Genomic DNA, 224,618 nt, shown 5'->3' on the forward strand with positions numbered 1-224,618 from the left:
CGCTGCAGGGCAGATTCAAGTCTGGCTTTGGTCACGGCACGAGATTACGGCCGACATGCATCGCCGACTTGCATCGCCGACTTCAGCGGAGCTGGCATGGCAGTTGCAGTAGTGGGTACGCCTGCCTCATTGAATCACCGAAATCCAATAAACGAAATCCGAGCCATCAGGAAAAGGGAGAAGAAATCCATGAAGAAGTTGGCCCTTGCAGTCAGCGCGGTTGTCCTGACCAGTGCCGCTGCCACTGCCTACGCGCAAAGCACGGACGCGGCGGCCCCGGCACCTGCCGCGGCCGCGGCCGAGCCGGCATCGCCGCATACGTTCACGGCCAACGTGTCACTGGTCTCGGACTACCGCTATCGCGGCATCAGCCAGACCAACCTGCGCCCGGCCATCCAGGGTGGCTTTGACTACGCCCACGAAAGCGGCTTCTACGTGGGCAACTGGAACTCCAGCATCAGCTGGCTCGAGGATGCCAACCCGGCGGTCTCGGCCCCGGTCGAGATGGATTTCTACGGCGGCTTCAAGAACACCTTCAAGGTTGCCGGCACCGAATTCAACTATGACGTGGGCGTGCTGCAGTACTACTACCCGGGCGGCTACAACAACCCGCGCCCTTACACCACGGAACTGTACGCCGGCATCGGCTGGGGCCCGGTGTTCCTGAAGTACTCGCACGCGGTCACCAACCTGTTTGGCTGGGCCGACAGCAAGAACAGCGGCTACATCGACCTGAGCGCCAACGTGCCGCTGAACTTCTGGGACCTGACCCTGAACGCGCACGTCGGCTACCAGGACGTCAAGCACAACAGCGATGCCTCGTACACCGACTGGAAGATCGGCCTGACCAAGGACCTGGGCAAGGGTTTCGCGCTGGCCGTGGCCTATGTCGATACCAACGCCAAGCAAGCGGCGTACACCAGCGCCAACCGTGGCCGCTACCTGGGCAAGGCGGCGGCGTGGGCCTCGATCACCAAGACTTTCTAACTCTGACGCAGCCCGGGCGAGCTGCCGGCCCGCCCCCAGGAGAATCCTGATGAAACTCATCATTGCAGTGATCAAGCCGTTCAAGCTCGACGAGGTGCGCGAAGCGCTGTCGGACGTGGGCGTGTCCGGCATCACCGTGACCGAAGTGAAAGGCTTCGGCCGCCAGAAAGGCCACACCGAGCTGTACCGCGGCGCGGAGTACATCGTCGACTTCCTGCCCAAGGTGAAGATCGAAGTGGCAGTCCCCGACGACGTGGTCGAGCGCGCCATCGAGGCGGTCGAGAAATCGGCCCGCACTGGCAAGATCGGCGACGGCAAGATCTTCGTGGCCCCGATCGAGCAGGTTATCCGCATCCGCACCGGCGAGACCGGCGGCGATGCACTGTGACCCCGAGACAGCACAACACAAGAGGTTAAGCACATGAAAACCTGGTTCAAGCGATTCCTGACGGCCGGCGCGATGGCGCTGGCCATCGGCACGGCGGGCGTGGGCATCTCCACGCCGGCCGCCGCACAGGACAAGCCGGCCGCCGAGGCATCCGCCCCGGCCGCCTCCGCCGCCCCCCGCTGCAGCCGCTGCCGAAGCGTCAGCGCCGGCTGCTCCCGACGCCGCTGCGCCTGCCGCGGCCGCAACGGCCGCCGCTCCCGCGGAAGCCGCCGCCGCGCCGGCCGCTCCGGCGCCCAACAAGGGCGACACCGCCTGGCTGCTGGTCTCGACCGCCTTCGTGATCCTGATGACGCTGCCCGGCCTGGCGCTGTTCTACGGCGGCCTGGTGCGCTCCAAGAACATGCTGTCGGTACTGATGCAGTGCCTGGTGATCTTCTCGCTGGTGGCGCTGCTGTGGGCGATCTACGGCTACAGCTTTGCCTTCACCGAGGGTAACGCCTTCTTCGGCGGCACCGACCGGCTCTTCATGAAGGGGCTGACGGTCGAGGCCGTGGCGGCGACCTTCAGCAAGGGCGTGGTGGTGCCGGAACTGGGCTACTTCGCGTTCCAGTGCGCCTTCGCCTGCATCACCTGCGGCCTGATCATCGGCGCCTTCGCCGAACGCGCCAAGTTCTCGGCCGTGCTGGTGTTCGTGGTGCTGTGGTTCACCTTCTCCTACATCCCGATGGCCCACATGGTCTGGTTCTGGCCGGGTCCGGACGCCTACACCGACGCCGCTGCCGGCGCCGCCGCGACCGCCAAGTCGGGCTGGCTGTTCCAGAAGGGCGCGCTCGACTTCGCCGGCGGCACCGTGGTGCATATCAACGCCGCCGTGGCTGGCCTGGTGGGTGCCTATATGTTCGGCAAGCGCATCGGCTTCGGCCGCGAGGCGATACGTCCGCACAGCCTGACGTTCACCATGGTCGGCGCTTCGCTGCTGTGGTTCGGCTGGTTCGGCTTCAACGCCGGCTCGGCGCTGGAAGCCAACGGCTCGGCCGCACTGGCCTTCGTCAACACGCTGCTGGCCACCTGCGCCGCGGTGCTGGCGTGGACCTTCGGCGAGTGGATCGGCAAGGGCAAGCCGTCGATGCTGGGCGGTGCCTCGGGTGCGGTGGCCGGCCTGGTGGCGATCACCCCGGCTGCCGGCTTCGTCGGCCCGATGGGCTCGATCGTGATCGGCCTGCTGGCTGGCCTGCTGTGCCTGTGGGGCGTGACCGGCCTGAAGCGCATGCTGGGCATGGACGACTCGCTGGACGTGTTCGGCGTGCACGGCGTGGGCGGCATCCTGGGGGCGCTGCTGACCGGCGTGTTCGCCTCGCCCAGCCTGGGCGGCACGGGCATCTACGACTACGTGACCAACAAGGTGGCGGATGACTATTCGATCGCCGGCCAGCTGTGGATCCAGTTCGAAGGCGTGCTGACCACCGTGGTGTGGTCCGGCGTGGTCGCCTTCGTGGCCTACAAGCTGGTGGACATGCTGATCGGCCTGCGGGTGCCGGAAGACGAAGAGCGCGAGGGCCTGGATATCACCTCGCACGGCGAGACCGCGTATGAAGTCTGACCGCAAAAGTGTTGTGCTGGAGAGCTGATTGGGAATCTTCTCTCAGGAGCTTTAGCCCGGCCGTGTGCCGGGCTTTTTTCCCTCCGGCATTGCCTGCGATTGCAGACATTTGCCGGGCAGCCGTGGCCGAGCCACTTGTGTTGCGCATGCTCGGGGAGGACTCCCGTAGCTCCTCGCAAAACCCGCCAGCCGAGTGCCGGCAAGGGCTGCCCGGCGATCCCCCCGCGCGCCACGCGGGCTTTTCGCAAAGTGCTTAACTCCGATCTTAAAAAGCTTCAATTGTCTTTAATGTGCTGGGCACATACATTGCCAGTGAGGCAGTTTCCTCCACCTGCAGAACGCTCCCCGTATCTGTCAGGCCATTCAAGAGCGCGGCATCGCCGCGCTTTTTTTTGCCTGTGCGGCCGGCTCTTTATTTCGCGCCGCCCATCCCCATATCGTTATCCCTCAGGCCCGGCCGTGCATATCCTTATAAGGGGGGGTGCCAGCGCCTGGTTGGCCGTTCCTCTACAATCGGGGCGAACGATAAAGACGATCTATAGGATGGATATGGTCCCGCATCTCATCACCGCGCTGAACGGTCCGCTGCTCGAACTGGAAAAGAAGATCCTGGACGCCACGCCGTCTATCGAGCGCTGGTTCAGACTGGAATGGCAGGAGCATACCCCTCCGTTCTACTGCTCGGTGGACCTGCGCAATGCCGGCTTCAAGCTGGCGCCGGTCGATACCAACCTGTTCCCGGGCGGCTTCAACAACCTGGCCCCGGAAATGCTGCCGCTGGCGGTGCAGGCGGCGATGGCGGCGATCGAGAAGATCTGCCCGGACGCCAAGAACCTGCTGTTGATCCCCGAGCGGCATACCCGCAACATGTTCTACCTGCAGAACGTGGCGCGGCTGTCGCTGATCATGCGCCAGGCGGGCCTGAACGTGCGCCTGGGCTCGCTCTCCGAGGAAATCACCGAACCGACCCCGATCGAGCTGCCCGATGGCCAGACCCTGGTGGTCGAGCCGCTGGCGCGCCTGGGCACCAAGGGCCGCCGGCTGGGGCTGAAGGACTTCGACCCCTGTTCGATCCTGCTGAACAACGACCTGTCGGCCGGCATCCCGCCGATCCTGGAAAACATCAACGAGCAGTACCTGCTGCCGCCGCTGCACGCCGGCTGGTCCACGCGCCGCAAGAGCAGCCACTTTGCCGCCTATGACGAGGTGGCCAAGAAGTTCGCCAAGCTGATCGACATCGACCAGTGGATGGTCAACCCGTACTTCGCCCGCTGCTCCGGCGTGGACTTCCACGAGCGCGTGGGCGAGGAAGAACTGGCCGACGCGGTCGAGGGCGTGCTCAAGAAGATCGCCAAGAAGTATCGCGAGTACGGCATCAAGGAGACGCCGTACGTGGTAGTCAAGGCCGATGCCGGCACCTACGGCATGGGCATCATGACCGTGCGCGACCCGTCCGAGGTCAAGGGCCTGAACCGGAAGGAGCGCAACAAGATGAGCGTCGTCAAGGAAGGCCTGGAGGTCAGCGACGTCATCATCCAGGAAGGCGTGCACACCTTCGAGAAGGTCAATGAAGCGGTGGCCGAGCCGGTGGTGTACATGATCGACCGCTACGTGGTCGGCGGCTTCTACCGCGTGCACACGGGCCGTGGCAACGACGAAAACCTGAACGCGCCGGGCATGCATTTCGTGCCGCTGGCGTTTGCCCCGAACGGCATCCCTGACAGCCACGCCAAGCCCGGCGCGGCCGTCCCCAACCGGTTCTACATGTACGGCGTGGTGGCGCGGCTGGCGCTACTGGCGGCGTCGCTGGAACTCGAGAAAACCGACCCGAACCCGATCCTGTGACGAGCCCAATGCGCATCCTCTTCATCACTGACCCGCTGGAGACCTTCAAGACCTACAAGGACTCCACCTACGCCATGATGACCGAGGCCGCCGCGCGCGGCCACGAGCTGTACTGGTGCCTGCAGCCGCAGCTGGCGCTGTCCGGCCGCACGGTCGAGGCCGTGGCCACGCGCCTGCACCTGACCGGCGAGACCAGCGACGCCGACCACAGCGCCTGGTACCGCGAGGGCAACAGCGCGCTGGAGCCGCTGTCGGCCTTCGACGCGGTGCTGATGCGCAAGGACCCGCCCTTCGACATGGAGTACGTCACCAGCACCTGGCTGCTGGAGCTGGCCGAGTCGCAGGGCGCGCGCGTGTTCAACAAGCCGCGCGCGATCCGCGACCATTCCGAGAAGCTGGCCATTGCCCAGTACCCGGAATACATCACGCCGACGCTGGTCACGCGCGACCTGGCGCGCATCCGCGACTTCCACGCCGAGCATCGCGACATCATCGTCAAGCCGCTGGACGGCATGGGCGGCATGGGGGTGTTCCGCGTCGGCGCTGACGGCATGAACCTGGCCGCGATCGTCGAGACGCTGGGCCACGACGGCGCCCGCACGCTGATGGTGCAGCGCTATATCCCGGCGATCAAGGACGGCGACAAGCGCATCCTGCTGATCGGCGGCGTGCCGGTGCCGTATTCGCTGGCGCGCGTGCCGATGGCCGGCGAAGTGCGCGGCAACCTGGCTGCCGGCGGCACCGGCCGCGCGCAGGAACTGAGCACCCGCGACCGCGAGATCGCCGAAGCACTGGCGCCGGGGCTGTGGGAGCAGGGCCTGCTGCTGGTGGGCCTGGACGTCATCGGCGACTACCTGACCGAGGTCAATGTGACGAGTCCGACCTGTTTTCAGGAGATCACCCAGCAAACCGGTTTCCATGTGGCGGCGATGTTCATCGACGCGCTGGAGCACGCCGTCGACGCTGCCGGCCGCTGAGCCGGGCCGGCAGCGGGAGCGCGGGGGCCGCCTGCTACAATCGGGGCAATCCAACGGATTCACCATCATGGCAGGCATTCTGATCATCGCGCACACGCCGCTGGCTTCGGCCCTGCGCGATTGCGCCGCCCACGTCTACTGCGGCCAGCCGCAGCGGCTGGAAGCCATCGACGTCCTTCCCGATGCCGATCCCGCCGTCGTGCTGGCCGAGGCCAGGCGCCGGCTGGCTGCCATCTGCGAAGACAACGGCGCGCTGGTCCTCACCGATATCTTCGGCGCCACCCCCGCCAATATCGCCGCACGCCTGGCCGAGCCGGGCCGCGTGCGCGTGCTGGCCGGCGTCAACCTTCCCATGCTCGTGCGCGCGATCTGCTACCGGGGCGAAAAGCTCGACCAGCTGGCCACCAAGGCCCTGGCCGGCGGCTCGCAGGGTGTGCTGCAGGTCGGCACCACGACTGTCCAGAACCAAACCGCAAACCATCCCGACAAATATGCTGCAGAGGGACACCACCATCATCAATAAGCTTGGACTGCATGCACGCGCGTCCGCCAAGCTGACCCAGCTCGCCGGCAACTTTGTCAGCCAGGTCAAGATGTCCCGCAATGGTCGCCAGGTCGACGCCAAGAGCATCATGGGCGTCATGATGCTGGCCGCCGGGATCGGCTCGACGGTGACCCTCGAGACCGACGGACCCGACGAGCAGGAGGCGATGGACGCGCTGCTGGCGCTGATCGCCAACCGCTTTGGCGAGGGAGAGTGAGGCCGGCGGCCTCGACCCGAATTCTTAAACGTTCCTGACGGAGCGGTACATGCCTTTCGCCCTGCACGGCATCCCGGTCTCGCGCGGCGTCGCCATCGGGCGCGCGCACCTGCTTGCGCCCGCGGCGCTGGATGTGTCGCACTACCTGGTCGATGAAGACCAGCTCGACGCCGAGGTCGAACGGCTGCGCGCCGCGCGCGCCGCGGTGCGCGCGGAACTGGTCGCGCTCAAGCGCGACCTGCCGCGTGACGCGCCCGAGGAGCTGGGCGCGTTCCTGGACGTGCACGCGATGATCCTCGACGACGAGGCGCTGGCGCGCGAGCCCGAGGCCCTGATCCGGGGCCGGCGCTACAACGCGGAGTGGGCACTTACCACGCGCCTCGAAGAGCTGATGCGCCAGTTCGACGAGATCGAGGATGAATACCTGCGCGAGCGCAAGACCGATATCCGGCAGGTGGTCGAGCGCATCCTGAAGGCGCTGGCCGGGGCCCCGGTGCTGGTGCCAGCGCCGGTACCGGCGCTGGCCGCCGACGGCGAGGCCGCGACCGGGGTGATCGTGGTGGCCCACGATATCTCCCCGGCCGACATGCTGCAGTTCCGCCATACGATCTTCCACGGCTTCGTCACCGACATGGGCGGGCGCACCTCGCATACCGCCATCGTCGCGCGCAGCCTGGACATCCCGGCCGCGGTCGGCGTGCAGAGCGCGAGCGAGCTGATCCGCCAGGACGACTGGATCATCATCGATGGCGATGCCGGGCTGGTGATCGTCGACCCGACCGCCATCATCCTGGAAGAGTACCGCCACCGGCAGAGCGAGCGCGCGCTGGAAAAGAAGCGCCTGCAGCGGCTGCGGCATACCCCGGCGGTGACGCTGGACGGGCTGGAGATCGACCTGCTGGCCAATATCGAGATGGCCGAGGATGCCGGCGCGGCGCTGTCGGCCGGCGCGGTCGGCGTGGGCCTGTTCCGCTCTGAATTCCTGTTCATGAACCGGCGCGACGAGCTGCCGGGCGAAGACGAGCAGTTCCAGGCCTATCGCGGCGCGGTCGATGCCATGCACGGGCTGCCGGTGACCATCCGCACCATCGACATCGGCGCCGACAAGCCGCTCGATGCCCGGGGCGACGGCCGCAGCGATGACTTCGAGACCGCGCTGAACCCGGCGCTGGGTCTGCGCGCGATCCGCTGGTCGCTGTCCGAGCCGGGCATGTTCCTGACCCAGCTGCGCGCGCTGCTGCGGGCTTCGGCCTTCGGCCCGGTGCGGCTGCTGGTGCCGATGCTTGCGCACGCCAGCGAGATCGACCAGACCCTGGCGCTGATCGCCAAGGCCAAGCGCCAGCTCGACGAGCGCGGCGAGGCCTACGATCCGGGCATGAAGGTCGGCGCCATGATCGAGATCCCGGCGGCGGTGCTGCTGCTGCCGCTGTTCCTGCGCAAGATGGACTTCCTGTCCATCGGCACCAACGACCTGATCCAGTACACGCTGGCCATCGACCGCGCCGACAACGCGGTGGCGCACCTGTTCGACCCGCTGCACCCGGCGGTGCTGCAGCTGGTGGCGCGCACCATCCGCGAGGCCAACCGCGCCGGCGTGCCGGTGGCCGTGTGCGGCGAAATGGCGGGCGACCCGTCCATGACCCGGCTGCTGCTGGGCATGGGGCTGCGCGAGTTCTCGATGCACCCGGCGCAGCTGCTGCGGGTCAAGCAGGAGATCCTGCATGCCCACTGCGAACGGCTCGAGCCGTTGGTCGACCAGGTCCTGCAGGCCTACGATCCGGACGAGCAGGCGACCGCTCTGCGGCAGCTGGCACGACCATAAAGCCATCAGGGTTTTCTGGTGCAGCAGGGCGGCTGATGCAGCACTTTAATAAGCTGGAAAGTGCCGCCTCAGCCGCCTTCTTTTTGCATCCTGTGGCGTCTACCCGACCTCTTCCTATGTGGCTTAATGGGAATTGTTATCATTATTGATCTCTGATATTCTGACGTTCATTCGCAGTGGCATGCCGGTGCCACGCGCCCCACAGGAGGGAGTTGTGTACGTCTGTATCTGCAACCAGATCACCGATCGTGAGATTCACGGTGCTGCACACCTGGGCATCGAAACCCTCGACGAACTGGCCGAAACGCTTGGTGTCGGCACGTGCTGCGGCCGCTGCCGCGACTGCGCGCAGCAGGTGTTGCAGGAAGGCGTGGCAGCAGTGCGCAACGTCACCGTGGCGACCCTCGCCAACATCCAGGTTGTGGAGATTTCTTCCTGTTCCGCATCGGGCCCATGTACCATAATGGACACTCGGGACCCGGCAGTCGCGAACGACCAGCGCAAGGCGCTGGTGGCCTGAACGCGCCCATGAACTGAAGATCCGGTTCACGGCGCGCTTTTGCGCTTTTTCCTTTTTCACTGACTGCACGGCGCCATTGGCGCCGTTTCGTGTTTTTGCGCGGGCCCGGTGCAACAGGAGCCGCCAATGAAAGGTGACAAGAAGGTCATCCAGCATCTGAACGCCCAGCTCAAGAACGAGCTGACCGCGATCAACCAGTATTTCCTGCACGCCCGCATGTATCGCCACTGGGGCCTGAAGAAGCTCGGCGAGGTGGAGTACAAGGAATCGATCGGCGAAATGAAGCACGCCGACCGCCTGATCGAGCGCATCCTGATGCTGGACGGCCTGCCCAACCTGCAGGACCTGCACAAGCTGCTGCTCGGCGAAGACACGCCCGAAATGCTCAAGTGCGACCTGAAGCTCGAGCAGACCGCGCACGCCACCGTCAAGGAAGGCATCGCCTACTGCGAATCCGTGGGCGATTACGTCAGCCGCGAAATCCTGGTCGATATCCTCACCGATACGGAGGAACATATCGAATACCTGGAAACGCAGCTGGACCTGATCGACAAGGTCGGGCTGCAGAACTACCTGCAGTCGCAGTTGGAGCCGGGCGAGCAATAAGCCGGTCTCCGGCGTGGCCGCTCTCGATGAGCGGCCCGCCCCAGCGCGCGGCGCCATTCGGCATCGCCGTTTTGCTCGCCTGTTGGCAGTAACCCTTCTCATTCCAATTCCTGTCTTCATCCAGGCGTCGCTGGCGGGCAAAGGCTCCTGTCCCGCCACGGCGCCGCGCGGAACTCACCCTATGACCAGTGATGCGCCCTGACACCGCGGACTTCCGCACCCTGTTCCTCAGCGGCGTGGCCATGCTTGACGTGCGCGCGCCGCTGGAATTCGCGCGCGGGGCCTTCCCCGGCGCGGTCAACCTGCCGCTGATGGACGATGCCGAGCGCCATGAGGTGGGTCTGTGCTATGCGCAGAAGGGCCAGCAGGCGGCAATCGAACTTGGCCACCAGCTGGTGTCGGGCCTGCGCAAGGCGGCGCGGATCGCAGCCTGGGCGGAGTTTGCGCGCGCGCATCCGGACGGCTACCTGTATTGCTTCCGCGGCGGGCTGCGCTCGCAGCTGGTGCAGCAATGGCTGCACGCGGCCGGTGTCGATTACCCCCGCGTGACTGGCGGCTACAAGGCGATGCGCGGCTTTCTGATCGAGACCACCGATGCTGCGGCGGCGGAGCAGCAGTGGTTCGTGCTGGGCGGCCTGACCGGCAGCGGCAAGACCGATGTGCTGGCCGACGTGCCCGCCGCGATCGACCTCGAAGGCCATGCGCGGCACCGCGGCTCGGCCTTCGGGCGGCGCGCGCTGGCGCAGCCGCCGCAGATCGATTTCGAGAACGCACTGGCCATCGACGTACTGCGGCATATTGACGCAGGCTGGCGCGCGCTGGTGGTGGAGGACGAGGGCCGCTATATCGGCAGCCGCGACGTGCCGCAGGCGCTGACACAGCGCATGCAGGCCAGCCCGCTGGTGTGGCTGGACGCGTCGTTCGATGAACGCGTGGAGCGCGTGCTGCGCGACTATGTGCAAGGGCTGTCGGCGGAGTTCATCGCCGAGAAGGGCAGCACGGAAGGCTTCGAAGCCTACGCCACGCGCCTGCGCGAGGCCATGGCCGGGATCTCGCCGCGGCTGGGCGGCGCCCGCTACGGCAAGCTGTCAGCGTTGCTGGACCAGGCGCTGGCGCAGCAGGCGGAGCGGGGCGAGGTGGATTTGCACCGCGACTGGATTGCCGTGCTGCTGCGCGAGTACTACGATCCGATGTACGCCTTCCAGCGCGAACAGCGCGAGGCGCGCATCGTCTTTCGCGGCGACCGCGCCGCCGTCACCGACTGGCTGCGGGCGCACACGGCGCAGCGGGACTAGCCTTCGGCTTCAGTGCCCGGCGCAGACCGGGCAATCCGGCGTACGTGCCAGCCGCATCGTGGTCCATTCCATCGACAGCGCATTGACCATCAGCAGCCGGCCCGCCAGGCTCTCGCCGACACCGGCGAGCAGCTTGAGCGCCTCGGCCGCCTGCACCGTGCCGACCATGCCGACCAGCGGCGCGAACACGCCCATGGTGGCGCAGGCCACTTCCGGCGCGGGTTCGGCCGGCGGGAACAGGCAGGCATAACAGGGCGCGTCGGGCTGGCGCCGGTCGAACACGCTGATCTGGCCATCGAAACGCAGCGCCGCGCCTGACACCAGCGGCACCTTGTGGCCCACGCAGGCGCGGTTGACCGCCTGGCGCGTAGCGAAGTTGTCGCAGCAGTCGAGCACCACGTCGGCCGTGGCGACGAGCTGGTCAAGCTCTGCATCGCCCACGCGCGCGGGCACCGTCACGATCTCCAGCCCGGGGTTGATGCGCAGCATGCCTTCGCGCGCCGAATCCACCTTGGGACGGCCCACGTTGGCGGTGGTGTGGATGATCTGGCGCTGCAGGTTGGTCAGGTCGACTTGGTCGTTGTCGACCACCGTGATGCGGCCCACCCCGGCCGAGGCCAGGAACGGCAGCGCGGCCGCGCCCAGGCCGCCGGCGCCGATCACCAGCGCATGGCCGGCAAGCAGGCGCCGCTGGCCCTCGATGCCGAGCTCGTCCAGCAGGATGTGGCGCGAGTAGCGCAGCAGTTGTTCGTCGTTGAGGCCGTCGTTCTGGTCGTCGTTCATGATGGCTGGCGCGGGGCTGGTGCGGCGCTTCGTGTTGCGGTGAGGGCGGCAGGGCCGGGCAGGTCACGCCTGGCATTGTGCTCCAAGTTGCTTTCCCATGCCGGGCGGGCGGGAATGAAAAAAGCGGCCCCGCAGGGCCGCTTCTGGTGTGGCGCAAGCCCCGGCTTCAGGGAGCCTTGCCCGTCGGCGTGCCCAGCGGCTCGCCGATCGGGGCGCTGGCTGGCGGCTGCTTGGCGGGGGCCGGTGCCGCCGGCTTGGCTGCCGGTGCGCTGGCGCCCTTGGCGCCGCTCTTGCCCGAGGGCTTTGCCGCCTTGCCGTTGTCGGCCGGCGGATTGGTTTCCAGCTTCGACTTGGAGCGCTTGACCGGCTGGCCGTTGAGCTGGGCGATGGCCTGCTGCAGCATGAAGTCTTCGGCCGAGCCAAATTCCACCGGCTTCTTGCGGCGGTCCTTCTCGCGCTCTTCCGGTGACTTCTTCGCGTTCTCTTCTTCCAGGCGGCGCAGCTCGTCCACGCGGCGCTGCTCGCGCTCGGTCATTTCCGGCTCCTCCGATTCCTGCTTGTTGTGCAGGTGGCGCTCGGTGTCGATCTCGCGCGTGATCAGCGCGTCGTCTGGATCGCCTTCGGGGTTCTGGTCGACCGGGATGTCCGGACGGATGCCCTTGGCCTGGATCGACTTGCCGCTCGGCGTGTAGTAGTACGCGATGGTCAGCTTGATGCCGGTGTCGTTGGTCAGCGGGCGCACGGTCTGCACCGAGCCCTTGCCGAAGGTGGTCTTGCCCATGATCTGCGCGCGGTGATGATCCTGCAGCGCGCCGGCCACGATCTCGGAGGCCGAGGCCGAGTAGGCGTTGGTCAGCACCACCATCGGGATCTTCTTGTACAGCGCGGGCAGGCCCTTGAGCGGATCGTCTTCCAGCGACGACAGGCGGTAGTTGTTGTACGACGCCTTGTACACGCGCTTGGCATCGGGCACCTGGCCGTTGGTGGATACCACCGTGGCGTCTTCCGGCAGGAACGCCGCGGCCACGCCGACCGCGCCCTGCAGCACGCCGCCGCCGTTGTTGCGCAGGTCCAGCACCAGGCCCTTCATGTTGGGGTTCTTCTGCGCCAGCTCGGCCAGCTTGCGGGACAAGTCGGAGATGGTGCGTTCCTGGAAGCTGGTCAGGCGGATCCAGCCGATATTGTTGTCCAGCATCTTGGCCTTGACCGACTGCACGCGGATTTCGGCGCGCGTGATCGAGACCGGGAAGGTGCGTTCCTCGCTCTTGCGGTAGATGGTCAGCGTGACCTTGGTGCCGGGCTCGCCGCGCATGCGCTTGACCGCCTGCTCCAGCGGCAGGCCGCGCACGGGCTTGTCGTCGATGCGGGTGATCAGGTCGCCCGGCTGGATGCCGGCGCGGAAGGCCGGGGTGTCCTCGATCGGGTTGATCACCTTGACCAGGCCTTCTTCCTGCGAGATCTCGATGCCCAGGCCGGCAAAGCGCCCGCGCGTGCCTTCCTGCAGTTCCTTGAAGTCTTTCTCGTCGAGGTAGGACGAATGCGGGTCGAGGCTGGCGACCATGCCCTTGATGGCTTCGGTCAGCAGTTTCTTGTCATCGACCGGCTCCACGTACTCGCGCTTGATCTGCCCGAAGATATCGGCCATCAGCCGCAACTGGTCAAGCGGCAAGGGCCCCGATGAGTTCTGGGCGGTCGCCGAAATCTGCAGCGTGGCGAGCACGCCGGCGACGAGGCCGACAGAAACTAGGCTGATGTTCTTGAGCGTCTTGCGCATGAGGGCTGCCTGAACGTGTACTCGAAGTACTGGTGTACGGTAGGGAGATTATGCCGGCTGCGGCCGCCCGGCGCCGGGCGGTTTGTCCGACAGTATAAGTGCGTGTGGTGAAACGGGCCTGTCCCGTCCCGGCTCAGGGTGGGCGGCCGCACATCCGCGCGCGGCCGCCCGGGCCGGCTTCAGCGTGCCTTGCCCTGGCTGGCCACGGCCGCCAGCGAGGCGGCGATGGCGTCCTGGTCACCCAGGTAGTAGTGGCGCAGGGGGCGCAGGTCGGCGTCCAGCTCATAGACGAGCGGGGTGCCGTTGGGGATATTGAGTCCGACGATATCGTCATCCGAGATCTGGTCCAGGTATTTCACCAGCGCGCGGATGCTGTTGCCATGGGCGGCAATGACCACGCGCTTGCCGGATTGGATGTCGGGGGCGATGGATTCGTTCCACAGCGGCATCACGCGGGCCACGGTGTCCTTCAGGCACTCGGTCAGTGGGATCTCGTTGCGCGGCACATTGGCGTAGCGCGGATCGTCGTACGAGGCACGCGGATCGGTGGGCTCCAGTGCGGGCGGCGGCGTGTCATAGCTGCGGCGCCACACCAGCACCTGCTCGTCGCCGAACTTGGCGGCGGTTTCTGCCTTGTTCAGGCCGGCCAGCGCGCCGTAGTGGCGCTCGTTCAGGCGCCATTCGTTGCGCACCGGGATCCACATCAGGTCCATTTCATCCTGCACATGCCACAGCGTGCGGATGGCGCGCTTGAGCACCGAGGTATAGGCCACGTCAAAGCCCAGGCCGGCATCCTTGAGCAGCTTGCCGGCCTGGCGCGCCTGGTCGGCGCCGGTTTCGGTCAGGTCGACGTCGACCCAGCCGGTAAAGCGGTTTTCAAGGTTCCACGTGGATTCGCCGTGGCGGATGAGGACGAGCTTGTACATGCTGCTGCTTCCAGAGAGTAGGTAACCTGCATGCGTCCGCGCCGTCACCTGGAGGGGGCTGATGGGTTCCTTGTGGACATCCCATGTCTCAGACAGGCGACAATGGCGGATGGCCATGCGACGGCAGGGCCTGGACGCCAAACCGCGTATTTTATAATGCCGCCGACCCAACCTACCGGAATGCCAACGTGAATTTCTTCGCCGACTACAACAACCTCGCTCTGATCGCCCTCGCCGTGGTCTCGGGCGGCCTGCTGGCCTGGCCCGCGATTTCGCGCAGCACCCGCGGCAAGACCGTCAATACGGCCGCCGCGACCCAGCTGATCAACAAGCGCGGCGCGGTCGTGGTCGACATCCGCGAGCCCGCCGAGTATGCCAAGGGTCACCTGCCCCAAGCCAAGAGCGCGCCGCTGGCCGACCTGCCCTCGCGCGCGGCCGGCCTTGCAAAGGACAAGGCTGCCCCCATCATCGTCGTGTGCCAGACCGGCCAGCGCTCGGGCAAGGCCCAGGCAGCGTTGAAGGAAGCCGGTTACAGTGAGATCTACGCGCTCGAGGGCGGCATCGCCGCCTGGCAGCAGGCAGGCCTGCCGCTGGTGAAGTAATCCCGGGCAGCACCGCCGTATCCGTCACAGCGCGCCCCCGGCCAGGCCGGGCTGCGCGCGCATTGCATTCAAGGAGAACCCGCATGGCCCGTGTCGTCATGTACAGCACCGTTGTGTGCCCGTATTGCCTGATGGCTGAACGCCTGCTCAAGTCCAAGGGCGTGGAAATGATCGAGAAGATCCTGATCGACCGCGAACCCGGCAAGCGTGAAGAGATGATGGCCCGTACTGGTCGCCGCACCGTGCCGCAGATCTACATCGACGAGACCCACGTGGGCGGCTTCGACGACCTCTCGGCGCTGGACCGCCAGGGCGGCCTGGTGCCGCTGCTGGCTGCCTGAGCCGGTTGCTCCGGCGCTGGCTCGGAATCGTCTGATTCCGGGCCGGGCCGGTTCCGGCACACTCCCGGCGCGGGTGAATTCGCCACCCGCGTCATGTACCATATGCGTTTTCCAACCGGGCACCGGCCACCCTTGCACGACGCAAGGGCTGCGGCCACCGCGCCCGATGCACATCCAGCCCATCCTCCCCGGAAGCCTTTCATGAGCGACCAGCAAAACACCCAGCAGGACGATCAACCCTTCTTCAACATCCAGCGCGTCTACCTGAAAGACATGTCGCTGGAGCAGCCCAATTCGCCCGGCATCTTCCTGGAATCGGAAGCCCCGTCGGTGGAAGTGCAGGTCAACGTCGGCGCTTCGCAGCTGCAGGAAGGGATCTTCGAGGTGGTGGTGACGGGCACCGTGACGACCAAGGTGCAGGACAAGGTTGCCTTCCTGGTGGAAGCGCACCAGGCCGGCATCTTCGATATCCGCAACGTGCCGGTGGAGCAGCTGGACCCGCTGCTGGGCATCGCCTGCCCGACCATCCTGTACCCGTACCTGCGCGGCAATATCGCTGACGTGATCACCCGCGCCGGCTTCCAGGCCATCCACCTGTCGGAAATCAACTTCCAGGCGCTGTATGAGCAACGTCTGCAGGCCGCCATGGAAGAAGCCCAGGGTGCCGAAGGTGGCAACAGCGGCATCGTGATGCCCGACGGCAGCCAGGCCCGCCACTGATTCCGGCGGCCTGAGCCATCATCGAAACGGGGCTGCGGCCCCGTTTTGACTTTGGACTACCATCGGTGGCGTGAACCTCCGAGCCATCTTCTGTTCGAGCTGCCATGAAACTGACCTTCCTCGGTGCCGGTGCCTGGGGCACCGCCCTCGCCAGCCATGCCGCGGCCACCAACGACGTGGTGCTGTGGGGACGCGATCCCGCGCAGCTCGCGGCGATTGCGGCCACGCGTGAGAACGCCGCCTACCTGCCCGGCGTGACGCTGTCCGGGCGGCTGGCGGTGCAGGCGGATTTCGAGCAGGCCGTGGCGCATGCCGCCGACGATGCCGACGGCATTGTGGTGGTGGCAACGCCGGTGGCGGGCTTGCGCGAGATGACGCGCCGGCTGGCCGCGCGCAGCGCCAGGCCGGTGTCGATGCTGTGGTTGTGCAAGGGCTTCGAGTCTGGCACCCACCTGCTGCCGCACCAGATGGTGCGGGCCGAGCTCGATGCCGCCGGGCGCACCGAGGGCTTTGCCTACGGCGTGCTGACCGGCCCCAGCTTCGCGCGCGAGGTGGCGCTGGGGCTGCCGTGCGCGCTGACCGTGGCGGGCAACGAGCCGTCGCTGGCCGAACGCGCGCAGGCGGCTTTCCACCATCACGCGATGCGCATCTACGGCAGCGACGACCTGACCGGCGTGGAAGTCGGCGGTGCGGTCAAGAACGTGCTGGCCATTGCCACCGGCGCCAGCGACGGGCTGGGCCTGGGCCTGAACGCGCGCGCCGCGCTGGTGACGCGCGGGCTGGCCGAGATGACGCGCCTGGGGCTGGCGCTGGGCGGCCGGGTCGAGACCTTCATGGGCCTGGCCGGCGTGGGCGACCTGATCCTGACCGCCACCGGCGACCTGTCGCGCAACCGCAAGGTCGGCCAGCAGCTGGCGGCGGGGCAGAGCCTGGAGCAGATCCTGGCCGGGCTGGGCCACGTCGCCGAAAGGCGTGCGCTGCGCCCAGGCGGTGGCCGAGCTGGCCGCCACGCACGGCGTCGAGATGCCGATCGCCCGCGCGGTCTGCGCGGTGCTGTTCACGGGCTGAGCGCCGCCGATGCGGTGGCGCAGCTGCTGCAGCGCGACGCGCGCGACGAATGACTACCCGCGTATCCACCTTCTGATCCTCTGCACCGCATGCCCACACGACGACAAGCGCTGATCGCGCTGGCGGCTGCCTGCGCCGCCGGGACTTCCGGCAGCGTCTTCGCCCAACCCTGGCCCGCGCGGCCGATCCGCATGGTGGTGCCGTTCCCGCCGGGCTCGTCGCCCGACTTGATCGCGCGCATCGTGACCGAAAAGCTGGCCGCCGCGCTGGGCCAGCCGGTGGTGGTGGAAAACCGTCCCGGCGCCGGCGGCAATATCGGCACCGGCATGGTGGCGCGCGCCGCCCCCGATGGCTATACGCTGCTGTTCACCATCAACGGCCCGCTGGTGACCGCGCCGACGCTGTCGCGCAACCTGAACTACGACCCGTTCCGCCAGCTGGCGCCGGTCACGCTGGTGGCGACCTCGCCCAACGTGCTGGTGGTGGATGCGCGCCTGCCGGTGCACAACCTGCGCGAGTTCGTCGCGCTGGCACGGTCGAAGCCGGCTGAGCTGAACTATGGCTCGCCCGGCAACGGCAGCGCCTCGCACCTGGCGATGGAGCAACTGAAGGCGATGGCGGGCATCGACCTCCAGCACGTGCCGTACCCCGGCTTCCCGCAGATCACCACGGCGATGGTGGGCGGGCAGGTGCAGGCGGGCTTCATGGTGCCGGCGATCGCGATGCCGCAGGTCAACGCGGGCAAGCTGCGCGTGCTGGCCGTGACCACCACGGGGCGCACGGCGGTGTTGCCGTCGGTGCCGACGGTGGCGGAATCCGGCTACCCGGGCTTCGAGGCGATTTCCTGGCAGGCGGTGCTGGCGCCGGCGGGCACGCCGCAGGCTGTGATCGACCGGCTCTACCGCGAGCTGGTGGCGATCATCGGCAGCGCCGACGTGCGCGACAAGATGCGCGCGCAGTATTTCGTGCCGGCCGGTACCGCGCCAGCCTCGCTGCGCCAGACCATGGTGAGCGAGAAGGCACGCTGGGACAAGGTGATCCGCGCCGCCGGCGTGCAGCCGGAGTAGGCGCTGGCCGGGCGGCTCAGCTGCCGCCTTCGAACCCGTTCTGGCGCCACGCCTCGAACACCACCACGGCGACCGTGTTCGACAGGTTCAGGCTGCGGTTGTCGGGCCGCATCGGCAGCCGGATGCGCTGCGCGGGCGGGAACCAGTCGCGCCGCTCCGGTGATAGCCCGCGCGTCTCGGGACCGAACACGAACCAGTCCCCGGGCCGGAACGCCACCTGGCCGAACGGCGTCGAGCCGCGCGTGGTCAGCGCGAACATGCGCGCCGGGTCGGGCTGCTCGCTGGCCATCAGCGCGTCCCAGCTTTCATGCACGCGCATGGTGGCGTACTCGTGGTAATCCAGTCCCGCGCGGCGCATGCGCGCGTCTTCCAGCGGAAAGCCCAGGGGTTTGACCAAGTGCAGCTGCGCGCCGGTGTTGGCGCACAGGCGGATCACATTGCCGGTATTGGGCGGGATTTCCGGTTCGACCAGGACGACATTGAACATGGTGCAGGGGATGGCGGGCGCGCTGCGCCCTTCGTCAGAACGGTGCGCAGCTTACCGCGCGCACCGGCCAGTGTCATCCAAAGCTACGGCGTGCGCAGCGCGACGATCACGCTGACGCTGACGCGGGCCGCGCCATGCGCCTTGAGCACGCTGGCGGCTTCGTGCATGGTGGCGCCGGAAGTCATCACATCGTCCACCAGCGCCACGTGCAGGCCGTCCAGCCGCACGGCGCGCGCCAGCCGGAAGGCGCCGCGCAGGTTCACCTGCCGGGCGGCCAGGTCCAGCGCGCGCTGGCTGCCGGTGTCGCGCTGGCGCTGCAGCAGCACCGGGTCGGGCGCAGGCCCAGGTGGCGCGCCAGCGGCCGCGCGATTTCCCAGGCCTGGTTGAAGCCGCGCGCGGCCAGCCGCTGCGGTGACAGGGGGATGGGTGCGATCAGGTCGGGCGGCGCCGGCCGGGCGCCGGCCCAAGCCCCCGGCAGCCCCGCGGCCAGCCGGGCCGCGAGCCAGCCCGCCAGTGGCAGCGCGTGGCCGAACTTGAGCGCCAGCACCAGCTGGTCCTGGGGCGACGCGTAGTCGCCCCAGCGTGTGGGCGTGATCGCCGGGCAGTGGAAGTGGCGCCCCAGCGCCAGCGCGCAGGCCGGCCAGCACCTTGCCGGCGGCGCCGGCAGCCAGCGCGGCGCGCGCGTATACTTGCCGTCCGGCCGCAGCCCATCGGGCGCCGCGGCCGCGTTCATCCGGCGCCCGGGCCTGATCCTGTATCTGTCCCCGCGCCGGTTCCTGATTTTCTTGCTGCCCTGTCTGCCCGTGTCCCTGCATGCCGCTGATTCCCCCGATGCCTTCCTGCCCCCCGCGCGCCTGACCCGGCTCGCCTTCGACCGGCGCAGCCGCGGCTTCGGCCAGCTGGACTTCCTGCTGGGCGAAATCGGCCGCCGCATGCAGGAGCGCATGGAAGTGATCCGCCTGGCGCCGCAGCGCGCGCTGGATATCGGCTGCGGCCACGGCCAGGGCCTGGCCGGGCTGCGCGACCGCTTCCCGGATGCGCAGATTGCCGGGCTGGACATCTCCGGCGCGATGCTGGCCGAGGCCGGCCAGCGCGACCCGCAGCGCCGGCCCGGCTGGATCGGCCGCATGCTGGGCAAGCGGCCGCTCTTTGACCTGGTCCAGGGCGATCTTGCCACACTGCCTTTTGCGCCCGCGAGCTTCGACCTGCTGTGGTCCAACCTGGCGCTGCACTGGCATCCGGAGCCGCACCGCGTGTTCCCGGAGTGGCACCGCGTGGCGCGCGACGAAGGGCTGGTGCTGTTCTCGCTGTTCGGCCCGGACACCCTGAAGGAGCTGCGCGCGGCCTTTGCCGAAGTCGACGAAGCTCCCCATACGTTGCGCTTTGTCGACATGCACGATATCGGCGACATGCTGGTGCACAGCGGCTGGTCCACCCCGGTGATGGACATGGAGACGCTGACCGTGACCTACGAGTCCCCCGCCACGCTGCTGCGCGAGGTGCAGGCCTTCGGCGGCCTGCGCGGGCCGGCCGCTGCGCTGCCGCAGGGCCTGCGCGGCCGCGGCTGGTACCAGGCGCTGGCGCAGGCGCTGGAGCGGCGGCGCAACGCCGACGGCGTGATCCCGCTCACCTTCGAGATCGTCTACGGCCACGCCTGGAAGCTGGCCCCGCGTGGCGGCCAGGCGGTCGACGACCAGGGCCGCGCGGTGGTGCCGCTGGACCAGATCGGCCGTGCAAGGCCGCGCCGGACAAGTTAAAACAGAGTTAACTTGCGCCGGTGCGGGATTGCCGCAAACATAGCACCGGCGCGGCGGGCAGGGCGATGGCGGGGCTCTTCCCTATGCACAGAATCAAGCGGCGCGCAAGCCGTCCGGTCAAGGCGCGCCCTTGTCCGTGTATAGGAAGCGCCCTATAATGCGCCAGTTTGTCGCAGTGGTCCCCTGGCACAAGAACGTCCTGGTTTTGCACTTGCACTGTGCGGCCCGGGCGCCATCGTCCCGGGTGTGCATCCGATGCAGAGTGGTTGGCGATGCAAGACTTGGGTATCGCACTCCAGACGGCAGGTGGTGACTCCGGCGGAAATCTCGACGGACCTCTCCCCGCGCCCCACGACTGGCTGATGAAGCGGAATTGCTCGCTGTCTCCACGCCAGGTCGGCTGGTTTTACCTCTCGATCCTCACGGTTTCGCTTGCCATCGCGTTGTTTTTCGCGTGGCAAGGGTCCTGGCTCGTGCTGCCATTTGCCAGCATCGAGCTGATCGGGCTGGGGATCGCGCTGCTGGTGTATGCGCGCCATGCGACAGATTATGAGCGCGTCAGCATTACCGACGGCATGCTGGTCGTGGAGACAGCCAGCGGCACAAAGGTGACGCGCCGGGAATTCAACCCGCGCTGGGTGCGGGTCGAACTGGGTGAATCGTTCCGCGCGCTGGTGACGCTGCGCTCGGGCGGGCGTGAGGTACAGGTGGGGTGTTACGTGGACCCGTACCGGCGACGCAAGTTCGCGCAGGAGCTCGCAGCGGCCTTGCGCCGCCTCTGAGAGGCGGCGGTGGCGGCGGCGGGGACAGATTTGAATCTGTAAATTGGGTAGATAACAAATGAAAATGTGGAAGAAGGCATCCGCAGTTTGTCTGGCCGGCGCGTCCCTGCTTGCCAGCCAGACGGCGTCCGCGGTCAGCGACATGCCGGGCGGCCCCGCCGTGCGCCAGCTCAACCTGACCGAGCCGGTTACCAAGATCGCCGAACAGATTCACTGGCTGAACTGGATGATGCTGATCATGTGCACGGTGATCTTCATCGCGGTATTCAGCGTGATGTTCTATTCCGTCTTCAAGCACCGCAAGTCCAAGGGTGCGAAGCCTGCTGCCTTCCACGAGAGCATCACGGTCGAAGTGATCTGGACCATCGTCCCGTTCATCATCGTGATTGCGATGGCCCTGCCGGCGACCAAGACCGTGGTGGCGATGAAGGACACCACCAACTCCGACGTCACCATCAAGGCCACCGGCTACCAGTGGAAGTGGGGCTATGACTACCTGAAGGGCGAAGGCGAAGGCATCTCCTTCGTGTCGACCCTGACCACCCCGCGCGAGCAGATCAACAACGAGCAGCCCAAGTCGAACACCTACCTGATGGAGGTGGACAACGAGCTGGTCGTGCCGGTCAACAAGAAGATCCGCATCGTTACCACTGCCAACGACGTGATCCACGCCTGGATGATCCCGGCCTTCGGCGTCAAGCAGGATGCGATCCCCGGCTTTGTGCGCGACACCTGGTTCAAGGCCGAGAAGATCGGCGTGTACCGCGGCCAGTGCGCCGAGCTGTGCGGCAAGGAACACGCCTTCATGCCGATCGTGGTGCGCGTGGTTTCGGACGCCGACTACACCAAGTGGGTCGACGGCAAGAAGAAGGAGCTGGCGGCCAAGGCCGACGATCCCAACAAGACCTGGACGCTGGACGAGGCCAAGGTGCGCGGCGAGAAGATCTACGCAGCCAACTGCGCGGTCTGCCACCAGCCCAACGGCAAGGGCGGCGGCGCCTTCCCGGCGCTGGACGGCTCCAAGGTGGTGAACGGCCCCAAGGCCGGCCAGATGCACATCCTGCTCGAAGGCAAGGGCGGCATGCCGTCGTGGAAGCAGCTCTCGGATACCGAGCTGGCCATGGTCATGACCTATACGCGCAACGCCTGGAGCAACAAGACGGGTGAAGTGATCCAGCCGAGCGACTTCGTGGGTGCCCGCGCGGGCAAGTTCCCCGAGGGCGGCGGCGCGGCCGGCGGCGAAGCGCCGAAGGCCGAAGCCAAGCCGGCCGACAAGGCTGACAAGCAGGCCAGCCTCGCGGGCAACCGCGTCGCGGGCTGACCCGCTGAAGACAGAACAGGATTAGAGGAGCATTTGCGATGAGTACTGCTACCCCGGACGCGCTCGCCCATCCGCACGATCACGCGCATGACGACCACGCGCACGACCACCCGCATGGCTGGCGCCGCTGGCTGTTCGCGACCAACCACAAGGACATCGGTACGCTGTACCTGCTGTTCTCGTTCATCATGCTGCTATCGGGCGGCTTGCTGGCACTGCTGATCCGCCTGGAGCTGTTCGAGCCGGGCCTGCAGTTCTTCCGCCCCGAGCTGTTCAACCAGTTCACCACCATGCACGGCCTGGTGATGGTGTTCGGCGCGATCATGCCGGCCTTCGTCGGCTTCGCCAACTGGATGATCCCGCTGCAGATCGGCGCGTCCGACATGGCGTTCGCGCGCATGAACAACTTCAGCTTCTGGCTGATGCCGCCGGCCGCGCTGCTGCTGGCCGGCTCGTTCCTGGTCCCGGGCGGCGCCACCGCCGCCGGCTGGACCCTGTACGCGCCGCTGTCGGTGCAGATGGGCCCGGGCATGGACATGGCCATCTTCGCGATGCACATCATGGGTGCATCGTCGATCATGGGCTCGATCAACATCATCGTGACCATCCTCAACATGCGCGCCCCGGGCATGACGCTGATGAAGATGCCGATGTTCTGCTGGACCTGGCTGATCACCGCCTACCTGCTGATCGCCGTGATGCCCGTGCTGGCTGGCGCCATCACCATGGTGCTGACCGACCGCCATTTCGGCACGAGCTTCTTCTCGGCCGCCGGCGGCGGCGACCCGGTGATGTACCAGCACATCTTCTGGTTCTTCGGCCACCCCGAGGTGTACATCATGATCCTGCCGGCCTTCGGGATCGTCTCGCAGGTGGTGCCGGCGTTTGCCCGCAAGCGCCTGTTCGGCTACAGCTCGATGGTGTACGCCACCGCCTCGATCGCCATCCTGTCGTTCATCGTGTGGGCCCACCACATGTTCACGACCGGCATGCCGGTGACCGGCCAGCTGTTCTTCATGTACGCGACCATGCTGATCGCGGTGCCCACCGCCGTGAAGATCTTCAACTGGATCGCCACCATGTGGCGCGGCTCGATGACCTTCGAGACCCCGATGCTGTTCTCGATCGGCTTCATCTTCGTGTTCACCATCGGCGGCTTCACCGGCCTGATGCCGGCCGTGGCCCCGATCGACATCCAGCTGCAGGACACCTACTTCATCGTGGCGCACTTCCACTATGTGCTGGTGGCCGGCTCGCTGTTCGCGCTGTTCGCGGGCTTCTACTACTGGGGTCCGAAGTGGAGCGGTTTCATGTACAACGAAACCCGCGGCCAGATCCACTTCTGGGGCTCGATCATCTTCTTCAATGTCACCTTCTTCCCGATGCACTTCCTGGGTCTGGCCGGCATGCCGCGTCGCTATGCCGACTATCCGACCCAGTTCGCGGATTTCAACGCGATCGCGTCGATCGGTGCGCTGGGCTTCGGCCTGATGCAGGTGTACTTCTTCTTCTTCGTGGTGCTGCCGTCGTACCGCGGTGGCGAGAAGGCCGCCGACAAGCCCTGGGATGGCGCCGAGGGCCTGGAGTGGACCGTGCCGTCGCCGGCGCCGTTCCACACCTTTGAAGTTCCCCCGCAGGTCCGCTAAGGCGCGGCCAGCGTAATCAGGCAGCGGGAGGCGGCAGCGTCCGCCTCCCGCGCCGGCAGGCAACAGAAGCAACTATGCAGTCTCCAGACAAAAGCCCATCACGCCCGGACCAGAAGGCCGCCAACCGCCGCCTTGGCCTGATCCTGCTGTCGATCGTGGTGGTTTTCTTTCTGGGGTTCTTCGCCAAGATGATGTTTCTTGGCTGAGGCGGCAGGGTAGCGAGATGAGCAACGACCAGCAGGCTGGCAGGGAAGCGGACAAGCGGTTCAACCGCGGCATGATGCTGCGCCTGGTCGTGATCGTGGCCGTGATGTTCGGCTTCGGCTATGCGCTGGTGCCGCTGTACAAGAAGATCTGCGAGATCACCGGCATCAACGTGATCACCACGCGCGAGCTGCACGGCGCGGTGAAGAACACGCAGGTCGACAAGAGCCGCACCATCACGGTGGAGTTCGACTCCAACGCGCGCGGGCCCTTCGCCTTCCGGCCGGTGAAGAACAGCATGGAAGTGCACCCGGGCGAGATGGCGACGATCGTCTATGAGGTGGCCAACGGGCAGCCGCGCGATATCTCGGCGCAGGCCATCCCGAGCTACGCGCCCAAGCAGGCGACCCAGTATTTCATGAAGCTGGAGTGCTTCTGCTTCAAGCAGCAGACGCTCAAGGCGAAAGAGGCGCGCGAGATGCCGGTGGTGTTCGTGATCGATCCCGCGCTGCCCAAAGATGTGAAGAATATTACGCTGTCGTACACCTTCTTCGAGGTGGGTGCGCCGGTGGCGCAGGCGCCCGAGGGCCAGGTGGCGCCGCAGCCGGCACCGGCCGGCAAGGGCATCTGAGACGGCTGCGGTGCATGCCGGGGCTGAGGAGGACGGGCGATGGATGAGATGAAGGACGCGGTCAAGCGCAAGATGTCGTTCGCGCAAACCATGCGCGCGGTGCTGTGGTCGTTCATCGGCCTGCGCAAAGGCGCCGAGCACGAGCGCGACATGGCCCGGTTAAACCCGGTGCATGTGGTGATCGCGGGCGTGATCGCGGCGGCCATCTTCATCGCGGTGCTGGTGGTCATCGTGCGCATCGTGGTGGGACAGGCAGCGGGATAGCAGGGCAGGAAGGGTAGACAACAAAAGCAGTCGCAGAACAAAGCAACCGCGGCGGCGGGGCCGGCCCAGAGGAGGGGGCGGCCCGCAGTGCCAAAGCGCGGATCACGAATACTGAATCAAAGACTCTGAGCTGGAGATAAAAGAATGAGTGCGAATCGCGCAAACGCTCCGTACTACTTCGTACCGGGCCCGTCGCGCCACCCGATCACGGCAAGCTTCGGCCTGCTGATGACGGGCGCGGGAGCCGCCGGTTGGGTAAACGGGCAGCCCTGGGCGCCGTACCTGTGCGGCTTCGGCCTGCTGTGGTTCCTGTTCGTGCTCAAGAGCTGGTTTGGCGACGCCATCAGCGAGTCCGAAGGCGGCATGTACGGCAAGAACATCGACCTGTCGTTCCGCTGGTCGATGGGCTGGTTCATCTTCTCGGAGGTGATGTTCTTCGCGGCTTTCTTCGGCGCGCTGTTCTATGCCCGCACCATCGCCATGCCGTGGCTGGGCGACCTGAACAACAAGATCCTGTGGCCCGACTTTGCCGCGGTGTGGCCCAACACCGGCCCGGCCGGCGTGGTGGAAAGCTTCCAGACCATGGGTCCGTGGCCGATCCCGACCATCAACACCGCGCTGCTGCTGATGTCCGGCCTGACGCTGACCTGGGCGCACCACGCGCTGCTGGCCGGCAAGCGCAGCCAGCTGATCCAGGGCCTGTCGCTGACCATCCTGCTGGGCGCGGTCTTCATGTGTTTCCAGGTGTACGAGTACATGCACGCCTACTCGGAACTGAACCTGAAGCTGTCCTCGGGCATCTACGGCTCGACCTTCTTCCTGCTGACCGGCTTCCACGGCTTCCACGTGACCATGGGCGCTATCATGCTGACCGTGGTGCTGATCCGCGTGCTGAAGGGCCACTTCACGCCTGATCACCACTTTGCATTCGAAGGCGCTGCCTGGTACTGGCACTTTGTTGACGTGGTGTGGCTGTTCCTCTACGTCGTGGTGTACTGGCTGTAAATCCGGCTGCCGTACCCGCCGGCGCGCCCCTCGGGGGCGGCCGGCGCCAACGCAAAAGAGAAACGCCGCAGGAGGTTGGCCAGCCTGCGGCGTTTGTCTTTTGCGGGCCTGCTGCCCGCGTCCTGGCGTTCAGGGTGCCATGCGGATGCCCGTGCTGTGGATCCAGCCCATCCAGTTCGAGAACAGGATGAACAGGAACAGCGCCACCGAGAACCCGACACGCAGCATCAGCGAGCGCATCATGTTGGGCGTCGTGCCGCGGTCGCGCATCATGAAGAACAGGGCGGAGGCCAGGCTGGCGATGATCAGGATGAAGGCAACGATGATGACAATGCGCATGGCGGGGCAGGTCGGGGCAAAGAGCGACGGAAAAACCCATTATCGCACCGGCCCGCGTTGTGGTCCCGCCTGGCGATGACAGTGCGCCGCTGGTTCAGCCCGCTGCCGCTGGCCGCCGCGCTGGTGGTGATCGCCGTGACCTGCGCGCTGGGCAACTGGCAGCTCAACCGCGCGCACGACAAAGAGGCGCGCGCGGCGCGGCTGCAGGCGCTGTCGGCGCAGCCGCCGGTGTTGCTGGGCACGGCGCCGCTGCCGCAAGTTGTGACCGACCGCACGGTCCGCGTGACCGGGCGCTTTGACACGGCCCGCACCGTATTGCTGGATAATCGCCCCCACGGCAATGGCAGCAGCCCCGGGGATAGCCGCGCCGGCTTCCTGGTGCTGACGCCGCTGCGGATTTCAGCCGCCTCGCCAGCGCCAGCAGGTGCCGGCGCCATGCAGGCGGTGCTGGTGCTGCGCGGCTGGCTGCCGCGCGATGCCCAGGACCGCACCAGGATTGCGCCGTTCCCCACGCCCGAGGGCGAGGTAACGATCGAAGGCACGGCACTGGCGGCCGTGCCGCGGGTCTATAGCCTGGGCCAGGACGCCGCTGGCAGCAAGATCCGCCAGAACCTGGACATCGCTGCCTATGCGGCCGAAACCGGCCTGGCGCTGCACCCGCTGGTGCTGGAGCAGCGCAGCGACACCGGCGATGGCCTGGCGCGCGACTGGGCCCCGGCCGACTTGGGCGCGGACCGACACTACGGCTATGCCTTCCAGTGGTTCGGGCTGGCCGCGCTGACGGTGGTGCTGGTGGCCGTGCTGGGCTGGCGCCGCGCGCGCCGGGTGGCCGCACCGTAACTCGAATGAACCGGGCGCATGCGCTCGCCGAAGACAAAGGACAGACGTACTCCATGGCACAGCAAGACTCCGCCCCGGCCGCAGCGGCCTCGCCGCCGGATACCCGCATCGATGCGCGCACGCGCCGCGGCCGCCTGCAGATGCTGATGCTGTTGCTGGTGTGCGCGTCGCCGGTGATTGCCTCTTACTTCACCTACTACGTGATCAAGCCGCGCGGTGGCGCCACCAACTACGGCGCGCTGGTCGACCCGCAGCGGCCGATGCCGCCGGTGCGCGTCACCGACGAGCAGGGTCGTGCCGTGCCGCTGGAGCAGTTCCGCGGCAAATGGCTGCTGGTGACCGCCGATCCGTCCGCCTGCGACGAGGCCTGCGCGAAGAAGCTCTTCACCATCCGCCAGATCCGCGCCGGGCAGGGCCAGGACCGCGAACGGATCGTGCCGGTGTGGCTGGTGACCGATGATGGCAAGCTCGACGAGCGTCTCACCGCCGCCTACAACGAGCCCTACGCCGGTGTGCGTTTCCTGCGCATCGACCGCCAGGCCGCCCAGCAGTGGCTGCCGGCCGAACCCGGCAAGCGCGCCGAGGACACCCTGTTCCTGGTCGACCCGCTGGGCAACCTGATGATGCGTTTCCCGCAGGACCCGGACCCCAAGAAGATGAGCGGCGACCTGAAGAAGCTGCTCAAGGTCTCGCGCATCGGCTAAAGGGGACGGCATGCTGCTGCAACTGGCCATCATCGGCATCCTGATCGCGCTGTTTCCGCTGTCCTACGTGCTGGTGAAAGGGGACCGCAACAAGTACCGCAAGCTCGCCTGGATCACGGCGTTCCTGACGCTGGACCTGATCATGTTCGGCAGCTTCACGCGCCTGACCGACTCCGGCCTGGGCTGCCCGGACTGGCCCGGCTGCTACGGGCACTCCAACCCGCACGCCGCGATGGAGCCGATCCGCGCGGCCGAGACCGCGCTGCCCAGCGGCCCGGTGACGCTGGCCAAGGCGTGGATCGAGATGATCCACCGCTACTTCGCCATGGCGGTCGGGGTGCTGATCATCACGCTGATGGTGCTGGCGTGGGTCAAGCGGCGCGAGCTGAAGCAGTCGCCGTGGTTCGCCACCGGGGTGCTGCTGCTGGTGTGCGTGCAGGGCGCGTTCGGCGCCTTCACTGTGACCCTGAAGCTGCAGCCCGTCATCGTGGTCACGCACCTGATGCTGGGCATGGCCCTGCTGGCCGTGCTGATCCAGCTGGGCTCGCGCAACGATCCGCCGCACCCGGTCGCGGCGCAGGCCGCGCGCCTGCGCTGGCCGGTGCGCATCGGCCTGCTGCTGCTGGTGATCCAGATCTTCCTGGGCGGCTGGGTCAGCACCAACTACGCGGTGCTGGCCTGTACCGACTTCCCGCTGTGCAACGGCCAGCTGGTGCCCGAGATGGATTTCCGCCACGGCTTCACGCTGTGGCGCCAGCTGGGCATGACCGCCGACGGCGACTACATCCCGCACGCGGCGCTGGTGGCGATCCACTGGGTCCACCGCGGCTTTGCCTTTGTCGTGCTGGGCTACCTGGCGTGGCTTGGCCTGCGCGCGCGCCGGCTTGAAGGGCTCGCGCGCGCGGCCGGCTGGCTGCTGGGCACGCTGGTGCTGCAGCTGGCCACCGGGATGTCCAATATCGTGTTCGACTGGCCGCTGGTGGCCGCGGTTGCGCACAACGGCGGCGCGGCGCTGCTCCTGCTGCTGCTGGTCCGCCTCCACTACAATACAGGGCTCGCAGGGCTCACCATGCGGGCCGCCGGCGCCCCCGCTGCCGTGCCGAACGCCGCCCGCGCCACATGAAAGACAAGACCCCTTCCGTGGTTACCGCTACCCACCCCCATTCGCTGGGCAAGTTGAGCCGGATACGGCACCTTGCCCGACAATACGCCGCCCTGACCAAGCCGCGCGTGACGCAGCTGGCCGTGTTCTGCGCCATCATCGGCATGTTCCTGGCCACGCCCGGCATGGTGCCGTGGCGCGTGCTGATCGGCGGCGCCGCCGGCATCTGGCTGCTGGCCGGTGCGGCCTTTGCCATCAATTGCCTGGTCGAGCAGAAGATCGACGCGCTCATGCGCCGCACCGCGTGGCGCCCGTCGGCCACCGGCGAGATCACCACGCCGCAGACCCTGGTGTTCTCCGCCATCCTGGGCGGCGCCGGCATGTGGCTGCTGCACGTCTACGCCAACGACCTGACGATGTGGCTGACCTTTGCCACCTTCCTCGGCTATGCGGTGGTCTACACCATCCTGCTCAAGCCGGCCACGCCGCAGAACATCGTCATCGGCGGACTGTCCGGGGCGATGCCGCCGGCGCTGGGCTGGGCCGCGGTGGCGGGCGAGGTGCCGGCCGAGGCCTGGTTCCTGGTGCTGATCATCTTCACCTGGACCCCGCCGCACTTCTGGGCACTGGCGCTGTACCGCCGCGCCGACTACGCCAAGTCCGGCCTGCCGATGCTGCCGGTCACGCACGGCGAGCGCTATACGCTGTTGCATATCCTGCTGTACACGCTGATCATGATCGCCGCGACGCTGCTGCCCTTTGTCTACGGCATGAGCGGCTATATCTACCTGGCGGCCGCGCTGGCGCTGGGCGCGGGTTTCCTGGCCTATGCCTGGAAGATGTACCGCAACTATTCAGACGAACTGGCGCAGCGCACCTTCCGCTTCTCGATCCTGTACCTGTCGCTCCTGTTTGCCGCGCTGCTGGTCGACCACTACTTCAAGTTCGTGCCCCAGGTCTGACCTGGGGCCCACCGGCTGCGGCATCTTGTCGCGGCCGGCGCAGCGTGGCGGCACGATCGGCGATACTGCGTGATGTCGCCGCCCTCCGGTGCCGCCGTTTCCTCCCACCCCTGACCGGTTTCCGCCGCATGCCCCGCCTAAGCCCCGCCTCCGGCCTGTTCGCCGCCTTCCGCCGCTTTTCCCTGCTGGCCGCGCTTGCGCTGGCCGTGGCTGCCTGCGGGCAGCAGAAGGCCTCGTTCCGCAATGTCGACATCACCGGCGCGGCGGACTTTGGCAAGGACTTCTCGCTGACCGACCATCACGGCAAGGTGCGCACCATCGCCGACTTCAAGGGCAAGGCGGTGGTGATGTTCTTCGGCTACACCCACTGCCCGGACGTGTGCCCGACCACGATGGCCGAACTGAAGGCGGTGATGGAGAAACTGGGCCCGGACGCCGACCGCGTGCAGGTGCTGTTCGTCACGGTCGATCCGGAACGCGACACGCAGGCGCTGCTGGCCCAGTACGTGCCGGCCTTCGATGCGCGCTTCCTGGGGTTGCGCCCGGCCGACGAAGCCGCACTGCAGAAGGTGACCAAGGACTTCAAGGTGTTCTATGCCAAGGTGCCGGGCAGCTCCCCGAGCAACTACACGGTGGACCACTCCGCGGGTAGCTATGTGTTCGATCCGGAGGGCAAGCTGCGGCTGTTCATCCGCCACGGCCAGGGTCCGGATCCGATCGCGCACGACCTGAAACAGCTGCTGTCGTGATGTGAAAGGGAGGGAAGGGGTGCGGCATAACGTCGCACTTGTCCCCTCGCGGGCAACAAAAAGGCCGGTCCAGTGGACCGGCCTTTTGCATGGCTGGGGGAGCGGGTCAGGCGAACGCCTGCAGCGCCCCCTTCATCTTCTTCATGGCCGCGGCCTCGATCTGGCGGATGCGCTCGGCCGAGACGCCGAACTCGTCAGCCAGCTCATGCAGCGTGGAGCCGCCCGAGCCATCGTCCTCGACGTGCAGCCAGCGCGCCTCGATGATGCGGCGGCTGCGTTCGTCCAGCTTGGCCAGCGCCTCTTCCAGACCCTCGACCTGCATGCGGTCGTGGCGCTTGGCTTCCAGCACGCGGGTGGGCTCGTTGTGGTTGTCCGCCAGGTAGGCGATGGGGGCGAATTCCTCTTCGCCGTCGTCGATCTGGCCTTCCAGCGCCAGGTCGCCGCCCGACAGGCGGGTTTCCATCTCCATCACTTCTTCGGGCTTGACGTTCAGCTCGCGCGCCACGGCCTCGACCTGTTCCGGCGTGAACGTGTGCGCGCCCTGCTTGTGGCTGCGCAGGTTGAAGAACAGCTTGCGCTGGGCCTTGGTGGTGGCCACCTTGACCATGCGCCAGTTCTTCAGCACGTATTCGTGGATCTCGGCCTTGATCCAGTGCATCGCGTACGACACCAGGCGCACGCCCTGGTCGGGGTCGAAGCGCTTGACCGCCTTCATCAGGCCGATATTGCCTTCCTGGATCAGGTCGGCGTGGGGCAGGCCGTAGCCCAGGTACTGGCGGGCAATCGACACCACCAGGCGCAGGTGGGACATCACCATCTGGCGGGCAGCATCAACGGAGTCGTGGTCGCGGAGCTCGCGCGCCAGGCGCTGCTCTTCCTCCGCGGTCAACAGCGGAATCCGGTGGACAGCCTGGATATAGCTGTCGAGGTTGCCAACGGTGGCCGGGAAGGCCAGCGCAAAGCTGCCCGTGCTCCGGGGTGCCGTCGGCAGACGGTTATTCAGGGTTTGGTCGGCAGACAAGACTGCGTTCACTCAATGGCTCCTTTCGCATCCGGCGGTTCGGTTGCCGGTGTGCCGCGCCTCTTGGGTCGGCGGCACTGCAACACATATTAGCACTCAGGCCGGGTGAGTGCTAATTGGAGTCCCGATGGCCGTGATAGTTCCACTCGATTGCTCTTGCGGATAGCATAGCTACTTACCGCTTCGAGCGGCGGAAACGATACCCACGGTTCGGCGCACAGGATATTAGAGCGGCGCGGGGCACGGGGGTTCTGCCCGCTGCTGCAATGATTTGTTGCAGCAGCGGCTACACTCGACCCACCTGCGGCGCGCTGGCATCCTTGCGAGCCTCTCTCATTCCACCGGAGGAGTTATGTCTGCTATCGAACACTTGCTCAAGCCGCATGTGCGCGACCTGGGCGATTTTACCGTGCGCCGGCTGTTGCCCGCCGCCGCTACCCAGACCGTCGGGCCGTTTATCTTCTTTGACCATATGGGGCCGGTGCAGCTGCCGCCGGGCGCCGGCGCTGATGTGCGTCCGCATCCCCATATCGGGCTGGCCACGGTCACCTACCTGTTCGAGGGCGAGATCATCCATCGCGACAGCCTGGGCAGCGACCAGGCGATCCGCCCGGGCGACGTCAACTGGATGACCGCCGGGCGTGGCATCGTGCACTCGGAACGCTCGCCCGAGCATGTGCGCCCCGCCGGTGCCCGCCTGCACGGCATCCAGACCTGGGTGGCACTGCCGCAGGAGCATGAGGGTGCCGAGCCGTCGTTCTTCCACCATCCCGCCGCCACGCTGCCGCGGATCGAGCGGCCGGGCGTGCGCATGGTGGTGATTGCGGGCGATGCCTTTGGCCAGATCTCTCCGGTCAAAGTCTTCAGCCGCACCCTGTATGTGGCGATCGAGCTGGATGCGGGCGCGAGCGTGGAGATCCCGGCCGATCATGCCGAGCGGGGCATCTATCCGGTGGATGGCGCGGTGGCGCTCGACGGCGAACCGCTGCCGGCCGAGCATATGGTGGTGCTCACGCCGGGCCAGCCCGCGACGCTGACGGCCACGGCGCCGTCGCGCGTGATGCTGCTGGGCGGCGACCCGACCGACGGGCACCGCTTTATCTACTGGAATTTCGTTGCCAGCAGCAAGGTGGCGATCGAGGCTGCCGCCCAGCGCTGGGAGGACGATCAGTTCCCGCACGTGCCGGGCGAGACCGAGCGCATCCCGCTGCCTCCGCGCAAGGCCTGACAGCGGTCCCGGGGCTGGCTCAGACCGGGCTGGCCCAGGTCACGTGGGTGCCTTGCCGCAGGCATTCGCGGATGGCATCGACCTGGATCGCGATCGGTGCCGGCACCGGCGCCGCGCCGTCCAGCACGCGCCGGATCCAGGCCACGGTCTGGCCGGCGTCGCTGCCGGGCGGCAGTTCAGGCACTTCGGCCAGTGAACCCACGGCCGGATCGACCAGCGTCTGCTGGTGCCCCTCATGCAGCCAGTCGATGCGGCTGGTGCGGCGCGCATCGGCCACCACTTCGCCCTCGGTGCCGCGTGCCAGCAGCACGTTGGCGGGCTCATGCGAGAAGTAGTCGGTCAGCGTCTCGCGGTATTCGGGGTGGGTGTAGCTGTACAGGCGCAACCCTTCCGCGGGCGAATGCTCGCCCACCGGCTGCAGCATCTTGGCCACCGTATGCGCCGAATTGCGCAGGCCGATCACGGTGCGCCGCTCCAGCAGCTGCGACAGCCCGGGCGACAGCACATCCACCGGCAGCACCGCCAGCGGCCCGAGGTCGCTGCCCTCGCGCAGCCGTGCCGAGGCCTCGTCGGTCGTCGCGCACAAGGGCACGCCCAGGGCCTCGAACAGCGTCATGCTAGTCACGCGGCCATTGAACAGGCGCGTGCCGTGCACCAGCACGGGGACATCTTCGCGCGCCAGCAGCAGCGCCAGCAGCGGCACCAGGTTGGGTTGCTTGCGCGCGCCGTTGTAGCTGGGGATCACCACCACCTGCCGGTCAGGCGGCGCCGGCAGCGGCTGGCAGTGCGCATGGGCGGCTTCCAGCATGCCCGCCAGCTCGTGCGGGGCCTCGCCCTTGATGCGGTAGGCCATCAGGATGGCGCCAAGCTCCAGGTCGGAGACGCGCCCGGCCAGCATGGCGTCGAACAGGGCCTGCGCGTCATCGCGGGGCAGCGCGCGCGCGCCGTTGACGCCGCGGCCGATCTCCTTGATATAGCGGGCAGCAGGGAAGGACGTGGCTGGCGTGGTCATGGCGGCGTGGGGGTAGTCTGTTCTGGGTTCATGATAGCGGAGCCAGGCCGCCGCGCCCACCGCCGGCGGTCACCGCGCATCGCCTCCTGAGGACACTACGCGGCTTCCTGCAGCGCCGGGTTGCGCTGCTTGCGGTAGAGGAAGTCCAGCACCGCGGTGCGGCAGGCGTGGTAGGCCTTGTCATCGGCCAGCGCGACGCGGTCGCGCGGGCGCGGCAGGCCCACCTTCAGGATCTCGCCGATGGTCGCGGCCGGGCCGTTGGTCATCATGACGATGCGGTCGGCCAGCAGCACGGCCTCGTCGACATCGTGGGTCACCATCACCACCGTGCTGCGGGTGCGCGCCACGATCTTGATCAGCTCGTCCTGCAGGTGTGCGCGCGTGAGCGCATCGAGCGCGCCGAAGGGTTCGTCCATCAGCAGCACCTTGGGCGCCATCGCCAGCGCGCGGGCAATGCCCACGCGCTGCTTCATGCCGCCGGAGATTTCATGCGGGTACTTGTTCTCGGCGTGCGTCAGGCCCACCAGCGCCAGCGTGTCATGCGTGCGCGCCTTGAGCTGCGGCTTGCTCTCGTTGGCGGCGAAGACGCGCTCCACGCCCAGGTAGACGTTCTCGAAGCACGTCAGCCACGGCAGCAGCGAATGGTTCTGGAACACCACCGCGCGCTCTGGCCCCGGCCCGGCGATCTCGCGCCCGGCGCAGATCAGCGCGCCGGTGGTGGGCGTGGCCAGTCCCGCGACCAGGTTCAGCAGTGTGGACTTGCCGCAGCCGGAATGGCCGATCAGCGTGATGAACTCGCCCTCGGCGATCTGCAGGTTGATATCGCGCAGGGCGACGAACGGGCCCTTGCGGGTCTTGAAGGTCTGGCCGACGTTTTCGATGCTGACGAACTTGTCCATGGCGATTCTCCCCGCGTATCAGTTGGCGCCGTAGCTGAAGCGCCGGGCCAGCGCCAGCAGCGCGTGCTCGAGCAGCAGCCCGATGATGCCGATCACGAAGATCGCGATCACGATGTGCTCGACCTTCAGGTTGTTCCATTCGTCCCACAGCCAGAAGCCGATGCCGGTGCCGCCGGTCAGCATCTCGGCCGCGACAATCACCAGCCACGCGGTGCCGATCGACAGCCGCACGCCGGTCAGCATGTAGGGCAGCACTGCGGGGAACAGCACCCGCGTGAATACCTTCCATTCCGACAGGTCCAGCACGCGCGCCACGTTCAGGTAGTCCTGCGGCACGCGCGTGACGCCCACCGCGGTGTTGATCACCATCGGCCAGATTGAGCAGATAAAGATCGCCCAGATCGCGGCCGGGTTGGCGGCCTTGAACAGCAGCAGGCCGATCGGCAGCCACGCCAGCGGCGAGACCGGGCGCAGCAGGCTGATCACCGGCGCGGTCATCGCGTTCAGGAAGGCAAAGCGCCCGATCAGGAAGCCGGCCGGGATGCCGACCAGCGCGGCCAGGCCGAAGCCCGCCGCGACGCGCGCCAGCGATGCCAGCACGTTCCAGCCGATGCCCTGGTCATTGGGCCCGTTGCGGTAGAACGGGTCGGCAAACAGCGGCACCGCGGCGTTCCATGTGGCCTGCGGCGTGGGGATGGCCGGGATCATCGTGGCGATGCCGTGCCAGGCCAGCACGAACAGGGCAAAACCCAGTACCGGCGGCACGGCCTTGAGCACCGGCGCGGCGACCGCTTCGCGGCGTTGCGCACGCCGGGCCTGCGCGGCGATTTCCTGCTCGCGCCGGCGCGCCCGCTCCTTGGTGTCGGGGTCGGCGCTGGCGGCTACGGTTGCACCATCGGGCGTAGTGTGGGCTATGGCATTCACGTCTGGCTCCTTTCGTCAGGGGCACTGCGGATCAGTGGGGAAAGGCTTGCGTCAGGCCTTGATCTTGAAACCGTCGGCGTAGGCCTTGGGGTCCTTGCCGTCCCAGACCACGCCGTCGATCAGCTTGGCGCTGCGCATGTCGCTCTTGGGCAGCGGCACCTGGGCGGCGGCGGCGGCCTGCTTGTAGACGTCGATGCGGTTGACCTGCCTGGCCACGGCGAGATAGTCCGGATGTTCCTTCAGCAGGCCCCAGCGCTTGTGCTGGGTCAGGAACCACATGCCGTCGGACAGGTACGGGTAGTTGGCGCTGCCGTCCTGGTAGAACTTCATCGCGTCGGGGTCGTCCCAGGTCTTGCCCAGGCCGTTGGTGTAGCGGCCCAGCATGCGGTCCAGGATGATGTCCATGTCGGTGTTGACGTAGGACTTGGCGGCGATGGTCTCGGCGGTCTTGCGGCGGTTGGAGGCCGACGCATCGATGAACTTCGATGCCTCCAGCACCGCGGCCACCATCGCGCGCGCGGTGTTGGGGTATTTCTGCACGAATTCGGCGGTGGTGCCCAGGGTCTTCTCGGGGTGGCTCTTCCAGATGGCCTGCGTGGTCTCGGCGGTGAAGCCGATCTTGTCGGCGATGGCGCGCGCGCCCCAGGGCTCGCCCACGCAGAAGCCGTCCATATTGCCCACGCGCATATTGGCCACCATCTGCGGCGGCGGCACCGTGATCGCCTTGGCGTCCTGCATCGGGTTGATGCCGTTGGCTGCCAGCCAGTAGTACAGCCACATCGCATGCGTGCCGGTGGGGAAGGTCTGGGCGAAGGTGTAGTCGCGCTTCTCCTTCATCATCAGCGCCTTCAGGCTGGCGCCGTCCTTCACGCCTTTCTCGGCGAGCTTGGACGACAGCGTGATGGCCTGGCCGTTGTGGTTCAGGTTCATCAGCACGGCCATGTCTTTTTTCGGACCGCCGATGCCCAGCTGCACGCCGTAGATCAGGCCATACAGCACGTGCGCCGCGTCCAGCTCGCCGTTGACCAGCTTGTCGCGCACGCCGGCCCACGAGGCTTCCTTGGTCGGCGTGATCTTGATGCCGTATTTCTTGTCCAGCCCGAGCGTGGCGGCCATCACCACCGAGGCGCAGTCGGTCAGCGGGATAAAGCCGATGCGCACATCGGTCTTCTCGGGCGCATCCGAGCCCGCAGCCCACGCACCGGCGCGCACCAGCGGATCGACCAGCGTCATCACGCTGGCGCCGGCGATGGTGGCCAGCACGCGGCGGCGGCCGCTGCTGGCCGGGACGGCGTCGGCAGCCGCGTCGGAAACGTGGACGGCTGCGTGCAGCGGCTTGGCAATCCTGAGGCGAGAGGGCATTGCATGGCTCCAAGAAAAAAGGCGTCCCTGCCGCGACCGGCTTCGCCAGAAGACCGGTGCGGCGCAGGGACGCCGTTGTCCGTGGCGTGACGCAGCCCGCGTTGGCCGTGTCCGCCGAAATGGTTGGTCGGCCGCCGTTGGCCGATACCTGCATAACGCAAGGCGTATGCCAGCCTGTGCAGTGCAGCATTCGAGGGCGGATTTGTGACGGATCGGGAGGGAATGGTCGGATGCGGTGCGCGCGCGGTCGCCGCCGCCACATTCGGGGGAGCCGGGGAGGGAGGTGACGCCGCGCGGCAGCGCCAGGAGCGTGCATTGCACCAGTCGCGTGCGGCAGCGCACCACGACTGGCAGGCGGGAGCGGCTCAGCCCATCACGTCGATCACGCGCTGGGCCGCGTCCACCAGCTTCAGGCCGCGCTCCATCGCCATGCTGCGCAGGCGCTTGTAGGCCTCGTCCTCGCTGAGGCCGCGCGCCTGCATCAGCAGCCCCTTGGCGCGCTCGACCACCTTGCGCTCGGCCAGCTTGAGCCGGGTGGCATCGAGCTCGGCGCGCAGCTGCTGGTCCAGTTCAAAGCGAGCGTAGGCCACGTCGAGCACGGTCTTGACGCGCTCGGCGCGCAGGCCGTCGACGATATAGGCGGTGATCCCCGCCGTCAGCGCTGCCTTGATGCGCTGGCTGTCGTCGTTGTCGGTGAACAGCACGATCGGGCGCGGCGCATGCTGGGTCGAGACGCAGACATGCTCGATGGTGTCGCGCGCGGCGGATTCGGACGCGATGATCAGCATGTCGGGCTGGGTGGCCGTGATCACATCCGGCAGGCGCAGGTCGGCATCGACGATCTGGATCTCGGTAAAGCCCGCGCTGACCAGCCCGCCGCGGATGATCTCGACGTTTAGCGGGTCGGCGTCATGTGGGTCCCGCACGAGCAGGATCCGCAACACCCGGCCGCCGGCAGTCGGCGGGGCAGGTGCTGCGGGGGGGGGCGATGGGGGCGGGTTGCGTCGTGTCATGGCTAGGCTCTGTTGCAGTGCGCCATGCAAGATTCGCGCCGGGTAAGTATCCGGTCACCTGCGCCAGTCCGGTGCGGTGGCGCTGCGAGGATGCCTGGATTCATTGTATGCGGTCGTACGCAGAGCCAACTCTCGCGGTGTATCCTGTTGCCCTGCTGCGCCGGGCGCGTCTGCTGGCGACGCCGCGAGTGGCTGCATCCCGCAACCCCGCATCCCTGCGCCGCAGCACTGATCAGAACAAATCTGGAGAGATGCATGACCGAATTCGTGTTCGCCCCGCCCGCGCCCGTTGGCGTGCCGGTGCGCGGCAGCAACGCTAGCTTCCCGGTACGGCGCGTGTACTGCGTCGGCCGCAACTATGCTGCCCACGCCCGTGAAATGGGCTCGGACCCCGACCGCGAGCCGCCGTTCTTCTTCTGCAAGCCGTCCGATGCGGTCAGCTATGTCGCCGACGGCACCGAAGGCGCCTTCCCGTACCCGCCGGGCACCAGCAACTGCCACTATGAAGTGGAGCTGGTGGTGGCGATCGGCAAGGGCGGCCGCGACATCCCGGTCGACCAGGCGGCCGGCCACGTGTTCGGCTACGCCGTGGGCCTGGACATGACCCGCCGCGACCTGCAGAACGAATCGAAGAAAACCGGCCGCCCCTGGGAGACCGGCAAGGCCTTCGACCAGTCCGCGCCGATCGGCCCGATCGTGCCGGTGTCGGCCATCGGCCATCCGGAGAAGGGGGCAGTGACGCTGGCGGTCAACGGCGTGGAAAAGCAGCGCGGCGACCTGTCCGACCTGATCTGGTCGGTGCCGGAGATGGTGTCGTACCTGTCGAAGCTGTTCGAACTGCAGCCGGGCGACCTGATCTTCAGCGGCACGCCCGAAGGCGTGGGCCCCGTGGTCAAGGGCGATGTCATGCAATGCCACGTCGGCGGCGTGGGCGATCTCACCATCAAGGTAGTCTGATCCGATGCTCAAGCTTTACAGCTATTTCCGCAGCTCGGCCTCGTTCCGCGTGCGCATTGCGCTGGAGCTCAAGGGGCTGTCCTATGACTATGTGCCGGTGCACCTGCTCAAGGAAGGCGGCCAGCAGCTCAAGCCGGAATTCCGCGCCGTGAACCCTGACGGCCTGGTGCCGGCGTTCGTCGACGGCGAGCACGTGCTGCAGCAATCGCTGGCCATCGTCGAGTACCTGGACGAGATCCACCCCGAGCCGAAGTTGCTGCCCGGCACGGCGCTGGACCGCGCCTATGTGCGCGGACTGGCCCAGGAGATCGCATGCGAGATCCACCCGCTGAACAACCTGCGCGTGCTGAAGTACCTGAAGCACACCGTGGGCGTGACCGACGAGGTCAAGGACGCGTGGTACCACCACTGGATCGAGCTGGGCTTTGCGTCGCTGCAGACCAACCTGGAGCGCGGCGGCAAGGCCGGGCGCTTCTGTTTTGGCGATACGCCCACGCTGGCCGATATCTGCCTGGTGCCGCAGGTGTTCAACGCGCAGCGCTTCAATATCGACCTGGCCCGCTACCCGGCGATCGCCAGGATCTATGAAACCTGCATGGAGCTGCCTGCCTTCCAGAAGGCGCAGCCGAAGTCGCAGCCCGACGCGGAATAAGCGTTCGCAGGCCTGCAAGGCAAAACGCCCCGGCACTGCCGGGGCGTTTTGCTTGGCGCAGGTTGCCGGGCCTTATCCCAGCAGCGCGTCGGCGAACTCGTCCGCCTTGAACGGTTGCAGGTCTTCCACTTTCTCGCCCACGCCGATGAAGTAGACCGGCACCGGGCGCTGGCGCGCGATCGCCGCCAGGATGCCGCCCTTGGCGGTGCCGTCGAGTTTGGTCACGATCAGCCCGGTCAGGCCCAGCGCGTCGTCGAAGGCCCGGGTTTGCTGCAGGGCGTTCTGGCCGGTATTGGCGTCGATCACCAGCAGCACCTCGTGCGGCGCGCTCGGCATGGCCTTGCTGATCACGCGCTTGACCTTCTTGAGCTCTTCCATCAGGTGCAGCTGCGTCGGCAGGCGGCCGGCGGTGTCGGCCATGACGATGTCGATGCCGCGCGCCTTGGCCGCATTGACGGCGTCGAAGATCACCGCCGCCGGGTCGCCGCTTTCCTGCGCCACCACGGTGACGTTGTTGCGCTCGCCCCAGATCGTCAGCTGCTCGCGCGCGGCGGCGCGGAAGGTGTCGCCGGCGGCCAGCAGCACCTTCTGGTCATAGCGCTGGAAGTGCTTGCACAGCTTGCCGATGCTGGTGGTCTTGCCGGCGCCGTTGACGCCCGCGATCATCATCACCATTGGCTGCTCGCGGCCCAGCGCCATGGTCTTTTCCAGCGGGCGCAGCAGCTGGGTCAGCAGCTCGCGCAGTGCCGCCTTGACGCCTTCAGCGGTCTCGATGCGCTCGGCCTTGACGCGCTTGCGCAGCTCGCCCAGCAGGTATTCGGTGGCTTCGACGCCGGCATCGGCCATCAGCAGCGCGGTTTCCAGTTCTTCGAACAGGGCCTCGTCGACCTTGACGCCGACGAACAGCGTGCCGATGTTGCGGCTGGTCTTGGACAGGCCGGTACGCAGCCGATGCATCCAGCCCAGCTTCGCTTCAGCGGTCTGGGCGGGCGGCGGGACCAGCTCGAGCGCTTCGGCCGGTGCGGGCGCCGGCACGGGTACCGGGGCTGCCACGGGCGCTGGGGCAGGGGGTGGCACTTGCGCTGGGACCGGTGCCGGTGCGGGCGCAGGGACTGGCGCAGGCGTGGGGGCCGGTGCCGGCACAGGGGCGGGGACCTCGACCGGAGCGGGGGCCGGGGCTGGCGCCTCGACGGGCGCGGGCTCGGCCTTGCGCTTCTTCCAGAAACTAAACATTGGGGAATGGAGTCAATACCGGGGGCGATACCCTGGCGGCAGCCAATGCCAGCAGGCAACCGGTTATAAATCAATGGGTTACGCAGGTGTCGCGATGGCTGGGGAGAAACCGTTGTGGTCCCGGCCGGCGATTGCGTATAGTTCGCTACATGGCAGATTCATGCGCGCAGTCTTGCGCACGTGAGTCGATCGGCAAAATTCTAGCAGACGGGGTCGCATGAACCATTGCGCTGTCCTGACCGCTGCGGGCGCACAAGGCACCAAAGCCTGCGTCCAAACGCGCATCCAACGCCTCTCACAACCTTCCAATCCGCTTCCTGCCCGCGCCGCGCGTCTTGCGCGGCGTGTCATTCCCACGCTGCTGCTGGCCTTGCTGCCCTGGTCGATGCCGGCGGGGGCGCAGGAAGCCGTGCCCTCGCCGAGGCCCGGCACGCAGACCGCCCTGGCCGGCGCGACCGCGCAGGGCACGACTGAATACCGCCTGTCCAACGGGCTGCGGCTGATCGTCAAGGAAGACCACCGCGCGCCCACGGTGGCGCACCAGATCTGGTACCGCGTGGGCGGCATCGATGAGGTCAGCGGCACCACCGGCGTGGCGCACATGCTCGAGCACATGATGTTCAAGGGCACGCCCAAAGTTGGCGTGGGCGAGTTCTCCAAGCAGGTGGCCGCGCTGGGCGGGCGTGAGAACGCCATGACCAACCGCGACTTCACCATGTACTACCAGCAGATCGGCAAGCAGTACCTGCCGAGGATGATGGAGCTGGAGGCCGATCGCATGGCCAACCTCATCATCACCAAGGACGAGTTCGAACGCGAGATGAAAGTGGTGATGGAAGAACGCCGCCTGCGCACCGACGACTCCGCGCGCGGCACCGTCTATGAGCAGCTGCTGGCCACGGTCTACACCGCCGCCGCGTACCGCCACCCGGTGATCGGCTGGATGGACGACCTGGTCAATATGCGCGTGGATGACGTCAAGGAGTGGTACCGGCACTGGTACGTGCCCAACAACGCCATGGTGATTGTCACCGGCGACGTCAAGGCCGAGGAAGTGCGCGCCCTGGCCGAGCGCTACTACGGCAAGGTCAAGCCGCGCACGCTGCCGCTGCGCAAGGACCAGGAAGAGCCGGCGCAAAAGGGCATCAAGCGCATCTGGGTCAAGGCGCCGGCCGAGAACCAGTACATGGTGATGGCCTACAAGGTGCCGCGCCTGCGCGATATCGAGAAGGACGTCGACCCCTACGCGCTTGAGGTGCTGTCGGCCGTACTCAACGGCTACGACAACGCACGCCTGACGCGTGAACTGGTGCGCGAGCAGCGCCTGGCCGACGACGTCAACGTCGGCTACGACAGCATCAACCGCGGCGAGTCGCTGTTCGTACTCGACGGCACGCCGGCCACAGGCCACAACACCGACGAGATCGAGCGCGCACTGCGCGCCGAGGTCCAGCGCATCGCCAAGGAAGGCGTGTCGCCGGAGGAGCTCAAGCGCGTCAAGGCGCAGGTGGTGGCCGGCCAGATCTACAAGCGTGATTCGGTGTTCGGGCAGGGCATGGAAATCGGCGTGTCCGAGATCTCGGATATCTCCTGGCGCCAGATCGACCGTATGCTCGACAAGATCAAGGCCGTCACGCCGGCGCAGGTGCAGGCCGTCGCCGCGAAGTATTTCAACGACGACAACCTGACCGTGGCCACGCTGGTGCCGCAGCCGATCGATCCAAACAAGCCCAAGCCCCAGGCCCCGTCGGGCCTGCGCCACTGAGGAAAGGCGATGACTCAGTACGTCACCACCCCGCAGCGTGCGCTGCGCAAACTGGCCGGCGCCGCATTGGGCGCCGTCGTCCTGCTGGCCGCGCAACTGGCGCAGGCCGCGATCCCGATCGAGCACTGGACCGCGTCCACCGGCGCCAAGGTGTTCTTCGTGCACAGCCCGTCGATCCCGATGCTCGACGTCAATATCGACTTCGACGCCGGCAGCCGCTATGACCCGCCGGGCAAGGCCGGGCTGGCCACGCTGACCGCCGCGCTGCTGGACAAGGGCGCCGCGGCGCTGGAGGGCCAGCCGGCGCGCGATGAAGCGAAGATCGCCGATGGCTTTGCCGATACCGGTGCCGCCTTTGGCGGCGCTGCCGGCGGCGACCGCGGCGGCATCGGGCTGCGCACGCTGACCGAGCAGCCGGAGCTGGACCAGTCAGTCGCGCTGGCCGCGCAGCTGATCAAGGCACCGACCTACCCGGACGCCGTGGTCGGGCGCGAGAAGCAGCGCCTGATCACCGCCATCCGCGAAGCCGACGCCAAGCCCGGCGTGATCGCCGACAAGGCGCTGGCCAAGGCCATGTATCCCGACCACCCCTACGGCGTGGCCGCGACGCCGGACAGCGTGGCGTCGATCACACGCGACGACATCGTCACGTTCTGGCGCGACAACTACGGCGCGCAGCGCGCCGTGGTGACGCTGATCGGCGCGGTCGACCGCAAGCAGGCCGAAGCCATTGCCGAGCAGCTCACGCGCGGGCTGCCGCCCGGCAGCGCGGCGCCGGCCATGCCGCAGGTGCGCCTGAACATCGCCCCGAGCGAGCAGCGCATGCCGCATCCGGCACAGCAGTCCAGCGTGGCCATCGGCCAGCCGGCCATTGCCCGCGGCGACCCCGATTACTTCGCGCTGCTGGTGGGCAACTACGTGCTGGGCGGCGGCGGCTTCAGCTCGCGCCTGACTGACGAGGTGCGCGAGAAGCGCGGCCTGACCTACGGCGTGGACAGCTACTTCGCGCCGTCCAAGCAGCCGGGTCCGTTCGGCATCAGCCTGCAGACCAAGAAGGCGCAGACCGACGAAGCGCTGGCGCTGGTGCGCCAGGTGCTGGCGCGCTTTGTCGCCGAGGGCCCGACCGAGAAAGAGCTGCGCGCGGCCAAGGACAACCTCATCAACGGTTTCCCGCTGCGCATCGACAACAACCGCAAGCTGCTGACTAACGTCGCCAATATCGGCTGGTACGGGCTACCGCTGGATTACCTGGACACCTGGACTGCCCAGATCGGCAAGGTCACGCGCGAGCAGGTCAGGGCCGCTTTCCAGCGTCATGTGCGCCCGGACAATATGGCGACGGTGATCGTCGGCGGCCCGGTGGCAGCGCCTGCGACCGCCGCCAGGCAGTGATGCCGGCACCGCTTGGGCCCGTCATGCGCGCCGGGGCTCCGGCGCGTGCGGCGAACCGGCCCGCAGGCTCTACAATCACGGGATGAATTCGCGTTCCCGATTGCCGACGCCCGCCACCGGCGGGCGACCCGCCTCTCCTGCCGCTGCCAGCGGCGGGCGTTCCCCCGTTTCCGCGGCGCCACGCCAGGCACCGCGCCAGGCACCACGCCAGGAACCGTCCCAGGTCCGCATCATCGGCGGCCGCTGGAAGCGCACCTTGCTGCCCGTTCCCGACGCCCAGGGCCTGCGCCCCACGCCCGACCGCGTGCGCGAGACGCTCTTCAACTGGCTCGGCCAGGACCTGTCCGGGCTGGAATGCCTGGACCTGTTCGCCGGCTCCGGCGCGCTCGGCTTCGAGGCCGCCTCGCGCGGTGCCGCCGCGGTCACGCTGGTCGAGTCCAATGCGCGCGTGGCCAAGCAGCTGCGCGACAACCAGTACCGGCTCGACGCGGCCCAGGTGCGCGTGATGCAGGGCGATGCCTTTGCCATTGCCGCGCAGCTGCCCGATGCCAGCTTCGACGTGGTTTTCCTGGATCCGCCCTTTGCCGAGGACTGGATCGGGCCGGCGCTGGAGCATGCGGCGCGGCTGTCGCGGCCCGGCGGCGCAGTCTATGTCGAGACCGACCATGCGCTGACCGGTGCCGACGCGCCGGTGCCGGCATCGCTTGAAATCGTGCGCCACGCGCGCGCCGGCGCGGTGCATTTCCACCTGCTGCAGCATCGCGTGCCGGGCAACGGCGCGGCCTGATGCACCAGGCTGGGGCGATTGTCGGGGTAGGCCTGTTCCGCAATGAGGAAGGTCCCCTTCCTCAATAGGAAACGGGTTCTTAGCTGCGCTGCGGCAAAACGGTGCGCCGGGCGACTTCCAAGTGGCGCATTTGGGGTTACACTACGCCGCTGTCACAACGCTCGCGACGCAGCACCCACGCCGGTCCGGCCGGCGCAAGAGGCGGCCCACGGCCGGCAGCGGGCAGATCAAGGAGGAAGTATGGTCATCGCGGTCTATCCCGGCACGTTCGATCCAATGACCCGGGGACACGAGGATCTGGTCCGCCGTGCGTCGAACATCTTCGACGAACTGGTGGTGGGCGTGGCGCACAGCCCCAACAAGCGCCCGTTCTTTTCGCTCGAAGAGCGCATCGGCATTGCCCGTGAAGTGCTCGGGCATTATCCCAATGTGCGCGTCGAAGGCTTTTCCGGCCTGCTCAAGGACTTTGTGCGCAACAACAATGCGCGCGTGATCGTGCGTGGCCTGCGCGCGGTGTCCGACTTCGAGTACGAATTCCAGATGGCAGGCATGAACCGCTACCTGCTGCCCGACGTGGAAACCATGTTCCTGACGCCGTCGGACCAGTACCAGTTCATCTCCGGCACCTTTGTGCGCGAGATCGCGGTGCTGGGCGGCGACGTCAGCAAGTTCGTGTTCCCGTCGGTGGAACGCTGGCTGCAAGAGAAAATCGGCAAACCGGAATAAAATAGCAGACTCAGATACGTCGAGTCGCGGCCAGTCGGGCGCGGGCGTGTCCGCAGGAAGGAAACACCATGGCGCTGATGATCACTGACGACTGCATCAACTGCGACGTTTGTGAGCCCGAGTGCCCGAACGAAGCCATTTCGATGGGGCCCGAGATCTATGAAATCGACCCCAACAAGTGCACCGAGTGTGTCGGGCACTTCGACGAGCCGCAATGCCAGCAGGTCTGCCCGGTCGCCTGTATCCCCAAGGATCCGAACCGCGTCGAAACGCATGAGGTCCTGATGCAGCGCTACCGGCTGCTGACGGCCGCAAAGCACGCCGCCTGACCCGCAGCTTCAGCCAGGCAAAAAAAGCCCCCGGCACCGCAAGGTGACGGGGGTTTAACTTTTCCCCAGTTACTGCTGCTACTACCTACAACACTACGCGGTCACGCACCCATCGGCTTGCCGTCGCTACGGCGCACCACGATGGTGGACGAGCGCGGCGGCTTGGCCGCGTCCGGCCACTTGCCGGTGGGATGCTGGATATTGATGAAGCAGGTGGTCAGGTCCGGCGTGTAGGCAATGCCGGTGATCTCGCAGCCGGTCGGGCCCGCCAGGAAGCGCCGGGACTGACCCGTCGGCGAGATGTAGTACATGCTGTTGTTGCCGAACGTGCCGGTATAGGTGGCGCTGGTGCTGGAATCGGTCTGCACCCACAGGCGGCCCTTGGGGTCGACGCGCAGGCCGTCCGGGCTGGAGAAGGTGTCGCCGTTGATATTGCCCTTCAGGTTGTCGGTGGCCAGCGACGGGTCGCCTGCCTGCAGCAGGATGCTCCACGTGAAGGTCGTGGCCAGCGGCGAATTGCCGGCTTCGTTCCACTTGACGATATGGCCGTGCAGGTTGTTCTTGCGCGGGTTGGCGGCGTCGGTCTGCTGGCGGCCGCTGTTGTTGGTCAGCGTGCAGTAGAGCGTCTTGTCCGGTGCGGCCGTGATCCACTCGGGGCGGTCCATCAGCGTGCCGCCGGCCACGCGCGCGGCCGATTTGGTGTTGATCAGCACATCGGCCTGGCTGGTGAAGTCGACCGTGCTCGGCGCCGGCGAGACCGCCGACTGGGTCCAGTTGCCCGGGTCCGATGCGCCGACGGTCAGGCCGTTCTTGCCCTGCGTCAGCTCGATCCACTGGCCGCTGCCGTCGGCATTGAACCTGGCAACGTAAAGCGTGCCGCTGTCCAGCAGGTTGGCATTGGCGGCGCGGTTGTTCGGATCGAAGGCCTTGCTCGGGATGAATTTGTAGATGCAGCCCGGCGTGCCGTCATCGCCCATATAGAAGGCGACGTTGTTGCTGGCGTCGGTCAGGAAGGCGACGTTCTCATGGTCGAAACGGCCCATCGCCGTGCGCTTGGCCGGCGCGCCCAGCGTGCCGTACGGGTCGATCTCGACCACCCAGCCGTAGCCGTTCTCGGCCTGGGTCGGGTCGATGTAGTTGTCCGTGCTTTCTTCGCAGGTCAGGTAGGTGCCCCACGGCGTGTAGCCGCTCGAGCAGTTGTTGAGCATGCCGACCACGGTCGAGCCCACCACCGAGGCGGCCGGGCCGCCCACGCGGTACAGCGTGTTGCCGGTGTAGCGCTTGTTGTAGATCGAGTCGCGCTTGACCTGCCACTTGCCGCTGACGGCCAGTTCGACTTCGATCACCGAGATGCCCACCGCCGACAGGGCGATGCGCTTTTGCTCCGCGCTTGCGGTGGCGGCGTTGTAGGCGGTCGGGAACAGGATGTTGTAGTCCGGCAGTTCGTGGTTGATCGCGAGCAGGCCGCCCTTCTGCGGATCGACGCCCGGCAGCGCGAAGTAGTGCATGCCGTCGTGGTTGCCGCCGGCCTGGCGCTCGGTTTCGGCCGAGGACTGGAAAGCGCCGGCATAGCCGGTGGCGCCGGCTTCGACCGGGTCGCCGGCGGAGAACAGCACGTCGACGCTGTAGCCGTTGGGCACGACCACGGTATCGGCGGTCGACTTGGCGATCGGCTCGAAGGTGACGTCGTAGCTCGGGGCGACCGCGGCGGGCGCGGGGGCCGGAGCGGGTGCGGGCGCGGGGGCCGGTGCCGGTGCGGGATCGGCATCGCCGCCACAGGCGGCCAGCAGGCCGCTGCCGAACGCCGAGGCCAGCGACAGGCCCAGGCCGCCGCGCAGCACCCGGCGGCGGGCCGGATTGGCGGCTACGATGTCTTCAAGCATCTGGCCGGGCACTTCAACGTCGGGCTTGGCAGCGCGGCTGGCGGCTCGTGCTTCATCGGTCAGGTACGACATGGGCTTCCTCCTGTGGGTTGTCATGCGCATCGGCCACCATGCGATACCGATGCGATTGGAAACCACGGAATGTATGTGCCGCCCATGGCACTTTGATGACATATTGTCTGCAACAGCAGTCTTGGACCGCCAAATGACGACGGGCCGCAGATGCGGCCCGTTTTCATGCTGTTGTCGCAGGGATGTGCGTATTTGTCAGCGCGTGGTGTGCAGCTGCGCCATGGCGCGTTCGGCATCGCCGCGCGCCAGCAGGCCGAGCGGGTCGATGCAGCGGTCGATGGCGGCATCGATGGCTTCCTGCTCCTCGCGCCGCGGCGGTTTGAGCACGAAGTTGACCACGTCCTCGCGGCCCGCGCCGGCGCCGCCGGGCGCGTTGCGCGGATGGCCCACGCCCAGGCGCAGGCGCCAGTAGTCCTGCGTGGACAGGTGGGCCGAGATGTCCTTGAGCCCGTTGTGGCCGCCCGCGCCGCCGCCGCGTTTGAGCTTGGCCGCGCCCGCCGGCAGGTCCATCTCGTCGTGCGCGACCACGATCTCGTCGGGGAGGACCTTGTAGAAGCGCGCGAGCGACACCACGGCCAGCCCGGAGCGGTTCATGAAGGTCGACGGCTTGAGCAGCCAGATATCCTGGTCCCACAGCCGCGCACGCGCGGCTAGGCCGTGGAAGCGGCCCTCCACGCGCATCGTGGCGCCGCCCATGCGGGCCAGCTGGTCCACCAGCCAGAAGCCGGCGTTGTGTCGGGTGGCCTCGTACTCCGCACCGGGATTGCCGAGGCCGACGATGAGCTTGATCATGCGTTTGACTGGGTCGTTGGCGCGCAAGGCTGCGCCACAAGCGCCAAGGATACCGAAAAACCGGCAGACGGCTGCCGGGCGAAAAAAAACCGCCGCAAGAAGCGGCGGTTTCTTCGTGGCGCGGCCGGCAGGCCGCAACCGCTGCTGCAGCTTAGGCAGCCGGCGTTTCGCCAGCGGCTTCGCCACCTTCGGCAGCTTCCGACACGGCACCAGCCGGTTGCGAGATGCTGGCGATAGCCGGGTTGTCGTCACCGTGGGTGATCACGGTCACGCCCTTCGGCAGCTTGATGTCCGACAGGTGGAGGGTCTGGTTCAGCTCGGCGGCGGCCAGGTCCACTTCGATGAACTCAGGCAGGTCGGCCGGCAGGCACGACACTTCCAGGTCGTTCACGATGTGGTTGACGATGCCGTGGCCCAGCTTCACGCCAGGAGCGGTTTCCTGGTTCATGAAGTGCAGGGGCACCTTGACGTGGATCTTGTCGTTGGCCGACACGCGCTGGAAATCGACGTGCAGCACCAGCGGCTTGAACGGGTGCATCTGGAATGCGCGCAGCAGGGCCTGTTCCGACTTGCCAGCGACTTCCAGTTCCAGGATCGACGAGTGGAACGCTTCCTTCTTCAGGGCGTGCCACAGCGCGTTGTGATCCAGTTCGATCATCTTCGGTTCGGCGGCGCCGCCGTAGATGATGCCGGGGGTCTTGCCCGAATTGCGCAGGCGGCGGCTCGCACCCGTTCCCTGTACGCTACGCTCGAAAGCGACAACTTTCATGATGACTCCAAATGTAAGAAGGCTGTCCGCGACCAGACAGCCTCGTTGCGGCGCAAACAGAAAATGATGCGCCGATCAGGTCACGTTGATCGCTGAAAAACGGCGATCAACGCAGTAAAGCCCTAAATTCTATCAGGAACCCGCAAACAGCGACATGATCGAGTCGCCCTTGACGATGCGGGTGAAGGTCTCGGCCAGCAGCGGGGCGGTCGAGAGCTGGCGGATCTTGGTGCATTTGGCGGCTTCTTCGGACAGCGGGATGGTGTCGCACACCACCACTTCGTCCAGCGCCGAGTCCGCGATGCGGGCGGCCGCGCCACCCGACAGCACCGGGTGCGTGCAGTAGGCGAAGACCTTCAGCGCGCCGCGCTCCTTCAGCACCTGGGCGGCCTTGCACAGCGTGCCGCCCGTGTCGATCATGTCATCCATGATGACGCAGTTGCGGCCGTCGACTTCACCGATGATGTTCATCACCTCGGCCACATTGGCCTTGGGACGACGCTTGTCGATGATCGCCAGGTCGCAGTTCAGTTCCTTGGCCAGTGCGCGGGCACGGACCACGCCGCCGACGTCCGGCGACACCACCAGCAGGTCGCCGTAGTTCTTCTCGCGCAGGTCGCCCAGCAGTACCGGCGAAGCGTAGATGTTGTCGACGGGAATATCGAAGAAGCCCTGGATCTGGTCAGCGTGCAGGTCCATCGTCAGCACGCGCTCGACACCGGCGACTTCCAGCATGTTGGCCACGACCTTGGCCGAGATCGCGACGCGCGCCGAACGCGGGCGGCGGTCCTGGCGGGCATAGCCGAAGTAGGGCATGGCGGCGGTGATGCTGCGTGCCGAGGCGCGCTTGAGCGCGTCGACCATCACCATCAGTTCCATCAGGTTGTCGTTGGTCGGCGCGCAGGTGGACTGCAGCACGATGACGTGCTTGCCGCGAACGTTTTCCTGGATATCAACTTGAACTTCGCCGTCGGAGAAACGGCCAACCAACGCCTTGCCCAGAGGAATGCCGAGGTGCTGTACGACAGCCTCCGCGAGTTTGGGGTTGGCGTTGCCGGTAAATACCATCAAGCCTTCGCTGCTCATTCGGGGCACCTGTCTTGCTGCTGGGGGAGCTTGGTGTCACCGGCAAAGCCGGTGACTGATACAGAGGGTCCGTAAGGACACTATAGGAATGTAATGGCAGGGGAAGAAGGATTCGAACCTTCGAATGCCGGAATCAAAATCCGGTGCCTTGACCAACTTGGCGACTCCCCTACACAACCGGGCCGTTCTTCGTGGTACCAGACTGCCGTACCGCGCCGAACGAAAACTTGCTACGCGAGCGCTGCGAGCGGATGACGTGCCAGACTGCGCACACACCTGCCATCCCATTCAGGGGGCAACCTTTCCAAAACCTGCTGTGCTGTTGCTGCGTCGGGAAAACGCGCAAACACGCAGGCTCCGGAACCGGTCATCCTGGCATGCTGATTGTGTTGCTTCAGCCATGCTAGGGCTCGGGCGACTTCGCCGAACTTCGCTGTTGCTATCGGTTCCAGGTCGTTGCGACCGAAATCGAATTTGTTTGTGCGAGCAGCGAAGACCGCAATTATGGAGAGCGGCGTATCCCTTGTCAAGCACTCGTCCGAAAAAATTTCAGCGGTGGGGACATGCTGTTTCGGGTGGATGACTACGAACCAGCTGTCGGGCAGCTCGACTGGCGTCAGGTCCTCGCCGATGCCCTGTGCAAAGGCGTTCTGGCCCAACACGAACACCGGCACGTCGGCGCCCAGCGCGAGGCCGATGCGCATCAGTTCGGCACGCGCAAGGCCCAGTCCCCACAGGTGATTCAGCGCCAGCAGCGTGGTGGCGGCATCGGACGAGCCGCCACCGATGCCGCCGCCCATCGGCAGCACCTTGTCGATGGCGATATCGGCGCCGAAGGCCGTGCCGCTGGCAGCCTGCAAGGCGCGCGCGGCGCGCACTGTCAGGTCTGTGTCGGCCGGCACGCCGGGCACGTCGGTGACACGTGCGATGAGGCCGTCATCGCGCCTGCGGAAATGCAGCGTGTCGCACCAGTCGACCAGCTGGAACACGGTCTGCAGCGTGTGGTAGCCGTCGGCGCGGCGGCCGGTCACGTGCAGGAACAGGTTGAGCTTGGCCGGCGCGGGGCAGTCGCGCAGTTCGGGCGGGGGCAGGGGCTGGCTGCGGTGCATGGCGTGGTTCACGGCGTCTGGGGATCGATCACGAGGCGCACCGACAGCGGATTGCTGCCGGCGTCGCGCGCCAGGTCGATGCGGCGCGGCACCTGGGCGGCCGCTTCCTGCCAGGCGACGTAGCGCACGGTCCAGCCGTTCTGCGCCAGCGTTGCCAGCCGGCCCTGCTCGTCGCGCGTGGTGCGCGCGGGCGCGCCCTTGGTGGCGCGGCCGTGCAGCCAGTCGCGCATGCCGGACACCGGCAGCGCAAAGCCAAGTGCTTCTTCCATCAGGGTGTCGACCTCGGGCGCGTTGCGCGGCGGCTGGTTGGGCAGGTCGAGCGTGGCGCCGGACGGCGTGGCGGTCACCACGGCCAGGGTCTGGCCAAGCGGGGACACCAGGTCCAGTCGCACGTTGCGGCCCTGCTCTTCCCAGCGGAAGCTTCCCTGCACGCCTTCGTCGCGCCCGTAGCGCACGTAGTTGGCGGAGAAGCGGCCGGTGTATTGCTGGCTGGCGGCGGCCTGGTCGCCATCAAAGCTGCGCGACGGTGCCACGCTGGCACACGCCTGCAGCAGCAGCGGGGCGCCAAGGCAGAGGAGCGCCAGGCGTCGGGATCGGTTCATGGGCTTGGTCGTGAGGACGGCGGCGCGGCGGCGGCCGCCGGCTGACGGGAATCCGGCGCCGCGGACCCGGGCTGCGGGCCGCGGCGGCGGGGTTACTTGGACAGTTGCATGTTGACCTTGTAGCGGCGCAGCGTGTCGACCAGGGTCTCGTTCTCGGGATCGGTCCGGACGGCCTCGGTCCAGGTCTTGCGCGCTTCGTCGTGCTCGCCGAGCTGCCACAGCACCTCGCCCAGGTGCGCGCCGATCTCGGCCTCGGGCGCCTTGGAATAGGCGTTGCGCAGCAGGTCGGCCGCCGGGCGCAGGTCGCCCATGCGGAATTTGACCCAGGCCAGGCTGTCCATGATGTACGGATCATCCGGCCCCAGCTCGGAGGCGCGCTCCAGCAGCTTGAGCGCCTCGGGCAGGCGCTCGTTGCGGTCGGCCAGCGAGTAGCCCAGGGCGTTGTAGCCCTGCTTCTGCTGCGGCTGCAGCGCGATCACCTTGCGCAGGCCCTTTTCCATGCTGTCGTAGCGCTTCTGGCGCTCGTCGAGCATGGCCAGCTCGTAGATCCAGTCGGCGTTGTCGGGCTCGGCCGTGACGCGGTCGTTGAGCAGCTTGCGGGCGCGGTCATAGGCCTTGCTTTCCATCAGCGTGGCCACCTCGGCCTGGCGGATGGCGGTCACGCGCTGCGTGCGCTGGCCGGGATCGGGGATGTCCTCGGCGTCGGTGAGCATCTCGCCGAAGAGCGCCTGGGCGTCGTCGAGCTTGCCCATGCGCGCCAGCAACTGTGCGCGCTTGGCGGTGGCCGCGGGCGCCAGCCGGATGTCCTCGATGCGGTCCAGCCACTGGATGGCACCGGCGTAGTCCTTGCGCTCCTCGGCGATCTGCGCCAGGTACTGGTAGGCAATGTCGGGGTTGGCGGTGGGCTGCTTCTCGACCAGCTGCAAGTATTCCTTCAGGTACTGCTCGGCCTCGCCATAGTTCTTGGCCTGCAGGCTGGTCAGGCCCAATGCCAGCGGCACGCGCGGGTCGCCCGGGGCTACCTTGCGCAGCGTCTCGAACTCCTGCCGGGCCGACTGCATGTCATTGCGCAGCAGGTACAGCCGCGCCAGCGTGATATGGCCGTTGACCGAATCGGGCGACTTGTCCAGGAAGCGCTTCAGGATCGCGACGGCTTCGTCGGGCTGTTTCTCGGCGCGCAGCTCGGCCGCCATCAGCGCGGCCGCTTCATAGTCCGGGCGCAGCCGCAGCGCCTGGTCGAGCGCGGCGAGCGCGCCCGGCTCGTCGCCGGCGACTTCCCTGGCGCGCGCCAGGGCCAGCTGCGTTTCAGGCAGCTTGGTGTCATTCTTGGTCAGGTCCTGCAGCAGTGTGGCCGCGCCGGCCGGATCGCTGGTGCGCGACAGCTGCTGCTGCAGCTGCAGGATGGCCTCGCCGCGATGGGTGGCCGGCACCGCCGCCAGCTGTTGCTGCAGCAGGGGCCGGGCATCGTCCCAGCGGCCGTTGAGCACCAGCAGCGTCGACAGCACCTGATTTGCGGCGGGTGAAGTCGGCGAAATCTCCTTCCACAGGCGCGCCGAGTCCAGCGCCTGCTGCGGGATGCGCGCATTGAAGGCGATCTCGGTGGCGCGCTGCGCGAAGCGCGGGTCGCGGGTCTGCCGGGCCAGTTCCATGTAGGTCCGGTAGGCCGGGCCGACCAGGCCCCGCTGCATGGAAATCTCCGCGGCCAGCACCATATAGACGATGTCGTCGGTCAGCTCCAGCGACGGCAGCGCGCTGCGTGCCGGCTTGCTGGCGGCGGCGGGGCGCTCGCTTTCGGCCGCGGCCAGCTGCAGTGCCGATGGCAATGGCATGGCGCCCGCGGGCGGCGCGGCATGGCTGGCGCCGGCGGCCAGGGCCAGCAATGCCGAGGCGGCCAGCGCACGCGCATGGCGGCGCGGCGCCTGGAAAAACCGGGCCAGGGCGCCAGCCGTGCGCGCTGTGCGGGGAACGGCGCCTGGAAAAGCGATCGGGAGGCCGCCCGCGGTGGCTTGCAACGTGGAGTCCGGCATCAGGTCCGGCATGAGGTCCGACATGTAGTGATTGCTCCGGCGCGCGCTGGCGAAGGATGGGAGAAAACGCATTGATGAGGCCATTGTAGCCTGCCGCTACAATGCGCTGCTTGGCGCCGCGGGCCGGTGCCCACAGGCGCCGCAGGAGTTTTGAGCGGTAACCAACGGAGAGGTTCGATGCCAGAATTGCCCGAGGTCGAAGTGACCCGGCGCGGCTTGCTGCCGCATGTGGTGGGGCGGCGCATCGCCGCGGTCACGGTGCGCCACCGCGGCCTGCGCTGGCCGGTCGATCCGGAACTGGAAATGCGGCTGGCCCAGCGCGTGGTGCGCCGGATCGAGCGCCGCGGCAAATACCTGCTGCTGGAATGCGTGAGCGAGGCGGCGGGCGAGTCGGCCGGCTGGCTGCTGGTCCACCTGGGCATGACCGGCACGCTGCGGGTGCTGCCCGATGCGCCGCCGCCTGGCGCGCACGACCACCTGGACCTGTTGCTGGCCCCCGCGCCCGGCGCCGCGCTGGGCACCCAACCGGGCACCATCGTGCTGCGCTTTCGCGATCCGCGTCGCTTCGGCGCCATCCTGTGGAGCACGCTGCCCGAGGCCGAACTGCCGTCGCATCCGCTGCTGCGCACGCTCGGCATCGAGCCCTTCGATCCTGCCTTCGACGGCGCCTGGCTGCACCGCCACACGCGCGGGCGCAGCGCCGCCATTAAGACCGTGCTGCTGGCCGGTGGCATCGTGGTGGGCGTCGGTAATATCTATGCGTCCGAGAGTCTGTTCCGCGCCGGCATCCGCCCGACCACCCCGGCCGGGCGCCTGAGCCGCGCGCGCTGCGACCGCCTGGCGCAGGCGGTGCGCGAGACCCTGGCGCAGGCGATCGAGCGCGGGGGCAGCACGCTGCGCGACTTTGTCGGCAGCGACGGCGCCAGCGGCTATTTCCAGCTTGATTGCCTGGTCTACGACCGCGCCGGCCAGCCGTGCCGCGTCTGCGCCACGCCGGTGCGCCAGATCGTGCAGGGCCAGCGTTCCACCTTCTACTGCCCGAACTGCCAGCACTGAGCCCTGGCGGCAGCCGCCCGGGCAGGCGCCGTGTGGCGCACAATGCGCGCCGCCGGCGATTGTCGATGGGTCGGCGCAACACTCCTTGTGCAAGCCATGACCGAGGGACGTGAATTCCACAAAACCGCTGTGGAAACCTGTATCGTGTGTGCAGTCATAAAAAGTTACAAAATGGCCCGACTGCTTGCAGGGTAGACAGTGGTCGGGCCGGCATTGCGCGAACACGGGCGCAGCGCGAAAGCGGCGTGCCCCGAGGTAAAACCAAGTCAGCCGAACAGCTCCATGACAACGCTCGCCCATCAATTCGAACAATACGGCGCCTGGAGAACCGGGGTCCTCCAGTCACTGGCCGAATTCCAGTCCTGGCTGCAGCAGCACGACCTGTACGACGCCCAGGCCGATGACCGCGTGCAGCGCATCCAGAGCGTGCTGCGCAGCGACCGCCTCAAGGTCGCCTTTATTGCCGAGTTCTCGCGCGGCAAGAGCGAGCTGATCAACGCCATCTTCTTTGCCGACTACGGGCGCCGCATCCTGCCGTCGTCGGCGGGGCGCACCACGATGTGCCCGACCGAGCTGCGCTATGACGAGGCCGAGCCGCCGTGCATCCGGCTGCTGCCGATCGAGACACGCCTGCAGGAGGCCTCTACCGCTGACTTCCTGGAGGCCGGCACCTCGGCTTCGCACTGGCATTCGGTGCCGCTGGACCCGTCTTCGCCCGAGGGCATGCTGGCTGCGTTCCAGCACGTGGTGCAGACCGTGCGCGTGCCGCCCGCGCAGGCCGAGGCGCTGGGCCTGTACCACGAGAACGATCCCGATGCCGCCTACGCGGTCGATGCCGAGGGCATGGTCGAGATCTCGCGCTGGCGCCACGCCGTCATCAATTTCCCGCATCCGCTGCTGCGCCAGGGCCTGGTGATCCTGGACACGCCGGGCCTGAATGCGATCGGCACCGAGCCCGAGCTGACGCTGCGGCTGATCCCCGACGCCCATGTGGTGGTGTTCGTGCTGGCCGCCGATGCGGGTGTCACCAAGAGCGACCTGGAGCTGTGGCGCAGCCATGTCGGCGCCGGCCACCGGCGCGGCTGCCTGGCGGTGCTCAACAAGATCGACGGGCTGTGGGATCCGCTGCGCGAGCCGGGCGAGATCGCGCAGGAGATTGCGCGGCAGGTGTCCACCACCGGGCAGGTGCTGGGTATCGAGCAGTCGCGCGTCTATCCGGTATCGGCGCAGAAAGGCCTGGTGGCCAAGGTCACGCACGACGACGAGCTGCTGGCGCGCAGCGGCCTGCCCGAGTTCGAGCACGTGCTGTCCGACCAGCTGATCCCGCGCCGGCGCGAGATCGTTTCAGACCAGGCGCACCGCCTGGTGCAGGACATGGCGCGCGCCGCGCAGCAGCTGCTGCAGACCCGCCGCCGCGATATCGTCGAGCAGCTGTTCGAGCTGCGCGGCCTGCGCGGCAAGAACCACGCGATGGTCAAGCACATGCTGATGCGCGTGCAGGGCGAGAAGGAAGAGTTCGAGCAGAGCATCAGCAAGTTCCAGGCGCTGCGCCTGGTCTTCGGCCGCCACAGTGCCGACATCATCAAGAGCCTGCAGCTGCGCGACGTGCGCCTCACCATGCGCAGCGCGCGCGAGCAGATGAAAGAGCGCTTCTTCTCGCGCGGCCTGCGCGAAGACATGGACGCGCTGTTCGCGCAGCTGACCAGGCTGGTGACCGATGCCGACAACAAGATCAGCCAGCTGCACCAGCTGATCGAAAGCATGTACCGGCGCTTCAACGCCGAGCACGGCTTCACGCTGCCCGCGCCGATGCAGTTCACTGCCGAGCGCTACGTGGCCGAGCTTGAGGAAACGCTGCGCCTGGTGCATGCGCACTTCGGCACGGTCAGCATGCTGACGCGCTCGCGCCCGCAGCTGGTGCAGAGCGCCTTCAGCACCATGGCCAGCCGCGTGCTGGAGAACTTCCGCGACCTGAACCGCGATATCGAGGTCTGGCTCAAGTCGGTGATGACGCCGCTGGAGGCGCAGGTGCGCGAGCACCAGAAGCAGCTGCGCCGGCGCGTCGATTCGATCGAGCGCATCCACGAGGCCACCGACACGCTGGAAAGCCGCATTGCCGAGCTCGAGGAAGTGCTCAACGGCCTGGACGAGCGCAGCGGCCGTATCGAGGGCTACGCGCAGCGGCTGCTGCGGCCGACGGCCGCCGCCGACAGCGCGAGCCTTGCGGTGGCGTAGCCAGATCCTGAAGCCGGTATATCATGTGGCGCCGCACTGAGCGGCGCCATTTACTTTGGTGCGCCGCCGTGCCCCCGCGCTTCAGAACGTTTCACCCAGATGCCCCGCAAACCAGCCCCCCGTGCCGTTCCCGCCATCCCCGACGATATCCGCGTGCCGCCCGACTTCGGCGCCCGCGTGGTCGACTGGCAGCGCCAGCATGGCCGGCACGACCTGCCGTGGCAGAACACGCGCGACCCGTACCGCATCTGGCTGTCGGAGATCATGCTGCAGCAGACCCAGGTGAGCGCGGTGATCGACTACTTCCAGCGCTTTGTCTCGCAGCTGCCCACGGTGCAGGCACTGGCGGCGGCGCCTGCCGACCAGGTCATGGCGCTATGGGCGGGGCTGGGCTACTACTCGCGCGCGCGCAACCTGCACCGCTGCGCCATGCAGGTGGTGAGCGAGCACGGTGGCCGTTTCCCGACCGATCCCGCGCTGCTGGCCACGTTGCCCGGCATCGGCCGCTCCACCGCCGCGGCGATCGCCGCGTTCAGCGCCGGCGTGCGCTCGCCGATCCTGGACGGCAACGTCAAGCGCGTGTTCGCGCGCTGCTTCGGCATCCACGGCCATCCGGGCGAGCGCGTGGTGGAAACGCGCATGTGGCAGCTGGCCGAGCTGGCCTTGCCGGCGGCAGGCCCGCGCCAGGCCGAGGACATGATCGCCTATACGCAAGGGCTGATGGACCTGGGCGCCACGGTATGCTCGCGCGGCAAGCCGGCCTGCCTGGCCGATGCCGGCGCGTGCCCGCTGTCGGCCGACTGCGTGGCGCGCCGCGACGGTCTCACCGGCGTGCTGCCCACGCCCAAGCCGCGCGCGGCCATCCCCGAGCGCAGCACGGTGATGCTGCTGGTGCGGCGCCAGCGCGAAGTGCTGCTGCGCCTGCGCCCCGGCAGCGGCATCTGGGGCGGGCTGTGGAGCCTGCCTGAGATGCCGGTCGACAGCGTGCCCTTCGACGCGGAAGTCGCCGAGGCGGCGGCGCTCGACTATGCCAGAGCCTTCGGCAAGCCCGCGCGCGCCGCGCTGACCGGCGAGCTGACCCATGTGTTCACGCACTTCCGCCTGCTGATCCGTGCCATCCGGGTCGATGTGAGTGCGGACGGCGCAAGCCTGATGGCGCAGGACAGCGCCGCGGAAGCCGCGCAGCGCTGGATCTCGCTTGACGATCTCGATGCGGTGGGGACGCCCGCGCCGGTGCGCAGGCTGCTGGAGGACCAGGCGCGCGGCGGGCTGTTCTGAAGTCTGGGGTTGGGGATCCGCGCCTAGAGCATGTGGTTCTGGCGCATGTAGCGGTGCACGATCTCGATGCGCATGCCGGCATCGGGCAGCGCCATCAGCATCTGCTTGGCCTTGAGCGGCACCGGCAGCAACTCACACAGCCGGTTGGCGACCCAGCTCGGGTCGTCCCACAGGTAGGGCTCGTCGAACGGCAGCCGGTCAGGGTGCTCGGCGTGCAGCCGCGTGACAATGCGCCGCAGCGCATCCAGGCATTCGCCCAGCAGCTCCAGCTTGCAGTCGATGATGTCGGGGGGCAGCACCTCGGCGCGGGCGACCAGCAGGCCGTCGTCGCGGGTGTCATGGCTGACGATATGGAAGCGCTCGCGGCCGCGCGCGCGGATCAGCAGCACGCCCAGCTGCTCCATGTTGCAGTCGACGATTTCCGCCAGGCAGCCGACCAGCTCGGGCACGGTAGGCTGGTCCGGCCGGGCCACTTCCTCGCCGCTTTCGATCAGGCAAACGCCAAAGGGTGTGTTGTCGCGCAAGCAGTTGCGCACCATGTCGACATAGCGCGCCTCGAACACGCGCAATGGCAGCCGTCCACCGGGAAACAGCACGGTGTGCAACGGGAACAGCGGCAGGTTGTCGAGCGTCCGTGGCGGAACTTCTGATCCCGTGGGACGGTAGAGGTCGGTCGAGGACATGCAGTGCCAGCTTGGGTATCGCGCAGCAATGGGCCAGCCGGCCAACGCGGTGCGCAGATGCCAGTGATGCCAGTGGGCAGTCCCGCCTGCGTCAGCCCGCCGGTGCGAGCTCTCGGTGTCTCACCAGCACATTACCATGCGCCCGGAAGTAGTTGGCAAGCCTTTCCGTAATATAGACCGAGCGATGCTGCCCGCCGGTGCAGCCGATCGCAACGGTCAGGTAGCTGCGGTTGTCGGCAATGAAGCTTGGCAGCCACTTTTCCACATAGGCGCGGATATCCTCGGCCATTGCCAGCACCATTGGCTGGGCCTGCAGGAAGTCGATCACCGGCGTGTCACGCCCCGTCAGCGGGCGCAAGGCCAGGTCGTAATAGGGGTTGGGCAGCGAGCGCACGTCGAACACCATGTCCGCATCGCTGGGCACGCCATGCTTGAAGCCGAACGACTCGAACAGCAGCGTCAGCCGCTGGCTGTCGTCGCGGATCAGCTCCTTGATCCAGCTGCGCAGCGTATTGGTGCGCACATTGCTGGTGTCGATGCGGTGCGCGGCCTCGGCCAGCGGGCTCAGCAGCGCGCGCTCCATCTCGATCGCTTCCATCAGCGCGGTGTCGTTGAAGGCCGGTTCAACGCCAGGGCCCGGCATGCCGTCGGTACGCACCGACAGCGGGTGGCGGCGGCGCGTCTCGGAATAGCGCTGCACCAGTGCGTCGGTGCTGGCGGTCAGGAACACCACCTCGACCTGGTGCTCCGCGGCCAGCGCGCGCACGGTGTCGGGCAGCTGGTCGAGCGACTCGCGGCTGCGGATGTCAGTGGCGACGCCCAGGTGCGTATAGCCCTGGCTGTCGAGGTAGCGGGTCAGTTCCGGGATGAACTGAGCCGGCAGGTTGTCCACGCAGTAGTAGCCTGCGTCTTCGAGCACGTTCAGTGCGACGGACTTGCCGGAACCGGATATGCCGGTGATGAGGATGATGCGCATAGCAACTGAAGCATAGCATCACGTGATGAAGGCGTCATGACACCACGCACAAAGCAAGCATGGCGAACCTCGCGGTTCGCCATGCTTTTGCCGTCAGTTTGCGGCGCTGGGTGCGGCTCAGGCTGCCTTGGACAGGCATTCCTTCATGTAGGCCTTGTATTCGTCGCCCTTCTTGCCCTTGCCCGACTTGCTGCAGGAAGCCATTTTCTCCTGCTGGGTCTTGGACGCGCCCTTGGACAGGCATTCCTTCATGAACGCCTTGCGTTCGTCGCCCTTCTTGCCGGCGGCTTGCGTATTGCAGGCCTTCATCTTGTCCTGCTGGGCGTTGGCTGCGGGCTTGTCCGGGGTAGCCGGGGTGGCGGGCGTGGCAGGCATGGCCGGCGTTGCCGGTGCGGTGGCCGCTGGCTTGGCTGGCGTGGCGGGGGTTGCCGGCGTGGCCGTGGTCTGTGCAAAAGCGCTGGCGGCGATCATCGGGGTGACCAGCGCGCACATCGCGATCAGTTTCTTCATGCTTGCTCTCCTGGGTGTGGAAAACTTCATGGCCGCGCGCCATTGCCGGCGTTGCAGCTTCCGTAACGGGCGCGATGCCCATTACAGCACAAAACGGAGCATGCCTGAAGCACGTTGACGTTCTGCGTCAACGCCGTTGTAAGCAAATGAAAACGCTGGGGCTCAGAGCAGGCGGCCCTGGCCGCGCGAAACCGCATCGGCCTGCATCGCGGCGCGCTGCCGGTCCATGAAGTCGCGCAGCGTATCGATGCCGCGCAGGCGCAGGATGGTGTTGCGCACCGCGGCCTCGACCAGCACGGCCAGGTTGCGCCCGGCCGCCACCTGGATCTTGACCATGTGGATCGGCAGGCCCAGCACGTCCAGGTATTGCGAATCGAGCGGCAGCCGCTCGAACTCGCCGTCGTTGCGGCGCACCAACTGCACCACCAGTTTGATCTTCATCTTCCGCCGCACCGCGGTCTCACCGAAGATGGTCTTGATGTCGAGCAGGCCCAGGCCGCGCACTTCAAGCAGGTTCTGCAGCAGCGGCGGGCAGCGGCCTTCGATAAAATCCGGCCCCAGGCGCACGAAGTCCACGGCATCGTCGGCCACCAGCCCGTGGCCGCGCGAGATCAGTTCCAGGCCCAGTTCGCTCTTGCCCAGGCCCGATTCGCCCATGATCAGCACGCCCATGCCCAGGATGTCGAGGAAGACCCCGTGCATGGTCACGCGCGGCGCGGAGATGCGCGACAGGTACAGGCGCAAGTGGTCGATCACCGCGGCCGACGACACCGGCGTGGTGAACAGCGGCGTGGACGAGCGCGTGCAGCGCAGTTCCAGGTCGGGCGGCGGCTCCATGCCGTCGGCGATCACCAGGAAGGGCGGCTCCAACAGGATCAGCTCGCCCATCTGGCGCTTGCGGGTCTCATCGTCCAGCCGCTGGTAATAAGTGATTTCGGGCTTGCCGAGCACCTGGATGCGGTTGGGGTGGATCAGGTTCAGGTGGCCCACCAGGTCGGCGGCGGAGGTGGCTTCGCGGGCGAACTCCACGTCGAAGGCGCGGTCCGCGCCTTCCAGGCCGGCCACCCACGAGAGTTTGATGTCGGCTGCGTTGTCGTCGAAGATGGACTGGGAGGTGACGCCGGTGAGTTCCATGCGGTATGACTGGTGGGGCGGTTTGCGAAGCGCCTGGCGCCTGCCCGGTCTGGTGCCGGCCCGCCTGGGGGATCAGGGGATCAGGGATGCCATGCGATCAGCAGCTGATGGACGGCATCGGGCGTCGGCAGCGTGGCCAGTCCTTCGCGCATGTCGCGGTCGGAAAGCAGTTGCGCGATTTCTGACAGGATTTCCAGGTGCTGCTGCGTAGCCTGTTCGGGCACCAGCAGGAAGATCAGCAGCGATACCGGCTTGCCATCCGGCGATTCGAACGGAATCGGCTCGGCCAGGCGCATGAAGGCGGCCAGCGGCTGCTTCAGGCCCTTGATGCGGCCGTGCGGGATCGCCACGCCGGCGCCCAGGCCGGTGGATCCCAGCGACTCGCGCGCGAACAGGTTGTCCGTCACGATGGCGCGCGCCACACCATGGTTGTTCTCGAAGAGGAGCCCGGCCTGCTCGAACACACGCTTCTTGCTGGTGACGCTGACGTCCAGGGTGATGTTGCCGGGTGGCAGCAATTTGGCCAAACGATTCATGGGCGATGCGCAGGATTTCAGTTAGCGGGCAGATCGTTCCGCGGGGCAGTGGGCTGGCTCCGGGCTGCCGTTGGCCTGGCCGGAGGCGTCCGGCCCATTATAGAGCAGCGACTACCCCCGTATTGTGCAGCGCAGCGGGGCAAGCCGGTGCAGAACGATACATGGTGATGCAATCGTGCCTCCGGGCCGGGAGCCGGCGCACCGATGCGGGGCGCGGCCAGGATTCCCTCTCTTTGTATGGCGCAGCATACACCTTGGCGCTGCGCTTGCGAACACTCTTGCCCATTCGGGTGAAAAGCGTTGGCTCCGGCGCCACAGCCGGGCCGCACCGCCAGTGCGGGCGCGGCATGCCGGCGGCAACCCGGAACGCAAGGGCGCAAAAAAGCCGCGCTTCGTGGCGCGGCTTGCCTGTTCAATCCTGATTCAGCAGCCCGCTGCGGGGCTGCCGGGCACGGTCATTGCTGCATTTGCGCTGCGGCCATCTGGTACTTGACCGCTTCGCGGTCGTGGCCTTGCACGCGATCCTTGTAGCGGATCACCTGACGGTCCAGCTTGTCGACGAGTGCGTCGATCGCTGCATATAGGTCTTCGTGATGCGCCTCGACAAAGATGTCCTTGCCCTTGAGATGTAGATTAATTTCCGCGTACTGACGCCGGTCCTTTTCCTTGTGGTTGTCGACAGAGAGCAGCACGCTAACGCCAATGACCTGATCGAAATGCCTGACGATTCGCTCCAGCTTCGTTTCCACGTACTCACGCAGAGGGGGCGTGATGTCCAGGTGGTGTCCACTGATCTTGAAGTTCATAGCGCTTCTCCTTCTGAAAGAGCCTCACCAGGCAGGCGGTGGGCTCGGCTACAAAGACTTGCGGAGATTGACTGCGGGGATCTTCAGGGCTTCGCGATACTTGGCAACAGTGCGGCGCGCAACAACAAAGCCTTGCTCACCCAGCAGTTCGGCAATGCGACTGTCGGAAAGGGGATTCCTCGGGTCTTCGGCTCCTATCAGTTGCTTGATCAAGGCGCGGATGGCCGTTGATGAAGCCGCGCCACCGGTTTCGGTGGACACGTGGCTGCCGAAGAAGTACTTCAGTTCGAAAGTACCCATCGGCGTTGCCATGTATTTATTGGTCGTCACCCGGGAGATGGTTGACTCGTGTAAACCCAGTGTATCGGCAATCTCCCGCAAAACCAAGGGGCGCATGGCGATTTCGCCGTGACTGAAAAAGTTCTTTTGACGCTCGACAATGGCCTGCGAGACACGCAGGATTGTGTCGAACCTTTGCTGGATGTTCTTGATCAGCCAGCGCGCCTCTTGCAGCTTTTGCTGCAGTCCGGCCGTGCCGGACTCACCCTTCGCGCCACGCAGGATTTGGGCATACATATCGTTGATGCGCAGCCTCGGCATCACATCCGGATTGAGCTGCGCGATCCAGCCGCCGCCACCCTTGCGCACGAACACGTCCGGCACCACGAAATCCGCTTCCGGGCGGCTGTACGCATGGCCGGGGTAGGGCGCCAGCGAGCGGATCAGTTCGTGTGCGGACTTCAGTGCCACTTCATCTACCTGCAGCGCCTTCTTCAGCCGCGTGTAGTCGCGTACTGCGAGCAACTCCAGGTGATTGCTAACGATGTTCAGCGCCAGTTCGCGTTGCGGGTGCGTCAGGCGTCGCAACTGCAGGGCCAGGCACTCGGCGGCGTTGCGCGCACCCACGCCGGGCGGGTCGAAACTCTGCAGCAGCGTGAGGATGGCGTGGACTTCGTCGATCTCGAACTCGAGTTCTTCCGGCAACTCCGTGCAGATCTCCTCAAGCGATGCGCTCAGGTAGCCATCGTCGTCGAGCGATTCGATCAGGAAGATGGCCAGGCCTTTGTCGCGCGCCGAGATCTTCAGCGGCGTGAGCTGCTCCATCAGGTACTCGCGCAGCGTGGGCTCGGCCTCGCGCAGCTGCATCGGCGTTTTTTCATCCTCGTCGCCCTGGGGGCGGCGGGCAAAGTCGTCCAGGCTCCAGTCGCCGCTGCCGTAGTCGTCGCCGTTGCCGCTGTCGCCATAGCTGTCGTCGTCACCCGCGCCGTCGGCGCGAGCCTCGCCATTGCCCTGGGGCTCAGCCGGGGCGGGCGCCGGTGCGCTCTGCAGGTTGACCGAGCCGTCGGCCGCCACGCGCAGCGGGCTTTCGATCCAGTCGTTCTCGCGCTCGAGCAGCGGGTTTTCCGTCAGCGCCTGTTCGACCTCTTGCTGCAGTTCCAGCGTGGAGAGCTGCAGCAGCCGGATCGACTGCTGCAGTTGCGGGGTCAGGGCCAGATGCTGGGAAAGACGGAGCTGTAGCGACGGTTTCATGCGAGCTATTCTATGCGCATCTTTCCGTTGTTGGAACGGAAATTGCTATCGCTTATGCGGTCCGATCGCCGCTGGCTGTGGGAGGGCCCACGCGCACCCGCGAAGAGGCCTGCCGCTCGCGGGCAGGCCGTTAAGTCACATGCGGAAGTTCTCGCCCAGGTAGACGCGCCGCACTGCATCATTGGCGATGATTTCCTCGGGCTGGCCCGCGGCCAGCACCGTGCCTTCGCTGATGATGTAGGCGTGGTCGCAGATGCCGAGCGTCTCGCGCACGTTGTGGTCGGTGATCAGCACGCCGATATTGCGTGCCTTGAGGAAACTGACGATGCGTTGGATCTCGCCCACGGCGATCGGGTCCACGCCGGCGAAGGGTTCGTCCAGCAGGATGAAGCGCGGCGACGACGCCAGCGCGCGCGCGATTTCCACACGGCGGCGCTCGCCGCCCGACAGCGACAGCGCCGGGTTGTTGCGCAGGTGCGCGATCTGCAGGTCGTCGAGCAGCGAATCCAGGCGGCGCTCGATCTCGGTCTTGGGCAGCGGCTTGCCGTTGCTCACCTGAAGCTCCAGCACCGCGCGGATGTTCTCTTCGACGTTGAGCTTGCGGAACACCGAGGCTTCCTGCGGCAGGTACGACAGCCCCATGCGCGCGCGCTCGTGGATCGGCAGGCCGCTGATGTGGTCGCCGTCGAGCACGATATCGCCTTCGTCCAGCGCCACCAGGCCCACGATCATGTAGAACGAGGTGGTCTTGCCCGCGCCGTTAGGCCCGAGCAGGCCGACCACCTCGCCGCTCTTCACGTCGAGCGAGACGTCCTTGACCACCGTGCGCGAGCCATAGCGCTTCTTCAGGTGGCGCACGACCAGCGTGCTGCCGCCGGGAAGGACGGTGGAGGCTTCGACGGAAGGCTTGTCGGCGATGGTTGCGGTATCGGTCATTGGCACGGTCTGGCGTTCAGGCGTTTCTGGCGCGGGCAGGCAAGCCGGCGCCAGGCGTCAGGGTTTGTTGGCAGGCGCGGGCGCCGTCTTCAGGTCCAGCGGCGAGCCGCCATTGCCCGTGGCGCCGGCCTTCTGGTCCTGGCGCGGCGACAGCACCGCGCGCACGCGACCGGACGGATTGGCGGCCGCGGCGTCGCCACTGCCGCCGCCGGCGGCCGTGTAGAACTCCTTGCGGCTGTCGTAGGTCAGCACCGCGCCGCGGATCTCATCGACCTGCTTGGCGCCCTGCAGGCGCGCCATGCGGGCATTGCCGATCAGCTTGGAGTACTCCTGCTTGCCGTCGTACTCGATGCGGTCGCCCCAGCCGTCGATGTATTCGTCGACGCCTTCGCGCTTCTGGCGGATGTAGGCCTGCTTGCCCGGCTTGGCGGTGGCTACCGCGAACTGGTAGCCCTCGGGGTCGGTGCGCAGTTCGGCCGCGTCGGACTTCAGGATCATGGTGCCCTTGGTTAGCACCACGTTGCCGGTCAGCGTATAGATCTGCTTGACGTCGTCGTAGCTGGCGTTGTCCGCCTCCAGCACCATCGGCTTGTCGCGGTCCGCGCGCTCGGCCAGGGCGGGCTGGGCCAGCAGGCCGAAGGCCATGGCCAGGGCGAGCAGAGCCGGGGCGGTGCGTCGACGGGACGATGTCGTCAGGGAAGCAGTCATGTTGGCAGGGGTTGCTTGAGGGCGTCTGGGTACGTTGGTGCGGGTTGGTGCGGCCCCCGGGCCGGGGCTCAGGACCCCGGCGCGCGGCCTGGGGACGGCCCGGTGATGATGGTGCCGCGTACATTGCCGAGCAATTGTACTTCGCGCGTGACGTTGTTGAAGATCAGGCCGTTGGCGGTCATCACCGACGGGCCGCGCGTCAGCTTGACTGGCTTGTCGGTCTTGACGATGTCGTCATTGATCAGCAGCTGGAAATAACTGGATGCGGCGGTCAGCTGCGGGTCCTTGGACACGTCCACGCCCTGCTGGCGCATGACGAAGCCGTTGCCGTACAGGTCGATCACCGAGCCCTCGGCGTTCATGCGGCCCATATCGGCGCGGGCGGTGACCGGCGGGCGGTCCGGCTCGTACGCGCGCATGGCGGGCCGGGTCACTTCGTAGGTCTGGTCGTCCTCGAAATGGACCATGCGCTCGCCGGTGAAGCGGATCTTGGTGCTGCCGTCCGGCGCCAGCTCGGTGGCCGAGAAGCGGTCCATGAAGTAATCAGGCTCATGCTTCTTGGTGCTTTGCGCGGCCAGGTCTTCCTTGGGGGAGTTGATCTGGACCAGCCAGAACGTGCTGCCCGCCACGAAGGCCATCAGCAGCAGCGGCAGCAGCCGCATGACGATGCCGCTGAGGGAGGCGAGGAGTGCCTGCATGGTGTCCTTGGCGTTGTGCCGGTTGTGCCGGGCCCGCGCCCGCTCAGATGACCTTGGCGCGGGTCAGGTCGTGGATATGCAGCGCGCCGGTCAGGCGGCCGTCGTCGTCCACCACCAGCAGCTGGTTGATGCGGTTGGCTTCCATCACCTGCACCGCCTCGACGGCGAGCTGGTTCTCGTTGACCACGTGCGGGTTGTGGTGCATGACCTCGCCGATGGGCACGGTCTTCCAGTCGCGCGGGGTTTCCAGCAGGCGGCGCAGGTCGCCGTCGGTGAAGACGCCGATGGCGTGTCCGTCCGGATCCACCACGGCGGTCATGGCCATGCCCTTGCGGGTGATTTCCATCAGCGCCTGGGCCAGCGGCGTGTTCTCACGCACCTCGGGCACGGCGTTGCCGGTGCGCATCACGTCGCGCACATGGGTCAGAAGCTTGCGCCCGAGCGCGCCGCCGGGGTGCGAGCGGGCGAAGTCTTCCTCGCCAAAGCCGCGCGCATCCAGCACCGCCACTGCCAGCGCATCGCCGAGCGCCAGCGCCGCGGTGGTGCTGGCCGTCGGCGCCAGGTTCAGCGGGCAGGCTTCTTTCTCGACCGCCGCGTCCAGGTGGACGTCGGCCAGCTTGGCCAGGTTGGAGTCGGGGTTGCCGGTGACCGAGATCAGCCGCGCGCCGATGCGCTTGACAATCGGGATGATCGACAGCAGCTCGCCGGTCTCGCCAGAATTGGAGAAGGCGATCAGCACGTCGTCGCGCGTGACCATGCCCAGGTCGCCGTGGCTGGCTTCGGCCGGGTGCACAAAGAACGCCGGCGTGCCGGTAGAGGCCAGCGTGGCCGCAACCTTGCGTCCGATATGGCCGGACTTGCCAATGCCCGAGACGACCACGCGCCCGGTGCATTGCAGGATCAGCAGCACGGCACGGGCAAAGTCGCCGTTCAGGCGTCCGGAAAGTGCGGAAACCGCATCGGCTTCGGTCTGGAGAGTGTCGCGGGCGAGTCTGAGTGCTCGATCCGCATCGAAATTGGCTATCATGGCGACGAAGTATACCAACGAATGCGATGGCGCCTGGCCCGACCCATGGCGCACGTCGTGCTTGCCGTGCTCGCCGTATTTTGCCGGCAGGGTGCCCGTGCCGGGTCGGACGCGCGCCTGGCCGGTCACCCAGACCGCCTGATGCATTCTCCGCTGGAACTGACCCTGGTGCTGCTGGCCGCCGCCGTCTTCGGCGTGGTCGCATTCCGCATGCTGCAGCTGCCACCGATGCTGGGCTACCTGGCCGTTGGCATCCTGATCGGCCCGCATGCGCTGGGGCTGGCCAGCGACACCGCGCAGACCAAGTACCTAGCCGAATTCGGCGTGGTCTTCCTGATGTTCTCGATCGGGCTGGAGTTCAACCTGACCAAGCTGCGCTCGATGAAGCGGCTGGTGTTCGGCCTGGGCGGCTCGCAGGTGGTGCTGTCGATGCTGGCGGTGGTGCCGGCCAGCTGGGCTTTCAACTGGCTGTTCCCGCTGTCCTGGCAGGCGTCGGTGGCGCTGGGCGGGGCGCTGGCGATGTCTTCCACCGCGATCGTCTCCAAGATGCTGTCCGAGCGCATGGAGCTAGAAAGCGAGCACGGCCGCAATATCATCAGCATCCTGCTGTTCCAGGATCTGGCGGTGGTGCCGCTGCTGATCGTGATCCCGGCGCTGTCGCGCGATCCGGGCGACCTGATGGTGGCGCTGGGCCTGGCCACGGTCAAGATCGTGGTGGCCCTGGGCGCCATCTTCTTCCTCGGCCAGCGCCTGATGAGCCGCTGGTTCCACGTGGTGGCGGCGCGCCGTTCGCAGGAACTGTTCATGCTGAACCTGCTGCTGGTGACGCTGGGCATGGCGGCGCTGACCGAGCGGCTGGGCCTGTCGATGGCGCTGGGCGCCTTCATGGCGGGCATGCTGATCTCCGAGACGCCCTACCGCCACCAGGTGGAAGAGGACATCAAGCCGTTCCGCGACGTGCTGCTGGGGCTGTTCTTCGTCACCATCGGCATGCTGCTCAATATCCGCGTAGTGCTGGATCACGTATGGCTGGTGCTGGCGCTGCTGGTGGTGCCGGTGCTGTTCAAGCTGGTGCTGATCGCGCTGCTGGCGCGGGTCTTCGGCTCGCGCCAGGGGGTGGCCATCCGCACCGGGCTGGGGCTCGCGCAGGCCGGCGAATTCGGTTTCGTGCTGCTGAACCAGATCGACGGCCTGAACCTGGTCGACCCGGTGCTGATCCAGGTGATCCTGGCGTCGATGCTGCTGTCGATGCTGGCCGCGCCATTCCTGATCCAGTACAGCGACGCCATCGTGCTGCGCTTTACCGCCAACGAATGGCTGATGCAGTCGCTGAACATGACCCGCATCGCCGCGCAGAGCCTGCAGACCGAGAAACACGCCATCATCTGCGGCTTCGGCCGCAGCGGGCAGAACCTGGCGCACATGCTGGAGCGCGAGGGCATCAACTACGTGGCGCTGGACCTGGACCCCGACCGCGTGCGCGAGGCCGCCGCGGCCGGCGATACCGTGGTCTACGGCGACGCCGGCCGGCGCGAGGCGCTGATCGCCGCCGGCATCCACCGCGCCGCCGCCCTGATCGTCACCTATGCCAACACTCCATCGGCGCTCAAGGTGCTGCACCACGTGCAGGAGCTGGCGCCGGCGCTGCCGGTGATCGTGCGCACGGTGGACGATTCAGAGCTCGACACGCTGCAGAAGGCCGGCGCCACCGAAGTGGTGCCCGAGATCATCGAGGGCAGCCTGATGCTGGCCTCGCACGCGCTGGTGCTGCTGGGCGTGCCGATGCGCCGGGTGGTGCGCGGCGTGCAGCAGGCGCGCGACGCGCGCTACAGCCTGCTGCGCGGCTATTTCCACGGCCGCGACGATGATGAGGACATGGTCGAGCGCGATTCGGTGCGGCTGCACTCCGTGTCGCTCGGGCCGCAATCCACGGCGGTGGGGCGGCGCCTTGGCGTGCTGGGGCTGGAGCGCATCGGCGTGGAAGTGACCGCGGTGCGCCGGCGCGGCATCCGCGCCTTCGACCCGGAGCCCGAGACAGTGCTGGAACCGGGCGACATCGTAGTGCTGCGCGGCCCGCCCGAGGCGCTGGAAGCGGCAGAGACGCGCATCCTGAACGGCTGAGCGGGGCCGCCGGATGCGTCAGTGCGGACGCGCCTCGACCCAGGATTCCGGCAGGTTGTCGAGCACGGCGCGTGCGTCCAGCGAGCGGATCGGCACGCTGGCATCGGCCGGGATGCGGCCCTCGCCTTGCAGCATCAGGTAGCGCAGGCAGCACACACGCAGGAAGGACGAGAAATTGCCCGCCACCGCCTCGCTGCCGCGATGTTCGGTCAGTTCATCGTGCAGGCGCGTGATCAGCTGGTTGACGGTCATGTCGTCGCGTCGCGCCAGTTCTTCCAGCACTTCCCAGAACAGGCTCTCGAGCCGGATGCTGGTGGCCACGCCATGCAGGCGCAGCGAGCGCGACTGGCTTTGGTACGACGCCGGATTGGCGCGGATAAAGATTTCACACATGGATGCTCCCGTGCGGGCGGCGCGGCCGGCGGGCATGTGCACGGCTCGCCGCAGGGGGGCGGGCCGTGCCTTCACGCGTGGGGGCGCCGCGTGCGGAAAGCTCTAATGTACGATCCGCGTACCCAGCACGGCAAGGAACTGCGCCAGCCAGGCCGGATGCGCGGGCCAGGCCGGGGCGGTGACGAGGTTGCCGTCGGTATGGGCCTGGTCGACGGGAATATCGGCATAGGTGCCGCCGGCCAGCTTCACCTCGGGCGCGCAGGCTGGGTAGGCTGAGCAGGTCTTGCCTTCCAGCACGCCTGCCGCGGCCAGCAGCTGGGCGCCGTGGCAGACCGCGGCGATCGGCTTGTCCGCCTGGGCGAAGTGGCGCACGATCTCCAGCACGCGCGCGTTCAGACGCAGGTATTCCGGGGCGCGGCCGCCGGGGATGACCAGTGCGTCGTAACTGGCGGGGTCGATCCCGGCAAAGGTCGCGTTGAGGGTGAAGTTGTGGCCGCGTTTCTCGGTGTAGGTCTGGTCGCCCTCGAAGTCATGGATGGCGGTGGCGCAGGCGTCGCCCGCCTGCTTGTCCGGGCAGGCGGCGTGGACGGTGTGGCCGACCATCTGCAGTGCCTGGAACGGCACCATGGTTTCGTAGTCTTCGGCGTAGTCGCCCACCAGCATCAGAATCTTTTTTGCCATCGCGGTCTCCTGTATGGTTACGGGTGTCCGGCGGGTGCCGGACGCGGCAGCCCGGCCCCTTGGCTAGCCAACCGGGCCGGCAGGGCCATTGTGCTGGCCGCCCCGGTGGCGCGGGTGGTAACTGGTTACCGCGCCGGCGGCCACCCCTGCCGCGACCCACTGCGACCCCTTTCTGACTGGCGCGCCACGCTGCGCGCCTACCGTCTCCAGACCCCTATGGCAGATTCCATCATCCAGTCCCCCGAGCTCGGCGACGTCACCGGCTACCTGCGCGAGCGCATCCGCACCGTGCCGGACTGGCCCATGCCGGGCGTGATGTTCCGCGACATCACCCCGCTGCTGCAGAATCCCAAGACGCTGCGCGTGCTGATCGATGTCTTTGTGCACCGCTACATGGATGCGCAGCTCGACCTGGTGGCGGGCATCGACGCGCGCGGCTTTATCCTGGGCGCGATCGTCGCGTATGAGCTGAACCTGGGCTTTGTGCCGATCCGCAAGAAGGGCAAACTGCCGTTCCAGACCGTGGCCGAGGAGTACGAGCTGGAATACGGCAGCGCCACCGTCGAGATCCATGCCGACGCCTGCAAGGCCGGCGACCGCGTGCTGCTGGTCGACGACCTGATCGCCACCGGCGGCACCATGATGGCCGGGCGCAAGCTGCTGGAGCGCCTGGGCGCGACGGTGGTGGAGGGCGCCGCCATCGTCGACCTGCCCGAACTGGGCGGCTCGAAGCTGCTGCAGGACGGCGGGCTGCCGCTGTTCACCGTGTGCAAGTTTGAAGGTCACTGAGCCACGCTGACCGGCCCGCAAGATTTCCACGCAAGGAGACCCCATGCCTGACCTGCTGCTGTTCCTGCTGACTTCGATTGCCGTGACTGTGGCCCCGGGGCCCGACAACCTGCAGGTGCTGGCGCGCGGCATGGCGCAGGGCCGGCGCGCGGGGCTGGTGGCGGCACTGGGCTTTTCGGTCGGGTGCCTGTTCCACACCGTGATTGCGGCGGTGGGGCTGGCCGCGGTGCTGCGCTCGTCGCCGCTGGCGTTCCAGCTGATCAAGTACGCGGGCGCGGCCTACCTGATCTGGATCGGCATTCAGGCGCTGCGCGCAAAGGGCGGGCTGGCGCAGGGCGGTGATGTCGATGCGGTGCCGCTGGGGCGCGTGTTCCGCCAGAGCGTGCTCGGCAACATCATGAATCCCAAGGTGACGTTGTTCTTCCTGGTGTTCCTGCCGCAGTTCGTGCGCGCCGATGCCACGCACCCGGGGCTGCAGTTCCTGCTGCTGGGCGTGGTCTTCATGCTGCAGACGGCGGTGGTGTTCTCGCTGTTCGGGCTGTGCGCCGGCTGGCTGGGCGCCTGGCTGCGCCGCCGCCCGGCCACCGGCCGCTGGCTGGACCGCGCCGCCGGGGCGATCTTCGTCGGTCTGGGGATCAAGGTCGCGCTGCCCTGAGCGCCGTCGCCTGGCGCGCACCCGGGCGCTCGTTGCGGCATGCTTTGCCGGTGTTGCCCGTTGCCCGTTGCCCGTTGCCCGTTGCCCGTTGCCCGTTGCCCGTTGCCCGCACGCCGCACCCGTGCCGTTGCCGCTGTCGGGTGGCGGGCGCATAATGCCCCATTGACAACTACACGATGACCGGGCCGAGCCTCCAGGGTTTTGTCGGCACTGGTCACACAAAGGCGCACAATGGGCGTACTCCTTCACCTGCTATCAGGCGTTGCCCTGCTCGTCTGGGGCACCAACATCGTCAAGGTCGGCATCCTGCGCGTCTACGGTGCGAACCTGCGCCATGTCCTGTCGACCAGCGTCTCCAACCGCTTCACCGCCTTCCTCGCCGGGCTCGGCGTCACCGGCCTGGTCCAGAGCAGCAACGCCACGGCGGTCATCGTCAGCTCCTTCGTCGGCCAGGGCTTGATCGCCGTAGCGCCGGCGCTGGCCATCATGCTCGGCGCCAACGTCGGCACCGCGCTGATGGTGCAGGTGTTCTCGCTGGACCTGTCATGGCTATCGCCGCTGCTGATCTTCGTTGGCGTGATCTGCCACCTGACCTGGAAGGGCAGCAAGCCCGGCCACGTCGGCCGCGTGCTGATCGGCCTGGGGCTGATCACGCTGGCGCTGGAACTGATCTCCATCGCCACCCGTCCCGTGGTGCAGGCCGCCGGCGTCAAGGTGCTGTTCGCCTCGCTGACCGGCGACTCGGGGCTGGACATGCTGGTCGGCGCCTTCCTGACCATCCTGTGCTATTCCAGCCTGGCCGTGGTGCTGTTCTGCGGCGCGCTGGCGTCGGCCGGCGTGGTGTCGATCCACGTGGCGCTGGCGCTGGTGCTGGGGGCCAACCTGGGTTCGGGCATCTCGGCGCTGCTGACCACCTCGGGCAACAACCAGCCGGGCAAGCGCGTGACGCTGGGCAACCTGCTGTCGCGCCTGCTGGGCTGCCTGGTGGCGCTGCCGCTGCTGGGCCAGGCCGAAGAGTTGCTGGCGCTGCTGGACCATGACCCGCAGCGGCTGATCGTCAATTTCCACCTGCTGTTCAACGTCGCGCTGGCGGTGCTGCTGCTGGGCGCCACCGCGCCGCTGGCGCGCCTGTGCGAGAAGGTGCTGCCCGGGCGCAACACCGGCGACAGCCAGGTCACGCCGCGCCACCTCGATACCGCCGCGCTGACCACGCCCACGCTCGCGCTGGCCAACGCCGCGCGCGAAGTGCTGCGCATCGGCGACCGCGTCGAGCAGATGCTGGACAACATGCTGCGCGTGCTGCGCACCAACGACGCCAAGCTGGCCGACGCCACCTGCCGCATCGACAACGAGGTGGACGACCTCTACACCGCGATCAAGCTCTACCTGACCCGCATCAGCCTGGAAGCGCTGGACGAGCGCGACGGCCAGCGCTGGACCGAGATCATCTCGCTCACCATCAACCTGGAACACGCGGGCGACATCATCGAGCGCATCCTGCTCGATACCAAGGACAAGAAGATCGCCCACAACCTGATGTTCTCCGAGGCGGGCATGCAGGAGATCGCAGAGATGCACGCACGCCTGGTCGCCAACCTGCGGCTGGGCTTGTCGGTGTTCCTCAACGGCGACCTCAAGAGCGCGCAGGCGCTGATGGCCGAGAAAGCGAACTTCCGCGAGCTGGAGCGCAAGTACGCGCGCACCCACCTGCAGCGCGTGGCGGTGCAGACCGCCGAGAGCATCGAGACCAGCTCATTGCACCTGGATGTGATCAGCGAACTGAAGCGCCTGAATTCGCTGTTCTGTGCGACGGCTTATCCGGTGCTGGAGCAGGCTGGGGTGCTCAACCGCAGCCGGATGAAGGAAGACGACCTGCCGACGGTGTCGACCGTGCAGGCAGCGCAGCACTGAGCGGCGACGCTAGAGCTTGTAGCCGAACTTCCGCAGCAGCGCCTTGCGCTCGGCCACATCGGCATCGGTCTCGATCCCCAGCGGCGAGGCGCCATCGATCACCCCCACCACGCCGCGCCCGACGTCGGTCTCGGCGATGATCACCTGGGTCGGGTTGGCCGTTGCGCAGAAGATGCGGCACACCTCCGGTACCGCCCGCACTGCGGCCAGCACGTTGACCGGAAAGAACCCGTCGCCGAGGAAGATCAGGAAGGTATGCCCGGCACCGATGGCGCGGGCGTTTTCGCAGGCCAGGTCGATCAGGTCTTCATCTGTGCCCGACCAGCGCACCAGGCGCTTGCCCGAGGCCTCGCAGAACGCCAGCCCGAAGAGGATGCCCGGCACGGTGCCGGCCAGCGCCTCGTGCAGGTCTTCCACGGTCTTGATGAAATGCGACTGGCCGAAGATGAAGTTGGTGGCTTCCGGCTTGGTGACCGACACGACCGACAGTTCCATGACAGGCTCCCGAATGGCCGCAGGGCTTGCCGCCATCGGGTTCATGGTAGGGCGCGGGGTGGTGAATGCAAGGGGCGCGGCGCCACCGGCCTGCAAGCGCCTGCACACCCTTATGCGCGCTTTAGCAGCGGCGCCAGGTACTTGCCGGTAAAGCTGGCCTTGCTCCTGGCCACATCCTCCGGCGTGCCGCGCGCGATCACCTGCCCGCCGCCGGCGCCGCCTTCCGGCCCCATGTCGATCAGCCAGTCCGCGGTCTTGATGACGTCCAGGTTGTGCTCGATGATGACCACGGTATTGCCCTGGTCGCGCAGCTTGTGGATGACCTTGAGCAGCAGTTCGATGTCATGGAAGTGCAGCCCGGTGGTGGGCTCGTCCAGGATATAGAGCGTGCGCCCGGTATCGCGCTTGGACAGTTCCAGCGACAGCTTGACGCGCTGCGCCTCGCCGCCCGACAGCGTGGTCGCCGACTGCCCCAGCCGGATATAGCCCAGGCCCACGTCCAGCAGCGTCTGCAGCTTGCGCCGCACCACCGGCACGGCGCTGAAGAACTCATGCGCCTGTTCGACGGTCAGGTCCAGTACCTCGGAGATGTTCCTGCCCTTGTACAGCACCTCCAGCGTCTCGCGGTTGTAGCGCTTGCCGTGGCAGACATCGCAGGGCACATAGACGTCCGGCAGGAAGTGCATCTCGACCTTGAGCACGCCGTCGCCCTGGCAGGACTCGCAGCGCCCGCCCTTGACGTTGAACGAGAAGCGGCCCGGATCGTAGCCGCGCTCCTTGGCCGACGGCACGCCGGCGAACAGTTCGCGGATGGGCGTGAACAGGCCGGTGTAGGTGGCCGGGTTGGAGCGCGGCGTGCGGCCGATAGGGCTCTGGTCGACGTTGATGACCTTGTCGAAATGCTCCAGCCCCTCGATGCGGTCATGCGGCGCCGGCTCCGGCGTTGAGCCGTACAGGTGGCGCGCCACCGCGTGGTAGAGCGTGTCGTTGATCAGCGTCGACTTGCCCGAGCCGGACACGCCGGTGATGCAGGTCAGCAAGCCCACCGGCACCTCGGCGGTGACGTTGCGCAGGTTGTTGCCGCTGGCGTTGACAATGCGCAGCAGGCGCTCATCGTCGGGCGCGGCGCGTTCCTTCGGCACCTCGATGCGGCGCTGGCCGGACAGGTATTGCCCGGTCAGCGATGCCGGCGACTCCTCGATCTGCCGCGGCGTGCCCTCGGCCACGATCATGCCGCCGTGCACGCCGGCGCCCGGGCCGATGTCGACTACGTAGTCGCAGGCGCGGATCATGTCCTCGTCATGCTCGACCACCAGCACCGAGTTGCCGATGTCGCGCAGGTGCTTGAGCGTGCCGATCAGGCGGTCGTTGTCGCGCTGGTGCAGGCCGATCGAGGGTTCGTCCAGCACATACATCACGCCGGTCAGTCCCGAGCCGATCTGCGAAGCCAGCCGGATGCGCTGGGCCTCGCCGCCCGACAGCGTATCGGCGCTGCGCTCCAATGACAGGTAGTCCAGCCCGACGTTGTTCAGGAAGTTCAGCCGCGCCGAGATCTCCTTGATGATCTTGTCGCCGATCTCGCGCTTGGCGCCGTGCATGTCCAGCGTCAGGAAGTACGTCAGCGCGTCGCGCAGCGGCCAGCCGTTGATCTCGAAGATCGCGCGCGCCTGCTCGCCCTCGCCCAGCTTGACGTGGCGCGCCTCGGTGCGCAGGCGGGTGCCGTGGCAGGCGGGGCAGGGCTGGTTGTTCTGGTACTTGGCCAGTTCCTCGCGCACGGCGACCGAATCGGTTTCGCGGTAGCGGCGCTCCAGGTTGGGGATGATCCCTTCGAACACATGCTCGCGCACGGTGGTGCGGCCGCGTTCGTTGATATAGGTGAACGGGATCTCCTGCTCGCCCGAGCCGTGCAGCACCGACTGCTGCACGTTTTCCGGCAGCTCCTCGAACGGCGTCTCGGTGTCGAAGTCGTAGTACGCGGCCAGGCCTTGCAGCATCTGGAAGTAGAACTGGTTGCGGCGGTCCCAGCCCTTGATCGCGCCCGAGGCCAGCGACAGGTTGGGGAAGGCCACCACGCGCTTTGGGTCGAAGAAGGTGATCTGGCCCAGCCCGTCGCAGCTCGGGCAGGCGCCCATCGGGTTGTTGAACGAGAACAGCCGCGGCTCCAGCTCCTGCAGCGAATACGAGCAGATCGGGCAGGCAAACTTGGAGCTGAACATATGCTCCTTGCCGCTGTCGAGTTCCAGCGCAAGCGCGCGCCCATCGGCCAGGCGCAACGCGGTCTCGAACGACTCGGCCAGGCGCTGCTTGATGTCGGCGCGCACCTTGACGCGGTCCACCACCACTTCAATGGTGTGCTTCTCGGTCTTTTTCAGTTTCGGCAGCGCATCGACCTCATAGACCTTGGCCTCGGCCTCGTGCGCGGCGCCGCCGCCCGAGCGGATGCGAAAGCGCACGAAACCCTGCGCCTGCATGCTGTCGAACAGGTCCGAGTGCTCGCCCTTGCGGTCGGCCACCACCGGCGCCAGGATCATCAGCTTGGTGTCTTCCGGCAGTGCCAGCGCGGCGTCCACCATCTGCGACACGCTCTGCGCCTGCAGCGGCAGGTTGTGGTCGGGGCAGTAGGGCGTGCCGGCGCGCGCATACAGCAGGCGCAGGTAGTCGTGGATCTCGGTGACGGTGCCGACCGTGGAGCGCGGGTTGTGGCTGGTGGCTTTCTGCTCGATCGAGATCGCGGGCGACAGCCCCTCGATCAGGTCCACGTCCGGCTTTTCCATCAGCTGCAGGAACTGGCGGGCATAGGCGGACAGCGACTCCACGTAGCGGCGCTGGCCCTCGGCATAGAGCGTGTCGAAGGCGAGCGAGGACTTGCCCGAGCCCGACAGGCCGGTGATCACGATCAGCCGGTTGCGCGGCAGGTCGAGATTGATGTTCTTCAGGTTGTGGGTACGCGCCCCACGGATCTTGATTTCTTCCATATGCCGAAAAGTCGTCGCCAGACAGGCCGCCCTGCCGGGGTTGGCAAGGCTGTCTGAAGGAATCGCAAAACCCAGAAACAAGTACCGTATTTGGCACTTCCGACCGCTGGCGACGGCCGGAATGCGCGCCCGGGCACACGCCCGGGGGCCAGCTGGCATGGCCAGGTGACCCGGGAAGCGCGAAGGAGCAAACCTGTTAATATACCCAACTTCGGTTTCCGGGGTGGCCCGCGCCATGCAGGCGCCCGGCGAAGCCGCCGCCGGCCCCGGGTTCCGGGCGGCAACTTCCCCCCGCGATCCCGATCGAAACTGCCGTTGCGATGCACCGGCAGCCAGCCTGACAGATTCCACGATCCCACGATCGCAATGCCGTCGATCCAGTCTTCCTCCCCGGGTGCGGGTGCCGCTGACGCATCCCAGGCCCCCGCCCGCGAACGCATGACCCGCGCCGAGCTGCGCGCCGCCGTGTCGCTGGCCAGCATCTTCGCGCTGCGCATGCTTGGCCTGTTCCTGATCCTGCCCGTCTTTGCCGAATTCGCGCACAGCCTGCCCGACGGGCACGACGCCCAGCGCGTGGGCCTGGCCATGGGCATCTATGGCCTGATGCAGGCATTCCTGCACATCCCGCTGGGCTGGCTGTCCGACCGCATCGGGCGCAAGCCGGTGATGGTGGCCGGGCTGCTGCTGTTCATCGCCGGCGGGCTGGTGGCCGCCTTCTCCGACACGCTCAGCGGCATCATCGCCGGCCGCGCGCTGCAGGGCATGGGCGCGATCTCCGCGGCAATCACCGCCTGCATCGCCGACCTGACGCGCGAGCGCCATCGCACCAAGGCGATGGCAATGGTGGGCGGCAGCATCGGCCTGACCTTCGCGCTGTCGCTGGTGATCGCCTCGCCGCTGCTGCACAGCATCGGCATGTCCGGCATCTTCGGGCTGATGTCGGTGCTGGGGCTGGTGGCCATCGGCGTGACGCTGTTCCTGGTGCCGACCCCGCCGCCGCCGCATCCGGTGCGCCTGCCGTTCCGCAAGGTGCTGCTCAACGCCGACCTGGCGCGCCTGAATGTCGGCGTGCTGGCGCTGCACGCTTCGCAGGTGGCCATGTTCATGGTGGTGCCCGCCATGCTGGCCGATGCCGGCATGCCGCTGGACCAGCACTGGAAGGTCTACTTGCCGGTGGTGCTGGTGTCCTTCGTGCTGATGCTGGGCCCGATGATGGCGGCCGAGCGCTACGGCCGCGTGCGCCCGGTGCTGCTGGGCGCGGTCGCGCTGATGACCGCGGTGCAGCTGCTGTTTGCCGCCGTGCACGGGCTGTGGGCCATCGTCGGCGTCCTGCTGCTCTTCTTCGTCGCGTTCAACGTGCTGGAGGCGATGCAGCCGTCGCTGGTGTCGCGCTACGCCGCGGCCGCGCGCGGCGCGGCGCTGGGCGTCTACAATACCACGCAGGCGCTGGGCCTGTTCCTGGGCGGCGCGGCCGGTGGCTGGCTGCTCAAGCACGAGGGGCGCAGCGCCGTGTTCGTCGGTTGCGCGGTGGTGCTGTTGCTCTGGCTTATAATCGCCTGGAGCATGAAGGCGCCGCCGGCGCGCGGGCAGGAAGCTGCACCGGCAACGCCGGCCTGACCTGCATCACATCGTAAAGAATCCGGCCTGGAAAAGGGCTAGCATGATCGCGCCACCCGACGTCTGGCCGGGGGCGCGATGTTCGTTTACGTCACCGCAGTATCGCGTCACACTACATCCGCTTTACCGTCATCGTATTGCCACGCTTTTCAACACAGCGCGTGGCTTTTGGAGAACATTCACATGGCATCGGTCAACAAAGTCATTCTCGTCGGCAACCTCGGCGCAGACCCGGAAACCCGCTACCTGCCCAGCGGCGACGCCGTGACCAATATCCGCCTGGCGACCACCGATCGCTACAAGGACAAGCAGAGCGGCGAGATGAAGGAGGCCACCGAATGGCACCGCGTCTCGTTCTTCGGCAAGATCGCCGAAATCGCCGGCCAGTACCTGCGCAAGGGATCGTCGGTCTATATCGAAGGCCGCATCCGCACGCGCAAGTGGCAGGACCAGTCGGGCCAGGACAAGTACTCCACTGAAATCGTTGCCGACCAGATGCAGATGCTGGGTTCGCGCCAGGGCGGCGGCGGTGGCGGTGACGAAGGCGGCTACGGTGGCGGCGCAGGCGGCGGTGGCTACAGCCGCGAAGCGTCGGGCGGCGGCTACGGCGGTGGCGCCCGCGGCGGCCAGGGCGGTGCCCAGGGTGGCGGCCAGAGCGGTGGCGCGGCACGCCGTCCGCAGCAGCCGGCCTCGAATGGTTTCGAGGATATGGACGACGATATTCCGTTCTAGCGTGGAACAGACTTAGATCTGTAAACAACTCAAGCCTCACCATTGATTTGGTGGGGCTTTTTTCTTTGTTTACGCCTTTAGGTGAGGTTTTCTATACTCTTTATGTGTTCACCTGTGGAGAGTGTAAACAATGACCAACCCTTACGCCGTGAGAACCCTGAGGTTGTCCTCGGGGGAGCGGTTGCCCGTGCTCATCGACACGAGGGTTGGCATGCCGCTATTTGCGCCTACCGTGTACTCGCTGACACAACTCAGAGGGCGCAATCTCGCAGCGAACACCATCGAGCAGTCGCTGCGGCACATCATCGTGCTGCTGCTCTTCCTTGAGCAGCGCGGCATCGACATCGAGACGCGCTTTCAGGAGGGTCGCCTCGTCGACCTAGCCGAGATTGAGTCACTGGCAAATGCATGTTCCCTTCATCTGGCCGACATAGATGCAGCTGAGGGCCAGAAGGCTGGGGCGAAGCCTGCGCGCATGCCGTCCTTGGAGCGATTGCGCATGCTTCGTTCGAATGCGGGGGCCAAAACGGTTGACGCCGCTTCAGCGGCCAATCGGGTCCGCGGAATTGCGGACTACCTCTCCTGGTTGGTCAAGTCGCATTTATTGAAGCTATCTGCCAGCAGCTCGTCGTTTCAAGCTCTTGAATCCACTCGGCAGATGGTTATTCAGGCGCTGCTGGCCCGGGCTCCGTCCCACCGCAGCAGGAACGTCGTGGCGGCCCGCGAAGGCTTGCCTCCTGAGACCGCTGCCCGCCTCTTGAAGGTGACTGCCAAGAATTCCCCCGAGAATCCTTGGACAGGTGAATTCATCAAGCTCAGAAACGAGCTGCTCTTCCGATGGTTGTATTCCTTCGGCCTACGTCGAGGTGAGTTGCTGAATGTGAAGGTTTCAGACATCTCCTTCCAGAAGGAAACAGTAACCATCGTCCGGCGGGCGGATGCGCCCGAAGACCCGCGAAAAGAGCAGCCTACTGTTAAGACCAGGGACCGCGTATTGCCCATCCCGTCCGACCTCTGCCGGCTGACCCATGATTATGTGCTTCACGGTCGTCGCCATCTGACCGGCGCCCGGAAGCATGAATATCTGTTTGTCGCCGACAAAACAGGTGCCCCAATGTCTCTGAGTGCGTTGAACAAGTGCTTTGCTTTTCTGCGCACTCATATTCCCGATTTACCGGACGACTTGTCTCCTCATGTGCTACGACACACCTGGAATGACAATTTTTCTGCTGCCATGGACCGAATGAAGACGCCGGAAGCCGATGAGCAGAAGATGCGTTCATTCCTTATGGGGTGGTCGGAAACGTCGGGCACAGCGGTCAATTACACACGGCGACACGTACGGAAGAGGGCCAATGAAGTGTCCCTCCTGCTCCAGTCTGAAATGACCAATAAGAACGACATCTGATGACCGCATTACCCGCAATCATCGAAGAAGCGTCACCTATCGTTCGAACCCGTGGCGGAGCTTGGTTCGACCCCAATCAGGTGAGATGGGTAATTCGGGAGGGGCATGGGGCTGCTAGCATTAACTTTGAACGATTGATGGGTGTGGCAACGCCGATGTTCGTGCATGGTTTCCGGAAGACGCTCATCTGGTACGCAGAAAACAAATCTCTGCGGCATCTAGATAACATGTTCCAACGGGCTGAGCACTTATTTAAGCATCTCAATGAAGGTCGACTGGAGCCGTTACACGAAATCTCGGAAGTTAGCCTGCTCAACTATCATTCGTCACTTGGGAATCAGAAGTGGTATCTCGGTTCGTTGGCAGGGTTCCTTAAGAAGTGGCATGCCCTTGGTTACCATGGTGTGACCACCCCTGCAATAACCCTCTTAAATGAGCTTAGGCTGGCGGGAAATATTAAAGGGGTGGCGGTTTTGACGATGGACCCGCACAACGGGCCGTTCACGGATATTGAGCTTGAATCCATACAAGCAGCACTGAATAACGCGTACGCTTGTGGTGTCGTCGCCAAGGACGATTACCTGCTGGCGTGGCTATTTATGCTTCTGGGTCAGAGGCCATCTCAATATGCCCTACTGAAAGTGTCGGACGTCCACGCGCCGAAAATCAAGGATGGCTCTCGAATCCACTGCCTGAAAGTCCCCCGTGCAAAGCAACGACAAGCTGCGCGGCTTGAGTTCAAGGAACGTCTTTTGACGCCGCAGATTGGCGAGTTGCTGTACGAGTACGCCAACGAGGTTGAGAAATCCTTTGAAGGAAAGCTAGAAGACCCTCGCGAGGGTCCACTATTTCCTGCAGATTCGACTGGACTGCAACCGGCCGGAATGGAGTATCACCAAGAGGCCGATTCCCTCGCGCGAAAGCTTGTCCGGGCGCTGACGAAGCTGGAGGTGTTTTCCGAGCGCACTGGCGACCTTATCCACATTACGGCCACCAGGTTCCGCAGAACTCTGGGCACCAGAGCCGCGCGAGAGGGGCACGGCGAACTCGTTATCGCTGAATTGCTGGACCATACCGATACCCAAAATGTCGGCGTGTATGTGCAATCGACGCCCGAAATCGTCGAGCGCATCGACAAGTCGGTCGCTATGGCTTTGGCGCCGTTGGCGCAAGCGTTTGCCGGAATCGTCATTGCCGACGAGTCGGCGGCTATTCGAGGAAAGGACCCGTCGAGCCGAATCTTCGACCCCCGCATCGAAAGAAGCTGTCAGCCAATGGGAAGCTGCGGTAGCCACGGTTTTTGCAAATTTTCTGCTCCAATTGCGTGCTACACCTGCCAGAGCTTCCAAGCTTGGCTCGATGGACCGCATGAGGCCGTCTTGAATCATCTGCTCGCCGAGCGCGAGCGTAAGCTGACTACCACTGATATGCGGATTGCCACTATTAATGACCGGACGATTTTGGCGGTTGCTGAAGTGATTCGGCAGTGTGAGGCTCATAGGGAGACAATGGAGTTGGCAGCCCATGGCTGATATTGTCCTATTTACGCCAAAGTCAGAATGGGACGCAAGCGAAAATCTGAATGATTTCGTTGCCATGTGCAGGGAGCAGCTGACTGTGTTCGGCGCAGATTTATGCTTCGATGAGAATGTTTGGGATATAACGGACGCAATTGAGCTAAAAGGCCGCGGAAATAAGCGATTTCGTGTGGTGTTTTCAAATCTATCAACGGCGAACGATGCGACTGTCCGGCCCATGGCCGAGCCCTTTTTGTCATTCGCGAAAGCAGATTTTCGATACTCTTTTGCAATGAGGCCTACGAAATCGCCGGACCGTAGAATGGTTGCGCTCCGTGCCCTGGAGGAGGCTCTGGCAGAGAATGGGAATTATCCGGACCCTGTCAGGATGACGGCGGAAACATTTAATCGTGCGGCGCAGCTTGTGAAGGAGCGTTTCTCGATGTCCTCGGCCTACCGGGTTGGAGGGCAGCTGGAGCTGTTATCCAAATTTCTTTCCGATAATCACTTGGTGGCGGTAAGAATTGACTGGCGAAACCCGTTGCGTCGGCCAACTGACACTTCTCGCGTCGGAAAGGAGTTTGACGAGCGTCGCAACAAGAAATTGCCGTCGGCCGCCGCATTGGAAGCTATTCCGAAGATATTTCAGACTGCCACCGAACCTTCCATTGTCTTTGCCAGTGCTATTGCAGCAACATTATGTTCCGCCCCGGACCGCATAAACGAAATCCTACTGCTCCCCGCCAATTGTGAAGTGCGTGAGAAGAAGGGTGATGGTACTGAAGCGTATGGTTTAAGGTGGTGGTCTGCGAAGGGTGCTGAGCCTATGGTCAAGTGGGTTGTGCCATCCATGGCTGAGGTGGTTTCCGAGGCAATCAGGCGAATTCGTGACCTCAGTGCTAATGCACGGAAGGTTGCTGTTTGGTATGAAGAGCACCCAAATGAGGCATACCTGTCCGAGGCTGCAGAACATCTCCGCCACCAGGAGTGGCTCTCCGCGTCTGAATTGAATTTAGTGCTATTTGGGGATGAGACAGTGCCGCGGCAATCAGGTACTCAATGGTGCAAACTTAAGAAGGTGACCCTAATAAAGAGGGGGAGAGCTAGCTATGCTAAATTCGCGGATGTCGAGGCAGCCCTCCTTGAGCTATTGCCAAAAGGGTTCCCTTGGTTGAGCAAATCTGTGGGCTTGAAGTATCGGGATGCCCTTTGCATTGTTCGTGAGAATGAGCTTCATTTTGACGCTAATATCCAGGTTGGTCGGATAGCTGCGGTCACAATAGACCAAATCCATGTCTGGCTTGGAGGGGCGACTGAGAAATGGTCGATTTTTTCTCGGTCAGATTTTTGGGAACCTGATGGAAGTGCAATTAAGATAACGTCTCATCAGTTCCGCCACTATTTGAATACACTGGCTCAGGCCGGCGGCATGAGTCAGTTGGACATTGCAAAATGGTCCGGGCGGCGAGATATTCGCCAGAACGCAGCATATGACCATGTTTCGGCTGACGAGCTGGTATTGAAGATTCGCAACGCTCTGGGTGACGACCGCCAGATGTTCGGCCCCCTGGCTGAGCTTCCTAAACGCATCGTGATTCATCGCGACGAATTCGCCCGTCTGAAAGTCCCAACGGCGCACACCACTGAGTTTGGTGTCTGCATTCATGACTACACGATGGCGCCTTGTCAGTTGCATGCCGATTGCCTCAACTGCCATGAGCAGGTCTGCATCAAAGGGGACGAGGTACGAGCAGCCAGAATTCGTGCGGAACTCGATACCGCCAGAGAGAGCCTGGCGGCCGCAGAACAAGCCCAGGGCGATGGCTATTTTGGCGCCAGCCGCTGGGTGGCGCACCACCGGCTTGGCGTCGAGAGGTTGACTCAGCTATGCGAAATTCTCGATGACCCGAAAGTGCCAATGGGCGCCGTCATCCAGTTATCAAACATACAGACTGCCTCTCGAATCGAGCAGGCAGCTGAGGCGCGCGCTGGGTTGGGGCACGAGGAAGGCTCCTCGGACGAGTCGGTTACTCCTTCCCAAGCCATGCGCAATCTGCTCACCATGATGGAGAACTCTGATGCCTAAGCAATCGAAATCCCGTGCGCGCAACTTGGGGGACGAGGACCTAGAGGCCATCTCGCGCTTGCTGGATGGGTGGGATGGGAAACTCTCATGGGAGCTCCTCATCGAAGCTATCGAGACTCGTCTGAAGGCTCGATATACCAGGCAGGCGCTCAGCCAACACGCGCGCATCAAACTGGCGTTCCAGCTAACGAAGGAACGACTCACAGGGCAACCCCGCAGCAAGCAGCAAGGCTCCGCTGGGCTCGGTGCCACGGAAGCGCAAGCGCTCTTGGAACGCTATCAGAGACTGGAGGGCGAAAACGCAAGGCTCAAGGCTGAGAACGAACGACTATTGGAGCAGTTCGTTGTATGGGCGTACAACGCGAGCAACCGCGGCCTGGATGCCCGGTTTCTAAGCCAGCCGTTGCCGAGAGTCGACCGTGACCAGACGAAGCTGCGTCCCTCAAGACCCAGCAAGTTGTAAAGAACTTGAAGCCTGTGGATAAGTTATTAACAGTCCCGAGTAATTACAAAGTAGGGCAGTGGCGCCACAGTTGGGAAAGCGGTGAGTTGTTTACATTTTTCTTCCGCACAACCGTTCTGACTTACCTCGCTTCACGCATCACCCCGAAAGCCCGCTACGCGGGCTTTTTTGCGCCCGCATTCTCCGCGCAAACCGCATTTCCTCATGCGCACACATTCGTATGCGGATGTGCGGCCACCCCCTATATTTTGCATTCTTAATTTGTATGCAAAATGGAGGGTGGTGCGTGAAGGTGGGGAACACAAGGCGCAGTCACGCCATGGCGCTCACGGGCGTGCTGGCGGGGGCGATCTGCGGCGTTGCGCAGCAAGCGCTGGCGCAATCAGTATCGACTTCCATATCGGTCTACGGCCTGATCGACACCATGGTCCGATACTCGGACAACAACCGCGGGGACCAGAGCCTGGCTGAACTGAGCGAGGGCTACTTCAGCGGCTCGCGCTGGGGCGTGCGCGGCAATGAGGCGCTGGGTGCGGGATGGTCGGCGCTGTTCAACCTGGAAAGCGGCTTCGACCTGGCTACGGGCACTTCGCTGCAAGGCACTGCGGCGTCGAACTACGGACAGGTCGGCACGCAGGGTACAGGCCGGCTGTTCGGCCGGCAGTCGTACCTGGGGATCGAGCACCTGGCGTGGGGGAAGCTGACGGTCGGCCGCCAGTTCACCACGGCCTATGACGCGACCTTCCGCTTCCAGCCCTATGGCCATCCCAATCTCGATGCGGTGGCCATCCTCAACGGCTATACCGGTCCGCGGCAAGACAACATGGCGAAGTACGCGGGCCAGTGGGGCGCATTCTCGGCGACGGCGCACTACACCTTCGGCGAAGTGCCGGGCGATGCGGCGGCCAGCAGCAGCCGGGGGCTGGCGCTGGCCTGGATCACGGCACTGATCGACGTGGGCGCCCTGTTCCAGAGCACCAGTGCCCTGGCGAACGAAGAGAAGCGCACGATCTGGGGCATCGGCGGCAGCAGCCAGCTGGGGCGCGTCAAGCTGGCGCTCGGCTACCTGGACAACCGCTATCACCTGAGCCCGACCCGCAATCATGTGCTGACCGGCGGCGCCACGGTGCAGGCAACGCCCGCGCTGGCGTTGTCGCTGGCGGCCGGCTATGACCGGCAGACCGCCGCCAGCGGCCACCGGCTGATGCTGACCAGCGTGGCTGAGTACAGCTTGTCCAGACGCACTAGCGTCTATGCGGAAGCCGATTTCAACCGCATCAGCGGCAGCTATGCGCTGCCCGCCTTCATGGGCGTGCGTGGCAACAAGTTCGGCGGCGGCGTCGGCCTGCGCCATCGCTTGTAAAGCCGGAGGGCCATCGTGATTTCGAGAAGACAGTTCCTTGCCGCGGCGCTGGCCGCGCCGGCATTGCCGGGGATGCCGGCGCGCGCGGACAGCGGCGCCACGGCATGGCCGCGCCATCCGGTACGGCTGGTGGTGACCTTCCCGCCGGGCGGGTCCAGCGACATCGTGGCGCGGCTGCTGGCACCGGTGCTGCAGGAAAAGCTGGGGCAGCCATTCGTGACCGACAACCGGCCGGGGGCGGGATCGACGATTGGCGCGGCAGCGGTCGCCGCGGCACCCAATGACGGCTACACGCTGCTGATGTCGAACTCGGCGGCGCTGAGCATCTCGCCGTTCCTGCTCAGGCGGCCCGCCTACGACCCGGTACGCAGCTTCACGCACGTGCATTACATCGGCGCGGTGCCGACGGTCTTTGCCGTGCATCCGTCGGTGCCGGCGCGCAACCTCGCGGAGCTGGCGGCGTGGATCCGCGCGCAGCGCGACCCCGTGCCGTTCGGCAGTGGCGGGGCGGCGTCGGTGGCGCATATCGTCGGCGAGCTGTTTGGCCAGCAGGCGGGGTTACGGCTGACGCACGTGCCATACAAGGGCGCGGGTCCGATGCGCGCCGACCTGCTCGGCGGACAGATCCCGTTTGCGGTGGATGCCCTGCCGCAGAACCTGCCATTGCTGCAGTCCGGCGCCTTGCGCCTGCTGGCGGTGACCTCGGCGCAACGCGTGCCGCAGGCGCCCCAGCTGCCCACCGTGGCGCAAGCCGGCTATCCCGGCCTGGTGGCCGAAAACTTCGTCGGCGTCTCCGCGCCGGCCAACCTGCCCGAGGACATCGTGCAACGCTTGCATCAACAACTGCAGGTCATCCTGCAACAACCGGCCCTGCGCGGCCGCCTGGAGGCCCAGGGTTTTGTGCTGGCCGAGCGCCGGCCCGATGAGTTCGCCGCCTACGTACGCCAGCAGGCGCAGGCCTGGGGTCCTGTGGTCGCGGCAACCGGGGCGACGCTGTCATGAGCGCGCGCATCCAGGTAGTGCTGTTCGGACCCGAAGGACGCGGCAGCTTCAACGAAGCCGGGCATGTCGGCGCCATGCGCGCACGCAATGCCGGCCACGACTTGGCGGTGACGTGGATTGCCGATCCGGATCCACAGGCGCGTGCCGCAGCGCTGCTGGCGCTGTGCGAGACCGGTCCGGACCTGATCGTTGCGCATGGCGGACAGGGGGACTATCCCGTTTCGGTTGCCGCGGCTCGCCATCCCGCCCGGCGCTTCGTGGTCACGCAGGGCAGCGTGCTGTGCGCCAACACCGCGAGCTATGCGGTGTTGCAGGAACAGTCCGCCTTCCTTGCGGGCGTGCTGGCGGCGATGGATTCGCGCACCGGCGTGGTTGCCCATTTGTCGGGCGAGAAGGTGTGCCCCGGGCTGAAGGGGCGCGCGGCGTTTCTCCATGGCGTGCGCAGCGTGGTGCCTGGCCTGCCGGCACTCACGACCTTCTGCGGCAACCAGCACGATCCGGCGTTGGCCGGCGGCGCGGTTGCCGCGCAGGCCCGCGCCGGCGCCGATATCGTATTTGCGATGATCGACGGTGGCCGCGACGGTGCCATCGCCGCCTGCCGTGCCGCGGGCATCCGCCAGATCGGCAACGTGCTCGACTGGACCAGCAGGCATCCCGATGTCTTCCTGGCTTCCGCGGTGGCCGACAGCGGCCTGTGCGTCGAGCTGGCGATCGGGGATTTCAAGCGGGACCGGATCGCATGGGGAACCATCCACAGCTTCGGGCTGGAAGCGCCGGCGGCCGTTCGGCTCGCCCTGGGCAGCGATGTCAGCACGGCCGCGCGCGCGGCGATCGACCACTGGAGCCAGCGCTTGCTCGATGGCGGCGTGGCCGTGGCGGAGGGCTATGACGGGCCCGAGTTTGCTGTGGGCGATGCGCCTGCGGTTGCATAGCCGAGCATCATGCCAGCACCGGCATGCCGGCCTCCCGTTCCCACTCCACGCAATTCCTGCCCTTGTTCTTGGCCGCATACAGCACGTTGTCCACGCGCATCAGCAGTGCTTCCAGGTCTTCGCCGGGCCGCAGCGTGGCCACGCCAAAGCTGGCGGTCACCGAGTGCATGCCCGGCAGCACGTCCATTTCCGAGCTCTCCAGCGTCTGGCGCAACCGTTCGGCCAGGTGCAAGGCTGCATCGGGCGGGGTATCGGGCAACAGCACGACGAACTCCTCGCCGCCCAGGCGCGCGGCGATATCGCGCCGGCGGACGCCGGCGGCGATGATCCGGCCGATTTGCGCCAGCACCGCGTCGCCGGCGCTGTGGCCGTAGTTGTCGTTGATGAACTTGAAGAAGTCGAGGTCGCAAAGCAGCACACTCAGCGGCTTGCCCTGAGGTGGCGGGATTTCGCGCGCGGCCAGCGCCTCCAGGCTGCGGCGCGTGTGCAGCTGCGTTAGCGGATCGGTGTCGCGTTCATGCCGCAGGCCGTCGATCACGTCCTGCATGGCCGCCGCCAGCAGCGCCAGCGCCAGCGTGAGCAGCAGCAATGCCAGCGTGACCTGCAGCCACAGCCAATAGGCCGAGCGGGTGAAGGCGGCAGCGTCCTGTCCGGTGGCCGGAGCAATGGTCAGTACCGTGCGCGGCAGGAAATGGAGGGCAAACAACAGGAAGACCCAGAACAGCACCCGGTCCGCGGTGCTGCCCGTGCGCAGGCGGGCAAGCGGCGCGATCCCCAGCAGCAGGATCAGCGCGATGCCGATATTCAGGATGTAAATGCGGGCGACCAGCTGGGGCTGCACGAAATCAAACCAGGCAAGCGTCGCAAACAGGGCCAGCGGCAGCGACACCAGCGCGCAGGTATCGACGCGCGCGCCGATGCGCGCCAGCATGCCACGCAGCATCAGCACGGCACTGCCCAGGTAGAGCGCACCGGTGACCGTGGCGTTGCCGCCGCCGTTGCGCGGCACCCAGACGATCTGCAGGGCGATGGCAAGCGCGTACAGCAAATAGCAGGCACCGAGCTGCAGCAGATAGTGCCGCGTGCGCTCATGGTTCCAGGCCAGCAGGAAGCAGAGCGAAAGCAGGATGGCAATGGCGGGATTGACCAGGGCCAGGAATTGACCAGCATCGTGCAACACGGAGAGTCCCCTGTTTTTATGGTTCTCTGGCAGGGACGGTGCCCGCGTGCGAAGCGCCGTGAACAGGGCGTGAGCCAGGGAACATAGCGGGCGGTGCGCGCCCGCAGCGGCGGGGCCGCGGGGCCACGGCCCGCTGACAGACTGCGTAGCGGCCGCCCGTAACAAATTGTTTCTGTCAGGACCCATTCTAGTCTTGGGTGACGTTAGCGGCTCCCCCCCAATGGGCGCCAACCCGCAAACAATTGTGAACAATCTGCCAAGCCGAATGCATCATCAGTCATATGAAGCGTCGTCGCCATGGATGGCGGATGCCGCAGTTGTCCGTATTTGTGACTAATCTGGTAGATGCTGTCCGGATCCTCCGGCAGTTCGGTTTTCCCGTACGCAAGGAGATCACGATGAAGACCAAGAAAGCGATGCCGGCGCTGTTGCTGGCGGCAAGCGTGCTGGCGGCGCCGTTTGCGATGGCGCAGGGCGGTGCCAAGTCCAAGCCCAAGCCGATGACGGATCCCATGGCCGCCTCTGAGCCGGCGGCGCAGAACTCGCCCTATATGCAGGTGCAGCAGTGGAAGAAGGGTGACCGGCTGCCCACCGAGTTCAGGGACCGCCAGTATGTGATCGACGACTATAAGCAATACAACCTGCCCGCGCCGCGCAAGGGCACCCGCTGGGTCGGGATTGGCGCGGAATATTACCTGGTGGCGCCCAACGGCGTGGTCCAGCAGGTCGGATCGGGGTCCTGACCCGGCCTACTGCGGCGACGGCCGCGGGAAAAAGAAACAAAGCCGCCACGCCAGGGCGCGTGGCGGCTCTTTTTTTGCGATGGGTATCAGATACCCAGGATCTTCTTCGCTTCGAGCAGTGACTTCATCGCTTCGTCATGCTTGCCGGCCTTGTGATAGGCCTCGCCGTCGGCGCGCAGCTTGGCGACCTTGGCGGAATCCTCTGGCGACAGCGCCGGCCTGGTCGACAGTTTGGCGTCGATGGCCTTCATCTCATTGGGGCAGTTATGGGCCAGCGCCAGGCCGGGGGCGCCGGCCAGCAGCAGTGCCATAAGGACAAGGACAGATTTGCGCACGATGGCCTCCACGAAGACGCTGTTGGGATTTCCAGCATAGTCCATCGCCGCGCCGTCCCGCACCTGGCCGGGTGCGGCATGAATCGGCTGGTTTTGCCGGTGCTGCGCATATCCCCCCACGAAGGGGTAAATGGCGATTATTCGTTTCGCTTTTGAACAACCCAGAGTTACGCCGTCTCATCCGGAACTCAACCATTTGGGCGAGATATTGCCGGTATTTTCTGGTCGCGCCGACACGCACGGATGCGGTCGCATGATGCTTGAATCCGCCTGCTCTGAATTGGGCCGGGCAGCCTTCGTGTCACCGCCAGGCGCGGCAATCCGGGTATTTTCATAATCATTATCCCGAGTCACCTGAATTTTAAACGGGCGTTGGCGCTATTGAAGCGGGAGCAGTTTTCCGATGCTCCGGGAGCGCGCTTCATTAATGAAACAGCCCGTGCGAATGCACGATTTATCGGAATCGCCGCGATCTCTAGATTGGGCTCACCCGGCACGGATCCGGGCATGCCGTTAATGAGAAACCGGGGGGCTTCCATCGTGCAACACATTGACCTGAAACTTGCGGCGATCCCGCTCGCCTGCCTCGCCATCCTGCTCGCCGGTTGCGGTGGCGGTGGCGGCGATTCCGCGCCGGCCAACGCTGCGCCATCCGCCAGTGTGGCCGGCCCGGCCGGCGCGAACGGCAAGACCATCCTGTCCGGCACCAATGCGCCCACGGCGGACGCTGGCACGGACGGCGACTTCTACCTCAATGCCACGACCTCGACGCTCTACGGACCCAAGGCTGGCGGGGCCTGGCCTGCCGGCGTGTCGCTGGTCGGCCCGCAGGGGGTAGCCGGCGCGCCCGGCGCCGTGCTGCTGCACGGCGCGGCAGATCCCACCGCTGCCGATGGCGGCGAAGGCAGCTTCTACCTTAATACGACCACCAACACGCTGTTCGGCCCGAAGACGGCGGAAGGCTGGCCGGCCGGGGTCTCCGTGGTCGGCCTGACCGGTCCGGTCGGGCCGGCGGGTCCGGCCGGGTCCGACGGCGCGGCCGGGGCGCAAGGTCCGCAGGGCGAAAAGGGCGAAAAGGGTGATACCGGCGAGACTGGCGCCACCGGCCCCCAGGGCCAGCAAGGAGAGGCAGGCGGGAATGGCGGCGCCGGAGCGACGATCTATACGGCCAACTTCGCTGTGTACAACTCGCCGGATGGCAATGGCACCTATGTCATGACCGGCACCGGGCTGGACCGCCAAAGTATCGATCCGAATTTCGGCGCGGTGATGCCGGTGGGCTGCAGCGGCGGCCTGACCCTGAACGCGAGCCTGGCAGGCGCCGTGCCCGATGACGAAGTCAAGTACACCCTGGCGGCATACCGTGTCGCCAGCGGCGCGGCGCTGGAAACGATCGCCCCGCTTGCCATCACCGACGCGTCCGCCTGCTCGCTCGGAGCCACCGTGCGGACCTGCTCGGCGCCGGCCACGACGACGGTGGCGGCTAACGACATTGTCCAGGTGCAGGTCAGTGGCAACCGCAACTTCAAATGGGGCGGCGCGCTTTACGTCAGTCTTTCCTGCAAGAGCAGCAGCTGATCCATGCGGCGGCCACCCGGCCGCCTCCAACCCTCTGCCAGGGCTACGAGCACGGCCGCGCGCCAGCCGCAACCCGCTCCCTGGTTTTCCTGAACGCCTTCCAGTGCTATTTTGGAGGGCGCTTTTTTTTCCGCGCTGTTCCCGATCCTTCCGGACACCGACCAGGCTCTGCCGCTGCGCATGGAAACCTCCGCCGAACACTATTCGCTGGCCCTGCTGTGCGCCGCGGTGCTGACCGTGACCGTGGTCGGCATCCACTACGAGGCGCTGCGGCTGCTGTCGGCGATACATCCCCGGCGCTGGAGCGGGCGCATGAACATCGGCGTGCTGATCGTCTGCATCATCGTGGTCCACTGCCTGGAAGCACTGGTGTTTGCGCTGGGCTTCTGGTTCGCCGACCACGTGCTGGGCCTGGGCGGGCTGACCGCGATGGGCAGTGCCGGCGTGTCCGGCGTCCACACGCAACCAGGCGTGCTGGTCTACGCCTACTTTGCGCTGGAGACCTTCACCACGCAGAGCCTGGGCGACATCGTCCCGGTGGGCGCCAGCCGCCTGATCGCCAGCATCGAGCCGCTGGTCGGTCTGATCCTGATCGGCTGGTCTACCTCGTTCACCTATGTGATGATGCGCCGCGACTGGGAGCTTGAGCGCGACGAAGGAGGCGGGCGCCGCGCTCCCTAGCGGAATCACCGCTCATGTGACCCCACCACGGGCCGCGCTCAGCGGCGGCCCGGCAACGGAAGGAGGACGACCTGACATGGCAAGACTGGTGATGATCCTGCTGGGCGTGGACTACCTGCGCACGCGCTGGCGCGGCCTGCTGCGGCTGGGCTGCCTGAGCGTGCTGCTGGGGGGGGCCATGTTTGTCGATGCGCTGGACAACGCCATCTATTTCCCGATGACGCCGTTCGCGGTGGTGTTGCTGCTCGAAGGGCTGGCAACGCTGGTGGTGGCGCGCACCGGCATCGGCGGGCAGCGCACGCTGCGGCAGGTCAAGGGTGTGTCGTTCTGCTTTGCCGCGGTGCTGATCCTGGCCGGCCATCATCACGGCAACTTCGTGCTGTCGATGATTTTCGGCACGCTGTTCCTGGCCGACGGGCTGCTGCAGATCGTCTCGGCCCGCGTGGTACGGTTCCGCACCTGGCGCCTGGCGGTAGCCGTCGGCATGTTCGAGATCGCGCTGGCCATCTTCTTCTACCAGCCGTACCCGACCCACTATGTGGGCACCGTGCCCTATTGCCTGGCCCTGGGGCTGATCTTCGGCGGCTGGAACATGCTGCTGCTGGCCTCACGCCTGCGCCGGCTGGACCACAACCCCGGCATGGACGAAGCCGATGCCGCGCCGGCGGCTCCCGCCTCCGCCGTCCCGGCAACCGATGCGGCTGCTGCTGCCGATGTGCCCGACATGACCCTCTGGGACGGCCCGCCCGAGCCCGGCGAGCATGCGCTGACCGTGCATGTCTGGACCCCGGTCGGGTCCGCCCGCGGCGAAGCGCGCCGCCAGCCGTTGGTCGACCGCTATATCGCCGCGGTGGACCGCGACGGCGTGATCTCCACCGGCCATGCCGCGCTGGAATCGCCCGAGGGTATCTATATCAGCCTGTACCCGGCCGAGGAAATCGACCGCTCGCCAGACGAATTCACCCGCATCCTGCGCGCCACCCGCGAAAACGACGTGGGCGGCAAGTTCCAGCCGGATTACCAGACCGAATCGCGCGCCTGGTGCCCGTCGACGGTGCAGGTGCGCATCCGCAACTATGACCCCGAGCGCCTGGGCCGCTTCTGGAGCGCCTACCGCCAGAACACCACCTACAACCTGACCGACCGCAACTGTTCCAGCACCGTCTCGCACGCGCTGGAAGGCGCGTCGGCCCGGGTCTGGCGCCAGGCCAAGGGCTGGCGGCCGCTCTGGCGCCTGCTGACCACGCCGGAATTGTGGGTGGCGGCGCAGATCCGCAAGCGCGCCAAGACCATGGCCTGGACGCCCGGCCTGACGCTGGACTACGCACGCGCGCTCAGCATGCTGGCCGATCCGCGGCCGTCCGGCTGGGCCAGCATGACCCGGATGGCGCTGGGGCAGATGCGGCGCCAGCGCCGGGGCTGGCGCGAGGCCGCGCGCACCCGGGCAGACAAGGAGGGCAGCGGAGCCGTCGCAGGTGGCATCGACGCCGCAAATGCTGAAAATGCCGGTAGTGTCAGGCAGGCCGCGAACGATTAAGCTGGCAGCCTTGCATAAATTCATCGAGCCACAGGAGAGAAGTCATCATGCCGAGCCAGCGAACCCTGATCCGCATTGCCGCCATCGCCGCCCTGGCGATGGCCTGCAGCGCGCATGCGCAGAGGCCGGACGGGGACAGTGCCGCCGCCGCGGCCATCAACGAAGCGGTGCAGCAGGGCACCACGCCCTACCGTCCCGACCCGGCGGCAACGCCGGGCAGCATCCAGTCGGACGAATGCCGCGCCCTGGCCGCGCAGATTGCCGAAGCGCCCAAGCGCGAATATCGCGCCACCCAGCCAGCCATCGAGACCGCCCAGGGCCGCATGATCCCGGAACTGGAGCGTGACCGGCCGAAGAAGTCGCTGCAGCAGGCGTACCGGGAGAAGTGCTCGCAGTAAGCCGCGCGCGGTCGGCCGCAGCCGGCAATACACCGCGGGCGGCACCACAGTCGCCCGCTGCCTTTTCCGCCTTTTCCTTCCCCAGGCCGTTCCGGCCCGTCCTCCCAACACAGATCGTTCGTCATGCACCTGCGCGGCGCATGGCTGCCCCATAGCTACGCAACCGCCTGCCGCCGGACGCTTCTGTTTCACCACGCCGGGTAAAAATACATATGTTTCATGGTTATCCATGATGGAACACTTGTTGCTCTTTGCCTAGCATTCCGGTGCAAAGGCGCATCGCGTGAACGCTACCCAAGGAGAGCCTGGTATGAAAGCAGCACAAGTCACCTGTCCGCGCAGTTCGCAGCGTCCCCTGGCGGAGCCACTTGCCGCCGCCGTACTGGCGTTATTCGCGGGCACGGCGGGTGCTGCCGACGTGGCGGCCAGCCCGACGCTCAGCAAGGTCAAGTCGTCGGGCACGATCGCCATCGGCCACCGCACCTCGTCGATCCCGTTTTCGTACTACGACGCCAACCAGAAGGTGATCGGCTTCTCGCAGGACATCTGTGATCGCGTCGTCGATGCAGTGAAGCGCGAGACCGGCGTGCCCGGCCTGCAGGTGCGCATGGTGCCGGTGACCTCGCAGAACCGGATCTCGCTGGTGCAGAACGGCACCGTGGACCTGGAGTGCGGCGTCACCACCAACCTGAAGTCGCGCCAGCAGCAGGTGGCGTTCTCGACCACCTTCTTTGTTGCGGGCACGCGCTTGCTGGTGAAGAAGGGCAGTCCGGTGCGCGACTTCGCCGACCTGTCGGGCAAGGCGGTGGTGACCAACGCCGGCACCACCTCCGAGCGCATCCTGCGCCGGCTCAACGACGAGAAGCAGGCCAATATCACCGTCCAGAGCGCCAAGGACTATGGCGAGTCATTCCTGATCCTGCAGTCCGGGCGGGTGGCGGCATTCATGATGGACGACGTGCTGTTGTCCGGCGCGCGCACGCTGGCGCCCAATCCCGCGGAGTGGGCGGTGGTAGGTACGCCGCAGTCATTCGAGGCCTACGCGTTCATGATGCGCAAGGACGACCCTGGCTTCAAGCAGGTGGTCGACGGCGCCATCACGGGGCTGATCCGCAGCGGCGAGATCAACAAGCTCTACGCCAGATGGTTTGCCGCACCGGTGCCGCCCAAGCACGTGAACTTCGAGCTGCCGATGAGCGAACCGCTGAAGAAGGCCTACGCCAACCCCAACGACGAGGCCTTCGATTAAGCGCGGCGGGCCGGCTCAGCCGCGTCCGGCCGCCACATAGGCGCCGGTGCGGTGCAGTTCGCCCTCGGCCTGCTCCAGCGCGCGGATTGCGCCCTTGCCCTTGCGTGCAAGCAGCTGCTCGACCAGGGCCTCGACCATGGCCACGCCGGCGGTGACGGACGGGAAGAACGATGGGCTTTCCACCGAGAACAGCAGCGTGCAGTCTGCCGCCAGCGCGATCGGCGCGACCGTGCTGTCGGTCAGCGCGATCACCTTGCAGCCGCACTCGCGCGCGGCCGCGGCGACCCGGATGCTCTCCTGCGAGTAGGGGGCAAAGCTGACCACCAGCACCGCATCCTTGGGCGCCAGGCCGCGCAGCTCCATCTCCAGCGTGCCGGCATCGGCGCGGATCAGGTGCACGGTGCTGCGGAACAGCCGGTAGACATAGTGGAAGGTGAACGCGATCGGGAAGCACGAGCGGAAACCCGCCACATGCACGCACGCCGCATGCGACAGCAGTTCCGCCGCTTGCTGCAGCGTCTTCTCATTGCTGGTGGCGATCATGTCGAGGTTGTGGTGCTGCGCGTCCAGCATCTCGCCCAGCATGCGGCTGGCGCTGCTTTCACGCACCACCTTGCGCGCGCGGCGCGCGTACGGCTGGCTGCCGCCGCGCAGCGCATCAACGAACAACTCACGCAGCCCCTGCCAGCCCTCGAAGCCGAGATGCTGCGACAGCCGCACCAGGGTGGCAGGCTGCACCCCGGCACTGGCCGCGATCTTGCGCATCGACAGCACCGCCACGTCCTGCGGATGGTCGAGCAGGTAGCGCGCCCCGCCCTGGAACTGCGTGCTGAGGGTGGGGAAGTTGCTGCGCAGCAGCGCCAGCAGGGCGTCCAGGTCCTGCGGCGGCGCTTGCGGCGATGGGGTGGGGCTGTCGGGCGGCATGGGCATTCCGGATTCGGTGTTTGTAACGATTGTTGCACAGGTGCACCCGGGCGCGCATCGGGCCAGTCGAACCAGGGCGGGTCAGGGTTCCCCCTCACTGCCGGATAACGTCTGCCGCATGCCTTGGCTGTATGCCCTGTGCAGATCCCGTAACGCCACTGTCTGTTCGCTACAACGCCGGCCAGCCGGCATCATATTTTCCTTACCCACTTGGCGGATCGTGACTTACACTCCGCGCCATAACCTCCGGAATTCGGTCAACCGGAACATAATTGGTATCGGAGCGCGAGCATGGGACATAGAAGCCCGGCAGTGCGACACGGCGGGAGGGTCAACTCGTCGTTTCGGGTCATTGGGGAAGTTGGGGCAACCGGCAATCCATGCCGGGGCTGGCGCCTGCGCGGCGCCAGGGCAGCGCATGGCTTCACGCTGATCGAGGTGATGATCACGGTGGCGATCATTGCCATTCTTGCCGCCGTCGCCATTCCAAATTACAGCCGTCACGTCGTGCGCTCGCACCGGGCCGCAATCGAGTCCTTCATGCTGGAGGTCTCGGGCGCCCAGGAGCGCTACCTGGTCGACAACCGCGCCTACGCCGCCAATCTGGGCACGCTGGGCATGTCGGTACCGGCCGCGCAGGCAACGCGCTACGACGTCGCCGTGACGCCAAACGCGGCGCTGCCGCCCGGCTACAGCATCGTGGCCACGCCCAAGGGCAGCCAGGTTGCCGGCGACGCCGACTGCGGCTCGCTGACGCTGACCAGTGCCGGCGCGAAATCCGCGTCTGGTTCAGGCACCGACTGCTGGAACTGACCATGCGGCGCGCCACGTTCCCGCCGTCTTCGCCCGGCCGGCCCACCCGCCGCGGCTTCACCCTGGTCGAACTGCTGTGCGCCATGTCGGTGCTGGCGATCCTGGCGGTCGCGGCGGCGCCGTCGTTCTCTTCACTGATCGCCAACCAGCGCGTGCGCGGCGCCTCGCTTGATCTGACCTCGGCGCTGCTGCTGGCGCGCAGCGAGGCGGTCAAGCGCAATGCCACGGTCACGCTGGCAGCCACCGGTGCCGCCTGGACCGCCGGCTGGGCGGTCACCGCAGGCGCCGAGACGGTGCGCAGCTTCGGGCCCTACGGCGGCCTGACCATCACGCCCAGCGCTGCCGGGGCCCTTGCGCTTGGCAACGACGGCCGGCTCACGGGCGCGGCCATGACTTTCGAAGTGGCACCCAACGGCGATACGGCAGCGGCGTCGCGCGTCTGCGTGCAGGTCAGCGAGACTGGCCGCGTCGCCTCCGCCACGGGAGCCTGCTCATGAAGCACAGAATCCCGCGGCTGCGGCCGCGCATGCCTGGCCGCCGCACGCAGGGCGGCTTCCTGCTGATCGAGGTGCTGGTGGCGGTGGTGATCCTGCTGGTCGCGCTGCTTGGCACCGCCGGGCTAGTGGCGCGCTCGGGGCAGACCGAGATGGAGTCCTACCAGCGCGTGCAGGCGCTGGCGCTGCTGCAGGACATGGTTGCGCGCCTCAACGCCAACCGCCAGGTGGCATCGTGCTATGCCAACGGCGCGACCGGCATGCAGCTGGGCAGCGCGGCGGCGCCGCCGGCGGCGTGCACGCAGGGCACCGCCGCGCAGAAAGCTACCGCCGATGCGGACCTGCAGGCCTGGAACACGGCGCTGCTGGGTAGTGCCGAGAAGCGCCCGGGGGCCAGCGCCGCTGATGCCGCCCAGGCCGTCGGCGCCATGATCGGCGCGCGCGGCTGCATCGAGACCGTGGACGCCGTCAACAATATCTACCGCATCACCGTGGCCTGGCAGGGCCTGGCCACCACTGGCGCGCCCGCGCTGGGCTGCGGCAAGGACCAGTATGGCAACGATGCCTATCGCCGCGCGGTCAGCACGCAGATCCGCGTCGGCACCCTCGGAACCGTGTCATGAGCCCCCTGCGCCTGTCCGCGCGCCGCCTGCGCCGCCAGCGCGGCATTTCGCTGGTCGAGCTGATGATCGGCATGACCATCGGCCTGGTGCTGCTGACCGCGCTGGCAAGCCTGTACTACGCCAACAGCCTGTCGCGCACCGAGTTCGTCAAGTCTGCCGAGCAGGTCGAAAACGGCCGCTACGCGCTGGAACAGATCCGGCGCGAAGTGGAGCTGGCGGGGTTCTTCGGCGCCGGCAGCATCGCGCGCGGCGCTACCGTGGCCGAGCCAGCGCTGTGCGCGGCAGACCCGGCGGCGCTGGGCTTCTCCGCGGCGGGTTTGACCGTGCCGCTGGCGCTGACGGGCTACGGCCCCGGGGTGGCGGCGGCATGCCTGCCTGACCTGGCGGCCACCTCCGAGGTGCTGGTGGTGCGGCGCGTATCGACCACGCCGGTGGCCGCACCCACGCCGGGCGTGCCTTATCTGCAGGTCTCGGCCTGCCCGCAGGATACCAATTCCTTCGTCTTCGACGCCAGCGCCGCGGCGGCCTTCGGCCTGCGCACCAAGGCCTGCGATCCCGCCCAGCCGGCCGCGCTGCGACAGGCCGTGGTGCGCGTGTTCTACCTGGCGGGCTGCGACCGCTGCAGCAACGGCGGCGACGGCATCCCCACGCTGAAGATGGCCGAGCTGGTGGGCGGCGCGTTCCAGTCGCGCTCGGTCGCGCAGGGCGTGCAGGACATGCACCTGCAGTACGGCGTGGACCTGGACAGCAACGGCTCGGCCGACTGCTACGTGGCCGACCCCGGCGCCAACAACGCCGCGGCCTGCGCCACCGTGCCGGGCTATGACTGGACCAACGCGCTCGCCAACTGGCGCAACGTCACCACCGTGCGCGTGAACCTGCTGGCGCGCACGCTGAAGCCCTCGGGCGGCCAGTCCGACAACCGCACCTACGACGTGGGCCGCGCCGCCGCCAGCGGTCCGTTCAACGACGGTTTCAAGCGCCATGTGTACGCCCAGGTGGCGCGGCTGGTCAACGTGGCCGGACTGCGCGAGCAATGACCTCACCCCGCAAAGAGCAAGCAATGATCAAGCAATCGGGTCGCCAACCGCAGGGCCGGCCACTGCGCCGCGGGCAGGACGGGGTCACGCTGGTCGTGACGCTGGTGTTTATGGTCCTGTTCCTGCTGATCGCCATGGCCATGGTCAATTCCGGGCTGGTCAACGTGAAAGTGGCCGCCAACCAGCAGCACACCGCCGAGGCGCGCGACGTGGCGCAGCAGGCGATCGAGCAGGTGATCAGCAACGATTTCACCAAGGCGCCGGCCGCGGTTGCGGTGCCGGTGGACGTCAGCGGCGACGGCAAGGCGGACTACGTGGCACAGGTGGCGCAGCCAGAGTGCGTGACAAGCAAGCCAATGAAGAACGTTGAGCTCGACCTGAGCGATGCCGACGACGTGTCTTGCCTGATCGGCAGCGGCGTGCAGAACACCGGGATCGTGACTGCAGGCAATAGCGGCGGCAATTCGCTGTGCAATGCCACGCAATGGGATGTGGCGGCCACTGTCAACGATGCCGCCAATACCGGCACCGTTGCAACCGTGCACCAGGGCGTGGCGGTGCGCATGCCGACCGGTTCGGCCTGTCCGTGACCGCGCAGGACACTACGACCTCTTCACCATCGATCGGACGGGAACCAGCATGACGACCAACGCCTGCCGGCAGCGCCGCCTTGCGGCTTTCGCAATCGCCCTGCTTACCTTTGCGGGCGTGAACCGCGCGCGCGCCGAGGACATCGACCTGTTCACCGGTCTGCAGACCAACGCCGGCACCAAGCCCAACGTGCTGCTGCTGCTGGACAACGCGTCCACCTGGAACGCCAGCACCACGATCAAGGGCTGCGACATTCCCGATGTGGTCAGCGCCAACAATGCCGGCACCGATGTCGGCGCGATCCAGTGCGCGCTGTACCGGGCGGTCAACACGCTCGTGACCAATCCGCAGCTCGCCGGCAACATCAACATGGGGCTGATGATGTTCGGCACCAGCACCAACACTGGCGGGATCTTCCGCTATCCGTCGGCGGCGCCCTATACGCTGCCGACCATGGATGCCACCAACGGTAACGCGTTCCTTCAGTACATCAAGAGCATCGACCGCCAGCGCGACAACTCGAACAACTCGCAGGTGGGCGGCGGCATGCAGGAGGCGTGGGCATTCTTCGCGGGCAAGAAGGGCTTGTCGGGCACGCAGTACACGTCGCCGATCACCAACCCGTGCCAGAAGAATTTCGTCATTTACATCGCCAATGCGGTCAACAACGGCAAGCCGCAGGACACCGGCACGGACGCCAAGGACGCGCTGGTGGCGGCCGGGGCCAACGCGACGCAGCTGACCACGCTCAAGCTGAATCCGGCCGCCAACAAGTACGAGAGCAACTGGGGTGATGAATGGGCGCGGTTCATGTACCAGACGGACGTGAACGGCAATGTCGAGAACAACCAGAACATCATCACCTACACCATCGCCGTCACCGACGACAACAACCCGGACTATGTCGAGTCGACCCGCAGCATGGGCGACAACGGCGGCGGCAAGCGCTACGTGGTGAAGCTGGGAGACGTGCAGGCGCTGGTCGATGCGCTGCTGCAGATCTTCAACGAGATGCAGGCCGTCAACAACGTGTTCTCGTCGGTGAGCCTGCCGGTCAGCGTGAATGGGCAGGGCTCGTACCTGAACCAGATCTACATCGGCATGTTCCGTCCTGACGCCACCGCGGCGCCGCGTTGGATGGGCAACCTGAAGCAATACAAGCTTGGCTACGACAGCAGCAAGCAGATCGTGGTGCTGGATGCGAATCCGAGCGGGCCCAACCAGCAGAGCGCGATCAGTAATGCCGGTACGGGCTTTATCTCGCCCAACGCCAAGAGCTTCTGGACCGCGGAGCCGCCGCTGGCGTTCAGCGGCAGCAGCTATTCCGGCAGTGCCGTCACCGGCTGGCCCGCCAAGGGCTTCTGGGTCAATAGCCCCTCGGGCGCGGCCGGGGCGCTGGACTCTGCGGACGGCGCCGCTGGCGTCACCGGCGGCGACGGCGAGATCGTCGAGAAGGGCGGCGCCGGCGAAATGCTGCGCGCGCAGATCGTCACCGACCAGGCCGCGCGCAAGCTCTACACCTGCCCGTCGGGCGCGTGCACCGCCAAGGTCCTGGCGTCGTTCGATACCGCCAACACCTGGCTGACCAACGCCACCGGGCAGACGGCGCTGAACAGCAGCGCTGCCGACGTGAAGAACCTGATCAACTGGGTGCGCGGCCGCGACGTGCAGGCGCTGGGCGAGAGCACCGTGGCCGGCACGGAGCAGCAGAAGGGCCCCGGCGGTAGCGTCACGGTGCGCGGCTCGGTGCACGGCGATGTGCTGCACTCGCGCCCGGTGGTGATCAACTATGGCGGCACCACCGGCGTGGTGGTCTTCTACGGTGCCAATGACGGCGTCTTCCATGCGGTCAACGGCAACCAGACCACCGGCATCAACGGCGTGCGCCCTGGCGGTGAGCTGTGGGGCTTCGTGCCGCCGGAGTTCTATGGCAAGCTCGGCCGCCTCTACACCAACACGCCCGAGGTGCAGCTGAGCGGCTCGCCGACCGGCTCGGGCGCCAAACCGCGCGACTATTTCTTCGACGGCACCACCACGGTGTTCCAGGACCTGCGCGATCCGGCCAATCCGCGCGTGGTGATCTACCTGACCGCGCGGCGCGGCGGCAGGCTGGTCTATGCGCTGGACGTGACCAACCCGGTGGCGCCCGAGTTCCTGTGGAAGTCCGACAGCAACCAGATCGCCGAACTGGGCCAGACCTGGTCGCAGCCGCGCGTGATCCGGGTCAAGGGCTACACCAACCCCCTGGTGGTGATGGGCGCCGGCTACGACGCAGCCGAAGACGCCGAGCCGTCGCAGGGCGGCGGCGCGACGGGGCAGGGGCGCGGCGTGATCGTGTTCGATGCGCTCACGGGCACTGTGGTGCGGGCGTGGCTGGCCGATTGCACCGGCCTCGGCGCCACCGTCTGCTCGGTACCCGCCGGCCTGAACCGCGCCATCCCGTCAGACGTCGCGGTGGTGGACCGCAACGGCGACGGTCTGATCGACAAGGGCTATGTCGGCGACATGGGCGGCAATGTCTGGCGGCTGGATTTCGAGACGGCTGCCGGTACGGGCCCGGCGGCCTGGACGCTGGGCAAGTTCGCCGCGCTGGGCGGCGCGCAGACCAGCAACGATGCGCGCAAGTTCATGTACCCACCAGATGTCATCACCACCGGCGCCTATGACGCGGTGATGATCGGCAGCGGCGACCGCGAGCATCCGCTATACACCACCAGCAACGCGGCGGGCCTGGCCTATAACGTCACCAACCGCTTCTACATGTTGAAGGACACCGCGCTCACCGGCGGGCTGCCTGCGACATGGACGCCGCTGACCGAGAGCAGCCTGTTCAACGCCACCGCCACGGTGTATGCCGACTCGGGTACCGGCAAGGGCTTCTACCTGACGCTGGGTACCGGCGAGAAGGTGGTTAACGCGCCGCTGACTGTGGCCGGCTACACCTACTTCGGCACCAATACCCCCAGCGTGCCCAAGTCAGGGGCCTGCTATCCGGACCTGGGTATCGCGAGGGGCTACGCGGTGTCGTTCCTGACGGGCAAGGGTCTTAACGACAACCGCTATGTCCAGTTCAACAATGGCGGCCTGCCGCCGTCGCCGGTGTTTGGCGTGGTGGCGGTGAGCGATGCCCAGGGCAACACCAGCAACGTGCCGGTGCTGATCGGCGGCGGCAACCAGAACGGGCCGGGCGGTGGCGACAATACCTCGTCGCTCGGTGCGCAGAAGATCTCGCCGCCGGGGATCGGCAAGCGCAAGCGCACCTACTGGTACACCCAGAGCGACAAGAAGTAGCCGGCCGCCGCCGTCACCGCGGCGCTGCCGCCACAGCGCCGCCTTCCTCCTTCCACCACCCACCCCCCAACGCCTGCAGCAGCGCCGCCGAATCCGCCAGCCGGTTGGCGCGCGCCTGTGCCAGTTCCAGCGACGCCTGCCGTGATTGCCGTTCGGCATCCAGCACCGCCAGCTGGCTGACGCCGCCGAGGCGGTACTGCTCCGACACCACTGCCAGCGTATCGCGCGCCTGCCGCGCGCTGTCGGCGCGTTCGCGCAGCGCCGCGGCATCGGCTTCGAGTGCGCGCAGTGAATCGGCCACGTTCTGCAGGCCCTGCAACACGGCTTGCCGATACGCGGCCAGCGACTGCTCATAGGCCGCTTCCGCCGCGCGTTTGCGGGCCTGCAGCTCGCCGCCGCGGAATACAGGCTGCACCAGCCCCGCAGCCAGGCTCCATACGTTCAGGCTGCTGAACAGGTCGCGCGCCGCGGTGGCCTGCGTGCCGCCGTTGGCGCTCAGCGTGATCTGTGGATAGAGATTGGCGGTGGCTACGCCGATATTGGCGGAGGCCTGGTGCAGCAGGGCCTCGGCCGCGCGGATGTCCGGCCGGCGGCGTGCCAGCGTGGCCGGCAGGCTGACCGGCAGCGTGTCGGGCAGCTGCAGTTCGTCGAGGCGGAATTCGGGCAGCGTGGCCGAGGCCGGGGTCTGGCCCGTGTACACCGCGAGCTGGTGCCGCGTGGCATCGAGCTGGCGTTGCAGGGCCGGCACCAGGGCTTGGGTTTGCGCGAGTTCGGCGCGCTGGCGCTGCACGTCGACACGGGCGACGCCGCCCGCGCGCAGGCGCTCCTCGGTGATGCCAAGCTGCCGCTGCTGGGCCGCAGCGACGGCGGCCGTATCGGCCAGTTGCGCGCGCAGGCCGGCTTCGCGGATGGCCGCGGTGGCCACGTTGGCGGTCAGCGCCAGGCGCGCGGCTTCCAGTTCATAGCGCTGGTAATCCACCGCTGCCTGCAGTCCCTCCAGTTCGCGCCGCTGGCCGCCGAACAGGTCGAGCACGTACGACACCTGCACCGTGGCGCCGTACAGCGTGAACGGGCCGGGGCTGGGGATCGCGGTGATGCCCAGGGACTGGAAATCGACCTGCTGGCGCGTGGTGTTCAGCTTTGCGTCAACGGCGGGCCAGCGCGTGGCGCCGGTGCGCGCGGCCAGGTTCTCCTGCGCCTCGCGCAGCCGGGCGCGCGCCTGTGCGAGCGTGGGGCTGGCATCCAGCGCACCGCGGATGGTGGCGTCCAGCGCCGGGCTGCGGAACAGCGCCCACCACTGCGCGGGCACATCGGCGCCGGCGGCCAGGGTTTGCGCGTGGGATTGCCCGCCCGCGTCCGCGGCGTCGGCCGCTACGGTTGCCACTGGCTGCGGGCCCGGCACGTAGCCGGCGTCATCGGGCGGCGCGGGCGCGCGGAAGTCGGGACCGACGGCGCAGCCGCACAACAGTGCCGCGGCGACAAAGACAGGCGTGAGTCGAGACATGGCGAACCCCTTCAATCCAGCGTGCGGCGGTAGAAGCGCACCGCGATCGCCATCACCACCACGATGAACAGCGCCATCGGCCACACATTGGGCCATAGCTCGACCCAGCCGTTGCCCTTGAGCAGGATGCCGCGCACCATGCGGTGGAAATACGTCATCGGCAGGATGTTGCCGATGGCCTGCGCCCAGCCCGGCATGCCGGCGAACGGGAACATGAAGCCGGACAGCAGGATGTTGGGCAGGAAGTAGAAGAAGGTCAGCTGCATCGCCTGCAACTGGTTCTGCGCCAGCGACGACAGCGTGATGCCCACCGTCAGGTTGGCCGCGATAAACAGCAGCGCCGCCAGGTACACCGCCAGCACCGAGCCGACGAACGGCACGCTGAAGATCCAGCGCGCGGCCAGCAGCACGATGGTCGACTGGATCAGGCCGATGAAGATATAGGGCACGATCTTGCCGGTCATCACCTCGAGCGGCCGCACCGGCGTGGCCAGCAGGTTCTCCATGGTGCCGCGCTCGCGTTCGCGCGTCATGGCCAGGCCGGTCATCATCACCATGGTCATCGTCAGGATCACGCCCATCAGGCCGGGAATAATGTTGTATTGCGTGATGCCTTCGGGGTTGTAGAGCCGCTGCACCTGCACGTCGAAAGGCGGCTTGCCGCCGGCAAGCGGCGCCAGTGGTCCCTTCAGGTCATGCGTGGCCACGCGGTAGGGCAGCTGGGGCAGCGCGGCGATGGCCTGGCCGGTGGCGGAGGGATCGGTGGCATCGGCTTCGACCAGCAGCGCGGGCCGTTCGCCGCGCAGCAGCCGGCGCGTGAAGTCGGGCGGGATGGTCAGCACGAACTGCACCTCGCCCTTCATCAGCGCCTCGCGCCCGGCCTGTTCGTCGGGCAGCGTGCCGACCAGCTTGAAGTAGGTCGATTGCTCCATGCTGGCGATAAAGGAGCGCGTGAATTCGCTCTGGTCGGCGGCAATCACGGCGGTTGGCAGGTGGCGCGGATCGGTGTTGATGGCAAAGCCGAACAGCAGCAGCTGCATGATCGGCAGCCCGATGATCATGCCGAAGGTGACGCGGTCGCGCCGCAGCTGCAGGAACTCCTTGAGCACGATGCTCCACCAGCGCTGCAGCGAGAAGCGCTGTTGCGCGGCCGGTTTGCGGGCGGCGGCTGTCATGACGCCTCCCTGGCCTTGCGGGCCGCCATATTGTCTTCGGCCCCGCTCATCATGTGGATGAACACGTCTTCCAGGCTGGTCTGGGTTTGCTCGACGCGCCGGCCCGGTCCGGCCAGCCGCGCGAGCGTATCGGCCAGCGCCTGCGCATCGCGCCCGGTCACATGCAGTGCGGTGCCGAAGGCCACGGTCTGCTCCACGCCCGGCGCACCCTGCAGTTGCTCCGACAGCGCGGCGAGGTCGTCGCCTTCCACGCTCCAGGTCGACAGATTCTGGCTGGCCACCACTTCATCGGCGGTGCCCTGCGCCAGCAGCTTGCCGTAGGCGATATAGGCCAGCTTGTGGCAGCGCTCGGCCTCGTCCATGTAGTGCGTGCTGACCAGCACCGAGATGCCGCGCGCGGCCAGCTGGTGCAGCTGCTCCCAGAAGTCGCGCCGGGCCTTGGGGTCCACGCCCGCGGTGGGTTCATCCAGCAGCAGCAGCTCGGGCTCGTGCAGCAGGCAGGCCGCCAGCGCCAGCCGCTGCTTCCAGCCGCCCGACAGCGCGCCGGCCAGCTGCGCCGAGCGCGTGGCCAGGCCCAGGTGTTCCAGTGCGCGGTCGACCGCCTCGCGCCGGTTCGGCATGCCGTAGACGCGCGCGACGAAGTCCAGGTTCTCGCGGATCGACAGGTCGTCCCAGTAGGAGAACTTCTGCGTCATGTAGCCGACGCGGCGCTTGATCTCGTCGGACTCGCTCCGGATGTCGTAGCCCAGGCAGGTGCCCGTGCCGGAATCGGGCGTCAGCAGGCCGCACATCATGCGGATCGAGGTGGTTTTGCCGCTGCCGTTGGGGCCGAGGAAGCCGAAGATCTCGCCGCGCGCGACCTGCATGCTCAGGTCGTTGACCACGTGCTTGTCGCCGAAGTGCTTGTTCAGACCGCGCACGTCGATGGCGAGCCCGGCCGCGCCGCCGTTGATTGTCGTGTTCATTGCCGTACCACTTCAACGGGCTGGCCCGGCCGCAGCTTGGGCGCATCGGCAGCCGCTGGGCGCGCTTCGACCAGGAACACCAGCTTGCGCCGGGTCTCGTTGCTGTAGATCACCGGCGGCGTGTATTCGGCCTCGTTGGCGACGTAGCTGATGGTGGCCGCCACCGGCGCGGCGCAGCCGTCGCAGCGCACCTGCACCGCCTGGCCGTTGCGCAGCGCGCCCACCACCGTCTCCGGCACATAGAAGCGCACCTTGACGTTGCCCGGCGGCAGCATGCGCACCACGGGGCTGCCCGCCGGCACCCACTCGCCGAGGCGGTAGGGCGTGTCGTAGACCAGCCCCGCCTGGGTCGTGGCCACGGTCTTGCGCGACAGCTTCCACTCGGCCTGCGCCAGCGCCGCGCGCGCGGCGGCCACCTGCGCGGCCTGCGCGGCTTGCTGCGCATCCCGGCCCGGCAGCCGGGCCACGTCGATATCGCGCTGCAGTTCGCGCACACGTGCGGCGTCGCTGTTGGCCTGCGCGCGCGATTCGTCCAGCTGCGCCTGCGCGATGCCGCCGATCTCATACTGGCGCTGGTCGCGCCGCAAGGCCGCGGCACTGCGCTGCGCCTGGGCCTGTGCCTGCGCCAGCTGGGCACGGCTGACCTCGACTTCGACCGGGCGCTTGCCGGTCTTCATGTCTTGCAGCTGGGCCTCGGCCGCGCGCAACTGGTCTTCGGCCTGCTGGCGCGCGGCGCGCTCGTCGTCGGATTCGAGGGCAAACAGCGCGGCGCCCTGGCCGACCTGCTGGCCGCGCTGCACCGACAGCGTGTCGAGGCGCCCGGCGAAGGGCGAGGCCACGCTGACGAATTCGCCTTCGACATAGCCTTGCCAGGTGTCGGCGCGTTCACGGCTGCAGGCGGCGACCAGCAGCACCGCCGCGAGCGTGGCAAGCACCGCTGCCGGCAGTTGCGGGCGGGTGGAGTGGGCGGGGTTCATGATGACTCCGGAGAAAGCCTGGACTTGCCGGCGTCGGGCGCCGGTGCCAGCCCGTGCGTCAGCAGCGCGGATACGTGGCGCACCAGCGTGTCGGTATCAACCGCTTCGCCGCCGGGCAGCCTGCGCCAGATATGGGTGGTGGCCAGCGGCAGCAGCGTCAGGCCGATCAGCGACGGCATCACCAGCGCCGGCTCCAGGCCGCTATTGAGCTGCCCGCGCGCGATCGCGGCCGCCAGCGGCGCGCTCAGTGCGCCGGCGCGCTGCAGCGCGAAGCGGTCCAGCACGCGCTCGCGCAGGGCGCCGTCGGCGCTGGCGACTTCACGGATCCACAGCCCGGGAAACCAGGGCGTGGCGGCCGCGGTGCGGATCAGCTGGCCGGCAATGCCGATCAGCATGGCCATCGGCTCGGCATCCCCGGCGGCAGCGAAGACGCTGGCCACCAGCGGCTGCAGCTTTTCCTCGACCACGGCGTCCAGCAGCAATTCGCGGTCGCTGAAGTAGTAATGGACCAGCGCTGGCGTCACGCCGGCCTGGGTGGCAATCGCCTTGACCGCGGTGCCGGCCACGCCCTGGCGCGAGAACAGGTCGGTGGCCGCATCGAGGATGCGTTCGCGCTGGCCGGGCTGGCCGGCTGCAGGACGCCCGGGGCTGCGGCGGGGGGAAGGTTTCGGTTTGGCGGGCGGGCGCGGCATGGGCAAACGGATGCAAGCGGTCTCCAGTGAATATTAATTTTTGCGTTAATTAATTCAAGGGCGGTTACAACGTCGGCCTTCCGGCACACCCTTTGGCAGGTAGACATGTCATGGGCGCTTGGCTATGCTGCGGGCGCCGGAGCGCGCCGTCTCCGGCACTTCTTTTGCTGACCTCCTCTGCCGATGCCGTTTCCGCCACTTGCCACCGCTCCCGTTCGTCGAGCGCTCCGTTTTCGCCGTGTGCTGGCGGCGCTGGCCTGTTGTGCGTGCCTGCCAGCGATGGCGCAGCAAGCGGAGCCGGTGCAAGGCCTGGCTGAAGCGGAAAGCCCGTTCGCCTTTCACGGCCAGAGCACCTACATCTGGCAGCGCAAGCCATCATTCGGCGCGGCATACTCCGGCCCCAATAGCCTGGGTACCGAACGGGCCAAGAGCTACTCGTTCAGCGCGACGCTGGATCTGGGACTGAAGCTGTGGCAAGGCGCGGAGTTCCACTTCAACCCGGAAGTCACGCAAGGCGTGCCGTTTTCCGGCCTGCACGGCCTGGGCGGCTTGTCCAACGGTGAACTGGGCAAGGCCGCCAGCACCAACCCGGTGTTCTACCGCGCGCGCGCCTTCGTGCGGCAGACCTGGGGCCTGGGCGGCGGCAGCGAAGCGCTGGAAGCGGATTTCAACCAGTTTGCGCGCACCGTCGACCAGCAGCGCGTGGTGCTGACGGCGGGCAACTTCGGCGTACTGGATGTCTTCGACCAGAACGAGTTCGGCTCGGACCCGCGCACGCAATTCATGAACTGGTCGTTCATGACGCATGGCGCCTTCGACTATCCGGCCGATGCGCGCGGCTATAGCTGGGGCCTGTCGCTGGAATATATCGGCGACGGCTGGTCGGCGCGCATCGGGCGCTTCCTGCAGCCGCTGGAATCCAACGGGCTGCAGCTCGACACCCGCATGTTCGAGCACTACGGCGACATCATCGAAGTGGAGAAGCGCTACCAGTTGGCCGGCCGGCCCGGCACCGCGCGGCTGCTGTGGTTCCGCAACAAGGCGCGCATGGGCGCGTTCAGCGATGCCATCGGCTTCGGCATGGCCAATAACAGCACACCGGACGTCGCCGACGTGCGGCGCGAGCACGCCAAGAGCGGTGTGGGCGTGACACTGGTGCAGCAGGTCACCGATTCACTGGGGATATTCGCGCGCGCCAGCCTGTCCGACGACAAGACCGAGACCTACGCCTTCACGGAGATCGGCCGCCAGGTGTCGGCGGGCGGCGTGCTGAAGGGCGATGCGTGGGGACGGGCGCGCGATGCGCTGGGCGTGGCGGTGGCGATCAACATGCTGGGCCCAAACCACCGCAACTACCTGGCCGCGGGCGGGCTGGGCGCGTTCCTGGGCGACGGTGCGCTGCGCTACGGGCCCGAGCAGATCCTGGAGATCTACTACAGCTTCCAGCCGGTGAAGTACCTGAGCATCAGCCCGGACTTCCAGTACGTGCGCAACCCCGGCTACAACCGCGACCGCGGCCCGGTCAAGTTCTACGGGGTACGGTTTCACGGGGAGTTCTGATCCTCCCCGCCTGCCTCACTGCCGCGCGTTGCGCTTGTTGTCCGGCCACGCCGTATTGAAGTTGGTGCGGAACGGGTTGATATCGAGCCCGCCGCGGCGCGTATAGCGCGCATACACCGCCAGCTTGACCGGCTTGCACTCGCGCATCACGTCCATGAAGATCCGCTCCACGCACTGTTCGTGGAACTCGTTGTGGTTGCGAAACGAGATCAGGTACTTGAGCAGCCCTTCCTGGTTGATCGGCGCACCCACGTAGCGGATCTGCACGCTGCCCCAGTCCGGCTGGCCGGTGACCAGGCAGTTGGACTTGAGCAGGTGCGACACCAGCGTTTCTTCCACCGGGGTTTCTTCCTGGTCCGCGCTGAGCAGCTCAGGCGCGGGCTCATACCGGTCCACCTCGATATCGAGCCGGTCCAGCAGCAGGCCGTCGAGCTCACCCATCTTCTGCTTGCCCAGGTCCGCTTCGGTTACCAGCCGCACCTGCACGGTGCCGCCGGTGGCTTCGGACAGGTCGTGGTGCAGCAGCTGCTGCAGCGCCTCGGGTGAAGCAATTTTGGTCTGGTTGAACGAGTTAAGGTACAGCTTGAACGACTTGGACTCGATGATATTGGGCGTGTCCGACGGGATGATGAAGCTGGCCAGCGCCACCTGCGGCTTGCCCTTCAGGTTCAGCCACGACAGCTCGTACGCATTCCAGATATCGACGCCGAAGAACGGCACCGGCTTGCCTTCGGGCAGGCCGATCTCGGTGCGCTTGGGCTGACGCGGGATCGGAAAAAGCAGCGAGGCGTCGTATTCGGTCTTGTAGGCCGAAGGCTTGCCCAGCGGCGAGTGTTCAGGGAGGCTCATGGGGCGCTCAGCAGGTGTCAGGACAGGAACAGCTTGTACACCGGGTTGTCGGTCTCGTCCCAGTGTATGTAACCCAGCGTTGAAAGGAAGGCGCGGAAGGCGCGCTTCTCGTTCTTCGGCACCTGGATGCCGACCAGGATGTTGGAGGTATCCGCACCCTGGTTGCGGTAGTGGAACAGGCTGATATTCCAGTTCGGGCTCATGCTGGACAGGAACCGCATCAGCGCGCCCGGGCGCTCCGGGAACTCGAAGCGGAACAGCAGCTCGTCATGCGCCAGCGCCGAGCGCCCGCCCACCATGTAGCGGATATGCTGCTTGGCCAGTTCGTTGTTGGACAGGTCCAGCGTGTCGAAGCCGTGCTTGCGGAAGCTGGCGGCGATCTTGTCGTTCTCGGCGCGGCTGGCGATCTGCACGCCGACGAAGATATGCGCCATGCTGGTGTCGGCGATGCGGTAGTTGAACTCGGTCACGCTGCGCGTGCCGACCAGCTCGCAGAAGCGCTTGAAGCTGCCGCGCTCTTCCGGGATGGTCACGGCGAACACGGCTTCGCGCGCCTCGCCCACCTCGGCGCGCTCGGCGACAAAGCGCAGGCGGTCGAAGTTCATGTTGGCGCCGCAGGCGATCGCCACCAGGTGCTGGCCCTTGAGCTTCTCGCGCTCGGCATAGGCCTTCAGGCCCGCCACGGCCAGCGCGCCGGCCGGCTCCAGGATGCTGCGGGTGTCCTGGAACACGTCCTTCAGGCCCGCGCAGATGGCGTCGGTATCCACCAGGATGATGTCGTCGACCAGCTCGCGCGTGATGCGGAAGGTCTCCTTGCCGACCAGCTTGACCGCGGTGCCGTCAGAGAACAGCCCCACTTCCTTCAGCTCGACGCGCTTGCCGGCGTCGACCGAGCGCTTCATCGCGTCAGAGTCCACCGTCTGCACGCCGATCACCTTGATCTCGGGGCGCACCGCCTTGATGTACGAGGCGATGCCAGAGATCAGTCCGCCGCCGCCGATGGCGACGAACACGGCATGGATCGGGCCCGGGTGCTGGCGCAGGATCTCCATGGCGATGGTGCCCTGGCCGGCGATGACCTCGGGATCGTCGAACGGGTGGATGAAGGTCAGCTTGTGCTTCTTCTCCAGCTCCGCGGCATAGTTGTAGGCGTCGCTGTAGGACTCGCCGTGCAGCACGATTTCCACCCACTGGCCGCCGCGTTCGCGCACGGCGTCGATCTTCACCTGCGGCGTGGTGACCGGCATGGCGATGATGGCCTTGCATTGCAGGCGCGCCGCGGACAGCGCCACTCCCTGCGCGTGGTTGCCGGCCGAGGCGGCGATCACGCCGCGCCTGAGTTCTTCCGGCGTCAGCGAGGCCATCTTGTTGTATGCGCCGCGCAGCTTGAAGGAGAAGACCGGCTGGGTGTCCTCGCGCTTGAACCAGACCGCATTGCCGGTGCGCGCCGACAATTGATGCGCGTAGGTCAGTTCGGTCTCCTGCGCCACGTCGTAGACCTTGGCGGTCAGGATCTTCTTGAGGTAGTCGGGTCTGGCGGCGGACATGCGGGTCATGGTCTCGGGCGGGCCGTGGGGCGGCGCAAAAAAAGGCGGAAATTCTGGCGGAAACCGTCAATGATAAAGGATGGCGGCGACTTCCACCCTGCCCGGGCGGGCCCCCGCCGCCCGGGCAGGGCGGCCCGTGCCGCGCGGAGGGCGCTTCTCGTGTGGATGACGATGCACTCGCGAGGGCGCGGCGAGCCAGGGCGCAGTGGGGCCGCGGACGCTTGGCCCGGACTTGCGTCGGGGCGGGGTTGCGTGGGCGCCATGTAGGACGGCGCCCGGTGGACGCCGGTCAAAACGACGTGTTACGGTGTAACGCGATGCCACAACTACCGCTAATCGAACCCAATACCGCCCTGTTTCTCGACTTCGACGGCACCCTGGCCGACCTGGCCCCGCGCCCGGAACTGGTGCAGGTCGAACCCGAACTGGTCGGCACGCTGCACACGCTATTCGAGCGTCTGAACGGCGCGCTGGCTGTCATCTCCGGGCGTCCGATCTCTGAACTCGACCACTTCCTGCAGCCCCTGCGGCTGCCGGCCGCCGGCGTGCACGGTGCTGAATTCCGCACCGACGGCGGCATGGTATCCAAGACTTCCGCCCCCGGCCTGGAACCGCTGATCCCCCACCTGGAAGCGCTGGTGCGCGCCTATCCCGCCCTGCGGCTGGAGCGCAAGTCCGTTGCCGTCGCCATCCACTACCGCCAGGCGCCTGAACTGGCCGGCGTGGTCGATGCCGCGGTCACCGAAGTGCTGCGCCATGCTGTCGGACTGGAGGCGCTGCCCGGCAAGATGGTGGTCGAGATCAAGCCGGCCGGCGTCGACAAGGGCGACGCCATCGCCGCATTCATGAAATCTGCGCCCTTCGCCGAGCGCGTGCCGCTCTTTGCCGGCGACGACCTGACCGACGAGCCAGGTTTTGCCGCCGTGCGCAAGCTTGGCGGGCTGGGCGTGCTGGTGGGCCAGCGCGAGACCGTGGCCAGCGTCAGCGTGTCCGGGCCGGCCGCGCTGCGCAGCTGGCTGCACCGCTCGGCCCGCGCGCTGGAAGGCGCCGGCGGCCAGCCGCGCGCCGTGCCGAATGAGGCCGAGCCAGGCCCGGCCCGGCGCACAACGACATCCTGAGGGAGGTATCGCTGTGACCAATCCGAGCAGCCCGAGCGAACCGGGCCAGCCGCCGACCGAAGGCGTGCACAAGACCGTGGACGGCGGCAGCCGCTTTGCCAATCCGTCGCTGTCGCTTGGCATGATCGGCAACTGCGCCATCTCTGCGCTGGTGGACTGCCGCGCGCGCATTGTCTGGTCGTGCCTGCCGCGCTTTGACGGCGACCCGGTGTTCAACGCCCTGCTCGACCCGAGCGAGAACGCCGGCCATTTCTCGATCGAGATCGAGAACTTCCAGTCGTCGCGGCAATGGTACGAGCCCAATACCGCGGTGCTGCGCACGCGGCTGACGGACAGCCATGGCAACTGTCTGGAAATCACCGACTTTGCGCCGCGCTTCTTCCGGCTGGGGCGATATTTCCGCCCGACCGCGCTGGTCCGGCGCATCCGCCCGGTGCGCGGCGCGCCGCGCGTGCGCGTGGTGGTGGCGCCGCGCTTCGAATGGGGCCGCAAGGCGCCGGAGATGACGCGCGGCAGCAGCCATGTGCGCTTTATCGGCGACGACATGACCCTGCGCATGACCACCGACGCGCCGATGGCTTACGTGCTGTCGCACACGCCGTTCCTGGTCACGCGCGGCTACAACTTTATCCTGGGCCCGGACGAGACCCTCGCGCACGGCGTGGAAGAAACCGCGCGCGACTTCGAGCAGGAAACCACCGCCTACTGGCGCCTGTGGAGCCGCCGCCTAGCGGTGCCGTGCGAATGGCAGGACGCGGTGATCCGCGCGGCCATCACGTTGAAGATGTCGCTGTTCGAAGAGACCGGCGCCATCGTCGCGGCGATGACCACCAGCATCCCCGAGGCGCCGGGCAGCGGCCGCAACTGGGACTACCGCTTCTGCTGGCTGCGCGACGCCTTCTTCGTGGTGCGCGCGCTCAACAGCCTGTCCGAGGTCGGCACCATGGAGGACTACCTGCGCTGGCTGTCCAACGTGGTGATGCAATCGCAGGACGGGCACATCCAGCCGCTGTACGGCATCGGCCTGGAGCGCGAGTTGCCTGAAAGCATGCTCGACCATCTGCCCGGCTACCGCGGCATGGGCCCGGTGCGCGTGGGCAATCAGGCGCAGGAGCACTTCCAGCACGACGTCTACGGCAACGTGGTGCTGGGCGCGGCCCAGGCCTTCCATGACCACCGGCTGCTGCACCGCGGCGGCCCCGCTGAATTCCGCCGGCTGGAAGAGGTGGGCGAACAGGCGGTGAAAGTGTTCGGCACCCCCGACGCCGGCATGTGGGAGCTGCGCACGCGGGCGCGCGTGCATACGTCGTCGGCGCTGATGAGCTGGGCCGCCTGCGACCGCCTGGCCAAGGTTGCGGACAAGCTGCAGCTGCAGGCGCGCGGCGCCTACTGGCACGACCATGCCGACCGCATGAAGGAGCGCATTTTGGCCGAATCCTGGAGCGAAGAGCGCCAGGCCTTTGCCGAGAGCTTCGGCGGGCGCGAGCTGGATGCCAGCGTGCTGCTGATGGCCGAAGTCAATTTCATCGAGCCGCGCGATCCGCGCTTCATCGCCACCGTCAAGGCGCTGGAGGCATCGCTGTGCGACGGCCCCTATATGCGCCGCTACGAGGCGCCCGACGATTTCGGCAAGCCCGAGACCGCGTTCAATATCTGCACGTTCTGGCGCATCGATGCTCTTGCGCGCATCGGCCGGCGCGAAGAAGCGCGCGAGATCTTCGAATCGATGCTGGCCGCGCGCAATCCGCTGGGGCTGCTGTCCGAGGATACCCATCCGGTGACCGGCGAGATGTGGGGCAATTTCCCGCAGACGTACTCGATGGTCGGGCTGATCAATGGCGCGATGCGGCTGTCGGCGCCGTGGGACACGGTGATCTGAACCGCCCACGGCATCCACGGCATCCAGAACAGAGGACTCCAAGAACAACATATGCCAAGACTTGTAGCGGTATCCAACCGGGTCGCCGATCCCCGCAACGTGGCGGCGGGCGGCCTCGCCGTGGCGCTATCCGAAGCCCTGCGCCAGACTGGCGGCATGTGGTTCGGCTGGAGCGGCAAGGCGCTGGAAACCGCCCAGGGCGGCACGCCGGGTGAAGGCGACCTGCACCTGCAGCAGGCCGGCAACGTGACGCTGGCCACCGTCGACCTGAGCCGCGAGGACCACGACGCCTACTATCTGGGCTACAGCAATGGCGTGCTGTGGCCGGTGTTCCACTACCGGCTGGACCTGGCGGATTTCGACTCCAACTTCCTGAATGGATACCGGCGCGTGAACCAGCTGTTCGCGCGCAAGCTGGCGCCGCTGCTGCAGCCCGACGACATCATCTGGATCCATGACTACCACCTGATCCCGCTGGCCTCAGAGCTGCGCGCCATCGGCTGCGGGCAGAAGATCGGCTTCTTCCTGCATGTGCCGCTGCCGCCGCCGCTGATTCTGGCCGCCATCCCGCAGCACGAGTGGCTGATGCGCGCACTGTTTGCCTACGACCTGCTCGGCTTCCAGAGCCATGCGGATGTCGAGCACTTCTCGCGCTACGTGCAGGCCGAAGCGCAGGCCGAGCCCATGGGCGAGCACCGCTACCGCGCCTTCCACCGCACGGTGCGGGCGCAGGCCTTCCCGATCGGCATCGACGTCGACGAGTTCATGGAGCTGGGCCGCGGCGCGGATGCGCAGGAAACCTACGAGATGATGTGCGCGCAGTACGCGCGCCGCCGGCTGCTGCTGGGCATCGACCGGCTCGACTATTCCAAGGGCCTGCCGCAGCGGCTCAAGGCGTTCTACCGGCTGCTGGCCGAGTATCCCGAGAACCGCTCGAGCGCGACGCTGGTGCAGATCGCTGCCCCGTCGCGTGAGTCGGTGGATGCCTACGTCGACCTGCGCCGCGAGATGGAGCAGCTGAGCGGCGCCATCAACGGCGAGTTCGGTGAGCTGGACTGGATGCCGGTGCGCTATATCCACCGCACCACCGCGCGCAAGCGGCTGCCCGGCCTGTGCCGCGCCAGCCGCGTGGCGCTGGTGACGCCGCTGCGCGACGGCATGAACCTGGTGGCCAAGGAGTTCATCGCCGCGCAGGACCCGGAGGACCCGGGCGTGCTGGTGCTGTCGCGCTTTGCCGGCGCCGCCGAGCAGCTGCGCGAGGCGCTGCTGGTCAATCCGTACGACACGCGCGCCACCGCGCAGGCGATCCAGCAGGCGCTGCACATGCCGCTGGCCGAGCGCCAGCAGCGGCACCAGAAACTGCTGGAGCGCATCCGCGCGCAGGATGTGCACTGGTGGAGCAGCGAGTTCCTGCGCGCACTGACTGAGACCGAAGGGGCCTGAGGCGCGGGCTGTTCTTCCGGTCGGGGAGCATGACCATGAGCGAAGACCTGGCAGCGCAATCGTGCACGCCTTGCCGTGGCGGCGTGCCGCCGTTGACGCCGGCTGAGGCCGAGGATTTACTGCAGCAGGCGCCGGGGTGGGAGCTGGTCGATAGCGCGACGCGGCTCGAACGGCGTTTCACCTTCGGCAATTTCGCGCAGGCGCTGGCGTTCGTGAACGGCGTCGGGCAGCTGGCCGAGGCGCAGGGGCATCATCCGGAGATCAGCTTTGGCTGGGGGCATGCCACGGTGTCGTGGCGGACCAAGAAGATCAAGGGGTTGCACCGGAATGATTTCATCATGGCGGTGAAGACGAGCGAGTTGGCGGAGGGGATCGGGTGAGGTTCGTGGGGGTCACTTCAAATCCCCAGGCGTATCAATATCGCGAAACGCCCCTTCATCCTCTGTCAGGATCCGCGTCACAGGCTTGTCCTTCAGCAACGCCCGCGCGCCCTCATCTCCGTCCAGCTTCAGCAATTCCTCACGCCAGGCTGCGCCAAAACCCACCGGATGCCCACGTTGCCCGTTGCGCCAAGGGGCGGCGATGGTATCCGGCGTGGTGATCGTCAACGCCACCGCCCGGATCAGTTCCATCGGCAGCCAGGGCATATCCGCCAGCGCTACCACCCAGCCGCGCGCTTCGGGCGTGGCTGCCACGGCGGCACGCAGGGCTGCGCCCATGCCGGCTTCGGCGTCGGCCGACTCCACCACGCGGCAGCCGCCGCGGCGCAGTTCCTCCGCCAGTGCCGGGTTGCCCGGGCGAATGACGGCGATCGATTCCGGCAGCGCCGCGGCCAGCGTGCGCGCGCTGCGCCAGGCCACGGAGCGGCCGCCGGGCAGCACCTCCAGCAGCTTGTTGCGTTTGCCGGCGGCGTCGAAGCGGCGGCCGAAGCCTGCGGCCAGCAGGATGCCGGTGGGCAGGTCGGTGCGGAGCAGGGGAGCGTTGGGGGCGGCAGTCATGGCGGGCGCACTCGCGAAGTCGTCAGGTGGGGTCAGGCGCGACGTCGCAGCTGCTGCCGGTGCTGGCAGCCATCTCGCGCGCGGCCTTGGCGCCTTCCACCTGCAGGATGTCGGGCAGCGATACGTGGTTCCTGGCCGCGATCACCTCGGCCAGGATCGAGATGGCGATCTCGGGCGGCGTGCGGCTGCCGATGTAGATGCCCACGGGGCCATGCAGCCGCGCCAGCTGCAGCTCGGTCAGGTCGAATTCCTTGAGGCGTTCGCGGCGCGCCTGGTTGTTGCGGCGCGAACCCAGCGCGCCCACATAGAAGGCCTTGGTGCGCAGCGCTTCCATCAGCGCCAGGTCGTCCAGCTTGGGGTCGTGCGTGAGCGCGATCACGGCGCAGCGCTCGTCCAGCTTCATGTCAGTGACGGTGTCGTCCGGCATGGTGCGCACCATGGTCACGCCGGGGATGTCCCAGGTCTCTGTGTATTCCTCGCGCGGGTCGCACACGGTGACCTGGAAGCCCAGGCCCACGGCGATCTGGCACAGGTACTTTGACAGCTGCCCGGCGCCGATCACCAGCATGCGGTAGCGCGGGCCGTGGATGGTCAGCAGGGTCTTGCCGTCGAACACCAGGCCGTCGGTGGCGTTGGCCGGGCCCAGCGTGGCGGTGCCGGTGGCCATGTCGAGCGTGCGCGCGACCAGGCGGCCATTTTCCACGGCGTCGAGCAGCTCGGCGATGCCGCTGGCCGGGGTCAGCGGTTCGGTGACCAGCTCGATGGTGCCGCCGCATGGCAGCCCGAAGCGGTGGGCTTCCTCGGCGCTGATACCGTACTTGATCGCTTCCGGGTGGTCGGCGGTGATGCCTTGCCGGCGCACGCGGTCGATGATGTCATCCTCGATGCAGCCGCCCGAGACCGAGCCCACCACCAGGCCGTCGTCGCGCACGGCCAGCATCGCGCCTTCGGGCCGGGGCGACGAGCCCCAGGTCCGCACTACCGTGACCAGCAGCACGCGATGGCCTTGCTGCTGCCACTGCACGCTGTTCTTCAGGACTTCGAGATCCACGCTGTCCATGATCGTTTCCGCTTCGGTTCCTCTGTTGGTTCATTGTCGCCGGCGGCTGCGGCGGGGGCGCCCTCGGCCGCTGGCGTGTCGTCGGTGGCGTCAGGGGTGACGGCCTCGGTGAAGCGCGCAAAGAAGGTATCTGCCATCTTGCGTGCCGCGGCGTCCACCAGCCGCGAGCCGATCTGTGCGATCTTGCCCCCCACGTGGGCGTTGACGGTGTAGGTCAGCACGGTCTCGTCACCGTCTGGTTCCAGCCGGACCTGGGCGCTGCCCTTGCCGAAGCCCGCCGCGCCGCCCTGGCCATCGAAACGGATGGTGTAGCTGTCGGGGGCCTGGATGTCTTCCAGTGCCATGCGGCCCTTGAAGCGCGCCTTGACCGGGCCTACTGCGGCCGTCAGGGCCAGCTGGTAGGCGTTGTCGCCGTCGGGCTCGATACTCTCACATCCCGGGATGCATTGCTTGAGCAGCTCGGTGTCGTTGAGCGCTTCCCATGCCACCTGCTGCGGGACCGGCAGGCGCTGGCTCTGGTTCATTTCCATGGCGGGGCTTCCTTGTTGTGCCTGGCGAGGGCAGGGGTGGCGGCCCGGGGCGGGCCGCCATGGTCGGACAGCAGCGTCTCGAGCGCCAGCAGGCTGTCCAGGTTATGGGCCGGGCGCAGTGCGTCCACGTGCGGCAGGATGGCTTGCACGCCACGCGCCTGCGGGGTGAAGCCGGGGTAGCGCAGCAGCGGGTTGAGCCAGACGATGCGGTGCGCAAAGCGGCGCAGCCGTGCCATTTCGTCGCCGAGCAGGTCGATGTGCTCGTGGTCCAGGCCGTCGGTGACCAGCAGCACGGTGGCGCGCCCGGACAGCGTGCGCCGCGCCCAGTGGCGGTTGAAGCTGGCCAGCGCGGCGCCGATGCGGGTGCCGCCGGCCCAGTCGCGCACCTGGCCGGTGATCAGCGCGACGGCCTCGTCCGGGTCGCGTTCGCGCAGCGAGCGGGTGATGTTGGTCAGTCGCGTGCCGAACAGGAACACCGACAGCCGCTCGCGCGACTGCATCAGCGCATGGCAGAAGTACAGCACCGCGCGCGAGTACTGGCTCATCGAGCCGGAGATGTCGAGCAGCAGCACCACCGGGGGCTTGCGCTCGGCGTGCTTGCGGAATTTCCAGCGCAGCCACTCGCCATGCTGGCGCACCGCCAAGCGCGCGCTGGCGCGCAGGTCGGCATGGGTGCCGCAGGTGGCTGCGCGCAGGCGGCGGGTGCGCTGCAGTGCGAGATGGGCGCGGCGCGTGCGCACCAGGTGCTGCAGCGCGCGCCACTCCTGCGCGGTCAGGGTTTCAAAGTCGCGCTGCGCCAGGCGTTCCTGGTCGGAGAAGGTCAGCGGCACGTGGATGCGCTCGGCTTCGGTTTGCGCGGGCCGCGATGGCGTTTCGGGCTGGCGCGCGGCCAGGGCATCGGCCAGCCGGTTGCTGCGTTTGGGCGGCGGCGCGCCGCTGTCGACGCGCGGCAGCAGCAGCGCGCGCAGCTTGCCTTCCCAATCGGGATCGCGCCAGAACAGGTCGAAGGCGGCATCGAACAGCGGGCGCTGGTCGGGGCCGGACAGCACCAGCGCCGCCAGCGCGGCGCGCACCTCGTCGCGCTGGCCGATATCGACATGGCGCAGCGCCTGCAGCGCATCGACCGCATGGGCCGGCGACAGCGCGAAGCCGCCGTCGCGCAACAGCCGCATGAAGTGCGTGACGTTGCGCGCCAGCACCGGCAGGGCCGGTGCGGCAGGCCGTACAGCGGCGTGCAGCGTGGCCATCTTCAGCCTCCCGGCGTGGCACCCGCCAGCAGCTCGGCCACGGTGGGGCCGTCCACGCGCGCCAAGTCGTCCTGGTACTTGAGCAGCACGCCCAGCGTGTCGCGCACGGACTGCGGATCGAGCTCGGTCGCGCCCAGCGCGGAGAGCGCGCGGCACCAGTCGATGGCCTCGGCGATGCCCGGCGCCTTGAACAGGTCGATGCCGCGCAGCCGGTGGATAAAGTCGATGGCCTGGGCCTGCAGCGCCGCGGCGGCCTCGGGGGCGCGCGCGGCCACGATCTGCAGTTCGCGGTCGCGCTCCGGGTAGCCCATCCACTGGTACAGGCAGCGGCGCTTGAGGGCGTCGTGGACTTCGCGGGTGCGGTTGGAGGTGATCACGATCAGCGGCGGACGCTCGGCCCGGATCACGCCGATTTCGGGGATCGACACCTGGAATTCGGACAGCACCTCCAGCAGGAAGGCTTCGAAGGGTTCGTCGGCGCGGTCGATCTCGTCGATCAGCAGCACGCGCGGGACGTCCGGTGCGGCAGGGTCGGGCAGCAGTGATTCCAGCAGCGGGCGCTTGAGCAGGTAGTCGTCGTGGTACAGCGACTGCGCCTCGGGACGTTCGCCGCGTGCCTCGGCCAGGCGCAGCGCCATGATCTGGCGCGGGTAGTCCCATTCGTACAGCGCGCTGGCGGCGTCCAGCCCTTCATAGCATTGCAGCCGCAGCAGCCGTGTGCCGAGCACGCCCGCCATCGCATGCGCCATGGCGGTCTTGCCGACGCCGGGCTCGCCTTCCAGGAACAGCGGCCGCTGCATGCGGATGGCGAGATAGAGCACCGTGGCGGTCTCGCGGTCGGCGAAGTATTGCTGGCGTTCCAGCTGGGCGATGGTGTCGTCGATGGAGGTGGGAAGCATGAGATTCTTTCTGTGCCGGCATGCCTCGCACGCCGACGGTTTGCTCCCCTCTCCCGCACGGCGGGAGGGGCGGGGGAGAGGGCAGGAGGTTCGCGCGCGATAACGCTTGATTCAAGCGCCGGCCCTCTCCCCCGACCCCTCTCCCGCGGTGGCGGGAGAGGGGAGACCACAATGGGGAGAGGTAAAACTCGCGCTACCCCTTCGCCGCCGCCTCCACCGCCCGCGCCGCCAGCACCGGGATCAGATGCGCCCGGTACTCCGCCGACGCATGCAGGTCGGCGTTCAGCTTCGACGCATCGACCTTCACCCCACGCGCCGCCTGCGCGGTGAAGCTGGCCGACAGCGCCTGCTCCAGCGGCTGGCAGCGGAACACGCTGTCGGCCGCGCCTGTCACCGCCACGCGCACCGTGTTGCCGGTGCGCGCCACCATCACGCCCACCAGCGCAAAGCGCGAGGCCGGGTTGCGGAACTTGGCGTAGGCAGCCTGCTCCGGGATCGGGAAGCGCACCGCGGTGATCAGCTCGTCCGGTTCCAGGGCGGTTTCATAGAGGCCCTTGAAGAAGTCGTCGGCGGCGATGGTGCGGCGGTCGGTGACCACGGTCGCTCCCAGCCCCAGCACACCCGCGGGGTAGTCGGCAGCGGGATCGTCATTGGCGAGCGCGCCACCGATGGTGCCCATGGCGCGCACCTGGCGGTCGCCGATGCCGCCGGCCAGTGCCGCCAGCGCCGGGATGCGCTGGCGCACCTCGGCATGCTCGGCCACATCGGCATGGCGCGCGGCGCCGCCGACCACGATCTCATTGCCGTCGACGCGGATGTCGGCCATGCCGGGAATGCGCGCCACGTCCACCAGCACGGAGGGCGCGGCCAGCCGCAGTTTCATCGCGGCCAGCAGACTCTGGCCGCCGCCGAGGAACTTGGCTTCGGGATCGGCCTTTAGCGTGGCCACGGCCGCCTTGGCATCCGCGGCGCGTTCAAAATTGAAGGCGTACATGTCGGTTTCCTTTGCGGTGTGCGTGGGTCACGGCCGGGCGGCCTGGATGGCCTGCCAGACCCGGTGCGGCGTGGCGGGCATTTGGATGTCCTTCACGCCCAGCGGGCTGAGCGCATCCACCAGCGCGTTGATGAACGCCGGCGGCGAGCCGATCGCGCCGGCTTCGCCGCAGCCCTTCACGCCCAGTGGGTTGTGGGTGCAGGGCGTGCCGGTGGCGGTCTCGACGGTGAAGTCGGGCAGGTCGCCGGCGCGCGCCATGGCGTAGTCCATGTACGAGCCGGTCAGCAACTGGCCGCTGTCGTTGTCGTAGATGCACTGCTCCAGCATGGCCTGGCCCAGCCCCTGGCCGATGCCGCCATGGACCTGGCCTTCGACGATCATCGGGTTGATGATGTTGCCGAAGTCGTCCACCGCGGTGAACTTGACCACCTGCGACTCGCCCGTATCGGGATCGACCTCCACCTCGCACACATAGGCGCCGGACGGGTAGGTGAAGTTGGTCGGGTCGTAGAACGCGTTTTCGTTCAGGCCCGGCTCCAGCTTGTCGAGCGGATAGTTGTGCGGCACGTAGGCGGACAGCGCGACCTCGCCGAAGGTCTTGGTGCGGTCGGTGCCGGCCACGCGGAACACGCCGTTGCTGAACTCGATGTCGGTGTCGGCGGCTTCCAGCAGGTGCGCGGCGATCTTCTTGGCCTTGGCCTCGATCTTGTCGAGCGCCTTGACGATGGCCGAGCCGCCCACCGCCAGCGAGCGCGAGCCATAGGTGCCCATGCCGAACGGCACCCGGCCGGTGTCCCCGTGCACGATCTCGACCTGGTCCAGCTGCAGCCCGAGCCGGTCGGCGACCACCTGCGCGAAGGTGGTCTCGTGCCCCTGGCCATGGCTGTGCGAGCCGGTGAACACGGTCACGGTGCCGGTCGGGTGCACGCGGATCTCGCCCACCTCGAACAGCCCCGCGCGCGCGCCCAGCGCGCCGGCGATATTCGACGGCGCCAGCCCGCAGGCCTCGATATAGCAGGAATAGCCCAGGCCGCGCAGCTTGCCGCGCTGCTTCGCTTCGTCGCGCCGGGCCGGGAAGCCCTTGACGTCGGCCAGCTCCTGCGCGCGCGCCAGGCACGGCTCGTAGTCGCCGGTGTCGTAGGTCAGGCCCACCGGCGTGGCGTACGGGAACTGGCGGATGAAGTTCTTGCGGCGCAGCTCGGCCGGGTCGATCTTCAGCTCGTGCGCGGCGGTTTCGACCAGGCGCTCGACCACATAGGTGGCCTCGGGCCGGCCGGCGCCGCGGTAGGCATCCACCGGCGCGGTGTTGGTGAAGACCGACTGCACTTCGGCGTAGATCGCGGGCGTGGCGTACTGGCCCGCCAGCAGCGTTGCATACAGGATGGTCGGAACGCTGCTGGCGAAGGTCGACAGGTAGGCGCCCATATTGGCGGTGGTATGCACCCGCATCGCCAGGAACTTGCCGTCGGCGTCGAGCGCCAGCTCGGCCCTGGTCACATGGTCGCGGCCGTGCGCATCGGTTAGGAAGGACTCGGAGCGGTCCGCGGTCCACTTGACCGGGCGGCCGATCTTCTTCGAAGCCCAGGTCAGCGCCACGTCTTCCGGGTACAGGAAGATCTTGGAGCCGAAGCCGCCGCCCACGTCCGGCGCGATGATGCGCAGGCGCGATTCGGGCAGCCCCAGCACGAACGCGCCCATCAGCAGGCGTTCGACGTGCGGGTTCTGGTTGGCCACGTAGACCGTATAGCTGTCGTCCTGGCGCGTATAGCTGGCGTTGACCGCGCGCGGCTCGATCGCGTTGGGAATCAACCGGTTGTTGACGATGTCCAGCGTGGTCACGTGGGCGGCCTTGGCAAAGGCGGCGTCGGTGGCGGACTTGTCGCCGTGGCCCCAGGTGTAGCAGGTGTTGGCGGGCACGTCGTCATGCACCAGGGTGGACGCCTTGGCGGCATCGGCAGCGCTGACCACGGCGGGCAGCTCTTCATAGTCGACGTCGATCTTCTCGGCGGCGTCGCGCGCCTGCTGCAGGGTCTCGGCGATGACCAGCGCGACCTGGTCGCCGACGTGGCGGACCTTGTCGTGGGCAATCACCGGGTGCGGCGGCTCCTTCATCGGCGAGCCGTCGATGCTGTGGATCAGCCAGCCGCAGGGCAGGCCGCCGACCTTGTCGGCCGCCAGTTCGTCGCCGGTCAGCACGGCGATCACGCCGGGCGCCGCCAGCGCCTCGGTCTTGTCGATCGAGCGGATGCGCGCATGCGCGTGCGGCGAGCGCAGGAAGTACGCGTAGCTTTGCTGCGGCAGCACGATGTCGTCGGTGTACTGGCCGTTGCCGGTCAGGAAGCGATAGTCTTCCTTGCGCTTGACCGGCGCGCCTACCAGGCGCTGGCTTTCGGGTGCGTTCATGGCCGTTCCCCCTTATTCCGCGCTGGCGGCGGTGCCCTGCATGGCCGCCTGGCCTTGCTGCACTGCGCGCACGATGTTGTGGTAGCCCGTGCAGCGGCACAGGTTGCCTTCCAGGTGCGCGCGGATGGTGGCGGCGTCGGCGCCGGGGTGTTCCTGCACCAGCGCGGTGGCGCTCATCACCATGCCGGGCGTGCAGAAGCCGCATTGCAGGCCGTGGCATTCGCGGAAGGCTTCCTGCATCGGGTGTAGCGTGCCGGGAGCGGCGAGGCCCTCAATGGTGGTCACGGCGGCGCCGTCGGCCTGGACCGCGAGGATATTGCACGACTTGACCGCCCGGCCATCCAGGTGGACCGTGCAGGCGCCGCACTGCGCGGTGTCGCAGCCGACGTGGGTGCCGGTCAGGCGCAGCTGTTCGCGCAGGAACTGGACCAGGAGGGTGTTGGGTTCTACCTGCGCGTCAACGGACTTGCCGTTGACCGTCAGGCGGATCGGAATCGCCATGCTTGTCTCCATGTGGGGTGGACGCGCATGACCAATTGCCCGAAATCCCGAACAAACTGCGTGGGACTGGCCACGACGCGGTACTGCCGCTTAAGACGGCTATAGGACGGCTAATTCGTGATATTGGTGCTGCCGCTACAACTGCTGTAGGTGCGCCAGCGCACGCGGCGAGCGGCTTCAATGCTGGCGCGAATGCTGCGGCCGGCGAACGATTGGCCACAACAGGCTCTAACAGTTAATCACAAATCGTGGGGCGCTGCCATGTGGTTTGCCCGCGCCCCGTTCGGGGCACAGCAGCTAGAATGAGCAGCGCCCACTGGCACCCGCCACGCTTACATGGAAGCCTTCTTCGACTGGCTGTTTGAAACCATTGCCCTGCCCAAGGTGGGCCTGCCCGCGATCTTTGTGGTCAGCCTTATCTCGGCCACGCTGCTGCCGCTGGGCTCGGAGCCGGCGGTGTTCGGCTACGTCAAGCTCAACCCGCATATGTTCTGGCCGGCGATCCTGGTGGCCACGCTCGGCAACACGGTCGGCGGTGCCATCGACTGGTGGCTGGGCTATGCCGCCAAGCTGGCACTGGTGCGCTACCACAAGCGGCGCCGGGCGCGTGAGCACGACCTTGAGCACCTGGAGCACCGCAAACATATGCGCAAGCCGCCCAAGCCCAAGCTCGATGCGCGCTACTTCCGGTGGATGCGCCGGCTCGGGCCGCCCACGCTGCTGTTCTCCTGGCTGCCCGGCATAGGTGATCCGTTGTGCACTTTGGCCGGCTGGCTGCGCCTCTCGTTCTGGCCCAGCCTGGCCTGGATGGCGGTCGGCAAGTTCATCCGCTACCTGTTCATGACCGCCAGCCTGCTGTGGATCCCGGACAGCTTTTGGCACAACATTGCGCAAATGTGGAAGGCCTGGTTCTGATCCGGTGCGCCGCCGGCACCACCGCAGGGCGCCGGTGCCACCGCCTAAATGTCGCCTAATCCCTTGTTCCAACAAGGATTCCTCGATGTTGCGGTGCGGCGAAACCGGGCCTTGCAGTACAATCGCGCTTTAATGAACGATTCGCGCACAGTCCTCGTGCGCAGCAGGAAGCGGTCCCCCAATGAACGCCCCACTCGTGCTCGACGCCAAGCTCGCCGCGCAGGACGCCCCGCCGCGCCTGCGTGAAATCCCCTATAACTACACGTCCTTCTCGGACCGCGAGATTGTCATCCGCCTGCTCGGCGAGGAAGCCTGGCGCATCCTGGACGAGCTGCGCAGCGAGCGCCGGACCGGCCGCTCCGCCCGCATGCTGTACGAGGTGCTGGGCGATATCTGGGTGGTTCGCCGCAACCCCTACCTGCAGGACGACCTGCTGGAAAATCCCAAGCGCCGCCAGATGCTGGTCAGCGCGCTGCACCACCGCCTGAACGAGATCGAGAAGCGCCGCGCGGCCGACCGTGCCGAGCACGCCGAGCCTGCCGCCGAGGACCGCTCGCACCGCGTGGAGCAGCTGGTCGCCTTCGCCAAGCAGGCGATCGAGGATTTCAAGAACGAATTCGCCGCCGCCTATGACCTGCGCAAGCGCGCCCAGCGCGTGCTGGGCAAGGTCACGCAGAAGGACAACATCAAGTTCGACGGCCTGTCGCGCGTCTCGCACGTGACCGACGCCACCGACTGGCGCGTGGAATATCCGTTCGTGGTGCTGACGCCGGATACCGAGGAAGAGATCGCCGGCCTGGTCAAGGGCTGCTTCGAGCTCGGCCTCACCATCATCCCGCGCGGGGGCGGCACCGGCTATACCGGCGGCGCCGTGCCGCTGACGCCGATGAGCGCGGTGATCAATACCGAGAAGCTGGAGCAGCTCGACCCGGTCGAGCAGACCGACCTGCCCGGCGTGTCGCACAAGGTTGCGACCATCTTCTCCGGAGCCGGCGTGGTGACGCGCCGCGTGGCCGATGCGGCCGACAAGGCCGGCCTAGTGTTCGCGGTCGACCCGACTTCGATCGATGCCTCGTGCATCGGCGGCAACGTGGCCATGAACGCCGGCGGCAAGAAGGCCGTGCTGTGGGGCACCGCGCTGGACAACCTGGCCTGGTGGCGCATGGTTGACCCGGAGGGCAACTGGCTGGAAATCACCCGGCTGGACCACAACCTGGGCAAGATCCACGATGTGCCGGTGGCCACCTTCGAACTGAAGTGGTCGGACGGCAACCGTGCGCCGGGCGAGAAGGTGCTACGCACTGAGACGCTGGCGATCGAAGGCCGCAAGTTCCGCAAGGAAGGCCTGGGCAAGGATGTCACCGACAAGTTCCTGGCCGGCCTGCCGGGCGTGCAGAAGGAAGGCTGTGACGGCATCATCACCAGCGCGCGCTGGATCCTGCACCGCATGCCGAAGTTCATCCGCACGGTCTGCCTGGAGTTCTTCGGCCAGGCGCGCGACGCCATCCCCAGCATCGTTGAGATCAAGGACTTCCTTGATGCGGAGACGAAGAAGCCCGGCGGCGCCATCCTGGCCGGCCTGGAGCACCTGGACGAGCGCTACCTGCGCGCGGTCGGCTACGCCACCAAGAGCAAGCGCAACGCCTTCCCGAAGATGGTGCTGATCGGCGATATCGTCGGCGACGATGAAGACGCCGTGGCGCGCGCCACCTCGGAAGTGATTCGCATGGCCAACGGCAAGAGCGGCGAAGGCTTTATCGCCGTCAGCCCCGAGGCGCGCAAGAAGTTCTGGCTGGACCGGTCGCGTACCGCCGCCATCGCCAAGCACACCAACGCCTTCAAGATCAATGAAGACGTGGTGATTCCGCTCAATCGCATGGGCGAGTACACCGACGGCATCGAGCGCATCAATATCGAGCTGTCGATCAAGAGCAAGCTCAAGCTGGTCGACACGCTGGAAGCGTTCTTCGCGCGCGGCAACCTGCCGCTGGGCCGCAGCGACGACGCCAACGAAATCCCCAGCGCCGAGCTGCTGGAAGACCGCGTGCAGCACGCGCTGACGCTGCTGCGCGAGATCCGTGCGCGCTGGCGCTACCTGCAGGACCACATGGACGTGCCGCTGACGCAGGCCAAGGCCTCGCTGATCGGGCATGGGCTGGGACTGCTGGGGCAGGAGTTCGATGCGCGCCTGCAGCAGCAGCCTGACGCCACCGTGTTCCACCTGCTGCAGGACCGCACCATCCGCGTGTCCTGGAAGGCCGAGATCCGCGCCGAGCTGCGCAAGATCTTCAACGGCGGCGAGTTCAAGCCGATCCTGGACGAGGCCCAGAAGATCCACAAGCAGGTGCTGCGCGGCCGCGTCTTCGTGGCGCTGCACATGCACGCCGGCGACGGCAACGTGCACACCAACATCCCGGTGAACTCCGACGACTACGACATGCTGCAGGACGCGCACCGCGCGGTGGCCCGCATCATGGCGCTGGCGCGTTCGCTCGACGGCGTGATCTCGGGCGAGCACGGCATCGGCATCACCAAGCTGGAATTCCTCACCGAGGAAGAGATCGGCGACTTCCGTGCCTACAAGGCCAAGGTCGACCCGCAGGGCCGCTTCAACAAGGGCAAGCTGCTGCCCGGCGCCGACCTGCGCAATGCCTACACGCCGTCGTTCGGCCTGATGGGGCATGAGTCGATCATCATGCAGCAGAGCGATATCGGCGCCATTGCCGAGAGCGTCAAGGACTGCCTGCGCTGCGGCAAGTGCAAGCCAGTGTGCGCCACCCACGTGCCGCGCGCCAACCTGCTGTACAGCCCGCGCAACAAGATCCTGGCGACTTCGCTGCTGATCGAAGCCTTCCTGTATGAAGAGCAGACCCGCCGCGGCATCTCGGTCAAGCACTGGGATGAGTTCTCCGACGTGGCCGACCATTGCACCGTGTGCCACAAGTGCGTGACGCCGTGCCCGGTCAAGATCGACTTCGGCGACGTGTCGATGAACATGCGCAACCTGCTGCGCAAGATGGGGCAGAAGAAGTTCAACCCCGGCACCGCGGCGTCGATGTTCTTCCTCAACGCCACCAACCCCGAGACCATCAACCTGACCCGCAAGGTCATGATCGACTGGGGCTACAAGGCGCAGCGCCTCGGCAACGACGTGCTAAAGAAATTCGCCAAGAAGCAGACCGCGCATCCGCCCGCGACCGTGGGCAAGGCGCCGGTGCGCGAGCAGGTGATCCACTTCATCAACAAGAAGATGCCGGGCAACCTGCCCAAGAAGACCGCGCGCGCGCTGCTCGACATCGAAGACAACGAGATCGTGCCGATCATCCGCGACCCGAAGGCAACCACGCCGGAATCGGAAGCGGTGTTCTACTTCCCGGGCTGCGGCTCGGAGCGGCTGTTCTCGCAGGTCGGGCTGGCCACGCAGGCGATGCTGTGGCACGTCGGCGTGCAGACCGTGCTGCCGCCGGGCTACCTGTGCTGCGGCTATCCGCAGCGCGGCAACGGCCAGTACGACAAGGCCGAGAAGATCGTCACCGACAACCGCGTGCTGTTCCACCGCGTGGCCAACACGCTGAACTACCTCGACATCAAGACCGTGGTAGTGAGCTGCGGCACCTGCTACGACCAGCTCGCCGGCTATGAATTCGATAAGATCTTCCCGGGTTGCCGCATCATCGACATCCACGAATACCTGCTCGAGAAGGGCGTGAAGCTGGAAGGCGTGACCGGTACGCGCTACATGTACCACGATCCCTGCCATACCCCGATCAAGACCATGGACCCGACCAAGCTGGTCAACGACCTGATGGGCGGGAACACCGGTCTGGGCAAGATCGAGAAGAACGAGCGCTGCTGCGGTGAATCGGGCACGCTCGCGGTGACGCGTCCGGATATCTCGACCCAGGTCCGCTTCCGCAAGGAAGAGGAAATGACCAAGGGCGCAGACAAGCTGCGCGCCGACGGCTTCACCGGCGACGTCAAGATCCTGACCAGCTGCCCGTCGTGCCTGCAGGGGCTGTCGCGCTACAAGGAAGATGCTTCGGTGCAGGCGGACTACATCGTCATCGAGATGGCCAAGCATTTGCTGGGCGAGAACTGGATGCCCGAGTACGTGGCCAAGGCCAATGCCGGCGGCATCGAACGCGTGCTGGTGTAAGCCAACGCCATGACGCGCGCTCCCAACTGCCCGCTCTGCGAGACCGACGGCGGCGAACTGGTCTGGATGGGCGACCGCGCCCGGCTGATCCTGGTCGAGCATGACCGTTTCCCGGGCTTCTGCCGCATCGTCTGGAACGACCACGTGGCCGAGCTCAGCGACCTGGACGATGCCGACCAGGCCTGGCTGATGCGGCTGGTCGCACGTGTCGAACGGGTGGTGCGCGAGGTCATGGCGCCGGACAAGGTCAATCTGGCGGCCTTTGGCAATATGGTGCCGCACCTGCACTGGCACATCATCCCGCGCTACCGCTGGGATACCCATTTCCCCGAGGCGATCTGGGCCGCGCCGCAACGCGCGGCGGATGCCGTGCGCGTGCAGGAGCTGGCCAGTCGGCTGCCGGCGCTGCGTACGGCGCTTTCGCTGCTCGAAGCCGGCGACGCCTGAGTGGTGCGCGGAACCCACGCCTGGCCGTGACCGTCTGAATGCTGTTGCCACCGTGGCCTGCCGCCACGGTATCCAGAACAACAAGCCCGGCCGGCATCCGCTGACGGGCCAAGCGCTGCCGCTATGTCCTCCACTCCGACCTCCGTCACCGTACCGGGCCCGGCCGTCCCTGCCAGGGCCCTCAAGATCCAGAGCCGGCTGCGCATGGCCGCCACCTGGGCACTGATCAAGCCTTACTGGAAATCCGACGACCGCGTCGCCGGGCTTGGCCTGCTGGCCCTGGTGGTCGTGCTCAACCTCGGCATCGTCTATATCAACGTGCTGCTCAACGAGTGGAACCGCGTGTTCTACAACGCGCTGGAGCAGCGCGACTACGCCTCGTTCAAGGTGCTGCTGCTGCGCTTCTCGTGGATCGCGGCGTTCTTTATCGTGGCGGCGATCTCGCGCCAGTACTACACCATGATGCTGCAGATGCGCTGGCGTACCTGGATGACCGGCCGCTTCATGGGCCACTGGCTCGGGCACCAGGCCTATTACCGCATCGAGCAGACCCACACCACCGATAACCCTGACCAGCGTATCGCCGACGATCTGCGCCAGTTTACCGACGGCGCGCTGTCGTTGTCGCTCGGGCTGCTCAACTCGGTGGTGACGCTGCTGTCCTTCGTCGGCATCCTGTGGACGGTATCGGGGCCGATCAGCTTTGCAATGGGCGGCACCGAATGGACCATCCCCGGTTATATGGTGTGGTTCGCGGCGGGCTATGCGGTGATCGGCTCGCTGGTGGCGCACGTGGTCGGCCGCCCGCTGATCGGCCTGAACTTCCAGCAGGAACAGTACGAGGCGGATTTCCGTTTCACGCTGGTGCGCCTGCGCGAGAACAGCGAGCCGGTGGCGCTGTACCGCGGCGAGCCGACCGAGCAGGCCGGCCTGCGCGCGCGCTTCGACCGCATCCGCGCCAACTGGAACCAGTTGATGCGCTATACGCGGCGGCTGACCTTCGTCAGCTCCGGCTACGCGCAGTTCGCCATCATCTTCCCGATCCTGGTGGCGGCGCCGCGCTACTTCGCCGGCAAGATGACGCTGGGCGGGCTGATGCAGACCAGCTCCGCCTTCGGCCAGGTGCAGGGCGCGCTGTCGTGGTTTGTCGACAGCTACGCCACGCTGGTGGGCTGGAAGGCCGCCGCCAACCGCCTGATCGATTTCCAGGAAGCGATCCGCGTGGCCGAGCGCCAGGACATGGCGCCGGGCGGCGTGCGCGATATCGAGGTGGAACATACCGGCAAGCCGCAGAATGGCATCACCATCGACGGCCTGGCGCTGGCATTGCCGGTACGCGCCGCGCGCAGCGCGGCCGTGGGCCAGCGGCCGCTGGTGGCGCCGTTCTCGCTGTCGGTCGCGCCGGGCGAGCGCTGGCTGGTCAGCGGCCCGTCTGGTTGCGGCAAGAGCGTGCTGTTCCGCGCGCTGGCGGGGATCTGGCCGTACGGCAGCGGCACCGTGACCATGCCCGACGGCGCGCGCATGCTGTTCCTGCCGCAGCGCAGCTACCTGCCGATCGGCACGCTGGCCGATGCGCTGGCTTACCCCGACGCCGGCACCGTGCACAGCGCGGAAGCGCTGCAGGCGGCGCTGCGCCAGGCGCGGCTGGCCGCACTGGTAGACCAGCTCGACGTGTTCGACAACTGGTCGCTGAGGCTGTCGCCGGGCGAACAACAGCGGCTGGCGTTTGCGCGCGCACTCTTGCAGAAGCCCGACTACCTGTTCCTGGACGAGGCCACCAGCGCGCTGGACGAGGAAACCGAGGGCGTCATGTACAAGCTCATGGTGGACTCGCTGCCCGGTGCGGCCATCGTCAGCATCGCCCACCGCAGTACCGTGGCGGCCTTCCACGGCCGGCGCCTGCGCTACGTGCCGCAGGATGGGGACGCCGCCCGGGCTGCGCAAGCCGGCGAGCCTGGGGTAAGCTATCGAGTTGTATGCGAAGCGTGATGCCGTGCCGTACCGGCAGCATCGCGCGGCAATCACCCCCCTCAGGAGCGACCCTAACCGGGCCGCGATCATCATGGCAGGCCTGGAAAAAGACACCCCTCATCCCACCGCGCTGACCGTCCATACGCAATCCCGCGTGCTGGAGATCGGCTTCGACAACGGCCGCAGCTTCCGGCTGCCGTTCGAGCTGCTGCGCGTGTATTCGCCGTCCGCTGAAGTCCAGGGCCACGGCCCGGGGCAGGAAGTGCTGCAGACCGGCAAGCGTGAGGTGGGCGTCAACGCGGTCGAGCCGGTCGGCAACTACGCGATCCTGATCCGCTTTACCGACGGCCACGACACCGGCATCTATTCCTGGGACTTGCTGTACCGCCTCGGCGACAACCAGGATGCGCTCTGGCAGGACTACCTGCAGCGCCTGGAAGCCGCCGGCGCCGACCGCGACACCCCGATGCCCGCCGCCGGCGCTGCCGGCGGCCACGGCTGCGGCCATCACTGAGCCGCGCCGAACCGATTACCCTGGAGTCTGAAAGATGAGTGAAACCCACTTCGGGTTTGAAAAGGTCGACGAAGCGGAAAAGGCCGACAAGGTTGCCGGCGTATTCCATTCGGTGGCAAGCAAGTACGACGTGATGAACGACCTGATGTCCGGCGGCATGCACCGGCTCTGGAAGATGTTCACCATCGCCCAGGCCGGCGTTCGCCCCGGCCACAAGGTGCTGGATATCGCCGGCGGCACCGGCGACCTGGCCAAGGCGTTCGCCAAGCAGGCCGGCCCGACCGGGCAGGTCTGGCTGACCGACATCAACGAGTCGATGCTGCGCGTGGGCCGCGACCGGCTGTTGAACAAGGGCATCGTCACGCCGGTGTGCCTGTGCGACGCCGAGCACATCCCGTTCCCGGACAATTACTTCGACCTGGTCACGGTGGCCTTCGGCCTGCGCAACATGACGCACAAGGATGCCGCGCTGGCCGAGATGCGCCGGGTGGTCAAGCCGGGCGGCAAGGTCATGGTGCTGGAATTCTCCAAGGTGTGGAAACCCCTGGAGAAGGCCTACGACGTCTATTCTTTCAAGGTGCTGCCGTGGCTGGGTGAGCGGGTGGCAGGGGATGCCCCCAGCTATCGCTATCTCGCGGAATCGATCAGAATGCATCCAGACCAGGTTTCACTTGTACGCTTGATGGAACATGCGGGCCTGGAAAATGTCGAATACTTCAATCTGACGGCCGGAGTGGTGGCGCTCCACGTCGGGCGCAAGTATTAAGAAGACTTGAAATCGCCATGCCTCGCCCGCATATAGGGTGAAACTGACAGGGGATAGCAGAATATGTCGTCATTTCGTGGAAAATTCCTGGTTGGGTCGCTGATTACCGCGATTGCCTTCGGGATGGTGTTCGACGCCAATGCCAAGCGCATGGGCGGTTCGCGCAGCATCGGCAAGCAGTCGTCGACGGTCACGCAGCAGCGCCAGCAGGCGCCGCAGCCCACTTCACCGACCCAGCAACCGGCCCAGCAGCCTAATCAGGCAGCCCCGGCCACGGCTGGCGCCGCCGGCGCGGCTGCCGCGGCAGCCCCCAAGCGCAACTGGGGCGGCATCCTGGGCGGCATCGCCGCCGGCCTGGGTATCGGCTGGCTGCTGTCGCACTTCGGCCTGGGCGGCGCGGCGCTGGGCTTCCTGTCCAACCTGATCCTGATCGCGCTGGTGGCGTTCGCCGCGATCTGGCTGATCCGCAAGTTCCGTGGTGGCAGCAAGCGCACCCAGCAACCGGCCTACGCCGGTGCCGGCAACGCGCCGAACCTGGATCGCAGCGCCGAGCCCATGTTCCGCGGTGAGCCGACGTCTGTGTCTTCGGGTAGTCCGGCCGCCAGCACGGTACTGCCGGCAGCATCGTCGGCCCCGGTCGCGTCCGATGCCGTGGCCCAGCAGCCGTGGGGCGTGCCGGCCGACTTCGATACCGAGGCCTTCCTGCGCAACGCCAAGGTCCACTTCGTGCGCCTGCAGGCCGCGTGGGATGCCGGCAACCTGGACGACATCCGCGAGTTCACCACGCCGGAGATGTTCGCCGAGATCAAGATGGACCTGTCCGAGCGCGGCGCCGAGGTCAACAAGACCGACGTGGTCACGCTGGAAGCCCAGCTGCTCGGCATCGAGTCGGCCGCGGCCCAGCATATCGCCAGCGTGCGCTTCTCGGGCATGATCCGCGAGAAGTCCGGCGAGGCGGCCCAGCCGTTCGGCGAGGTCTGGAACCTGGCCAAGCCTGCCAGCGGCACCGGCGGCTGGCTGCTGGCCGGCATCCAGCAAGAGTCCTGATGCCGCACCCCGCGGCGGTGATGCGCCGGGGGGAGTAGCTTAGAATGGAGGCCCACGCGAAAGCGTGGGCCTTTTTTTGTTTGGGACGCCCGACCTGCGGCGTCGCTGCCTGCCCGCCAACCGCGCTGTCATGAATACTCTGCCTTCCGCCCTGGCCATGCCCGCCATCTCGGCGCTGAACCACCTGCTTGAGCAGGAGCCGTGGGCCCGCAACCAGCTCACGCCGTTTGCCGGGCGCGTGATCCGCTTCGATGCCGCCGCCTTCGTGCTGTCGCTGAAGGTGACAGAGCACGGCTGCACCGAACCGGCGCCCGAGGCCGAGGCGCCCGCGGTCACGCTGCGCGTGCCGGTGCAGCAGTGGCCGCTGGTGGCCGCCGACGTGGCCGAAGGCGGCCAGGCCGCCGCCATGCGCCATGTCCACATCGAGGGCGACGCCGAGCTGGCCAACACCGTCTCGACGCTGGCGCGCAACCTGCGCTGGGACGCCGCCGAAGACCTGTCGCGCGCGCTGCGCGGCATCCTGGGCGGGCCGGTGAGCGACAGCGTGGCGCAGCGCATGGTCGATGGTGCGCGCCAGGTGCATGAGCAGGCCACACGCGTTGGCCGCGCCCTGGTCGACAACGTCACCGACTACCTGCTGGACGAGCATCCGACCCTGGTGCGCCACGCCGCGCTCGATGCCTTCGGCGCCGACGTGGGCCGGCTGCGCGATAGCCTGGCCCGGCTCGAAAAACGGCTGGAGCGGCTGGAGCGCGCCGGCCCGCCGCCGGTATCCGGCCAGTCGGGCCAGTCCGGCAAGCTGCCGTCGCCGCACCGCTGAGCCGGCCGCGCCACGATCCCATCCACCACCAACGTGACTGCCTGCCCGGCCCTGTGAAGACTCCCGAATGACCCGCCTCCTGCGCCTTGGCAAGATTCTCTTCGTCATCCTCTATTACGGCCTGGACGAGCTGGTGCTCTCGGGCTTCAGCAGCCGCAGGATCCGCTTCCTGGTGCGCGTCATCACCATCGGGCGCAAGCTCGAGATGCCGCGCGGCGAGCGCCTGCGGCTGGCGCTGACGCGGCTGGGTCCGATCTTCGTCAAGTTCGGCCAAGTGCTGTCGACCCGGCGCGACCTGATGCCGGCGGACATTGCCGACGAACTGGCCAAGCTGCAGGACCAGGTGCCGCCCTTCGATTCGGTGGTGGCGGTGAAGATTATCGAGCGCGCGCTGGGGCGGCCGCTGGACCAGCTGTTCGAGACCTTCGAGCACCAGCCGGTGGCCAGCGCCTCGATCGCGCAGGTGCACTTCGCCACGCTCAAGGGCGGCCCCTGCCACGGCCGCGAGGTCGCGGTGAAAGTGCTGCGCCCGGGCATGCTGCCGGTGATCGACAGCGACCTGGCGCTGATGCGCGACATGGCCACCTGGCTGGAACGCTTCTGGGCCGACGGCAAGCGCCTCAAGCCGCGCGAGGTGGTGGCCGAGTTCGACAAATACCTGCACGACGAGCTCGACCTGATGATCGAGGCGGCCAATGCCAGCCAGCTGCGCCGCAACTTTGCCGACACCAGCCTGCTGCTGGTGCCCGAGGTGTTCTGGGACTGGTGCAGCAGCACCGTGTTCGTGATGGAGCGCATGCACGGCATTCCGATCTCGCGCACCGAGTCGCTCAAGGCCGCCGGCGTGGACATGCACCAGCTGGCGGAAGAGGGCGTCGAGATCTTCTTCACCCAGGTGTTCCGCGATGGCTTCTTCCATGCCGACATGCACCCGGGCAATATCCTGGTGTCGGTGCAGCCCGAGTCCTTCGGCCGCTATATCGCGCTGGACTTCGGCATCGTCGGCGCGCTGTCCGAGTTCGACAAGAACTACCTGGCGCAGAATTTCATCGCCTTCTTCCGGCGCGACTACCACCGCGTGGCGCTGCTGCACGTGGAGTCCGGCTGGGTGCCGCCCGATACCCGCGTCGAAGAGCTGGAAAGCGCGGTGCGCGCCTGCTGCGAGCCATACTTCGACAAGCCGCTGAAGGAAATCTCGCTGGGCATGGTGCTGATGCGGCTGTTCCAGACCTCGCGCCGCTTCAATGTCGAGATCCAGCCGCAGCTGGTGCTGCTGCAGAAGACGCTGCTCAATATCGAAGGCCTGGGCCGCCAGCTCGACCCCGACCTGGACCTGTGGAAGACCGCCAAGCCTTTCCTGGAGCGCTGGATGCACGAGCAGGTGGGCTGGAAGGGCGCCTGGGAGCGGGTCAAGGTGGAGGCGCCGCTGTGGGCCAAGATGCTGCCCGACTTCCCGCGCCTGGCGCACCAGTTCCTGGAGCGGCGCGCGCTGACCAGCAACGGCGAGCAGGACAAGCTGCTGGCGATGCTGGTGGTGGAGCAGCGCCGCACCAACCGGTTGCTCGGCACCGGGCTGCTGTTGCTGGGCGGCTTTGTCGCCGGCATCGTGCTGACGCATGTGCTGGGCTGGGCCGGCTACTGGTAGCGCACCCGGGACCGATCCATCGGAGATGACCATGAGCGACACCGCCAAGCCTGCGCCGACCTTCGCCACCCGCAACGCCGCCGACCCGGCGTTCTGGGACGAGCGTTTCGAACAGGGCTTCACGCCCTGGGACCAAGGCGGCGTGCCCGAGGAATTCCGCCAGTTCATTGAAGGCCGCGCGCCATGCCCGACCCTGGTGCCAGGCTGTGGCAACGGCTGGGAGGCCGCGTGGCTGTTCGAGCGTGGCTGGCCGGTGACGGCGATCGACTTCTCGCCGCAGGCGGTGGCGTCGGCGCGGCGGACGCTGGGGCCGGCGGGGGTGGTGGTGCAGCAGGGCGATTTCTTCGCCTTCACGCCGCAGCCGGCGTGCGGGCTAATCTACGAACGGGCCTTCCTGTGCGCGCTGCCACCGGCGATGCGGGCTGACTATGCCGCCCGGGTCGCGCAACTGCTGCCGCCGGGCGGCCTGCTGGCCGGCTACTTCTACCTGGGCGAAAACCGCGGCGGGCCGCCGTTCGCGATGCCGGCCGAAGAGCTGGACGCGCTGCTGGCACCGGCCTTCGAGCGACTGGAGGACCGGCCCTCGGCCGCGCCGCTGCCGGTGTTCCAGGGGCAGGAGCGCTGGCAGGTCTGGCGCCGCCGGTCCGGCTGAAGCAGCCGCCGGCCAGCCCTTGTGGCGCAGGCGATGCTCCGCGTGGCGCATTTGCGCCAGCGGGGAATTTTTTTCGCTCACGCTGGTCTGCGTCGCTATAATCCGCGTTTTGATTCGGCTACGACCGCAGCCCCGACCGCGTTTTCCGCCCAGCGCGAGAACTCCAGGCAGCTCGATATGCGGCCCCGACCGATGAATTGGACTCCGGGCAGATGCGCGCAAGCAACGTGCACCCATGCGCCGCCCGGCATTCGGTTTCTCGCCACAAGGGCACTTTCTGCATAGGGCAGCGGCATGCTGATCTGGTTCGTCATCATCTACTGGGTAATCTCGGTCGGCATCGGCCTGTGGGCGGCGCTGCGCGTACGCAACACCACCGATTTCGCCGTCGCCGGGCGCAGCCTGCCATTCCATATCGTCACCGCCACCGTCTTCGCCACCTGGTTCGGCTCCGAGACGGTGCTGGGCATCCCCGCCGTATTTCTCAAGGAAGGCCTGTCGGGCGTGGTCTCCGACCCCTTCGGCTCGTCGCTGTGCCTGATCCTGGTGGGCCTGTTCTTCGCCCGGCCGCTGTACCGGATGAACCTGCTGACCATCGGCGACTACTACCACAACCGCTATGGCCGGCTGGCCGAGGTGCTGACTACGCTGTGCATCGTGGTGTCCTACCTGGGCTGGGTGGCGGCGCAGATCAAGGCGCTTGGGCTGGTGTTCTTTACCGTCTCGGACGGCGCGCTGTCGCAGGAGGCCGGCATGATGATCGGCGCCGCCAGCGTGCTGGTCTATACGCTGTTCGGCGGCATGTGGTCGGTGGCCATCACGGACTTCATCCAGATGATCATCATCGTGATCGGCATGATCTATATCGGCTACGAGGTCAGCGGGCAGGCCGGCGGCGTCACGGCCGTGGTGTCGCACGCGGCGGCGGCCGGCAAGTTCGAGTTCCTGCCGTCGCTGGATCTCATCCAGATCATCGGCTTTGCGGCGGCGCTGTTCACCATGATGCTGGGTTCGATCCCGCAGCAGGACGTGTTCCAGCGCGTGACCTCGTCGCGCACCGAGCAGATCGCCGGGCGCGCCTCGGTGCTGGGCGGCGTGCTGTACTTCTGCTTTGCCTTTATCCCGATGTTCCTGGCGTATTCGGCCACGCTGATCGACCCGGACATGGTCGCCAAGTACATCAACGCCGATTCGCAGCTGATCCTGCCGAAGCTGATCCTGCAGCACGCGCCCATGTTCGCCCAGGTAATGTTCTTCGGCGCGCTGCTGTCGGCGATCAAGAGCTGCGCCTCGGCCACGCTGCTAGCGCCGTCGGTGACCTTTGCCGAGAACATCCTGCGGCCGTACTTCCGCCACCTGGACGACAAGCAGTTCCTGCGCGTGATGCAGACCGTGGTGCTGGTGTTCACCGTGGTGGTGACGCTGTTCGCGCTCAACTCGCACCTGTCGATCTTTCATATGGTTGAAAATGCCTATAAGGTCACCTTGGTCTCGTCCTTCGTGCCATTGGCCTTCGGCATGTTCTGGAAGCACGCCACCCGCCAGGGCGGGCTGGCGGCGATCCTGCTGGGCCTGTCTTCCTGGCTGACCTGCGAGGTGGCCTTTGCCGGTGCCGTGGTGCCGCCGCAAATGGTCGGCCTGCTGTTCTCGATCAGCGGCATGGTGATCGGTTCACTGCTGCCACAGTGGATTGCAGATCACGCACCGGTCAAGGAAGTCCATATCGCCTGACGCCCGGGGGTCTGCAACCCCTTCATTTCCGGCGATCAGGCAGCCCCGGAACGGTTTATAATTCAAGGCTTTGCATCGTCGCGCGGGAATTTCCCGCAGCCGCCATGGCCCGCGGCGATGTCCGCCTTTGTACCGATTCCGAAGTTTTCTCGCGAAATAACACCATGCCGATCTATGCCTACCGTTGCGACGCCTGCGGCCACGGGCGCGATGTGCTGCAGAAAATGAGCGATGCCCCGCTGACGGACTGCCCGTCGTGCGGCGTCGCCGGCTCGTTCAAGAAACAGCTGACTGCTGCTGGTTTCCAGCTCAAGGGCTCGGGCTGGTATGTGACCGACTTCCGCGGCGGCAGCGCCAGCGCGCCGGCAGCCACCGGCGCCGCGGGTGGCACCTCCGCAGCGGCGGCCAGCGCCCCGGCGGCGGCTGAATCGTCGGCCAGTCCTGCCTCGTCCGCTTCGGCCACGCCCGCGGCAGCCGGCGGCTGCGGCAGCGCCTGCGCCTGCCATTGAGCCGGACCCGTCCCGTGGTTGCCAAGAAGACTTCCGCCCTGAAAACCTGGTTCCTGACCGGGCTGCTGGTGCTAGTGCCGCTGGGCATCACGCTGTGGGTGCTCAGCCTGATCATCGGCACGATGGACCAGAGCCTGGCGCTGCTGCCCGAGGCCTGGCGCCCGGACCGGCTGATGTTCGGCAAGCGCGTGACCGGCCTGGGCGCCATCCTCACGCTGCTGGTCATCCTGCTGGTCGGCCTGCTGGCGCATAACTTCATCGGCCAGCGCCTGGTGCGCTGGTGGGAAGCGCTGCTGGGCCATATCCCGGTGGTGGGCCCGATCTACACCAGCGTCAAGCAGGTCTCGGACACGCTGCTGTCGTCCTCGGGCAATGCCTTCCGCAAGGCGCTGCTGGTGCAGTACCCGCGCGAGGGCTCGTGGACCATTGCCTTCCTGACCGGGCGCCCCGGCGGCGACGTGCAGAACCACCTGCAGGGCGAATACGTCAGCGTCTATGTGCCGACCACGCCGAATCCGACCTCGGGCTTCTTCCTGATGATGCCCAAGGCCGACACCATCGAACTCGACATGACCGTCGACGCCGCGCTCAAGTACATCGTCTCGATGGGCGTGGTGGCACCGGCGGAATTGCCGCGCAAGAACGGCAGCGTGCCCCGGCCGGCAGCCCCGGCCAGTCCGGCCAATCCGGCCGGCAGGGCCAGCAACGAGGAAACGGTCGAGACGACCGATCCTTAAGCATCCAATCTGATCACGGGCCGCCCGATGCGTTTCGGGCGGCCGCGTTTTACCGGGAATCTCTTTATGTCCTCCATGCGTACTCACTACTGCGGTCTGGTGACCGAACAATTCTCGGGCCAGGAAGTGGCCCTGACCGGCTGGGTCCAGCGCCGCCGCGACCATGGCGGCGTGATCTTCATCGACCTGCGCGACCGCGAAGGCCTGGTGCAGGTGGTGTGCGATCCGGACCGCCCCGAGATGTTCAAGGCCGCCGAAGAGATCCGCAATGAGTTCTGCATCCGCGTCACCGGCAAGGTCCGTCCGCGCCCGGCCGGCACCGAGAACGCCAACCTGACCTCGGGCAAGATCGAGGTGCTGTGCCATGAGCTGACCGTGCTGAACCCGTCGGTCACGCCCCCGTTCCAGCTCGACGACGACAACCTGTCGGAAACCACGCGCCTGACGCACCGCGTGCTGGACCTGCGCCGCCCGCAGATGCAGTACAACCTGCGCCTGCGCTACAAGGTGGCGATGGAAGTGCGCAAGTTCCTGGACGCGCAGGGCTTTATCGACATCGAGACCCCGATGCTGGGCAAGAGCACGCCCGAAGGCGCGCGCGACTACCTGGTGCCGTCGCGGGTGAATCCGGGCCACTTCTTCGCGCTGCCGCAGTCGCCGCAGATCTTCAAGCAGATGTTGATGGTGTCGGGCTTCGACCGCTACTATCAGATCACCAAGTGCTTCCGCGACGAAGACCTGCGCGCCGACCGCCAGCCGGAATTCACGCAGATCGACTGCGAGACCTCGTTCCTGACCGAGCAGGAGATCCGCGACCTGTTCGAGGACATGATGCGCACGGTGTTCAAGAACGCCATCGACGTCGACCTGGACGCCAGGTTCCCAGTGATGGAGTTCCGCGAGGCCATGGCCCGCTTCGGCTCGGACAAGCCTGACCTGCGCGTCAAACTGGAATTCACCGAGCTGACCGAGGTGATGAAGGACGTCGATTTCAAGGTGTTCTCGGGTCCCGCCAACAGCGACAACGGCCGCGTGGTCGGCCTGCGCGTGCCGGGCGGCGCTGCGATCTCGCGCGGCGAGATCGACGCCTACACCCAGTTCGTCGGCATCTACGGCGCCAAGGGCCTGGCCTGGATCAAGGTCAACGAAGTGGCCAAGGGCCGCGACGGCCTGCAATCGCCGGTCGTCAAGAACCTGCACGACGCCGCCATTGCCGAAATCCTCAAGCGCACCGGCGCCCAGGACGGCGACATCATCTTCTTCGGCGCCGACAAGGCCAAGGTGGTCAACGACTCGATCGGCGCGCTGCGCCTGAAGGTCGGCCACTCTGACTTCGGCAAGGCCAACGGCCTGTTCGAAGACACCTGGAAGCCGCTGTGGGTGGTCGACTTCCCGATGTTCGAGTACGACGAGGAAGACGCGCGCTGGGTGGCCATGCACCACCCGTTCACCAGCCCCAAGGACGAGCACCTGGAATACCTCGAGACCGACCCGGGCAAGTGCCTGGCCAAGGCCTACGACATGGTGCTGAACGGCTGGGAAATGGGCGGCGGCTCGGTGCGGATCTTCCGTTCGGACATCCAGAGCAAGGTGTTCCGCGCGCTCAACATCAACGACGAGGAAGCCCGTGCCAAGTTCGGCTACCTGCTGGACGCGCTGCAGTACGGCGCGCCCCCGCACGGCGGCCTGGCCTTCGGCCTGGACCGCATCGTCACCATGATGGCCGGCGCCGACTCGATCCGCGACGTGATCGCCTTCCCCAAGACCCAGCGGGCCCAGGACCTGCTGACCCAGGCCCCGAGCTCGGTCGACGAGAAGCAACTGCGCGAGCTGCATATCCGCCTGCGCGTCGCCGAGCCCAAGCCGACGGCCTGAGTTGCCTGAAGCTCGCAAAAAAGCCGCGCAATTGCGCGGCTTTTTTGCTTTATGCGCAACGTCGGGTCGACTGTGCTGTGAGGCGCGCGGCGCATTGGTTTCGATTTGTTACCGGTCGGAACGAAGGGCGCCGCCGCGAGGTCTGCTCTTTTTGACACGTAATTTGCCGAGGGGCCTCGCAATGAAGGCTTCCGGCACTCGGGAGGAAATTCGTGACCCTGGATATCGACCTGATCCGCCAGTTCCTGCTGGCCCATGACCAAACCATCCTGACCTGGCTGGTGGCCGGGTTGCTGATGATGCTGCTGGCGCGCTTCGAGCTGCGCCGCGCCGTGCGCCGCTCGGCGCAGGCCATGTCTGAATCGGTGGCCACCACCGTGGCGGCCTGCGTGCCCGACATCGCCCATGCGGTGCAGTCGGCCGCGCCCGCCGCGGTGGCCGAGCCGGTGGAAATGCAGCGCGCCGAAGCGTTGCGCCGGCTGGCGCTGGATACCGTCGGCGTGGTCATGACGCGCGGGCGCTGGCTGGACGAGCTCGGCAACCTGCGCCTGGCCGACGACGCCTTGCTGGCCGGCCAGCGCGCCGACGGCGCCGACCCGCTGCTGGTGGTGGCGCCGCAGCCGGTGGTGCAGGCCTACCTGGATGCGCAGCGCGTGTTCGAGGACGAGGCCGCGCAGGTGCAGGCGCTGCGCCGCGATGCCCAGCGCGTGCAGGAGGCGCTGCAGGCCCTGGACGCCGAGGTTGCCCATATCGAGCAGGAAACTGGCAGCATCGTGCTGCGTTTCGAGCAGGTCAACGCGCAGGCGGCGCAGGGCATGGATGGCGGCGACTACCAGCGCTTCCTGATCCAGAAGTACAACGCGCTGGGACAGCGCGAGAAGGAAATCGCGCTGGAGCGCACGCGGCTGCAGGGCGAGGTCCGGCACCGCGCCGACGCCCTAGCCACGCACGCGCATGGCGCGTCCAAGCGCTACCGCCAGGCGCTGGCGCCGCTGATGGACCAGCTGCGTGCCGCCTGGGGCCACGGCGATTCGCCCCAGGTGTTCGACACCTGGCAGCGCACCGCGGGCGACGAGCCGTACCTGGCACCCCATACCTCGTATGGCGCGCGCAGCGCCGCCTGAAGGCCGCCGACAGTCGCCTCGGGCGGGCGCCGCCACGCTTTCGCGTGGCAACGTGGCGCGGCTGCGCTATCCTTGGGTTTGTCCTTTCGCCCAGACCCATGTCCTACAAGATCCCGGAATCCGTGCTGGTGGTGATTTACACGCCAGATCTTCAAGTCTTGCTGCTGGAACGCGCCGATCGCCCGGGGTTCTGGCAGTCCGTGACCGGCAGCCTCGACACCCTGGACGAACCCCTGGCCCTGACCGCCGCGCGTGAAGTGGCCGAGGAAACCGGCCTCATCACCGGCGAGCACCAGTTGACCGACTGGGGCCATACCATCCAGTACGAGATCTACCCGCAGTGGCGCCACCGGTACGCCGAAGGCGTCACGCGCAATACTGAGCATTGGTTCGGGCTGCGCGTGCAGGAGGCGCTGCCGGTGACGCTGGCGCCACGCGAACACCTGCAATACCAGTGGCTGCCATGGGAGCAGGCGGCGCAGCAGTGCTTTTCCAGCAGCAATGCCGAGGCCATCCGCCAGTTGGCCTGGCGCGCGGCCGGGGCTGGCGCTGGCGAGCGGCAGGCGGTGTACGGAGCGCAGCCATGAAGCTGCGCGTGGTTACCTACAACATCCACAAGGGAGTGACCGGCATCTCGCGGCGCCCGCGCATCCAGAACGTGCGCGCCGGCCTGCATGCGATGGATGCGGACATCGTCTTCCTGCAGGAAGTGCAGGACCGCAACGACCGTCTGGTGGCCGCGGCGCTGTTCGATCCGGAGCATACGCAGCTCAACTACCTGGCCACTGACGCCTATCCGCACTCGGTCTACGGACGCAACGCGGTCTATGACTACGGCCATCACGGCAACGCGATCCTGTCGCGCCACCCGATCCTGATGTCCGAGAACCTGGATATTTCCGACCACCGCTTCGAGCAGCGCGGGCTGCTGCATGCGGTGGCGGATGTGCACGGGGTGGAAACCCACCTGATCTGCGTGCATTTCGGTCTGTTTGCGCGCAGCCGCGCGCGCCAGGCCGAGGCTCTGGTGGAGCGCGTGCGCAATGTAGTGCCGGCCGGCATGCCGCTGGTGATCGCCGGGGACTTCAACGACTGGAACCACCGGCTCGATGCGCAGATCTGCAATACGCTGGGCGCGGTCGAGGCCTCGCACGCGCGTGGCGCGCGTCTGCATACCTTCCCCAGCCATATGCCGTGGTGGCAGCTCGACCGCATCTATGTGCGCGGCTATGAGATCGAGCGCGCGCATGCGCTGACCGGCCGCGACTGGGCGCAGCGCTCGGATCACGTGCCGCTGGTGGCGGAACTGGGGCATCCGCAGGGCGAGTTGGCCATGCCCGCGGAGCCCGCCGGCAAGGCCGCCTGAATTCAGCGCGCGCGCTCCGGATAGTCGCGGATGAAGGCGAACACCGCCTGCGGGTCGTTCAGGTCCAGCACCGGCAGCGCGGTCATGGCGGCCACCGCGGCAGGGTCGTCGCTGGCCACCGCCACCACGCCCGGCACCTCGTCCCACAGCGGCGTGCGCCCCAGCGCCGGGCGATATACCTCCAGCTTGGGAAAATCACTGCGCTTGTAGCCCTCAACCAGCACCAGTTCGGTGTCGGCCGGCAGTACGGCGAGCGCATCGTCCAGTTCGGGCGAGGGCACCGCTTCCGGATAATGGCGCATCAGCGTCAGGTGGCGCGCGCCGACCAGCACGACATTGGCGCAGCCGGCCTCGCGCATGCGCCAGGAGTCCTTGCCGGGCGTGTCGGGGTCAAAGCCGTGGTGGGTGTGCTTGACGCCGGCCACGCGCAGGCCGGCGGCGACGAAACAGGGGATGAGCTGGTCCAGCAGCGTGGTCTTGCCGCTGCCGGACGATCCGGTAATGCCGAATACCTTCACAATGGGTTCCGTGGGGGGCGTCAGTCGTCGATGGCCCGTCGCTGGCTGCGCAGGCAAGCATCAGTATCGACGATAGCAGAGATGCGCCTGCCAATGTGCGCGCGGCGCCTTGCGCCCGGCAATCTGTCCGATAATCACGGCATGTCACGGATATCCCACTCCGCTCATGCCGACGCCCGCGCGCACGACCCGGCCGCGGCCGGCGACCACGCGCCGCGCCGCCACATGCTGCGCTGGACCTGGCGCCGCGGCAAGCCCACCACCGGCAATGCGGTGCGGCTGCTGCACGGCGGCCAGGACTTCTTCCCCGCGCTGATCGCCGCCATCGACCAGGCCGCGTTCCAGGTGATGCTGGAAACCTACATCTATGCCGATGACGAGGTCGGCCGCGCGGTCAGCGACGCGCTGATCCGCGCCGCCGCGCGCGGCGTGACCGTGCGCGTGACGGTGGACGGATTCGGCGCCGGCGACATGCCCGCCGAGCTGGCCGCGCGGCTGCGCGCCGGCGGCGTGCAACTGCGCGTGTTCCGCATGCTGCGCGGCTTCCGGCTGGCGCGGCGCCACCTGCGCAGGCTGCACCGCAAGCTGGCGGTGATCGACCGGCGCGTCGCCTTCGTCGGCGGCATCAATATCATCGACGACCACAACCACGGCCCGTTCGAGGGCGCCAACCTGGGGCCGCGCTATGACTTCGCGGTGCAGGTCAGCGGCCCGCTGGTGGACGGCATTGCGCTGTCCGCCGAGCGGCTCTGGTGGCGCTTGTCGCTGCGCGATATGCACGGCGCCGAACGCGCCGCCGCGGTGGCCGACTACCCGCTGGTCACCGACCTGCCGCCGCGCCCGGAAGCCGCGGGCGGCGTACGCGCCGCGCTGCTGCTGCGCGACAACCTGCGCAACCGCCGCACCATCGAGCGCGAATACCTGCGCGCGCTGGGCGCCGCGCGCCACGACGTGATCCTGGCCAACGCCTACTTCCTGCCTGGCCACAGGATGCGGCGCGCGCTGCTGGCCTGCCGCGCGCGCGGCGTGCGCGTGCGGCTGCTGCTGCAGGGCCGGGTCGAATACCGGCTGCAGCACTACGCCACCCATGCGCTGTACGCCTCGCTGCTGGAGGCCGGCGTCGAGATCTACGAGTATGCCGAGAGCTTCCTGCATGCCAAGGTGGGCGTGGTGGACGAGGCCTGGGCCACGGTCGGGTCGAGCAATATGGACCCGTTCAGCCTGCTGCTTGCACGCGAAGCCAATGTCGCCGTTTATGATGCGGCCTTCGCCGCTGAACTGCGTACCGCACTGGAATACGCCATTGCGCACCGCAGCGTGCGCGTGATGCCGGAGGTGCATGCGCGCCGCTCGCCGCTGCACCGGCTCGCCAACTGGACGGCCTATATGGTGCTGCGCCTGGGTGTCGTCATTGCTGGTGTCACAGGGCGCTACTGAACGGCAGCCGCGAGCGCGATGTACGTTTGCTGCCATGCGGCAGGGCGCTGGCTGCAACCGGTTGCAACGCCAGCCATGGCCGACATGAAGGACATGCTGCATTGCAGTCCGTTTAGAAACAGCGGTCTAATTAAAAGCTTGATGGTCGGCTGCTGCGCCAGAATAATCTGAACGACCGTTCTTTTTTGGCTTAGACTGCGTGCATTCGCGGTATGCACCGGCAAATCCGCCGGTTCGGCCGCAAGCAGAAATGCAACGTCAGGGTCATACGCGATGCCGCAGCAGGGCATCGCAGAACGGAGAAAAAACATGCGACACCAGTCAGCCCGTCTCGAATCCGCCGCCGCCTCCCCCGCGCCAATGCGCAAGGGTGAAATGACGCGCGTGGCGATTCTGGATGCCGCACTGGAATTGTCGTCCCGCGACGGGCTCGAAGGTCTGACCATCGGGCTGCTCGCGGAACGCATGCAGATGAGCAAGAGCGGTGTCTTCGCGCATTTCGGTTCGCGCGAAGACCTGCAGGTGGAGGTGGTGCGGGAGTATCACCGCCGGTTCGAGCAGGAGGTGTTCTATCCCTCGCTGCAGGAGCCGCGCGGACTGCCCCGGCTGTGGTCGATGGTGCGGCGCTGGATGGAGAAGCGCATCCAGGAAGTGACGACTGGATGCATCTACATCAGCGGCGCCGTGGAGTACGACGACCGTGCCGGCAGCCTGGTGCGTGACGAACTGGTCAAGAGCGTCACCATCTGGCGGGCAGCGCTCACGCGCGCCATCAACCAGGCGCGGGAGGAAGGGCACCTGCGCGCGGACTGCGATCCGCGCCTGATGCTGTTCGAGATGTACAGCCTTGAACTAGGCTTGCATCATGACGCCCGTTTCCTGCGCCTGCCTGACAGTGCCGAGCTTGCCATGGTCGCGCTCAACAAACTGATTCAGTCTTACCGTACCTGAGGTCGCCCCAGTCGGACCGTATCGCGCAAGCGGGACGGGCGGCGTGGCGGCATCGCACAACTCCAAGGAGTCTCAGATGGGCCAGTACACCGCACCGTTGCGCGACATGCAGTTCGTGCTCCATGAACTGCTCGGCGCCGAAGCCGAACTCAAGGCGATGCCGCCGCACGCGGACATCGACGCGGACACCATCAACCAGGTCATCGAAGAAGCCGGCAAGTTCTGCTCGGACGTGGTATTCCCGCTCAACCAGGTGGGCGACCGCGAAGGCTGCACCTACGTCGGCGACGGCGTGGTGAAGGCCCCCACCGGCTTCAAGGAAGCCTACCAGCAGTACGTCGAAGCCGGCTGGCCGGCGCTCGCCTGCGATCCCGAATTCGGCGGCCAGGGCCTGCCGATCGTGATCAACAATGTGGTCTACGAGATGCTGAACTCGGCCGGCCAGGCCTGGACCATGTACCCGGGCCTGTCGCACGGCGCGTACGAGGCGCTGCACGCGCACGGCACGCCCGAACTGCAGCAGACCTACCTGCCCAAGCTGGTCTCGGGCGTGTGGACCGGCACCATGTGCCTGACCGAGCCGCACTGCGGCACCGACCTCGGCATCCTGCGTTCCAAGGCAGAGCCGCAGGCCGACGGTTCGTACCTGATCTCGGGCACCAAGATCTTCATCTCGGCCGGCGAGCACGACATGGCCGAGAACATCATCCACCTAGTGCTGGCACGCCTGCCGGACGCGCCGGGCGGTACCAAGGGCATCTCGCTGTTCGTGGTGCCCAAGTTCATCCCCGATGCCAACGGCAACCCGGGCGAGCGCAACGGCATCAAATGCGGCTCGATCGAGCACAAGATGGGCATCCACGGCAACGCCACCTGCGTGATGAACCTGGACGGCGCGCGCGGCTGGATGGTCGGCGAGCCCAACAAGGGCCTGAACGCCATGTTCGTGATGATGAACGCCGCGCGCCTGGGCGTGGGCGCACAGGGCCTGGGCCTGACCGAAGTGGCGTACCAGAACTCGCTGGCCTACGCTAAGGACCGCCTGCAAATGCGCGCGCTGACCGGCCCGAAGGCGCCGGACAAGCCCGCCGACCCGATCATCGTGCACCCGGACGTGCGCCGCATGCTGCTGACGCAGAAGGCCTACGCCGAAGGCGGCCGCGCCTTCAGCTACTGGACCGCGCTGCAGATCGACCGCGAGCTGTCGCACCCTGACGAAGCCGTGCGCAAGCAGGCCGGCGACCTGGTCGCGCTGCTCACGCCGGTGATCAAGGCCTTCCTGACCGACAACGCTTTCACGTCCACCAACGAGGGCATGCAGGTGTTCGGCGGCCACGGCTATATCGCCGAGTGGGGCATGGAACAGTATGTGCGCGATGCGCGCATCAACATGATCTACGAAGGCACCAACACCATCCAGGCGCTGGACCTGCTGGGCCGCAAGATCCTGGGCGACATGGGCGCCAGGATGAAGGCCTTCGGCAAGATCGTGCAGGAGTTCGTTGAAGCCGAAGGCACCAACGAAGCCATGCAGGAGTTCATCAACCCGCTCGCCGACATTGGCGACAAGGTGCAGAAGCTCACCATGGAAATCGGCATGAAGGCGATGGGCAATGCCGACGAGGTGGGTGCCGCCGCGGTGCCGTACCTGCGCGTGGTGGGCCACCTGGTGTTCTCGTACTTCTGGGCCCGCATGGCCAAGATCGCGCTGGAGAAGGAAGGCAGCGGCGACAAGTTCTACACCGCCAAGCTGGCCACGGCACGCTTCTATTTTGCCAAGCTGCTGCCGGAAACCGCCGCCGAGATCCGCAAGGCGCGCGCCGGTTCGGCCACGCTGATGGCGCTGGACGCAGACCTGTTCTGAGTCGACTCTACCCGTCGTTCCCGGCCGGGAACGACGGCTTCGCATCTGTCTAACGCTCACTAATCCAGGAGCGAGCATGTCCAATTTCATCGTCAAGAAAGTCGCCGTGCTGGGTGCCGGCGTCATGGGGGCGCAGATCGCCGCCCACCTGATCAATGCACGCGTGCCCGTGGTGCTGTTCGACCTGCCGGCCAAGGAAGGCCCCAAGAACGGCATCGCGCTGCGCGCCATCGAGAACCTGAAGAAGCTCTCGCCCGCGCCGCTGGGCATCAAGGAAGAGGCCGGCCTGATCCAGGCGACCAACTACGAGGACGACATCGCGCTGCTCAAGGAATGCGACCTGGTGATCGAGGCGATCGCCGAGCGCATGGACTGGAAGCACGACCTGTACAAGAAGGTCGCGCCGCACCTGGCCTCGCACGCGATCTTCGCGACCAACACCTCGGGCCTGTCGATCACCGCGCTGTCCGACGGGTTTGATGCCGACCTGAAGTCACGCTTCTGCGGCGTGCACTTCTTCAACCCGCCGCGCTACATGCACCTGGTCGAGCTGATCCCGACCGCGACCACGCAGCCGCAGATCCTCGACCAGCTTGAAGCGTTCCTGACCACCACGCTCGGCAAGGGCGTGGTGCGCGCCAAGGACACGCCCAACTTCATCGCCAACCGCGTCGGCATCTTCTCGATCCTGGCGGTGTTTGCCGAAGCCGAGAAGTTCGGCATCCCGTTCGACGTGGTCGATGACCTGACCGGCTCCAAGCTGGGCCGCGCTAAGTCCGCCACCTTCCGCACCGCGGACGTGGTCGGCCTGGACACCATGGCGCACGTAATCAAGACCATGCAGGACACCCTGCACGACGACCCGTTCGCGCCGGTGTACAAGACCCCGGCCGTGCTCAAGAGCCTGGTCGACGCGGGCGCGCTGGGCCAGAAGACCGGCGCCGGCTTCTACAAGAAGGAAGGCAAGGCCATCAAGGTGCTCGACGCCAAGACCGGCCAGTATGTCGATGCCGGCAAGAAGGCCGACGAGATCGTGGTGCGCATGCTGAAGAAGGATGCGGCCGAGCGCATCAAGCTGCTGCGCGAGTCGACCAACCCGCAGGCGCAGTTCCTGTGGGCGGTGTTCCGCGACGTGTTCCACTACATCGCCGTGTACCTGGAGCAGATCGCCGGTTCCGCCGCCGATATCGACCTGGCGATCCGCTGGGGCTTCGGCTGGACCTCGGGTCCGTTCGAGGACTGGCAGTCGGCCGGCTGGAAGCAGGTGGCCGAGTGGGTCAAGGAAGACGTGGAAGCCTGCAAGGCGCTGTCGGCGGCGCCGCTGCCGGCATGGGTATTCGAGGGTCCGGTGGCAGAGAACCAGGGCGTGCACGCCGCCGCCGGTTCGTGGTCGCCGGCGACGCAGTCGTTCGTCGTGCGCAGCACGCTGCCGGCGTACCAGCGCCAGGCATTCCGTGCCGCGATCAAGGGCACTGCCGCGGCCGATCCGCGCAAGGCCGGCCGCACCGTCGAAGAGAACGACGCCGTGCGCATCTGGGTGAGCGAAGGCCAGGACGACGTGCTGGTCGTCTCGTTCAAGAGCAAGATGAACACCATCGGGCCGGACGTGATCGACGGCCTGACCCGCGCCATCGACCTGGCCGAAGCCGGTTACAAGGGCCTGGTGGTATGGCAGCCGACTTCGCTGCAACTGGGCGCGCCGGGTGGCCCGTTCTCCGCCGGCGCCAATCTGGAAGCGGCCATGCCCGCCTTCATGATGGGCGGCGCCAAGGGCATCGAGCCGTTCGTGAAGAAGTTCCAGGACGGCATGATGCGCGTGAAGTACGCCTCGGTGCCGGTGGTCTCCGCGGCGTCCGGCATTGCGCTGGGCGGCGGCTGCGAGCTGATGCTGCACTCGGCTTCGCGCGTGGCCGCACTGGAGACGTATATCGGCCTGGTCGAAGTGGGCGTGGGCCTGGTGCCGGCCGGCGGCGGCCTGAAGGAAGCCGCGCTGGCAGCCGCGCGTGCGGCGCAGGCCGCGGGCAGTACCAACATCCTGCAGTTCCTGACCAGCCGCTTCCAGAGCGCGGCCATGGCCAAGGTCTCGGCTTCGGCGCTGGAAGCGCGCCAGATGGGCTACCTGCAGCCGTCCGACAAGATCGTCTTCAACGTGCATGAGCTGCTGTACGTGGCGCAGAACGAAGTGCGCGCGCTGGCCAACGCGGGCTACCGCGCGCCGCTGCCGACGCTGGTCCCGGTGGCCGGCCGCTCGGGCGTTGCCACCATCAAGGCATCGCTGGTCAATATGCGCGACGGCGGCTTTATCTCCGCACACGACTTCCTGATCGCCAGCCGCATTGCCGAAGCGGTGTGCGGCGGCGACGTCGAGGCCGGCTCGCTGGTGAGCGAGGACTGGCTCCTGGCGCTGGAGCGCAAGGCCTTTGTCGACCTGCTCGGCACCGGCAAGACGCAGGAGCGCATCATGGGCATGCTGCAGACCGGCAAGCCGGTGCGTAACTAACAGGGCAAGCGAGGAACCGACATCATGAAACAACTGCAAGACGCATATATCGTTGCGGCCACCCGCTCGCCGATCGGCAAGGCCCCGAAGGGCGCGTTCAAGAACACGCGCCCGGACGACCTGCTGGCCACCATCCTGAAGGCTGCCGTGGCGCAGGTGCCGAACCTGGACCCGAAGCTGATCGAAGACGCCATCGTCGGCTGCGCGATTCCTGAGGCGCAGCAGGGCCTGAACGTGGCGCGCATCGGCGCGCTGCTGTCGGGCCTGCCCAATACCGTGGGCGGCATCACCGTCAACCGCTTCTGCGCCTCGGGCGTGAGCGCGGTGGCGATGGCGGCCGACCGCATCCGCGTGGGCGAGTCCGACGTCATGATCGCCGCCGGCGTGGAATCGATGAGCATGGTGCCGATGATGGGCAACTCGCCGTCGATGTCGCCGGAAATCTTCACCCGCGACGAGAACGTGGGCATCGCCTACGGCATGGGCTTGACCGCCGAGAAGGTGGCGCAGCAATGGCAGGTCAGCCGCGAGGACCAGGATGCGTTCTCGCTGGCCTCGCATCAGAAGGCCATCGCCGCGCAGCAGGCCGGCGAGTTCAAGGACGAGATCACGCCGATCGAGATCGTCGAGCGCTTCCCCGACCTCGCCAGCGGCCAGGTCAACGTGAAGACGCGCACGATCTCGCTGGACGAAGGCCCGCGCCCGGAGACCTCGCTGGAAGGCCTGGGCAAGCTGCGCCCGGTGTTTGCCAACAAGGGCAGCGTCACCGCCGGCAACAGCTCGCAGACCTCTGACGGCGCCGGCGCGCTGATCCTGGTCTCGGAAAAGATCCTCAAGCAGTTCAACCTGGTGCCGCTGGCGCGCTTCGTCTCGTTCGCGGTGCGCGGCGTGCCGCCCGAGATCATGGGCATCGGCCCCAAGGAAGCGATTCCGGCGGCGCTGAAGGCCGCGGGCCTGACCCAGGACCAGCTCGACTGGATCGAACTGAACGAGGCCTTTGCCGCGCAGTCGCTGGCGGTGATGCGCGATCTGCAACTGGACCCGGCCAAGGTCAACCGCATGGGCGGCGCGATTGCGCTGGGCCACCCGCTGGGTGCCACCGGTGCGATCCGTTCGGCCACGGTGGTGCACGCGCTGCGCCGCCACAACCTGAAGTACGGCATGGTGACCATGTGCGTCGGCACGGGCATGGGCGCCGCAGGCATCTTCGAGCGCGTCTGAACGCGCCTGCGGGACGGTCCCTCGGGACTGTCCCGCCCTTCTGTCAGGTGAAGAAAGCAGTACCGGGGCTGCCGCCCGCCATGCGGGTCACCAGGTAGGGAGGAGACAATAATATGCAGGAGACAGCCATCCTGGCCGATGCCGCGTGCGATCTGCCGCGCGACGTCATGGCCCAGCTGAAGATCCATACCATTCCGTTCCGCATCCGCGCGGGCGAGCATTTCGTCGCCGATACGCGCGATGAAGACGCGCTGCCCATGCTCTACCATCAATACCTGGTCGGCCGCCAGGACCACTACGCCGAATCGATCCCGCTGCTCGAGCGCGAGCTGGAAGAACACCTGCTGCGCAATGTAGTGGCCCATTGCGACCGCGCCATCCTGTTCACCATCGCCAGTTCGCGCAGTAAGCTGTATGCGCATGCCACCGGCGCGGTGATCGGTACCGTGGCGCGCAGCGTGCGCCTGCGCAAGGAAGCCGGGCGCACCGGCCTGTTCGACCTGACCGTGGTCGACACCGGCGCGATCGGGCCGGGCCAGGCGCTGATCGTGCGCGAAGCCGCGCGCATGGCCGCCGCCGGCGCCAGCCCGCAGGCGGTGCGGGAAGCGGTCGAGACGCGCCTGCGCGACGCCGCCCATATGTTCCTGGTGCCCGACGAGCTGCTCTACATGTACACGCGCGCGCGCCAGAAGGGCGAGGGCAGCATCACCTGGGGGCGCTATGTGATGGGCAGCGCCTTCAATATCCGCCCGGTGGTGCGCATGCACCGCGGGCACACCGGCGCCATCGCCAGGGCGCGCGGCTCCGAGGAGGGCGCGCGCCGCGTGCTGCAGCATGCCGAGCAGTGCATCCGCGGCGGCGACCTGATGGTGCCGGCGATCTCCGTCTGCTATGCCGGCCCGCTCGACGCCGTGCGCGCGATGCCGGCCTTCCAGTCGCTGGAGCGCACCGCGCGCAGCCAGGGCGTGGAACTGATGCTGGCGCCGATGAGCCTGACGGTGGCGCTGAATGTCGGCGCGCGCGCGTTCGGGCTGAGCTATCTTTCCGAATCGCCGCCGCCTTTTGAATAACCCTCCAAGCAATGCATCCACAGACGAGGACACCATGAGCATCCGCACCGGCATCGAGCAGGGCATCCTGACCATCGAGTTCGACCGCATCGACAAGAAGAACGCCATCACCGCGGCGATGTACCAGGCCATGGCCGACGCGCTGCGCGCGGCCGAGACCGACCGCAACGTGCGCGCCATCCTGCTGCGCGGCAAGCCCGAGATCTTTACCGCCGGCAACGACCTGGAAGACTTCATGCAGCGCCCGCCTAGCGCGGGCGATGGCGCCGAGCAGGCGCCGGTGTTCCAGTTCCTCTACCAGATCAGCCACGCCACCAAGCCGATCGTGGCAGCCGTCAGCGGTGCCGCGGTCGGGGTGGGCACCACCATGCTGCTGCATTGCGACCTGGTCTATGCGTCCGATACGGCCAAGCTGTCGCTGCCGTTCGTGCAGCTGGGCCTGTGCCCCGAGGCGGCCTCGAGCCTGCTGCTGCCGCGGCTGGTCGGCTACCAGCGCGCGGCCGAGAAGCTGCTGCTGGGCGAGGCTTTCAGCGCGCAGGAGGCGCTGGAGATCGGGCTGGTGACGCGGGTGCTGCCAGTGGCCGAGCTGCACGATTTTGCGCTGCAGCAGGCGCGCAAGCTGGCGGCCCTGCCGGCGTCTTCACTGCGCGAGACCAAGCGGCTGATGAAGGCGGGCGATGTGGCGGCCGTGGAAAAGCAGATGGCCGAGGAGGGCGCGGTGTTCCGGAAGATGCTGGTGGCGCCGGAGGCGAAAGAGGCGTTTGCTGCCTTCTTCCAGAAGCGCAAGCCGGATTTTACGAAGTTTGAGTAAGCCGGTCGGAGCCCCGGAAAGGAATAAAAGAAGCCGCCTGCGTTACGCGCAGACGGCTTTTTGCATTCGGGGCCGAGGCGCTCAAGCCGACGGCAACACCCGCGGCTGCCGCGATTCATCTGTCGCCACATACGTCAGCGTGGCCTCCGTAACCTTGACGATCTCATTGCTGTGGCGCATCCGTTGCGCATAGACCTCGACCGACACCGTGATCGAGGTACGGCCGGTCTTGACGATGTCCGCATAAAAGCTGACCAGGTCGCCAACGAACACCGGATGCTTGAACAGGAAGGAGTTGACCGCGACGGTGGCCACGCGGCCCTGGGCGCGTTCCACTGCCGGGATCGAGCCGGCGATATCCACCTGCGCCATGATCCAGCCGCCGAAAACGTCGCCGTGCACATTGGCGTCGGCGGGCATGGGCACTACGCGCAGAGCGGGATTCTTGCCGGCGGGCAGGGCTGGGACGGTGTGGGGAGCGTTCATGACGGTGTGTGGTGGACTGCGGAAGGGGCGGGGCGCGGCGAAAGACCCTTCGCCTGCCACGTAATGCGAACTCTGCGACAATCGCGCATTGGCCCGAATTCTAACGTATGCGCCGCTATTCCACGACCGCTGAGCCGGCCCCCGCTCCTGCTTCAAACACGCTCTTTCCCGGTCAGCGCGCGCCCCGCAGCGACTGGCAGACGGTGCGCAACCTGCTGCCCTATGTCTGGCACTACAAGTGGCGCGTGATGCTGGCGCTGGCGTGCCTGGTGTCGGCCAAGGTGGCCAACCTGGGCGTGCCGGTGCTGATGAAGCAGCTGATCGACAGCATGAACCTGCAGCCGGGCGACCCGCGCGCGCTGCTGGCCGTGCCGGTCGGGCTGATCGTCGCCTACGGGCTGCTGCGGCTGTCGGCGACGCTGTTCACCGAGTTGCGGGAGATGCTCTTTTCCAAGGTCACGCAGAGCGCGGTGCGCGAGATCGCGCTGCAGGTGTTCCGGCACTTGCACGCGCTGTCGCTGCGCTTCCACCTGGACCGGCAGACCGGCGGCATGAGCCGCGACATCGAGCGCGGCACCCGCGGCATCCAGTCGCTGATCTCGTATTCGCTGTACAGCATCCTGCCCACGCTGGTGGAGATGGGGCTGGTGATCGGCTTCTTTATCCTGCACTACGACATCTGGTTCGCGGCCATCACCGGTTGCGCGCTGGTGGGCTATATCGTCTTCACCATTGTGGTGACGGAATGGCGCACGCATTTCCGCCGCCGCATGAACGAGCTGGATTCGCGCGCCAACCAGAAGGCGATCGATTCCCTGCTCAACTTCGAGACGGTCAAGTACTTCGGCAATGAAGAGTATGAGGCGCAGCGCTACGACGAGAACCTGCGCAAGTACCGCACCGCGGCGATCCGCTCGCAGAATTCGCTGTCGTTCCTGAACTTCGGCCAGCAGACCATCATCGCATTGGGGCTGATCCTGATCCTGTGGCGCGCCACCGTGGGCGTGGTCGACGGCAAGCTCACGCTGGGCGACCTGGTCCTGGTCAATACGCTGATGATCCAGCTCTATATCCCGCTGAACTTCCTCGGCGTGATCTACCGCGAGATCAAGCAGGCCACCACCGACATGGACCGCATGTTCGTGCTGCTGGGCACCAACCAGGAGGTGGCCGACGCGCCTGATGCGAAGCCGCTGCAGGTCAACGGCGCGCAGGTGCGCTTCAGCGGCGTGCGCTTCAGCTATGAGCCGGACCGGCTGATCCTGGACGGCGTGGATTTCACCATCGCGGCGGGCACCACCACCGCGGTGGTCGGGCACAGCGGCTCGGGCAAGTCGACGCTGGCGCGGCTGTTGTTCCGCTTCTACGACGTCAACGGCGGCGCCATCGAGATCGACGGCCAGGATATCCGCGCGATCACGCAGGACAGCCTGCGCCGCGCCATCGGTATCGTGCCGCAGGACACGGTGCTGTTCAACGACAGCATCTTCTACAACATCGCCTACGGCCGGCCCGACGCCAGCCGCGACGAGGTCATCGCCGCCGCGCGCGCCGCGCAGATCGACAGCTTCATCCGCGAGCTGCCGCAGGGCTACGACACCCCGGTGGGCGAGCGCGGCCTGAAGCTGTCCGGCGGCGAGAAGCAGCGCGTGGCGATCGCGCGCACGTTGCTGAAGAACCCGCCGGTGCTGGTCTTCGACGAAGCCACCTCGGCACTGGATTCACGCACCGAGCAGGCGATCCAGGCCGAGCTGATGCGGCTGGCGCAGAACCGCACCACGCTGCTGATCGCGCACCGGCTGTCCACCGTCGTGCATGCCGACCAGATCCTGGTGATGGACCACGGCCGCATCGTCGAGCGCGGCACCCATGCCGAGCTGATGCGCGCGCGTGGCCGCTACGCCGAGATGTGGGACATCCAGGCGCGCGCCGCCGCCAAGGGCGGCGAAGCCGTGGGCGCGGATGCGCTGGCACTCGACGTTGGCGACGCCACGCAGGACGCCTGACGGGACTGCATTCTCCTGCATCCGCGTGCACCAAGGGGCGGCGGGCATTGTCGACAATCATTGCCGACGATGCCGATGCGGCAATCGCCTCGCACGATTTTGGTTCGGCAATCGCTTGCGGGCACGCCCTGAAACGGAGCTTCAAAACCTGGCACGTCCCTTGCGGACGAATCCCTCCGAGATCACGATCCACGGAGAGATTCCATGCCTCATATCCACGCTGCGCCAGTGTCCCCCGGTGTTTGTGCCGCTGCCGCCGGGAACACTGACAATGCCGGCACGCGCGCGGCCCGCATCACGGCACGGCGCCGCCTGCTGAAGCTCGGCGTGATGATCGGCACCAGCCTGGTGCTGTCGACACAATTCACCGGCGCGGCCCACGCGCAGGCTGCACCAACCAAGGTCCGCTTCCAGCTCGACTGGCGCTTCGAAGGGCCGGCGGCGCTGTTCCTGCTAGGCGAGCAGAAGGGCTACTACAAGGCCGAGAAGCTCGATGTCTCGATCGACGCCGGCAACGGCTCGGGCAACGTGGTCAACCGCGTGGCCTCGGGCACGTACGACATGGGCTTCGCCGACATGTCGTCGGTGATGGAGTTCTACGGCAACAACCCCGATGCCAAGAACAAGCCGGTGGCCGTGATGATGGTCTACAACAACACGCCCGCGGCCGTCCTGGCGCTGAAGAAGTCCGGCATACGCGCGCCGAAGGACCTCGCCGGCAAGCGCATGGGCGCGCCGGTGTTCGACGCCGGCCGCCGCGCCTTCCCGATCTTCGCCAAGGCCAACGGCCTGCAGCCGTCCTCGTTCAACTGGCAGGCGATGGACCCGACGCTGCGCGAGACCATGCTCACGCGCGGCGACCTCGATGCCATCACCGGGTTCTCGTTCACCTCGATCCTGAACCTGAACGCGCGCGGCGTGAAGGATGAAGACATGGTGGTGCTGCCGTACCCGCAGTTCGGCGTGAAGCTGTACGGCAACGCGGTGATCGCCTCCGAGGAGTTCATTAAGAAGAACCCCGAGGCGGTGAAGGCCTTCCTGCGCGCCTTCAGCAAGTCGGCGCGCGACGTGATCGCGCGGCCGGAAGAGGGCATCAAGGCGGTCAAGGCGCGCGACGGCATCATCGACGAAAAGCTGGAAGTGCGCCGGCTCAAGCTTGCGCTGGACAGCGTGGTCAAGTCGCCGGACGCGAAGGCCGAGGGTTTCGGGCGCATCAGCAAGCCGCGCCTGTCGCTGATGGCCTCGCAGGTGGCCGATGCCTTCGGCACCAAGGGCCGCATCAACCCCGATGCGCTGTGGACCGACGCGTTCCTGCCCAGCGCGGCCGAACTGGATGTGCTGCGATGATGACGCGCCAGGCTGCCTTCATGCCCGCGTCCGGCGGCAGTGCCGCGCCCGCCGCGCCCCCGGGCGCGGAACCCTTTGTCGATTTCAACCGGGTCTGGCTGGCCTATAACGACGAGCTCGCGCACAAGGGCGAGTTCGCGGTCGAGGACATCTCACTGCAGGTGGCGCCGGGTGAGTTCATTGCCATCGTCGGCCCGTCCGGCTGCGGCAAGTCCACCTTCATGAAGCTGGCGACGGGGCTCAAGCCGGCCACGCGCGGCATCGTGAAAATCGCCGGCCAGAAGGTGACCGGCCCGCTCAAGCAGGTCGGCATGGCCTTCCAGGCGCCCACGCTGCTGCCGTGGCGCACCACGCTGGACAACGTGATGCTGCCGCTGGAGATCGTCGAGCCGTATCGCTCCACCCTGCGCGCACGTCGCGACGAGTACATCGAGCGCGCCCGCAAGCTGCTGCATACGGTGGGCCTGGCCGGCTACGAGGACAAATACCCGTGGCAGCTGTCCGGCGGCATGCAGCAGCGCGCCTCGATCTGCCGCGCGCTGATCCACGAGCCGCGCATGCTGCTGCTGGACGAGCCCTTCGGCGCGCTCGACGCCTTTACCCGCGAGGAGCTCTGGTGCGTGCTGCGCGACCTGTGGCAGGCGCAGCGCTTCAACGTGATCCTGGTCACGCACGACCTGCGCGAGGCCGTGTTCCTGGCCGACACCGTCTACGTGATGAGCCAGCGCCCGGGCCGCATCCTGATGCGCAAGGAGATTGACCTGCCGCGCCCGCGCGACCTGGAACTGACCTATACCGAGCCCTTTGCCGACCTGGTGCACGTGTTGCGCGAAAAGATCGGCCATGTGCGGCAACACTAAGGCAACCCAACGATGATGACTCTGACTTCCGCGCAAGAGCGCCGCGTGCAGCGCGTGGCGCCCTGGCTGCTGCTGGCCGCGGTGCTGTTGCTGTGGCAGGGCGCGTGCATGGCCTTCGGCGTGTCCGACTTCATCCTGCCGACGCCGTCGGCGATCGTGGCCTCGCTGGTGGAATATGCCGGCGTGATCGCCGGCCATGCGTGGCGCACCTTCTGGACCACCATGGTGGGCTTCGGCGTGGCCATCGCCGTGGGCGTGCTGCTGGGGCTGGCAATGGGCTCGTCGCGGCTGCTCTATGCCGCCAGCTATCCGCTGATGACGGCCTTCAACGCGCTGCCCAAGGCCGCCTTCGTGCCGATCCTGGTGGTGTGGTTCGGCTTGGGCGCCGGCCCGGCGATCCTGACCGCGTTCCTGATCTCGTTCTTCCCGATCATGGTCAATATCGCCACCGGGCTGGCCACGCTGGAGCCGGAGCTGGAAGACGTGCTGCGCGTGCTGGGCGCCAAACGGCGCGACGTGCTGTTCAAGGTCGGGCTGCCGCGCGCGATGCCGTATTTCTTCGCCTCGCTGAAGGTGGCGATCACGCTGGCCTTTGTCGGCACCACGGTGTCGGAGATGAACGCCGCCAACGAAGGCATCGGCTACCTGCTGGTGTCGGCCGGCTCGGCCATGAAGATGCCGCTGGCCTTTGCCGGGCTGGTGGTAATCGCGGTGATGGCGATGGCGATGTACGAGCTGTTTGCGGTGGTCGAGAAGCGCATGACGGGCTGGGCGCATCGCGGCTGACGGCTTGCTGCCGGGCAGGTGACGCGCAGGTGACGGACAGCCCGGCGCGGGTGGATAATCCGCGTCATGGAAATCAAATGGCTTGAAGACTTCGTCAGCCTGGCCGAGACGCACAGCTTCTCGCGCTCGGCCGAGCTGCGCCACGTCACGCAGCCCGCGTTCTCGCGCCGCATCCAGTCGCTGGAGGCGTGGGTCGGCACCGAGCTGATCGACCGCTCGAGCTACCCCACCAGCCTGACCCCGGCCGGCAAGGTGTTCTACGAGCAGGCGCTGGCCATGCTGGCGCAGGTCAGCGAGACCCGCGCGCTGATGCGCGGCCAGCGCTCGGCCAACGCCCAGGTGCTGGAGTTCGCGGTGCCGCATACGCTGTCGCTGACCTTCTTCCCGGAATGGCTCAAGGCGCTGGAGCGCCGGATCGGCACGCTGCCCTGCCGGCTGCGCGCCCTCAACGTCCATGATGCGGTGCTGATGCTGGTAGAGGGCGGCTGCGACCTGGTGATGGTCTACCACCACGCGCGCCAGGCCATCCAGCTGGATCCGGCACGGTACGACATGCTGGTGCTTGGTACCGAGCGGCTGTCGCCCTACAGCGTGCCGGACGCCGCCGGCAAGCCGCAGTTCCGGCTGCCCGGCACCGACAAGAAGCCGGTGCCCTTCCTCAGCTACACGCCCAACGCCTTCCTCGGCCGCATGGTCGACCTGCTGCTGGCCGACACCTCCGAGGCGCTCAAGCTCGACAAATGCTACGAGACCGACATGGCCGAGGCGCTCAAGGTGATGGCGCTGGCCGGCCACGGCATGGCCTTCCTGCCCGAAAGCGCGGTACGCGAGGACGTGGCGGCGGGCCGGCTGGTGCGGGCCGAGTCGGCGCGCGGGCTGCCGCTGTCGATCGACATGGAAATCCGGCTGTACCGCGAGCGCCCGGGCGAGAACGGCAACGAACGCCGCGCCGGGGCACGGCGCAAGCGCCAGCTGGTCGATCAGGTGTGGTCGACCTTGTCAGCGGCCCAGTCCGCCCAGCCGGCCGGTGCCCCGGTTTCCGCCAGATGACAAGGTTATGCAGGTTTTGCATGACCGGATGAGCAAACGGCATTGGATTCGGGCGGGGCGCCACCCCTAAGCTTGCGGGCATTCTTCACACCGGAACCAACCGATGTCTTCCGCAGCACCGACCAATATTGCTGGCCAAAAGCACGCACTCCCGTCTTACCTCAATGCCGACAATCTCGGCCCCTGGGGCATCTACCTGCAGCAGGTCGACCGTGTCACGCCTTACCTGGGCTCGCTGGCACGCTGGGTCGAAACCCTCAAGCGCCCCAAGCGCGCGATGATCGTCGACGTTCCCATCGAACTGGATAATGGCACCATTGCCCATTTCGAGGGCTATCGCGTGCAGCACAACCTGTCGCGCGGCCCGGGCAAGGGCGGCGTGCGCTTCCACCAGGACGTGACCCTGTCCGAAGTGATGGCGCTGTCGGCCTGGATGTCGGTGAAGAATGCCGCGGTCAACGTGCCCTACGGCGGTGCCAAGGGCGGCATCCGCGTCGATCCGCGCACGCTCTCGCACGCCGAACTGGAACGCCTGACGCGCCGCTACACCAGCGAAATCAACATCATCATCGGGCCGAGCAAGGATATTCCGGCGCCGGACGTGAACACCAACGCCCAGGTCATGGCCTGGATGATGGACACGTACTCGATGAACTCCGGCAGCACGGCCACCGGCGTGGTGACCGGCAAGCCGATCTCGCTGGGCGGCTCGCTCGGCCGTCACGAAGCCACCGGCCGCGGCGTGTTCGTGGTCGGCTCCGAAGCCGCGCGCAATATCGGCCTGGAAATCAAGGGCGCGCGCGTGGCCGTGCAGGGCTTCGGCAACGTGGGTGCCGTGGCCGCCAAGCTGTTCCATGAGGCCGGCGCCAAGGTGGTGGCGGTGCAGGACCACCGCACCACGCTGTTCGACCCGGCCGGCCTGGACGTGCCGGCGATGATGGAATACGCCTCGCACAGCGGCACCATCGAAGGCTTCCGCGGCGAAGTCCTGCGTACCGCGCAGTTCTGGGAAGTCGACTGCGACATCCTGATCCCGGCCGCGCTGGAAGGCCAGATCACGGCCGAGAACGCGCCGCAGATCAAGGCCCGCCTGGTGATCGAGGGGGCCAACGGCCCGACCACCCCGGAAGCGGACGACATCCTGCGCGAGCGCAATATCCTGGTGGCCCCGGACGTGATCGCCAACGCCGGCGGCGTGACCGTGTCCTACTTCGAATGGGTGCAGGATTTCTCGAGCTTCTTCTGGACCGAGGAAGAGATCAACCAGCGCCTGGTACGGATCATGCAAGAAGCCTTCCGGGCAATCTGGCAAGTGGCACAGGACAACAAGGTGACCCTACGCACGGCGGCGTTTATCGTGGCCTGTACGCGGATCCTGCAGGCGCGCGAGATGCGCGGCCTGTATCCCTGATCGGCAGGCACAGGAAAGCCGGGACGAGGCACTGCCATGGTGCAACGCAGCAATCGTCCCGGCACCCCTGGTCATGACCGCCAGACGCGGTCTCCGGCTAGCGCCGGAGACCGCGTTGTCGTTTCCGGATGCCGTGCGCAGTGATTGCCCTGAAGTGGGCTTCTAGGAGAAAACCCAGTTGTATTGCGGCGGATGCTGCGCAATACTGTTTCATCAGTGGGGGTTTTGTCTCTAGAATCCCGCTTTCTCTTCATGGTCAAGGAGATGTTATGAATTTTGCCAAGTTGGCTGCCCTGATGATTGCCGCGGGCGTGATGTGCGGGACGGCACAGGCAGCTGAACAACTGACGGGCACGCTGAAGAAGATCAAGGACACCGGCGTCATCACGCTGGGCGTGCGCGAGTCGTCGATTCCGTTCAACTACAACCTGGGCGGCGTGCGGCAAGTCGGCTATTCCTACGATATCAACATGAAGATCGTGGAAGCCATCAAGGACCAGTTGAAGCTGCCGAACCTGCAGGTCAAGGAAATCCCGATCACGTCGCAGAACCGCATCACGCTGCTGCAGAACGGCACCATCGACATCGAGTGCGGCTCCACCACCAACAACCTGGAACGCCAGAAGCAGGTTGCGTTCACCAACTCCATCTTCATCATCGGCACGCGCATCATGGTGAAGAAGGATGCCGGCATCAAGGACTGGGCCGACCTGAAGGGCAAGAACATCGTCACCACCGCCGGCACCACGTCGGAGCGCCTGCTGCGCAAGATGAACGATGACCAGAAGCTGGGCATGAACATCATCAGCACCAAGGACCACGGCCAGTCGTTCCTGACGCTGGAATCGGGCCGCGCGGTCGCGTTCATGATGGACGACGCGCTGCTGTACGGCGAGCGTGCCAAGGCGAAGAACCCGGCCGACTGGATCGTGGTGGGCAAGCCGCAATCGCGCGAGTCCTATGGCTGCATGATCCGCAAGGACGATCCGCAGTTCAAGAAGCTGTCCGATACCGTGATCACCGGCATGATGAAGGACGGTTCGGTCAACACCCTGTACACCAAGTGGTTCATGCAACCGGTGCCGCCGAAGGGCCTCAACCTGGACTTCCCGCTGTCTGAAGACATGAAGGCGCTGATCAAGGCGCCGAACGACAAGGCGCTGGACTGACCTGCCGTTGACAGCAGTGTGAAACGGAAGGCATGTCCTTCCGTTTCTTTTTGAGGACGCAACATGAACTACAACTGGCATTGGGGAGTCTTCCTCGAACAGGCCGCCCAGAACGAGACCTACCTGGACTGGATGATCTCGGGCCTGAAGGTGACGCTCGCGCTGGGGCTCTCGTCCTGGGTCATCGCCCTGGTCATCGGCTCGGTGCTTGGCGTGCTGCGCACCGTGCCCAACAAGTGGCTGGCGGGCATCGCCGCCACCTATGTGGAAATCTTCCGCAACATCCCGCTGCTGGTGCAGCTGTTCATCTGGTATTTCGTCGCGCCCGAGCTGCTGCCCGGCGGCGAGGCGATCAAGCAGATGAACCCGTTCGCGCAGCAGTTCCTGGCCGCCATGCTGTGCCTGGGCACCTTCACCGCCGCGCGGGTCTGCGAGCAGGTGCGCTCGGGCATCAACTCGCTGGCGCGCGGGCAGATGAACGCCGGCCTGGCGATGGGCTTCACGCTGCCGCAGACGTACCGCCACGTGCTGCTGCCGATGGCGTTCCGCGTGATCGTGCCGCCGCTGACTTCCGAGTTCCTGAACATCTTCAAGAACTCGGCGGTGGCGTCGACCATCGGCCTGCTGGAACTGGCGGCGCAGGGCCGGCAACTGGTGGACTACACCGCGCGCCCGTATGAATCGTTCATCGCGGTCACGCTGATGTACGCGCTGATCAACGTGACGGTGATGCTGATCATGCGCTGGGTGGAAGCCCGCACGCGCGTGCCCGGCTTCATCGGCGGCAAGTAAGGGGGCGCCATGGCTTATTCCTTCGATTTCACCTCCATCACCCCTGCCACGCTTCATGTCCTGGGTGAGGGCATGATGGTCTCTCTCAAGATCACCGTCACCGCGGTGGTGGTGGGCATTGTCTGGGGCACCATCCTGGCGATGATGCGGCTGTCGTCGTTCAAGCTGCTGAACTGGTTTGCGCAGGGGTATGTGACCATCTTCCGTTCCATCCCGCTGGTGATGGTGCTGCTGTGGTTCTTCCTGATCATCCCGCAGGTGCTGCAGAACCTGTTCAACCTGTCGCCGGCGACCGACCTGCGCATGACGTCCGCGCTGGTGGCCTTTGCGCTGTTCGAGGCCGCGTACTACTCGGAAATCATCCGCGCGGGCATCCAGAGCGTGTCGCGCGGGCAGATGTTCGCGGCGCAGGCGATGGGCATGACCTATGGCCAGTCGATGCGGCTGGTGATCCTGCCGCAGGCGTTCCGCAACATGGTGCCGCTGCTGCTGACGCAAGGGATCATCCTGTTCCAGGATACGTCGCTGGTCTACGTCAGCGCGCTGGCCGACTTCTTTGGCCAGGCCTATGGCATCGGCGAACGTGACGGCCGCATCGTCGAGATGCTGCTGTTCGCCGGCCTGGTGTACTTCGTTATCTGCTTCTCCGCTTCGCTGCTGGTCAAGCGTTACCAGAAAAAGGTGGCTGTATGATCGAAATCAACAATGTCTCCAAGTGGTACGGTGCCTTCCAGGTGCTGACCGACTGCACCACCAAGGTCGCCAAGGGTGAAGTGGTGGTGGTGTGCGGCCCGTCCGGGTCGGGCAAGTCCACGCTGATCAAGACCGTCAATGCGCTTGAGCCGTTCCAGAAGGGCGATATCCTGGTCGACGGCACCTCGGTGGGCAATCCCAAGACCAACCTGCCCAAGCTGCGCTCGCGCGTGGGCATGGTGTTCCAGAACTTCGAGCTGTTCCCGCACCTGTCGATCACCGAGAACCTGACCATCGCGCAGATGAAGGTGCTCGGCCGCTCCAAGGAAGAAGCGCTGGCCAAGGGCCTGAAGTACCTGGACCGCGTGGGCCTGAAGAGCCAGGCGGAGAAGTACCCCGGCCAGCTGTCGGGCGGCCAGCAGCAGCGCGTGGCGATCGCGCGCGCACTGTCGATGGATCCGATCTGCATGCTGTTCGACGAGCCGACCTCGGCGCTGGACCCGGAGATGGTCAACGAAGTGCTGGACGTGATGGTGCAGCTGGCCCAGGAAGGCATGACCATGATGTGCGTGACCCACGAAATGGGCTTCGCGCGCAAGGTGGCCAACCGCGTGATCTTCATGGACCAGGGCAAGATTGTCGAAGACTGCGAGAAGGAGGAGTTCTTCGGCAATATCGAACACCGCTCCGAGCGCGCGCGCCAGTTCCTGTCGAAGATTTTGCATCACTGATCGGCCTGGCAGGGCAAGCAAGAAGGGACGCCTCGGCGTCCCTTTTTTTTCGTTCTGATGTCTCAGGTGCAGGTCGTGTTGGCCGCGTTCTTCGCCTGCACTTCCGGCGGGATCGGCACCGTCAGCGTCATGGTCGGGCGCCCGTCCTCGAACATGATCAGCTCGCCCGGGGCGAAGCGGGTCCAGGTCTCGTTGTCGGTCAGCGGCTGGGTGGCGATCACCGCCACGCGGTCGTCCGGCGTGGTGACCTGGGCGAAGTCGATCGACAGGTCGGCATCGATCAGGTGCGCGGTTGAGAACGGCCATTGCCGCACGATGTAGTACAGGTGCGTGGAACAGTGCGCGAACTGGGCCTGGCCGTTGCACAGCAGGTAGTTGAACACGCCATGCAGCGTGATCTCGCGGGTGATGTCGGCCAGCGCATGGCACAGCTCGTTCAGCGGCGGCTGCGAGCCCGGGAAGCGCTTGCGCAGGCCCTGCATCAGCGTGCAGAAGGCCAGTTCGCTGTCGGTGTCGCCCACCGGCTGGTAGACGCCGGACAGGAACGGGGTGAAGCCCTTCAGGTCGCCGTTATGGGCAAAGATCCAGTGGCGGCCCCACAGTTCGCGCATGAAGGGGTGGCAGTTTTCCAGCAGCACGGTGCCTTGCGTGGCCTTGCGGATATGCGAGATGACGTTCTTGGACTTGATCGGGTAGCGCTTGATCAGGTCTGCCACCGGCGAGGTGCCGGCGGACTGGTTGTCGATAAACAGGCGGCAGGCCTTGTCCTCGAAGAAGGCGACACCGAAGCCGTCGGCGTGATGGTCGGTCAGGCCACCGCGCGCGGCAAAGCCGGTGAAGGAGAACGTCACGTCGGTCGGCGTGGCGCAGTTCATGCCTAGCAGCTGGCACATATCGGGGCACCGGTCGGCAGGAGGCTGCCGCTTTGCAATAGAATGCAGACATTATCCCGCGCACCCGGGCCGCTGCCAAGCAGCGTTGGCCGGGCCGCGCGCGGCGACCGGCCATCCTGCACGTATCTCCCCAATAACCATGCGCCAATACAAGATCGCCGTGATTCCCGGAGACGGAATCGGCACGGAAGTCATGCCCGAGGGCATCCGCGTGATGGACGCCGCGGCGCGGCGCTTCGGCATCGACTTCCAGTGGGACCACTTCGACTTTTCCAGCTGCGACTACTACGCCCGCCACGGCAAGATGCTGCCGGACGACTGGTTCGACACGCTGGTCAAGTACGACGCCATCTACTTCGGCGCGGTGGGCTGGCCTGATGCCGTGCCTGACCACGTCTCGCTGTGGGGCTCGCTGCTGCAGTTCCGGCGCTCGTTCGACCAGTACGTGAACCTGCGCCCGGTGCGGCTGATGCCCGGCATCAGGAGCCCGCTGGCCGGCCGCAAGCCTGGCGATATCGACTTTTATGTGGTGCGCGAGAACACCGAGGGTGAATACTCCAGCATCGGCGGGCGCATGTTTCCGGGCACCGAGCGCGAGATCGTGGTGCAGGAAACCGTGATGAGCCGCACCGGCGTCGACCGCATCCTGAAGTTTGCCTTCGAGCTGGCGCAGAAGCGGCCCAGGAAGCACCTGACATCGGCGACCAAGTCCAATGGCATCTCGATCACCATGCCGTACTGGGACGAGCGCGTCGAGGCGATGGCGGCCAGCTACCCCGGCATCAAGGTCGACAAGTACCACATCGACATCCTGACCGCGCATTTCGTCCAGCATCCGGACTGGTTCGACGTGGTGGTGGCCAGCAACCTGTTCGGCGACATCCTGTCCGACCTGGGGCCAGCCTGCACTGGCACCATCGGCATCGCGCCGTCGGGCAATATCAACCCGGACCGCACCTTCCCCAGCCTGTTTGAGCCGGTGCACGGCTCGGCCCCGGATATTGCCGGGCGCGGCGTGGCCAACCCGATCGGCCAGATCTGGTGCGGCGCCATGATGCTGGAGCACCTGGGCCATGAAGCCGCCGGCGCTGCCGTGCTGGGTGCGATCGAGAAGGTGCTGGCCGCGGGCCCCGAACACGCGCCGCTGACGCGCGACATCGGCGGCAAGGCCGGCACGGCCGACCTGGGCCAGGCTATCGCGGAGGCGCTGTGAGCACGGCGGGCGCGGGCGAGCCGCGCGTACTCCTGCTGGACAGCTTCCACGCCGCCGTGGCGGCCGCCGATCCGCTGCAGATCGTAGCGCAGCACCTGCCGCCCCCGCACGCGGGCGGCCGCACGCTGGTGGTGGGCGCGGGCAAGGCCGCGGCGTCGATGGCCGCGGCGGTCGAGCGTGCCTATGCGGGCAAGGCCACGCTGGAAGGGCTGGTGGTCACGCGCTACGCCCACGGGCTGCCGACCGACCATATCCGCGTGATCGAGGCCGGCCACCCCGTGCCCGACGAGGCCGGCGAGCAGGCCGCCGCCGATATCCTGGCCAGCGTGCAGTCGCTGACGCCGCAGGACCGGCTGCTGGTGCTGGTGTCGGGCGGCGGCTCCAGCCTGCTGTCGCTGCCGGCCGAAGGCATCCCCATGGCTGACCTTAAGGCCACCACCCGGGAACTGCTGCGCTGTGGCGCGCCGATCACCGAGATGAATATCGTGCGCAAGCATGTCTCGCGCATCCAGGGCGGGCGGCTGGCGCAGGCAAGCCGTGCGCCGGTGACCACGCTGATCGTCTCGGACGTGGCCGGCGACGATCCCAGCGCGATCGCCTCGGGCCCGACCGTGGCCGACCCGAGCACCTTTGCCGATGCGCTGGAGATCCTGCGCCGCTGGGGCGCGCAGGTGCCGGCCAGCGTGCAGGCCCACCTGGAGCGCGGCGCCCGCGGCGAGGTGCCGGAGACGCCCAAGCCGGGCGACGCGCTGTTCGCCCAGGTCGACAACCGCATGATCGCCACCGCCCATGGCAGCCTGCAGGCGGCTGCGGCGCTGTTCCGCGAACGCGGCATCACGCCGGTGGTGCTGGGCGATACCGTGACCGGCGAAGCGCGCGAAGTGGCCCGCGTCTACGCTGCGCTGGTGCGCGAGATTCGCGCGTACAATGCGCCGTTCGCCGCGCCCGTGGTGCTGATTTCCGGAGGTGAGTGCACGGTCACTTTGCCTGCCGGCGGTGGCGCTGCAAAGGCACGGGGCGGGCGTTGCTCCGAATTCCTGCTGTCGCTGGCGGTCGAGCTTGACGGCATGCCTGGCGTGCACGCGATCGCGGCCGACACCGACGGCATCGACGGTTCGGAGGACAATGCCGGTGCGCTGGCCGATCCGACCACGCTGGCGCGTGCCGCGGCCGCCGGCCTGCCGGGACTGCGCCAGCTGGACGCGCACGACGCCTGGGGCCTGTTCGATGCCATCGGCGACCTGGTGGTCACCGGCCCGACGCGCACCAATGTGAACGACTACCGCGCCATCCTGATTCTCTGATTTCGACGAACGCCCGCCGCCGCCGCGGCAGGCCCAAGCTAGCCATGACCCAGAAGCTCACCATCACCCGCCCGGACGACTGGCACCTGCACCTGCGCGACGGCGCGGCCCTGGCCGCCGTGCTGCCCGACACCGCGCGCCAGTTCGCACGCGCCATCATCATGCCCAACCTGAAACCGCCCGTGACCACGGTGGCGCAGGCGCAGGCTTACCGTGCCCGCATCCTGGCGGCGCTGCCGGCCGGCCTGCAGTTCGAGCCGCTGATGACGCTGTACCTGACCGACAACACCACGGCCGAAGAAATCGCCGCGGCCAAGGCCAGCGGCTTCGTGCACGGCGTCAAGCTGTACCCGGCCGGCGCCACCACCAACAGCGACGCCGGCGTGACCGATATCCGCCGCTGCTACCCGGCGCTGGAAGCGATGCAGCGCGCGGGCCTGCCGCTGCTGGTGCACGGCGAGGTGACCGACCCCAGCATCGACATCTTCGATCGCGAAGCCGTCTTTATCGACCGCGTGATGACGCCGCTGCGCCGCGACATGCCCGAGCTGAAGGTGGTGTTCGAGCACATCACCACCAAGGACGCGGCCGAATACGTGCGCGACGCCAGCGGCCCGGTGGGCGCCACCATCACCGCGCACCACCTGCTCTACAACCGCAACGCCATCTTCACCGGCGGTATCCGTCCGCACTACTACTGCCTGCCGGTGCTCAAGCGCGAGACCCATCGCGAGGCCCTGGTGGCGGCCGCGGTCTCGGGCAGCCCGCGCTTCTTCCTGGGCACCGACAGCGCGCCGCACGCGCGCGGGCTGAAGGAACACGCCTGCGGCTGCGCCGGCTGCTATACCGCGCTGCATGCGATGGAGCTGTATGCCGAGGCCTTCGACGCCGCCGGCGCGCTGGACAAGCTGGAAGCCTTTGCCAGCTTCAACGGTCCGGCCTTCTACGGCCTGCCGCGCAACACCGGTACCCTGACGCTGGAGCGAGAGGACTGGGAACTGCCGGCCGAGCTGCCCTATGGCGACACCACGCTGGTGCCGCTGCGGGGCGGCGAGACGCTGCGCTGGAAGGCCCGCTAAACCCTGCTGGGGCCTTGGCCATGCAGGTGCCCGCGGCCGACGAGCCTTTCGTCGCCGCGCTGGCCGGGATCGACTGGTCCCGGCCGTGGTTCCAGCCGTTTGCGGCGCGGGGTGCCGCGCTCGCTGCGGCGGTGCAGGGCGGCGCCGATTTGCGCGCGCTGCTAAACGCGTATGCAGCGCAACTTCGCCTGCGCAACGCCCGCGGCCTGCCCCTGCGTTTTATCGCCCAGCATGCCTTGCCCGAAGGCAGCGCCTATGAGGCGCATATCCATGCCACGGGCGAGATCCCGACCCGCGACAATCTCCACGATTTCTTCAACGCGCTGACCTGGCTGCATTTCCCGCGGGCCAAGCGCGTGCTCAACCAGATCCAGGCCGAGGTCATCGCGCGCGAAGGCGTGCAGACCACGCGCGGCGGCGTGCGCGATGCGGCGACCCTGTTCGACGAGAATGCGGTGCTGTTTGTCAGCGCCGATCAGGGCTTGGTGGATGCGCTCAAGGGGTTTGCGTGGCAGCGGCTGTTGGTCGAATCCAGGCCGGCGTGGGGCAGGGCCTGCACGGTGGTGCCGTTCGGCCACGCGCTGCTCGAAAAGCTGGTGCAGCCGTACAAGTCGGTCACTGCGCATGCGTGGGTGCTGCCGCTGGCGCCGCAGCAGGCGGCAGGCCCATCGCTGGACGCCATGCTGGCGCAATCCCTTGCCGCTGCGGCCCAGGCTGGCGCGCTGCGCGGCGGGCGCAGTTTTGCGCCGCTGCCGGTGCTGGGCATCCCGGGCTGGTGCGACGATAATGCCGAACCTGGCTTCTACGCCGATACCGCGGTGTTCCGCCCGGGACGGCGCGCCGGCTGAAGGCGCCGCCAATCGGTGTTAGACTGCGGGCCGCAAAGCAGGCCAGGCAACCGCTGCCTGCACCGCAAGGTGCAGGGGGAGGAAAGTCCGGACTCCACAGGGCAGGGTGTTGGCTAACAGCCATCCACGGCAACGTGCGGAATAGGGCCACAGAGACGAGTCTTGCCGCCGGGTTCGCCCGGCGGGAAGGGTGAAACGCGGTAACCTCCACCTGGAGCAATCCCAAATAGGCAGGCGATGAAGCGGCCCGCTGAGTCTGCGGGTAGGGAGCTGGAGCCGGCTGGTAACAGCCGGCCTAGAGGAATGGTTGTCACGCACCGTTTGCCGCAAGGCGGGCGGGGCGCACAGAATCCGGCTTATCGGCCTGCTTTGCTTCTTCTTATGGCATGACCCGGCGCCACCACGGTGTACCGGGTCTGCATCTTCCCTTCAGGCTTCGACGATTTCCAGCGTGTGCGTGATCTCGGCCGTCTTGGCCAGCATGATCGACGCCGAGCAGTACTTTTCGTGCGACAGCTTGATGGCACGCTCGACCGTGGCGGGGTTGAGATTCTTGCCGGTCACCACAAAATGGAAGTTGATGCGGGTGAAGACCTTGGGGTCCTCGCCGGCGCGCTCGGCCTGCAGCTGGACGCTGCAGCCGGAAACGTCCTGGCGGCCGCGCTTGAGGATCAGCACCACGTCATAGGCGGTGCAGCCACCCGTGCCGAGCAGCACCATCTCCATCGGCCGCGGTGCCAGGTTGTGGCCGCCGCCCTCAGGCGCGCCGTCCATCGCCACGATATGGCCGCTGCCGGTCTGGGCCACGAAGCTCATGCCGTCCGCGCCCATCCATGTCACTTTGCATTCCATTTTGTTCGTTCCTGTCGTTTATTTTGTGTGTTTCCGATCACAAACGCATGATCTCGAATCTTGCAATTCTCAGTATATGGCATCGTCAAGCTTGGGCTGCTGATGCCCATACCCGTATGAAATCTGAGGGTTTCCTCTAGTATGACAGTTCAATGACATAGCTGGATGTTGCATAAGTCATTGATTTCGAATTGAAATTACCTGTCTGGCGCGTCACGTCTTTCTTTCCGCAATACGAAATGACGTTTCGCAGTACAAATTTCTCTTGCACTGGGGAAAACCCCATGTATAATTTGAATCATTGAACGACGGCACCGACAGCGCGCCAGAGTGCGAAAGCGAAGCCCCAGGGCAAGCCCGCCGCACCGCCCGCCAGTCCCTCCGTCGATCTCCCAGTGTCTCCTCCACCCTCCTCCTTTGGTGGATTCAAACCCAAGCTCAACAGCTTGGGTTTTTTTTCGCCCCGCGTCCTGGTGCGCCGTGCACGGCAAAGTGCGCGCGGCTGCGCTGGCTTGGTCCCGCCATGGCGGCGACCTTGACGAAAAGATCAGTCTTTGCTTGTGCGGTTCTGGTGCCCACCAGTATAATGGAAGGCTTTCCGTCATACCCGCGGAAAGAAAGAGCAGGACCAGGCCAGCCTTCACGGGCCAGCCACAAGACTTGCAGGGGCGAGTACAAGCCTTCGCGAGTCGGATTTCGGGTACGAACTAATAGTCAGGAAAAATCATGAAGACCTTTTCCGCCAAGCCTCATGAGGTAAAGCGCGACTGGTACGTGATTGACGCGACGGACAAAGTCCTCGGCCGTGTCGCCAGCGAAGTGGCACGCCGTCTGCGCGGCAAGCACAAGCCGGAATTCACTCCGCACGTCGACACGGGTGATTACATCATCATCGTCAATGCAGCCAAGCTGCGTGTCACGGGTACCAAGGAAACGGACAAGAAGTACTATCGCCATTCGGGCTACCCGGGCGGTATCTACGAAACGACGTTCGGCAAGATGCAGCAGCGTTTCCCGGGCCGTGCCCTGGAAAAGGCTGTCAAGGGCATGCTGCCGAAGGGTCCGCTGGGCTACGCGATGATCAAGAAGCTGAAGGTTTACGCCGAAGCCGAGCATCCGCATGAAGCGCAGCAGCCCAAGGCGCTGGAAATCTAAGGAGGCCAATCCATGATCGGTAACTGGAATTACGGTACTGGCCGCCGCAAGAGCGCTGTGGCTCGTGTCTTCATCAAGTCGGGCAAGGGCGATATCATCGTCAACGGCAAGCCCATCAAAGAGTATTTCGCTCGCGAAACCTCGCTGATGATCGTGCGCCAGCCCCTGGAACTGACCGCTCACGCTGAAACGTTCGACATCAAGGTCAACGTGACCGGCGGTGGCGAAACCGGCCAGGCCGGCGCAGTGCGCCACGGCATCACCCGCGCCCTGATCGACTACGATGCGACCCTGAAGTCGGCCCTGTCGAAGGCTGGCTACGTCACGCGCGATGCACGTGAAGTCGAGCGTAAGAAGGTCGGCTTCCACAAGGCGCGTCGTCGCAAGCAGTTCTCGAAGCGCTGATGCGTTTTCGCAGGTCCGGTGCTGCCGGATCTTGCGAGACCAAAAAAACCGCACGCTGGCCGTGCGGTTTTTTTTCGCCTGCAGGGTACGGAAATACTCTGGCCTGCCGAAAAAGCGATTGGGCAGCCATACTTTTGTGGGGTATGGGCTGCGCGCGGCTACAATCACGCCCTGTCGCCATCGGCAAGTGCTGCTTGCCGGCGCGAATGCGCCACGGCCGGAGGGTTCGGCACGAACGAGAGAGGAGTGAGAGTGATGCTGTTTTCGAAAAAGAAGGGCCTTTCGATCGATACGCTGATCGGCGAAGACACCGCTATCGACGGCGACCTGGTCTTTGCCGGCGGCCTGCGCCTGGACGGCCGCGTGCGCGGCAACGTCACCGCGGCGCCGGGCAAGCCGAGCATGCTGGTGGTCAGCGAAAAAGGCATGGTCGAGGGCGAGATCAGCGTCGGCCACCTGGTGCTCAACGGCACTGTCAAGGGTCCGGTGCAGGCCACCGACCTGCTCGAACTGCAGCCGCATGCCCGCGTGCTGGGCGACGTGCGCTATGCGGCGCTGGAAATGCACCAGGGCGCGCTGGTCGAAGGCCGCCTGATGCCGCTGGTGCAAGGCGAGATCAAGGCGCTGCCGAACCTGCTCGAGGCGGCGCCGGCGGCTGAAGTGACGGAAGCGGCGGACGAGGCTGCCGCCACGGACCGCGCAGTGCCCGCTGGCGACGCGCATCCCACTGAAAAAGCCGCCTGAGCGGCACCCGCCATGCCGGGAACCCCTTGAAAACACAGGGTTTCGGCACGATCTTCCAGTAGCGCTTAGAATACAGGCGTATCTAAACAGGAGAACACCCCATGAACGCAGTCGCAGAGGCACCCGTTACCGAGGACGTGCCGGCACCGTTCGTCTTTACCGACAGCGCCGCCGACAAGGTCAAGCAGTTGATCGAGGAAGAGGGCAATGCCGAGCTGAAACTGCGCGTGTTCGTGCAGGGCGGCGGCTGCTCCGGCTTCCAGTATGGCTTCACCTTCGATGAGGAAGTCAACGAAGACGACACCACCATGGTCAAGAACGGCGTCACGCTGCTGATCGACTCGATGAGCTACCAGTACCTGGTCGGCGCCGAGATCGATTACAAGGAAGACATCAACGGCGCGCAGTTCGTGATCAAGAACCCGAATGCCTCGACCACCTGCGGTTGCGGCTCGTCGTTCTCGGTCTGACCGACACCGGTCCCAAAAAAACGCACCTTCGGGTGCGTTTTTTCTTTTCCGCGATGGCTTACCGGGCGGCGCGCCAGACCACGGGAAACCAATCTTCGCGCATGCGCTCGCCGGTCTGCTGATCGATGCCGGGGAAGGGCGGCGAGGTGCGCCCGGGCCGCTGCATGAAGCGCACGTCATCGCCCAGGAAACGCGCCGAGAACGCGCGCCGGCGCCCGCTGCCGGTATTGCCGGCAGCGCCGTGCACGGTACGGAAGTCGAACACCACGGCATCGCCCGGCTCCAGTTCCGGTGTGAGCAGGGTGTAGCTACCGTCTTCCACGTCCGGCATCTCCATGAAGGCGTCGTCACCTCCATAGAAGTTCTCGTTGCTGGCCCAGCGCTTGGGCCGCACCAGCCGCGGCCAGCGGTGCGAGCCGGCCACCACGCGCAGGGTATTGGCCTGCGTCACCGGATCCAGCGGGATCCAGTAGCTCGCGGTCTGGGTGCCGTCGACACAGTAGTAGGGCAGGTCCTGGTGCCACGGCGTGGGCTTGGCCGTGCCGGGCTCCTTGACCAGGATGTGTTCGTGGAACACCTGCACCGCCTGCGACTGCATGATGCGCCCGGCAATGGCAGCCGCCGGCGACTGACGGATAAAGTCATCGAACGGCGTAATGCGCTGCCAGTTGCAGTAGTCCTCGAAGAAGCGCCCGCTTTCGCCGGGCCGTACGTTCTCGATGGCAAAGGGGCCGGGCTCGGCCAAGTTCTGCGCAAAGCCGTCGCGCAGCCGTTCGACCCAGTCGGTGAAGGCGCCGCGCAGCACCAGCACGCCGTCGCGCTGGTAGGTGTCGATCTGTTCCTGGGTGATGTTCATGGCGATGTTGTATGGGGGCGATGTGCCCAGTATCGCCATGCGTTGGGGATAGGAAAAGCATATATTTCCTATGTTGCGATATAGGAAATCATGATCCCCTTCTCTTTCCGCCAGCTCGAATACTTTGTCGCCGCAGCCGAGCATGGCAGCATCAGCGCGGCGGCTCGGGCGCGCCATGTGTCGCAGCCGTCTGTCTCCACCGCGATCGCGCAGCTGGAAGACACGCTGGGCGAGCCTCTCTTCAGGCGCCAGGTCAGCCGTGGGTTGTCCCTGACGCCCGCCGGGCAGCGCCTGCTGGGGCGGGCACGAGACATCCTCGCGCTGGCGGCCGGCCTCACCGTGGACGACGCCACCGGCCGGGGGTTGACCGGCCAGCTCTCGCTGACCTGCTTCCAGGACCTCGGGCCGTATTTTGTGCCACGTCTGCTGGCGGGGCTGCGCCGGCACCATCCGGGCATCTCGGTGACCTTGTTCGAGGCCGACCTGGCGACCGTCCACCGCACGCTGCAGGCGGGCAAGGCCGAACTGGCGCTGACCTATGAACTGGGGCTCGATGCCCGCACCGAGCGCCGCACGCTGGCGGAACTGGCACCCTATGCGCTGCTGCCCGCCGGCCATCCGCTGGCAAGCGGCACCGATGTGAGCCTGGCCGACCTGGCAGGCGAACGGCTGATCCTCGAGGACATCCCGCAGACGCGCGAGTACTTCCTGTCGCTGTTCTGGGCGCATGGCCTGCACCCGGTGTTGCACCAGTACACGCAGACCTTCGAGATGCAGCGCGGACTGGTGGCGCACGGCTATGGCGTGGCGCTGTCGTGCACGCGCCCGGCCGGCGACCACAGCTACGACGGCGTGCCGATCGCCTGCCTGCCGCTGCGCGAGCCGGTGACGCCGCAGCGCGTGGTGCTGGCGCGCTCGCCGGCCATGCGGGCCTCGCCGCTGGCGCAGGTGTTCATGGATTGGGTGGAAGCGGGCGGCGCGATGCGCCTGCCCTAGCGCTTAGCGCGGATAGATTGCGCCCAGCACGCGCGGCCCGGCGGCGCCGGTCACGGTGGGCACGTTGCCGGGCTGGCGCAGCAGGCACTGGCGTGCCAGCCAGGCAAAGGCGATGGCTTCGACCTGCGACACCGGCACGCCGTAGTCTTCCGAGGTCTCGATGGCCACGCAGGGCAATGCCTGCACCAGCCGTGCCATCACGAACGCATTGCGGGCGCCGCCGCCGCAGACAATCAGGCGGCGCGCATCGGGCGCGTGGGTGCGCACGTCGCGCGCGATGGCCTCGGCCGTCAGCGCGGCCAGCGTCGCCTGCACATCGACAGGTGCGAGGTGCTGGAACGAGGCGAGACGGGCTTCGAGCCAGCCCGGATGGAACAGGTCGCGCCCGGTGCTCTTGGGCGGCGCTGCGCTGAAGTAGGGCTCATCCAGGCACTGCGCCAGCAGTGCGGCGTCGACACGCCCGCTCGCGGCCCAGTCGCCGTTGCTGTCAAAGGGAAGCCCGCGGTGGCGGCCGATCCAGTAGTCGAGCAGCGCATTGCCCGGGCCGCAGTCGAAGCCGCTGACGGCGCCGCCCGCCGCGGGCAGGATGCTGATATTGGAGATGCCCCCGATATTGCAGGCAACGCGGGTTTCGGCGTCGCTGCCGAACAGCGCATGGTGCAGCGCCGGCACCAGCGGCGCGCCCTGGCCGCCGGCGGCGAGGTCGCGGCTGCGGAAGTCCGCCACCACGTCGATGCCGGCCAGCTCGGCCAGACGCGCCGGATGCTGGCTCTGGCGGGTGTAGCCGATGCCGTCATACAGGCCCGGCCGGTGGCGGATGGTCTGGCCGTGGGCGCCGATCGCGGCCACTGCGGCCGCGTCGACCTGTGCCTCGCCCAGCAGTGCGGCCACGCAGTCGGCGTAGACCTGCGCCAGCGCATTGGCTGCCAGCGCCTCGCGATGGATCTCGTCCTCGCCCGGTTGCTGCAGGGCAGAGAATGCCGCGCGCAGCGTGTCGGGGAAGGGCTGGCTGGCGGCCGCCAGCACGGCGGGCCGCGCGCCGCTGAAATCCACCAGCACCGCGTCGGCACCGTCCATGCTGGTGCCGGACATGATGCCGATATAGCGTTCGCTGCCAGGCACGGGCTGGGTCACGATGGGCGCGGTCAGTTGGAGGCGGTCAGCACGTTGTAGGTGCGCAGCGCATTGATGCGGCTGAGCAGCCCGCTGGTGTAGGTCAGGAATTCCTGGCGCGACTTGCCGGTCAGCGTCGGCGATTCCATCAGCGTGATGGTCAGCGGGTTCTGCGGCACGTCGTTGAAGCGGAACTCATAGTGCAGGTGCGGGCCGGTGGCCCAGCCGGTCGAGCCGACATAGCCGATCAGCTGGCCCTGGCGCACCGGCTGGCCCTGGCGCATGCCGGCAAAGCCGGACAGGTGCGCATAGTAGGTCGAGTAGCCGTTGGCGTGGTTCAGGATGACGATATTGCCGTAGCCGTTCTGCTGGCCCACGAACTCGACCACGCCGTCGCCGGTGGCCAGCACCTTGGTGCCGGTCGGGGCGGCGAAGTCCACGCCCTTGTGCTGCGCCCAGTCATGATGCAGAGGGTGCTCGCGGCCGCCGAAGCCCGACGACACGCGCGAGAATTCCACCGGCGAACGCAGGAACGGCCGCTTCATGCTGCGCCCGTCGAAGGTGTAGTAGGCGCCGCCGTCTTTGCTGTCCTCGGGCGCGAACCACAGCGCCTGGTGCAGCTGGTTGCGGTTGATCAGCTCCAATGCGACCACGCGGCCGTTGCGCACGAAGGTGCCGTCGCGGAAGCCCGCTTCGTAGATGATGCGGAAGCGGTCGCCGCTGGCGATGTCGTGGTGGAAGTCGATCACGCCGGAGAAGATCGACAGCATCTGCTGCACGACTTCGTCGGGCACGTTGGCCGCGTCCATGGCCTTGAAGAAGCCGCCCGCGGAAATCGCGCCCGAGGCCATCTCGTAGTGCACGTCGTTGTCGACGCGCTGCACCTTGGCCTTGTAGGTGGCGGCGGTATCGTCGCTGGCCGCGCGCACGCGCTCGATCACCAGCTCGCGCGAGGCGGCTGCATCGCCGCCCAGGTTGGCCTGCAGCGACACCAGCGTGTTGCTTTCGTCGATCTCCGCCTGCACCGCCTGGCCCGGGTTCAGGTTGAACAGGCCGCGCGCGGTCGGGTTCTTGACGATGAACGCCTGCGCGTCGGCATCGTCCACGCCCAGCCGCTTGAGCAGGCTGGCGATGGTGTCGCCGCGCTGCATGCGCTCTTCGCGTACGTAGACGGCCTGGTTGTCGGTAAGCTGTTCAAGTTGCTCGCGCACGTCGGGCATGCGCAGCGCCTGCTGCGTGCGCGGTGCGAGCGGATCGTCAAAGGCGCTGCGCGGCGCAACGCCCATCGCCGCGGCCATGCCGAGCGTGAAGATTGCGCCCACCGAGGCCGTCAGTTGTTTGCGCCGCCGCGCGTGCTGGGGGTTGGTCGGATCGACAAGAACCACCAGCTCACGCGCGAAAACTTCGCGGAGTCTGGACCACATCACGTAAAATTCAACCTTGGTCTGAGCACCACTGCCGGGGACGATGTGTCTCGTCTGCCTTCCTCCCCCGAGGTGCGGCGCGGGCTCTTCACTGTTATTTGGCCGCCAGCATTGCTGCACAAAGTGGCGGGTAGCGCACTGGAAAGGCTTCCGTAGGCGCCGGGAATCGCGGATTATACCAAAATCCGGCCCTGGCGGCTGTCAGGAAATTTCCTAAAATTTCAAGTATTTCAAAGACTTACGTCATGACTGAAGTTGCCACGGGCCCCACGGCCAAATACCCCCTGACGCCGTCGGTGATGCAGGCCCTGGAAGTCTCCAAGCGAGGCTGCGACGAGCTGCTGATCGAATCCGAGTGGGCGCAGAAGCTGGCGCGCAGCGAGGCCACCGGCGTGCCGCTGCGCATCAAGCTGGGCCTGGATCCGACCGCGCCCGACATCCATATCGGCCATACCGTGGTGCTGAACAAGCTGCGCCAGCTGCAGGACCTCGGCCACCAGGTGATCTTCCTGATCGGCGACTTCACCTCGACCATCGGCGATCCGTCGGGCCGCAACAGCACGCGCCCGCCGCTCACGCGCGAGCAGATCGAGGCCAACGCGCAGACCTACTACCGCCAGGCCAGCCTGGTGCTGGACCCGGCCCGCACCGAGATCCGCTACAACAGCGAGTGGTGCGATCCGCTGGGCGCGCGCGGCATGATCCAGCTGGCGGCAAAGTACACCGTGGCGCGCATGATGGAGCGCGACGATTTCACCAAGCGCTTCCGCTCCGGGATTCCGATTTCCGTGCACGAGTTCCTCTACCCGTTGATGCAGGGCTATGACTCGGTCGCGCTCAAGTCAGACCTGGAGCTCGGCGGCACCGACCAGAAGTTCAACCTGCTGGTCGGGCGCGAGCTGCAGAAGGAATACGGCCAGGAGCCGCAGTGCATCCTGACCATGCCGCTGCTGGTGGGCCTGGACGGCGTCGAGAAGATGTCCAAGTCCAAGGGCAACTATGTCGGCGTGACCGAGGCGCCCAACGAGATGTTCGGCAAGCTGATGAGCATCTCGGACGACCTGATGTGGCAGTACTACACGCTGCTGTCGTTCCGCCCGCTGGCCGAGATCGAGCTGATGAAGCAGGAAATCGCGCTGGGCCGCAATCCGCGCGACTGCAAGGTGCTGCTGGCGCAGGAGATCGTGGCGCGCTTCCACAGCCAGGCCGATGCCGAGAAGGCACTGGAAGATTTCAACCACCGCGCCCGCGGCGGCGTGCCGGACGATATCCCGGCAGTCAGCCTGAGCGGCGCGCCGCTGGGCATCGCGCAGCTGCTCAAGCAGGCCAACCTGGTGCCGTCCACCTCGGAAGCCAACCGCAATATCGAGCAGGGCGGCGTCAAGATCGACGGCGCCACGGTCAGCGACAAGGCCACCAGGGTGGCCGCCGGCACCTATGTCGTGCAGGTCGGCAAGCGCCGCTTCGCGCGCGTGACGCTGGCCTGAGGCGGCCGGGATGATCGCGCTGATCCAGCGGGTGGCCCAGGCCCGCGTCACGGTAGAAGGCCGCACCACCGGTGAAATCGGCGCCGGCCTGCTGGCGCTGGTCTGTGCCGAGCGCGGCGACACCGAGGCGCAGGCCGAGCGGCTGCTGGCCAAGATGCTGTCGTACCGGGTGTTTTCCGATGCGGCCGGCAAGATGAACCTGCCGGTGCAGAACATGGACGGCAACGGCAACGCCGGCGGGCTGCTGGTGGTGTCGCAGTTCACGCTGGCGGCCGATACCAACAGCGGCACGCGGCCGAGTTTCACGCCCGCTGCCTCGCCCGAGGACGGCCGGCGCCTGTACGAGCATTTCGTGGCGCAGGCGCGCGCCGCCCATCCGCAGGTGCAGACCGGCGAGTTCGGCGCGATGATGCAGGTCAGCCTGGTCAACGACGGCCCGGTCACCTTCTGGCTGCGGGTGCCGCCGGCCTGAACAGATTCCAAGCTGCCGCGCCCCGGCGCGGCACCAAGACAGGAGAGACAAATGAAACTCTGGAGCAAGTCCTTCAACGACAACGCGCCGATTCCCGGCGAGTTCGCCTTCTGCGTGCCCGACGCCACCGCCCACGTGGCCCTGTCGAACAACCGCAATCCCGACCTGCACTGGGAAGACGCCCCGGCCGAGACGCGCTCGTTCGTGCTGATCTGCCACGACCGCGACGTCCCCAGCAAGGGCGACGACGTCAACCAGGAAGGCCGCGAAGTGCCGGCCTCGCTGCCGCGCGTGGACTTCTTCCACTGGGTGCTGGTCGACATCCCGCCGGGCCTGACCTCGATCGCGGCGGGCTCGCACAGCGACGGTGTGATCGCGCGCGGCAAGCCGGGCCCCGAAGCCGCCGGCGGCACCGCCACCGCGGGCGGCCTGCGCCACGGCATCAACGACTACACCGGCTGGTTCGCCGGCGATGCCGACATGAAGGGCGACTACTACGGCTATGACGGCCCGTGCCCCCCGTGGAACGACACGCTGCTGCACCACTACGTGTTCACGCTGTATGCGCTGGACGTCGACCGGCTGCCGCTGGATGGCACGTTCACCGGCGCGCAGGTGCGCGACGCGATCCAGGGCCATGTGCTGGCGCAGGCCAGCCTCACCGGAACCTATACGCTGAACCCGAAGCTGGCGAAATAACGCCTGGCCGGCGCCGCGCCAGCCGCGCGGTGCCCGGCCTCAAGGAAATCCCGAAGGAAACGGCATGTCGCAAAGCCCCGGGCCGCATTCGCTGGCCTATACCCACCTGATCGTGATCCGCCACGGCGAAACGGCCTGGAACCGGGAGCGCCGGCTGCAGGGCCAGCTCGACATTCCCCTGAACGAGACCGGCCGCGCCCAGGCGCGCGCGCTGGCCACTGCGCTGGCGGGCGAGCCGATCGATGCGGTATATGCCAGCGACCTGTCGCGTGCGATGGAAACCGCTGCGCCGCTGGCCGAGGTGCTGGGGCTGCAGGTGCGCCCCGATGTGCGCCTGCGCGAGCGTAGCTACGGCACACTGCAGGGCAAGACCTACGCCGAAGTGGCCGAGCACCTGCCCGAGGATTTTGCCCGCTGGCAGGCGCGCGTGCCGGACTACGCGCCGCCTGAAGGCGAGTCGCTGCTGGGCTTCCATGAGCGCGCGGTCGAGGTGGTGCTGGCGCTGTCGCGCCGGCATCCCGGCGAGCGCATCGCGCTGGTGGCGCACGGCGGCGTGCTCGACTGCCTGTACCGCGAGGCCACCGGCATGACGCTGGAAGCGCCGCGCCAGCATGAACTGCTCAATGCCAGCGTCAACCGTCTACGCAGCGACAGCACCCACCTGACGCTGGCGCAGTGGGGCGATGTCAGCCACCTGGAAAACCTGGCGCTGGACGAGGTGGACCGGCGCGTGCCGTAGCGCTACACGCGGACGCGGAACGGGGTGAAGTCGGTATTGCGGTCGAAGTAATCCTCGTTCTCGGCCCGCTTCAGGAACCCCACCACCTTGTACGTCACCGGTGTCATTACCACTTCCCAGCCGGTCTTCAGCACGTACTGCGCCACCGCCACCTGGATCACCTTCTCCAGCGGCCAGATGCCGTAGAAGGCGATCACGTAGAACAGCGACGAGTCGACTAGCTCCCCGGCCAGCGTGGAGCCGATCGTGCGCGTCCACAGCCACCGCCCCGACGTCCACAGCTTCATCTTGGCCAGTACGTAGCTGTTGGTGAAGCTGCCGCAGCAGAAGGCGATCAGCGAGCCGAGCGCAATCCGCCAGGTGTTGCCGAACACCTCCTGCAGGCTTTTCTGGTAGTCCGCCATGAAGGGCGCGACCGGCATGTTCAACACCACCAGGCTCATGAAGGTGGCGAACGCCAGCGCGGCAAAGCCGGCCCAGACCACGCGCCGGTCGCGGCCGTAGCCGTAGACCTCGGTCAACACGTCGCCGAAGATGTAGGAGATCGGGAAGAACAGCACCCCGGCGCCGAAGGTCACCGTGCCGATCACCGGCAACGTCACCTGCGCCGCCTTGGCCGCGCCGATCAGGTTCGAGCACAGCAGCACGGTGACAAAGGCCACCATGACTAAGTCATAGTAGCGGTAGACACGGCCCGGTTGGGTCGTGCTGGCGGGGACGGCGGACATGGGGGCTCCCGGTCGGACGCGCTGGCGCGCGGTGTTTTGGGCGCGATTATGCCAGCGGGCCCCGGATTGCGCCGCGCCTGCCGCGGCGTGCGCAAGCGTTGCTGTGGCCGCCTGAAATAAAAATTCCCGGCCGAAGCCGGGAACTTCAGGTAGAGCGGCGCAGCCGGGTGGCCGCGTCAGATTTCCAGCTTGCTGATCTTGGCGCCGTTCACCGAGACGTCGAACATCAGGCCGGCATTGGTCTGCACGAAGGCAATCACCGGCTGCTGGCTGGTCAGGGTGTCGAGCCTGCCGTCCGCGCCGATCTTGGCCACCGCCACGTTGGCATCGGCGCCGGCGGTCCAGCCCTTGCTGGAAACAAACTTGTTGTAGGCCTCCGGGGTCATGAACATGATGATGACGGCCTTGGACTGCCCGCCGGCGGTCAGCCCGACCGAGGCCTGCGTCGTGCTGTAGTAGCCGACCGTCGCGCCCTTCGATCGCAGCGCACCCTCGCCGTACTCGCCGCCTACCACCAGGCCGGCCGAGATCACGCGCGGGAACACCAGGACCCCTTGCGCACGCTGCGCCAGGTCGCGTGCGCCGGCGTTGGTGGAGAACAGCCGGTTCAGCGCTCCGTCCACCCCTGCATCGATTTCCTGCTTCTTGGCGACCGGGTCCTTCGAGGCGCTGGTGCCGGTAGTGCTGCAGCCCGCAGCCATCACCGTGGCGACGAGCAGGCCCGATCCGGCAACCCGGGTAACAAAGTGGCGACGATTCATAGGTAACCTCCTGATGGGAAAAGTACCGCGTCTGGCTCAGTGGCTCAGTTGGCTGCGGCTGCCGCGGGTGCCTTGACCGTAATGGCCACGACTTCACGGTAGACGATCTTGGCCATCTGGCCCTGCTTGATGCCGTTCAGGTCGATGGCCGGGTCCTGCACTTTCACGGTGCGCAGCGTCTCGCGCGGACCGCGGAAGGTGATCAGGCGCTTGGCCGGGTCGACCTTGGTGATCTGTGCGGTCACCGTGGTGGTGATCTCGCGCATGATGCCGGGCTTGCCGCCCTCGGCGGCGCGCGTGGTGCGGTCGACCGATTCGGCCAGTGCGGTGGCCTTGCTGTCGACCGGCTCAAGCGCGGCGACCAGCGCGGCGCCACGCGCTACGGTCAGGATGTCGCCCTTGCGGATCTGGCCAAAGTTGCGGGCTTCGTCGCCAGCGACCAGTTCGACCACGTTGCCGCGCGGGCCCTGGACCAGCACGGCCTTGGATTCGGGATCGATATCGACGATCTTGCCGCTGATGACCGCTTCTTCGGCCACGCCGACCGGCGCCGGCGGGCGCTGGGCGTTGGCACTGCCGGCGGCGAACGCGGTGGCGGCGAGGGCTGCGGCGAGCAGGCTGGACGAATGGCGAATCATTGGCTTTCCTTGACGTATTTGTGAAGGTGCCGTGCCTGGCGGGGCGCGGCCATCGCAGCACCGGGCCGGTGCCGATAAAGCCATTGTGGACAATCGGCCACGGGCCAGCAATCCACTTCGAAAAAATTTGGAGCGCGAAATTAAAACATTTAATTGGTGCTGCGCCGGGCCCTGCCAAGGCGCTATTGCTGCACTGCAGCGCGCTGTCAGGCGTCGCCGAACAGCTCGGTCGCGCCGCTGCCTTGCGGGTTGGCCAGGCCGAAATGCCGATAGGCGGCAGCCGTGGCCACGCGCCCGCGCGGCGTGCGCTGCAGATAACCTTGCTGGATCAGGTAGGGCTCGAGCACGTCCTCGATGGTGTCGCGCTCCTCACCGATGGCCGCGGCCAGGTTGTCAACGCCCACCGGGCCGCCGCCGAACTTGAGCAGCACGGCTTCGAGCAGCTTGCGGTCCATCAGGTCGAAGCCGACGCTGTCCACGTCCAGCATGGCCAGCGCTGCGTCGGCCATAGCGCGGGTGATGTTCCCGTCACCCTTGACCTCGGCGTAGTCGCGCACGCGGCGCAGCAGCCGGTTGGCGATACGGGGCGTGCCGCGCGCGCGCCGGGCGATCTCCAGCGCGCCCTGCGGGTCGATGCGGGCATGCAGCAGCTGCGCCGAGCGCGTGACGATGCGGGCCAGCTCATCGGCGGTATAGAACTCCAGCCGCGCCACGATGCCGAAGCGGTCGCGCAGCGGGTTGGTCAGCATGCCGGCACGCGTGGTGGCGCCCACCAGCGTGAACGGCTGCAGGTCGAGCTTGACCGAGCGCGCCGCCGGGCCTTCGCCGATCATGATGTCGATCTGGTAGTCCTCGAGCGCCGGGTACAGGATTTCCTCGACGACCGGCGAGAGCCGGTGGATCTCGTCGATGAACAGCACGTCATTGGCTTCCAGGTTGGTCAGCAGCGCGGCCAGGTCGCCCGGGCGCTCCAGCACGGGGCCCGAGGTCTGGCGCAGGTTGACCCCCATCTCGCGCGCGATGATGTGGGCCAGCGTGGTCTTGCCCAGGCCCGGCGGGCCGAACAGCAGCACGTGGTCCAGCGCCTCGCGCCGGTTGCGCGCGGCGTGCATGAAGATATCGAGCTGCCCACGCACCTTTTCCTGGCCGACATATTCGTCCAGCAGCTTGGGCCGCAGCGCGCGCTCGAACGCCTCCTCCTGCGACGAGGCGGGGGTGGCGGCGATCACGCGGGCGGGGGCGGCAAGCTTGTCAGTTTCGATCATGATGGTCAGGGGCCCGGACAGCGGCAACAAGCCGCCATTCTACGCGCCTATGCAGCTCTCAACCCTTGGACAATGCCTTGAGCGCCAGCTTGATGCCCTCCGACACGCCGGTCCCCGCCGGCACCTGCTTGATCGCCGCGGCGGCTTCCTTCTCCGAGTAGCCCAGCGCCAGCAGCGCATTGAGCACGTCGACGGCGCTGTCCGGCACCGCCGGCGTGCCCGGCGCATGGCCCAGCTCCGCGCCCAGCTTGCCCTTGAGCTCCAGCAGCAGCCGCTCCGCGGTCTTCTTGCCGATGCCGGGAATGCGCGTGAGGCGGCCGGCTTCCTGCAGCGTGATGGCCTGCGCCAGCTCGGGGACCGACATGCCCGACAGCACCGCCAGCGCCATGCGCGCGCCGATGCCGGTGATCTTGATCAGCTCGCGAAAGGTGTTGCGTTCCGATGCGGTGCCGAAGCCGTACAGCAGGTGCGCGTCCTCGCGCACGATCAGCTGCGTCAGCAGCGTCACCGGCTGGCCCACCGCGGGCAGGTTGTAGAAGGTGCTCATCGGCACGTCCACCTCGTAGCCGACGCCGTGGCAATCGACCAGCAGGTGCGGGGGATTCTTCTCGATAAGGGTGCCGGCGATGCGTCCGATCATGGTGCGGAGGAGGGAATGGAAGGTGGGGTGTCAGGGAGGAGGCGGCCGCAAGTGTAGCCCAGCGGCCGCCCGGCCGGATCAGCGCGCCGGCGTATCCACCGCGCGGCGGCCCAGCGCCGGGTCGTCGGTGAAGAAGCCGTCGATGCCGGCCGCGATAAAGGCCTGCACCTCCCGCTCCATGCCGGACGGGCTGCGCGTGGCGTCGTCGCCGCCGGTCTGCAGCGCCTTGGGCAGGAAGCTGTTTTCCGGGCGGAAGGTGTAGGGATGGACGAACAGCCCGGCAGCATGCGCCTGGCGCACCACCGGCGTCGGCGCAGCCAGCGCGCCCTGCGCATCGCGTGGCACCACGCTGCTCTTCTCCGGGCCGATGCCGTCGGCGTAGGCCGCCACTTCGCGCAGGCCGGTCGTGCTCAGCATGTCGTCGAAGGTGCGCGGGTCGCCGGCAAGCTTCCAGTCCGCGGGGCCTTTGCGCGGGTTGCCGATGAGTTGCACCAGCTTCACGTTGGGCAGCCCGCGGCCCAGCGTGCGTCGCATCGCGCGCAGGCTGCCGCTCTCGAAGCACTGGATAAACACCGGCGCCTGGCGCAAGTAGGGCTGCGCGCGCAAGGCCGCTGCCAGCTTGTCTTCAAGTGGCAGGCCGATGCCGCGAAAATAGCTCGGATGCTTCAGTTCGGGATAGATGCCGATGGGTTTGCCGGTGCGCAGCGAGGCCTGCTCGGCCAGCCGCACGATCTCGTCGAAGGTCGGCACCTCGAACTGGTCGTTCAACCGCGCATTGGCCGGCCGCAGGCGCGGGATGCGCTCACGCGCGCGCAGTGTCTTGAGCTCGGCCAGCGTGAAGTCTTCGGTGAACCAGCCGCTCAGGCGCTCGCCGTCGATCACCTTGGTGCGCTTGCGCTCGGCGAACTGCGGCAGTTCGGCCACGTTGGTGGTGCCGGTGATGTCGTTCTCGTGGCGCGCCACCAGCACGCCGTCGCGTGTCATGACCAGGTCGGGCTCGATGGCGTCGGCGCCGTCCTCGATGGCCTTGGCGTAGGCGGCAAGCGTATGTTCCGGGCGCAGCGCGCTGGCGCCGCGGTGGGCGATCACCAGCGGCCTGGGAGGCTGGGTGGCGGCGGCCGCAGGCGGAGCGCTCGCGGCGGGTGCCGGCACCGGAGCCGCGGACACGGGCTTAGGGCGCGGCGCGGTGGCGCAGCCGGCGACCAGCACGGCGCAGGCCGCAGCGGCCGGGAACAGCCGTCGCCGGAAGGCAAGAACAGGGAAGAGGCTGGCTGCGCGCCAACGCGGCGCGCTCAATCGGGACTGGCTAGGCATGCAGCGTTCCTGTGGTGAGACCAAGGCCCGATTGTAAAAGATGGGGGAGCGGGCACAGCAAGCGCCAGCCGCTGGCCGTGCTCAGCCGACCAGCCGCCCGCGCCGCACGCGCATGCCCTTGCGCACCAGGTCGGGCGCCAGGCCCGACAGCGTGCCCAGGGTATCGCTGCCGTTGGCATGGCAGATCGCCACGCCGAGCGCATCGGCCGCATCGCTGCCGGGCTGGCCGGGCAGCATCAGCAGCCGCGTCACCATTTCCTGCACCTGCGCCTTGTTGGCGCGGCCGTAGCCGACCACCGCCACCTTGAGTTGCAGCGCGGTGTACTCGAACACCGGCAAGCCGTAGCCCACCAGCCCGCAGATTGCCGCGCCGCGGGCCTGGCCGAGCAGCAGCGTGGACTGCGGGTTGACGTTGACGAAGACCTTCTCGATCGCCGCGCAGTCGGGTGCATAGGTGCGCGACACTTCGCTGATGCCGTCGTAGAGCGTCTTCAGCCGTTCCGGCAGGGTTGAATTGCCGTCGCTCGTGATCGTGCCCGAGGCCACGTAGGCAAGCTTGTTGCCGTGCTTCTCGATCACGCCGAAGCCGGTGGTGCGCAGGCCGGGGTCGATGCCTAGGATTCGCATGAACTGGGTAGGGTGGGATACCGTCGCTAGTGTATTGCCTTTTGCGCCGGCACCTAATGCAAAAAGCGGTTTCGCTTTCCCTTGCAGGAGAACGAAACCGCTTCGGGAGCCGGCGGTCTTGCCAGGCAAGACCGCAAGCCTGCCAGTGCTTAGTGGCGGAAGTGGCGCGTGCCGGTCACCACCATGGCGATGCCGCGCTCGTCGGCGGCGGCGATCACTTCGTCGTCGCGCATCGAGCCGCCCGGCTGGATCACGCAGGTCGCGCCCGCGTCGACCACCACGTCCAGGCCATCACGGAACGGGAAGAACGCGTCAGAGGCCACGGCCGAGCCGGCCAGCGTCAGGCCGGCGTTCTGCGCCTTGATGCTGGCGATGCGGGCCGAATCCACGCGGCTCATCTGGCCGGCGCCAACGCCCAGCGTCATGCCGCCGCCGCAGAACACGATGGCGTTGGACTTGACGAACTTGGCCACGCGCCAGGCGAACATCAGGTCGTCCATTTCCTTCGGGGTCGGGTGGCGGCGCGTCACCACGCGCAGCTCGGACGGCTGCACGTTCCTGGCGTCCGGGCTCTGCACCAGCAGGCCGCCGCCGACACGCTTGAAGTCATACTGGTTGATGCCCTTGCCCAGCGGGATTTCCAGCAGGCGCACGTTCTGCTTGGCCGCGAATACGGCACGCGCGCCGGCGCTGAACGACGGGGCGATCAGCACTTCGACGAACTGCTTGGCCACGGCCTGAGCGGCGGCTTCGTCCAGCTCGACATTGAAGGCGATGATGCCGCCGAAGGCCGAGGTCGAATCGGTCTTGAAGGCCTTGTCATACGCTTCCAGCGCATTCGCGCCCAGCGCCACGCCGCACGGGTTGGCATGCTTGATGATGACGCAGGCGGCGCCGTTGGCGGCGTCGAACGATTTGACGCATTCCCAGGCCGCGTCGGCATCGGCGATGTTGTTGTACGACAGTTCCTTGCCCTGCAGCTGCACGTAGTTGGCCAGCGCGCCGTCCACGGCCTTCAGGTCGCGGTAGAACGCGGCGGACTGGTGCGGGTTCTCGCCGTAGCGCATTTCCTGCACCTTGTCGAAGGCCAGGTTCAGCGTCTGCGGGTAGGCGCTGCGGGCCTGGTGCGACTTGTCGGCACCCAGGCTGGTCAGGTAGTTGGTGATGGCGCCGTCGTACTGCGCGGTGTGCGCGAACACCTTGGTGGCCAGGCGGAAATTGGTGTCGTAGCCGACGCTGTTGGCGTTGGCGCGCATTTCATCGAGCACCACGGCGTAGTCGGCCGGGTCGACGATCACGGTCACGTCGCGATGGTTCTTGGCCGCCGAACGCAGCATGGTCGGGCCGCCGATGTCGATGTTCTCGATCGCGTCGGGCAGGGTGCAGTCATCCTTGGCCACGGTCTGCTGGAACGGGTACAGGTTCACCACCAGCAGGTCGATCGTCGGGATGTCGTGCTCGGCCAGCGCGGCCATGTGCTCGGGCAGGTCGCGGCGCGCCAGGATGCCGCCGTGCACCTTCGGGTGCAGCGTCTTGACGCGGCCGTCGAGCATTTCCGGGAAGCCGGTGTAGTCGGCCACCTCCGTCACGGGCAGGCCGCTGTCGGCCAGCAGCTTGGCGGTGCCGCCGGTGGAAAGCAGCGTGACGCCGAGCGCGTTCAGTTCGCGCGCGAAATCGACGATGCCGGTCTTGTCGGAAACGGAGAGTAGGGCTTGCTTGATCATGGCTGTGGGAGATGCTTCAAATTCAAAGTAAACCGTGCTGCTGCAGCTTTTTGCGCAGCGTATTGCGATTGATGCCCAGGTATGCGGCCGCCAGCGACTGGTTGCGCTCGGCGCGCACCATCACGGCTTCCAGCAGCGGCCGTTCGACGGCCTCGAGCACCATGTTGTACATATTGGACGGCTCTTCGCCGTCCAGGTCGCGAAAGTACGTATCCAGGCTTTCCCGGATGCACTGGTCGATAGCGTTGCGGCTCATGCGGCAAGCAACTCCCCGTTTTTGTTGTTGTTCGCTTCGTCTTGGTCTTGTGCTGCGTCGTCCACGTACACCAGCCGGTCAGAGATCTGCGCCTGCTCGTCGAAGAACGCATTGACCGCCGCCAGTTGTTCGGCGGTGCTCTCCAGCGTGTTCATGCGGTGGCGGAACAGGTTGGCGCCGCGCAGCCCGCGCGTGTACCAGGCAATATGCTTGCGCGCGGTGCGCACGCCGGTGAATTCGCCATAGAAGTCGTAGTGGTCTTCCAGGTGCGCATTCATGATGGCGCGGATCTCGGCCACTTCCGGCGACGGCAGCATCTCGCCGGTCTTCAGGAAGTGCTCGATCTCACGGAACAGCCAGGGCCGGCCCTGCGCCGCGCGGCCGATCATGATCGCGTCCGCGCCGGTCAGCGCCAGTACTTGCTTTGCCTTCTGCGGCGTGGTGATGTCGCCGTTGGCGACCACCGGGATCGAGACCGCTGCCTTGACCGCGGCAATGGTCTCGTACTCGGCGTCGCCATGGTACAGGTCGGCGCGGGTGCGGCCGTGGATGGTCAGCATGCTGATGCCCGCGTCCTCGACCATGTGCGCGATGCGCAGCGCATTGCGGTTCTCGCGGTTCCAGCCAGTGCGGATCTTCAGCGTGACCGGTACCCGGTCGCCCACGGCGCCGACCACGGCCTGGACGATGCGCACCACCAGCGGCTCGTTCTGCAGCAGGGCCGAGCCGGCGGCGACGTTGCACACCTTCTTGGCCGGGCAGCCCATGTTGATGTCGATGATCTGCGCGCCGCGGTCCACGTTGTAGCGCGCGGCCTCGGCCATCATCGACGGCTCGGCGCCGGCGATCTGCACGGCGATGGGCTCGACCTCGCCGGCATGGTTGGCGCGGCGCATGGTCTTCTCGCTCTTCCACAGCTGTGCGTTGGACGCCACCATTTCCGACACCGCATAGCCTGCGCCGAGCTGCTTGCACAGTTGGCGGAAGGGCCGGTCCGTCACGCCCGCCATCGGGGCGACAAACAGGTTGTTGCGGAGTTGGTGAGGTCCGATCTGCACGATTGGGCGGCGGTTCTGAGAGGCTGTCCCGGTGACCGTAGCGCCTTCGCGGCGCGGATGGCGCCAGGGAAGGGATCGGGACGGCCTGCTCTGAGACGGAAGACGAAACGGAAAAACATGCCCCTGCCGAAACTGCTGCCGGCGTTGGATCGGGACATGTGCGAGGGCAGGATTCTACCGCCAAACCGTCGCCATTGCCCAAGATTTGAGCATCCGGAGCGCATCCGGGCAGGGGCCGTGGCGCAAACGCCGCCATGCGCGTGGCGCTTGCGCCACTGCCTGAGGTCAGTGGCGCATTCCGAACATCATGTGGCGCGCCAGCGCATGCCGCAGCGGCGGCAGGCAGGCCAGCGCGGCCAGCGACGCGCCCCGCGCGTGCGCGGCCAGCGGGTAGGCGATGCCGAACACGCGCGGCAGCAGGTCGGTCACGCCGATGGTGACGGCGCGGTCGAACCGGTGGCGGCTGGCGAAGGCTTGCAGCGCCTGCGGCGTGCAGGCGCTGCGCAGCGAATCGGCCAGCGCGAAGGCGTCGCGCAGGCCCAGGTTGAGCCCCTGGCCGGCCACCGGGTGCAGCGTTTGCGCGGCATTGCCGACCGCCGCCACGCGGCCGTTGACGGTCACCGGTGCGGCATTCAGGCCGAGCGGGAAGGCATGGCGCTTGCCGGCCAGCGTGAAATGGCCCATGCGGTCGCCAAAGGCCCGGCCCAGTTCCGCCGCGAACTCGGCTTCCGGCAACGCGATGCGCCGCGCGGCCTGGTCCGGCGGGCAGCACCACACCAGCGCATAGCCCGAAACGCCGTGCTCCTCGTGCGGCAGCAGCGCCAGCGGGCCTTCCTCGGTAAAGCGCTCCCAGGCCCAGCCCGGCTGCGGGCGCGAGCAGGTCACATGGGCGATCACCGCGGTCTGGCGGTAGTCGCGCGTGCGCGCGCCGCGCCCCTGGTGGGCGGCCTGCTGGTGGAACAGCCCGCCCTCGGCCTGCACCACCAGGCGCGCGGCCAGGTGCGCTACCTCGCCGTCGTGGCCGGTGCCGGCCAGCTGCACGGTGCCGGCATCGGGGTCGTCCGCGGCGCGCGGCGCGGGATCCTGTGCGATCTGGTCGATGCGGGTCTCGAACACGCGCTGCAGCCGGCCTTCGCCCGCCGCCTGCGCGGCATGGGCGAGCGCGCGCTCGAGTGCCTCGCACAAGTCGCCGTAGCGCACCACGTAGCCGAGCGCCGGCACGCCGTAGTCGTCATGGTGCAGCCGGACATGGCCGAAGCGGCCGCGCTGCGAGACATGGATGTGCTCGATCGGGCTGCCGGGCACCGGCCAGGCGCCGATCTGCTCCAGCAGCTGGCGGCTGCCATGCGACAGCGCGATCGCGCGCGGATCGCGCGCGGCGCGCGCCGGGGTGGCGGCATCGACTAGCGTCAGGCGCCAGCCGGTCGTGCGCAGCAGCTGGCAGGCCAGCGCCAGCCCGACCGGGCCGCCGCCGACGATGGCGATGTCGCGAAGGCCGTGGAAATCAGGCTGCGCGGCCGGCATCGTCGCTGCCTCCTGCATGACCCGCATCCGCCTCCGCTTGTGCTGCCGTATCGCGCTTCCAGCAGATCGCATCCGAGCGCGACTTGCCCGCCGCGGCGTCGCGCAGCGCGTTCTCGAGCTTCTGGTGATTGAAACCCGGCAGTGCGCGCAGCTGCTCCAGCAGTGCCACATGGTTGGCGGCATTGAGCGGCGCCACGCAGCCCTGGCCCGAATCGGGCGTGCCGATCAGGATCAGCCAGGCCGTGCCGGCCCAGGGCGCGCGGTCGGACACCCGCACCACCACGCGCTCGAGCGCGTCCCAGGCGACTTCCTCGCGCTGGCCGTCGGGGCGGTGCACCACCACGCGGTCGTCGTACAGGTTGATGATGAAGGGTTCGGACGGATCGGGCCGGCGGGTACTGCCAGCATTGCTGCCGCTGCGGGCCTGGCCCGGAAAGATCCTGCGCAGCCAGCCGATCATCGCAGACCTCCGGCAGCATTTGCGTTATCGCGCATCAGCGCCTCGATCTCGTCGGCCAGCACCGGCACGCCGCGCGTGATCAGCTCGCAGTCGCCGTCGGTGACCACGGCGTCGTCCTCGATGCGGATGCCGATATGCCAGTAGCGCTCGGGCACGTCCTCGGCCGGGCGCACATAGATGCCGGGCTCGATGGTCAGCACCATGCCCGGCTGCAGCGGCCGCCACGGGCGCTCGCCCTCGCCGCCGTGGCTGGCCACGCGGTATTCGCCCACGTCATGGACATCCATGCCAAGCCAGTGGCCGGTGCGGTGCATGTAGAAGCGGCGGTAGCTGCCGCTGGCCAGCACGTCGTCGAGCGTGCCTTCCTTGTTGCGGTCGAGCAGGCCGGTATCGAGCATGCCCTGGGCCAGCACGCGCACGGCGGCGTCATGCGGCACGTTGTAGGGCACGCCGGCGCGGGTCTCGGCAATGGCGGCGTCCTGCGCGGCCACCACCAGGTCGTACAGCTCTCGCTGCGCCGGCGAGAAGCGGCCCGAGACCGGGAAGGTGCGGGTGATGTCCGAGGCGTAGCCGTCGAACTCACATCCGGCATCGATCAGGCAAAGGTCGCCGTCCCGCAGTTCGGCGGGGCCGGCGCGGTAGTGCAGCACGCAGGCGTTGGGGCCGGCCGCGACGATCGAGTTATAGGCCACGCTCTGCGCGCCATGGCGGCGGAATTCATAGAGCAGTTCTGCTTCCAGGTGGTATTCGCGCAGCCCGGCGCGGGTGGCCTGCATGGCGCGCACATGGGCCCCGGCGGAGATCTGCGCCGCGCGGCGCATGGTGGCCAGTTCGCCCGCATCCTTGAACAGGCGCATTTCATCGAGCACGGTGCGGATGTCGAGCGCAACCGACGGCGCGGCCACCCCGGCGCGGCCCTGCATGCGCACGGCGTCCAGCCAGCGTCGCATCTGCACGTCGGTGCGGGTCGAGTCGGCCAGCGGGTAGGCAATCTGCGCGCGGTTGGCCAGCAGCGGCGGCAGCGCGGCATTGATCTCTTCGACCGAATGCGCTTCGTCAAAGCCAAAGGCGGCGCGCGCGCCTTCCGGGCCGAAACGGAAACCGTCCCAGATTTCGCGCTCTTCATGCTTGGGGCGGCAGAACAGGATGCTGCGGTCGGCATCGGCGGGGTCGCCCGGCGCGCCGGCCACCAGCACCAGCACGGCATCAGGCTCGGTAAAGCCGCTCAGATAATAGAAATAGCTGTCGTGCCGGTACGGGTAGTCGCTGTCGCGGTTGCGCATGGCTTCCGGCGCCGTGGGCAGGATCGCCACGCCGCCGCCGCCGGCGCGCAGGTGCTGCAGCACACGGGCGCGGCGGTCGCGGCAGGCGGCGAGGAGGGCGTTGTCGGGTGAGGACATGGTAGGGCCTGGGATGAGGAGGATCAGGGCGATTCTACCGCCGCTGGCGCCTTGCTGGCCGCGGGATCTTCCGGGCAGCCTGCCCAGTCAGTCGACTTAGCGCCCGTGCGCCGCCACAGGCGCTGCTGCCGCAAGCGCCGCATCCAGCTCAGCCAGCTGCGCCGGCGTGCCCACGTTCTCCCAGCGTCCGTCGAAGCGTTCGCCGGTAGCAGCGCCAGCCTCGATGGCCTCCCAGTAGTAGGGTGTCATCGGCATTTTGGTGCCAGGTTCGATGGCGGTGAAGAGGCGCGTGTCGTACAGGCCGATATTGCCGAATGTCAGCCGTTCGCCACCGTTGGCCAGTGTCCCGTCGAGCGTCAGGAGGCCGTTCGGTTCCAAGGTGAAGTCGCCGTTCGGGTGAAAATCCGGGTTGGGCACCATCACCAGGTGCATGCGCGGGGCGGGCGCGCCGGCCATGTCGTGCGCGCGAGGCAACAGCCTGCGGAAGTCGTAGTCGCAGAAAATGTCGCCCGACACGGCCAGGAAGATCTCGCCGCGCTCCGGGTGCGCGGACAGCAGCGGCAGGGCCTGTGCTATGCCGCCGGCGGTTTCCAGCGCAGTGCCCTCGGCAGAATAGGCCAGCCGCACGCCGAAACGGCTGCCGTCTCCCAGCGCGGCTTCGATCTGTGCGCCCAGCCAGGCATGGTTGATGACGATGTCGCGCAGGCCGGCACGCGCCAGCGCCTCGATCTTCCAGACGATCAGTGGCTTGCCGCCCACCGCCAGCAGCGGCTTGGGGCAGGTATCGGTCAACGGACGCATGCGGTCGCCGCGGCCGGCGGCGAAGATCATGGCCTTCATCAGAACAGAGCCTCCAGGGCAAGCAGCGCGGCCATGCCACCGGCGATGGTCCAGCCCACGCTGCGGGTTCGAGCGGCGATCAGGATGGCCACCACGCCGGCCACCAGCCGCGCGTTGGCGGGGGTGAGGGCAAGCTCGCCATGCTGCATCAGCAGGTCAGGGGCGATCAGCGCCGACAGCATCGCTGCCGGCACGAACTGCAGCGCGGTGCGGAACCACGACGGCAGCCGCACGCGGCCTTCCACGGCGATGAACGACAGGCGGATCAGGAAGGTCGCCAGGCCCGCGGCAAGGAAGACCCACAGCAGGGTCATCGCACTCATGCGGCCCCCTTGCCGGCCGGTCCGCCTGGCGCGGCATCGGCGCCACGGCTGGCCGGGCGTGGCCCGGGGCGGTTGCCGCGGCCCAGCACCAGCATGCCCGCGGCAATGCCGCCGAGCGCCGCCACCATCAGCCCGAGCTTGTGCGGCAGGCTGTAGCAGGCCACCGCCAGCACGCTGGCGGCCAACGCCGCGGCCACGTGCGAGCGGTGCTTCAGGCCCGGCACGATGATGCCGATGAAGGTCAGCGGCAGGAAGAAATCGAGCGGCCAGTCGCGCGGCACCTGGGCGCCGACCAGCACGCCGGCCAGCGTCGACAGCTGCCAGCTGGCCCACAGGGCGAAGCCGCCGCCGAAGTAGTACCAGTGGCGGTAGCGGGCGCGCGGGCCGCTGTCGCCAAGCCGGTGCGTCATCGCGGCAAAGGCTTCGTCGGTCAGCAGGTAGGCGATCAGCGCCTTCCAGCGCCGCGGCAGGTGCGCGAGCGTGGGCGCGATGGTGGCGGAATACAGCGCGTGGCGCAGGTTGACCATGGCCACCGTCAGCGTGATCACCACTGCCGGGGTGCCGGCGGTCCACAACTGGGTCAGGATCATCTGCGAGGCGCCGCCGAACACGACCACGCTCATCGCGCAGGCCAGCCACGCCGGCATGCCGGCGCCGACGGCCAGCACGCCATAGATCAGGCCGAACGGCACCACGCCCAGCAGCATCGGCGCGAGCGCGCGCGCGCCGGCCAGCCATTCGCCGGCGGCGGTGATGGCGGGGGCGTGGTGGTCGGGCAGAACCGGCTCGTTGTCGGGCACGGCGTCAGAACGTGTAGCCGGCGGGGCTGGCCACGCCTTCGAGCGCGTCCAGCAGCCGGATCAGCTTGCGCAGTTCGGTGTAGCGGCCGGCCACCTGGCGGGTGTACTTCATCACCAGCGGCAGGTTGGCCAGGTAGCCGTCCTTGCCGTCGCGGTGGTACAGGCGGGCGAAGATGCCCAGCACCTTAAGGTGGCGCTGCAGGCCCATCCACTCAAAATCGCGATAGAACTCGCCAAAGTCGGCATTGACCGGCAGCCCGGCCTTGCGCGCGCGCTCCCAGTAGCGGATCAGCCAGTCCAGCTGCTGCTCCTCGTCCCATTCGATATAGGCGTCGCGCCACAGCGAGACCGCGTCGTAGGTGATCGGGCCGATCACCGCGTCCTGGAAGTCGAGCACGCCCGGGTTGGCGCCGCCGTCGAGCACCATCAGGTTGCGCGAGTGGAAATCGCGGTGTACGTAGACCTGCGGCTGCGCAAGATTATTGGCGAGTAGCGTTTCAGTCACTTCGTGCAGATCAGCCTGCTGGGCCTCGGTCAGGCTGGCTCCCAGTTGCTTGGCCACGTACCACTGCGGGAACAGGTCGAGCTCGCGCTGCAGCAGCGCGCGGTCGTAGGCCGGAAGCTCGCCGGGGCGGGTGGCGGCCTGGATGCGGACCAGCGTGGCGGCCGCGTCGGCGTACATGCCGTGGGCGGTGGAATCATCGAGCCGCGACAGGTAGGTCTGGTTGCCGAGGTCGGCCAGCAGCAGGAAACCCTGCTCCAGGTCCTGCGCCAGCACGGTCGGCACGGTCACGCCGGCCGCGCCGAACAGCCCGCACACATGGATGAACGGGCGGCAGTCCTCGTGCGCCGGCGGGGCGTCCATCACGATGGCCGTGGGATGCGCCGGATGGCCGGTGCTGACGCGGAAATAGCGCCGGAAGCTGGCGTCGGCCGAGGCGGGGGCGCAGGAATCGGGATCGGCGGACCATGCCGGGCCGAGTCCGGATACCCAGGCCTTGAGCTGGTCCAGGCGCGGGTCGTGGGAGAGAGCTGCCATACAGATACGTGTGGGGAACGGGCGCAGAGTGGAAATGAAACCGAAAGTAAGCGGGAAGGGGACCCTAGGTTGCCCCGTATAATACCCGACCAGACCCGGGCGCCGGGTGGCCCCCGGGAGGGGCCATTCGGTGCCCCGCAGCCTGCTCCGGCAGGGGCTGGCGGCTTGCAGGCGGGCCGCAGCCGACGCCGAGACTGACAACCCGTGCGAATGACCGAACAACAACGATCACCGAACAACAGGGCCTTGCCTTCGCCTGCCCCAACCAGCGTTCCTGCCCGAGCCAGGCGCGCCGGCGGCCTGCACGCGGGCGCGCTGCGGCCGCTGGTGCTGGCCATGGCCAGCCTGTCGGCCGGCGCACACGCCCAGATGTCCGGTTCGGCGATCCCCGATCTCGACCAGGTCGAGCCAGTGTTCGAAGCCGCGCCGAAAGCGCCGCAGCTTCCGGTGGAGTCCGGCGAACTGGTGCCGCGGCTTGCCGAACCCGGCAAACAGTCAGACGCCGGCCCCGGCGGCCCGACCTTTATCGAGGCCGACCGCATGACCGGCTACAGCGAGCGTGGCGTCGAGCTGGAAGGCCATGCCGAGCTGCGCCGTGACGGCGGTGCGATCAAGGGCGACAAGCTGACCTACGACCAGGACACCGACGAAGCCTTCGCGCAGGGCAATGTACGGATGTCGCGCAGCGGCACGCTGGCGGTCGGCCCCGAGGCGCGGATGAAAGTCGAGGCCAACGAAGGCTACATGCTGTCGCCGGACTATTATTTCCAGCAGACCGGCGGCACGGGCAAGGCCGAGCGCATCGACTTCCTGGACAAGGACCGCAGCACCGCCAGGCACGCGTCGTACACCACCTGTTCGCCCGACAACGCCGACTGGTACTTCAGCGCGAACCGGATCGACCTGGACAACGACCGCCAGGTGGGCGTGGCCTACGGCGGCGTGCTGAACTTCTTCGGCGTGCCGATCGCGGCGGCGCCGGCGTTCAGCTTTCCGCTGAACGACGAGCGCCGCAGCGGGTTCCTGGCGCCGCTGATGGGCTACAGCTCGCGTTCGGGCTTCGACCTGACCACGCCGTACTACGTCAACATTGCGCCGAACCGCGACCTGACCATCTATCCGCGTCTGATGACGGAGCGTGGCCTGCAGCTCGGCGGTGAGTACCGTTACCTTGGCCAGGGCTACAACGGGCGCCTGCGCGCCGAGTTTCTGCCGGACGACAAGAAGACCAATTCAAACCGCTGGGCCTACTCGGTCCAGCATAACCAGAACCTGGCCAAGGGTCTCAATGCCTACCTGAACGTGAACCGGGTATCGGACGACCAATACCCGGACGACTTCAATCGCAGCGTTGCGCAGTCCGCGCAACGCCAGTACCTGCAGGAAGGCGGCGTTACCTACAACTGGCAGGATTTCACGGTGCTGGCGCGGGTGCAGAAGTTCCAGACGCTGCGCCCCAGCGAGCCGTCGTACGAGCGCGTGCCGCAGCTCAACGGCAAGTACATCCGCTATGACCTGGGTGGCTTCGACGTGCAGGTGGAAGCGGACTACACGCGCTTCCGCATTCCGCTGACGTCCACCGGCCTTCAGCAGCCACAGGGCGAGCGCATGTATATCCAGCCGAGCATCAGCTACCCGATCGTGCGGGCGGGCTGGTACGTGACGCCGAAGGTCACCTTCAACGCGGCGCAGTACCAGATGGAGGCGGCTTCCAACACGCCTACGGCGCAGAATAACTTCTCGCGCGTGCTGCCGACCATGAGCCTGGATTCGGGCATGACGTTCGAGCGCGAGGCACCGACGGTCAGTCGCCTGTTCGGCGTGAACTATGTGCAGACGCTGGAGCCGCGCCTGTTCTACGTGTACACCCCGTTCCGCGACCAGAGCCAGTTCCCGCTGTTCGACACGGTGCAGTCCGACTTCGGCTACGGGCAGATCTTCAGCGAGAACCCGTTCACCGGCTACGACCGCATTGCCGACAACAACAAGCTGACCGGCGGCCTGACCACGCGCCTGATCGAAGCCGACACTGGCATCGAGCGCTTCCGCGGCACCATCGCGCAGCGCTATGACTTCACCGGCCAGCGCGTGCAGATCAACAGCACGCTGGCGGATCCCAAGGCGGGTTTCTCGGACCTGCTGGCGGCCACCACCATCCAGATGTTCCGCGGCTATTACCTGGACGCTGGCGTGCAGTACAACCCGGACAGCGACCGGATCAACTACGGCAACGTGGCGCTCTCTTACCGGCCCGAGTCGCGCAAGGTGATTAACGCAGGCTACCGCTACCGCCGCCCGACCTCGGTGACCGACAACACCGCGATCGACCAGTTCGAGGTGTCGAGCCAGTGGCCGATCACGCGCCGTGCCTATGGCATCGCACGCTTTGCCTTCGACCTGACCGCGAGCCAGATGGTCGACGCGCTGGCCGGTGTCGAGTACGCCGCCGACTGCTGGGTTGGCCGCGTGGTCTACCAGCGCTTCCGCAACACCACGAATGGCTACACCGGGCGGGTCTTCCTGCAGGTGGAGTTCCGTGGCCTTTCCAAGATCGGTTCCAACCCGTTGAACATCCTGCGCCTGAACGTACCGGGCTATGAGCCCGTATCGGCCAAGCCGGTGCCGACGACCCAGTTCGATCACTATGAATGACGGATTACGATGAAACGTCAAGAATTCGCCGTGTTTTCCTTTCTCCTGACGTCCTGGCACCGCTTGCTGCTGCCGGCCGTGCTGGCCGCCATGGCGGTGCCGGCTGCCGCGCAGCTCAAGGCGCCCGGGACGGCGCCGCGCTCCAGCGGCATCTTCGTGCCGCAGGCGTCTGACGTCGCGGCGCCGTCGAGCCAGCCCAAGCTGGGCGTGCCGCCGGCCGGCGGCCAGAAGCGTTCGCAACTGGTCGACGAAGTGGTTGCGGTCGTCAACAACAGCGTGATCACGCGGCGCGAGCTGCTCGACCGTGCCGACGAAATCGAGGGCCAGCTGCGTACCGCCGGCCGCCCGGTGCCCGCGCGCGCCGACCTGTTGGGCGAGGTGCTCGAGCGCCTGGTCATGGAGCGCGTGCAGACCCAGGCCGCACAGGATGCCGGCATCCGCGTGACCGACCAGGAAATCGACCGCGCCATTGAATCGGTGGCGCAGCAGAACCGGCTGAACGCGACCGAGCTGCGTCGCCGCGTCGAGGCCAGTGGCATGACCTGGACCAAGTACCGCGAGGAACTGCGCAAGCAGGTGCAGGTGATTCGCCTGCGCGAGCGCGAGGTCGACTCCAAGGTGCAGGTCTACGACGGCGAGATCGACAACTACCTGGCGGCCCGCGGCGGCCAGGGCGCCGCCCGCGGCCCGACCGAATACAACGTGGCGCAGATCCTCGTGCGCGTGCCCGAGAATGCCTCGGACGCACAGAAGCAGGCGCAGCGCGCCAAGGCTGAAGGGCTGCTCAAGCAGGCCCAGGGCGGCGCCGACTTCGCGCAGCTGGCGCAGGCCAATTCCGAGGGCGCCGAGGCGGCCCAGGGCGGTGCCATGGGCTTCCGCGAGATCGGCCGCCTGCCGGTACAGTTCGCCAACGCCGTGGTCGACCTGCAAGCTGGCGCGGTGGCGCCGCAGGTGGTGGAAAGCGCCGCGGGCTTCCATGTCATCAAGCTGGTGGCCAAGCGCGCGGCGCCGGCATCGAGTCCGGCCGCGGCCTCGAAGATCACCCAGACCCAGGTGCGCCACATCCTGATCCGCACCGGCCCCAACATGCCCGAGGCCGAGGCGCGCCGCCAGCTCAGCACGCTGCGCGATCGCATCACCCACGGCGGCGATTTTGCGGACGCGGCCAAGCGCTTCTCGCAGGACGGCTCGGCGCAGAACGGCGGCGACCTCGGCTGGGTGTCGCCGGGCGAGCTAGTGCCCGAGTTCGAGCAGGCCATGAGCCGCCTGCGCCCGAACGAGATCTCGGAGCCGGTGGTCACGCAGTTCGGCGTGCACCTGATCCAGGTGCTCAACCGGCGCGAGACCGAGATGTCGTCCGAGAAGCAGCGCGACTTCGCCCGTGCCGAAGTCCGCGAACAGAAGCTGCGCGCAGCCTATGATGACTGGGTGCGCCAGCTGCGTTCGCAGGCGTATGTGGAGTACCGGATCAACCGGCAGCGCTGAAGCGCCGGCCCCGATCCGCTGACCTGACATGCCCGACCCGCTAGCCCTAGCCATCTCGACCGGAGAACCCGCCGGCATCGGTCCCGATATCACCATCGGGGCGTTGCTGCAGCTGGCGGGCGCCAACAATGGCGTCGGTGGCGGGCAATACCGCTTTCATGTGCTGGGCGATGCCCGCCTGCTGGCCGATCGCGCCGCGGCGCTGGGCGCCACGCACGCCTGGGAGCGGCGCATTGCCGACGGCGACGTGGTCGTCGAGGACATCCCGCTGGCGGTCGCGTGCGAGGCCGGGCGGCTCGATGCGCGCAACGGCCCCTATGTGCTGAAGCTGCTCGATGCCGCCATCCGCGGCTGCCGCGCGCGCGGCAGGGCCGCGCCCCGGTATGCCGCAATGATCACGGCGCCGGTGCAGAAGAGCACCATCAACGACGCCGGCGTGCCCTTCACCGGCCATACCGAATACCTGGCCGACAGCGCCCGCGTGCCGCGCGTGGTGATGATGCTGGCCGGCCCGCAGCCCGCGCACGACGGGGCCATGCTGCGCGTGGCGCTGGCCACCACCCACCTGCCGCTGCGCGCGGTGCCCGATGCGCTGTCCGTGCCGCTGCTGGTGCAGACGCTGTCGATCATCGATGCCGACCTGCGCCGCTACTTCGGCATCTCGCGGCCGCGCATCCTGGTCACGGGCCTGAACCCGCACGCCGGCGAAAGCGGCCATATGGGCCGCGAAGAGATCGACATCATCATGCCCGCGCTGGCGCAGGCAAAAGATGCCGGCATCGACGCGCGCGGGCCCTTTCCGGCCGACACGCTGTTCCAGCCGCGCCACCTGCGCGATGCCGACTGCGTGCTGGCGATGTACCATGACCAGGGGCTGGCGCCACTGAAATACGGCACCTTCGGCCACGGCGTGAATATCACGCTGGGGCTGCCCTTTATCCGCACCTCGGTGGACCATGGCACCGCGCTCGACCTTGCCGGCACCGGCCAGGCCGAACACGGCAGCATGATCGAGGCCATCCGCAGTGCGGTCATCATGGCCGGCCACGCCAATGGCCGGCGCCCTGGCAGCAACGGTGCCACGGGCAGCCATCCTGGCCACACCCATTCCGGCCCGCAGCCGCCATGCTGAAGCTGGACGAATAACCCATGCGTTCAAACGTGCACCAGGGCCATGTGGCCCGCAAACGATTCGGGCAGAACTTCCTGGTCGACGACACCATCATCCACGGCATCGTCAATGCCATCAGCCCGCAGGCCGACGACGTGCTGGTCGAGATCGGGCCCGGCCTGGGTGCCCTGACCACCCCGCTGCTCGAACGGATCCCGCAGATGCAGGTGGTGGAACTCGACCGTGACCTGGTCGAGCGCCTGCGCCGCCGCTACGGCGAGCGTCTGCAGGTCCACGCCGGAGACGCGCTGGACTTCGACTTCGGCAAGCTGGAGGTGCCGGGGCGGCCGCTGCGCATCGTCGGCAACCTGCCGTACAACATTTCCAGCCCGCTGCTGTTCCACCTGATGGACTTCGCCGACCAGGTGCGCGACCAGCACTTCATGCTGCAGAAGGAAGTGGTGGAGCGCATGGTGGCCGAGCCTGGCAGCAAGGCCTTCGGCCGGCTGTCGATCATGCTGCAGGTCCGCTACTACATGGAGCATGTGCTCGACGTGCCGCCAGGCAGCTTCAACCCGCCGCCCAAGGTCGATTCCGCCGTGGTGCGTATGATCCCCTGGCCGCGCCACCTCGATGGCCGGCTGCGTTCGCCGCATGCCGATTGCGACATCACCGTGCTGGGCGACGTGGTCACTGCGGCGTTCTCGCAGCGGCGCAAGGTGCTGCGCAACACGCTCTCGTTCCTGCGCGACCAGGTCGACTTCGATGCGATGGGCTTCGATCTTGGCCGCCGCGCCGAGGAAGTGCCCGTTGGCGAGTATGTCGAACTGGCCCGGCTCCTGGGTGGTACACCATCCGGCCAGGCCGGACAGGCCGCCTGAGGCCCGCGCATCCCGATTCCCGAATTTCCCGCGACTATTTCGTGCAAGACCGTCCCATGACAGCCCAGACCCAAACCAACCGGCGTCCCGTGATCCTGACCGGCGACCGTCCCACCGGCCCGCTGCACCTTGGCCACTATGTCGGCTCGCTGAAGAGCCGCGTGGTGCTGCAGGACTCGCATGAGCAATACGTGCTGCTGGCCGACACCCAGGCCATGACCGACAACGCGCACGATCCCGACAAGGTGCGCCGCAACGTGCTGGAAGTCGCGCTGGACTATCTGGCAGTGGGCATCGACCCGGCCAAGACCACCATCACCGTGCAGTCGCACCTGCCGGCGCTGGCCGAGCTGACGCTGATGTACCTGAACTTTGTCACGGTGGCGCGGCTTGAGCGTAACCCGACCATCAAGGAAGAGATCCAGGCGCGTGGCTTTGGCCGCGACATCCCGGCGGGCTTCCTGTGCTACCCGGCATCGCAGGCCGCGGACATCACCGCCTTCAAGGCCCACGTTGTGCCGGTGGGCGAAGACCAGGCGCCGCTGATCGAGCAGACCAACGAGATCGTGCGCCGTATCAATCACCAGGTCGGTCGCGAAGTGCTGCCCGAATGCAAGGCCCTGATCCCCGAGTTCGGCCGCCTGCCTGGCGTGGACGGCAAGGCCAAGATGAGCAAGTCGCTGGGCAACGCGATCGCGCTGGGGGCCTCACCCGAGCAGATCAAGGCCGCCGTGCACAGCATGTACACCGACCCCAATCACCTGCGCGTGTCGGACCCGGGCCAGGTCGAGGGCAACGTGGTGTTCACCTACCTGGATGCGTTCGACCCCAACACCGAGGAAGTCAAAGCGCTGAAGGAGCACTACCAGAAGGGCGGCCTGGGCGACATGGTGCTCAAGCGCCGCGTCGAGGGCGTCCTGCAGGACATGCTGGCCCCGATCCGCGCGCGCCGTGAAGAACTGGCCAAGGATCCGGACTATGTGTTCGACATCCTGCGCCAGGGCACCGCGAAGGCGCGCGCACTGACCCAGCAGACGCTGGACGAAGTGCGCGACGCGCTCGGCATGTTCTCGTTCGAGGCACGCCGCTGAGCGTCAGGCAGCGGCGGCTCCGGTCGCCGCCGTATTACGCTAGCTGCGCCGCTCAGGCGCGGCGATTGACCAGCACGATGCCGGCCAGCACCAGGAGTGCCGCCACGGCAAAGCGCGGGCCCACCGCGTCGTGCATCAGCACCACGCCGAAGGCGACCCCGAACAGCGGCGTCAGGAAGGAAAACACCGACAGCCGCGACGCCAGGTAGCGCCGCAACAGCCAGAACCAGGTCAGGTAGCTGGCAAACGCGATCAGCACTGACTGGTAGAACAGGCTCGCCAGCACCACCCCGTCGATCTGCACGGTTGCGGTCTGGCCGGCGGCCACCGCCATCGCCAGCAGCATCACCGCGGACACCCCCAACTGGTACAGCAGGGTCTTGCTGGCCGGGGCGCTGGCCAGCGGGCTGGCGCGCACCACCACGGTGGTGGCGGCCCACAGTGCGCCGGCGAGGATGCCAAGCGCATCGCCCAGCAGCGTGCTGCCCTGCGCCGACGGCGCGGCAATGCCATCGGCAAAGGCCAGCGCCATGCCCGCGAACGCGAGTGCCACGCCCAGCCATTGCCCGGTTTGCAACCGCTCGCCCAGCACCACGAAATGCAGTCCCAGCGCGGTGAAGATCGGCGCGGTGTACAGGAACACCGCCATGCGCGAGGCGGTGGTGTGGCCCAGCCCGACGAAGATGCAGAAGAACTCCGCGCCGAACAGCAGCCCGGCCAGCAAGCCGGCGTTCAGCGTGCCGTCGCGCCGCCACAGCGGCGTGCCGCGCCAGGCGGCAAAGCTGAACACCAGCAACGCCGCCACTGCCGAGCGCACGCCCGCCTGCAGCACTGCGCCCATCAGCGGCGCGGTGACCTTGATCACCACCTGCTGCAGGCCCCAGGCGGCGCACAGCACCACCATCAGGCCCACGGCGAAGCCGTCGAGCGGCTGCCGGGCCAGGCTTTGCGTGCTCATGGCGAGCGTGCGTCAGGGACGGCTGGCGTCGCGGGTGGAATGGCGCTCGATCAGCTCGATCTTGTAGCCGTCCGGGTCTTCGACAAAGGCGATCACGGTGGTGCCGCCCTTGACCGGGCCGGCTTCGCGCACAACCTTGCCCCCGGCGGTGCGGATGCGCTCGCACGCGGCCGCGGCATCGTCGGTTTCCAGCGCGATATGGCCGTAGGCCGTGCCCAGGTCATATTGGTCGACGCCGTAGTTGTAGGTCAGCTCCAGCACCGCGGTCTCGCTCTCGGGGCCGTAGCCGACAAAGGCGAGGCGGTACTTGTATTCAGGGTTGTCGCTCTGGCGCAGCAGCTGCATGCCGAGCACGCGCGTGTAGAAATCGATGGAGCGCTGCATGTCGCCGACGCGCAGCATGGTGTGGAGGAGTCGCATTTGAGGGCCTTCAACTGTTTTAGGTATAGGAAGGCGCCATTTTAGTGCGTTTGGCCGAAACCTACCGGCCCGCTTCCGCCCGCTCAGAAGGTCGGCAACAGCTCGGGCGGGTGTGCCCGCAGTTGCGCGCGCGCATCGCGGAACTCGGGGAAGATCGATTCCACGGTCTGCCAGAAGCGCGGGCCGTGGTTCATTTCCTTCAGGTGCGCCAGCTCGTGCGCGGCGACATAGTCGATCATCGACAGCGGGAAATGCATCAGGCGCCAGTTCAGCCGGATCTTGCCGTCGGCGGTGCAGCTGCCCCAGCGCGTGGCGGCCGAGGTCAGCGCAAAGCCGGTGTGGCGCACGCCCAGCTTATCGGCGTAGATATCGAGCCGCTCGGCCAGCAGCCGGCGCGCCTGCTGCTGCAGCCAGCCTTGCACTCGGTCCTTGATCTGCTGCTCGTCGGCATGGCCCGGCAGCGCCAGGTGCAGCACGCGGCGGTCGGCATCGAACAGCAGCGCGCCGAGCGGCGACTCCAGCGACAGCGTCAGCGGCTGCCCCAGGAAGGGCAGGCTGGCGCCGTCGCGCCATTGCACCGTGGGCAGGATGCGGCGCGACTCGCGGTGGCGCCACTCGCCCAGCTTGTTGAAGATCCAGCGCTGTTTTTCCAGGATGGCCAACTCGATGTCCGCCAGCGTGACCCAGCGCGGCGCCGTGATCGACAGGCCGCGGTCGTCGATGGTGAAGCCGATGGTGCGGCGCGCCGAGCGCTTGAGCGTGTAATGCAGCGGCCGTTCGCCGATGCGCAGCAGGCGAGCATTGGGTTGCGGCACCGGCCATGCGGGCTGCTGCGGGGGCTCCTGCGCAAGCGGGGCTGGCTGCGGTGCCTGGGCGGACTCCGCCAGCGGCAGCTCCAGCTGCGCGCCGTCGGCGTCAGGTCGCAGCAGCTTCATGCGGCGGGCCCGCCCGGAGCCGCGCTCCGGTAGCTCTGCGGATCAATGCGGCGCATGTCACGCTCGATCCATTCCGCCACCTCCTGGTTGAGCTGGTCCGCGGTCTTGTTGGCCGAGGCGATTGCCGGGCCGACCGAGATCGTCACCATGCCCGGGTGCTTCAGGAACGAATTGCGCGGCCACACCCGGCCCGAGTTGACCGCCATCGGCAGCACCCAGGCGCCGGTTTCCACCGCCAGGCGCGCGCCGCCGCTCTTGTAGCGCGCCTTCTCCAGGCCCGAAGGCGTGCGCGTGCCTTCCGGGAACATGATGATCCAGGCGCCTTCGGCCAGCCGCTCGCGGCCCTGGCGCGCGGCCGAGGCAAAGGCGCGGGTGCCTTCCTTGCGGTTGATATGGACCATCTTCAGCATGCCCAGCGCCCAGCCGAAGAACGGCACCAGCAGCAGCTCGCGCTTGAACACGAAGCACAGCGGCTTGGGCATCAGCGCCACGTAGGCCACGGTTTCCCAGGCCGACTGGTGCTTGGACAGCAGCACCACCGGCTTGTCGAGCATCACGTCCATATGCTCATGGCCTTCGATGCGGTACTGGATGCCGCAGATGCCGCGCGCGGCCCAGATCACCAGCAGAGGCCAGCCGCGCACGAAGCGGAAGCGCTGGTCGGCATTCATGAACGGGAACACCAGGAAGCAGGCGCAGGCGTAGGGTGGCGTCAGCACCAGCAGGTACAGCGCAAACAACAGGGAACGAAGAAACGTCATGCGGGGGGCGCGCGGGGGTGCGAATAGGGAATGGATGCGGGCGGTCAGCCGGCGCTATGAGCGGGCGGGCGCTGTGCGCCGCCGTTGCCGGTCAGCCAGCGTGCAAACGCGCGCAGGTCGTCGTGTACCTGCGTGCCCGGCGGCAGGCCACCCTGGTCGAAGGTCTTCTGGCCTTTGCCGCTGCGCACCAGGTGCGGCGCGCAGCCAACCGCCACGCCGGCTTCCAGGTCGCGCAACGAATCGCCAACGATGGGCACGCCGCGGAGCTCGATGCCGAAGCGCTCGCTGATCTGCTCCAGCATGCCCGGCTTGGGCTTGCGGCAGTCGCAACCGTCTGCGGCGGTATGCGGGCAGAAGAACACCGCGTCGACGCGCCCGCCCAGGCGCGCGAGCAACGTGTGCATCTTCTCGTGCATGGCGTTGAGCGCGCTCATCTCGAACAGCCCGCGGCCGATGCCGGACTGGTTGCTGGCGAGGATCACGCGGTAGCCGGCCTGGTTCAGCGCGGCGATGGCCTCCAGGCTGCCGTCGATCGGCACCCATTCATCGGGCGTCTTGATGAACTGGTCGCTGTCGAGGTTGACCACCCCGTCGCGGTCCAGGATGACAAACTTGGGCGGCGTCTGCGGCATGTGCGGCTCCGGTGGCTGAGATTAGGCGGCCAGCTTGGAGATGTCGGCCACGCGGTTGGCCATCGCATGCAGCGAAGCCAGCAGCGCCAGGCGGTTGGCGCGCAGCTGCGCGTCCTCGGCCATCACCATCACATCATTGAAGAAGCGGTCGACGGCATCGCGCAGCTGGGCCAGGTCGCGCAGCGCGGCGGTGAAATCGCCGCTGGCGAAGGCTGCTTCCACGGCCGGGCGCACGCGCTCGATGGCGGCGTGCAGCGCGCCTTCTGCCTCTTCCTGGAACAGCGCCGGATCGACCGCGCCGACCGGCTCGGTGTTCTTGCGCAGGATGTTGGTGATGCGCTTGTTGGCGGCGGCCAGGGCCTCGGCCTCGGGCAGCGCGGCAAAGGTGCGCACTGCCTCCATGCGGCCCAGGATGTCATGCAGCTGGTCCGGGCGCAGGCTGACCACGGCCTCGACTTCGTTGGTGGTGTAGCCCTTGTCCTTCAGGTAGCCGCGCACGCGGTCGTACAGGAAGTCGGCGATTGCCTCGGGTGCCGGCTTGACTGCAGCGATGCCGGCAAAGGCGTGCTGCGTCAGCGCCAGCAGCGACGACAGCGACAGCGCCAGCGGCTTTTCGATCAGCATGCGCAGGATGCCAAGCGCATGGCGGCGCAGCGCGAACGGGTCCTTCTCGCCGGTGGGCTGCAGGCCGATGCCCCAGATCCCGACCAGGGTCTCGAGCTTGTCGGCCAGCGCCACGGCGGTGCTGACCGCGCCTGCGGGCAGCGCATCGCCGGCAAAGCGCGGACGGTAGTGTTCGGAGCAGGCCAGTGCCACGTCTTCGGCCTCGTCATCGTGACGGGCGTAGTACGTGCCCATGGTGCCCTGCAGCTCGGGGAACTCGCCGACCATGTCGGTCAGCAGGTCGGCCTTGGCCAGTTCGGCGCCGCGCATCGCGGCGGCCTTGTCGGTGGGCACGCCGCTGTCGTTGAGCGCGTCGGCGATATGGCCGGCGATCTGCTGCAGGCGCTGCACGCGGTCCAGCTGGGTGCCGATCTTGTTGTGGTAGACCACGCTGGCCAGCTGCGGCACGCGCGACGCCAGCGTCTTCTTGCGGTCCTGGTCGAAGAAGAACTTGGCATCGGCCAGGCGCGGGCGCACCACGCGCTCGTTGCCGGTGATGATCGACTGCGGCGTCTCGGTGGCCAGGTTCGACACGATCAGGAAGCGGTTGCGCAGGTGGCCGTCGGCATCGGTCAGCGCAAAGTACTTCTGGTTGGTCTGCATGGTCAGGATCAGGCATTCCTGCGGCACCGCCAGGAAGGCTTCCTCGAAATGGCAGGCATAGACCACCGGCCATTCCACCAGCGAGTTGACTTCATCGAGCAGCGAATCGGGCATGATCACCTGGTCGGCGCCGGCTTCCTTGAGCAGCGCGGCGCGCATGCGCTCGCGGCGCTCGGCATAGCTGGCCACCACGTGGCCGGCGGACTCCAGCTGCTGCGCATAGTCGTTGGCATGTGCGATCTCGATCCTGCCGTGCGACAGGAAGCGGTGGCCCTGGGTCAGGTTGCTGGCCTGCAGCCCCAGCAGCGTCACCGGCAGGATCTCGGCGCCGAACAGTGCGATCAGGCTGTGCGCCGGGCGCACGAAATGCACCGTGCTGCCGTCCGGACGCTGGTAGCTCATGACCTTGGGGATCGGCAGCTTCGCAATGGTGTCTTCCAGCGCTGCCTGCACCGCGGCAGCCAGTTCGGCGCCGCGTGCGATATAGCGGTAGAAGAAGGCCTCGGCCTTGCCGTCGGAGGCGCGCTCCAGCGACTGCCAGTCGATCTCGGCGACGCCGACCGACTTGGCCAGCGCGGCCAGCTTCTTGGCCAGCGGCGCGGTGGGCTCGCCGTTGGCGTCCAGCGCCACCGACAGCGGCAGGACCTTCTCGCGCTGCTCGCGGTCCGGCGCGCTGCGGCGCACGCCCGACACCAGCGCGGCCAGGCGGCGCGGGGTGGCGAACGGCGTCACGGTGGCGCCCGGCTCAAGCAGGTCGCGCTCGCCCAGGCCGGCGAACAGGCCCTGCGCGAAGGCGTCGCCCAGGCGCCCCAGCGCCTTGGGTGGCAGTTCTTCGGTGAACAGTTCGATCAGCAGCGAGTCGGTCATGGGTTGCGACATGAATCGTATCCAGCAAGTTGTAGCGCGCGCCGCTTATCAGCAGCGCGGCGAAAGATTAGGTTCTACTCCGGACAGCAGCCACAGGCCGTTCTGTTGCCGGAATTGCAGCGTGGTGTAGGCGCATTGCGCGGCCGCTGCGGCGCTGGCCGCGCCGTTGCTGCCGCCGCGGCTGCCTGCAGCCGGGAAGCGCGCGTCGATGCGGCGCAGGCGCTTGTCGTAGCGGATCTCGTCGATGCGCCCGCCCACCCAGAAATCGATCTTCGGCGGCAGCTGCGCCGCCGAGTGGTAGGTCTTGACGGTGCGGCGGGTGCGGCCGTTGTGGGTCTCCATCTCCACCCACGTCAGCGGATAGCGGATCGCGCTTTCATAGGCGCGCAGCGGCACGCGGTGCCATCCCAGGTCGCGCTGGCCGGACAGGTCGCACGAGAACGAGCGCACCAGCTGCGTCCACTGGTCGAGCGCGTTCAGCGACGGGCGCCATTGGCGCGCCATGGCCAGCTGCAGCGCCTGCGGGTCGGCCTCGCACACATTGCTCAGCTCCGCCGGCAGCATCAGCGCCTGCGCGCTGGGTGCCGCCTGCGCGCGCGCGCCGATGGCATTGCCGGCGGCGGCGAGCGCGGCGGTCGCCATGGCGCAGCACAAGGCGCTGCGCGCCAGTTGCGTCATGCCCGGGCTCCGCCGTTGCCGCACATCGGGAAGCCGAGGGCCTCGCGCGAGTCGTAGTAAGCCTGTGCCACCTGGCGCGACAGGTTGCGGATGCGGCCGATATACGCCGCGCGCTCGGTCACCGAGATCGCGCCGCGCGCGTCCAGCAGGTTGAAAGTGTGGGCGGCCTTGAGCACCTGCTCGTAGGCGGGCAGCGCCAGGCGCGTGCCGGCGGCCTGGCCTTCCTCGGCGCCGTCGCCATTGCCCATCAGCCGCTTGGCCTCGCCTTCGTGCTCGGCGAAATGGCGGAACAGGATCTCGGTGTTGCTGTGCTCGAAGTTGTAGGTCGACTGCTCGACTTCATTCTGGTGGTACACGTCGCCATAGGTCAGGCGGCGCGTCTCGCCGTTCTCGACCCACTCGGTCCAGATCAGGTCAAAGACGTTCTCGACCTTCTGCAGGTACATCGCCAGGCGTTCGATGCCGTAGGTGATCTCGCCGGTGATGGGCTTGCAGTCGATCCCGCCCACCTGCTGGAAGTAGGTGAACTGCGTCACTTCCATGCCGTTGAGCCAGACTTCCCAGCCCAGGCCCCAGGCGCCCAGCGTGGGGTTCTCCCAGTCGTCCTCGACGAAGCGGATGTCGTTCTGCTTGAGGTCCAGGCCGAGCGCCTCGAGCGAGCCCAGGTACAGCTCCAGAATGTTCTCGGGCGCGGGCTTGAGCACCACCTGGTACTGGTAGTAGTGCTGCAGGCGGTTGGGGTTCTCGCCATAGCGGCCGTCCTTGGGGCGGCGCGACGGCTGCACGTAGGCGGCGCGCCACGGCTCGGGGCCGAGCGCGCGCAGGAAGGTGTGTACGTGGGATGTGCCGGCGCCGACCTCCAGATCGATGGGTTGCAACAGCGCGCAGCCCTGCCGGTCCCAATAGGCCTGCAGGGTCAGAATCATTTGTTGGAAGGTCAGCATATGAAGACTAGGTAGAGGCACCCGGGCGCGGTTGCGCCGCCCGGCATGCAGGCCCCGCAGCGCGTGCCGGAGCCGGCGCATGCGGATTTTGCCAAACCCTGAATTCTATCGGCTTTTTGGCAAGGCGCCCCGTTTGGCGGGGCCGGCTAGGACACGCACCGATGGCTGAGGACGCTTGCCAATGTCGGCCCTACGCAACGCATCGGGAAAATACTGAGGCGGATTTCAGGTTTGGCCGCTGCTAGCCGATAGTGTTTTTGTATACAGTATGAGTAAGCAACCCGTTTCAGAGCGTTGCGGTTGACAGTCCGTGCCGGCATGGCGGGCACGGCGGCTGCTGGCTGGCACCGCAGTAGCCGTTTGTCGGTAACTGATATTGATGGGGACTTGGCATCATGGCACTTCTTTCTCGCAAACCTTACCTGGTCGCAATCGCGGTCATGATCGCCGCGGCCACCGTGTCCGTGGCGACCGGGCTGCTGGGCTGAACCGGCTGGCGCTCACCTGAGGCGCCACAACCGGCACCGCAATCAAGCGCCGGACGGCGGCGGCGATCCCGCCGCGTCCGGTGCCTGCTTCTGCCTGTGCCTTCAGCTTGTGCCGCGCCGCTTGCGCGCACGCCAGGCAGCCATCCCCAGCACCAGCGCAAACAGCGCCAGCACCGGCGCGTTCCCCCAGCGGATATAGGGCGTCAGCCCCTGCATGCCCTGCACCTCGGCCGCCAGCGTGCCGACCGTGAAGGTCGGCAGGCGTTGCTGCACCGAGCCATCCGGGCGTACCACCGCGGTCATGCCGGTATTGGTCGAGCGCAGCATCGGCCGGCGCGTTTCCAGCGCGCGCATGCGCGAGATCTGCAGATGCTGGTCCAGCGCGATGGTGTCGCCGAACCACGCCAGGTTGGTCAGGTTGGCCAGGACATTGGCCGGCGCCGGCTGCTGGCGCAGCGTCTGCGCGATTTCCTCGCCGAACAGATCCTCGTAGCAGATATTGGGCGCCACGCGCACGCCGCGCACCGGCAGCGAGGCCTGGTCGAGCCCGCCGCGGCGGAAGTCGCCCAGCGGCATCTTCATCATGTCGACGAACCAGCGGAACCCCAGCGGGATAAATTCGCCGAACGGCACCAGGTGGTGCTTGTTGTAGCGGTACAGGCGTTCGGTCTCGGGGCCCAGGCCGAAGACGCTGTTGGTGAAGTCCACCGGGGAGTCGGCGCCGGCGGCGCCGAACAGCACCGTGGTGCCGCTGGCCAGCGCGTAGTCGCGCACCGCCACGGCCACGTCGACCGGCAGCTCTTGCAGGATGACCGGGAACGCGGTTTCCGGCGTGACCACCAGGTCGGCCGGCGCGGTGGTGATCATGTCGCGGTACAGCTCGATCGAGCGCTGGATGCCGGCGGGCTCGAACTTGATGTCCTGGGCCACGTTGCCTTGCAGCAGCCGCACCGACAGCGGCTTGCCGGCGGGCGTGGTCCAGGCCAGCGGCGCCAGCGCTGCGCCCGCAGCGGGCAGGGCCAGTGCCAGTGCCAGCGCGCCCAGCGCCCGGCCGCGTTCACCGCGGCCCAGTCCGCGTACGGCAGCCGCCAGCAGTGCCGCCACCGCGGCGGCCAGTGCGCCGATGCCGTACACGCCAACGAGCGGCGCGAAGCCGGCCAGCGGGCCATCGGCATGGGCATACCCGCCCGACAGCCACGGGAAGCCGGTAAACACCACGCCGCGCAGCCATTCGGCGAGACCCCAGGCAGCGCCGAAGGCCAGCGGCGCCAGCGGCGTGGCCCCCGGCAGGCGTGCCGTCAGCCGATGCCACAGCGCGCCGGCCAGCGCCGGGTAGAGCGACAGGAAGCCCGAGAACAGCACCACCGCCAGCGCGGCCATCCACGCCGGCATCTCGCCGTAGACGTGCATGCTGATATAGAGCCACCAGATGCCGGACAGGAACCAGCCCAGCCCGAAGGCATAGCCAGTGGCGGCGGCCAGGCGCGCGCGCGGCGCGTCGGCCATCAGTGCGGCCAGGCCGGCCAGCGACAGGATCTGCAGCCACCACCAGTCATGGGGGGCAAAGGCTTGCGTATGGGCGATGCCGAGCACGCCGGCCAGCAGCAGCCGCACCATGGTCGCTGCGCGCGAATGCGCGCGCGTGCCAGGCACGCCCGTCGGGGCGGCGTCGGCAGCGGCGGCGCCGTTGAGGACCGGGGCGGAACGCTTCATGCGCCGGCCGTGCCCGCGTTGTCGCCGTTGGATTCGCGGTGCACCTGCAGCAGGTGCACCTGCCGCGCGTCGGCGCGCAGCACCTCGAAGCGGATCGGCGGCAGGGTGATGACCTCGCCGCGGTGGGGCACGTGGCCCACGTGGTTGGACAGCAGCCCGCCCACGGTATCGACATCGTGGTCGGAAAAGGCGGTGCCGAAGGCCTCGTTGAACTGGGCGATCTCGGTCAGGCCGTGCACGCGCCAGCTGCCGTCGGGCATTGGCAGGATATTGTCCTGGTCTTCGTCCAGGTCGAACTCATCCTCGATGTCGCCCACGATCTGCTCCAGCACGTCCTCGATCGTCACCAGGCCGGCCACGCCGCCGTACTCGTCGACGACCATGGCGATATGGTTGCGGTTGATGCGGAAGTCGCGCAGCAGGATGTTCAGGCGCTTGGACTCGGGGATGAACACCGCCGGGCGCAGGGTCTCGCGCAGGTCGAAGGCGGGGTCGGTGTAGTAGCGCAGCAGGTCCTTGGCCAGCAGGATGCCGATGATGTTGTCACGGCTGCCTTCGTAGACCGGGAAGCGCGAGTGCGCGGTCTGCTGCATGAAGGGGATGAACGCCTCCGGGGCGTCCGCGATATTGACCATATCCATCTGCGCGCGCGGCACCATGATGTCGCTCGCGGTCAGTTCGGAGACCTGGAACACGCCCTCGATCATCGACAGCGAGTCGGCGTCGATCAGGTTGCGCTCATGCGCTTCCTGGAGCACTTCGAGCAATTCCGCGCGGGTGTCCGGCTCAGGGGAAATCAGGTCTGACAGGCGTTCGAGAAGCGATCTGGGCCGATCGGCCTGCTTCAGGTAAGCGGGCTTCGAACTGGGATAAGGGTCGTTCATTTCGCGGCGAGCGCGTGGTGGAGATCGTCTGAAGGATACACTAAAAGCCTGACCGTCCCGTGACGGCGGGCGGTGGCCTGAGACCATATGTGCAGCAGGCGGCGCCCGACCGGCGCCGCGTGTGAGAGAGGGATCACGCGGAAATCACGCGGTACGGTCGCCCTGGTAGGGATCGGCGTAGCCCAGCGCCTGCAGCGTCTCGGTCTCGATCGCTTCCATTTCCTCGGCCTCGGCGTCTTCCTCGTGCTCGTAGCCTTGCGCGTGCAGCACGCCGTGCACGATCAGATGCGCATAGTGCGCTTCCAGCGGCTTGCGCTGCTCGCGCGCCTCGGCTTCCACCACCGGGCAGCACAGCACGATATCGCCCGTGACCGGATCGGCTTCGTTTTCCGCATAGGCAAAGGTCAGCACGTTGGTGGCGTAGTCCTTGCCGCGGTAGGTGCGGTTCAGCGTGCGGCCTTCTTCCTCGCCGACAAACCGGATAGTCAGCGCCGCATCGGCATACAGTGCCGACTTGACCCAGGTTTCGATCTTGCGGCGCGGCGGCAGGCCGGCGCGCTTGCCGACGCCGTCGCCGTTCTGGATCTCGAGCTCGAGTCCGGGCGGCGTGGCCGGCGTGCCGGTGGTGGTGACCACCGGCGTGGCGGTCACGGCCACCGACAGCGAGTCATGGTTGTCCGGGCGCACCAGCAGGCCGGCCTGCTGGTTGGTGTCGGTGTGCTCGGCCAGCAGCGCCACCACGCCGTCGGCGGCCTGCGACAGGTCCAGCGTCAGGCTGCGGCCGTCGGGCAGTTGCACGCGCAGCGCGTGCGCGGCGCTCTTGCGCGCGCGGCCGTCGCCGTCGAACAGGGTCAGGCTCACGGCGGAAGACTTGGATTTCTGGGATTTCAATTAAGCGTCCTTGTGCTGGGCGTGGTATTCGTCATAGGCATCGACGATGCGGGCCACCAGCGGATGGCGCACCACGTCGATGCTGGTAAAGCGGGTGCAGGCAATGCCGCGCACGTCGCGCAGCACGAGCTGCGCTTCCACCAGGCCGCTCTTCTGCCCGCGGGGCAGGTCGATCTGGGTGATGTCGCCGGTGATCACCGCCTTCGAGCCGAAGCCGATGCGTGTGAGGAACATCTTCATCTGCTCGGGCGTGGTGTTCTGCGCCTCGTCCAGGATGATGAAGGCGTGGTTCAGCGTGCGCCCGCGCATGTAGGCGAGCGGCGCGATCTCGATCATCTGCCGATCGAACATCTTCTGCGTGCGGTCGAAGCCGAGCAGGTCATACAGGGCGTCGTACAGCGGGCGCAGGTAAGGGTCGACCTTCTGCGCCAGGTCGCCGGGCAGGAAGCCCAGGCGCTCGCCGGCCTCCACCGCCGGGCGCGTCAGCACGATGCGCTTGACCGCATCGCGCTCCAGCGCATCGACCGCGCACGCCACCGCCAGGTAGGTCTTGCCGGTGCCGGCCGGGCCGATGCCCATGGTCAGGTCGTGCGACAGGATATTGCGCAGGTAGTCGCGCTGCGCCACGGTGCGGCCCTGCAGGCCGGTGCGGCGCGTGTGCAGCACCGGCGATTCGTCGCCGATCTCGCGATCCTCGACATCGCCGCCGTTGCCAGGCAGGTAGCTGCCATGCGCGGACAGCTGGCGCGTTTCCACCAGGCCCAGCTGCACGTCGTCGATCGACAGCGGCGTACGCGCCTGGTTGTAGAAGCGCTCCAGCGCCGTTGCCGCATCCTGCGCGTTGCCGCCGCGCACCGTCATGCGGTGGCCGCGACGCTGGATGTTCACGTCCAGCGCCTGCTCGATCTGGCGCAGGTTTTCGTCGAGCGGCCCGCACAGGTTCTGCAGCCGGGTGTTGTCGTCCTTGGGGGCGACGAATTCTGCGGATGGGACTTTCATCAGTTGGCGATGGCCTCGCTGGATAGTGCCTGGTTACTGCCGAACCACGATCTCGCCGCGCAGCGAGTGCGGGAACGCCTGCGTGATGCTGACGTCGACCAGTTGGCCGACCAGCCGGTCGCGGCCTGCCTGGGGCACGCCCGGCAGCGCGAAGTTGACCACGCGGTTGTTCTCGGTGCGGCCGTGCAGCTCGGTCGGATCCTTGCGCGCAGGGCCTTCCACCAGGATGCGCTGCACCGTGCCGACCATGTTCTGGCTGATGCGCTGCACGTTTTCCTCGATGGTGGCCTGCAGGCGCTGCAGCCGGCGCAGCTTGACCTCGTGCGGGGTGTCGTCGTGCAGGTTGGCAGCGGGCGTGCCCGGGCGCGGGCTGAAGATGAACGAGAACGAGGTGTCGTAGCCGATCTCCTCGATCATCGCCATCAGCTTCTCGAAGTCGGCATCGGTCTCGCCGGGGAAGCCCACGATAAAGTCCGACGACATCGACATGTCCGGGCGCAGCACGCGCAGCTTGCGGATGATGCTCTTGTACTCCAGCACGCTGTAGCCGCGCTTCATCGCCATCAGGATGCGGTCGGACGCATGCTGCACCGGCAGGTGCAGGTGGTTCACCAGTTTGTCGCAGCGGCCGTACAGCTCGACCAGGCGCGAGGTGAATTCCTTCGGGTGGCTGGTGGTGTAGCGGATGCGCTCGATGCCGGGGATCTCGGCCACGTACTCGATCAGCAGCGCAAAGTCGGCGATCTCGGTGGTGTCGCCCATCTTGCCGCGGTAGGCGTTGACGTTCTGGCCCAGCAGCGTGACTTCACGCACGCCCTGTTCGGCCAGGCCGGCAACTTCGGCCAGCACGTCCTCGAACGGGCGCGACACTTCCTCGCCGCGGGTGTAGGGCACCACGCAATAGCTGCAGTACTTGGAGCAGCCCTCCATGATCGAGACGAAGGCACTCGGGCCTTCCACGCGCGCCGGCGGCAGGTGGTCGAACTTCTCGATCTCGGGGAAGGAGATGTCCACCTGCGACTGGCCGGTGCGCTGGCGGCGCGCGATCAGGTCGGGCAGGCGGTGCAGCGTCTGCGGGCCGAACACCACGTCGACATACGGCGCGCGCGAGACGATGCTGGCGCCTTCCTGGCTGGCCACGCAGCCGCCCACGCCGATCACCAAGTCGGGTTTGACGGCCTTGAGTGCCTTCATCCGGCCCAGTTCCGAGAACACCTTCTCCTGCGCCTTCTCGCGCACCGAGCAGGTGTTGAACAGGATCACGTCGGCGTCTTCGACGTTGTCGGTGGGTTCCAGCCCCTGGCTGGCGTTGAGGACGTCGACCATCTTGCCCGAGTCGTACTCGTTCATCTGGCAGCCGTACGTCTTGACGAAAACTTTCTTCATATGCCGATCTCAGTGGTTGACCTGGGGGCATCAGGGTGTTGCAACAACACGGCCGGCGCGTGGGGCACGCCGGTCGCACTTCCGGGGGACTACGATTTCTTCTTCAGCGCCTTCTGTTCCGGCTCGCTCAGCACCCAGGCGGTCAGCAGCTGGCCATACAGGTCCAGCTTGTACCGCACCGGCAGCTTCTGGCCCGCCACCGCGGCGCTTGCCAGCAGCTGGTTGTCGGTGCCGAACAGGCGCAGGCCCGGTGCCACGCCGACGGTCTTGCCATCGAGCGTGGCCGTTTGGGGCGCACCGGCAGACGGCGTGGCGATAACGAGCCTGGCCGCCTGCGCATCGTCCGGGATCACCCGCACCGGCTGGGCCATCGCGCTTGCCGCACCGAGCAGCAGGGCGGCGGCGCAGGCCAGCGTTGGCAACAGCCTGCGGGCACGCCTGGGTTGGACAGACTCCGGCGCCTCGCGGCGCGCATCACGACCTGCTGGCATGGGGGAGGACTCCGACAAATGGGACGACGCGTTGGCGGGAATGGCCCAAAGGCGGGCGCAACCCGGCATTTTACCCCGCTGGCGGCCTGGCAGGGTCGGCGATGCGGCCGGGCTCAGAACAGGCAGGATGCTTCTTGCAGCACACGCTGCTTGGACACCGTGCCCATCAGTTCGCGGCCGGCGCTGTCGCGCACCAGCGGGATGCGGTTGATGCCGTGCTCGGCAAACACCGCCAGGGCATCGCGCAGGCGCGAATCCGGGGTCAGTGCGGGGAAGTCGCGCTCGGCCAGCGCCAGCACGTCGTCCGCGGCGCCCTCGCGCTGGGCGCGCTGCAGCGCGTGGATCGACAGCGCGCCCAGCAGGCGGCCATCTGCTTCGACCAGATAGAGGTAGCGTGTGCCGGTCTCGGCAAACTTGTCGGCTGCCACCGCCAGGGTAGCGTTCGGGTCGAGCACGGTATCGGTCGGGTCGCACAGGCCCGCCAGCGTCAGCGTGCGGGCATGTTCGGCCGCGGCCGAGGCCTGCGCGCGCTCGGCGATCACGCTGTACAGCGACAGCGTCTGGCAGCGTGACGCCGTGTAGTACGCCGCCACCGCGCCGATCATCGACGGCAGCAGCAGCGCGGGTGCCAGCGTCATCTCGAACACCATCAGCACCGACATCAGCGGCGCCTGACTGGTGGCCGCCAGGAACGCACTCATGCCCACCAGCGGCAGCAGCGGCGCCGCACCGGCCGCCGTGCCCTGCATGCCGATGGCCAGCAACTGCCCGAGCGCCGCCCCCACGAACAGCGACGGCGTGAACACGCCGCCGACCGCCCCCGAGCCCATGCTGATCACCGTTGCCACCAGCTTGGCCAGCAGCACGCCGGCCACCGGCACGCTCAGCGGCTGTTCCTGCAGGATGGTCTGGATGGTCGAATAGCCGTTGCCAACCACCTCGGGCACCGCCATCGCCAGCACGCCGACCAGCGCGCCGCCCAGCGTGAGCCGTGCCACTGGCCCGCCCGGCACGGCGGCAAAGCGGCTGCGCGCAAAGCCGGCCGCGCGCATGAACAGTGCGCCCGCGATGCCGGCGGCCACGCCCAGCGCCGCCGCGGCCAGCAGGATGTGCGGGCGCAGGTCGGGGGCGATATCCAGGCCCGGGTAGAGCGGCTGCAGGCCGCCGTGCCACTGGCTGACCATGGCGCCGGCCACCGAAGCCAGGAAGAGCGGCATCAGGCGCTGCACCGCGAGCGCCCCGAACACCACTTCGGCAACGAAGACGGCGGCGGAGAAGGGGGTGTGATAGACGGTGGCAAGGCCGGCCGCGGCCCCGCAGGCGGTCAGCATGCGGCGCATGTTCGAGCCGCCGCCGCGTTCCAGCCGGGTCGACG

General features: G+C 67.0%; 215 protein-coding genes, 1 tRNA gene, 1 other RNA gene and 1 pseudogene (1 of these 218 only partly in view). 123 read left to right on the forward strand and 95 right to left on the reverse strand.

The window, feature by feature from the left end; all coding sequences use genetic code 11:
- The first annotated feature begins 189 nt into the window (after positions 1–189).
- The 11 genes and pseudogenes from CNE_RS01650 to mnmH all read left to right on the forward strand — a co-directional run bounded on the left by CNE_RS01650 (position 190) and on the right by mnmH (position 10,801).
- Positions 190–987 (forward strand): TorF family putative porin, encoded by a 798-nt coding sequence (locus tag CNE_RS01650; RefSeq protein ID WP_013955418.1) that lies wholly within the window; start codon positions 190–192, stop codon positions 985–987.
- Positions 988–1,036: 49 nt separating this feature from the next.
- Positions 1,037–1,375: a P-II family nitrogen regulator gene (locus CNE_RS01655; protein WP_010814843.1), complete on the forward strand. Its 339-nt coding sequence runs from the start codon at positions 1,037–1,039 to the stop codon at positions 1,373–1,375.
- A 33-nt stretch (positions 1,376–1,408) separates the two neighbouring features.
- Positions 1,409–2,975 (forward strand): annotated as a pseudogene (locus CNE_RS01660) (ammonium transporter).
- 549 nt (positions 2,976–3,524) lie between these two features.
- Entirely contained in the window at positions 3,525–4,820 is a 1,296-nt protein-coding gene (gene gshA, locus CNE_RS01665) for a glutamate--cysteine ligase (RefSeq protein ID WP_013955420.1), read from the forward strand.
- Positions 4,821–4,828: 8 nt separating this feature from the next.
- Complete coding sequence (gshB, locus tag CNE_RS01670) at positions 4,829–5,797, forward strand: glutathione synthase (RefSeq protein ID WP_013955421.1); 969 nt, start codon at positions 4,829–4,831, stop codon at positions 5,795–5,797.
- 67 nt (positions 5,798–5,864) lie between these two features.
- The gene (locus CNE_RS01675) at positions 5,865–6,320 is read left to right on the forward strand and encodes a PTS sugar transporter subunit IIA (RefSeq protein ID WP_013955422.1); all 456 of its coding nucleotides are present in this window, start codon (positions 5,865–5,867) and stop codon (positions 6,318–6,320) included.
- A complete protein-coding gene (locus tag CNE_RS01680; protein WP_010814838.1) occupies positions 6,289–6,558 on the forward strand; it encodes an HPr family phosphocarrier protein in 270 nt (89 codons plus the stop codon). Before CNE_RS01675 ends, CNE_RS01680 begins: the two co-directional genes overlap by 32 nt.
- A gap of 49 nt (positions 6,559–6,607) precedes the next feature.
- Complete coding sequence (gene ptsP, locus CNE_RS01685; RefSeq protein ID WP_013955423.1) at positions 6,608–8,380, forward strand: phosphoenolpyruvate--protein phosphotransferase; 1,773 nt, start codon at positions 6,608–6,610, stop codon at positions 8,378–8,380.
- A gap of 214 nt (positions 8,381–8,594) precedes the next feature.
- Positions 8,595–8,900, forward strand: a complete 306-nt coding sequence (locus tag CNE_RS01690) for a (2Fe-2S)-binding protein (protein WP_041227713.1) — start codon at positions 8,595–8,597, stop codon at positions 8,898–8,900.
- 126 nt (positions 8,901–9,026) lie between these two features.
- Positions 9,027–9,506, forward strand: coding sequence for a bacterioferritin (bfr, locus tag CNE_RS01695; RefSeq protein WP_013955425.1), 480 nt, complete (start codon positions 9,027–9,029; stop codon positions 9,504–9,506).
- Positions 9,507–9,697: 191 nt separating this feature from the next.
- A complete protein-coding gene (gene mnmH, locus CNE_RS01700) occupies positions 9,698–10,801 on the forward strand; it encodes a tRNA 2-selenouridine(34) synthase MnmH (RefSeq protein ID WP_013955426.1) in 1,104 nt (367 codons plus the stop codon).
- A 9-nt stretch (positions 10,802–10,810) separates the two neighbouring features.
- Here the strand turns inward: mnmH and CNE_RS01705 are convergent, their stop codons facing one another.
- The 3 genes from CNE_RS01705 to gpmA form a co-directional block, all read right to left on the reverse strand.
- Positions 10,811–11,584 carry a HesA/MoeB/ThiF family protein gene (locus CNE_RS01705; protein ID WP_013955427.1) on the reverse strand — a complete coding sequence of 258 codons (774 nt, stop codon included), beginning with the start codon at positions 11,582–11,584 and terminating at the stop codon, positions 10,811–10,813.
- A 166-nt stretch (positions 11,585–11,750) separates the two neighbouring features.
- Positions 11,751–13,358 carry a S41 family peptidase gene (locus tag CNE_RS01710; protein ID WP_013955428.1) on the reverse strand — a complete coding sequence of 536 codons (1,608 nt, stop codon included), beginning with the start codon at positions 13,356–13,358 and terminating at the stop codon, positions 11,751–11,753.
- A gap of 179 nt (positions 13,359–13,537) precedes the next feature.
- Positions 13,538–14,284 (reverse strand): 2,3-diphosphoglycerate-dependent phosphoglycerate mutase, encoded by a 747-nt coding sequence (gene gpmA / locus CNE_RS01715; protein WP_010814831.1) that lies wholly within the window; start codon positions 14,282–14,284, stop codon positions 13,538–13,540.
- Positions 14,285–14,472: 188 nt separating this feature from the next.
- Between gpmA and CNE_RS01720 the strand changes: the two genes are divergently transcribed.
- The 5 genes from CNE_RS01720 to CNE_RS01740 all read left to right on the forward strand — a co-directional run bounded on the left by CNE_RS01720 (position 14,473) and on the right by CNE_RS01740 (position 18,082).
- Positions 14,473–14,886 carry a rhodanese-like domain-containing protein gene (locus CNE_RS01720; RefSeq protein ID WP_041227714.1) on the forward strand — a complete coding sequence of 138 codons (414 nt, stop codon included), beginning with the start codon at positions 14,473–14,475 and terminating at the stop codon, positions 14,884–14,886.
- An 83-nt stretch (positions 14,887–14,969) separates the two neighbouring features.
- Positions 14,970–15,227, forward strand: a complete 258-nt coding sequence (grxC, locus tag CNE_RS01725) for a glutaredoxin 3 (RefSeq protein WP_013955430.1) — start codon at positions 14,970–14,972, stop codon at positions 15,225–15,227.
- A gap of 201 nt (positions 15,228–15,428) precedes the next feature.
- The gene (gene secB / locus CNE_RS01730; RefSeq protein WP_010814828.1) at positions 15,429–15,947 is read left to right on the forward strand and encodes a protein-export chaperone SecB; all 519 of its coding nucleotides are present in this window, start codon (positions 15,429–15,431) and stop codon (positions 15,945–15,947) included.
- 104 nt (positions 15,948–16,051) lie between these two features.
- Positions 16,052–17,068 carry an NAD(P)H-dependent glycerol-3-phosphate dehydrogenase gene (locus tag CNE_RS01735; protein WP_013955431.1) on the forward strand — a complete coding sequence of 339 codons (1,017 nt, stop codon included), beginning with the start codon at positions 16,052–16,054 and terminating at the stop codon, positions 17,066–17,068.
- A 36-nt stretch (positions 17,069–17,104) separates the two neighbouring features.
- A complete protein-coding gene (locus CNE_RS01740) occupies positions 17,105–18,082 on the forward strand; it encodes a Bug family tripartite tricarboxylate transporter substrate binding protein (RefSeq protein WP_013955432.1) in 978 nt (325 codons plus the stop codon).
- 16 nt (positions 18,083–18,098) lie between these two features.
- Here the strand turns inward: CNE_RS01740 and trmL are convergent, their stop codons facing one another.
- The 3 genes from trmL to CNE_RS42840 all read right to left on the reverse strand — a co-directional run bounded on the left by trmL (position 18,099) and on the right by CNE_RS42840 (position 19,302).
- Positions 18,099–18,569 carry a tRNA (uridine(34)/cytosine(34)/5-carboxymethylaminomethyluridine(34)-2'-O)-methyltransferase TrmL gene (trmL, locus tag CNE_RS01745; RefSeq protein WP_013955433.1) on the reverse strand — a complete coding sequence of 157 codons (471 nt, stop codon included), beginning with the start codon at positions 18,567–18,569 and terminating at the stop codon, positions 18,099–18,101.
- An 83-nt stretch (positions 18,570–18,652) separates the two neighbouring features.
- Positions 18,653–18,895, reverse strand: a complete 243-nt coding sequence (locus tag CNE_RS42835; RefSeq protein ID WP_319609837.1) for a ComF family protein — start codon at positions 18,893–18,895, stop codon at positions 18,653–18,655.
- Complete coding sequence (locus tag CNE_RS42840) at positions 18,829–19,302, reverse strand: ComF family protein (RefSeq protein WP_013955436.1); 474 nt, start codon at positions 19,300–19,302, stop codon at positions 18,829–18,831. The genes CNE_RS42835 and CNE_RS42840 overlap by 67 nt, the downstream gene beginning before the upstream one ends.
- Positions 19,303–19,372: 70 nt before the next feature.
- On the opposite strand from CNE_RS42840, the gene CNE_RS01755 reads away from it, so the two are divergent.
- The 8 genes from CNE_RS01755 (at position 19,373) to CNE_RS01785 (ending at position 26,179) form a co-directional block, all read left to right on the forward strand.
- Positions 19,373–20,326, forward strand: coding sequence for a methyltransferase domain-containing protein (locus CNE_RS01755; protein WP_193351035.1), 954 nt, complete (start codon positions 19,373–19,375; stop codon positions 20,324–20,326).
- Between the two features lie 272 nt (positions 20,327–20,598).
- The gene (locus tag CNE_RS01760) at positions 20,599–21,108 is read left to right on the forward strand and encodes a DUF2244 domain-containing protein (RefSeq protein ID WP_013955437.1); all 510 of its coding nucleotides are present in this window, start codon (positions 20,599–20,601) and stop codon (positions 21,106–21,108) included.
- Between the two features lie 58 nt (positions 21,109–21,166).
- Complete coding sequence (gene coxB / locus CNE_RS01765; RefSeq protein WP_013955438.1) at positions 21,167–22,429, forward strand: cytochrome c oxidase subunit II; 1,263 nt, start codon at positions 21,167–21,169, stop codon at positions 22,427–22,429.
- A gap of 38 nt (positions 22,430–22,467) precedes the next feature.
- Positions 22,468–24,075 carry a cytochrome c oxidase subunit I gene (gene ctaD, locus CNE_RS01770; protein ID WP_010814820.1) on the forward strand — a complete coding sequence of 536 codons (1,608 nt, stop codon included), beginning with the start codon at positions 22,468–22,470 and terminating at the stop codon, positions 24,073–24,075.
- Positions 24,076–24,149: 74 nt separating this feature from the next.
- Positions 24,150–24,281, forward strand: a complete 132-nt coding sequence (locus tag CNE_RS41985; RefSeq protein WP_010814819.1) for a cytochrome oxidase small assembly protein — start codon at positions 24,150–24,152, stop codon at positions 24,279–24,281.
- A gap of 17 nt (positions 24,282–24,298) precedes the next feature.
- Complete coding sequence (locus tag CNE_RS01775; protein WP_013955439.1) at positions 24,299–24,910, forward strand: cytochrome c oxidase assembly protein; 612 nt, start codon at positions 24,299–24,301, stop codon at positions 24,908–24,910.
- 39 nt (positions 24,911–24,949) lie between these two features.
- Complete coding sequence (locus CNE_RS01780; RefSeq protein ID WP_013955440.1) at positions 24,950–25,174, forward strand: DUF2970 domain-containing protein; 225 nt, start codon at positions 24,950–24,952, stop codon at positions 25,172–25,174.
- Positions 25,175–25,318: 144 nt separating this feature from the next.
- Positions 25,319–26,179, forward strand: a complete 861-nt coding sequence (locus CNE_RS01785; RefSeq protein WP_013955441.1) for a cytochrome c oxidase subunit 3 — start codon at positions 25,319–25,321, stop codon at positions 26,177–26,179.
- Between the two features lie 129 nt (positions 26,180–26,308).
- Here CNE_RS01785 and CNE_RS01790 read toward each other — a convergent pair whose 3' ends face one another.
- On the reverse strand, positions 26,309–26,518 hold the full coding sequence (locus CNE_RS01790; protein WP_013955442.1) for a twin transmembrane helix small protein: 210 nt from the start codon (positions 26,516–26,518) through the stop codon (positions 26,309–26,311).
- A gap of 75 nt (positions 26,519–26,593) precedes the next feature.
- Here CNE_RS01790 and CNE_RS01795 point away from each other — a divergent pair, with 75 nt between their 5' ends.
- From CNE_RS01795 to CNE_RS01815, 5 genes are all read left to right on the forward strand, one after another.
- A complete protein-coding gene (locus CNE_RS01795; protein WP_013955443.1) occupies positions 26,594–27,358 on the forward strand; it encodes an SURF1 family protein in 765 nt (254 codons plus the stop codon).
- Positions 27,359–27,411: 53 nt separating this feature from the next.
- Complete coding sequence (locus CNE_RS01800) at positions 27,412–28,062, forward strand: SCO family protein (RefSeq protein ID WP_041228283.1); 651 nt, start codon at positions 27,412–27,414, stop codon at positions 28,060–28,062.
- A gap of 10 nt (positions 28,063–28,072) precedes the next feature.
- Positions 28,073–29,185 (forward strand): COX15/CtaA family protein, encoded by a 1,113-nt coding sequence (locus CNE_RS01805; RefSeq protein ID WP_013955445.1) that lies wholly within the window; start codon positions 28,073–28,075, stop codon positions 29,183–29,185.
- On the forward strand, positions 29,182–30,126 hold the full coding sequence (cyoE, locus tag CNE_RS01810; protein ID WP_013955446.1) for a heme o synthase: 945 nt from the start codon (positions 29,182–29,184) through the stop codon (positions 30,124–30,126). The genes CNE_RS01805 and cyoE overlap by 4 nt, the downstream gene beginning before the upstream one ends.
- A gap of 128 nt (positions 30,127–30,254) precedes the next feature.
- Positions 30,255–30,875 (forward strand): SCO family protein, encoded by a 621-nt coding sequence (locus CNE_RS01815; RefSeq protein ID WP_013955447.1) that lies wholly within the window; start codon positions 30,255–30,257, stop codon positions 30,873–30,875.
- 106 nt (positions 30,876–30,981) lie between these two features.
- Here CNE_RS01815 and rpoH read toward each other — a convergent pair whose 3' ends face one another.
- Positions 30,982–31,908 carry an RNA polymerase sigma factor RpoH gene (gene rpoH, locus CNE_RS01820; protein ID WP_013955448.1) on the reverse strand — a complete coding sequence of 309 codons (927 nt, stop codon included), beginning with the start codon at positions 31,906–31,908 and terminating at the stop codon, positions 30,982–30,984.
- A 340-nt stretch (positions 31,909–32,248) separates the two neighbouring features.
- Here rpoH and CNE_RS01825 point away from each other — a divergent pair, with 340 nt between their 5' ends.
- Complete coding sequence (locus tag CNE_RS01825; RefSeq protein ID WP_013955449.1) at positions 32,249–33,124, forward strand: pirin family protein; 876 nt, start codon at positions 32,249–32,251, stop codon at positions 33,122–33,124.
- A 19-nt stretch (positions 33,125–33,143) separates the two neighbouring features.
- Here the strand turns inward: CNE_RS01825 and ybiB are convergent, their stop codons facing one another.
- From ybiB to CNE_RS01850, 5 genes are all read right to left on the reverse strand, one after another.
- Entirely contained in the window at positions 33,144–34,136 is a 993-nt protein-coding gene (ybiB, locus tag CNE_RS01830) for a DNA-binding protein YbiB (protein ID WP_013955450.1), read from the reverse strand.
- A gap of 95 nt (positions 34,137–34,231) precedes the next feature.
- Complete coding sequence (locus CNE_RS01835; RefSeq protein ID WP_013955451.1) at positions 34,232–35,035, reverse strand: ABC transporter ATP-binding protein; 804 nt, start codon at positions 35,033–35,035, stop codon at positions 34,232–34,234.
- A gap of 18 nt (positions 35,036–35,053) precedes the next feature.
- Positions 35,054–35,959 (reverse strand): nitrate ABC transporter permease, encoded by a 906-nt coding sequence (ntrB, locus tag CNE_RS01840; protein WP_013955452.1) that lies wholly within the window; start codon positions 35,957–35,959, stop codon positions 35,054–35,056.
- A 51-nt stretch (positions 35,960–36,010) separates the two neighbouring features.
- The gene (locus CNE_RS01845; protein WP_013955453.1) at positions 36,011–37,321 is read right to left on the reverse strand and encodes a CmpA/NrtA family ABC transporter substrate-binding protein; all 1,311 of its coding nucleotides are present in this window, start codon (positions 37,319–37,321) and stop codon (positions 36,011–36,013) included.
- Positions 37,322–37,686: 365 nt separating this feature from the next.
- Entirely contained in the window at positions 37,687–38,334 is a 648-nt protein-coding gene (locus CNE_RS01850) for an ANTAR domain-containing response regulator (protein ID WP_013955454.1), read from the reverse strand.
- 255 nt (positions 38,335–38,589) lie between these two features.
- Between CNE_RS01850 and CNE_RS01855 the strand changes: the two genes are divergently transcribed.
- Entirely contained in the window at positions 38,590–39,291 is a 702-nt protein-coding gene (locus CNE_RS01855; RefSeq protein ID WP_013955455.1) for a fumarylacetoacetate hydrolase family protein, read from the forward strand.
- Between the two features lie 4 nt (positions 39,292–39,295).
- A complete protein-coding gene (gene maiA / locus CNE_RS01860) occupies positions 39,296–39,943 on the forward strand; it encodes a maleylacetoacetate isomerase (protein ID WP_013955456.1) in 648 nt (215 codons plus the stop codon).
- 72 nt (positions 39,944–40,015) lie between these two features.
- Here the strand turns inward: maiA and ftsY are convergent, their stop codons facing one another.
- Positions 40,016–41,176: a signal recognition particle-docking protein FtsY gene (gene ftsY / locus CNE_RS01865; protein ID WP_013955457.1), complete on the reverse strand. Its 1,161-nt coding sequence runs from the start codon at positions 41,174–41,176 to the stop codon at positions 40,016–40,018.
- A 217-nt stretch (positions 41,177–41,393) separates the two neighbouring features.
- Here ftsY and CNE_RS01870 point away from each other — a divergent pair, with 217 nt between their 5' ends.
- From CNE_RS01870 to CNE_RS01890, 5 genes are all read left to right on the forward strand, one after another.
- On the forward strand, positions 41,394–42,941 hold the full coding sequence (locus tag CNE_RS01870; RefSeq protein ID WP_013955458.1) for a M16 family metallopeptidase: 1,548 nt from the start codon (positions 41,394–41,396) through the stop codon (positions 42,939–42,941).
- 9 nt (positions 42,942–42,950) lie between these two features.
- Positions 42,951–44,333, forward strand: a complete 1,383-nt coding sequence (locus CNE_RS01875) for a M16 family metallopeptidase (protein ID WP_013955459.1) — start codon at positions 42,951–42,953, stop codon at positions 44,331–44,333.
- An 82-nt stretch (positions 44,334–44,415) separates the two neighbouring features.
- Complete coding sequence (rsmD, locus tag CNE_RS01880; protein ID WP_013955460.1) at positions 44,416–45,120, forward strand: 16S rRNA (guanine(966)-N(2))-methyltransferase RsmD; 705 nt, start codon at positions 44,416–44,418, stop codon at positions 45,118–45,120.
- Between the two features lie 240 nt (positions 45,121–45,360).
- Positions 45,361–45,846: a pantetheine-phosphate adenylyltransferase gene (gene coaD, locus CNE_RS01885; RefSeq protein ID WP_010814369.1), complete on the forward strand. Its 486-nt coding sequence runs from the start codon at positions 45,361–45,363 to the stop codon at positions 45,844–45,846.
- Positions 45,847–45,914: 68 nt separating this feature from the next.
- Positions 45,915–46,175 (forward strand): YfhL family 4Fe-4S dicluster ferredoxin, encoded by a 261-nt coding sequence (locus CNE_RS01890; RefSeq protein ID WP_010814370.1) that lies wholly within the window; start codon positions 45,915–45,917, stop codon positions 46,173–46,175.
- 101 nt (positions 46,176–46,276) lie between these two features.
- Here the strand turns inward: CNE_RS01890 and CNE_RS01895 are convergent, their stop codons facing one another.
- The 8 genes from CNE_RS01895 to CNE_RS01930 form a co-directional block, all read right to left on the reverse strand.
- Positions 46,277–48,130 (reverse strand): PhoX family protein, encoded by a 1,854-nt coding sequence (locus CNE_RS01895; RefSeq protein WP_013955461.1) that lies wholly within the window; start codon positions 48,128–48,130, stop codon positions 46,277–46,279.
- Between the two features lie 195 nt (positions 48,131–48,325).
- Entirely contained in the window at positions 48,326–48,922 is a 597-nt protein-coding gene (pth, locus tag CNE_RS01900; protein ID WP_013955462.1) for an aminoacyl-tRNA hydrolase, read from the reverse strand.
- 151 nt (positions 48,923–49,073) lie between these two features.
- On the reverse strand, positions 49,074–49,691 hold the full coding sequence (locus CNE_RS01905) for a 50S ribosomal protein L25/general stress protein Ctc (protein ID WP_013955463.1): 618 nt from the start codon (positions 49,689–49,691) through the stop codon (positions 49,074–49,076).
- A gap of 132 nt (positions 49,692–49,823) precedes the next feature.
- Positions 49,824–50,777 (reverse strand): ribose-phosphate pyrophosphokinase, encoded by a 954-nt coding sequence (locus CNE_RS01910; RefSeq protein ID WP_010814374.1) that lies wholly within the window; start codon positions 50,775–50,777, stop codon positions 49,824–49,826.
- Positions 50,778–50,871: 94 nt separating this feature from the next.
- Positions 50,872–50,948, reverse strand: a tRNA-Gln gene (locus CNE_RS01915).
- A 59-nt stretch (positions 50,949–51,007) separates the two neighbouring features.
- Complete coding sequence (ispE, locus tag CNE_RS01920) at positions 51,008–51,886, reverse strand: 4-(cytidine 5'-diphospho)-2-C-methyl-D-erythritol kinase (RefSeq protein WP_013955464.1); 879 nt, start codon at positions 51,884–51,886, stop codon at positions 51,008–51,010.
- An 8-nt stretch (positions 51,887–51,894) separates the two neighbouring features.
- Positions 51,895–52,488, reverse strand: coding sequence for a lipoprotein insertase outer membrane protein LolB (gene lolB / locus CNE_RS01925; RefSeq protein ID WP_013955465.1), 594 nt, complete (start codon positions 52,486–52,488; stop codon positions 51,895–51,897).
- A gap of 92 nt (positions 52,489–52,580) precedes the next feature.
- On the reverse strand, positions 52,581–54,539 hold the full coding sequence (locus tag CNE_RS01930) for a tetratricopeptide repeat protein (protein WP_013955466.1): 1,959 nt from the start codon (positions 54,537–54,539) through the stop codon (positions 52,581–52,583).
- Between the two features lie 153 nt (positions 54,540–54,692).
- Here CNE_RS01930 and mutM point away from each other — a divergent pair, with 153 nt between their 5' ends.
- From mutM to mutY, 3 genes are all read left to right on the forward strand, one after another.
- A complete protein-coding gene (gene mutM, locus CNE_RS01935) occupies positions 54,693–55,571 on the forward strand; it encodes a bifunctional DNA-formamidopyrimidine glycosylase/DNA-(apurinic or apyrimidinic site) lyase (RefSeq protein ID WP_013955467.1) in 879 nt (292 codons plus the stop codon).
- Positions 55,572–55,853: 282 nt separating this feature from the next.
- On the forward strand, positions 55,854–57,806 hold the full coding sequence (locus tag CNE_RS01940) for a dynamin family protein (RefSeq protein ID WP_013955468.1): 1,953 nt from the start codon (positions 55,854–55,856) through the stop codon (positions 57,804–57,806).
- Between the two features lie 99 nt (positions 57,807–57,905).
- Entirely contained in the window at positions 57,906–59,084 is a 1,179-nt protein-coding gene (mutY, locus tag CNE_RS01945) for an A/G-specific adenine glycosylase (RefSeq protein ID WP_013955469.1), read from the forward strand.
- Between the two features lie 23 nt (positions 59,085–59,107).
- Here the strand turns inward: mutY and CNE_RS01950 are convergent, their stop codons facing one another.
- From CNE_RS01950 to CNE_RS02000, 11 genes are all read right to left on the reverse strand, one after another.
- Positions 59,108–59,767 (reverse strand): LON peptidase substrate-binding domain-containing protein, encoded by a 660-nt coding sequence (locus tag CNE_RS01950; RefSeq protein WP_013955470.1) that lies wholly within the window; start codon positions 59,765–59,767, stop codon positions 59,108–59,110.
- Positions 59,768–59,858: 91 nt separating this feature from the next.
- Entirely contained in the window at positions 59,859–60,743 is an 885-nt protein-coding gene (gene rapZ, locus CNE_RS01955) for an RNase adapter RapZ (RefSeq protein ID WP_013955471.1), read from the reverse strand.
- A 117-nt stretch (positions 60,744–60,860) separates the two neighbouring features.
- Positions 60,861–61,253 (reverse strand): PsiF family protein, encoded by a 393-nt coding sequence (locus CNE_RS01960; protein WP_010814383.1) that lies wholly within the window; start codon positions 61,251–61,253, stop codon positions 60,861–60,863.
- 162 nt (positions 61,254–61,415) lie between these two features.
- A complete protein-coding gene (gene hprK, locus CNE_RS01965) occupies positions 61,416–62,387 on the reverse strand; it encodes an HPr(Ser) kinase/phosphatase (RefSeq protein ID WP_010814384.1) in 972 nt (323 codons plus the stop codon).
- An 80-nt stretch (positions 62,388–62,467) separates the two neighbouring features.
- Positions 62,468–62,923 carry a PTS IIA-like nitrogen regulatory protein PtsN gene (gene ptsN, locus CNE_RS01970; protein WP_010814385.1) on the reverse strand — a complete coding sequence of 152 codons (456 nt, stop codon included), beginning with the start codon at positions 62,921–62,923 and terminating at the stop codon, positions 62,468–62,470.
- 455 nt (positions 62,924–63,378) lie between these two features.
- A complete protein-coding gene (hpf, locus tag CNE_RS01975; RefSeq protein ID WP_010814386.1) occupies positions 63,379–63,729 on the reverse strand; it encodes a ribosome hibernation-promoting factor, HPF/YfiA family in 351 nt (116 codons plus the stop codon).
- A gap of 48 nt (positions 63,730–63,777) precedes the next feature.
- A complete protein-coding gene (locus CNE_RS01980; RefSeq protein ID WP_013955472.1) occupies positions 63,778–65,259 on the reverse strand; it encodes an RNA polymerase factor sigma-54 in 1,482 nt (493 codons plus the stop codon).
- 135 nt (positions 65,260–65,394) lie between these two features.
- On the reverse strand, positions 65,395–66,195 hold the full coding sequence (gene lptB, locus CNE_RS01985; protein ID WP_013955473.1) for an LPS export ABC transporter ATP-binding protein: 801 nt from the start codon (positions 66,193–66,195) through the stop codon (positions 65,395–65,397).
- Between the two features lie 57 nt (positions 66,196–66,252).
- Complete coding sequence (gene lptA, locus CNE_RS01990; RefSeq protein ID WP_013955474.1) at positions 66,253–66,903, reverse strand: lipopolysaccharide transport periplasmic protein LptA; 651 nt, start codon at positions 66,901–66,903, stop codon at positions 66,253–66,255.
- Between the two features lie 68 nt (positions 66,904–66,971).
- On the reverse strand, positions 66,972–67,601 hold the full coding sequence (gene lptC / locus CNE_RS01995; protein WP_013955475.1) for an LPS export ABC transporter periplasmic protein LptC: 630 nt from the start codon (positions 67,599–67,601) through the stop codon (positions 66,972–66,974).
- A 43-nt stretch (positions 67,602–67,644) separates the two neighbouring features.
- Entirely contained in the window at positions 67,645–68,628 is a 984-nt protein-coding gene (locus tag CNE_RS02000) for a KpsF/GutQ family sugar-phosphate isomerase (protein ID WP_013955476.1), read from the reverse strand.
- A gap of 141 nt (positions 68,629–68,769) precedes the next feature.
- Here CNE_RS02000 and CNE_RS02005 point away from each other — a divergent pair, with 141 nt between their 5' ends.
- Positions 68,770–70,749, forward strand: coding sequence for a monovalent cation:proton antiporter-2 (CPA2) family protein (locus CNE_RS02005; RefSeq protein ID WP_013955477.1), 1,980 nt, complete (start codon positions 68,770–68,772; stop codon positions 70,747–70,749).
- Between the two features lie 18 nt (positions 70,750–70,767).
- Here the strand turns inward: CNE_RS02005 and CNE_RS02010 are convergent, their stop codons facing one another.
- Both CNE_RS02010 and CNE_RS02015 read right to left on the reverse strand, forming a co-directional pair.
- A complete protein-coding gene (locus CNE_RS02010; RefSeq protein ID WP_010814393.1) occupies positions 70,768–71,142 on the reverse strand; it encodes a ribbon-helix-helix domain-containing protein in 375 nt (124 codons plus the stop codon).
- 102 nt (positions 71,143–71,244) lie between these two features.
- Positions 71,245–71,823, reverse strand: a complete 579-nt coding sequence (locus tag CNE_RS02015; RefSeq protein ID WP_013955478.1) for a DJ-1/PfpI family protein — start codon at positions 71,821–71,823, stop codon at positions 71,245–71,247.
- 216 nt (positions 71,824–72,039) lie between these two features.
- Between CNE_RS02015 and CNE_RS02020 the strand changes: the two genes are divergently transcribed.
- From CNE_RS02020 to CNE_RS02030, 3 genes are all read left to right on the forward strand, one after another.
- The gene (locus tag CNE_RS02020; protein ID WP_013955479.1) at positions 72,040–72,612 is read left to right on the forward strand and encodes an adenine phosphoribosyltransferase; all 573 of its coding nucleotides are present in this window, start codon (positions 72,040–72,042) and stop codon (positions 72,610–72,612) included.
- 43 nt (positions 72,613–72,655) lie between these two features.
- Positions 72,656–73,267 (forward strand): LysE family translocator, encoded by a 612-nt coding sequence (locus CNE_RS02025; RefSeq protein WP_013955480.1) that lies wholly within the window; start codon positions 72,656–72,658, stop codon positions 73,265–73,267.
- 231 nt (positions 73,268–73,498) lie between these two features.
- Positions 73,499–75,178 carry a Na/Pi cotransporter family protein gene (locus CNE_RS02030; protein WP_013955481.1) on the forward strand — a complete coding sequence of 560 codons (1,680 nt, stop codon included), beginning with the start codon at positions 73,499–73,501 and terminating at the stop codon, positions 75,176–75,178.
- A gap of 9 nt (positions 75,179–75,187) precedes the next feature.
- On the opposite strand, the gene CNE_RS02035 is transcribed toward CNE_RS02030, so the two are convergent.
- Both CNE_RS02035 and uvrA read right to left on the reverse strand, forming a co-directional pair.
- On the reverse strand, positions 75,188–75,673 hold the full coding sequence (locus tag CNE_RS02035; protein WP_013955482.1) for an adenosine-specific kinase: 486 nt from the start codon (positions 75,671–75,673) through the stop codon (positions 75,188–75,190).
- Positions 75,674–75,783: 110 nt separating this feature from the next.
- Positions 75,784–78,648 (reverse strand): excinuclease ABC subunit UvrA, encoded by a 2,865-nt coding sequence (uvrA, locus tag CNE_RS02040; RefSeq protein ID WP_013955483.1) that lies wholly within the window; start codon positions 78,646–78,648, stop codon positions 75,784–75,786.
- A gap of 366 nt (positions 78,649–79,014) precedes the next feature.
- On the opposite strand from uvrA, the gene CNE_RS02045 reads away from it, so the two are divergent.
- The 9 genes from CNE_RS02045 (at position 79,015) to CNE_RS02085 (ending at position 89,768) form a co-directional block, all read left to right on the forward strand.
- Positions 79,015–80,265: an MFS transporter gene (locus CNE_RS02045; protein WP_013955484.1), complete on the forward strand. Its 1,251-nt coding sequence runs from the start codon at positions 79,015–79,017 to the stop codon at positions 80,263–80,265.
- A 183-nt stretch (positions 80,266–80,448) separates the two neighbouring features.
- Positions 80,449–80,997, forward strand: coding sequence for a single-stranded DNA-binding protein (locus CNE_RS02050; protein ID WP_013955485.1), 549 nt, complete (start codon positions 80,449–80,451; stop codon positions 80,995–80,997).
- 130 nt (positions 80,998–81,127) lie between these two features.
- Complete coding sequence (locus CNE_RS02055) at positions 81,128–82,405, forward strand: tyrosine-type recombinase/integrase (RefSeq protein WP_041227720.1); 1,278 nt, start codon at positions 81,128–81,130, stop codon at positions 82,403–82,405.
- Entirely contained in the window at positions 82,405–83,937 is a 1,533-nt protein-coding gene (locus CNE_RS02060) for a site-specific integrase (RefSeq protein WP_013955487.1), read from the forward strand. Before CNE_RS02055 ends, CNE_RS02060 begins: the two co-directional genes overlap by 1 nt.
- Complete coding sequence (locus CNE_RS02065) at positions 83,930–86,008, forward strand: integrase (RefSeq protein WP_013955488.1); 2,079 nt, start codon at positions 83,930–83,932, stop codon at positions 86,006–86,008. Before CNE_RS02060 ends, CNE_RS02065 begins: the two co-directional genes overlap by 8 nt.
- A complete protein-coding gene (locus CNE_RS02070) occupies positions 86,001–86,471 on the forward strand; it encodes a hypothetical protein (RefSeq protein ID WP_013955489.1) in 471 nt (156 codons plus the stop codon). Before CNE_RS02065 ends, CNE_RS02070 begins: the two co-directional genes overlap by 8 nt.
- Before the next feature lie 319 nt (positions 86,472–86,790).
- Positions 86,791–87,834 (forward strand): porin, encoded by a 1,044-nt coding sequence (locus CNE_RS02075; protein ID WP_238553030.1) that lies wholly within the window; start codon positions 86,791–86,793, stop codon positions 87,832–87,834.
- Positions 87,835–87,849: 15 nt separating this feature from the next.
- Positions 87,850–88,836 (forward strand): Bug family tripartite tricarboxylate transporter substrate binding protein, encoded by a 987-nt coding sequence (locus tag CNE_RS02080; RefSeq protein WP_013955491.1) that lies wholly within the window; start codon positions 87,850–87,852, stop codon positions 88,834–88,836.
- Complete coding sequence (locus CNE_RS02085; RefSeq protein ID WP_013955492.1) at positions 88,833–89,768, forward strand: BMP family ABC transporter substrate-binding protein; 936 nt, start codon at positions 88,833–88,835, stop codon at positions 89,766–89,768. Before CNE_RS02080 ends, CNE_RS02085 begins: the two co-directional genes overlap by 4 nt.
- 7 nt (positions 89,769–89,775) lie before the next feature.
- On the opposite strand, the gene CNE_RS02090 is transcribed toward CNE_RS02085, so the two are convergent.
- Complete coding sequence (locus CNE_RS02090) at positions 89,776–90,948, reverse strand: GGDEF domain-containing protein (RefSeq protein WP_013955493.1); 1,173 nt, start codon at positions 90,946–90,948, stop codon at positions 89,776–89,778.
- A gap of 398 nt (positions 90,949–91,346) precedes the next feature.
- Between CNE_RS02090 and CNE_RS02095 the strand changes: the two genes are divergently transcribed.
- Positions 91,347–91,691 (forward strand): RcnB family protein, encoded by a 345-nt coding sequence (locus tag CNE_RS02095; protein ID WP_013955494.1) that lies wholly within the window; start codon positions 91,347–91,349, stop codon positions 91,689–91,691.
- An 86-nt stretch (positions 91,692–91,777) separates the two neighbouring features.
- Here the strand turns inward: CNE_RS02095 and CNE_RS02100 are convergent, their stop codons facing one another.
- Entirely contained in the window at positions 91,778–92,071 is a 294-nt protein-coding gene (locus tag CNE_RS02100) for a hypothetical protein (RefSeq protein ID WP_013955495.1), read from the reverse strand.
- Between the two features lie 495 nt (positions 92,072–92,566).
- On the opposite strand from CNE_RS02100, the gene CNE_RS02105 reads away from it, so the two are divergent.
- The 5 genes from CNE_RS02105 to CNE_RS02125 all read left to right on the forward strand — a co-directional run bounded on the left by CNE_RS02105 (position 92,567) and on the right by CNE_RS02125 (position 97,469).
- Positions 92,567–93,604 (forward strand): collagen-like protein, encoded by a 1,038-nt coding sequence (locus tag CNE_RS02105; protein ID WP_148271558.1) that lies wholly within the window; start codon positions 92,567–92,569, stop codon positions 93,602–93,604.
- Positions 93,605–93,784: 180 nt separating this feature from the next.
- On the forward strand, positions 93,785–94,285 hold the full coding sequence (locus CNE_RS02110; RefSeq protein WP_013955497.1) for a potassium transporter Kef: 501 nt from the start codon (positions 93,785–93,787) through the stop codon (positions 94,283–94,285).
- A gap of 76 nt (positions 94,286–94,361) precedes the next feature.
- Positions 94,362–95,822 (forward strand): HdeD family acid-resistance protein, encoded by a 1,461-nt coding sequence (locus tag CNE_RS02115; protein WP_013955498.1) that lies wholly within the window; start codon positions 94,362–94,364, stop codon positions 95,820–95,822.
- Between the two features lie 47 nt (positions 95,823–95,869).
- Positions 95,870–96,220, forward strand: coding sequence for a hypothetical protein (locus CNE_RS02120; RefSeq protein ID WP_013955499.1), 351 nt, complete (start codon positions 95,870–95,872; stop codon positions 96,218–96,220).
- A gap of 310 nt (positions 96,221–96,530) precedes the next feature.
- Positions 96,531–97,469: a glutamate/aspartate ABC transporter substrate-binding protein gene (locus tag CNE_RS02125; protein WP_013955500.1), complete on the forward strand. Its 939-nt coding sequence runs from the start codon at positions 96,531–96,533 to the stop codon at positions 97,467–97,469.
- 15 nt (positions 97,470–97,484) lie between these two features.
- On the opposite strand, the gene CNE_RS02130 is transcribed toward CNE_RS02125, so the two are convergent.
- The gene (locus tag CNE_RS02130; protein ID WP_041227724.1) at positions 97,485–98,393 is read right to left on the reverse strand and encodes a MurR/RpiR family transcriptional regulator; all 909 of its coding nucleotides are present in this window, start codon (positions 98,391–98,393) and stop codon (positions 97,485–97,487) included.
- A 291-nt stretch (positions 98,394–98,684) separates the two neighbouring features.
- On the opposite strand from CNE_RS02130, the gene CNE_RS02135 reads away from it, so the two are divergent.
- The 6 genes from CNE_RS02135 to CNE_RS02160 are packed head-to-tail and all read left to right on the forward strand — an operon-like array spanning position 98,685 to position 105,245.
- On the forward strand, positions 98,685–99,206 hold the full coding sequence (locus CNE_RS02135; protein WP_013955502.1) for a type IV pilin protein: 522 nt from the start codon (positions 98,685–98,687) through the stop codon (positions 99,204–99,206).
- Between the two features lie 2 nt (positions 99,207–99,208).
- The gene (locus tag CNE_RS02140; RefSeq protein ID WP_013955503.1) at positions 99,209–99,703 is read left to right on the forward strand and encodes a GspH/FimT family pseudopilin; all 495 of its coding nucleotides are present in this window, start codon (positions 99,209–99,211) and stop codon (positions 99,701–99,703) included.
- On the forward strand, positions 99,700–100,323 hold the full coding sequence (pilV, locus tag CNE_RS02145) for a type IV pilus modification protein PilV (RefSeq protein ID WP_013955504.1): 624 nt from the start codon (positions 99,700–99,702) through the stop codon (positions 100,321–100,323). Before CNE_RS02140 ends, pilV begins: the two co-directional genes overlap by 4 nt.
- Positions 100,320–101,363 (forward strand): PilW family protein, encoded by a 1,044-nt coding sequence (locus CNE_RS02150; protein WP_013955505.1) that lies wholly within the window; start codon positions 100,320–100,322, stop codon positions 101,361–101,363. Before pilV ends, CNE_RS02150 begins: the two co-directional genes overlap by 4 nt.
- 23 nt (positions 101,364–101,386) lie before the next feature.
- Positions 101,387–101,953, forward strand: a complete 567-nt coding sequence (locus CNE_RS02155; RefSeq protein ID WP_049800542.1) for a pilus assembly PilX family protein — start codon at positions 101,387–101,389, stop codon at positions 101,951–101,953.
- A gap of 49 nt (positions 101,954–102,002) precedes the next feature.
- Entirely contained in the window at positions 102,003–105,245 is a 3,243-nt protein-coding gene (locus tag CNE_RS02160; RefSeq protein ID WP_013955507.1) for a pilus assembly protein, read from the forward strand.
- 13 nt (positions 105,246–105,258) lie between these two features.
- Here the strand turns inward: CNE_RS02160 and CNE_RS02165 are convergent, their stop codons facing one another.
- The 5 genes from CNE_RS02165 to CNE_RS02185 are packed head-to-tail and all read right to left on the reverse strand — an operon-like array spanning position 105,259 to position 110,558.
- On the reverse strand, positions 105,259–106,749 hold the full coding sequence (locus CNE_RS02165) for an efflux transporter outer membrane subunit (RefSeq protein WP_013955508.1): 1,491 nt from the start codon (positions 106,747–106,749) through the stop codon (positions 105,259–105,261).
- 11 nt (positions 106,750–106,760) lie between these two features.
- The gene (locus CNE_RS02170; protein WP_013955509.1) at positions 106,761–107,924 is read right to left on the reverse strand and encodes an ABC transporter permease; all 1,164 of its coding nucleotides are present in this window, start codon (positions 107,922–107,924) and stop codon (positions 106,761–106,763) included.
- Positions 107,921–108,889, reverse strand: coding sequence for an ABC transporter ATP-binding protein (locus tag CNE_RS02175; RefSeq protein ID WP_013955510.1), 969 nt, complete (start codon positions 108,887–108,889; stop codon positions 107,921–107,923). Before CNE_RS02175 ends, CNE_RS02170 begins: the two co-directional genes overlap by 4 nt.
- On the reverse strand, positions 108,886–109,866 hold the full coding sequence (locus CNE_RS02180) for an HlyD family secretion protein (RefSeq protein ID WP_013955511.1): 981 nt from the start codon (positions 109,864–109,866) through the stop codon (positions 108,886–108,888). Before CNE_RS02180 ends, CNE_RS02175 begins: the two co-directional genes overlap by 4 nt.
- Positions 109,863–110,558, reverse strand: a complete 696-nt coding sequence (locus CNE_RS02185; RefSeq protein WP_013955512.1) for a TetR/AcrR family transcriptional regulator — start codon at positions 110,556–110,558, stop codon at positions 109,863–109,865. Before CNE_RS02185 ends, CNE_RS02180 begins: the two co-directional genes overlap by 4 nt.
- 279 nt (positions 110,559–110,837) lie before the next feature.
- Between CNE_RS02185 and CNE_RS02190 the strand changes: the two genes are divergently transcribed.
- Complete coding sequence (locus CNE_RS02190) at positions 110,838–112,118, forward strand: carbohydrate porin (protein ID WP_041227727.1); 1,281 nt, start codon at positions 110,838–110,840, stop codon at positions 112,116–112,118.
- 15 nt (positions 112,119–112,133) lie between these two features.
- Here the strand turns inward: CNE_RS02190 and queF are convergent, their stop codons facing one another.
- Entirely contained in the window at positions 112,134–112,967 is an 834-nt protein-coding gene (queF, locus tag CNE_RS02195) for an NADPH-dependent 7-cyano-7-deazaguanine reductase QueF (protein WP_013955514.1), read from the reverse strand.
- 17 nt (positions 112,968–112,984) lie between these two features.
- Entirely contained in the window at positions 112,985–114,523 is a 1,539-nt protein-coding gene (ilvA, locus tag CNE_RS02200) for a threonine ammonia-lyase, biosynthetic (protein WP_013955515.1), read from the reverse strand.
- A 308-nt stretch (positions 114,524–114,831) separates the two neighbouring features.
- On the opposite strand from ilvA, the gene otsB reads away from it, so the two are divergent.
- From otsB to CNE_RS02220, 4 genes are read left to right on the forward strand one after another with little or no spacing between them, the layout of a single operon-like run.
- A complete protein-coding gene (otsB, locus tag CNE_RS02205) occupies positions 114,832–115,632 on the forward strand; it encodes a trehalose-phosphatase (RefSeq protein ID WP_013955517.1) in 801 nt (266 codons plus the stop codon).
- Positions 115,633–115,645: 13 nt separating this feature from the next.
- Positions 115,646–117,511 (forward strand): glycoside hydrolase family 15 protein, encoded by a 1,866-nt coding sequence (locus CNE_RS02210; protein WP_013955518.1) that lies wholly within the window; start codon positions 115,646–115,648, stop codon positions 117,509–117,511.
- A gap of 51 nt (positions 117,512–117,562) precedes the next feature.
- On the forward strand, positions 117,563–118,954 hold the full coding sequence (otsA, locus tag CNE_RS02215; RefSeq protein WP_013955519.1) for an alpha,alpha-trehalose-phosphate synthase (UDP-forming): 1,392 nt from the start codon (positions 117,563–117,565) through the stop codon (positions 118,952–118,954).
- Between the two features lie 35 nt (positions 118,955–118,989).
- Entirely contained in the window at positions 118,990–119,334 is a 345-nt protein-coding gene (locus CNE_RS02220) for a 4a-hydroxytetrahydrobiopterin dehydratase (RefSeq protein WP_013955520.1), read from the forward strand.
- A gap of 12 nt (positions 119,335–119,346) precedes the next feature.
- Here CNE_RS02220 and CNE_RS02225 read toward each other — a convergent pair whose 3' ends face one another.
- The 8 genes from CNE_RS02225 to CNE_RS02260 form a co-directional block, all read right to left on the reverse strand.
- Entirely contained in the window at positions 119,347–119,952 is a 606-nt protein-coding gene (locus CNE_RS02225) for a nucleotidyltransferase family protein (RefSeq protein WP_013955521.1), read from the reverse strand.
- Positions 119,953–119,974: 22 nt separating this feature from the next.
- On the reverse strand, positions 119,975–121,012 hold the full coding sequence (locus CNE_RS02230) for an XdhC family protein (RefSeq protein ID WP_013955522.1): 1,038 nt from the start codon (positions 121,010–121,012) through the stop codon (positions 119,975–119,977).
- The gene (locus CNE_RS02235; protein WP_013955523.1) at positions 120,985–121,542 is read right to left on the reverse strand and encodes a CoxG family protein; all 558 of its coding nucleotides are present in this window, start codon (positions 121,540–121,542) and stop codon (positions 120,985–120,987) included. The genes CNE_RS02230 and CNE_RS02235 overlap by 28 nt, the downstream gene beginning before the upstream one ends.
- Positions 121,533–122,789, reverse strand: a complete 1,257-nt coding sequence (locus CNE_RS02240) for a vWA domain-containing protein (protein ID WP_013955524.1) — start codon at positions 122,787–122,789, stop codon at positions 121,533–121,535. Before CNE_RS02240 ends, CNE_RS02235 begins: the two co-directional genes overlap by 10 nt.
- A gap of 2 nt (positions 122,790–122,791) precedes the next feature.
- A complete protein-coding gene (locus CNE_RS02245) occupies positions 122,792–123,688 on the reverse strand; it encodes an AAA family ATPase (protein ID WP_013955525.1) in 897 nt (298 codons plus the stop codon).
- 193 nt (positions 123,689–123,881) lie between these two features.
- Complete coding sequence (locus CNE_RS02250; RefSeq protein ID WP_013955526.1) at positions 123,882–124,682, reverse strand: FAD binding domain-containing protein; 801 nt, start codon at positions 124,680–124,682, stop codon at positions 123,882–123,884.
- A gap of 27 nt (positions 124,683–124,709) precedes the next feature.
- Entirely contained in the window at positions 124,710–127,085 is a 2,376-nt protein-coding gene (locus CNE_RS02255) for a xanthine dehydrogenase family protein molybdopterin-binding subunit (protein ID WP_013955527.1), read from the reverse strand.
- A gap of 12 nt (positions 127,086–127,097) precedes the next feature.
- The gene (locus CNE_RS02260) at positions 127,098–127,586 is read right to left on the reverse strand and encodes a (2Fe-2S)-binding protein (protein ID WP_013955528.1); all 489 of its coding nucleotides are present in this window, start codon (positions 127,584–127,586) and stop codon (positions 127,098–127,100) included.
- Positions 127,587–127,922: 336 nt separating this feature from the next.
- Between CNE_RS02260 and CNE_RS02265 the strand changes: the two genes are divergently transcribed.
- From CNE_RS02265 to CNE_RS02345, 17 genes are all read left to right on the forward strand, one after another.
- The gene (locus tag CNE_RS02265) at positions 127,923–128,501 is read left to right on the forward strand and encodes a YqaA family protein (RefSeq protein WP_013955529.1); all 579 of its coding nucleotides are present in this window, start codon (positions 127,923–127,925) and stop codon (positions 128,499–128,501) included.
- A 181-nt stretch (positions 128,502–128,682) separates the two neighbouring features.
- The gene (locus CNE_RS02270) at positions 128,683–132,657 is read left to right on the forward strand and encodes a DUF3683 domain-containing protein (RefSeq protein WP_013955530.1); all 3,975 of its coding nucleotides are present in this window, start codon (positions 128,683–128,685) and stop codon (positions 132,655–132,657) included.
- A 9-nt stretch (positions 132,658–132,666) separates the two neighbouring features.
- Positions 132,667–133,104: an HIT family protein gene (locus CNE_RS02275; protein ID WP_013955531.1), complete on the forward strand. Its 438-nt coding sequence runs from the start codon at positions 132,667–132,669 to the stop codon at positions 133,102–133,104.
- A 123-nt stretch (positions 133,105–133,227) separates the two neighbouring features.
- Positions 133,228–135,093: an ABC transporter ATP-binding protein/permease gene (locus CNE_RS02280; RefSeq protein WP_013955532.1), complete on the forward strand. Its 1,866-nt coding sequence runs from the start codon at positions 133,228–133,230 to the stop codon at positions 135,091–135,093.
- A gap of 73 nt (positions 135,094–135,166) precedes the next feature.
- Entirely contained in the window at positions 135,167–135,589 is a 423-nt protein-coding gene (locus tag CNE_RS02285; RefSeq protein WP_010814444.1) for a gamma-butyrobetaine hydroxylase-like domain-containing protein, read from the forward strand.
- 34 nt (positions 135,590–135,623) lie between these two features.
- Positions 135,624–136,355 (forward strand): bifunctional demethylmenaquinone methyltransferase/2-methoxy-6-polyprenyl-1,4-benzoquinol methylase UbiE, encoded by a 732-nt coding sequence (gene ubiE / locus CNE_RS02290; protein ID WP_013955533.1) that lies wholly within the window; start codon positions 135,624–135,626, stop codon positions 136,353–136,355.
- A 63-nt stretch (positions 136,356–136,418) separates the two neighbouring features.
- A complete protein-coding gene (locus tag CNE_RS02295; RefSeq protein WP_013955534.1) occupies positions 136,419–137,402 on the forward strand; it encodes a Tim44 domain-containing protein in 984 nt (327 codons plus the stop codon).
- Positions 137,403–137,532: 130 nt separating this feature from the next.
- On the forward strand, positions 137,533–138,222 hold the full coding sequence (locus CNE_RS02300) for a ubiquinone biosynthesis accessory factor UbiJ (RefSeq protein ID WP_013955535.1): 690 nt from the start codon (positions 137,533–137,535) through the stop codon (positions 138,220–138,222).
- A 67-nt stretch (positions 138,223–138,289) separates the two neighbouring features.
- The gene (ubiB, locus tag CNE_RS02305; protein ID WP_013955536.1) at positions 138,290–139,867 is read left to right on the forward strand and encodes a ubiquinone biosynthesis regulatory protein kinase UbiB; all 1,578 of its coding nucleotides are present in this window, start codon (positions 138,290–138,292) and stop codon (positions 139,865–139,867) included.
- A 31-nt stretch (positions 139,868–139,898) separates the two neighbouring features.
- Positions 139,899–140,519 carry a methyltransferase domain-containing protein gene (locus CNE_RS02310; protein WP_013955537.1) on the forward strand — a complete coding sequence of 207 codons (621 nt, stop codon included), beginning with the start codon at positions 139,899–139,901 and terminating at the stop codon, positions 140,517–140,519.
- Between the two features lie 294 nt (positions 140,520–140,813).
- Complete coding sequence (locus CNE_RS02315) at positions 140,814–142,250, forward strand: sodium:solute symporter family protein (protein WP_013955538.1); 1,437 nt, start codon at positions 140,814–140,816, stop codon at positions 142,248–142,250.
- 164 nt (positions 142,251–142,414) lie between these two features.
- The gene (locus tag CNE_RS02320; protein ID WP_041228286.1) at positions 142,415–142,759 is read left to right on the forward strand and encodes an FmdB family zinc ribbon protein; all 345 of its coding nucleotides are present in this window, start codon (positions 142,415–142,417) and stop codon (positions 142,757–142,759) included.
- Between the two features lie 14 nt (positions 142,760–142,773).
- Positions 142,774–143,496 carry a DUF502 domain-containing protein gene (locus CNE_RS02325; protein ID WP_013955540.1) on the forward strand — a complete coding sequence of 241 codons (723 nt, stop codon included), beginning with the start codon at positions 142,774–142,776 and terminating at the stop codon, positions 143,494–143,496.
- 66 nt (positions 143,497–143,562) lie between these two features.
- Complete coding sequence (aspS, locus tag CNE_RS02330) at positions 143,563–145,371, forward strand: aspartate--tRNA ligase (RefSeq protein WP_013955541.1); 1,809 nt, start codon at positions 143,563–143,565, stop codon at positions 145,369–145,371.
- A gap of 212 nt (positions 145,372–145,583) precedes the next feature.
- Positions 145,584–146,495, forward strand: coding sequence for a membrane protein (locus CNE_RS02335; RefSeq protein ID WP_013955542.1), 912 nt, complete (start codon positions 145,584–145,586; stop codon positions 146,493–146,495).
- 98 nt (positions 146,496–146,593) lie between these two features.
- Positions 146,594–147,082: a dihydroneopterin triphosphate diphosphatase gene (gene nudB / locus CNE_RS02340; RefSeq protein ID WP_013955543.1), complete on the forward strand. Its 489-nt coding sequence runs from the start codon at positions 146,594–146,596 to the stop codon at positions 147,080–147,082.
- Entirely contained in the window at positions 147,079–147,861 is a 783-nt protein-coding gene (locus CNE_RS02345; RefSeq protein ID WP_013955544.1) for an endonuclease/exonuclease/phosphatase family protein, read from the forward strand. Before nudB ends, CNE_RS02345 begins: the two co-directional genes overlap by 4 nt.
- A 2-nt stretch (positions 147,862–147,863) precedes the next feature.
- Here the strand turns inward: CNE_RS02345 and mobB are convergent, their stop codons facing one another.
- Positions 147,864–148,379: a molybdopterin-guanine dinucleotide biosynthesis protein B gene (gene mobB / locus CNE_RS02350; RefSeq protein ID WP_013955545.1), complete on the reverse strand. Its 516-nt coding sequence runs from the start codon at positions 148,377–148,379 to the stop codon at positions 147,864–147,866.
- Between the two features lie 93 nt (positions 148,380–148,472).
- Between mobB and clsB the strand changes: the two genes are divergently transcribed.
- The gene (gene clsB, locus CNE_RS02355) at positions 148,473–149,816 is read left to right on the forward strand and encodes a cardiolipin synthase ClsB (RefSeq protein ID WP_041228287.1); all 1,344 of its coding nucleotides are present in this window, start codon (positions 148,473–148,475) and stop codon (positions 149,814–149,816) included.
- Here clsB and CNE_RS02360 read toward each other — a convergent pair.
- On the reverse strand, positions 149,810–150,127 hold the full coding sequence (locus tag CNE_RS02360) for a hypothetical protein (RefSeq protein WP_041227730.1): 318 nt from the start codon (positions 150,125–150,127) through the stop codon (positions 149,810–149,812). The genes clsB and CNE_RS02360 overlap by 7 nt on opposite strands.
- A 49-nt stretch (positions 150,128–150,176) precedes the next feature.
- Here CNE_RS02360 and CNE_RS02365 point away from each other — a divergent pair, with 49 nt between their 5' ends.
- From CNE_RS02365 to CNE_RS02390, 6 genes are all read left to right on the forward strand, one after another.
- The gene (locus CNE_RS02365) at positions 150,177–150,767 is read left to right on the forward strand and encodes a TetR/AcrR family transcriptional regulator (RefSeq protein ID WP_026201385.1); all 591 of its coding nucleotides are present in this window, start codon (positions 150,177–150,179) and stop codon (positions 150,765–150,767) included.
- A gap of 76 nt (positions 150,768–150,843) precedes the next feature.
- Positions 150,844–152,631 (forward strand): acyl-CoA dehydrogenase C-terminal domain-containing protein, encoded by a 1,788-nt coding sequence (locus CNE_RS02370; RefSeq protein WP_041227732.1) that lies wholly within the window; start codon positions 150,844–150,846, stop codon positions 152,629–152,631.
- 76 nt (positions 152,632–152,707) lie between these two features.
- Positions 152,708–155,131 carry a 3-hydroxyacyl-CoA dehydrogenase/enoyl-CoA hydratase family protein gene (locus CNE_RS02375; RefSeq protein WP_013955549.1) on the forward strand — a complete coding sequence of 808 codons (2,424 nt, stop codon included), beginning with the start codon at positions 152,708–152,710 and terminating at the stop codon, positions 155,129–155,131.
- A 21-nt stretch (positions 155,132–155,152) separates the two neighbouring features.
- Entirely contained in the window at positions 155,153–156,352 is a 1,200-nt protein-coding gene (locus tag CNE_RS02380) for an acetyl-CoA C-acyltransferase (RefSeq protein WP_041227734.1), read from the forward strand.
- Between the two features lie 113 nt (positions 156,353–156,465).
- A complete protein-coding gene (locus CNE_RS02385) occupies positions 156,466–157,422 on the forward strand; it encodes a DegV family protein (RefSeq protein ID WP_013955551.1) in 957 nt (318 codons plus the stop codon).
- A 34-nt stretch (positions 157,423–157,456) separates the two neighbouring features.
- Positions 157,457–158,233, forward strand: coding sequence for an enoyl-CoA hydratase (locus CNE_RS02390; RefSeq protein ID WP_013955552.1), 777 nt, complete (start codon positions 157,457–157,459; stop codon positions 158,231–158,233).
- A gap of 81 nt (positions 158,234–158,314) precedes the next feature.
- Here the strand turns inward: CNE_RS02390 and CNE_RS02395 are convergent, their stop codons facing one another.
- Positions 158,315–158,719: an acyl-CoA thioesterase gene (locus CNE_RS02395; protein WP_013955553.1), complete on the reverse strand. Its 405-nt coding sequence runs from the start codon at positions 158,717–158,719 to the stop codon at positions 158,315–158,317.
- Between the two features lie 107 nt (positions 158,720–158,826).
- Here CNE_RS02395 and CNE_RS02400 point away from each other — a divergent pair, with 107 nt between their 5' ends.
- From CNE_RS02400 to CNE_RS02445, 10 genes are all read left to right on the forward strand, one after another.
- On the forward strand, positions 158,827–160,725 hold the full coding sequence (locus tag CNE_RS02400) for an ABCB family ABC transporter ATP-binding protein/permease (RefSeq protein ID WP_013955554.1): 1,899 nt from the start codon (positions 158,827–158,829) through the stop codon (positions 160,723–160,725).
- Positions 160,726–160,929: 204 nt separating this feature from the next.
- Positions 160,930–162,072: an ABC transporter substrate-binding protein gene (locus CNE_RS02405; protein WP_013955555.1), complete on the forward strand. Its 1,143-nt coding sequence runs from the start codon at positions 160,930–160,932 to the stop codon at positions 162,070–162,072.
- Positions 162,069–162,932, forward strand: coding sequence for an ABC transporter ATP-binding protein (locus CNE_RS02410; protein ID WP_041227736.1), 864 nt, complete (start codon positions 162,069–162,071; stop codon positions 162,930–162,932). The genes CNE_RS02405 and CNE_RS02410 overlap by 4 nt, the downstream gene beginning before the upstream one ends.
- Positions 162,933–162,944: 12 nt before the next feature.
- Complete coding sequence (locus tag CNE_RS02415; protein WP_013955557.1) at positions 162,945–163,718, forward strand: ABC transporter permease; 774 nt, start codon at positions 162,945–162,947, stop codon at positions 163,716–163,718.
- A gap of 66 nt (positions 163,719–163,784) precedes the next feature.
- Positions 163,785–164,768: a LysR substrate-binding domain-containing protein gene (locus tag CNE_RS02420; protein ID WP_013955558.1), complete on the forward strand. Its 984-nt coding sequence runs from the start codon at positions 163,785–163,787 to the stop codon at positions 164,766–164,768.
- A 103-nt stretch (positions 164,769–164,871) separates the two neighbouring features.
- Entirely contained in the window at positions 164,872–166,179 is a 1,308-nt protein-coding gene (locus CNE_RS02425; RefSeq protein WP_013955559.1) for a Glu/Leu/Phe/Val family dehydrogenase, read from the forward strand.
- Between the two features lie 269 nt (positions 166,180–166,448).
- Positions 166,449–167,348, forward strand: a complete 900-nt coding sequence (locus tag CNE_RS02430; protein ID WP_013955560.1) for a glutamate/aspartate ABC transporter substrate-binding protein — start codon at positions 166,449–166,451, stop codon at positions 167,346–167,348.
- Between the two features lie 63 nt (positions 167,349–167,411).
- Positions 167,412–168,140 carry an amino acid ABC transporter permease gene (locus tag CNE_RS02435; RefSeq protein WP_013955561.1) on the forward strand — a complete coding sequence of 243 codons (729 nt, stop codon included), beginning with the start codon at positions 167,412–167,414 and terminating at the stop codon, positions 168,138–168,140.
- A gap of 9 nt (positions 168,141–168,149) precedes the next feature.
- Positions 168,150–168,833, forward strand: a complete 684-nt coding sequence (gene gltK / locus CNE_RS02440) for a glutamate/aspartate ABC transporter permease GltK (protein ID WP_013955562.1) — start codon at positions 168,150–168,152, stop codon at positions 168,831–168,833.
- Positions 168,830–169,564 carry an amino acid ABC transporter ATP-binding protein gene (locus tag CNE_RS02445; protein ID WP_013955563.1) on the forward strand — a complete coding sequence of 245 codons (735 nt, stop codon included), beginning with the start codon at positions 168,830–168,832 and terminating at the stop codon, positions 169,562–169,564. The genes gltK and CNE_RS02445 overlap by 4 nt, the downstream gene beginning before the upstream one ends.
- Positions 169,565–169,626: 62 nt before the next feature.
- Here CNE_RS02445 and CNE_RS02450 read toward each other — a convergent pair whose 3' ends face one another.
- The gene (locus CNE_RS02450; RefSeq protein ID WP_013955564.1) at positions 169,627–170,457 is read right to left on the reverse strand and encodes a class II glutamine amidotransferase; all 831 of its coding nucleotides are present in this window, start codon (positions 170,455–170,457) and stop codon (positions 169,627–169,629) included.
- Between the two features lie 139 nt (positions 170,458–170,596).
- Between CNE_RS02450 and CNE_RS02455 the strand changes: the two genes are divergently transcribed.
- From CNE_RS02455 to rnpB, 5 genes are all read left to right on the forward strand, one after another.
- Entirely contained in the window at positions 170,597–171,670 is a 1,074-nt protein-coding gene (locus tag CNE_RS02455) for a tartrate dehydrogenase (protein WP_013955565.1), read from the forward strand.
- Positions 171,667–172,974, forward strand: a complete 1,308-nt coding sequence (locus CNE_RS02460; RefSeq protein WP_013955566.1) for a glycerate kinase type-2 family protein — start codon at positions 171,667–171,669, stop codon at positions 172,972–172,974. The genes CNE_RS02455 and CNE_RS02460 overlap by 4 nt, the downstream gene beginning before the upstream one ends.
- A gap of 44 nt (positions 172,975–173,018) precedes the next feature.
- Entirely contained in the window at positions 173,019–174,053 is a 1,035-nt protein-coding gene (gene pyrC, locus CNE_RS02465) for a dihydroorotase (RefSeq protein ID WP_011614536.1), read from the forward strand.
- Between the two features lie 20 nt (positions 174,054–174,073).
- Positions 174,074–174,901 carry a DUF3025 domain-containing protein gene (locus tag CNE_RS02470; protein ID WP_013955567.1) on the forward strand — a complete coding sequence of 276 codons (828 nt, stop codon included), beginning with the start codon at positions 174,074–174,076 and terminating at the stop codon, positions 174,899–174,901.
- Positions 174,902–174,935: 34 nt separating this feature from the next.
- An RNA gene (gene rnpB / locus CNE_RS38685) (RNase P RNA component class A) lies at positions 174,936–175,276 on the forward strand.
- Positions 175,277–175,330: 54 nt separating this feature from the next.
- Here rnpB and CNE_RS02475 read toward each other — a convergent pair.
- A complete protein-coding gene (locus tag CNE_RS02475) occupies positions 175,331–175,753 on the reverse strand; it encodes an OsmC family protein (RefSeq protein WP_013955568.1) in 423 nt (140 codons plus the stop codon).
- A 726-nt stretch (positions 175,754–176,479) separates the two neighbouring features.
- On the opposite strand from CNE_RS02475, the gene rplM reads away from it, so the two are divergent.
- The 4 genes from rplM to erpA all read left to right on the forward strand — a co-directional run bounded on the left by rplM (position 176,480) and on the right by erpA (position 178,527).
- Positions 176,480–176,908 carry a 50S ribosomal protein L13 gene (gene rplM, locus CNE_RS02480; RefSeq protein ID WP_010813907.1) on the forward strand — a complete coding sequence of 143 codons (429 nt, stop codon included), beginning with the start codon at positions 176,480–176,482 and terminating at the stop codon, positions 176,906–176,908.
- A gap of 12 nt (positions 176,909–176,920) precedes the next feature.
- Positions 176,921–177,313 carry a 30S ribosomal protein S9 gene (gene rpsI, locus CNE_RS02485; RefSeq protein ID WP_010813906.1) on the forward strand — a complete coding sequence of 131 codons (393 nt, stop codon included), beginning with the start codon at positions 176,921–176,923 and terminating at the stop codon, positions 177,311–177,313.
- A gap of 255 nt (positions 177,314–177,568) precedes the next feature.
- Entirely contained in the window at positions 177,569–178,057 is a 489-nt protein-coding gene (locus tag CNE_RS02490; protein WP_013955569.1) for a bactofilin family protein, read from the forward strand.
- A gap of 101 nt (positions 178,058–178,158) precedes the next feature.
- Entirely contained in the window at positions 178,159–178,527 is a 369-nt protein-coding gene (gene erpA / locus CNE_RS02495) for an iron-sulfur cluster insertion protein ErpA (RefSeq protein ID WP_010813904.1), read from the forward strand.
- Between the two features lie 58 nt (positions 178,528–178,585).
- Here erpA and CNE_RS02500 read toward each other — a convergent pair whose 3' ends face one another.
- On the reverse strand, positions 178,586–179,383 hold the full coding sequence (locus CNE_RS02500) for a phytanoyl-CoA dioxygenase family protein (protein WP_013955570.1): 798 nt from the start codon (positions 179,381–179,383) through the stop codon (positions 178,586–178,588).
- 90 nt (positions 179,384–179,473) lie between these two features.
- On the opposite strand from CNE_RS02500, the gene CNE_RS02505 reads away from it, so the two are divergent.
- Positions 179,474–180,379, forward strand: a complete 906-nt coding sequence (locus CNE_RS02505; RefSeq protein ID WP_013955571.1) for a LysR family transcriptional regulator — start codon at positions 179,474–179,476, stop codon at positions 180,377–180,379.
- A 3-nt stretch (positions 180,380–180,382) separates the two neighbouring features.
- Here CNE_RS02505 and CNE_RS02510 read toward each other — a convergent pair whose 3' ends face one another.
- Both CNE_RS02510 and CNE_RS02515 read right to left on the reverse strand, forming a co-directional pair.
- Positions 180,383–181,513, reverse strand: coding sequence for an anhydro-N-acetylmuramic acid kinase (locus CNE_RS02510; RefSeq protein ID WP_041227740.1), 1,131 nt, complete (start codon positions 181,511–181,513; stop codon positions 180,383–180,385).
- Between the two features lie 11 nt (positions 181,514–181,524).
- Positions 181,525–182,916 (reverse strand): M23 family metallopeptidase, encoded by a 1,392-nt coding sequence (locus CNE_RS02515; protein WP_013955573.1) that lies wholly within the window; start codon positions 182,914–182,916, stop codon positions 181,525–181,527.
- A 245-nt stretch (positions 182,917–183,161) separates the two neighbouring features.
- Between CNE_RS02515 and tyrS the strand changes: the two genes are divergently transcribed.
- The 4 genes from tyrS to CNE_RS02535 all read left to right on the forward strand — a co-directional run bounded on the left by tyrS (position 183,162) and on the right by CNE_RS02535 (position 186,313).
- Positions 183,162–184,403 (forward strand): tyrosine--tRNA ligase, encoded by a 1,242-nt coding sequence (gene tyrS, locus CNE_RS02520; protein WP_013955574.1) that lies wholly within the window; start codon positions 183,162–183,164, stop codon positions 184,401–184,403.
- A gap of 10 nt (positions 184,404–184,413) precedes the next feature.
- Positions 184,414–184,875, forward strand: coding sequence for a D-aminoacyl-tRNA deacylase (dtd, locus tag CNE_RS02525; protein ID WP_010813898.1), 462 nt, complete (start codon positions 184,414–184,416; stop codon positions 184,873–184,875).
- 51 nt (positions 184,876–184,926) lie between these two features.
- Entirely contained in the window at positions 184,927–185,574 is a 648-nt protein-coding gene (locus tag CNE_RS02530) for a YbhB/YbcL family Raf kinase inhibitor-like protein (RefSeq protein WP_013955575.1), read from the forward strand.
- A gap of 64 nt (positions 185,575–185,638) precedes the next feature.
- Entirely contained in the window at positions 185,639–186,313 is a 675-nt protein-coding gene (locus tag CNE_RS02535; RefSeq protein ID WP_013955576.1) for a histidine phosphatase family protein, read from the forward strand.
- Between the two features lie 2 nt (positions 186,314–186,315).
- Here the strand turns inward: CNE_RS02535 and CNE_RS02540 are convergent, their stop codons facing one another.
- From CNE_RS02540 to CNE_RS02620, 17 genes are all read right to left on the reverse strand, one after another.
- The gene (locus CNE_RS02540; protein WP_013955577.1) at positions 186,316–187,041 is read right to left on the reverse strand and encodes a queuosine precursor transporter; all 726 of its coding nucleotides are present in this window, start codon (positions 187,039–187,041) and stop codon (positions 186,316–186,318) included.
- A gap of 176 nt (positions 187,042–187,217) precedes the next feature.
- The gene (locus CNE_RS02545) at positions 187,218–187,802 is read right to left on the reverse strand and encodes a BPSL1445 family SYLF domain-containing lipoprotein (RefSeq protein WP_013955578.1); all 585 of its coding nucleotides are present in this window, start codon (positions 187,800–187,802) and stop codon (positions 187,218–187,220) included.
- A 44-nt stretch (positions 187,803–187,846) separates the two neighbouring features.
- Complete coding sequence (locus CNE_RS02550; protein ID WP_010813893.1) at positions 187,847–188,440, reverse strand: hypothetical protein; 594 nt, start codon at positions 188,438–188,440, stop codon at positions 187,847–187,849.
- A 206-nt stretch (positions 188,441–188,646) separates the two neighbouring features.
- Complete coding sequence (gene ruvB / locus CNE_RS02555; RefSeq protein WP_013955579.1) at positions 188,647–189,705, reverse strand: Holliday junction branch migration DNA helicase RuvB; 1,059 nt, start codon at positions 189,703–189,705, stop codon at positions 188,647–188,649.
- Positions 189,706–189,763: 58 nt separating this feature from the next.
- Positions 189,764–190,345, reverse strand: a complete 582-nt coding sequence (gene ruvA, locus CNE_RS02560) for a Holliday junction branch migration protein RuvA (protein WP_013955580.1) — start codon at positions 190,343–190,345, stop codon at positions 189,764–189,766.
- Between the two features lie 78 nt (positions 190,346–190,423).
- Positions 190,424–191,659, reverse strand: coding sequence for a glycerophosphodiester phosphodiesterase (locus CNE_RS02565; protein ID WP_013955581.1), 1,236 nt, complete (start codon positions 191,657–191,659; stop codon positions 190,424–190,426).
- Positions 191,660–191,740: 81 nt separating this feature from the next.
- Complete coding sequence (gene ruvC / locus CNE_RS02570; protein ID WP_013955582.1) at positions 191,741–192,286, reverse strand: crossover junction endodeoxyribonuclease RuvC; 546 nt, start codon at positions 192,284–192,286, stop codon at positions 191,741–191,743.
- 149 nt (positions 192,287–192,435) lie between these two features.
- Entirely contained in the window at positions 192,436–194,010 is a 1,575-nt protein-coding gene (gene purH, locus CNE_RS02575; protein WP_013955583.1) for a bifunctional phosphoribosylaminoimidazolecarboxamide formyltransferase/IMP cyclohydrolase, read from the reverse strand.
- Positions 194,011–194,032: 22 nt separating this feature from the next.
- Positions 194,033–194,266, reverse strand: coding sequence for a Fis family transcriptional regulator (locus CNE_RS02580; protein ID WP_010813887.1), 234 nt, complete (start codon positions 194,264–194,266; stop codon positions 194,033–194,035).
- Positions 194,263–195,324, reverse strand: coding sequence for a tRNA dihydrouridine synthase DusB (gene dusB, locus CNE_RS02585; protein WP_013955584.1), 1,062 nt, complete (start codon positions 195,322–195,324; stop codon positions 194,263–194,265). Before dusB ends, CNE_RS02580 begins: the two co-directional genes overlap by 4 nt.
- A 285-nt stretch (positions 195,325–195,609) precedes the next feature.
- Positions 195,610–196,848 (reverse strand): UbiH/UbiF/VisC/COQ6 family ubiquinone biosynthesis hydroxylase, encoded by a 1,239-nt coding sequence (locus CNE_RS02590; protein ID WP_013955585.1) that lies wholly within the window; start codon positions 196,846–196,848, stop codon positions 195,610–195,612.
- On the reverse strand, positions 196,829–197,308 hold the full coding sequence (locus tag CNE_RS02595) for a hypothetical protein (RefSeq protein ID WP_013955586.1): 480 nt from the start codon (positions 197,306–197,308) through the stop codon (positions 196,829–196,831). The genes CNE_RS02590 and CNE_RS02595 overlap by 20 nt, the downstream gene beginning before the upstream one ends.
- Entirely contained in the window at positions 197,305–198,708 is a 1,404-nt protein-coding gene (locus tag CNE_RS02600) for an aminopeptidase P N-terminal domain-containing protein (RefSeq protein WP_013955587.1), read from the reverse strand. Before CNE_RS02600 ends, CNE_RS02595 begins: the two co-directional genes overlap by 4 nt.
- A 96-nt stretch (positions 198,709–198,804) precedes the next feature.
- On the reverse strand, positions 198,805–199,548 hold the full coding sequence (gene murU, locus CNE_RS02605; RefSeq protein WP_013955588.1) for an N-acetylmuramate alpha-1-phosphate uridylyltransferase MurU: 744 nt from the start codon (positions 199,546–199,548) through the stop codon (positions 198,805–198,807).
- Complete coding sequence (locus CNE_RS02610) at positions 199,548–199,871, reverse strand: AzlD domain-containing protein (RefSeq protein ID WP_010813881.1); 324 nt, start codon at positions 199,869–199,871, stop codon at positions 199,548–199,550. The genes murU and CNE_RS02610 overlap by 1 nt, the downstream gene beginning before the upstream one ends.
- Positions 199,868–200,671: an AzlC family ABC transporter permease gene (locus tag CNE_RS02615; RefSeq protein WP_013955589.1), complete on the reverse strand. Its 804-nt coding sequence runs from the start codon at positions 200,669–200,671 to the stop codon at positions 199,868–199,870. The genes CNE_RS02610 and CNE_RS02615 overlap by 4 nt, the downstream gene beginning before the upstream one ends.
- A 4-nt stretch (positions 200,672–200,675) precedes the next feature.
- Positions 200,676–201,710, reverse strand: a complete 1,035-nt coding sequence (locus CNE_RS02620) for an aminoglycoside phosphotransferase family protein (protein ID WP_013955590.1) — start codon at positions 201,708–201,710, stop codon at positions 200,676–200,678.
- A 210-nt stretch (positions 201,711–201,920) separates the two neighbouring features.
- On the opposite strand from CNE_RS02620, the gene CNE_RS02625 reads away from it, so the two are divergent.
- From CNE_RS02625 to trpS, 5 genes are read left to right on the forward strand one after another with little or no spacing between them, the layout of a single operon-like run.
- Positions 201,921–204,362 carry an LPS-assembly protein LptD gene (locus tag CNE_RS02625; RefSeq protein ID WP_013955591.1) on the forward strand — a complete coding sequence of 814 codons (2,442 nt, stop codon included), beginning with the start codon at positions 201,921–201,923 and terminating at the stop codon, positions 204,360–204,362.
- Between the two features lie 9 nt (positions 204,363–204,371).
- The gene (locus CNE_RS02630) at positions 204,372–205,847 is read left to right on the forward strand and encodes a peptidylprolyl isomerase (RefSeq protein WP_013955592.1); all 1,476 of its coding nucleotides are present in this window, start codon (positions 204,372–204,374) and stop codon (positions 205,845–205,847) included.
- A 28-nt stretch (positions 205,848–205,875) separates the two neighbouring features.
- The gene (pdxA, locus tag CNE_RS02635) at positions 205,876–206,979 is read left to right on the forward strand and encodes a 4-hydroxythreonine-4-phosphate dehydrogenase PdxA (RefSeq protein ID WP_013955593.1); all 1,104 of its coding nucleotides are present in this window, start codon (positions 205,876–205,878) and stop codon (positions 206,977–206,979) included.
- A gap of 17 nt (positions 206,980–206,996) precedes the next feature.
- Positions 206,997–207,839 (forward strand): 16S rRNA (adenine(1518)-N(6)/adenine(1519)-N(6))-dimethyltransferase RsmA, encoded by an 843-nt coding sequence (gene rsmA / locus CNE_RS02640; protein ID WP_013955594.1) that lies wholly within the window; start codon positions 206,997–206,999, stop codon positions 207,837–207,839.
- 56 nt (positions 207,840–207,895) lie between these two features.
- The gene (gene trpS, locus CNE_RS02645) at positions 207,896–208,930 is read left to right on the forward strand and encodes a tryptophan--tRNA ligase (RefSeq protein WP_013955595.1); all 1,035 of its coding nucleotides are present in this window, start codon (positions 207,896–207,898) and stop codon (positions 208,928–208,930) included.
- A 52-nt stretch (positions 208,931–208,982) separates the two neighbouring features.
- Here the strand turns inward: trpS and CNE_RS02650 are convergent, their stop codons facing one another.
- The 15 genes from CNE_RS02650 to CNE_RS02720 all read right to left on the reverse strand — a co-directional run.
- Complete coding sequence (locus CNE_RS02650) at positions 208,983–209,888, reverse strand: DMT family transporter (protein ID WP_013955596.1); 906 nt, start codon at positions 209,886–209,888, stop codon at positions 208,983–208,985.
- 12 nt (positions 209,889–209,900) lie between these two features.
- Complete coding sequence (gene gloA / locus CNE_RS02655; protein WP_013955597.1) at positions 209,901–210,308, reverse strand: lactoylglutathione lyase; 408 nt, start codon at positions 210,306–210,308, stop codon at positions 209,901–209,903.
- Positions 210,309–210,391: 83 nt separating this feature from the next.
- Positions 210,392–211,243 (reverse strand): M48 family metallopeptidase, encoded by an 852-nt coding sequence (locus CNE_RS02660; RefSeq protein WP_013955598.1) that lies wholly within the window; start codon positions 211,241–211,243, stop codon positions 210,392–210,394.
- A complete protein-coding gene (locus CNE_RS02665; RefSeq protein WP_011614553.1) occupies positions 211,240–212,004 on the reverse strand; it encodes a lysophospholipid acyltransferase family protein in 765 nt (254 codons plus the stop codon). Before CNE_RS02665 ends, CNE_RS02660 begins: the two co-directional genes overlap by 4 nt.
- Before the next feature lie 44 nt (positions 212,005–212,048).
- Complete coding sequence (gene gmhB / locus CNE_RS02670) at positions 212,049–212,636, reverse strand: D-glycero-beta-D-manno-heptose 1,7-bisphosphate 7-phosphatase (RefSeq protein WP_013955599.1); 588 nt, start codon at positions 212,634–212,636, stop codon at positions 212,049–212,051.
- Between the two features lie 21 nt (positions 212,637–212,657).
- The gene (gene glyS, locus CNE_RS02675) at positions 212,658–214,781 is read right to left on the reverse strand and encodes a glycine--tRNA ligase subunit beta (RefSeq protein ID WP_013955600.1); all 2,124 of its coding nucleotides are present in this window, start codon (positions 214,779–214,781) and stop codon (positions 212,658–212,660) included.
- Positions 214,782–214,817: 36 nt separating this feature from the next.
- A complete protein-coding gene (locus CNE_RS02680; protein ID WP_013955601.1) occupies positions 214,818–215,447 on the reverse strand; it encodes a hypothetical protein in 630 nt (209 codons plus the stop codon).
- Positions 215,444–216,391 (reverse strand): glycine--tRNA ligase subunit alpha, encoded by a 948-nt coding sequence (gene glyQ, locus CNE_RS02685; protein WP_041227746.1) that lies wholly within the window; start codon positions 216,389–216,391, stop codon positions 215,444–215,446. The genes CNE_RS02680 and glyQ overlap by 4 nt, the downstream gene beginning before the upstream one ends.
- 590 nt (positions 216,392–216,981) lie before the next feature.
- The gene (gene lnt, locus CNE_RS02690) at positions 216,982–218,592 is read right to left on the reverse strand and encodes an apolipoprotein N-acyltransferase (protein WP_013955603.1); all 1,611 of its coding nucleotides are present in this window, start codon (positions 218,590–218,592) and stop codon (positions 216,982–216,984) included.
- Positions 218,589–219,476: an HlyC/CorC family transporter gene (locus CNE_RS02695; protein ID WP_013955604.1), complete on the reverse strand. Its 888-nt coding sequence runs from the start codon at positions 219,474–219,476 to the stop codon at positions 218,589–218,591. The genes lnt and CNE_RS02695 overlap by 4 nt, the downstream gene beginning before the upstream one ends.
- Before the next feature lie 144 nt (positions 219,477–219,620).
- Positions 219,621–220,367, reverse strand: coding sequence for an rRNA maturation RNase YbeY (gene ybeY / locus CNE_RS02700; protein ID WP_013955605.1), 747 nt, complete (start codon positions 220,365–220,367; stop codon positions 219,621–219,623).
- Positions 220,368–221,366, reverse strand: a complete 999-nt coding sequence (locus CNE_RS02705; protein ID WP_013955606.1) for a PhoH family protein — start codon at positions 221,364–221,366, stop codon at positions 220,368–220,370.
- Positions 221,367–221,399: 33 nt separating this feature from the next.
- Positions 221,400–222,752 carry a tRNA (N6-isopentenyl adenosine(37)-C2)-methylthiotransferase MiaB gene (gene miaB / locus CNE_RS02710; protein WP_013955607.1) on the reverse strand — a complete coding sequence of 451 codons (1,353 nt, stop codon included), beginning with the start codon at positions 222,750–222,752 and terminating at the stop codon, positions 221,400–221,402.
- 89 nt (positions 222,753–222,841) lie between these two features.
- A complete protein-coding gene (locus CNE_RS02715) occupies positions 222,842–223,243 on the reverse strand; it encodes a hypothetical protein (RefSeq protein WP_013955608.1) in 402 nt (133 codons plus the stop codon).
- Positions 223,244–223,356: 113 nt separating this feature from the next.
- A protein-coding gene (locus CNE_RS02720; protein WP_013955609.1) for a ClcB-like voltage-gated chloride channel protein crosses the window boundary here: on the reverse strand, positions 223,357–224,618 show its 3' portion. The gene runs 424 nt beyond the window's last position; the window shows 1,262 of its 1,686 coding nt (coding positions 425–1,686); its start codon lies off the right edge, out of view — the gene reads right to left on this strand; it ends in the stop codon at positions 223,357–223,359.

Source organism: Cupriavidus necator N-1 (genome assembly GCF_000219215.1).
Taxonomy (GTDB): domain Bacteria; phylum Pseudomonadota; class Gammaproteobacteria; order Burkholderiales; family Burkholderiaceae; genus Cupriavidus; species Cupriavidus necator.

Bases quoted from the DNA above. Each gene is read 5' to 3' on its own strand.
- CNE_RS01650 (WP_013955418.1), top strand. From the start codon at position 190: ATGAAGAAGTTGGCCCTTGCAGTCAGCGCGGTTGTCCTGACCAGTGCC.
- CNE_RS01655 (WP_010814843.1), top strand. From the start codon at position 1,037: ATGAAACTCATCATTGCAGTGATCAAGCCGTTCAAGCTCGACGAGGTG.
- gshA (WP_013955420.1), top strand. From the start codon at position 3,525: ATGGTCCCGCATCTCATCACCGCGCTGAACGGTCCGCTGCTCGAACTG.
- gshB (WP_013955421.1), top strand. From the start codon at position 4,829: ATGCGCATCCTCTTCATCACTGACCCGCTGGAGACCTTCAAGACCTAC.
- CNE_RS01675 (WP_013955422.1), top strand. From the start codon at position 5,865: ATGGCAGGCATTCTGATCATCGCGCACACGCCGCTGGCTTCGGCCCTG.
- CNE_RS01680 (WP_010814838.1), top strand. From the start codon at position 6,289: ATGCTGCAGAGGGACACCACCATCATCAATAAGCTTGGACTGCATGCA.
- ptsP (WP_013955423.1), top strand. From the start codon at position 6,608: ATGCCTTTCGCCCTGCACGGCATCCCGGTCTCGCGCGGCGTCGCCATC.
- bfr (WP_013955425.1), top strand. From the start codon at position 9,027: ATGAAAGGTGACAAGAAGGTCATCCAGCATCTGAACGCCCAGCTCAAG.
- mnmH (WP_013955426.1), top strand. From the start codon at position 9,698: ATGCGCCCTGACACCGCGGACTTCCGCACCCTGTTCCTCAGCGGCGTG.
- CNE_RS01705 (WP_013955427.1), bottom strand. From the start codon at position 11,584: ATGAACGACGACCAGAACGACGGCCTCAACGACGAACAACTGCTGCGC.
- CNE_RS01710 (WP_013955428.1), bottom strand. From the start codon at position 13,358: ATGCGCAAGACGCTCAAGAACATCAGCCTAGTTTCTGTCGGCCTCGTC.
- gpmA (WP_010814831.1), bottom strand. From the start codon at position 14,284: ATGTACAAGCTCGTCCTCATCCGCCACGGCGAATCCACGTGGAACCTT.
- grxC (WP_013955430.1), top strand. From the start codon at position 14,970: ATGGCCCGTGTCGTCATGTACAGCACCGTTGTGTGCCCGTATTGCCTG.
- secB (WP_010814828.1), top strand. From the start codon at position 15,429: ATGAGCGACCAGCAAAACACCCAGCAGGACGATCAACCCTTCTTCAAC.
- CNE_RS01735 (WP_013955431.1), top strand. From the start codon at position 16,052: ATGAAACTGACCTTCCTCGGTGCCGGTGCCTGGGGCACCGCCCTCGCC.
- CNE_RS01740 (WP_013955432.1), top strand. From the start codon at position 17,105: ATGCCCACACGACGACAAGCGCTGATCGCGCTGGCGGCTGCCTGCGCC.
- trmL (WP_013955433.1), bottom strand. From the start codon at position 18,569: ATGTTCAATGTCGTCCTGGTCGAACCGGAAATCCCGCCCAATACCGGC.
- CNE_RS42840 (WP_013955436.1), bottom strand. From the start codon at position 19,302: ATGAACGCGGCCGCGGCGCCCGATGGGCTGCGGCCGGACGGCAAGTAT.
- CNE_RS01760 (WP_013955437.1), top strand. From the start codon at position 20,599: ATGCAAGACTTGGGTATCGCACTCCAGACGGCAGGTGGTGACTCCGGC.
- coxB (WP_013955438.1), top strand. From the start codon at position 21,167: ATGAAAATGTGGAAGAAGGCATCCGCAGTTTGTCTGGCCGGCGCGTCC.
- ctaD (WP_010814820.1), top strand. From the start codon at position 22,468: ATGAGTACTGCTACCCCGGACGCGCTCGCCCATCCGCACGATCACGCG.
- CNE_RS41985 (WP_010814819.1), top strand. From the start codon at position 24,150: ATGCAGTCTCCAGACAAAAGCCCATCACGCCCGGACCAGAAGGCCGCC.
- CNE_RS01775 (WP_013955439.1), top strand. From the start codon at position 24,299: ATGAGCAACGACCAGCAGGCTGGCAGGGAAGCGGACAAGCGGTTCAAC.
- CNE_RS01780 (WP_013955440.1), top strand. From the start codon at position 24,950: ATGGATGAGATGAAGGACGCGGTCAAGCGCAAGATGTCGTTCGCGCAA.
- CNE_RS01785 (WP_013955441.1), top strand. From the start codon at position 25,319: ATGAGTGCGAATCGCGCAAACGCTCCGTACTACTTCGTACCGGGCCCG.
- CNE_RS01790 (WP_013955442.1), bottom strand. From the start codon at position 26,518: ATGCGCATTGTCATCATCGTTGCCTTCATCCTGATCATCGCCAGCCTG.
- CNE_RS01795 (WP_013955443.1), top strand. From the start codon at position 26,594: ATGACAGTGCGCCGCTGGTTCAGCCCGCTGCCGCTGGCCGCCGCGCTG.
- CNE_RS01800 (WP_041228283.1), top strand. From the start codon at position 27,412: ATGGCACAGCAAGACTCCGCCCCGGCCGCAGCGGCCTCGCCGCCGGAT.
- CNE_RS01805 (WP_013955445.1), top strand. From the start codon at position 28,073: ATGCTGCTGCAACTGGCCATCATCGGCATCCTGATCGCGCTGTTTCCG.
- cyoE (WP_013955446.1), top strand. From the start codon at position 29,182: ATGAAAGACAAGACCCCTTCCGTGGTTACCGCTACCCACCCCCATTCG.
- CNE_RS01815 (WP_013955447.1), top strand. From the start codon at position 30,255: ATGCCCCGCCTAAGCCCCGCCTCCGGCCTGTTCGCCGCCTTCCGCCGC.
- CNE_RS01825 (WP_013955449.1), top strand. From the start codon at position 32,249: ATGTCTGCTATCGAACACTTGCTCAAGCCGCATGTGCGCGACCTGGGC.
- ybiB (WP_013955450.1), bottom strand. From the start codon at position 34,136: ATGACCACGCCAGCCACGTCCTTCCCTGCTGCCCGCTATATCAAGGAG.
- CNE_RS01835 (WP_013955451.1), bottom strand. From the start codon at position 35,035: ATGGACAAGTTCGTCAGCATCGAAAACGTCGGCCAGACCTTCAAGACC.
- CNE_RS01845 (WP_013955453.1), bottom strand. From the start codon at position 37,321: ATGCCCTCTCGCCTCAGGATTGCCAAGCCGCTGCACGCAGCCGTCCAC.
- CNE_RS01850 (WP_013955454.1), bottom strand. From the start codon at position 38,334: ATGACACGACGCAACCCGCCCCCATCGCCCCCCCCCGCAGCACCTGCC.
- CNE_RS01855 (WP_013955455.1), top strand. From the start codon at position 38,590: ATGACCGAATTCGTGTTCGCCCCGCCCGCGCCCGTTGGCGTGCCGGTG.
- maiA (WP_013955456.1), top strand. From the start codon at position 39,296: ATGCTCAAGCTTTACAGCTATTTCCGCAGCTCGGCCTCGTTCCGCGTG.
- ftsY (WP_013955457.1), bottom strand. From the start codon at position 41,176: ATGTTTAGTTTCTGGAAGAAGCGCAAGGCCGAGCCCGCGCCCGTCGAG.
- CNE_RS01870 (WP_013955458.1), top strand. From the start codon at position 41,394: ATGAACCATTGCGCTGTCCTGACCGCTGCGGGCGCACAAGGCACCAAA.
- CNE_RS01875 (WP_013955459.1), top strand. From the start codon at position 42,951: ATGACTCAGTACGTCACCACCCCGCAGCGTGCGCTGCGCAAACTGGCC.
- rsmD (WP_013955460.1), top strand. From the start codon at position 44,416: ATGAATTCGCGTTCCCGATTGCCGACGCCCGCCACCGGCGGGCGACCC.
- coaD (WP_010814369.1), top strand. From the start codon at position 45,361: ATGGTCATCGCGGTCTATCCCGGCACGTTCGATCCAATGACCCGGGGA.
- CNE_RS01890 (WP_010814370.1), top strand. From the start codon at position 45,915: ATGGCGCTGATGATCACTGACGACTGCATCAACTGCGACGTTTGTGAG.
- CNE_RS01895 (WP_013955461.1), bottom strand. From the start codon at position 48,130: ATGTCGTACCTGACCGATGAAGCACGAGCCGCCAGCCGCGCTGCCAAG.
- pth (WP_013955462.1), bottom strand. From the start codon at position 48,922: ATGATCAAGCTCATCGTCGGCCTCGGCAATCCCGGTGCGGAGTACGAG.
- CNE_RS01905 (WP_013955463.1), bottom strand. From the start codon at position 49,691: ATGAAAGTTGTCGCTTTCGAGCGTAGCGTACAGGGAACGGGTGCGAGC.
- CNE_RS01910 (WP_010814374.1), bottom strand. From the start codon at position 50,777: ATGAGCAGCGAAGGCTTGATGGTATTTACCGGCAACGCCAACCCCAAA.
- ispE (WP_013955464.1), bottom strand. From the start codon at position 51,886: ATGCACCGCAGCCAGCCCCTGCCCCCGCCCGAACTGCGCGACTGCCCC.
- lolB (WP_013955465.1), bottom strand. From the start codon at position 52,488: ATGAACCGATCCCGACGCCTGGCGCTCCTCTGCCTTGGCGCCCCGCTG.
- CNE_RS01930 (WP_013955466.1), bottom strand. From the start codon at position 54,539: ATGTCGGACCTCATGCCGGACCTGATGCCGGACTCCACGTTGCAAGCC.
- mutM (WP_013955467.1), top strand. From the start codon at position 54,693: ATGCCAGAATTGCCCGAGGTCGAAGTGACCCGGCGCGGCTTGCTGCCG.
- CNE_RS01940 (WP_013955468.1), top strand. From the start codon at position 55,854: ATGACAACGCTCGCCCATCAATTCGAACAATACGGCGCCTGGAGAACC.
- mutY (WP_013955469.1), top strand. From the start codon at position 57,906: ATGCCCCGCAAACCAGCCCCCCGTGCCGTTCCCGCCATCCCCGACGAT.
- CNE_RS01950 (WP_013955470.1), bottom strand. From the start codon at position 59,767: ATGTCCTCGACCGACCTCTACCGTCCCACGGGATCAGAAGTTCCGCCA.
- rapZ (WP_013955471.1), bottom strand. From the start codon at position 60,743: ATGCGCATCATCCTCATCACCGGCATATCCGGTTCCGGCAAGTCCGTC.
- CNE_RS01960 (WP_010814383.1), bottom strand. From the start codon at position 61,253: ATGAAGAAACTGATCGCGATGTGCGCGCTGGTCACCCCGATGATCGCC.
- hprK (WP_010814384.1), bottom strand. From the start codon at position 62,387: ATGGAACTCACCGGCGTCACCTCCCAGTCCATCTTCGACGACAACGCA.
- ptsN (WP_010814385.1), bottom strand. From the start codon at position 62,923: ATGAATCGTTTGGCCAAATTGCTGCCACCCGGCAACATCACCCTGGAC.
- hpf (WP_010814386.1), bottom strand. From the start codon at position 63,729: ATGAACTTCAAGATCAGTGGACACCACCTGGACATCACGCCCCCTCTG.
- CNE_RS01980 (WP_013955472.1), bottom strand. From the start codon at position 65,259: ATGAAACCGTCGCTACAGCTCCGTCTTTCCCAGCATCTGGCCCTGACC.
- lptB (WP_013955473.1), bottom strand. From the start codon at position 66,195: ATGACCGATACCGCAACCATCGCCGACAAGCCTTCCGTCGAAGCCTCC.
- lptA (WP_013955474.1), bottom strand. From the start codon at position 66,903: ATGACTGCTTCCCTGACGACATCGTCCCGTCGACGCACCGCCCCGGCT.
- lptC (WP_013955475.1), bottom strand. From the start codon at position 67,601: ATGCAGGCACTCCTCGCCTCCCTCAGCGGCATCGTCATGCGGCTGCTG.
- CNE_RS02000 (WP_013955476.1), bottom strand. From the start codon at position 68,628: ATGATAGCCAATTTCGATGCGGATCGAGCACTCAGACTCGCCCGCGAC.
- CNE_RS02005 (WP_013955477.1), top strand. From the start codon at position 68,770: ATGCATTCTCCGCTGGAACTGACCCTGGTGCTGCTGGCCGCCGCCGTC.
- CNE_RS02010 (WP_010814393.1), bottom strand. From the start codon at position 71,142: ATGTGTGAAATCTTTATCCGCGCCAATCCGGCGTCGTACCAAAGCCAG.
- CNE_RS02015 (WP_013955478.1), bottom strand. From the start codon at position 71,823: ATGGCAAAAAAGATTCTGATGCTGGTGGGCGACTACGCCGAAGACTAC.
- CNE_RS02020 (WP_013955479.1), top strand. From the start codon at position 72,040: ATGGCAGATTCCATCATCCAGTCCCCCGAGCTCGGCGACGTCACCGGC.
- CNE_RS02025 (WP_013955480.1), top strand. From the start codon at position 72,656: ATGCCTGACCTGCTGCTGTTCCTGCTGACTTCGATTGCCGTGACTGTG.
- CNE_RS02030 (WP_013955481.1), top strand. From the start codon at position 73,499: ATGGGCGTACTCCTTCACCTGCTATCAGGCGTTGCCCTGCTCGTCTGG.
- CNE_RS02035 (WP_013955482.1), bottom strand. From the start codon at position 75,673: ATGGAACTGTCGGTCGTGTCGGTCACCAAGCCGGAAGCCACCAACTTC.
- uvrA (WP_013955483.1), bottom strand. From the start codon at position 78,648: ATGGAAGAAATCAAGATCCGTGGGGCGCGTACCCACAACCTGAAGAAC.
- CNE_RS02045 (WP_013955484.1), top strand. From the start codon at position 79,015: ATGCCGTCGATCCAGTCTTCCTCCCCGGGTGCGGGTGCCGCTGACGCA.
- CNE_RS02050 (WP_013955485.1), top strand. From the start codon at position 80,449: ATGGCATCGGTCAACAAAGTCATTCTCGTCGGCAACCTCGGCGCAGAC.
- CNE_RS02055 (WP_041227720.1), top strand. From the start codon at position 81,128: ATGACCAACCCTTACGCCGTGAGAACCCTGAGGTTGTCCTCGGGGGAG.
- CNE_RS02060 (WP_013955487.1), top strand. From the start codon at position 82,405: ATGACCGCATTACCCGCAATCATCGAAGAAGCGTCACCTATCGTTCGA.
- CNE_RS02065 (WP_013955488.1), top strand. From the start codon at position 83,930: ATGGCTGATATTGTCCTATTTACGCCAAAGTCAGAATGGGACGCAAGC.
- CNE_RS02070 (WP_013955489.1), top strand. From the start codon at position 86,001: ATGCCTAAGCAATCGAAATCCCGTGCGCGCAACTTGGGGGACGAGGAC.
- CNE_RS02075 (WP_238553030.1), top strand. From the start codon at position 86,791: ATGGCGCTCACGGGCGTGCTGGCGGGGGCGATCTGCGGCGTTGCGCAG.
- CNE_RS02085 (WP_013955492.1), top strand. From the start codon at position 88,833: ATGAGCGCGCGCATCCAGGTAGTGCTGTTCGGACCCGAAGGACGCGGC.
- CNE_RS02095 (WP_013955494.1), top strand. From the start codon at position 91,347: ATGAAGACCAAGAAAGCGATGCCGGCGCTGTTGCTGGCGGCAAGCGTG.
- CNE_RS02100 (WP_013955495.1), bottom strand. From the start codon at position 92,071: ATGGACTATGCTGGAAATCCCAACAGCGTCTTCGTGGAGGCCATCGTG.
- CNE_RS02110 (WP_013955497.1), top strand. From the start codon at position 93,785: ATGGAAACCTCCGCCGAACACTATTCGCTGGCCCTGCTGTGCGCCGCG.
- CNE_RS02115 (WP_013955498.1), top strand. From the start codon at position 94,362: ATGGCAAGACTGGTGATGATCCTGCTGGGCGTGGACTACCTGCGCACG.
- CNE_RS02120 (WP_013955499.1), top strand. From the start codon at position 95,870: ATGCCGAGCCAGCGAACCCTGATCCGCATTGCCGCCATCGCCGCCCTG.
- CNE_RS02125 (WP_013955500.1), top strand. From the start codon at position 96,531: ATGAAAGCAGCACAAGTCACCTGTCCGCGCAGTTCGCAGCGTCCCCTG.
- CNE_RS02130 (WP_041227724.1), bottom strand. From the start codon at position 98,393: ATGCCGCCCGACAGCCCCACCCCATCGCCGCAAGCGCCGCCGCAGGAC.
- CNE_RS02135 (WP_013955502.1), top strand. From the start codon at position 98,685: ATGGGACATAGAAGCCCGGCAGTGCGACACGGCGGGAGGGTCAACTCG.
- CNE_RS02140 (WP_013955503.1), top strand. From the start codon at position 99,209: ATGCGGCGCGCCACGTTCCCGCCGTCTTCGCCCGGCCGGCCCACCCGC.
- pilV (WP_013955504.1), top strand. From the start codon at position 99,700: ATGAAGCACAGAATCCCGCGGCTGCGGCCGCGCATGCCTGGCCGCCGC.
- CNE_RS02150 (WP_013955505.1), top strand. From the start codon at position 100,320: ATGAGCCCCCTGCGCCTGTCCGCGCGCCGCCTGCGCCGCCAGCGCGGC.
- CNE_RS02155 (WP_049800542.1), top strand. From the start codon at position 101,387: ATGATCAAGCAATCGGGTCGCCAACCGCAGGGCCGGCCACTGCGCCGC.
- CNE_RS02160 (WP_013955507.1), top strand. From the start codon at position 102,003: ATGACGACCAACGCCTGCCGGCAGCGCCGCCTTGCGGCTTTCGCAATC.
- CNE_RS02165 (WP_013955508.1), bottom strand. From the start codon at position 106,749: ATGTCTCGACTCACGCCTGTCTTTGTCGCCGCGGCACTGTTGTGCGGC.
- CNE_RS02170 (WP_013955509.1), bottom strand. From the start codon at position 107,924: ATGACAGCCGCCGCCCGCAAACCGGCCGCGCAACAGCGCTTCTCGCTG.
- CNE_RS02175 (WP_013955510.1), bottom strand. From the start codon at position 108,889: ATGAACACGACAATCAACGGCGGCGCGGCCGGGCTCGCCATCGACGTG.
- CNE_RS02180 (WP_013955511.1), bottom strand. From the start codon at position 109,866: ATGAACCCCGCCCACTCCACCCGCCCGCAACTGCCGGCAGCGGTGCTT.
- CNE_RS02185 (WP_013955512.1), bottom strand. From the start codon at position 110,558: ATGCCGCGCCCGCCCGCCAAACCGAAACCTTCCCCCCGCCGCAGCCCC.
- CNE_RS02190 (WP_041227727.1), top strand. From the start codon at position 110,838: ATGGCGCAGCAAGCGGAGCCGGTGCAAGGCCTGGCTGAAGCGGAAAGC.
- queF (WP_013955514.1), bottom strand. From the start codon at position 112,967: ATGAGCCTCCCTGAACACTCGCCGCTGGGCAAGCCTTCGGCCTACAAG.
- ilvA (WP_013955515.1), bottom strand. From the start codon at position 114,523: ATGACCCGCATGTCCGCCGCCAGACCCGACTACCTCAAGAAGATCCTG.
- otsB (WP_013955517.1), top strand. From the start codon at position 114,832: ATGCCACAACTACCGCTAATCGAACCCAATACCGCCCTGTTTCTCGAC.
- otsA (WP_013955519.1), top strand. From the start codon at position 117,563: ATGCCAAGACTTGTAGCGGTATCCAACCGGGTCGCCGATCCCCGCAAC.
- CNE_RS02220 (WP_013955520.1), top strand. From the start codon at position 118,990: ATGAGCGAAGACCTGGCAGCGCAATCGTGCACGCCTTGCCGTGGCGGC.
- CNE_RS02225 (WP_013955521.1), bottom strand. From the start codon at position 119,952: ATGACTGCCGCCCCCAACGCTCCCCTGCTCCGCACCGACCTGCCCACC.
- CNE_RS02230 (WP_013955522.1), bottom strand. From the start codon at position 121,012: ATGGACAGCGTGGATCTCGAAGTCCTGAAGAACAGCGTGCAGTGGCAG.
- CNE_RS02235 (WP_013955523.1), bottom strand. From the start codon at position 121,542: ATGGAAATGAACCAGAGCCAGCGCCTGCCGGTCCCGCAGCAGGTGGCA.
- CNE_RS02240 (WP_013955524.1), bottom strand. From the start codon at position 122,789: ATGGCCACGCTGCACGCCGCTGTACGGCCTGCCGCACCGGCCCTGCCG.
- CNE_RS02245 (WP_013955525.1), bottom strand. From the start codon at position 123,688: ATGCTTCCCACCTCCATCGACGACACCATCGCCCAGCTGGAACGCCAG.
- CNE_RS02250 (WP_013955526.1), bottom strand. From the start codon at position 124,682: ATGTACGCCTTCAATTTTGAACGCGCCGCGGATGCCAAGGCGGCCGTG.
- CNE_RS02255 (WP_013955527.1), bottom strand. From the start codon at position 127,085: ATGAACGCACCCGAAAGCCAGCGCCTGGTAGGCGCGCCGGTCAAGCGC.
- CNE_RS02260 (WP_013955528.1), bottom strand. From the start codon at position 127,586: ATGGCGATTCCGATCCGCCTGACGGTCAACGGCAAGTCCGTTGACGCG.
- CNE_RS02265 (WP_013955529.1), top strand. From the start codon at position 127,923: ATGGAAGCCTTCTTCGACTGGCTGTTTGAAACCATTGCCCTGCCCAAG.
- CNE_RS02270 (WP_013955530.1), top strand. From the start codon at position 128,683: ATGAACGCCCCACTCGTGCTCGACGCCAAGCTCGCCGCGCAGGACGCC.
- CNE_RS02275 (WP_013955531.1), top strand. From the start codon at position 132,667: ATGACGCGCGCTCCCAACTGCCCGCTCTGCGAGACCGACGGCGGCGAA.
- CNE_RS02280 (WP_013955532.1), top strand. From the start codon at position 133,228: ATGTCCTCCACTCCGACCTCCGTCACCGTACCGGGCCCGGCCGTCCCT.
- CNE_RS02285 (WP_010814444.1), top strand. From the start codon at position 135,167: ATGGCAGGCCTGGAAAAAGACACCCCTCATCCCACCGCGCTGACCGTC.
- ubiE (WP_013955533.1), top strand. From the start codon at position 135,624: ATGAGTGAAACCCACTTCGGGTTTGAAAAGGTCGACGAAGCGGAAAAG.
- CNE_RS02295 (WP_013955534.1), top strand. From the start codon at position 136,419: ATGTCGTCATTTCGTGGAAAATTCCTGGTTGGGTCGCTGATTACCGCG.
- CNE_RS02300 (WP_013955535.1), top strand. From the start codon at position 137,533: ATGAATACTCTGCCTTCCGCCCTGGCCATGCCCGCCATCTCGGCGCTG.
- ubiB (WP_013955536.1), top strand. From the start codon at position 138,290: ATGACCCGCCTCCTGCGCCTTGGCAAGATTCTCTTCGTCATCCTCTAT.
- CNE_RS02310 (WP_013955537.1), top strand. From the start codon at position 139,899: ATGAGCGACACCGCCAAGCCTGCGCCGACCTTCGCCACCCGCAACGCC.
- CNE_RS02315 (WP_013955538.1), top strand. From the start codon at position 140,814: ATGCTGATCTGGTTCGTCATCATCTACTGGGTAATCTCGGTCGGCATC.
- CNE_RS02320 (WP_041228286.1), top strand. From the start codon at position 142,415: ATGCCGATCTATGCCTACCGTTGCGACGCCTGCGGCCACGGGCGCGAT.
- aspS (WP_013955541.1), top strand. From the start codon at position 143,563: ATGTCCTCCATGCGTACTCACTACTGCGGTCTGGTGACCGAACAATTC.
- nudB (WP_013955543.1), top strand. From the start codon at position 146,594: ATGTCCTACAAGATCCCGGAATCCGTGCTGGTGGTGATTTACACGCCA.
- CNE_RS02345 (WP_013955544.1), top strand. From the start codon at position 147,079: ATGAAGCTGCGCGTGGTTACCTACAACATCCACAAGGGAGTGACCGGC.
- clsB (WP_041228287.1), top strand. From the start codon at position 148,473: ATGTGCGCGCGGCGCCTTGCGCCCGGCAATCTGTCCGATAATCACGGC.
- CNE_RS02360 (WP_041227730.1), bottom strand. From the start codon at position 150,127: ATGTTTTTTCTCCGTTCTGCGATGCCCTGCTGCGGCATCGCGTATGAC.
- CNE_RS02365 (WP_026201385.1), top strand. From the start codon at position 150,177: ATGCGCAAGGGTGAAATGACGCGCGTGGCGATTCTGGATGCCGCACTG.
- CNE_RS02370 (WP_041227732.1), top strand. From the start codon at position 150,844: ATGGGCCAGTACACCGCACCGTTGCGCGACATGCAGTTCGTGCTCCAT.
- CNE_RS02375 (WP_013955549.1), top strand. From the start codon at position 152,708: ATGTCCAATTTCATCGTCAAGAAAGTCGCCGTGCTGGGTGCCGGCGTC.
- CNE_RS02385 (WP_013955551.1), top strand. From the start codon at position 156,466: ATGCAGGAGACAGCCATCCTGGCCGATGCCGCGTGCGATCTGCCGCGC.
- CNE_RS02390 (WP_013955552.1), top strand. From the start codon at position 157,457: ATGAGCATCCGCACCGGCATCGAGCAGGGCATCCTGACCATCGAGTTC.
- CNE_RS02395 (WP_013955553.1), bottom strand. From the start codon at position 158,719: ATGAACGCTCCCCACACCGTCCCAGCCCTGCCCGCCGGCAAGAATCCC.
- CNE_RS02400 (WP_013955554.1), top strand. From the start codon at position 158,827: ATGCGCCGCTATTCCACGACCGCTGAGCCGGCCCCCGCTCCTGCTTCA.
- CNE_RS02405 (WP_013955555.1), top strand. From the start codon at position 160,930: ATGCCTCATATCCACGCTGCGCCAGTGTCCCCCGGTGTTTGTGCCGCT.
- CNE_RS02410 (WP_041227736.1), top strand. From the start codon at position 162,069: ATGATGACGCGCCAGGCTGCCTTCATGCCCGCGTCCGGCGGCAGTGCC.
- CNE_RS02415 (WP_013955557.1), top strand. From the start codon at position 162,945: ATGATGACTCTGACTTCCGCGCAAGAGCGCCGCGTGCAGCGCGTGGCG.
- CNE_RS02420 (WP_013955558.1), top strand. From the start codon at position 163,785: ATGGAAATCAAATGGCTTGAAGACTTCGTCAGCCTGGCCGAGACGCAC.
- CNE_RS02425 (WP_013955559.1), top strand. From the start codon at position 164,872: ATGTCTTCCGCAGCACCGACCAATATTGCTGGCCAAAAGCACGCACTC.
- CNE_RS02430 (WP_013955560.1), top strand. From the start codon at position 166,449: ATGAATTTTGCCAAGTTGGCTGCCCTGATGATTGCCGCGGGCGTGATG.
- CNE_RS02435 (WP_013955561.1), top strand. From the start codon at position 167,412: ATGAACTACAACTGGCATTGGGGAGTCTTCCTCGAACAGGCCGCCCAG.
- gltK (WP_013955562.1), top strand. From the start codon at position 168,150: ATGGCTTATTCCTTCGATTTCACCTCCATCACCCCTGCCACGCTTCAT.
- CNE_RS02445 (WP_013955563.1), top strand. From the start codon at position 168,830: ATGATCGAAATCAACAATGTCTCCAAGTGGTACGGTGCCTTCCAGGTG.
- CNE_RS02450 (WP_013955564.1), bottom strand. From the start codon at position 170,457: ATGTGCCAGCTGCTAGGCATGAACTGCGCCACGCCGACCGACGTGACG.
- CNE_RS02455 (WP_013955565.1), top strand. From the start codon at position 170,597: ATGCGCCAATACAAGATCGCCGTGATTCCCGGAGACGGAATCGGCACG.
- pyrC (WP_011614536.1), top strand. From the start codon at position 173,019: ATGACCCAGAAGCTCACCATCACCCGCCCGGACGACTGGCACCTGCAC.
- CNE_RS02470 (WP_013955567.1), top strand. From the start codon at position 174,074: ATGCAGGTGCCCGCGGCCGACGAGCCTTTCGTCGCCGCGCTGGCCGGG.
- CNE_RS02475 (WP_013955568.1), bottom strand. From the start codon at position 175,753: ATGGAATGCAAAGTGACATGGATGGGCGCGGACGGCATGAGCTTCGTG.
- rplM (WP_010813907.1), top strand. From the start codon at position 176,480: ATGAAGACCTTTTCCGCCAAGCCTCATGAGGTAAAGCGCGACTGGTAC.
- rpsI (WP_010813906.1), top strand. From the start codon at position 176,921: ATGATCGGTAACTGGAATTACGGTACTGGCCGCCGCAAGAGCGCTGTG.
- CNE_RS02490 (WP_013955569.1), top strand. From the start codon at position 177,569: ATGCTGTTTTCGAAAAAGAAGGGCCTTTCGATCGATACGCTGATCGGC.
- erpA (WP_010813904.1), top strand. From the start codon at position 178,159: ATGAACGCAGTCGCAGAGGCACCCGTTACCGAGGACGTGCCGGCACCG.
- CNE_RS02500 (WP_013955570.1), bottom strand. From the start codon at position 179,383: ATGAACATCACCCAGGAACAGATCGACACCTACCAGCGCGACGGCGTG.
- CNE_RS02505 (WP_013955571.1), top strand. From the start codon at position 179,474: ATGATCCCCTTCTCTTTCCGCCAGCTCGAATACTTTGTCGCCGCAGCC.
- CNE_RS02515 (WP_013955573.1), bottom strand. From the start codon at position 182,916: ATGTGGTCCAGACTCCGCGAAGTTTTCGCGCGTGAGCTGGTGGTTCTT.
- tyrS (WP_013955574.1), top strand. From the start codon at position 183,162: ATGACTGAAGTTGCCACGGGCCCCACGGCCAAATACCCCCTGACGCCG.
- dtd (WP_010813898.1), top strand. From the start codon at position 184,414: ATGATCGCGCTGATCCAGCGGGTGGCCCAGGCCCGCGTCACGGTAGAA.
- CNE_RS02530 (WP_013955575.1), top strand. From the start codon at position 184,927: ATGAAACTCTGGAGCAAGTCCTTCAACGACAACGCGCCGATTCCCGGC.
- CNE_RS02535 (WP_013955576.1), top strand. From the start codon at position 185,639: ATGTCGCAAAGCCCCGGGCCGCATTCGCTGGCCTATACCCACCTGATC.
- CNE_RS02540 (WP_013955577.1), bottom strand. From the start codon at position 187,041: ATGTCCGCCGTCCCCGCCAGCACGACCCAACCGGGCCGTGTCTACCGC.
- CNE_RS02545 (WP_013955578.1), bottom strand. From the start codon at position 187,802: ATGAATCGTCGCCACTTTGTTACCCGGGTTGCCGGATCGGGCCTGCTC.
- CNE_RS02550 (WP_010813893.1), bottom strand. From the start codon at position 188,440: ATGATTCGCCATTCGTCCAGCCTGCTCGCCGCAGCCCTCGCCGCCACC.
- ruvB (WP_013955579.1), bottom strand. From the start codon at position 189,705: ATGATCGAAACTGACAAGCTTGCCGCCCCCGCCCGCGTGATCGCCGCC.
- ruvA (WP_013955580.1), bottom strand. From the start codon at position 190,345: ATGATCGGACGCATCGCCGGCACCCTTATCGAGAAGAATCCCCCGCAC.
- CNE_RS02565 (WP_013955581.1), bottom strand. From the start codon at position 191,659: ATGCCTAGCCAGTCCCGATTGAGCGCGCCGCGTTGGCGCGCAGCCAGC.
- ruvC (WP_013955582.1), bottom strand. From the start codon at position 192,286: ATGCGAATCCTAGGCATCGACCCCGGCCTGCGCACCACCGGCTTCGGC.
- purH (WP_013955583.1), bottom strand. From the start codon at position 194,010: ATGATCAAGCAAGCCCTACTCTCCGTTTCCGACAAGACCGGCATCGTC.
- CNE_RS02580 (WP_010813887.1), bottom strand. From the start codon at position 194,266: ATGAGCCGCAACGCTATCGACCAGTGCATCCGGGAAAGCCTGGATACG.
- CNE_RS02590 (WP_013955585.1), bottom strand. From the start codon at position 196,848: ATGCCGGCCGCGCAGCCTGATTTCCACGGCCTTCGCGACATCGCCATC.
- CNE_RS02595 (WP_013955586.1), bottom strand. From the start codon at position 197,308: ATGATCGGCTGGCTGCGCAGGATCTTTCCGGGCCAGGCCCGCAGCGGC.
- CNE_RS02600 (WP_013955587.1), bottom strand. From the start codon at position 198,708: ATGTCCTCACCCGACAACGCCCTCCTCGCCGCCTGCCGCGACCGCCGC.
- murU (WP_013955588.1), bottom strand. From the start codon at position 199,548: ATGAAGGCCATGATCTTCGCCGCCGGCCGCGGCGACCGCATGCGTCCG.
- CNE_RS02610 (WP_010813881.1), bottom strand. From the start codon at position 199,871: ATGAGTGCGATGACCCTGCTGTGGGTCTTCCTTGCCGCGGGCCTGGCG.
- CNE_RS02620 (WP_013955590.1), bottom strand. From the start codon at position 201,710: ATGGCAGCTCTCTCCCACGACCCGCGCCTGGACCAGCTCAAGGCCTGG.
- CNE_RS02625 (WP_013955591.1), top strand. From the start codon at position 201,921: ATGACCGAACAACAACGATCACCGAACAACAGGGCCTTGCCTTCGCCT.
- CNE_RS02630 (WP_013955592.1), top strand. From the start codon at position 204,372: ATGAAACGTCAAGAATTCGCCGTGTTTTCCTTTCTCCTGACGTCCTGG.
- pdxA (WP_013955593.1), top strand. From the start codon at position 205,876: ATGCCCGACCCGCTAGCCCTAGCCATCTCGACCGGAGAACCCGCCGGC.
- rsmA (WP_013955594.1), top strand. From the start codon at position 206,997: ATGCGTTCAAACGTGCACCAGGGCCATGTGGCCCGCAAACGATTCGGG.
- trpS (WP_013955595.1), top strand. From the start codon at position 207,896: ATGACAGCCCAGACCCAAACCAACCGGCGTCCCGTGATCCTGACCGGC.
- CNE_RS02650 (WP_013955596.1), bottom strand. From the start codon at position 209,888: ATGAGCACGCAAAGCCTGGCCCGGCAGCCGCTCGACGGCTTCGCCGTG.
- gloA (WP_013955597.1), bottom strand. From the start codon at position 210,308: ATGCGACTCCTCCACACCATGCTGCGCGTCGGCGACATGCAGCGCTCC.
- CNE_RS02660 (WP_013955598.1), bottom strand. From the start codon at position 211,243: ATGAAGCTGCTGCGACCTGACGCCGACGGCGCGCAGCTGGAGCTGCCG.
- CNE_RS02665 (WP_011614553.1), bottom strand. From the start codon at position 212,004: ATGACGTTTCTTCGTTCCCTGTTGTTTGCGCTGTACCTGCTGGTGCTG.
- gmhB (WP_013955599.1), bottom strand. From the start codon at position 212,636: ATGCCGCAGACGCCGCCCAAGTTTGTCATCCTGGACCGCGACGGGGTG.
- glyS (WP_013955600.1), bottom strand. From the start codon at position 214,781: ATGTCGCAACCCATGACCGACTCGCTGCTGATCGAACTGTTCACCGAA.
- CNE_RS02680 (WP_013955601.1), bottom strand. From the start codon at position 215,447: ATGACGCAACTGGCGCGCAGCGCCTTGTGCTGCGCCATGGCGACCGCC.
- glyQ (WP_041227746.1), bottom strand. From the start codon at position 216,391: ATGCTGACCTTCCAACAAATGATTCTGACCCTGCAGGCCTATTGGGAC.
- lnt (WP_013955603.1), bottom strand. From the start codon at position 218,592: ATGAAGCGTTCCGCCCCGGTCCTCAACGGCGCCGCCGCTGCCGACGCC.
- CNE_RS02695 (WP_013955604.1), bottom strand. From the start codon at position 219,476: ATGAACGACCCTTATCCCAGTTCGAAGCCCGCTTACCTGAAGCAGGCC.
- CNE_RS02705 (WP_013955606.1), bottom strand. From the start codon at position 221,366: ATGAAAGTCCCATCCGCAGAATTCGTCGCCCCCAAGGACGACAACACC.
- miaB (WP_013955607.1), bottom strand. From the start codon at position 222,752: ATGAAGAAAGTTTTCGTCAAGACGTACGGCTGCCAGATGAACGAGTAC.
- CNE_RS02715 (WP_013955608.1), bottom strand. From the start codon at position 223,243: ATGCCAGCAGGTCGTGATGCGCGCCGCGAGGCGCCGGAGTCTGTCCAA.